This window comes from Bradyrhizobium sp. USDA3516 (genome assembly GCF_057651995.1).
This window is the reverse complement of record NZ_JBYGYN010000002.1, coordinates 259479-487280: the sequence shown is the minus strand read 5'-3', so window position 1 is coordinate 487280 and position 227802 is coordinate 259479. Positions and strand designations below refer to the sequence as shown.

At 64.6% G+C, this 227802-nt stretch carries 204 protein-coding genes, 1 tRNA gene and 3 pseudogenes (2 of these 208 running past the window's edge); 112 read left to right on the top strand and 96 right to left on the bottom strand.

Annotation, left to right across the window (positions count from 1 at the left end):
• The 6 genes from hisE to AC24YW_RS08135 form a co-directional block, all read left to right on the top strand.
• Positions 1-315, top strand: the 3' portion of a protein-coding gene (hisE, locus tag AC24YW_RS08160; RefSeq protein WP_487482236.1) for a phosphoribosyl-ATP diphosphatase. 90 nt of this gene lie to the left of the window's left edge; the window shows 315 of its 405 coding nt (coding positions 91-405); the start codon falls outside the window, past its left edge; it ends in the stop codon at positions 313-315.
• A 46-nt stretch (positions 316-361) separates the two neighbouring features.
• Positions 362-964 carry a YqaA family protein gene (locus tag AC24YW_RS08155; RefSeq protein WP_487482235.1) on the top strand — a complete coding sequence of 201 codons (603 nt, stop codon included), beginning with the start codon at positions 362-364 and terminating at the stop codon, positions 962-964.
• A gap of 47 nt (positions 965-1011) precedes the next feature.
• Positions 1012-1551, top strand: a complete 540-nt coding sequence (locus AC24YW_RS08150) for a hypothetical protein (RefSeq protein WP_487482234.1) — start codon at positions 1012-1014, stop codon at positions 1549-1551.
• A 30-nt stretch (positions 1552-1581) separates the two neighbouring features.
• The gene (locus AC24YW_RS08145) at positions 1582-2982 is read left to right on the top strand and encodes an aspartate ammonia-lyase (RefSeq protein WP_275515164.1); all 1401 of its coding nucleotides are present in this window, start codon (positions 1582-1584) and stop codon (positions 2980-2982) included.
• 265 nt (positions 2983-3247) lie between these two features.
• Entirely contained in the window at positions 3248-4216 is a 969-nt protein-coding gene (locus AC24YW_RS08140; protein WP_487482233.1) for an NAD(P)H-dependent flavin oxidoreductase, read from the top strand.
• Positions 4217-4238: 22 nt separating this feature from the next.
• Positions 4239-5012: a thioesterase family protein gene (locus tag AC24YW_RS08135; RefSeq protein WP_487482232.1), complete on the top strand. Its 774-nt coding sequence runs from the start codon at positions 4239-4241 to the stop codon at positions 5010-5012.
• A 6-nt stretch (positions 5013-5018) separates the two neighbouring features.
• Here AC24YW_RS08135 and AC24YW_RS08130 read toward each other — a convergent pair.
• Positions 5019-6580: pseudogene (locus AC24YW_RS08130) on the bottom strand (AMP-binding protein).
• A 108-nt stretch (positions 6581-6688) separates the two neighbouring features.
• Here AC24YW_RS08130 and AC24YW_RS08125 point away from each other — a divergent pair.
• The 4 genes from AC24YW_RS08125 (at position 6689) to AC24YW_RS08110 (ending at position 9665) form a co-directional block, all read left to right on the top strand.
• Positions 6689-7654, top strand: a complete 966-nt coding sequence (locus AC24YW_RS08125; protein ID WP_487482231.1) for an NAD(P)H-dependent flavin oxidoreductase — start codon at positions 6689-6691, stop codon at positions 7652-7654.
• Positions 7655-7789: 135 nt separating this feature from the next.
• Positions 7790-8038 carry a hypothetical protein gene (locus AC24YW_RS08120; protein WP_487482230.1) on the top strand — a complete coding sequence of 83 codons (249 nt, stop codon included), beginning with the start codon at positions 7790-7792 and terminating at the stop codon, positions 8036-8038.
• Between the two features lie 135 nt (positions 8039-8173).
• Positions 8174-8887 (top strand): hypothetical protein, encoded by a 714-nt coding sequence (locus AC24YW_RS08115; RefSeq protein WP_487482229.1) that lies wholly within the window; start codon positions 8174-8176, stop codon positions 8885-8887.
• 88 nt (positions 8888-8975) lie between these two features.
• Complete coding sequence (locus tag AC24YW_RS08110; protein WP_487482228.1) at positions 8976-9665, top strand: hypothetical protein; 690 nt, start codon at positions 8976-8978, stop codon at positions 9663-9665.
• A gap of 43 nt (positions 9666-9708) precedes the next feature.
• Here the strand turns inward: AC24YW_RS08110 and AC24YW_RS08105 are convergent, their stop codons facing one another.
• On the bottom strand, positions 9709-11265 hold the full coding sequence (locus AC24YW_RS08105; RefSeq protein WP_487482227.1) for a winged helix-turn-helix domain-containing tetratricopeptide repeat protein: 1557 nt from the start codon (positions 11263-11265) through the stop codon (positions 9709-9711).
• A gap of 395 nt (positions 11266-11660) precedes the next feature.
• Here AC24YW_RS08105 and pcaB point away from each other — a divergent pair, with 395 nt between their 5' ends.
• Positions 11661-13022 (top strand): 3-carboxy-cis,cis-muconate cycloisomerase, encoded by a 1362-nt coding sequence (gene pcaB / locus AC24YW_RS08100; RefSeq protein WP_487482226.1) that lies wholly within the window; start codon positions 11661-11663, stop codon positions 13020-13022.
• Positions 13023-13135: 113 nt separating this feature from the next.
• Positions 13136-14395, top strand: a complete 1260-nt coding sequence (locus AC24YW_RS08095; RefSeq protein WP_487482225.1) for an aminopeptidase — start codon at positions 13136-13138, stop codon at positions 14393-14395.
• Between the two features lie 88 nt (positions 14396-14483).
• Here the strand turns inward: AC24YW_RS08095 and AC24YW_RS08090 are convergent, their stop codons facing one another.
• Positions 14484-15038 carry a hypothetical protein gene (locus AC24YW_RS08090; protein ID WP_487482224.1) on the bottom strand — a complete coding sequence of 185 codons (555 nt, stop codon included), beginning with the start codon at positions 15036-15038 and terminating at the stop codon, positions 14484-14486.
• A gap of 237 nt (positions 15039-15275) precedes the next feature.
• On the opposite strand from AC24YW_RS08090, the gene AC24YW_RS08085 reads away from it, so the two are divergent.
• The gene (locus AC24YW_RS08085) at positions 15276-15731 is read left to right on the top strand and encodes a cupin domain-containing protein (RefSeq protein WP_275515178.1); all 456 of its coding nucleotides are present in this window, start codon (positions 15276-15278) and stop codon (positions 15729-15731) included.
• A gap of 81 nt (positions 15732-15812) precedes the next feature.
• Here the strand turns inward: AC24YW_RS08085 and AC24YW_RS08080 are convergent, their stop codons facing one another.
• The 6 genes from AC24YW_RS08080 to AC24YW_RS08055 all read right to left on the bottom strand — a co-directional run bounded on the left by AC24YW_RS08080 (position 15813) and on the right by AC24YW_RS08055 (position 21760).
• Complete coding sequence (locus tag AC24YW_RS08080; protein WP_487482223.1) at positions 15813-16865, bottom strand: amidohydrolase family protein; 1053 nt, start codon at positions 16863-16865, stop codon at positions 15813-15815.
• 110 nt (positions 16866-16975) lie between these two features.
• On the bottom strand, positions 16976-17497 hold the full coding sequence (locus AC24YW_RS08075) for a hypothetical protein (protein WP_487482222.1): 522 nt from the start codon (positions 17495-17497) through the stop codon (positions 16976-16978).
• 71 nt (positions 17498-17568) lie between these two features.
• A complete protein-coding gene (locus tag AC24YW_RS08070) occupies positions 17569-18513 on the bottom strand; it encodes an EamA family transporter (RefSeq protein ID WP_487482221.1) in 945 nt (314 codons plus the stop codon).
• A gap of 67 nt (positions 18514-18580) precedes the next feature.
• Positions 18581-19393 carry an MBL fold metallo-hydrolase gene (locus tag AC24YW_RS08065; RefSeq protein ID WP_487482220.1) on the bottom strand — a complete coding sequence of 271 codons (813 nt, stop codon included), beginning with the start codon at positions 19391-19393 and terminating at the stop codon, positions 18581-18583.
• A gap of 91 nt (positions 19394-19484) precedes the next feature.
• Positions 19485-21014: a permease gene (locus AC24YW_RS08060; RefSeq protein ID WP_487482219.1), complete on the bottom strand. Its 1530-nt coding sequence runs from the start codon at positions 21012-21014 to the stop codon at positions 19485-19487.
• Positions 21011-21760: an ABC transporter ATP-binding protein gene (locus AC24YW_RS08055; protein ID WP_487482218.1), complete on the bottom strand. Its 750-nt coding sequence runs from the start codon at positions 21758-21760 to the stop codon at positions 21011-21013. Before AC24YW_RS08055 ends, AC24YW_RS08060 begins: the two co-directional genes overlap by 4 nt.
• Positions 21761-22034: 274 nt before the next feature.
• Between AC24YW_RS08055 and AC24YW_RS08050 the strand changes: the two genes are divergently transcribed.
• From AC24YW_RS08050 to AC24YW_RS08025, 6 genes are all read left to right on the top strand, one after another.
• Entirely contained in the window at positions 22035-22910 is an 876-nt protein-coding gene (locus tag AC24YW_RS08050; RefSeq protein WP_487482217.1) for a branched-chain amino acid ABC transporter permease, read from the top strand.
• 5 nt (positions 22911-22915) lie between these two features.
• Positions 22916-24067: a branched-chain amino acid ABC transporter permease gene (locus AC24YW_RS08045; protein WP_487482216.1), complete on the top strand. Its 1152-nt coding sequence runs from the start codon at positions 22916-22918 to the stop codon at positions 24065-24067.
• Entirely contained in the window at positions 24064-24822 is a 759-nt protein-coding gene (locus AC24YW_RS08040) for an ABC transporter ATP-binding protein (RefSeq protein WP_035997604.1), read from the top strand. The genes AC24YW_RS08045 and AC24YW_RS08040 overlap by 4 nt, the downstream gene beginning before the upstream one ends.
• 4 nt (positions 24823-24826) lie before the next feature.
• On the top strand, positions 24827-25615 hold the full coding sequence (locus AC24YW_RS08035; RefSeq protein WP_487482215.1) for an ABC transporter ATP-binding protein: 789 nt from the start codon (positions 24827-24829) through the stop codon (positions 25613-25615).
• A gap of 95 nt (positions 25616-25710) precedes the next feature.
• On the top strand, positions 25711-27549 hold the full coding sequence (locus AC24YW_RS08030) for an AMP-dependent synthetase/ligase (RefSeq protein ID WP_487482214.1): 1839 nt from the start codon (positions 25711-25713) through the stop codon (positions 27547-27549).
• Between the two features lie 92 nt (positions 27550-27641).
• The gene (locus tag AC24YW_RS08025; RefSeq protein WP_487482213.1) at positions 27642-28841 is read left to right on the top strand and encodes an ABC transporter substrate-binding protein; all 1200 of its coding nucleotides are present in this window, start codon (positions 27642-27644) and stop codon (positions 28839-28841) included.
• 220 nt (positions 28842-29061) lie between these two features.
• Here AC24YW_RS08025 and AC24YW_RS08020 read toward each other — a convergent pair whose 3' ends face one another.
• Both AC24YW_RS08020 and AC24YW_RS08015 read right to left on the bottom strand, forming a co-directional pair.
• Complete coding sequence (locus tag AC24YW_RS08020) at positions 29062-30177, bottom strand: lysozyme inhibitor LprI family protein (RefSeq protein WP_487482212.1); 1116 nt, start codon at positions 30175-30177, stop codon at positions 29062-29064.
• 152 nt (positions 30178-30329) lie between these two features.
• The gene (locus AC24YW_RS08015) at positions 30330-31061 is read right to left on the bottom strand and encodes a transglutaminase-like cysteine peptidase (RefSeq protein WP_487482211.1); all 732 of its coding nucleotides are present in this window, start codon (positions 31059-31061) and stop codon (positions 30330-30332) included.
• A 622-nt stretch (positions 31062-31683) separates the two neighbouring features.
• On the opposite strand from AC24YW_RS08015, the gene AC24YW_RS08010 reads away from it, so the two are divergent.
• The 3 genes from AC24YW_RS08010 to AC24YW_RS08000 all read left to right on the top strand — a co-directional run bounded on the left by AC24YW_RS08010 (position 31684) and on the right by AC24YW_RS08000 (position 45743).
• A complete protein-coding gene (locus AC24YW_RS08010; RefSeq protein WP_487482210.1) occupies positions 31684-42534 on the top strand; it encodes a FecR domain-containing protein in 10851 nt (3616 codons plus the stop codon).
• 145 nt (positions 42535-42679) lie between these two features.
• Entirely contained in the window at positions 42680-44911 is a 2232-nt protein-coding gene (locus tag AC24YW_RS08005; RefSeq protein WP_487482209.1) for a CHASE2 domain-containing protein, read from the top strand.
• Positions 44912-45044: 133 nt separating this feature from the next.
• Positions 45045-45743 (top strand): nitroreductase, encoded by a 699-nt coding sequence (locus AC24YW_RS08000; protein WP_487482208.1) that lies wholly within the window; start codon positions 45045-45047, stop codon positions 45741-45743.
• A gap of 100 nt (positions 45744-45843) precedes the next feature.
• Here the strand turns inward: AC24YW_RS08000 and AC24YW_RS07995 are convergent, their stop codons facing one another.
• Both AC24YW_RS07995 and AC24YW_RS07990 read right to left on the bottom strand, forming a co-directional pair.
• Positions 45844-46392: a sigma-70 family RNA polymerase sigma factor gene (locus tag AC24YW_RS07995; RefSeq protein WP_018316216.1), complete on the bottom strand. Its 549-nt coding sequence runs from the start codon at positions 46390-46392 to the stop codon at positions 45844-45846.
• Entirely contained in the window at positions 46392-46625 is a 234-nt protein-coding gene (locus tag AC24YW_RS07990; protein ID WP_260374128.1) for a NepR family anti-sigma factor, read from the bottom strand. The genes AC24YW_RS07995 and AC24YW_RS07990 overlap by 1 nt, the downstream gene beginning before the upstream one ends.
• Before the next feature lie 231 nt (positions 46626-46856).
• Between AC24YW_RS07990 and AC24YW_RS07985 the strand changes: the two genes are divergently transcribed.
• Together AC24YW_RS07985 and AC24YW_RS07980 are read left to right on the top strand one after the other, a co-directional pair.
• Positions 46857-47663 (top strand): response regulator, encoded by an 807-nt coding sequence (locus AC24YW_RS07985; protein ID WP_487482207.1) that lies wholly within the window; start codon positions 46857-46859, stop codon positions 47661-47663.
• 153 nt (positions 47664-47816) lie between these two features.
• On the top strand, positions 47817-48416 hold the full coding sequence (locus AC24YW_RS07980) for a nuclear transport factor 2 family protein (protein WP_487482206.1): 600 nt from the start codon (positions 47817-47819) through the stop codon (positions 48414-48416).
• A gap of 63 nt (positions 48417-48479) precedes the next feature.
• Here AC24YW_RS07980 and AC24YW_RS07975 read toward each other — a convergent pair.
• Positions 48480-49637, bottom strand: a pseudogene (locus AC24YW_RS07975) (DNA/RNA non-specific endonuclease).
• A 410-nt stretch (positions 49638-50047) separates the two neighbouring features.
• Here AC24YW_RS07975 and AC24YW_RS07970 point away from each other — a divergent pair.
• The 10 genes from AC24YW_RS07970 to AC24YW_RS07925 all read left to right on the top strand — a co-directional run bounded on the left by AC24YW_RS07970 (position 50048) and on the right by AC24YW_RS07925 (position 61310).
• Positions 50048-51217 carry a patatin-like phospholipase family protein gene (locus AC24YW_RS07970; RefSeq protein WP_487482205.1) on the top strand — a complete coding sequence of 390 codons (1170 nt, stop codon included), beginning with the start codon at positions 50048-50050 and terminating at the stop codon, positions 51215-51217.
• Between the two features lie 36 nt (positions 51218-51253).
• A complete protein-coding gene (locus tag AC24YW_RS07965; protein ID WP_487482204.1) occupies positions 51254-53335 on the top strand; it encodes a tetratricopeptide repeat-containing protein in 2082 nt (693 codons plus the stop codon).
• A 291-nt stretch (positions 53336-53626) separates the two neighbouring features.
• Positions 53627-54049 carry a hypothetical protein gene (locus AC24YW_RS07960; RefSeq protein WP_487482203.1) on the top strand — a complete coding sequence of 141 codons (423 nt, stop codon included), beginning with the start codon at positions 53627-53629 and terminating at the stop codon, positions 54047-54049.
• 113 nt (positions 54050-54162) lie between these two features.
• Positions 54163-56040, top strand: coding sequence for a molecular chaperone HtpG (gene htpG / locus AC24YW_RS07955; RefSeq protein ID WP_487482202.1), 1878 nt, complete (start codon positions 54163-54165; stop codon positions 56038-56040).
• 162 nt (positions 56041-56202) lie between these two features.
• On the top strand, positions 56203-56481 hold the full coding sequence (locus AC24YW_RS07950) for a DUF3551 domain-containing protein (protein WP_487482201.1): 279 nt from the start codon (positions 56203-56205) through the stop codon (positions 56479-56481).
• Between the two features lie 204 nt (positions 56482-56685).
• A complete protein-coding gene (locus AC24YW_RS07945; protein WP_487482200.1) occupies positions 56686-58500 on the top strand; it encodes a long-chain-acyl-CoA synthetase in 1815 nt (604 codons plus the stop codon).
• 144 nt (positions 58501-58644) lie between these two features.
• Entirely contained in the window at positions 58645-58890 is a 246-nt protein-coding gene (locus AC24YW_RS07940) for an acyl carrier protein (protein WP_015688794.1), read from the top strand.
• Positions 58877-60259 (top strand): class I adenylate-forming enzyme family protein, encoded by a 1383-nt coding sequence (locus AC24YW_RS07935; RefSeq protein ID WP_487482199.1) that lies wholly within the window; start codon positions 58877-58879, stop codon positions 60257-60259. The genes AC24YW_RS07940 and AC24YW_RS07935 overlap by 14 nt, the downstream gene beginning before the upstream one ends.
• On the top strand, positions 60252-60974 hold the full coding sequence (locus AC24YW_RS07930; RefSeq protein ID WP_487482198.1) for an SDR family NAD(P)-dependent oxidoreductase: 723 nt from the start codon (positions 60252-60254) through the stop codon (positions 60972-60974). The genes AC24YW_RS07935 and AC24YW_RS07930 overlap by 8 nt, the downstream gene beginning before the upstream one ends.
• A 126-nt stretch (positions 60975-61100) precedes the next feature.
• Positions 61101-61310, top strand: a complete 210-nt coding sequence (locus AC24YW_RS07925; RefSeq protein WP_487482197.1) for a hypothetical protein — start codon at positions 61101-61103, stop codon at positions 61308-61310.
• Between the two features lie 4 nt (positions 61311-61314).
• On the opposite strand, the gene AC24YW_RS07920 is transcribed toward AC24YW_RS07925, so the two are convergent.
• Positions 61315-61698, bottom strand: a complete 384-nt coding sequence (locus AC24YW_RS07920) for a hypothetical protein (protein WP_487482591.1) — start codon at positions 61696-61698, stop codon at positions 61315-61317.
• 213 nt (positions 61699-61911) lie between these two features.
• Between AC24YW_RS07920 and AC24YW_RS07915 the strand changes: the two genes are divergently transcribed.
• Entirely contained in the window at positions 61912-63057 is a 1146-nt protein-coding gene (locus AC24YW_RS07915) for a DUF3095 domain-containing protein (protein WP_487482196.1), read from the top strand.
• Positions 63058-63209: 152 nt separating this feature from the next.
• Here AC24YW_RS07915 and AC24YW_RS07910 read toward each other — a convergent pair whose 3' ends face one another.
• The 3 genes from AC24YW_RS07910 to AC24YW_RS07900 form a co-directional block, all read right to left on the bottom strand.
• A complete protein-coding gene (locus tag AC24YW_RS07910; protein WP_487482195.1) occupies positions 63210-63644 on the bottom strand; it encodes a DUF2147 domain-containing protein in 435 nt (144 codons plus the stop codon).
• Between the two features lie 109 nt (positions 63645-63753).
• Positions 63754-65139: an MATE family efflux transporter gene (locus AC24YW_RS07905; RefSeq protein WP_487482194.1), complete on the bottom strand. Its 1386-nt coding sequence runs from the start codon at positions 65137-65139 to the stop codon at positions 63754-63756.
• 82 nt (positions 65140-65221) lie between these two features.
• A complete protein-coding gene (locus AC24YW_RS07900) occupies positions 65222-65749 on the bottom strand; it encodes a GNAT family N-acetyltransferase (RefSeq protein WP_487482193.1) in 528 nt (175 codons plus the stop codon).
• A gap of 245 nt (positions 65750-65994) precedes the next feature.
• Here AC24YW_RS07900 and AC24YW_RS07895 point away from each other — a divergent pair, with 245 nt between their 5' ends.
• The 11 genes from AC24YW_RS07895 (at position 65995) to AC24YW_RS07845 (ending at position 74135) form a co-directional block, all read left to right on the top strand.
• Positions 65995-66591 (top strand): superoxide dismutase, encoded by a 597-nt coding sequence (locus tag AC24YW_RS07895; protein ID WP_061846478.1) that lies wholly within the window; start codon positions 65995-65997, stop codon positions 66589-66591.
• A gap of 261 nt (positions 66592-66852) precedes the next feature.
• The gene (locus AC24YW_RS07890; RefSeq protein ID WP_487482192.1) at positions 66853-67464 is read left to right on the top strand and encodes a permease; all 612 of its coding nucleotides are present in this window, start codon (positions 66853-66855) and stop codon (positions 67462-67464) included.
• Complete coding sequence (locus tag AC24YW_RS07885; RefSeq protein WP_487482191.1) at positions 67461-67961, top strand: hypothetical protein; 501 nt, start codon at positions 67461-67463, stop codon at positions 67959-67961. The genes AC24YW_RS07890 and AC24YW_RS07885 overlap by 4 nt, the downstream gene beginning before the upstream one ends.
• 132 nt (positions 67962-68093) lie before the next feature.
• Positions 68094-68324 (top strand): hypothetical protein, encoded by a 231-nt coding sequence (locus AC24YW_RS07880; protein ID WP_487482190.1) that lies wholly within the window; start codon positions 68094-68096, stop codon positions 68322-68324.
• Positions 68325-68326: 2 nt separating this feature from the next.
• Positions 68327-69082, top strand: coding sequence for a metal ABC transporter ATP-binding protein (locus tag AC24YW_RS07875; RefSeq protein ID WP_487482189.1), 756 nt, complete (start codon positions 68327-68329; stop codon positions 69080-69082).
• A 6-nt stretch (positions 69083-69088) separates the two neighbouring features.
• A complete protein-coding gene (locus AC24YW_RS07870; RefSeq protein WP_487482188.1) occupies positions 69089-69958 on the top strand; it encodes a metal ABC transporter permease in 870 nt (289 codons plus the stop codon).
• 2 nt (positions 69959-69960) lie between these two features.
• Complete coding sequence (locus tag AC24YW_RS07865; RefSeq protein ID WP_487482590.1) at positions 69961-70824, top strand: metal ABC transporter solute-binding protein, Zn/Mn family; 864 nt, start codon at positions 69961-69963, stop codon at positions 70822-70824.
• A gap of 56 nt (positions 70825-70880) precedes the next feature.
• Positions 70881-71930, top strand: coding sequence for a CobW family GTP-binding protein (locus AC24YW_RS07860; protein WP_487482187.1), 1050 nt, complete (start codon positions 70881-70883; stop codon positions 71928-71930).
• Positions 71930-72949, top strand: a complete 1020-nt coding sequence (locus tag AC24YW_RS07855) for a WD40 repeat domain-containing protein (protein WP_487482186.1) — start codon at positions 71930-71932, stop codon at positions 72947-72949. Before AC24YW_RS07860 ends, AC24YW_RS07855 begins: the two co-directional genes overlap by 1 nt.
• A gap of 30 nt (positions 72950-72979) precedes the next feature.
• Positions 72980-73696 (top strand): MgtC/SapB family protein, encoded by a 717-nt coding sequence (locus AC24YW_RS07850; protein ID WP_487482185.1) that lies wholly within the window; start codon positions 72980-72982, stop codon positions 73694-73696.
• Between the two features lie 100 nt (positions 73697-73796).
• Entirely contained in the window at positions 73797-74135 is a 339-nt protein-coding gene (locus AC24YW_RS07845; RefSeq protein WP_487482184.1) for a hypothetical protein, read from the top strand.
• 122 nt (positions 74136-74257) lie between these two features.
• Here the strand turns inward: AC24YW_RS07845 and AC24YW_RS07840 are convergent, their stop codons facing one another.
• The 4 genes from AC24YW_RS07840 to AC24YW_RS07825 form a co-directional block, all read right to left on the bottom strand.
• A complete protein-coding gene (locus AC24YW_RS07840; protein WP_487482183.1) occupies positions 74258-75700 on the bottom strand; it encodes a homospermidine synthase in 1443 nt (480 codons plus the stop codon).
• Positions 75701-75778: 78 nt separating this feature from the next.
• Positions 75779-76168 carry a RidA family protein gene (locus tag AC24YW_RS07835; protein WP_487482182.1) on the bottom strand — a complete coding sequence of 130 codons (390 nt, stop codon included), beginning with the start codon at positions 76166-76168 and terminating at the stop codon, positions 75779-75781.
• Positions 76169-76314: 146 nt separating this feature from the next.
• The gene (locus tag AC24YW_RS07830) at positions 76315-76902 is read right to left on the bottom strand and encodes a GNAT family N-acetyltransferase (RefSeq protein WP_487482181.1); all 588 of its coding nucleotides are present in this window, start codon (positions 76900-76902) and stop codon (positions 76315-76317) included.
• Positions 76903-77031: 129 nt separating this feature from the next.
• Positions 77032-78174 (bottom strand): type III PLP-dependent enzyme, encoded by a 1143-nt coding sequence (locus tag AC24YW_RS07825; protein WP_487482180.1) that lies wholly within the window; start codon positions 78172-78174, stop codon positions 77032-77034.
• Here AC24YW_RS07825 and AC24YW_RS07820 point away from each other — a divergent pair.
• Positions 78173-78361 (top strand): hypothetical protein, encoded by a 189-nt coding sequence (locus tag AC24YW_RS07820; protein WP_487482179.1) that lies wholly within the window; start codon positions 78173-78175, stop codon positions 78359-78361. The two genes, AC24YW_RS07825 and AC24YW_RS07820, sit on opposite strands and share 2 nt — an antisense overlap.
• A gap of 487 nt (positions 78362-78848) precedes the next feature.
• Here the strand turns inward: AC24YW_RS07820 and AC24YW_RS07815 are convergent, their stop codons facing one another.
• Positions 78849-79103 (bottom strand): hypothetical protein, encoded by a 255-nt coding sequence (locus tag AC24YW_RS07815; protein WP_035997726.1) that lies wholly within the window; start codon positions 79101-79103, stop codon positions 78849-78851.
• A 136-nt stretch (positions 79104-79239) separates the two neighbouring features.
• Here AC24YW_RS07815 and AC24YW_RS07810 point away from each other — a divergent pair, with 136 nt between their 5' ends.
• The 5 genes from AC24YW_RS07810 to AC24YW_RS07790 all read left to right on the top strand — a co-directional run bounded on the left by AC24YW_RS07810 (position 79240) and on the right by AC24YW_RS07790 (position 84360).
• Complete coding sequence (locus tag AC24YW_RS07810) at positions 79240-81321, top strand: M3 family metallopeptidase (RefSeq protein ID WP_487482178.1); 2082 nt, start codon at positions 79240-79242, stop codon at positions 81319-81321.
• Positions 81321-81989, top strand: coding sequence for a DUF1007 family protein (locus AC24YW_RS07805; RefSeq protein WP_487482177.1), 669 nt, complete (start codon positions 81321-81323; stop codon positions 81987-81989). Before AC24YW_RS07810 ends, AC24YW_RS07805 begins: the two co-directional genes overlap by 1 nt.
• Positions 81986-82645 carry a DUF1007 family protein gene (locus AC24YW_RS07800; RefSeq protein WP_487482176.1) on the top strand — a complete coding sequence of 220 codons (660 nt, stop codon included), beginning with the start codon at positions 81986-81988 and terminating at the stop codon, positions 82643-82645. Before AC24YW_RS07805 ends, AC24YW_RS07800 begins: the two co-directional genes overlap by 4 nt.
• Positions 82642-83751: a nickel/cobalt transporter gene (locus AC24YW_RS07795; protein WP_487482175.1), complete on the top strand. Its 1110-nt coding sequence runs from the start codon at positions 82642-82644 to the stop codon at positions 83749-83751. Before AC24YW_RS07800 ends, AC24YW_RS07795 begins: the two co-directional genes overlap by 4 nt.
• A gap of 171 nt (positions 83752-83922) precedes the next feature.
• Positions 83923-84360, top strand: a complete 438-nt coding sequence (locus AC24YW_RS07790) for an acyl-CoA thioesterase (protein WP_487482174.1) — start codon at positions 83923-83925, stop codon at positions 84358-84360.
• A gap of 6 nt (positions 84361-84366) precedes the next feature.
• On the opposite strand, the gene AC24YW_RS07785 is transcribed toward AC24YW_RS07790, so the two are convergent.
• Positions 84367-84765, bottom strand: a complete 399-nt coding sequence (locus AC24YW_RS07785; RefSeq protein ID WP_487482173.1) for an MAPEG family protein — start codon at positions 84763-84765, stop codon at positions 84367-84369.
• Positions 84766-84846: 81 nt separating this feature from the next.
• Between AC24YW_RS07785 and hemH the strand changes: the two genes are divergently transcribed.
• The 4 genes from hemH to AC24YW_RS07765 all read left to right on the top strand — a co-directional run bounded on the left by hemH (position 84847) and on the right by AC24YW_RS07765 (position 88599).
• Positions 84847-85884, top strand: a complete 1038-nt coding sequence (gene hemH, locus AC24YW_RS07780; protein ID WP_487482172.1) for a ferrochelatase — start codon at positions 84847-84849, stop codon at positions 85882-85884.
• A gap of 10 nt (positions 85885-85894) precedes the next feature.
• Positions 85895-86872: an ABC transporter substrate-binding protein gene (locus AC24YW_RS07775; RefSeq protein WP_487482171.1), complete on the top strand. Its 978-nt coding sequence runs from the start codon at positions 85895-85897 to the stop codon at positions 86870-86872.
• Between the two features lie 232 nt (positions 86873-87104).
• Positions 87105-88100 carry an SPFH domain-containing protein gene (locus AC24YW_RS07770; RefSeq protein ID WP_487482170.1) on the top strand — a complete coding sequence of 332 codons (996 nt, stop codon included), beginning with the start codon at positions 87105-87107 and terminating at the stop codon, positions 88098-88100.
• 55 nt (positions 88101-88155) lie between these two features.
• Complete coding sequence (locus AC24YW_RS07765; protein WP_487482169.1) at positions 88156-88599, top strand: NfeD family protein; 444 nt, start codon at positions 88156-88158, stop codon at positions 88597-88599.
• Positions 88600-88758: 159 nt separating this feature from the next.
• Here AC24YW_RS07765 and AC24YW_RS07760 read toward each other — a convergent pair whose 3' ends face one another.
• Positions 88759-89085, bottom strand: coding sequence for a winged helix-turn-helix transcriptional regulator (locus AC24YW_RS07760; RefSeq protein ID WP_487482168.1), 327 nt, complete (start codon positions 89083-89085; stop codon positions 88759-88761).
• A gap of 83 nt (positions 89086-89168) precedes the next feature.
• On the opposite strand from AC24YW_RS07760, the gene AC24YW_RS07755 reads away from it, so the two are divergent.
• Entirely contained in the window at positions 89169-89720 is a 552-nt protein-coding gene (locus AC24YW_RS07755; protein WP_487482589.1) for a carboxymuconolactone decarboxylase family protein, read from the top strand.
• A 145-nt stretch (positions 89721-89865) separates the two neighbouring features.
• Here AC24YW_RS07755 and AC24YW_RS07750 read toward each other — a convergent pair whose 3' ends face one another.
• Positions 89866-90873 (bottom strand): KpsF/GutQ family sugar-phosphate isomerase, encoded by a 1008-nt coding sequence (locus AC24YW_RS07750; protein WP_260376180.1) that lies wholly within the window; start codon positions 90871-90873, stop codon positions 89866-89868.
• 191 nt (positions 90874-91064) lie between these two features.
• Between AC24YW_RS07750 and AC24YW_RS07745 the strand changes: the two genes are divergently transcribed.
• Positions 91065-92813 (top strand): outer membrane beta-barrel protein, encoded by a 1749-nt coding sequence (locus tag AC24YW_RS07745; RefSeq protein WP_487482167.1) that lies wholly within the window; start codon positions 91065-91067, stop codon positions 92811-92813.
• A 145-nt stretch (positions 92814-92958) separates the two neighbouring features.
• Here AC24YW_RS07745 and AC24YW_RS07740 read toward each other — a convergent pair whose 3' ends face one another.
• A complete protein-coding gene (locus AC24YW_RS07740) occupies positions 92959-94410 on the bottom strand; it encodes a glutamate synthase subunit beta (protein ID WP_487482166.1) in 1452 nt (483 codons plus the stop codon).
• Positions 94411-94554: 144 nt separating this feature from the next.
• Positions 94555-99300 (bottom strand): glutamate synthase large subunit, encoded by a 4746-nt coding sequence (gene gltB, locus AC24YW_RS07735; RefSeq protein WP_487482165.1) that lies wholly within the window; start codon positions 99298-99300, stop codon positions 94555-94557.
• 491 nt (positions 99301-99791) lie between these two features.
• On the opposite strand from gltB, the gene AC24YW_RS07730 reads away from it, so the two are divergent.
• Positions 99792-100550, top strand: coding sequence for a hypothetical protein (locus AC24YW_RS07730; RefSeq protein WP_487482164.1), 759 nt, complete (start codon positions 99792-99794; stop codon positions 100548-100550).
• Between the two features lie 159 nt (positions 100551-100709).
• Here the strand turns inward: AC24YW_RS07730 and AC24YW_RS07725 are convergent, their stop codons facing one another.
• Complete coding sequence (locus AC24YW_RS07725; protein ID WP_487482163.1) at positions 100710-101480, bottom strand: alpha/beta fold hydrolase; 771 nt, start codon at positions 101478-101480, stop codon at positions 100710-100712.
• Positions 101481-101642: 162 nt separating this feature from the next.
• A complete protein-coding gene (locus AC24YW_RS07720; RefSeq protein WP_035997846.1) occupies positions 101643-102107 on the bottom strand; it encodes an Hsp20 family protein in 465 nt (154 codons plus the stop codon).
• A gap of 231 nt (positions 102108-102338) precedes the next feature.
• Here AC24YW_RS07720 and AC24YW_RS07715 point away from each other — a divergent pair, with 231 nt between their 5' ends.
• A complete protein-coding gene (locus tag AC24YW_RS07715; RefSeq protein WP_487482162.1) occupies positions 102339-103286 on the top strand; it encodes an alpha/beta fold hydrolase in 948 nt (315 codons plus the stop codon).
• A gap of 172 nt (positions 103287-103458) precedes the next feature.
• Here the strand turns inward: AC24YW_RS07715 and AC24YW_RS07710 are convergent, their stop codons facing one another.
• Positions 103459-106224, bottom strand: a complete 2766-nt coding sequence (locus tag AC24YW_RS07710) for a di-heme-cytochrome C peroxidase (protein ID WP_487482161.1) — start codon at positions 106222-106224, stop codon at positions 103459-103461.
• 183 nt (positions 106225-106407) lie between these two features.
• Positions 106408-108204, bottom strand: coding sequence for an adenylate/guanylate cyclase domain-containing protein (locus AC24YW_RS07705; protein ID WP_487482160.1), 1797 nt, complete (start codon positions 108202-108204; stop codon positions 106408-106410).
• A 234-nt stretch (positions 108205-108438) separates the two neighbouring features.
• On the opposite strand from AC24YW_RS07705, the gene AC24YW_RS07700 reads away from it, so the two are divergent.
• Complete coding sequence (locus AC24YW_RS07700; protein WP_487482159.1) at positions 108439-109071, top strand: LysE family translocator; 633 nt, start codon at positions 108439-108441, stop codon at positions 109069-109071.
• 54 nt (positions 109072-109125) lie between these two features.
• Positions 109126-109536 (top strand): GFA family protein, encoded by a 411-nt coding sequence (locus AC24YW_RS07695; protein WP_487482158.1) that lies wholly within the window; start codon positions 109126-109128, stop codon positions 109534-109536.
• Positions 109537-109539: 3 nt separating this feature from the next.
• On the opposite strand, the gene AC24YW_RS07690 is transcribed toward AC24YW_RS07695, so the two are convergent.
• Entirely contained in the window at positions 109540-110292 is a 753-nt protein-coding gene (locus tag AC24YW_RS07690) for a sulfite exporter TauE/SafE family protein (protein ID WP_487482157.1), read from the bottom strand.
• A 149-nt stretch (positions 110293-110441) separates the two neighbouring features.
• Between AC24YW_RS07690 and AC24YW_RS07685 the strand changes: the two genes are divergently transcribed.
• The 5 genes from AC24YW_RS07685 (at position 110442) to AC24YW_RS07665 (ending at position 115873) form a co-directional block, all read left to right on the top strand.
• Complete coding sequence (locus tag AC24YW_RS07685) at positions 110442-111332, top strand: LysR substrate-binding domain-containing protein (RefSeq protein WP_487482156.1); 891 nt, start codon at positions 110442-110444, stop codon at positions 111330-111332.
• A 400-nt stretch (positions 111333-111732) separates the two neighbouring features.
• Positions 111733-112791 (top strand): efflux RND transporter periplasmic adaptor subunit, encoded by a 1059-nt coding sequence (locus AC24YW_RS07680; protein ID WP_487482155.1) that lies wholly within the window; start codon positions 111733-111735, stop codon positions 112789-112791.
• 51 nt (positions 112792-112842) lie between these two features.
• Positions 112843-113523: an ABC transporter ATP-binding protein gene (locus AC24YW_RS07675; protein ID WP_487482588.1), complete on the top strand. Its 681-nt coding sequence runs from the start codon at positions 112843-112845 to the stop codon at positions 113521-113523.
• Positions 113520-114680, top strand: coding sequence for an ABC transporter permease (locus tag AC24YW_RS07670; protein WP_487482154.1), 1161 nt, complete (start codon positions 113520-113522; stop codon positions 114678-114680). The genes AC24YW_RS07675 and AC24YW_RS07670 overlap by 4 nt, the downstream gene beginning before the upstream one ends.
• Positions 114681-114682: 2 nt before the next feature.
• Positions 114683-115873: an ABC transporter permease gene (locus AC24YW_RS07665; protein WP_487482153.1), complete on the top strand. Its 1191-nt coding sequence runs from the start codon at positions 114683-114685 to the stop codon at positions 115871-115873.
• Here the strand turns inward: AC24YW_RS07665 and AC24YW_RS07660 are convergent.
• The 3 genes from AC24YW_RS07660 to AC24YW_RS07650 all read right to left on the bottom strand — a co-directional run bounded on the left by AC24YW_RS07660 (position 115848) and on the right by AC24YW_RS07650 (position 118289).
• Positions 115848-116054 carry a hypothetical protein gene (locus AC24YW_RS07660; RefSeq protein WP_487482152.1) on the bottom strand — a complete coding sequence of 69 codons (207 nt, stop codon included), beginning with the start codon at positions 116052-116054 and terminating at the stop codon, positions 115848-115850. The two genes, AC24YW_RS07665 and AC24YW_RS07660, sit on opposite strands and share 26 nt — an antisense overlap.
• Before the next feature lie 37 nt (positions 116055-116091).
• Positions 116092-116874: a histidinol-phosphatase gene (gene hisN, locus AC24YW_RS07655; RefSeq protein ID WP_487482151.1), complete on the bottom strand. Its 783-nt coding sequence runs from the start codon at positions 116872-116874 to the stop codon at positions 116092-116094.
• 524 nt (positions 116875-117398) lie between these two features.
• A complete protein-coding gene (locus tag AC24YW_RS07650; protein ID WP_487482150.1) occupies positions 117399-118289 on the bottom strand; it encodes an N-formylglutamate amidohydrolase in 891 nt (296 codons plus the stop codon).
• 345 nt (positions 118290-118634) lie between these two features.
• Here AC24YW_RS07650 and cpdR point away from each other — a divergent pair, with 345 nt between their 5' ends.
• Positions 118635-118994: a cell cycle two-component system response regulator CpdR gene (gene cpdR, locus AC24YW_RS07645; RefSeq protein WP_007597092.1), complete on the top strand. Its 360-nt coding sequence runs from the start codon at positions 118635-118637 to the stop codon at positions 118992-118994.
• A 75-nt stretch (positions 118995-119069) separates the two neighbouring features.
• Positions 119070-119144: transfer RNA gene (locus tag AC24YW_RS07640), tRNA-Val, on the top strand.
• A gap of 182 nt (positions 119145-119326) precedes the next feature.
• Here the strand turns inward: AC24YW_RS07640 and AC24YW_RS07635 are convergent.
• The gene (locus AC24YW_RS07635) at positions 119327-120148 is read right to left on the bottom strand and encodes a glyoxalase superfamily protein (protein WP_487482149.1); all 822 of its coding nucleotides are present in this window, start codon (positions 120146-120148) and stop codon (positions 119327-119329) included.
• 200 nt (positions 120149-120348) lie between these two features.
• The gene (locus tag AC24YW_RS07630; protein WP_487482587.1) at positions 120349-120819 is read right to left on the bottom strand and encodes an NUDIX hydrolase; all 471 of its coding nucleotides are present in this window, start codon (positions 120817-120819) and stop codon (positions 120349-120351) included.
• A gap of 118 nt (positions 120820-120937) precedes the next feature.
• Here AC24YW_RS07630 and AC24YW_RS07625 point away from each other — a divergent pair, with 118 nt between their 5' ends.
• The gene (locus AC24YW_RS07625) at positions 120938-121360 is read left to right on the top strand and encodes a RidA family protein (protein WP_487482148.1); all 423 of its coding nucleotides are present in this window, start codon (positions 120938-120940) and stop codon (positions 121358-121360) included.
• 37 nt (positions 121361-121397) lie between these two features.
• On the opposite strand, the gene AC24YW_RS07620 is transcribed toward AC24YW_RS07625, so the two are convergent.
• Positions 121398-122489, bottom strand: coding sequence for an enolase C-terminal domain-like protein (locus AC24YW_RS07620; RefSeq protein ID WP_487482147.1), 1092 nt, complete (start codon positions 122487-122489; stop codon positions 121398-121400).
• A gap of 192 nt (positions 122490-122681) precedes the next feature.
• Between AC24YW_RS07620 and AC24YW_RS07615 the strand changes: the two genes are divergently transcribed.
• The gene (locus AC24YW_RS07615) at positions 122682-124244 is read left to right on the top strand and encodes an adenylate/guanylate cyclase domain-containing protein (RefSeq protein ID WP_487482146.1); all 1563 of its coding nucleotides are present in this window, start codon (positions 122682-122684) and stop codon (positions 124242-124244) included.
• A 177-nt stretch (positions 124245-124421) separates the two neighbouring features.
• On the opposite strand, the gene AC24YW_RS07610 is transcribed toward AC24YW_RS07615, so the two are convergent.
• The 10 genes from AC24YW_RS07610 to AC24YW_RS07565 form a co-directional block, all read right to left on the bottom strand.
• Positions 124422-125648 carry an ABC transporter substrate-binding protein gene (locus AC24YW_RS07610; RefSeq protein WP_487482145.1) on the bottom strand — a complete coding sequence of 409 codons (1227 nt, stop codon included), beginning with the start codon at positions 125646-125648 and terminating at the stop codon, positions 124422-124424.
• Between the two features lie 250 nt (positions 125649-125898).
• Positions 125899-126168 (bottom strand): hypothetical protein, encoded by a 270-nt coding sequence (locus AC24YW_RS07605; RefSeq protein WP_487482144.1) that lies wholly within the window; start codon positions 126166-126168, stop codon positions 125899-125901.
• Positions 126169-126196: 28 nt separating this feature from the next.
• Positions 126197-126985: a 3-hydroxybutyrate dehydrogenase gene (locus AC24YW_RS07600; RefSeq protein ID WP_487482143.1), complete on the bottom strand. Its 789-nt coding sequence runs from the start codon at positions 126983-126985 to the stop codon at positions 126197-126199.
• Positions 126986-127051: 66 nt separating this feature from the next.
• Entirely contained in the window at positions 127052-127843 is a 792-nt protein-coding gene (locus tag AC24YW_RS07595) for an acetoacetate decarboxylase (RefSeq protein ID WP_487482142.1), read from the bottom strand.
• Positions 127844-127873: 30 nt separating this feature from the next.
• On the bottom strand, positions 127874-129040 hold the full coding sequence (locus tag AC24YW_RS07590) for a DUF3734 domain-containing protein (protein WP_487482141.1): 1167 nt from the start codon (positions 129038-129040) through the stop codon (positions 127874-127876).
• A 38-nt stretch (positions 129041-129078) separates the two neighbouring features.
• On the bottom strand, positions 129079-129678 hold the full coding sequence (locus AC24YW_RS07585; RefSeq protein ID WP_487482140.1) for a PepSY domain-containing protein: 600 nt from the start codon (positions 129676-129678) through the stop codon (positions 129079-129081).
• A 23-nt stretch (positions 129679-129701) separates the two neighbouring features.
• On the bottom strand, positions 129702-130001 hold the full coding sequence (locus tag AC24YW_RS07580; RefSeq protein ID WP_487482139.1) for a hypothetical protein: 300 nt from the start codon (positions 129999-130001) through the stop codon (positions 129702-129704).
• 40 nt (positions 130002-130041) lie between these two features.
• Positions 130042-130260, bottom strand: a complete 219-nt coding sequence (locus AC24YW_RS07575) for a hypothetical protein (protein ID WP_487482138.1) — start codon at positions 130258-130260, stop codon at positions 130042-130044.
• 22 nt (positions 130261-130282) lie between these two features.
• Positions 130283-130438 (bottom strand): hypothetical protein, encoded by a 156-nt coding sequence (locus tag AC24YW_RS07570; protein ID WP_487482137.1) that lies wholly within the window; start codon positions 130436-130438, stop codon positions 130283-130285.
• Entirely contained in the window at positions 130435-130635 is a 201-nt protein-coding gene (locus AC24YW_RS07565) for a hypothetical protein (RefSeq protein WP_487482136.1), read from the bottom strand. The genes AC24YW_RS07570 and AC24YW_RS07565 overlap by 4 nt, the downstream gene beginning before the upstream one ends.
• A gap of 155 nt (positions 130636-130790) precedes the next feature.
• Between AC24YW_RS07565 and AC24YW_RS07560 the strand changes: the two genes are divergently transcribed.
• From AC24YW_RS07560 to AC24YW_RS07550, 3 genes are all read left to right on the top strand, one after another.
• The gene (locus AC24YW_RS07560; protein ID WP_487482135.1) at positions 130791-131045 is read left to right on the top strand and encodes a hypothetical protein; all 255 of its coding nucleotides are present in this window, start codon (positions 130791-130793) and stop codon (positions 131043-131045) included.
• 77 nt (positions 131046-131122) lie between these two features.
• Positions 131123-131560, top strand: coding sequence for a hypothetical protein (locus AC24YW_RS07555; RefSeq protein WP_487482134.1), 438 nt, complete (start codon positions 131123-131125; stop codon positions 131558-131560).
• A 5-nt stretch (positions 131561-131565) separates the two neighbouring features.
• The gene (locus tag AC24YW_RS07550) at positions 131566-132207 is read left to right on the top strand and encodes a TetR/AcrR family transcriptional regulator (RefSeq protein WP_487482133.1); all 642 of its coding nucleotides are present in this window, start codon (positions 131566-131568) and stop codon (positions 132205-132207) included.
• 10 nt (positions 132208-132217) lie between these two features.
• On the opposite strand, the gene AC24YW_RS07545 is transcribed toward AC24YW_RS07550, so the two are convergent.
• The gene (locus tag AC24YW_RS07545; RefSeq protein WP_487482132.1) at positions 132218-132871 is read right to left on the bottom strand and encodes a TetR/AcrR family transcriptional regulator; all 654 of its coding nucleotides are present in this window, start codon (positions 132869-132871) and stop codon (positions 132218-132220) included.
• A 194-nt stretch (positions 132872-133065) separates the two neighbouring features.
• On the opposite strand from AC24YW_RS07545, the gene AC24YW_RS07540 reads away from it, so the two are divergent.
• The 9 genes from AC24YW_RS07540 to AC24YW_RS07500 all read left to right on the top strand — a co-directional run bounded on the left by AC24YW_RS07540 (position 133066) and on the right by AC24YW_RS07500 (position 145008).
• Complete coding sequence (locus AC24YW_RS07540) at positions 133066-133827, top strand: histidine kinase dimerization/phosphoacceptor domain -containing protein (RefSeq protein ID WP_487482131.1); 762 nt, start codon at positions 133066-133068, stop codon at positions 133825-133827.
• Positions 133824-134939: an efflux RND transporter periplasmic adaptor subunit gene (locus AC24YW_RS07535; protein ID WP_487482130.1), complete on the top strand. Its 1116-nt coding sequence runs from the start codon at positions 133824-133826 to the stop codon at positions 134937-134939. The genes AC24YW_RS07540 and AC24YW_RS07535 overlap by 4 nt, the downstream gene beginning before the upstream one ends.
• The gene (locus AC24YW_RS07530) at positions 134936-136012 is read left to right on the top strand and encodes an efflux RND transporter periplasmic adaptor subunit (RefSeq protein ID WP_487482129.1); all 1077 of its coding nucleotides are present in this window, start codon (positions 134936-134938) and stop codon (positions 136010-136012) included. The genes AC24YW_RS07535 and AC24YW_RS07530 overlap by 4 nt, the downstream gene beginning before the upstream one ends.
• A complete protein-coding gene (locus AC24YW_RS07525; protein WP_487482128.1) occupies positions 136009-139161 on the top strand; it encodes an efflux RND transporter permease subunit in 3153 nt (1050 codons plus the stop codon). Before AC24YW_RS07530 ends, AC24YW_RS07525 begins: the two co-directional genes overlap by 4 nt.
• Positions 139162-139425: 264 nt before the next feature.
• On the top strand, positions 139426-139653 hold the full coding sequence (locus AC24YW_RS07520; protein ID WP_487482127.1) for a hypothetical protein: 228 nt from the start codon (positions 139426-139428) through the stop codon (positions 139651-139653).
• A gap of 81 nt (positions 139654-139734) precedes the next feature.
• Positions 139735-140001, top strand: a complete 267-nt coding sequence (locus AC24YW_RS07515; RefSeq protein WP_487482126.1) for a DUF3551 domain-containing protein — start codon at positions 139735-139737, stop codon at positions 139999-140001.
• Complete coding sequence (locus AC24YW_RS07510; RefSeq protein WP_487482125.1) at positions 139982-141142, top strand: PAS domain-containing protein; 1161 nt, start codon at positions 139982-139984, stop codon at positions 141140-141142. Before AC24YW_RS07515 ends, AC24YW_RS07510 begins: the two co-directional genes overlap by 20 nt.
• A 333-nt stretch (positions 141143-141475) precedes the next feature.
• Positions 141476-142831 (top strand): protoglobin domain-containing protein, encoded by a 1356-nt coding sequence (locus AC24YW_RS07505; RefSeq protein WP_487482124.1) that lies wholly within the window; start codon positions 141476-141478, stop codon positions 142829-142831.
• A 47-nt stretch (positions 142832-142878) separates the two neighbouring features.
• Complete coding sequence (locus tag AC24YW_RS07500; RefSeq protein WP_487482123.1) at positions 142879-145008, top strand: putative bifunctional diguanylate cyclase/phosphodiesterase; 2130 nt, start codon at positions 142879-142881, stop codon at positions 145006-145008.
• Between the two features lie 69 nt (positions 145009-145077).
• On the opposite strand, the gene AC24YW_RS07495 is transcribed toward AC24YW_RS07500, so the two are convergent.
• Positions 145078-146007 carry an alpha/beta hydrolase gene (locus tag AC24YW_RS07495; protein WP_487482122.1) on the bottom strand — a complete coding sequence of 310 codons (930 nt, stop codon included), beginning with the start codon at positions 146005-146007 and terminating at the stop codon, positions 145078-145080.
• 234 nt (positions 146008-146241) lie between these two features.
• Positions 146242-146811 (bottom strand): alpha-ketoglutarate-dependent dioxygenase AlkB, encoded by a 570-nt coding sequence (locus tag AC24YW_RS07490; protein WP_487482121.1) that lies wholly within the window; start codon positions 146809-146811, stop codon positions 146242-146244.
• A 79-nt stretch (positions 146812-146890) separates the two neighbouring features.
• Here AC24YW_RS07490 and AC24YW_RS07485 point away from each other — a divergent pair, with 79 nt between their 5' ends.
• Positions 146891-147031 (top strand): hypothetical protein, encoded by a 141-nt coding sequence (locus AC24YW_RS07485; RefSeq protein ID WP_487482120.1) that lies wholly within the window; start codon positions 146891-146893, stop codon positions 147029-147031.
• Positions 147032-147116: 85 nt separating this feature from the next.
• Here AC24YW_RS07485 and AC24YW_RS07480 read toward each other — a convergent pair whose 3' ends face one another.
• The 3 genes from AC24YW_RS07480 to AC24YW_RS07470 are packed head-to-tail and all read right to left on the bottom strand — an operon-like array spanning position 147117 to position 150926.
• On the bottom strand, positions 147117-148703 hold the full coding sequence (locus AC24YW_RS07480; RefSeq protein ID WP_487482119.1) for an ATP-binding protein: 1587 nt from the start codon (positions 148701-148703) through the stop codon (positions 147117-147119).
• Entirely contained in the window at positions 148700-149404 is a 705-nt protein-coding gene (locus AC24YW_RS07475) for a response regulator transcription factor (RefSeq protein ID WP_487482118.1), read from the bottom strand. The genes AC24YW_RS07480 and AC24YW_RS07475 overlap by 4 nt, the downstream gene beginning before the upstream one ends.
• 19 nt (positions 149405-149423) lie before the next feature.
• Positions 149424-150926 carry a DUF4153 domain-containing protein gene (locus AC24YW_RS07470; RefSeq protein WP_487482117.1) on the bottom strand — a complete coding sequence of 501 codons (1503 nt, stop codon included), beginning with the start codon at positions 150924-150926 and terminating at the stop codon, positions 149424-149426.
• A gap of 187 nt (positions 150927-151113) precedes the next feature.
• Here AC24YW_RS07470 and AC24YW_RS07465 point away from each other — a divergent pair, with 187 nt between their 5' ends.
• Positions 151114-152457 carry a glycoside hydrolase family 3 N-terminal domain-containing protein gene (locus AC24YW_RS07465; RefSeq protein ID WP_487482586.1) on the top strand — a complete coding sequence of 448 codons (1344 nt, stop codon included), beginning with the start codon at positions 151114-151116 and terminating at the stop codon, positions 152455-152457.
• Here AC24YW_RS07465 and AC24YW_RS07460 read toward each other — a convergent pair.
• The 4 genes and pseudogenes from AC24YW_RS07460 to AC24YW_RS07445 all read right to left on the bottom strand — a co-directional run bounded on the left by AC24YW_RS07460 (position 152454) and on the right by AC24YW_RS07445 (position 157747).
• Entirely contained in the window at positions 152454-154106 is a 1653-nt protein-coding gene (locus AC24YW_RS07460; protein WP_487482116.1) for an ABC transporter substrate-binding protein, read from the bottom strand. The two genes, AC24YW_RS07465 and AC24YW_RS07460, sit on opposite strands and share 4 nt — an antisense overlap.
• 89 nt (positions 154107-154195) lie before the next feature.
• Positions 154196-155473, bottom strand: coding sequence for a DUF892 family protein (locus AC24YW_RS07455; protein ID WP_487482115.1), 1278 nt, complete (start codon positions 155471-155473; stop codon positions 154196-154198).
• Between the two features lie 122 nt (positions 155474-155595).
• Positions 155596-157051, bottom strand: a pseudogene (hydA, locus tag AC24YW_RS07450) (dihydropyrimidinase).
• Positions 157052-157123: 72 nt separating this feature from the next.
• Positions 157124-157747 (bottom strand): TetR/AcrR family transcriptional regulator, encoded by a 624-nt coding sequence (locus AC24YW_RS07445; protein ID WP_487482114.1) that lies wholly within the window; start codon positions 157745-157747, stop codon positions 157124-157126.
• A 101-nt stretch (positions 157748-157848) separates the two neighbouring features.
• Between AC24YW_RS07445 and AC24YW_RS07440 the strand changes: the two genes are divergently transcribed.
• From AC24YW_RS07440 to AC24YW_RS07430, 3 genes are all read left to right on the top strand, one after another.
• Positions 157849-158544: a PspA/IM30 family protein gene (locus tag AC24YW_RS07440; RefSeq protein ID WP_487482113.1), complete on the top strand. Its 696-nt coding sequence runs from the start codon at positions 157849-157851 to the stop codon at positions 158542-158544.
• Between the two features lie 52 nt (positions 158545-158596).
• Positions 158597-158872, top strand: coding sequence for a YiaA/YiaB family inner membrane protein (locus AC24YW_RS07435; protein ID WP_487482112.1), 276 nt, complete (start codon positions 158597-158599; stop codon positions 158870-158872).
• A gap of 120 nt (positions 158873-158992) precedes the next feature.
• Positions 158993-159199 (top strand): hypothetical protein, encoded by a 207-nt coding sequence (locus AC24YW_RS07430; RefSeq protein WP_487482111.1) that lies wholly within the window; start codon positions 158993-158995, stop codon positions 159197-159199.
• 71 nt (positions 159200-159270) lie between these two features.
• Here AC24YW_RS07430 and AC24YW_RS07425 read toward each other — a convergent pair whose 3' ends face one another.
• The 4 genes from AC24YW_RS07425 to AC24YW_RS07410 form a co-directional block, all read right to left on the bottom strand.
• Positions 159271-159732: a DUF3237 domain-containing protein gene (locus AC24YW_RS07425; RefSeq protein ID WP_487482110.1), complete on the bottom strand. Its 462-nt coding sequence runs from the start codon at positions 159730-159732 to the stop codon at positions 159271-159273.
• A gap of 203 nt (positions 159733-159935) precedes the next feature.
• The gene (locus AC24YW_RS07420; RefSeq protein WP_487482109.1) at positions 159936-161255 is read right to left on the bottom strand and encodes a TRAP transporter large permease; all 1320 of its coding nucleotides are present in this window, start codon (positions 161253-161255) and stop codon (positions 159936-159938) included.
• Between the two features lie 2 nt (positions 161256-161257).
• On the bottom strand, positions 161258-161767 hold the full coding sequence (locus tag AC24YW_RS07415) for a TRAP transporter small permease (protein WP_035997911.1): 510 nt from the start codon (positions 161765-161767) through the stop codon (positions 161258-161260).
• A 220-nt stretch (positions 161768-161987) separates the two neighbouring features.
• Positions 161988-163004 (bottom strand): TRAP transporter substrate-binding protein, encoded by a 1017-nt coding sequence (locus AC24YW_RS07410; RefSeq protein ID WP_487482108.1) that lies wholly within the window; start codon positions 163002-163004, stop codon positions 161988-161990.
• 417 nt (positions 163005-163421) lie between these two features.
• Here AC24YW_RS07410 and AC24YW_RS07405 point away from each other — a divergent pair, with 417 nt between their 5' ends.
• Positions 163422-163841, top strand: a complete 420-nt coding sequence (locus AC24YW_RS07405) for a PaaI family thioesterase (RefSeq protein ID WP_035997915.1) — start codon at positions 163422-163424, stop codon at positions 163839-163841.
• Between the two features lie 185 nt (positions 163842-164026).
• Here AC24YW_RS07405 and AC24YW_RS07400 read toward each other — a convergent pair whose 3' ends face one another.
• Entirely contained in the window at positions 164027-164911 is an 885-nt protein-coding gene (locus AC24YW_RS07400) for a LysR family transcriptional regulator (protein WP_487482585.1), read from the bottom strand.
• 121 nt (positions 164912-165032) lie between these two features.
• Here AC24YW_RS07400 and AC24YW_RS07395 point away from each other — a divergent pair, with 121 nt between their 5' ends.
• Positions 165033-165659, top strand: a complete 627-nt coding sequence (locus AC24YW_RS07395) for a pyridoxamine 5'-phosphate oxidase family protein (RefSeq protein WP_487482107.1) — start codon at positions 165033-165035, stop codon at positions 165657-165659.
• 202 nt (positions 165660-165861) lie between these two features.
• On the opposite strand, the gene AC24YW_RS07390 is transcribed toward AC24YW_RS07395, so the two are convergent.
• Genes AC24YW_RS07390 through AC24YW_RS07380 form a run of 3 tightly spaced genes read right to left on the bottom strand, consistent with a single transcriptional unit; the run spans position 165862 to position 169405 of the window.
• Positions 165862-166593, bottom strand: a complete 732-nt coding sequence (locus tag AC24YW_RS07390) for an ABC transporter ATP-binding protein (protein WP_487482106.1) — start codon at positions 166591-166593, stop codon at positions 165862-165864.
• Positions 166590-168359 carry a branched-chain amino acid ABC transporter ATP-binding protein/permease gene (locus AC24YW_RS07385; protein WP_487482105.1) on the bottom strand — a complete coding sequence of 590 codons (1770 nt, stop codon included), beginning with the start codon at positions 168357-168359 and terminating at the stop codon, positions 166590-166592. Before AC24YW_RS07385 ends, AC24YW_RS07390 begins: the two co-directional genes overlap by 4 nt.
• A 5-nt stretch (positions 168360-168364) precedes the next feature.
• On the bottom strand, positions 168365-169405 hold the full coding sequence (locus AC24YW_RS07380) for a branched-chain amino acid ABC transporter permease (protein WP_487482104.1): 1041 nt from the start codon (positions 169403-169405) through the stop codon (positions 168365-168367).
• Between the two features lie 173 nt (positions 169406-169578).
• Between AC24YW_RS07380 and AC24YW_RS07375 the strand changes: the two genes are divergently transcribed.
• Complete coding sequence (locus AC24YW_RS07375) at positions 169579-170100, top strand: MarR family winged helix-turn-helix transcriptional regulator (RefSeq protein ID WP_487482103.1); 522 nt, start codon at positions 169579-169581, stop codon at positions 170098-170100.
• A gap of 118 nt (positions 170101-170218) precedes the next feature.
• Here AC24YW_RS07375 and AC24YW_RS07370 read toward each other — a convergent pair whose 3' ends face one another.
• From AC24YW_RS07370 to AC24YW_RS07325, 10 genes are all read right to left on the bottom strand, one after another.
• Positions 170219-171502, bottom strand: coding sequence for a glycerate kinase type-2 family protein (locus AC24YW_RS07370; protein WP_487482102.1), 1284 nt, complete (start codon positions 171500-171502; stop codon positions 170219-170221).
• A gap of 188 nt (positions 171503-171690) precedes the next feature.
• On the bottom strand, positions 171691-172920 hold the full coding sequence (locus tag AC24YW_RS07365) for an ABC transporter substrate-binding protein (RefSeq protein ID WP_487482101.1): 1230 nt from the start codon (positions 172918-172920) through the stop codon (positions 171691-171693).
• Positions 172921-173102: 182 nt separating this feature from the next.
• Positions 173103-174332 (bottom strand): ABC transporter substrate-binding protein, encoded by a 1230-nt coding sequence (locus AC24YW_RS07360; protein ID WP_487482100.1) that lies wholly within the window; start codon positions 174330-174332, stop codon positions 173103-173105.
• Positions 174333-174580: 248 nt separating this feature from the next.
• Positions 174581-175807, bottom strand: a complete 1227-nt coding sequence (locus tag AC24YW_RS07355) for an ABC transporter substrate-binding protein (protein WP_487482099.1) — start codon at positions 175805-175807, stop codon at positions 174581-174583.
• A gap of 116 nt (positions 175808-175923) precedes the next feature.
• Positions 175924-177159, bottom strand: a complete 1236-nt coding sequence (locus tag AC24YW_RS07350) for an ABC transporter substrate-binding protein (protein ID WP_487482098.1) — start codon at positions 177157-177159, stop codon at positions 175924-175926.
• 30 nt (positions 177160-177189) lie between these two features.
• Positions 177190-178209: a branched-chain amino acid ABC transporter permease gene (locus AC24YW_RS07345; RefSeq protein WP_487482097.1), complete on the bottom strand. Its 1020-nt coding sequence runs from the start codon at positions 178207-178209 to the stop codon at positions 177190-177192.
• Positions 178210-178211: 2 nt separating this feature from the next.
• The gene (locus AC24YW_RS07340) at positions 178212-179090 is read right to left on the bottom strand and encodes a branched-chain amino acid ABC transporter permease (protein WP_487482096.1); all 879 of its coding nucleotides are present in this window, start codon (positions 179088-179090) and stop codon (positions 178212-178214) included.
• A gap of 13 nt (positions 179091-179103) precedes the next feature.
• Complete coding sequence (locus AC24YW_RS07335) at positions 179104-179817, bottom strand: ABC transporter ATP-binding protein (RefSeq protein ID WP_035997952.1); 714 nt, start codon at positions 179815-179817, stop codon at positions 179104-179106.
• Positions 179814-180611, bottom strand: coding sequence for an ABC transporter ATP-binding protein (locus tag AC24YW_RS07330; RefSeq protein WP_487482095.1), 798 nt, complete (start codon positions 180609-180611; stop codon positions 179814-179816). Before AC24YW_RS07330 ends, AC24YW_RS07335 begins: the two co-directional genes overlap by 4 nt.
• 66 nt (positions 180612-180677) lie before the next feature.
• A complete protein-coding gene (locus AC24YW_RS07325; RefSeq protein WP_487482584.1) occupies positions 180678-181544 on the bottom strand; it encodes an IclR family transcriptional regulator in 867 nt (288 codons plus the stop codon).
• 130 nt (positions 181545-181674) lie between these two features.
• Here AC24YW_RS07325 and AC24YW_RS07320 point away from each other — a divergent pair, with 130 nt between their 5' ends.
• From AC24YW_RS07320 to AC24YW_RS07290, 7 genes are all read left to right on the top strand, one after another.
• The gene (locus AC24YW_RS07320) at positions 181675-183771 is read left to right on the top strand and encodes a 3-hydroxyacyl-CoA dehydrogenase NAD-binding domain-containing protein (RefSeq protein ID WP_487482094.1); all 2097 of its coding nucleotides are present in this window, start codon (positions 181675-181677) and stop codon (positions 183769-183771) included.
• 148 nt (positions 183772-183919) lie between these two features.
• Positions 183920-185614, top strand: coding sequence for a dicarboxylate--CoA ligase PimA (gene pimA / locus AC24YW_RS07315; protein WP_487482093.1), 1695 nt, complete (start codon positions 183920-183922; stop codon positions 185612-185614).
• A gap of 19 nt (positions 185615-185633) precedes the next feature.
• A complete protein-coding gene (pimC, locus tag AC24YW_RS07310; protein WP_172784944.1) occupies positions 185634-186824 on the top strand; it encodes a pimeloyl-CoA dehydrogenase large subunit in 1191 nt (396 codons plus the stop codon).
• Between the two features lie 134 nt (positions 186825-186958).
• Positions 186959-188101 (top strand): pimeloyl-CoA dehydrogenase small subunit, encoded by a 1143-nt coding sequence (gene pimD, locus AC24YW_RS07305; protein WP_487482092.1) that lies wholly within the window; start codon positions 186959-186961, stop codon positions 188099-188101.
• A gap of 170 nt (positions 188102-188271) precedes the next feature.
• Positions 188272-189045 (top strand): SDR family NAD(P)-dependent oxidoreductase, encoded by a 774-nt coding sequence (locus AC24YW_RS07300; protein WP_487482091.1) that lies wholly within the window; start codon positions 188272-188274, stop codon positions 189043-189045.
• 276 nt (positions 189046-189321) lie between these two features.
• On the top strand, positions 189322-190827 hold the full coding sequence (gene glpK, locus AC24YW_RS07295; protein ID WP_487482090.1) for a glycerol kinase GlpK: 1506 nt from the start codon (positions 189322-189324) through the stop codon (positions 190825-190827).
• Positions 190828-190989: 162 nt separating this feature from the next.
• Positions 190990-191583, top strand: coding sequence for a GNAT family N-acetyltransferase (locus tag AC24YW_RS07290; RefSeq protein ID WP_487482089.1), 594 nt, complete (start codon positions 190990-190992; stop codon positions 191581-191583).
• 132 nt (positions 191584-191715) lie between these two features.
• On the opposite strand, the gene AC24YW_RS07285 is transcribed toward AC24YW_RS07290, so the two are convergent.
• Positions 191716-192135, bottom strand: coding sequence for a DUF6636 domain-containing protein (locus AC24YW_RS07285; RefSeq protein ID WP_487482088.1), 420 nt, complete (start codon positions 192133-192135; stop codon positions 191716-191718).
• Positions 192136-192249: 114 nt separating this feature from the next.
• Between AC24YW_RS07285 and AC24YW_RS07280 the strand changes: the two genes are divergently transcribed.
• Complete coding sequence (locus tag AC24YW_RS07280; protein ID WP_487482087.1) at positions 192250-192879, top strand: glutathione S-transferase family protein; 630 nt, start codon at positions 192250-192252, stop codon at positions 192877-192879.
• A gap of 299 nt (positions 192880-193178) precedes the next feature.
• Here the strand turns inward: AC24YW_RS07280 and metH are convergent, their stop codons facing one another.
• The gene (gene metH / locus AC24YW_RS07275) at positions 193179-197021 is read right to left on the bottom strand and encodes a methionine synthase (protein ID WP_487482086.1); all 3843 of its coding nucleotides are present in this window, start codon (positions 197019-197021) and stop codon (positions 193179-193181) included.
• Between the two features lie 6 nt (positions 197022-197027).
• Positions 197028-197948, bottom strand: a complete 921-nt coding sequence (gene metF / locus AC24YW_RS07270) for a methylenetetrahydrofolate reductase [NAD(P)H] (protein WP_487482085.1) — start codon at positions 197946-197948, stop codon at positions 197028-197030.
• A gap of 373 nt (positions 197949-198321) precedes the next feature.
• Between metF and AC24YW_RS07265 the strand changes: the two genes are divergently transcribed.
• On the top strand, positions 198322-199347 hold the full coding sequence (locus tag AC24YW_RS07265; protein ID WP_487482084.1) for an LLM class flavin-dependent oxidoreductase: 1026 nt from the start codon (positions 198322-198324) through the stop codon (positions 199345-199347).
• Between the two features lie 106 nt (positions 199348-199453).
• Here the strand turns inward: AC24YW_RS07265 and AC24YW_RS07260 are convergent, their stop codons facing one another.
• Both AC24YW_RS07260 and AC24YW_RS07255 read right to left on the bottom strand, forming a co-directional pair.
• Positions 199454-200311 (bottom strand): prephenate dehydratase, encoded by an 858-nt coding sequence (locus tag AC24YW_RS07260; RefSeq protein WP_197953968.1) that lies wholly within the window; start codon positions 200309-200311, stop codon positions 199454-199456.
• 37 nt (positions 200312-200348) lie between these two features.
• The gene (locus tag AC24YW_RS07255) at positions 200349-201089 is read right to left on the bottom strand and encodes a 3-deoxy-manno-octulosonate cytidylyltransferase (RefSeq protein WP_035998024.1); all 741 of its coding nucleotides are present in this window, start codon (positions 201087-201089) and stop codon (positions 200349-200351) included.
• Between the two features lie 233 nt (positions 201090-201322).
• Here AC24YW_RS07255 and AC24YW_RS07250 point away from each other — a divergent pair, with 233 nt between their 5' ends.
• The 6 genes from AC24YW_RS07250 (at position 201323) to AC24YW_RS07225 (ending at position 209822) form a co-directional block, all read left to right on the top strand.
• Positions 201323-201877 carry a c-type cytochrome gene (locus tag AC24YW_RS07250; RefSeq protein ID WP_487482083.1) on the top strand — a complete coding sequence of 185 codons (555 nt, stop codon included), beginning with the start codon at positions 201323-201325 and terminating at the stop codon, positions 201875-201877.
• A 210-nt stretch (positions 201878-202087) separates the two neighbouring features.
• Positions 202088-203989: an extracellular solute-binding protein gene (locus AC24YW_RS07245; protein WP_487482082.1), complete on the top strand. Its 1902-nt coding sequence runs from the start codon at positions 202088-202090 to the stop codon at positions 203987-203989.
• A gap of 14 nt (positions 203990-204003) precedes the next feature.
• Positions 204004-205890 (top strand): extracellular solute-binding protein, encoded by a 1887-nt coding sequence (locus AC24YW_RS07240; protein WP_487482081.1) that lies wholly within the window; start codon positions 204004-204006, stop codon positions 205888-205890.
• Positions 205891-205892: 2 nt separating this feature from the next.
• The gene (locus tag AC24YW_RS07235; RefSeq protein WP_487482080.1) at positions 205893-207002 is read left to right on the top strand and encodes a microcin C ABC transporter permease YejB; all 1110 of its coding nucleotides are present in this window, start codon (positions 205893-205895) and stop codon (positions 207000-207002) included.
• On the top strand, positions 207002-208180 hold the full coding sequence (locus tag AC24YW_RS07230; protein ID WP_487482079.1) for an ABC transporter permease: 1179 nt from the start codon (positions 207002-207004) through the stop codon (positions 208178-208180). Before AC24YW_RS07235 ends, AC24YW_RS07230 begins: the two co-directional genes overlap by 1 nt.
• Before the next feature lie 4 nt (positions 208181-208184).
• Complete coding sequence (locus AC24YW_RS07225) at positions 208185-209822, top strand: ABC transporter ATP-binding protein (RefSeq protein ID WP_487482078.1); 1638 nt, start codon at positions 208185-208187, stop codon at positions 209820-209822.
• A 97-nt stretch (positions 209823-209919) separates the two neighbouring features.
• On the opposite strand, the gene AC24YW_RS07220 is transcribed toward AC24YW_RS07225, so the two are convergent.
• Complete coding sequence (locus AC24YW_RS07220) at positions 209920-210792, bottom strand: C40 family peptidase (protein ID WP_487482077.1); 873 nt, start codon at positions 210790-210792, stop codon at positions 209920-209922.
• Positions 210785-212158 (bottom strand): leucyl aminopeptidase family protein, encoded by a 1374-nt coding sequence (locus tag AC24YW_RS07215; RefSeq protein WP_487482076.1) that lies wholly within the window; start codon positions 212156-212158, stop codon positions 210785-210787. Before AC24YW_RS07215 ends, AC24YW_RS07220 begins: the two co-directional genes overlap by 8 nt.
• A 269-nt stretch (positions 212159-212427) precedes the next feature.
• On the opposite strand from AC24YW_RS07215, the gene AC24YW_RS07210 reads away from it, so the two are divergent.
• Together AC24YW_RS07210 and AC24YW_RS07205 are read left to right on the top strand one after the other, a co-directional pair.
• Entirely contained in the window at positions 212428-213933 is a 1506-nt protein-coding gene (locus tag AC24YW_RS07210; protein WP_487482075.1) for a metallophosphoesterase family protein, read from the top strand.
• Between the two features lie 100 nt (positions 213934-214033).
• Positions 214034-214861: a tetratricopeptide repeat protein gene (locus tag AC24YW_RS07205; RefSeq protein ID WP_487482074.1), complete on the top strand. Its 828-nt coding sequence runs from the start codon at positions 214034-214036 to the stop codon at positions 214859-214861.
• 47 nt (positions 214862-214908) lie between these two features.
• Here the strand turns inward: AC24YW_RS07205 and AC24YW_RS07200 are convergent, their stop codons facing one another.
• The 10 genes from AC24YW_RS07200 to AC24YW_RS07155 all read right to left on the bottom strand — a co-directional run bounded on the left by AC24YW_RS07200 (position 214909) and on the right by AC24YW_RS07155 (position 223841).
• Positions 214909-215883, bottom strand: a complete 975-nt coding sequence (locus AC24YW_RS07200) for a type II secretion system F family protein (RefSeq protein ID WP_487482073.1) — start codon at positions 215881-215883, stop codon at positions 214909-214911.
• Positions 215884-215892: 9 nt separating this feature from the next.
• Positions 215893-216870 (bottom strand): type II secretion system F family protein, encoded by a 978-nt coding sequence (locus tag AC24YW_RS07195; RefSeq protein ID WP_487482072.1) that lies wholly within the window; start codon positions 216868-216870, stop codon positions 215893-215895.
• Positions 216871-216886: 16 nt separating this feature from the next.
• Positions 216887-218356, bottom strand: a complete 1470-nt coding sequence (locus AC24YW_RS07190) for a TadA family conjugal transfer-associated ATPase (protein WP_487482071.1) — start codon at positions 218354-218356, stop codon at positions 216887-216889.
• Positions 218357-218377: 21 nt separating this feature from the next.
• Positions 218378-219646 (bottom strand): CpaE/TadZ family protein, encoded by a 1269-nt coding sequence (locus AC24YW_RS07185; protein WP_487482070.1) that lies wholly within the window; start codon positions 219644-219646, stop codon positions 218378-218380.
• On the bottom strand, positions 219643-220377 hold the full coding sequence (locus AC24YW_RS07180; protein WP_487482069.1) for a CpaD family pilus assembly protein: 735 nt from the start codon (positions 220375-220377) through the stop codon (positions 219643-219645). Before AC24YW_RS07180 ends, AC24YW_RS07185 begins: the two co-directional genes overlap by 4 nt.
• Before the next feature lie 20 nt (positions 220378-220397).
• Positions 220398-221888, bottom strand: a complete 1491-nt coding sequence (locus AC24YW_RS07175) for a type II and III secretion system protein family protein (protein ID WP_487482068.1) — start codon at positions 221886-221888, stop codon at positions 220398-220400.
• A complete protein-coding gene (gene cpaB, locus AC24YW_RS07170; RefSeq protein WP_487482067.1) occupies positions 221885-222682 on the bottom strand; it encodes a Flp pilus assembly protein CpaB in 798 nt (265 codons plus the stop codon). Before cpaB ends, AC24YW_RS07175 begins: the two co-directional genes overlap by 4 nt.
• 130 nt (positions 222683-222812) lie before the next feature.
• Complete coding sequence (locus AC24YW_RS07165; RefSeq protein ID WP_487482066.1) at positions 222813-223337, bottom strand: A24 family peptidase; 525 nt, start codon at positions 223335-223337, stop codon at positions 222813-222815.
• A gap of 119 nt (positions 223338-223456) precedes the next feature.
• Positions 223457-223597 carry a hypothetical protein gene (locus AC24YW_RS07160; protein ID WP_487482607.1) on the bottom strand — a complete coding sequence of 47 codons (141 nt, stop codon included), beginning with the start codon at positions 223595-223597 and terminating at the stop codon, positions 223457-223459.
• Positions 223598-223676: 79 nt separating this feature from the next.
• Entirely contained in the window at positions 223677-223841 is a 165-nt protein-coding gene (locus AC24YW_RS07155; RefSeq protein ID WP_487482065.1) for a Flp family type IVb pilin, read from the bottom strand.
• A gap of 271 nt (positions 223842-224112) precedes the next feature.
• Between AC24YW_RS07155 and AC24YW_RS07150 the strand changes: the two genes are divergently transcribed.
• From AC24YW_RS07150 to AC24YW_RS07135, 4 genes are all read left to right on the top strand, one after another.
• Positions 224113-224940, top strand: a complete 828-nt coding sequence (locus tag AC24YW_RS07150) for a sterol desaturase family protein (protein WP_487482064.1) — start codon at positions 224113-224115, stop codon at positions 224938-224940.
• 248 nt (positions 224941-225188) lie between these two features.
• Positions 225189-225686: a pilus assembly protein N-terminal domain-containing protein gene (locus tag AC24YW_RS07145; protein WP_197960574.1), complete on the top strand. Its 498-nt coding sequence runs from the start codon at positions 225189-225191 to the stop codon at positions 225684-225686.
• Positions 225687-225886: 200 nt separating this feature from the next.
• Positions 225887-226468 (top strand): TadE/TadG family type IV pilus assembly protein, encoded by a 582-nt coding sequence (locus tag AC24YW_RS07140; RefSeq protein WP_487482063.1) that lies wholly within the window; start codon positions 225887-225889, stop codon positions 226466-226468.
• 23 nt (positions 226469-226491) lie between these two features.
• Positions 226492-227106 (top strand): TadE/TadG family type IV pilus assembly protein, encoded by a 615-nt coding sequence (locus AC24YW_RS07135; RefSeq protein WP_487482062.1) that lies wholly within the window; start codon positions 226492-226494, stop codon positions 227104-227106.
• Positions 227107-227198: 92 nt separating this feature from the next.
• Here AC24YW_RS07135 and AC24YW_RS07130 read toward each other — a convergent pair whose 3' ends face one another.
• Both AC24YW_RS07130 and infA read right to left on the bottom strand, forming a co-directional pair.
• Entirely contained in the window at positions 227199-227411 is a 213-nt protein-coding gene (locus AC24YW_RS07130) for a cold-shock protein (protein WP_014439634.1), read from the bottom strand.
• Between the two features lie 258 nt (positions 227412-227669).
• On the bottom strand, positions 227670-227802 hold the end of the coding sequence (gene infA, locus AC24YW_RS07125) for a translation initiation factor IF-1 (protein ID WP_035998101.1). 155 nt of this gene lie beyond the right edge of the window; only the last 133 of its 288 coding nucleotides appear in the window; its start codon lies off the right edge, out of view — the gene reads right to left on this strand; its stop codon occupies positions 227670-227672.

Genomic DNA, 227802 nt, shown 5'->3' with positions numbered 1-227802 from the left:
CGTGGGCCCTCAAAAATGGCAAAGAAACTGGCCGAAGAAGCCATCGAGGTCGTCATCGATGCGGTCAATGGCGATAGCGAGGCCGTGATCCGGGAAAGCGCCGACCTGCTCTACAATCTCACCGTGCTGTGGGCTTCGGCCGGAGTACGCCCCGAGGACGTCTGGCGGGAAATGACGCGGCGGGAGGACATGCTCGGTATTGCCGAGAAACTGCCGAAGACGCCGGCGAAATTGCCCAAAGTCGCGTCACCGCGCATGGCCTCGCGGCGGCCTATTGTCGCGCTTGACGGCCGCGCCGCGCGCAAGCGCCACTAGAAACGTCACAAATCGCTCAAAAACTGGCGATGGACAAATTCGTCCCATGGTGCTTCATCGCGGCGCCATGCTGAAACGTATCTACGACTGGTGCATCGACGCCGCCCACAAGCCCTACGCGCTCTGGATCATGGGCATCGTCTCCTTCGCCGAAAGCTCCTTCTTTCCGGTCCCGCCGGATGTGATGCTGATTCCGATGTCGCTGGCGCGTCCGCAGCGCGCCTGGCTCTACGCCGCGGTCTGCACCGTGACCTCGGTCCTCGGCGGCGTCGTCGGCTACGCCATCGGCGCGCTGCTGTTCGACTCGGTCGGCCAGTGGCTGATCCAGGTCTACGGCCTCGCCGACAAGGTCGATGCCTTCCGCGCCTCCTATGCGGAATGGGGTGCCGTCATCATCCTGCTCAAGGGACTGACGCCGATCCCCTACAAGCTCGTCACCATCACCTCGGGCTTTGCCGGCTACAACATCATCCTGTTCATCCTGTGCTCGATCGTCGCGCGCGGCGGACGCTTCTTCGTCGTCGCGATCCTGCTCAACCGCTATGGCGACTGGATCCGGGTCAGGATCGAGCGGCATCTCGGATTGTGGGTCGCGCTCGGCGCGATCGTGCTGGTGCTCGGCTTCGTCATCGCCATCAAGCTGATCTAGAGCCGCGGCGCTTTGCCGCCGCGCCGGCTTCGGCTACGGTTGTCGTCATGATGGTTCGATCCGGTAATCCGGCGGCACGGCATGGGACGCTGATGTCGGCAGCACTGCTGCTGCTGCTCGCTGCCGGAGGGACGGCCCGGCCGCAATCCGCCCCGCCGGCGCTCGGCCTTCAGCAGCAGGGGGCGCAGGCCGGCCCGTCGCCATCGACGCCCGCTCCCTCGGCGCCGCCGGCGCGCGAGGAAAATCCCGGGCTGATCAACGAAATGGGCAAGCTGTTCGACAAGCTGCCTTCGATCCTGCCGCCGATCAAAAGCCCCAGTGAAACCATGGACGACCTGTCGCGGCTGGCCAAGCCCTCGACCATGGTGTCAGGGCGCGTGATCTGCCCGGTCTCTGCGAACGGCGCGCCCGACTGCAAGCAGGCGGCCGACCAGCTCTGCCAGGGCAAGGGCTACAAGGAGGGCAAGAGCCTGAGCGCCGACTCCGCGGAAAAATGCTCGGCCAAGGTCCTGATCCCGGGCCGGCAACGTAAGCCGGACGACTGCCGCACCGACACTTTCGTGACCAGCGCGCTGTGCCAGAACTGAAGGCCGGCGCGCGAGAACCAAGGAGCGCCCATGAGCCGCACGGAGCAGGACTTCCTCGGACAGCGTGAAATCGCCGACGACATCTATTACGGCGTCCAGACGATCCGGGGGAAGGAGAACTTCCACATCACCGGCATTCCGATGAACCAGGAGCCTTACTTCGTGAAGGCGCTTGGTTACGTCAAGAAGGCCGCCGCGATGGCCAATCGCGACCTCGGCGCGATCGATGCCAAGGTCGCGGACGCCATCATCCTGGGCTGCGACCGCGTCATCGCGGGCGACATGATGGATCAGTTCGTCACCGATTTCATCCAGGGCGGCGCCGGCACGTCGACCAACATGAACGCCAACGAGGTGATCGCAAACCTCGCGCTGGAATCGCTCGGCTTTGCCAAGGGTGACTACCAGCACGTCAGTCCGAACGATCATGTCAATTACGGCCAGTCCACCAACGACACCTACCCGACGGCCTTTCGGCTCGCCCTGATCCTGCGGCTCGAGAGCTACATGACGGCGCTACGCCAGCTCCAGGAAGCCTTCTTCGCCAAGGGGCGCGAGTTCGACCGGGTGCTGAAGATGGGCCGCACGCATCTGCAGGACGCGGTGCCGATGTCGCTCGGCGCCGAATTCCGGGGCTGGGGCACCACGATCGGCGAGGAGGTCGACCGCATCTCGGAAGCGCGCGCGCTGCTGCGCGAGATCAATCTCGGCGCCACCGCGATCGGCACCTCCGTCACGGCGGCGGTCGGTTATCCCAAGCTCGCCGTCCGGCACCTCAGCGCGCTCACCGGCGTCGATTTCATCCTCGCCGGCGATCTCGTCGAGGCGACCTCCGACACCGGCGCCTATGTGCAGCTCTCCGGCGTGCTGAAGCGCACGGCCAGCAAGCTGACGAAAATCTGCAACGACATCCGCCTGCTTGCCTCCGGTCCGCGCGCCGGCTTCAACGAGATCAACCTGCCGCAGCTTCAGCCGGGCTCCTCGATCATGCCCGGCAAGGTCAATCCGGTCATTCCCGAAGTCGTGAACCAGACCAGCTTCCTCGTCATCGGCCTCGATACCACGGTGACGCTGGCGGCAAGCGCCGGCCAGCTCCAGCTCAACGTGATGGAGCCGGTTATCTCGTTCGCGCTGTTCTTCTCGATCCGCACCATGGAGCGCGCGGTCAACAGCCTGCGCGAGAATTGCGTCGTCGGCATCACCGCCAACGAGGAGCACACTCGCAACATGGTGCTGAACTCGCTCGGCATCGTCACGGTGCTGAAGCCGCTGCTCGGCTACAAGCAATGCGCCGAGATCGCGCGCGAAGGCTACAAGAGCGGCAAGTCGCTGCACCAGATCGTCGTGGTCGAGCGCAAGCTGCTGACGCAGGAGAAGTGGGACGAGATGTTCTCGTTCGAGCGGCTGATCAATCCGGATTTGATCGGGTAGGGGCAGTCATCCGCCGCTCTCGCCTCGTCATTGCGAGGAGCTCTGCGACGAAGCAATCCAGACCATCTCCGCGGATACATTTCTGGATTGCTTCGCTTCGCTCGCAATGACGGGCGGATAGACCTGGGAGCGCGAATTCCGCTGCTTGGAATTGCGGCAGCCGCTCCGCTGCGGCGCCAAAACGCAATACTTGACAGTGGAAAGATTGCCTTGTTGGTATGACGGCCAACCTTCGATTTGACCGCCAACAAAGGATCGTTTCGCAATGTCCATGCCTGCCTTGTTCAAGGGGCGTCTGTCGATCCCCGTGATCGGCTCGCCGCTCTTCATCATCTCGGTGCCCGATCTCGTGATCGCGCAGTGCAAGGCAGGTGTGGTCGGCTCGTTTCCGGCGCTGAATGCGCGGCCGCCGGAGCTGCTGGACGAATGGCTGGCGCGGATCACCGAAGAGCTCGCGGCCTATGACCGCGCCCATCCCGACAGGCCGTCGGCGCCGTTTGCGGTGAACCAGATCGTGCACAAGTCGAACAACCGGCTCGACCACGACATGCAGCTCTGCGCCAAGTACAAGGTGCCGATGATCATCTCCTCGCTTGGCGCCCGCGAGGAGCTGAACCAGGCCGTGCACGGCTGGGGTGGCATCGTCTTCCACGACGTGATCAACCAGAAATTCGCGCACAAGGCGATCGAGAAGGGCGCCGACGGCCTGATCCTGGTCGCGGCCGGCGCCGGCGGCCACGCCGGCACCATCTCGCCGCTGGCCTTCGTGGCCGAGACGCGAAAATGGTTCGACGGTCCAATCGCGCTGTCGGGTGCGATCGGCAACGGCAAGGCGATCCGCGCCGCGCGCATCCTGGGGGCCGACTTCGCCTATATCGGTTCGGCCTTCATCGCGACCAAGGAGGCCAATGCGGTCGAGAAGTACAAGGAGATGATCGCGGGCTCCAGCGCCGACGACATCGTCTATTCCAACCTCTTCACCGGCGTGCACGGCAATTATCTGAAGCCCTCGATCCTGGCCGCGGGCATGGACCCCGACAATCTGCCGACGTCCGATCCCTCCAAGATGAACTTCGGCACCGACGCCTCCGGCGAGCGCGCCAAGCCGAAGGCCTGGAAGGAGATCTGGGGAAGCGGCCAGGGCATCGGCAGCATCGACAAGGTCGTGCCGGCGGCCGAGCTGATCGCGCGCTTCAAGAAGGAATACGACGAAGCAGTCGATCCGCCGTTGTGATCGCTCTTAAATCGAGTGCAGCATGACCGCCATCTACCGTGTCGACGGCAACAACGTCGTCACCAGCCCCGATGCGGCCGGCCCCTGGGACCGGCGCATGCAGCATGGCTCGGCACCGGCGTCGCTGGTGACGTGGGCGGCTGAGCGCATCCCGACGCCAGCGCCGATGGATGTCGCGCGCGTGACCATCGACCTGATGCGCCCGGTGCCGGTGGCACCGCTCACGATCGCGACCGAGGTCTTGCGCGAGGGCCGCAAGATCCAGCTCTGCGGGATCAAGCTGCTCGCCGACGGCGTGCAGGTGGTCGGCGCCACCGTGCTCAAGATCAGGCGCCAGGCCCTGACGCTGCCGGACGCGGTCGGGGAGCTGCCGGTCACGTTGCCCTCGCCGGAGGATTCATTGGTCGAGGACGGTCATGCCGCCACCAGCCCGTTCGTGCGATCGGTGTCGATGCGCGCCGCGCGCGGCCGCTTCGGCCAGGCCGGCGCCGGCGCGATCTGGTTTCGCGTCGACCATCCGCTGATCGAAGGCGAGGCGGTCTCGCAGGCGATGCGCGCCGTGGTCGCCGCCGACTTCTCCAACGGCACCGCCTCGACGCTCGACTTCCGCGCCTGGACCTACATCAACGCCGACCTCACCGTGAGCTTTGCGCGCCAGCCGGTCGGCGAGTGGATTTTGCTCGACGGCGATTCCTGGATCGGCCCCGACGGCACGGGCCTTGCGATGTCACGCCTCGCCGACCGCCAGGGCTATTTCGGCCGCGCGGTGCAGAGCTTGGTGATCGAGAAGCGGTGAGGAACCTCACCCCACCATCCGGTCCCGCCCGCTCCAGAAGCCCGCGCGCAGCACCTTCTTGTCGACCTTGCCGACGCCGGTCATCGGCAGTTGCTTGACGAATTGGATCTGCTTGGGCGCGTGCGCCGAGCCCTTCCGCGTCTTCACCAGGTTGATCAGCTCGTCCGGATCGGGCTTCGTCCCTTCGCGCGGGACGACGATGGCGGTGACGGCTTCGCCCCATTTCTCGTCGGGGATGCCGACGACCGCGACCATGGCGACGTCGGCATGTTGCGACAGCACGTCCTCGACCTCGCGAGGGAAGATGTTGAAGCCGCCGGTGACGATCATGTCCTTCTTGCGGTCGAGGATGAACATGTAGCCGCGCTCGTCCTGACGCGCGATGTCGCCGGTGTGGACCCAGCCGTTCTTCAGCGTCTCGGCGGTGATGTCTGGCCGTTTCCAGTACTCCGCCATCACATGCGGCGCGCGCACGCAGATCTCGCCGGCCTCGCCCGTCTTCACCTCCTGATCGTTGTCGTCGAGGATCTTGACCTCGCAGGCCGCGATCGGGAAGCCGCAGGACAGGAACAGTTCCGGCCGCTTGGGATCGTGGTCGGCCTTGCGCAGCACCGAGACGGGATAGCATTCGGTCTGTCCGTAGAGCTGCGAGAACACAGGGCCGATGCGTTCGATGCCCTCCAGCAGCCGGCTCGGCGACATCGCGGAGGCGCCATAGAGCACGAGCTCGAGCGAGGAGAGGTCGGTCTTGCCGAGCATGGGCTGATCGAGCAGCACATAGATCATGGTCGGTACGAACAGCGTGAAGTTGATGCGCTCGCGCGCGATCGTTGACAGCACGGCTTCGGGATCGAAGCCTTTCAGCATGTGCACGGTGCCGCCGCGCATCAAGGTCGGCAGCACCTTCGTGCCCGCGACATGGCTGATCGGCGCGACCGTGAGGTAGCGCGCAGCCTCGGGGATCTCGAAGTCGGCGAGGATCGCGCCGGCGGCGCCGGCATTCTCGCGGTGATAGCGCAGTGCGCCCTTGGATTTTCCGGTGGTGCCGCCGGTGTAGTTCAGTGTGGCGAGATCGTCGGAGCCGGCGAGGCACTGTGCGCTGGCGTGCCCCGCACTCTCGACCGCGGCCAGCAGATCGACGCCGTAGCCGGCCGGTCCCATGGTGAAGACCGCTTGAGCCGGCCGGCCTTCGCGGCGAGCTCGCCGCCGCGGTCGCGGAAGGCGGCCGCATCCACCACCAGCAACTCGGCCTCGGAATCCTCGAGCTGAAACAGCTGGTCCTCCAGCGATCCCAGAGGATGCAGCCAGGTGATGCAGAGCCGGGCCAATTGGGCGGCGACGCCGGCGCACCAGCTGTTGGCGCGGTTCGCGGTGAGGAAGGCGACGCGGGCGCCGGGCTGCAAGCCGAGCCGCATGAACACGTCCTGGATGCGGCCGATCAGGTCGATGGCGCCGCGATAGCTCAGCGATCCCCCGGGCCAGGCGAAAGCGATGCGATCGGGATAGCGCGACAGCGCCCGTAGCGTCTGCGCACAAGCCGGCGATGATGCGTGGAGCGGATCAGGCATATGTTTCCTCGTTGCTTTGTCACCGGCTTGTGGCGTGCCAATGTTGCTGACGACGCTAGCACAGAGGCCGCGGGAGGAAACCACAAAGCCCGCGCGAGGGAGGCATGCATGCCATCGGATCGACTGCAACGCTTCCGCGATCGACTCGCCCTGCCGCTGATCGCGGCGCCGATGTTTCTGGTATCGGGCGTCGAGCTCATGGTCGCAGCCTGCGGCAACGGGGTGATCGGCAGCTTCCCCACCGCGAATTGCCGTGGTGCGGAACAGCTTGATGAATGGCTGACCCAGATCGAGTCGCGCTTGCGACGGCACGAAGATCAGGCCGGCCGCAGGGCCGCGCCGCTTTGTCCGAACCTGATCGTGCACCGCTCCAACGCGCGGCTGGAGCAGGATCTCGCCGTGCTGCTGCGGCACAAGCCGGAGATCGTCATCACGTCGGTCGGCTCGCCGACGCCAGTCTTGAAGCCGCTGCACGACGCCGGTGCGCTGGTGCTGGCGGACGTCGCCTCGATCCGCCATGCCGAACGCGCCGCGGAGGCGGGGGCGGACGGGCTGGTCCTGCTCACCGCCGGTGCCGGCGGCCAGACCGGCTGGCTCAACCCGTTCGCCTTCGTCCGCGCGGTCCGTGCATTCTACGACGGCATCATCGTGCTCGCGGGCGGCATCAGCGACGGCCGCGCGCTGCATGCCGCCGAAGTGCTCGGCTGCGATCTCGCCTATATGGGCACGAAGTTCATCGCGACGCGTGAGAGCATAGCGGACGAGCGTCACAAGCAGATGCTGGTCGAGAGCAGCGCCGACGACATCTTGCTCACCACCGCGTTCACGGGCTTGCAGACCAGCATGCTGAGGCCGTCGATCGCGGCCGCCGGGCTCGATCCCGACGATCTGCCAACGCGCGGCGCAATCGATATCGCCAGCGATATCGACGTCGCCGCCCGCGAAAGCCGCCCCAAGCGCTGGCGCGACATCTGGAGCGCCGGCCACTCGGTATCGGGGGTGACCGACGTGCTCGCGGTCGAGGATCTCGTTGCGCAGACCATCGCGGAATATCGCGAGGCGGGCGGGCGGTAGCGTCGTCGCCTCTCCACAGTGCATCGGGCACGGTTAATCCCGTATGCCTCCGGCCCACCACACTTAACGGCAGATTAACCATCGCCAGCCAAGAATCCCCCTCATGGCCGCCAATCAGGACGAGAGGGACAGGCGATGGACTTCAATTATCTCAACGGCAAAACGGCTGCGACCATGGACGAGATCCGCGTCCGCGTCGCCCATGCGCTGGCCCGCCACCCGCTGTGCCGCAACGTCCGTTTCGACGTCGTCAGCGTCCCCCGGACCCGCCGCGGCGGCAATTGGACGGTGACGCTGCAATCGGTCGAGCCGCGCGCGGTCTGGGAAGCCTCGGAGATCGTCGCCGACATCCAGGATGCCTATGACCTGGCGGCAGCGGCCTGATTTCCTTGACAATTTTCGGGTGTGTCGCCGTTGGCACATTGATTGTCGCAGCGAAGGCACACTCAAGCCATAATTCGTGCCCTTTTTCCCGGCAACGTTAACAAAGTCGTGAAGCGGTCGCTCCCGGAGAGACGTTTGTCCAAAGCCATCACCATCGTCGCGTTGACCTGTTTCCTCGTCCTCGGCGCCGCCACCACCGCCATCCTCGGCCGCGACAGCGTTCCCAGCGTCAGCGCCGAAATGATCGCCGAGACGCCCCCCGCCAAGCCGCTCGCCACCAACCGCGCCACCAAGGCCGACCGTCTGGTTCCGACGCTCGCGCTGGCCTCGGCCGCATTCGAGCCGGTCCAGGTCGCCGCCGACAAGCTGGCGCAGGCACCGGTCCTGGCCGAGCCGCTGCGTCAGGCCTTCGCCGCCGCCACGCCATCCGATTTCCCGATGCCGAAGCCGAGCGCGCACGAGGCGCCCGCCGCGACCGAGGTTCCGGCCATCGAGGTTCCGGCCAAGCCGAAAGTCGTCGCCAAGCCGCAGCCGCAAAAATCCTATTCGCTGCTGTCCGACGGGCAGATCGCGGGCATCAGGGATCGCCTGAAACTCTCCTCGTCCCAGGAATATTACTGGCCTTCGGTCGAGACCGCGCTGCGCAACGTCGCCCGCAAGATCCAGGCGAACAAGCTCTCGAATCCGAATGCGCCGCCCAGCGCGCAGATCGATCCGAATTGCGACGAGGTGCAGCAGCTGAAGTCGGCCGCGATGCCGCTGTTGTTCCAGCTTCGCGACGACCAGAAGGAAGAAGTGCGCAAGCTCGCCCGTCTCATCGGGCTCGAGAAGGTCGCGCAGCAGATCTGACGCACGCGGTTCCTCGTCGAGGAGCTGCGGCTTATCAGGAACATCTCGCAATCCCCGCGCGTTGCCCGCTCCGAAAGGGAGTGGATGAATGCGCGCCTCGACAGCCTATTTTGTCGGTGCAGGAACCATCATCGCGGCCATCACCATTGGTCTCGGTGGCGGCATCGTGGCCGGCAACATCATGAATCCGGTTGCGTCCAAGCAGGGGCCGGACACCAGCAAGATGGCGCAGCGCGCGGCAACTTCCGTGCCGGCGAGCACCAACGCTCCCTCCGAGCGCGTGAACTATCTCACCGGCTCGCAAGCCTTTGGCGCAATGATCGCTGCGCCTGCGCAGGCCGAAGCAAAGCCTGAAGCGGCAAAACCCGACACCCAAACCACGCCCGCGGATGCCGCACCGGCGCCGCAACCCTCGCAAGCCGCTGCAGTCGAGCCGCCCAAGGAGCCACCCAAGCCCGCCGCTGCGCCACAGGCCGCAAAGCCTGCCGAGCAGCAGGCCTCGACCGAGCCGTCGTCCTCATTGAACAACGCCTATGCCAAGGCGAGGGATTCCGATCTGAAGCGCGCCGCGTCCGAACGGCGCCGGGCCGAGCGTCGCGAACGGTGGGCCGAGCGCCGAAAATATTACGAGTCCCGCGAGCCGCGCGGCATGCGCGACCGCACCGATTGGGACGACGTCGCCCGGAACATCCGCGAGGATTCCGATGCGCGCGATTACGCGGGCCGGCCGCGCGGCGGCTTCCCGCAGATCAAGCTGTTCGGTCCTGACGACGAGTAGCACTTGGCGTGGGGATCAAGCGGAGCGATCGCGCCAGCGACGGTTACGCCAATCCGGCGCGCCGCAGCCCTTCGAGATAGTGCGCACGATCGTCCTGCCGCAACATCGGCAGCTCGCGCGTGATCCAGGCAAGCGAGACCTCGGGCTGGACGCGGCGCAGGCCTTCCAGGGCGGATGCCGCGAGGGCGGGCTCGCCGAGCATGCCGGCGGCGGCCGTCAGCACGCGGTGGGCGCCGACGAAATCCCCGCGCTGGCGCATCGATTCCCGAGCCATCTGCACGGCGCCGGCATAGTCGCGGCCGACGAACCGGGCATAGGCCGCAACACCGCAATAGATCGCCGCGAGCGGATCGCGCGGGCTCAGCCGCAGCGCGCGGCGGGCGGCGGCATCGCCGTCCTGCCATCGCCCGGCATAGCATAGCGTCACGCCGTGGAAGGCATGCGCCATCGCGAAATTCGGATTGAGCCGCAAGGCCAACTCGAATTCAGCCAGCGCGTCGTCGAAGCGACGGCGGAACAGGTAGGTGTAAGCAAGGCCGTGATGTGCCCAGGCATCCTCACGATCGGCCTCCACCGCTGCGAGCGCCGCACGCTCGGCGACCGGCATAGTGGCTGCCATGTCGGCCCAGCCCATATGCGCGCCGAAGATATGGCTGGTCGCGAGCAGGCCGAGCGCCTTGCCATAGGCGGGATCGACCGCGACGGCTTCTTCCAGCAGCTTTTGCGCGGCGGCATTGTCCTCGCGGGTGATGCGCCAATAATGCGACAGCGCTCGCATCACGAGGTCCCATGCATCCAGGCTGCCCGGTGGCTTCTGCTGGGCCCGGAAGCTTTCGGCGGCATAGAGCTGCGGCTCAATGGCGGCGACGATCGCTTCCGTGATCTCGTCCTGCACGGCGAAGATGTCGGCGAGCTCGCGGTCGTAGCGTTCGGCCCAGAGATGGCTGCCGGTTGAGACGTCGTTGAGCTGGGCCGAGATGCGCACCCGTTCGCCGCTCCGCCGCACGCTGCCCTCGACCACGTAGCGCACCCCGAGCTCCCGCGCGACCTCGCGGATGTGAACGGCTCGGCCCTTGTAGACGAAGGAGGAGTTGCGCGCGATGACGAAGAACCAGCGCAGCTTCGACAGCGCCGTGATGATGTCCTCGCTGATACCGTCGGAGAAATAATCCTGCTCGACCTCGCCGCTCATATTGGTGAAGGGCAGCACGGCGATCGCGGGCCGCTCCGGCAGCGCGAAGGTTGACTGGGACGGGGCGATCCGGACCGGCTCCGGCGCGACCGCGCCGATCTGTGCCTGGACGTCGCCGACGAAGCGAAAACCCTTGCGGGTGATGGTGCGGATCAGCGACTGGCTCGCGCCATCGTCGCCGATCGCCTTGCGCGCGGCGTTGATCCGGCTGGTCAGGGTGGATTCGGAGACGCTGCGCCCGTGCCAGATCTTGTCGATCAGCTCGTCCTTGCTGACGACCCGGTCGCGGTTCTGCATGAGGAGGACGACGAGGTCGAAAACCTGCGGCTCCACGGCAATAGGAACCTGCTCGCGGCTCAGCTCGCGCCGGTCGGTATCGAGAAGGTGGTCCCGGAACAGAAACTGCACGTCGAAAACTCGGGCCTCATTGCGAAATCGGGCAAACAAACAAAATGAAATTTGGGTCGAAAGATCGTGTGTCGGCCGAAGGGAGCGTTTGGTTCATCGCAATCGCGTGATGGCAGCCATGTGGTTTTGCGAGGGAAATACATCCGCAGCTAGAATGTTACGGTCGGGAGCCGCCGAGATCTCGCGCCGCAATCAACCCGCCATGTTGAGGTGCGAGACGCAGGCTGTGAAGCAGCCTCCGAGGCTCCGCTTCGCTCTGGCACTCCCGATGACGGGCGATGGCGCGCGCTTGCCGGGCAGGACGAATGTGTGGCGAAACTGCGAATGTCCATTGCCGAGCAGCGCGGCCTGCGTAAGCTGTCGCCCACACAAACACTAATCATAAAGAATCTCCCATGCCTGCTTTCCCCGCCGCCACCACTGTGCTCGACTCCCTGCTGTTTCGCGACGCCTTCGGCACGCCTGAGATGCGCGAGGTGTTCTCGGACGTCGCGACGGTCGCACGCTATGCCGAGGTCGAGGTGGCGCTGGCGAAGGCGGAGGCGAAGTGCGGTGTGATCCCGCAGGAGGCGGCCGCAGCGATCGCGGCGCGGACCGACGTTGCCGCGCTGGATTTCGATCTGCTCAGGCAGGAGACCGATGTCGTCGGCTACCCGATCCTGCCTTTGGTGCACCAAATGGTGAAGCAATGCGGCGACGCCGGCCGCTACGTGCATTGGGGCGCCACCACGCAGGACATCATGGACACCGCCGTGGTGCTGCAACTGCGCGCCGCGCTCGAGATCGTCGAACGCGACATCGCCGAGCTGCGCAAGATCCTCGCCGATCTGTCGAAGCGCCATCGCGACACTGCGATGGCGGGTCGCACCCATCTGCAGCAGGCGCTGCCGGTGACCTTCGGCTACAAGACCGCGATCTGGCTCGCGATGTTCGACCGCCACGCCGAGCGGCTGGCGCAGCTGAAGCCGCGCGTGCTGGTCGGCCAGTTCGCCGGTGCGGCCGGTACGCTGGCTTCGCTCGGTGACAAGGGGTTCGAGGTGCAGGAGGCGCTCTGTGCCGAGCTGAAGCTCGGCGTCCCCGCCTCGACTTGGCACGTCGCGCGCGACGGCTTTGCCGAAGCCGTGAACTTCCTTGCTCTCGTCACCGGCTCTCTCGGCAAGATCGCGCTCGACATCATGATCATGGCCTCGACCGAGTTCGCCGAAGTCTACGAGCCCTTCGTCAAGGGGCGCGGCGCCTCCTCGACCATGCCGCAGAAGCGCAACCCGATCTCCTCGGAGCTGATGCTTGCGGCCTCCAAGGCGGTGCGCCAGCACGCCGGCCTGATGCTCGACGCCATGGTGCAGGATTTCGAGCGTGCCACGGGCCCCTGGCACGCGGAATGGATAGCGATTCCCGAGAGCTTCGTGCTGGCCGCCGGCGCGCTGCACCAGGCGAAGTTCGCGCTCGCGGGCCTCATCGTGGACGAGGCGAAGATGAACGACAATCTCGCCATCAGCCGCGGCCTGATCGTGGCCGAAGCGGTCATGATGGGCCTCGCCCCGCAGATCGGCCGGCAGGAGGCGCACGACGTCGTCTACGACGCCTGCCGTCAGGCCAACGAGAAGGGAATGAGCCTTGCAGACGCGCTATCCGCAGATTCACGGATATTGAGCCGTATCGATCGTGCCACAATCGAGGCGCTCACTTCACCGAAAAATTACCTCGGGCTTGCGCCCGCCATGGTCGACCGGGTGCTGGCATCGGCAACGCGTTGAAAACCAAAATGCGTGAAACTGCGTATCTTTCCAAGGCCGCAAGACGCTCGCATACTTGTGTCTCGCGATGCTAGACTTAAATTGAGCGAGCGACTTTCGGCAGAGGGCCCGGCATGACTGATCAACGCAATACTTCCACCCCCATTGATCCGGCGAAGCTCGACCGGCTGGCCGAGGTGGCGGTGAAGGTGGGCCTGGGCTTGCGGCCGGGACAGGATCTGCTTCTGACGGCGCCCGCGATTGCGCTGCCGCTGGTACGGCGGATCGCCGTGCATGCCTACAAGGCCGGCGCCGGCCTCGTGACGCCGATCTTGTCTGACGAGGAGATGACGCTGGCGCGCTACCGCCACGGCCACGACAACAGTTTCGATCGTGCCGCCGGCTGGCTCTACGAGGGCATGGCCAAGGCGTTCTCCGACAACACCGCACGGCTCGCCATTGTCGGCGACAACCCAATGTTGCTGTCCGGCGAGGATCCTTCCAAGGTGGCGCGCGCCAGCAAGGCCAATTCGATGGCCTATCAGCCTGCGCTGGAGAAGATCGTCAATTTCGACACCAACTGGAATATTATCGCCTATCCGAGCCCGTCCTGGGCCAAGCAGGTGTTCCCGAACGATCCGGAAGACGTCGCGATCGGCAAGCTCGCGGATGCGATTTTCGCCGCGTCCCGGGTCGATCGCGAGGACGCGATCAGCAATTGGGCGAGCCACAATGCGGTGCTGCGCGAGCGCACCAACTGGCTCAACGGCCAGCGCTTCCGCGCGCTGCAATACTCGGGTCCCGGCACCGACCTCACCATCGGCCTTGCCGACGGCCACGAATGGGAAGGCGGCGCCTCGCTGTCCAAGAACGGCATCAGCTGCAACGCCAATATCCCGACCGAAGAGGTCTTCACCACGCCGCATTGCCGCCGCGTCTACGGCCACGTCGTGAGCTCGAAGCCGCTATCCTACCAGGGCACGCTGATCGACAACATCGCGGTGCGCTTCGAGGACGGCAAGATCGTCGACGCCAAGGCCTCACGGGGCGCCGAGGTGCTGAACAAGGTGCTCGATACCGACGAGGGCGCGCGGCGCCTCGGCGAAGTGGCCTTGGTGCCGCATTCCTCGCCGATCTCGCAAAGCGGGCTGTTGTTCTACAACACGCTGTTCGACGAGAACGCGGCCTCGCACATCGCGCTCGGCCAGTGCTATTCGAAATGCTTCGTCAACGGTGCCCAGCTCTCGCCGCAGCAGATCGCGGCGCAAGGCGGCAATCAGAGCCTGATCCATATTGATTGGATGATCGGCTCGGCCGAGACCGACATCGACGGCATCTTGGCCGACGGCAGCAAGGTGCCCGTCTTCCGCAAGGGCGAATGGGCGAAGTCGTAATCTAGATTTTGGTCCAATATGCAGCCCAGGACGTGGTCAACCTCTCCCCGCTGGGGAGAGGTGAACGTCTTCGCGACAATCTTCCCCCTCACGCCGCGGCGTTGCGCAGGGTCGGGCTATTGTCGATGCTGAAGCGGTTGAACAGCGTCGTGAACGGGCAGCCGTCGGTGGCCCGCACGATCGCGTCGGACGCCGCCACCGCCTCGTAGAGCGCGCCAACCGGATCGCCCTCCTCCGCCAGCGCGAGCGCGCCGCGGATCTGTTCGCGGGCCTCGCTGACGTCATCCTCGTCTTGGAGCCTTGCTTCCAGCGCATCCGCCGCGCGGCGCATCTCTGCAAGGTCGCCGCCCCCGGAGAATTTGAGGATGTCGCGCCAGTAGGGACGGGCAACGACAAGCTGGATCAATGCATCGAAACTTTCCGCGATGATGCTCGCGCGGCCCTCCGACGAGACATAGAGCACATTCTGCGACGGCAGCAGCACGAACGCGCTGCCGGAGCCGTCACTACCGATCTGCTGCGGGCTTTCGATGCCGTCGATGGTGAACCAGGGCTCCTCGTCCGGTTCGAAGGAGACGTCGAGACTGCGGAGCCTGGCGACGACCTCGCTGTTGGCTGTCAGAATCTCCGGCGTGAGGGGCATCGGTGCGGCTCCTTCCCAAGTCTTCGCGCACTTTGTCGCACCCCGGACAAGCTAGGTTCATGTGTGCGAATTCGCAGAGGAAATCGTGACGTTAACCGTATCGCACCCGCAACTCGGGGCTGATTGTCGAGTGCCATGTAAGAAAGAATTAAAAGCAGCCTACTAGCGTCCCAACTTCTTTCGAAGCAATCCGGGCCGAGACCCGGCCATTCATATTTATATCTTCTGGGGAAGCAGATGTCGCGCACATTGATTGAAATCGGTAGTTGCAATGTGGACCTCGAGCTGCGGCCGATCGAACCGTCCTGGATCATCGAGGGCAATCCGGTATCCCGCTCCCGCGTCCTGTCGACCAGCGCCGACGGCACCGCGCAGACGATCATCTGGCACTGCACCGAAGGCCGCTTCAACTGGTACTACGACATCGACGAGACGATCATGATCATGGAAGGATCGATCGTGCTCGAGAGCGACGGCATGCCGCCCAAGCGCTACGGCCCCGGCGACGTCATTTTCTTCCGCGACGGCGCGCATGCCAAATGGCATGTCGAAGGCCACGTCAAGAAGATCGCCTTCTGCCGCAAGACCAATCCGGTGATCATCGGTTTCCTGATCCGCGTCGTCAACAAGCTGAAGAAGATGTTCGCCTCCACCGGCGAGCGCCGTCCGGCCTCGCTGATGGGCGCCGGCTAAGCGGACACCAGGGTTTCAAGAACGCTTCCCAGCGACCACGACGAAGAGGGGTCGGGATCAAGGTCCCGGCCCCTCTTTTCATCATGACGGCAGCTCGAGCCGGTAGACGTCGATCGCGGTCTGCGAGAACAACGCCGTCTTGTCGGCCTCGCTCAGCTTTGAGGCGATACGCTTGAAGGCGTTGAAGATCACCTGATAGCTGCACTGGCCCTTGTCCGGTGGGAAATTGCTCTCGAACATCGCGCGCTTCGCGCCGAACGCCTCGATGCAGGTCTCGACATAGGGCTGCCAGGCCGCGGCAAGCTCCCCGGATGTCGGCGGCCTCTCGCGCAAATGGAAGTCGTAACCAAGCAGGCACATCGCGAGACCACCGAGCTTCACCACCACGTTCTCGCATGTCGCGATCTCCCGGATCGAGGCGCGCCATTGCGCAAACACCTCCTCGCGCCGGCCCGCGAAACGGCCGGTTCCGACCGGGCCGCCGCAATGGTCGAGCACGATCCTGGTGTCGGGGAAGGCGCGCGCCAGCGCCGTGAGCTCGCCGATCTGCGGATGGAGCAGCCAGGCATCGAAGCTGAGTTTGAGGGGCGCGAGGCAGGCAAAGCCCTTGCGGAAGGTCGGATCCTGCAACAATCCCTTCGGTCTGTTCGCATACATGCCGGCGACGACAGGATCTTCGTCCCAGGCCGAGGAATGCCTGATGCCGCGAAAGCGGCCGTTGCCTGCGGCGATCTCGGCTTCCAGCACGCCCTTTGCGGCGTCGCCGAGCAGCAGATTGGCATGGCTGACGATGCCGGCGCAGATCGCGGCTTTGCCGTAAGCACCGCTCGCGCTCATCGCGGCGACGCCGTTGGCGAACTCGACTTCGCCGACGGGCCGGAATGCTTCCGGCCCATGCGCCCGGTACATCGAACGGCAATCGACATAGACGGTGGCGATGACGTTGTGACCGGAGGCGATATCGGCGGCCATCTCCTCGATCAAATAGCGGTGCCCGCGATTCCACAGATGGTGATGGGGATCGACGATCGGTCGCAAGGGATCGATGATCTCCTCCCGATGCAGCGCGAGCCAGTCCTCACGCGGATCGACGAACAGCCCGCTCGTATTGGCGGGCGCACCGCTTGCTGCCATCGGCCTTCGCTCCCTGATGTTTTGTGTCGGGAGCCTAGCACCTCATTTCCGCATGCAGCAGCGCGCCTTGCGCAACCGCACCCATCATCGCGAGCAATACGGTATGCTCGTCAGCCCGTCCGCCGTCTCGCTCTCACTTCAACCATCAACCGCCAGTCCGCTGCCGTGGCCGGCCTGACCTCCCCACGCCAGAGGAAGGAGTCGCCGGTGATCTCGGTAAAGCTCCAGCGCGTCAGTTCGCCGGATTCGGTCGTGCCTTCCTGCACGATGTCCTCGCCACGGGGACGGCCGATCTGCTGCCGGAACACGCGGCGGCCCGGATCGAACCAGGAAATCCGCCATGCATCCATGGCCGGATCGTAGACGCGCAGCGTCGTGCCGTACCAATTGCCGGCGATCGGAAAGGCGGCGCTGCCCGCCGGCCGGGGAATGATCCAGACGTCCTGCACGGCACGGCCTTCCAGGACCCAGCCGAAATGGATCTCGCCCGGCGCGGTGTGGCTCGTTCCGTCCGGTCCAAAGGCGGTGATCTCGGCGTCCCAGTCGCCAACGAAACGGCCGTAGAGCCGGAGCGCAGCTGCGTGCTCGGGATGCGGTGCGCTGGCGTGAAGAAGTCTCGCAAAGTCGTTCATGTTGCTCTCCTGCTGCGGACGATTCAGCACGGATGAGTCCTGGGCGACTTGGAGAAAATTGCCGTCGATCGTCAGGTCTTGCGCAGCGACAGATGTCTCATCGGACGGTCGGCCTTCGCGTGCGTCGACCGATTCCTCGAGCTCTCAGCACGCCAGATGGCGACAACGGCGACAATGACGAGACCCGCGCCCAGCAGCATCATGCGAGAGAACGGCTCTCCGAGCACGAGGGTGCCGAGCAGCACCGCGATGACCGGATTGACGAAAGTGTAGGTCGAGACCAGGGAGGTCGAGACATTCTCGAGCAGCCAATTATAGGCCACGAATCCGATCACGCTGCCGGAGACGATCAGCCAAGTCGCTGCTGCAACGGACGTCATCGAGACCTCGCTCGGTCTAAAACTCTCCAGTTCGCCCGTCAGCCAGCTGATCGCGAACAACACGGCGCCCCCGATCGATAGCTGCATGCCCGACAGCGCGACAGCGGATGCTTGATGCGACATGCCGCGCGACAGCACGGTGCCGATCGACCACGACAGCGCCGCAGCGAGCAGCCAGACGATCGGAAGCATGCTGATGCCGGCCTGCTCGGCGTTCTGCCATGCCACGAGCCCGACGCCGACGAAGCCCGGCACGAGCGCGAGCAGCGCGATCGGCCGCGGGCGCTGATCGCCCGGAAAGAGCGTGTCCGCCAGCAGGATCCAGAATGGAATCGTGGCGAGCACGACGGCGGCCACGCCGGAGGGAACCGATTGTTGTGCGAAGGCGAGAACGCCGTGGCAGCCGACGAAGAAAAGCAGCCCGCACAGGCCCGCCTGCAACCAAGTCTGCCTCGACGCGCTCGCGACATGCCGGCCGCTGAAGGCGAGCAAGATGAGGCCGCCGCAGAACGATCGAACCGCCATCAGCAGAAACGGCGGTATCGATTGCAAGCCCAGCGTGATGGCAAAATACGTGGAACCCCACAGGAGATAGATGGCCGCAAACGAGCCGATGATCAGGAACCGTCTGCTCATGATTGCTCCGACTGAGGTGGGTCTTGGAGCAACCAAGTCGCTGGCGGGTGATGCGTTCCGGTTCTGCTCAGACCCCGTCGAGGATGATCACCGTGGGCTTCGCCGGCAGCGTATCCCGCGACATCCGGAACGAGCGCTCGATGCGCCGGTCGATCTCGAACTGCTGGCCGATCCGGCGCATGAAGTCGTCGAGCGGGGTGGCGAAGCGGTGCATCGGCAGCACCACCGAGGCGCGCAAGCGCTTGGTGATGTCCGAGATGCCTTCGAGCGTCATGGTATAGGTGCCGTCGATCGGCACCATCACGATGTCGAGCCGTCCGATCTGGGCGAAATGACTGTCGTCGAGCTTGTGATGGAGGTGGCCGAGATGGCCGATGCAGAGGCCGGCCGCCTCGAAGATGAAGATGGAATTGCCGTCGCGGATCATGTCGCTGCCGGCATCGTCGCCGTAATAGCGGCGGATGTCGGTCGTGACGTTCCGGATGAAGGTGTCGCTGATGCGCTGTGAGATGATCGCCGGCTTGCCGTCCTCGCTCCAGCCATGCAGCACGTTGGGAATGCGCTTGTCCGGAAAGAGAGTGTAATGGGTGCTGTGGGCGCGGTTCATGGTGACGACGTCGGGCAGCCGGCCGACCTGATAGGCGCCGCTATAATCGGTGGCGATACGCAAGCCGGCGGGCGTGTCGATGAAATAAGTGGAGTGACCGGCATAGGTGATCTCGACCTCGGCCGCAGCTGCCGCCTGCCTGAAGGCCACCGGCATCACCCGCGGCGCCGCATTGGCCATCGCAAGGCATTCGCTGCGCTGCGGCTGCTGGGCGAGAGCAGGGGTTAGGAATGCGCCGAACAGCGCGATAGCCGCCAAAACCAGTCGCCGCATGGATCCGTCCCCGATGACTTCACGGCGAAGTCTAGCGTGCAATGCGGAGCCTCGCCAATGGGGTGTGATCAACAGCGCGTCAGTGTCGCACCTATTGCTCGCGCTTCGGGCTGAACTTCCAGGTGACCGCGACGAGGCCTGCGGTGATCAGGCCGCTGATGAGGCCGGCCAGGGGCAGGGCGAGCAGCAGTGCGGCACTGGCAGCCCAGCCGATCGAGGAGAAGGCCTCGGCGAAGGTCGCCAGCCGCGAGGACGTCTGGCGGCGTCGGAATTGGCTGCGCCTGGCCTGCACCCGGAACCAGAGCTGGATCGCGGTCGCTGAGGCCGCGCTGATGATGATCGCACCCGCGCTGATCGCGGCCTGGGAGGGCGAGGCAAAGGCCAGCGCCGCGAGCAGCGGAGTGAAGATCGCGGCGATCGTGATCAGCACCACCTCGATCTTGGCACGGATGATGCCGTACGGCATCAAGGGCGCGGTCGCGACCAGGTCGGGCGCGTCCTCGCCCGAGATCGTCAGCCAGGCGAGCCCGCCGGCGAGCTGTCCGGCCGCCATCACGATGACGGGTGTGATCAGCGTCAGCGCCGTGGAGCTGTCGGCAAAATTGCGCCAGAGCAGCAGCGCCGGCGGCACCAGATAGAGCAGTTGCATCAAGGTCTGCGAGATCAGCCATGGATCGCGCCACAGCAGCATGAATTCCTTGCGGCGCAGCGCCTGTTGGCGCGATCCGCCGCGGAACGCGCGTTCCTTGGCACGGACGCGGCCGGACGTGGCGTAGGCCGCCGCATCGATCGCGGTGTCGGCAAAGCGGTGCGAGAAGATCGCCATCACGCCGCCGAGCATGACCAGCGCGAGCGCGAGAAGCAGCGCCAGCGCCTCGTTGTCGCCCATCGTTGCCCGCGCCGGCCCCCACCAGATGCTGTCGACGTCGGGCGCGTAGGCGGCAAGGCTCCCCGAGGTCAGGATGGTGAAGCGCGACAGCGTGCCGTAGGACATGATCGCCGCGACCTGAAGCGCGATCACGAAGCCCGCGCCGATGATGGCGGCAAGGATCTGGGCGATCAGCCGCGTCCGCGCCGGACCGATCAGCCGGAACAGGAGAATGGTGACGGCGATCGCGATCGCCGCCGCCGACAGGCCCATCGCAATGACGACGCCGAAGGCTGCGAGCCAGCGCGCCCCGCCGCCGATCACCAGAGCGTCGATGAAGGGCGTCGAGAACAGCAGCGCCAGCACGGTGACGGTCAGCGCGATCGCGGCGATGCGGACTGAGAACAGATTGGCGAGCCGCGCCGGCGAGGACATGATCAGGTCGAGATCGGCGCGGGCATAGAATACCCGCGTCACGGATTCGATCGCCTGCGACAGCATCAAGGTCCAGGCGAGAAAGATCGTCGCCGAAATGACGATCAGCGAAGACTTGTCGAGCGGCAGCTGCAGGTCGGCGAAACGGCCGATCACCGCCCAGGCCGGCAGGTGGAGCAGCGCGGCGAAGCACAAGAGGCCGATCATTGCCGCGCGCGCCCGTTTGCGCCGCCCGCCCGTCATCATGGCGAGCCATTCGCGCCAGGCGAGCCTCAGCTCGTGGCGGGCAAACCAGGACAGCGCGGTGGCCGAGCTCATGCCGCTTCCTGAAGCGTCACCAGCGCGATGAAGAGATCTTCCAGGCTGGTGTCGGCATGGCCGTTCTGCTGGCGCAGCTCGGTAAGCGTGCCCTCCGCGACGAGTCGGCCCGAGGCGATCACGCCGATGCGGTCGGCCATGCGCTCGGCGACCTCGAGGATATGCGTGGTCATGATGACGGTGCAGCCGGCGCGGACACGCGCGCTGAGGAGGCCCTTCACATGGCGGGCGGAAACCGCATCGAGCCCCGTCAGCGGCTCATCGAGGATGATGAGGCGGGGATCGTGCACCAGCGCCCCTGCGAGAGCGACCTTCTGGCGCATGCCCTTGGAAAAGCCCTCGCAGCGCTCGTAGCGGTGCGCCTCGAGCCCGAGCGAATCGAGCAGTTCCTCGGCGGCCTGTTGCGCGATCGACGGCGCGATGCCCCAGAGGCCGGCGACGAATTCGAGATATTCGAGCGGGGTGAGCTTGTCGTAGATCATGGGCTCGTCGGAGACCCAGGCCATCACCTGCTTGGCGGCGACGGGGTCTTGGAGGGCATCGATGCCGAAGATCGAGACGGCGCCGGCATCCGGCCTGAGCAGGCCCGCAACCATGCGTAAAGTGGTGGTCTTGCCGGCGCCATTGGGGCCGACCAGCGCGTAGAATTCGCCGGCGTGAATGGTGAGATCGAGGCTGTCGACCGCCAGACGGTCAAAACGCTTCGTTAACCCCAGGACTTCCAGGGCCGAGTTGTCCGGCTTCATAACGGCCACACCATCCGGTTTGCATCGCCCGCGACCATGACCCGAAGATGTTTCGGCACCGTGAATCGCACTGCGGCAAATTCCGCCAACCGGATTGGACTAAAGGCAAGGCATCCCGACAAGTCACCGTTTGTTGACAGCGCGCGGGCGTTCAGGCTGAATTGATTCCGGACAAATGGCGCGAACGCGGCGAAACGACTGCGTAGCGACTGGACACAAGATGCGGCAAGGCGGCCTCGAAGAACGCCGGTTGCATCGGGGAGGACGCGCGTCAATGCTGGATTTCGTTCAGCAGCTGGTCAGCGGTGTTGCGCTCGGCTGCGTCTACGGCCTGATCGCGCTCGGCTTCGTGCTCGTCTACAAGGCCACCGAAGTCGTCAATTTTGCCCAAGGCGATCTGATGATGCTGGGCGGCTTCTTCGCCTTCACCTTCATCGGCATGATGGGCCTGAACTACTGGCTCGGCTTCGCCGGTGCCGTCGCTGCCATGGCGCTGTTCGGCATGCTGGCCGAGCGCGTGGTGGTGCGGCCGATCCTCGGCTATCCCCAGTTCTCCATTATCATGGTCACGATCGGTCTCGGCTATTTCCTGCGCTCGGTCGCCGGCATGATCTGGGGCACCGACGACCTGAAGATCGAGACGCCGTTCAGCCAGGGCGTGCTGCGCATGGGTTCGCTGGTGCTCGCCTACGACAAGCTCTCGGTGATCGCAGCGACGATGATCCTGTGCACGCTGCTCTGGCTGTTCTTCAACAAGACCACGCTCGGCACCGCGATGCGCGCCAGCTCCGAGAACATGCTGGCAGCCTATTACATGGGCATTCCGGTCAAGCGGGTGGTGTCGGTCGTCTGGGCGATCAGCGCGGCGGTTGCGACCTGCGCCGGCGTGCTGCTGGCGCCGATCACCTTCATCCATTCCAATGTCGGCCTCGTGCTCGGCCTGAAGGCATTTCCCGCCGCCGTGCTCGGCGGTTTCGGCTCGATCCCGGGCGCCGTGGTCGGCGGCGTCCTGATCGGTGTGATCGAGAGCATGGCCGGCTTTTACCTGCCCGAGGGCTGGAAGGACGTCGCGCCCTACCTCGTGCTGCTGACCGTGCTGCTACTGAAGCCCGAAGGCCTGTTCGGCCTCCACGTCCGCAAGAAGGTCTGAACGTCATGCGCTTCCTGTTCAAGACCGACTACGAGGACGACATCAAGCTGTTCCCGCATTCGGGCTACGTCGTCACCTACGGCGTCCTGCTCGCGCTGCTGCTGATCGCTCCCCACGTGCTCTCTAGCTATCTGATGAGCCAGCTCGTCTTCGTCTGCATCTATGCGATCGTCGGCGTGGCGCTGCTGATTCTGACCGGCTTCACCGGCCAGGCCTCGCTCGGGCACGCGGCGTTCCTCGCGATCGGCGCCTACACGGCGGCGTACTTGCAGAAGTACAACGTGCCGTTCCCCGTTTACTTCCTCGCCGCCGGGCTGTTGACCGGCATCATCGGGGCGATGGTCGGCTTTCCGGCGCTGCGCCTCACCGGCATCTATCTCGTCATCGCCACCATCTCGTTTGCCCTGATCGTGGAGGAAATCCTGGCGCGGTGGGAGAGCGTGACCCACGGCAACGAGGGCATGCGGGTCAAGACGCTGTCGCTGCTCGGCATCGCCGTGCCGCGTGACAGCCCGACCTTCTATTACCTCTGCCTTGCCGTGCTGGTGCTGACCATCGTCGGCACGCTCAATCTGCTGCGTTCGCCGACCGGCCGCGCCTTCGTTGCGATCCGCGATTCCGAGACGGCGGCGCGCAGCATGGGCGTCAATGTCGCGCTGTACAAGGTGAAGTCGTTCGCGATCTCGGCTGCGATCACCGGCTTTGCCGGCGTCCTCTTCGCGCACAAACTCTCCTTCATCTCGCCGGAGATGTTCACGCTTCAGCTCTCGATCGAGTTCATCATCGTGATCCTGATCGGCGGCACCTTCAGCCTGCACGGCGCCGTGCTCGGCGCAATCTTCATCGTGATGATCGATCCGTTCCTCACCTATCTGAAGGACGACATGCCCGGCATCATCGCTGGCATTGCTGCGGCGTTCGGGGCCGGCACGGCGACTGCGGGCAACATCGAGGCGAAGGTCGCGGCCTTCGCCTCGCTCAACGGGCTGAAGGGCGCGATCTACGGCATCATCATCGTGCTGTTCGTGCTGTTCGAACCGCTCGGGCTCTACGGCCGTTGGCTCAAGATCAAGCTCTTCTTCCAGCTGTTCCCGCTCTACAAGCGCGCCACCTTCAAGCGGCAGAAGATCTACGTGAAGTCGGAGCGCAACCGATGAGCTATTTCCGCGCCGAGAACCTGTCGCTGCATTTCGGCGGCCTCAAGGCGGTCGATGCGGTCTCGTTCGCGGTGGAGAAGGGCGAGATCCTCTCGATCATCGGGCCGAACGGCGCCGGCAAGAGCTCGATCTTCAACCTGATCTCGCGGATCTACCGGCCGACCTCGGGCCGCATCTTCTTCGAGGACCAAGACATCACCGAGCAGCCGCCCTACGACATCGCCAAGCTCGGCATCGCCCGCACCTTCCAGAACATCGAGCTGTTCGAGAACGCGACCGTGCTGTCGAATCTTCTGGTCGGCCGCCATCGTCATTCGACCACGCAGCTCTGGCAGGAGCTCTTGTTCCTGCCGAGCGTGCGGGCCAACGAGAAGGTGCACCGCCGCCGGGTCGAGCAGGTCATCGAATTCCTCGACCTCGAACCCTATCGCGACAAGCTGATCTCGGGCCTGCCCTACGGCGTGCGCAAGGTGATCGAGCTGGCGCGCGCGCTGTGCTCGGAGCCGAAGCTGATCCTGCTGGACGAGCCGTCCTCGGGTCTCAATGTGGAGGAGACCGGCGACATGTCGTTCTGGATTCGAGACATGAGGACCGAGCTGGGCATCACGGTGCTGATGGTCGAGCACGACATGTCGCTGGTCAACCGGGTCTCCGATCGCGTCATCGCACTGAACTATGGAAGGGTGCTGGCGATGGGCTCGCCCGCCGAAGTGCAGCAGCACCCCGACGTCGTCGCCGCGTATCTGGGAGCCTGAGCCGATGAATGCCGCCGCGCCCCGGGATATCATCCTCAAGCTCTCCAACATCGAGAGCTATTACGGGCCGATCATGGCGATCCGCGGCATCTCGCTGGAGGTGCCGCGCGGCCGCATCGTCACGCTGCTCGGAGCCAACGGGGCCGGCAAGACCACCGTGCTGAAGACCATCTCCGGCATTCTCGATCCGCAGAAGGGCGCGATCGAGTTCATGGGCAAGCCGATCCAGCGCATGGAGGCCGACCGGATCGTGCGGCTCGGCCTCAGCCATGTGCCGGAAGGGCGCGAGGTGTTCCCGTTCCTTTCGGTACGCGAGAATCTGATGATGGGTGCCTATCCGCGCAAGGATCGGGACGGCGTCGCGGAGGATATGGAGCGCGTCTACGGCTATTTCCCGCGCCTGAAGGAGCGCATCAACCAGCCGGCGGGCCAGCTCTCCGGCGGCGAGCAGCAGATGCTCGCGATCGGGCGCGCGCTGATGAACCGGCCGACGCTGCTCTTGCTCGACGAGCCCTCGCTCGGCCTGTCGCCGCTGCTGGTGAAGGAGATCTTCACCATCATCCGCCGGGTCAATGAGGAGCAGGGCATGTCGATCCTCCTGGTCGAGCAGAACGCCAAGGTGGCGCTGGAAACCGCCCATTACGGCTATGTGCTGGAGATCGGCCGTATCGTGATGAACGATACCTGCGACCGCTTGATGCATTCCCAGGACATCCAGGAATTCTACCTTGGCGCCAAGGAAGTCGGCGCGCGCGGCGAGCGGCGCTGGAAAAAGAAGAAGACGTGGCGGTAAGGACGAGCTGGCAGTAAGATGAGCTTGCCCAACGTGAAGCAAAGACCGGCCGGCAAGGCAGGCAGCGGAGGGAGGGCGACAAGGAGGAGAGGCGCATGGCCGGACCGGCGGTGCTGACGGTCGCTGATACGATCGCGAAGAGCTTCTTGCGCGCCGCCGAGACGCGGGGCGACAGGCCGGCGATTCGCGAGAAGAAGTTCGGTATCTGGCAGCCGACCAGCTGGCGAGAATGGCTGGAGATCTCCAAGGAGGTCGCCTACGCGCTCCGCGCCGTCGGCTTCATGCCCGGCGACGTCGCCTCCATCGTCGCCAATGCCGTGCCCGAATGGGTTTACGCCGACATGGGCATATTGTGCGCCGGCGGCGTCTCTAGCGGAATCTATCCGACCGATTCTTCGTCCCAGGTCGAATATCTCGTCAACGACTCCGCCACGAAGGTGATCTTCGCCGAGGACGAGGAGCAGCTCGACAAGATTCTCACCTGCCGCGCGCGGTGCCCGAGCTTGCAGAAGATCATCGTGTTCGACATGGAGGGCCTCAGCGGTTTCTCCGACGACATGGTGATGTCGCTCGACGAGTTTCGCGCCCTCGGCCGCAACCACATGGTCGGCCGCGAGGCGCTGTGGCAGGAGATGATCAACAGTCGCAGCGCCGGCGATCTCGCGATCCTCGTCTATACGTCCGGCACCACCGGTCCGCCCAAGGGCGCGATGCACGCCAATCGCAGCGTCACCCACCAGATGCGGCACGCCAACGACTTCATTCCCGCGCGAGAGGACGAGGACCGGCTGGTCTTCCTGCCGCTCTGCCACGTCGCTGAGCGCATCGGCGGCTACTACATCTCGGTCGCGCTCGGCTCGGTGATGAACTTTGCCGAAAGCACGGAAACCGTGCCGGACAACCTGCGCGAGGTGCAGCCGACCGCCTTTCTGGCGGTGCCGCGCGTCTGGGAGAAGTTCTATTCCGCCATCACCATCGCACTGAAGGATGCGACGCCGCTGCAGCAATGGGTGTATCGCAGCGCCATCGGCATCGGCTACCGCATGGTCGATTGCCGGCTCGAGGGCAGGGCGGTGCCGCTAGGCTTGCGCATCGCCAACCGCATCGCCTATCTGGTCGCGTTCCGCAACATCCGCCGCATGATCGGGCTCGACCGCTGCCGCATCGCGTTCACCGGCGCAGCCCCGATCGCACCGGAGTTGATCCGCTGGTATCTGGCGCTCGGCATCGACATGCACGAGGTCTACGGCCAGACCGAGAATTGCGGGGTCGCAACCATGATGCCCGCGGACAGGATCAAGCTCGGCTCGGTCGGCACCGCGGTGCCCTGGGGCGAAGTCGCGCTGTCGCCCGACGGCGAGATCCTGATCAAGGGCGACTTCCTGTTCATGGGCTACCTGAACCAGCCGGAGAAGACCGCGGAGACGATCGATTCCCGCGGCTGGCTGCACACCGGCGACGTCGGCACCATCGACAATGAGGGCTTCGTCCGCATCACCGACCGGATGAAGGACATCATCATTACCTCCGGCGGCAAGAACATCACGCCGTCCGAGATCGAGAATCAGCTCAAGTTTTCGCCGTACATCTCGGACGCGGTCGTGATCGGCGACAAGCGGCCCTATCTCACCTGCCTCGTGATGATCGACCAGGAGAATGTCGAGAAGTTCGCCCAGGATCACGACATCCCCTTCACCAATTATGCCAGCCTGTGCCGGGCGAAGGAGATCCAGGACCTGATCGGGCGCGAGATCGAACACGTCAACGGCAATTTTGCCCGCGTCGAGACAATCAAGAGGTTCTACCTGATCGAGCGCCAGCTCACGCCCGAGGACGAGGAGCTGACGCCGACCATGAAGCTGAAACGCGGCTTCGTGAACAAGCGCTATGCCGCCGAAATCGAGGCGATGTATCGCGAGCGTGCGGTGGCGTGAGGCGCCTGGCCGGGAGCCAGGCGACGCCGAAATCAGCGAGGGAGCGATGGCCACGCCCTTCGCGCAACACTGGCCAGGGAGAGGAGACGTCAATGTCGAAATCGTTCAAGGCGTTCGGCCTTGCGGTGAGCGCAGTCGTGCTCACGTATCTGCCGGCTGCGGCGCAAACCAAGGTCACCAACGAGGGCATCTCGGCAACCGAGATCGTCATCGGCACACATCAGGATCTGTCGGGTCCGATCAAAGGGTGGGGCGTTCCGGTTGCGAACGGCATGAAGATGGCGGCGGAAGAGATCAATGCGTCCGGAGGGATTCACGGACGCAAGATCCGGCTGGTCGTCGAAGACAGCGGCTATGATCCGAAAAAGGCCGTGCTGGCCTCGCAGAAGCTGATCGAGCGCGACAAGATCTTCGCGATGGTGGGGCCGATGGGATCGCCGACGGTGCTCGCCGCGCAAGACATCCTGTTCGATGCCGGTGTCCTGCAGCTCTTCCCGCTGACGGCGGCCGAGTTCACCTTCAAGTTCGATCCGGCCAAGCCGCAGGAGCGTTTGAAGTTCAACAATCTGCTTCCCTACGTCGAGAGCACGCGGGCTGCGGTGAAATACATGATCGAGTGGAAGGGCTTCAAGAAGCCCTGCATCATGCATCAGGACGACGAGTACGGTAAGAACGTGCTCGATGGCTTCAATCAGCAGCTCACCGCCATGAAGGCGCAGCCAGCCTCGATCACGAGCTACAAGCGCGGCGCCTCCGATTTCAGCGCGCAGATCGCCAAGATGAAGTCGGATGGCTGCGACCTCGTCGTGCTCGGCACCGTGCTGCGCGAGACCATCGGGGCGATGACAGAAGCCAAGAAGCTCGGCTGGGACGTCACCTTCCTCGGGGCCACCCCCACGAACGTGATGGAGGTTCCTGCGCTGGGCAAGGAGGCGGTCGAAGGGCTCTATGCCGCCAGCGGCTTCGAGATTCCTTATGAGGACACCGCCAAGGGCAAGGTGAAGGATTGGCTCGTCAACTACAAGAAGATGTTCAACGCCGACGCCAACACGCAGGCCATCATCGGCTACAATGCCATGATGACGTTTGCGTTCTACGCGAACAAGGCAGGCAAGGATCTCACCGGGCAGAAGATGCTCGATGCGCTCGAGTCGGGCGAGAAATTCCTCGACATCTTCAACTCGCCCCCCACCAAGTTCTCCAAGACCGACCACCTCGCCAACACCATCACCCAGGTGCAGCAGGTCAAGGGCGGCCGCTGGGTGCTGGTGAAGGACAATCTGATGTTCTGATGCTTGCGTCGGCCTCTCCCGCTTGCGGGAGAGGCCGACGCACTCGCAGAGCGCGGCGGGTGAGGGCTCTCGCCACGCAGGGAAACTTTCCGCAATCCCGACGCGGAAACACCCTCTCCCCGGCCCTCCCCCGCAAGCGGGGAGGGAGTCCAGTGCCGATGTCGCCGCACCGTGCGCACTATACGCGACTGCCCTGCCATGAAGGGCGAGGGTCAAAACCCTACGATCCCCCGCCCGCCGCGCCCGCGTTCACCGGGGCGAGCTCGTCTTCCCGGCAGCGCCAGCCGTCGGCGGCTTTGACGAAGGCGAAGGTTCGCTGGATCCTCAGTCGGCGCGTGACGTTGAAAACGTCGGCTGAGCGCGCCTTGTTGCCGGCCCCCTGCTGCGGCCGACCCGTCGTGGCGTCCCAGCATGTGCCGGTGCAGATGGAGGCGACCTTGCTGCACACGGTGAAGGGAGCGAGCACGGCCATCTCGATTTCGCCCGTGACCTGCGCCTCCTGGTCGGTCACCTGGCTGTCGAGCGCATAGACGCGGTTGATGCGCAGGAAGTTGCCGCACGAATTGGCCGCATGAATCCGCGCGGCGCAGAAATCGACGGCGTCGGTGTCGGGGATGCGGGCCGCGACCTGCCGGCCGAACACCTTCTTGGGATCGCCTTTCGCGGCGCGGATCTCGTCGGTCTTGCGCTTCAAATGTTCGGCGAGACAGTCCTCCGCGGATTCCAGCTCCTGCAGCGGCACGTTCTCCTTGCCGACCAGATTGCATTTGCGGTCGCGCTCGCGCGTCCACCGTCCATATTCGGCGAAGGCAAAGCGTGCCGCGGTCGGGTCCAATTTGCCGATCAGGCCGAGCACCTGGCCATTGAGCTCGGTTTCGACAAGCGTCAGCGAAGGGTCTGCGCAGATCACCGCGCCCGCAGCGGTGTTGGCCGCTAGACAGTCGAAATCCGGATCGCGAACGATCGCGGCGCGCTCCTCGGTGACCTTGAGCAGGCACGCCTTGACCGCCTCGAATTGGTCGGGGCGGATCGCGGTCTGGCCGACGATGCCGCAACTGAGGTTGCGTTGGCGGACCCAGATCGCATTCTCCTCGATCGCGGGCAGACGATCCGGCAGGCGGGCGAGCCGCGCCTCGATCGCGATGCTCAGCTTCTCGGCGGCGGCGGCAAGCGCGGCATCACCGCAGAACAATTGATTGCCGGGATCGCGAATCTGCTGGCAGTTGTTTCTGGCAAACAGTGGCAGCTTGTCGGCGATCGCGCGGTCAGATTGCGCGGACGCGGGCACCGTCGGCAATGCCAGCAGCGCAAGCACAGACAGCACGATGAATCGCATTCCAGGTCGCCCCCGCACGGAAAGCGCCATGCTAGCGTCTGGTCTTGCGCGGTGAAATGGGTTTGTGGGGACGAGCAGTGGAAGGTCTGTAGCCCGGATGGAGCGCAAGCCTAATCCGGGGCCGGTGCGAGTGGCAAGAATCCATCCCGATTCTAACGCGCCTCGGCGGCCGCCATCGAGACCTGCACCGGCTCGTCGACATATTTCAGCACGGCCGCCTGGTGGAGCACGAACAATGGCTGATAGCTCCGCGCCGCGTCGTCCCTGACCATCGCCATGCGGCGATTGTCCAGCATCAGCCATTGGCCGTCGAGCTTTGCCGTGGCAATTGCGTGCGCCTCGCCGGCCCTGACGTCGCGCACCACGACGATGCGGAGGTCTTCAGAAGCAATTCCCGCCAGCTGCAGCGCGGCCAGCTTGGCGATGGCATAGTCCTCGCAATCGCCGGCGCCGCGCGCGAAGGTCGAAAGCGGCGAGCTCCAGACGTCGTCGGTACCGTCATCGGCGGCATGAATGGCGAGATTGATGGCGCGGTTGACCTCGCCGAGCCGAGCGCGGCCGTCGCGGGCGCGGGCCTGGTCGACGATGGCGAGCAGCTCGAGCGCTGCGGGGGAAGCGCAATTGTCACGGTCGCCATCGCACAGCGCGAGCTGCACCATGTCGTCGTCGAGCTTGTCCTTCAGCGCGGACCATCGCTGCTGCAGGCCACCGGACGAGATGGCGAAGGCGAACACGCCGAACGGTTCGGCGGATTTGCGCACGAGGACGCCGGCGCCGGGCGACAGCAGCGTGCCGGCGCGAAGCTCGGCGGCCGATCCGAGCAGGATCAAGCCGCACATGACAAGGATTGCGCGCCAGGCGCGCGAGCGAGCAGCGGTCTCCATCTGACATCCCCTTCCCGGGCTTCACGAGATCCCCCTCGATCTCGACGTGCCGGGCTTTGTTGCTTTCGCGGAGATAGTGCGAGACGGGCGGTTTTGTTCTGCTTAACGCGCCCGGCAGAGGTTCCAAAACCGGGTGACAGGCTGAACCGGACGCGCCCGAATTGCGTAAAATTTTACGATTCGGGGGATAGGGAGGGCCTGAATGCCGCGAAATGGAACCAATTGCAGGCAGAAGTTGCGATGGCCGCCGATTCTGGCGCCTATGGATAACGGCCCGCTATTTCACGGGTTCTGTTAGGTAGGTCACAGAATTAACTCCGTATTTGCCGCAGGATGTCGCAGGGCATCGCGAATGAAAGATGACGCAAGTATCAGCTCTACGAGTTTTACTTGACAGGACTTGGGGTGAGGGGAAATGCGCGCATCTAAGCCTATTTCGACTTGGGAATTCTTGGAATATGACTTCCGCTCCTCTGGGAAGGCGCTGCGCCGCGCCGGCTCTCATGGCCAAGTGACGCGAAATCACACAAGCAATAGATGGTTTCGCTAAGGACTTGGTAATGCTAAGCAAGCTTAGGCGGTCGATACTTACTTAAATTTTAACCCTTTTTACGGTGCCCAGTTGAATTACGCTGGCAAATTTGACGCCGCGACGTCTTTGGACGGCCAGGGTTCCAGCTCGCCCGCCTTCCATGTCGATGGCTTTACCGCCAAGCCCTTCATTGCCAAGGCGCACGGCCATGTGCCTGACGGCGCGTTCGTCGTTCCCGACCCCAATCTGATCTTCAACGGCGAGTTCAAGCGTGCCGGGCTCGACCTCGTGCTGTCCCACGACGGTCACGAATTCGTCGTTCACGATTATTTCAGGGGCGACAAGCGCGCCGCGCTCGCTTCGCCCGACGGCGCCCACCTTAGCGGCGACGTCGTCAACGCCCTCACCGGCCATGTCCAGATTGCCCAGGCCGCGCCCGGTGCTGGTGCGGGCCAGGTCATCGGTCACGTCACCAAGCTCGTGGGCAGCGCGACCGCGATCCGCAACGGCGTCTCGGTCATCCTGAACAATGGCGACAACGTCGAGAAGGGCGACGTGGTCTCGACCGGCTCCGATTCGACGCTCGGCATCACCTTCATTGACGGCACCGTGTTCGGCCTGTCCTCCAACGCGCGGATGGTGCTGAACGAGATGGTCTACGACCCCAACGGGTCGAACAATTCCTCGCTGCTCAGCCTGGTCGCGGGCACCATCACCTTCGTCGCCGGCGAAACCGCCAAGCGCGGCGACATGAAGGTCGACACGCCGGTCGCCACCATGGGCATCCGCGGCACGGCGGTGCTGACCCAGATCAACTTCGTCGTTCCGGCCGGCGGCGGCGATCCGCAGCCGCAGGCGAGCTTCCAGGTGCTGGTCGAGCCGAACGGCACGACCGGCTCCTACATCCTGTTCGACAAGGTCACGCTGCTGCCGATCGCGACGGTCAACCAGGCCGGCCAGATGATCCAGATCAGCGGCGGCAACGTCTCGATCACCAATGCACTGATGTCGCCGGAGGTGCAGAAGCTGATCACGGACGTGTTCACGCTGAAGTTCACCGACAACAACACCAACACCAAGCTAACCACGAACTACACCGATACGATCACGCCGTTCGGCTATGAGGTGTTGCTCAAGTCGTCGTCCGGCGCCACCGCTACCGCGACATTCGTCAATCTCAATCCGCCACCGCAGGAAAGCCCCAACACGCCGACGCCGACGGCCGGCCGCATTCCCGGCCAGCCGATCGCGCAAAGCTTCGACCTCGGCGACAACGTGAAGACGGCGTTCGCGCTGACCGAACGGGCGGACACGACCGGCGATACGCGCGCCGACACGATTTCCGGCGTGATCAGATTCCTTGATCAAAACCTCGGCGACCTGCCGACGGTGAGTGTGAGCCTCGCCGAGGCGCCGAACTACGTCTACAAGAACGCCGGCCAGCAGGACGTCACCGGCTCGCTCACCGCGCTGCAGAAGCAGGACATCGCGGCGACGCAGATCCAGATCAGCGTCGTCCCCGACCCCGGCAACAACAACAACGGCTCGGCGACCTGGACCTACACGATTCCCGACAAGGTCTTCGACTTCCTCGCGGCCGGCGAAACCTTGACGCTAACCTACATGGTCCGCGTCGACACCAATTTCTCGGTGAGCCCGGAGTCCAGGTTCATCCCGATCACCATCACGATCACGGGAACGAACGACAAGCCGGTGATTACCACCAGCGTTCCCGTCATCATTTTCGAAGGCGGCACCAGCGTGCCGGGTGGCCCGCTCACCAGCGACGTTCCGACCTCGGGCACGCTGAACTTCGACGACGTCGATCTCACCGACCAGCATACGGTCTCGGTGGCGCTGACCAGCGCGACCCTGCCCGTCGGCACCGTTCCGCCCGGTCCGCTCGCGGCATTCCAGAGCGCGATGTCGGTCGCGATCGCTGCGGGCGCCGACAGCACCGGTGACGGTACCGGCACCATCAATTGGTCGCTGGCCGATCTTCCGGTCTATCTCGCCGACTTCATCCCGAAAGGCACGGTGTTGACGCTGGTCTACACCGTGACGCTCACGGACTCGAAAGGCGGGACTGCCCAACAGACGATCACCGTCACGATCACGGGCACCGATGCGCCCGCCGTGGTCTGGATCGCGACCGAGAGACCCGGCGCTCCCTCCGGCGGCTTCTGGAAGGACGCGGCGAACTGGGCCACCGGCACGGTTCCGACGAGCAACGACGACGTCATCGTCATCACCGATCAGCTCCACGGCCTGACCCCGTCCTATCCGGTGACGATCGATACGGCCGCCTATGCCAAGTCGCTGACGCTCGACGACTACGACACGGCGCCGGGCCACAAAGTGCCGGAGGTGATCAACAAGAGCACCTTGACGATCGGCGGCAAGCTCACCCTGAACGCCGACGCGAAGTTCACCAATTCGCTCGGAAGCCATGCTATCGTCGGCGGCGCGATCGGCGTCGAAACGATCACCAGGACATCCGGCCAGGTCGTCGTCAACACCAGCACGATCACGAACGCGGGCACGCTCACCCTGCAAGCGGGCGGCACGATCGACACGCTGACCGCCATCGCCAATTCCGGCCTGATCGACCTGACCGGCGGCACGCTGGTGCTGAAGAGCGACGTCGCCAATACCGGCGGTACCGTGCAGGTGGAGGCCGGCGCGACGCTGATCGTCGATGACATGACGGTCGACGGCGGCACCGTCGCCATTCTGGGCACGCTCGAGCTCGACGGCACCAGTCTGATCGAGAACGGTGCCCTGAACAATTCCGGCCTCGTCGCTGTCGAGGGCACGGCCGAGCTTGCCCGCGAGACCGTCTCCAACACCGCAACCGGCGCGATCAGGGTGCTGGCAAACGGCTGGTTGACGGTCGACCAAGACTCGACGGTCACGAATGCCGGCCAAATCACCATCGATGCCGGCGGTAGGCTGACGGTGAACGACGCGACGATCACCGGCGCAGGCGCGGTGACCGGCAACGGCGAGATCGAGCTGACCGGCAGTGCCGTGCTGAGCGGCGGCGTCCTGACGAACAATGCGGCCTTCGAGGTCAGCGGCATCGGTAACGCCCTGCACGGCGAAACGATCACGAACGCCGCCACCGGTACGATCGAGGTGCTGACGAATGGCGCGCTGACCGTCGACCAGGGCTCGACCGTCGCCAATGCCGGCAACATCATCGTCGATGCCGCCGGAAAGTTGACCGTCAATGATGCGTCGATCGACGGTGCCGGCACGGTGACCGGCAACGGCGAAATCGACCTCACCGGCAATGCCGTACTGAGCGGCGGCACGCTGAACAACAATGCAACGCTCAAGGTCAGCAGCACCGGCAATGCGCTCGAGAACGAGACCGTCACCAATGCCGGTACCATCGAGGTGGCGGCAGCTGGTGCGCTCGCGATCAGTCAGGGTACGACGATCGACAATTCGGTTGGTACCGTCATCGTCGATGCCAATGCCGCGCTGACGCTGAACGATGCCACCATCACCGGCGGCGCTATCACGGGCGCCGGCACGATCGACGTCACCGGGAACGCGATGATCGACGGCCATGCCGTGCTGAGCACCAGCGCCGTTACCGTCGAAGCTGGCACAACACTGACGCTCGATAACGTCACGGTTGACGGCACGACGATCTCGGACAACGGCAGCCTTACGCTGGAGGGCACCGTGAAGCTCACGGGTGGCGCCGTGATCCAGGGTGGGTCGAGCGCCTTCGCCCCGGGAGGTGGCTCCGTCACCGCACGATACGATTGGGGGCAGCTCGGCACCGCCTACACCGTGCTCGGCAGCCCGCTCCAGGTGGTGGCGACGAACGGTACCGGCGGCACGGTCAGCTCCGCTGGCGGCATCTTCGAGCTCCGCGATCAGAGCAGTGGTTGGTTCGGTAATTTCGCGGCCGGAACCCACCTTCTGTGGGATCGCGGTGCGGGACCCGACATCACGGTCCAATTCGCGAGCCCGGTCTATTCGGCGGGAGCGCAGATCCAGTCCAACTACTACGGTGGCTTCACGGCAGAGATCATCGCTTACGACTTGACCGGCAACGCGATCGGTTCGGTCAGTAAGAACGGCGTCAGCACCAGCAGTGCCGACAATTCGGCGATCTTCATTGAGCTGACCGGCAGCAGCGCCGATATCGCCAAGGTCAAACTTCACCTGACCGGCGCGACATCTTCTCCGAACGATTTCGCCATTGGCCCCGTGACATTCGTCGAGGAAGCCGGCGGCAGCAGCGGTCAGATCCTCAACAACGGCACCCTGGAGGTCTCGGGTCCTGCGACCCTGCTCAACGACGTCGTGACCAATCACGGTACGGTGACCGTCGACAATGGTCAGACGCTGACGCTGTCAGGTACCGAGATCAGCGGCGGTACGATCGGCGGCACCGGAACGATCGAGGTCATCGGCAATAGCGCGATCGACGGTGGTGCGACGCTGAACACCAGCTTCGTCACGATCCAGAGCGGCGCGACGCTGGCGCTTGACGATGTGATCGTGTCCGGCACGTCGATCGCCGATAGCGGCATTTTGAAGGTCAACCTTGGTAAGAAGCTGACGCTGAACGGCGCGAGCGTCACCGGCGGCCAGCTCAACGTGCTCGGCACGCTGGCTTCGTCCGGCGCCAGCAGCGTCACCAATGCGTCCATCACCAACAGCGGCCTGATCGAGGCCATCGGCGGCGTCCTGACGCTCGCCGCCACGACCTCGGCCGCCATTGCCAATGCCGGCACCCTCCGCGCCAACGGCGCCCAGCTCGACATCGACTACCAGGCCGTCACCAACACCGGCACGCTGGCCGCGATCAACGGCGGCGCGCTGAAGCTGACCGCACTGACGGTGACCAACACCGGCGGCACCGTGTCGGTCGCATCGGGCTCGACGCTCGATCTCTCGGGGGCGGCCATCGACGGTGGCACGGTGACGATCGCGGGCACGCTGGAATCCACCGGCACGAGCGCGGTCCAAGGCGCCGACCTCAACAACACCGGCACGATCACCGTCACCAGCGGCACGCTGACGATCGATCCCGGCCTGCTTCATGCCATCACCAATCAGGGACGGATCGAGGCGGTGGCCGGCGGCTCGCTGAAGCTGATGACGGCCGCCATCGCCAACGCCGGCGGCACGATCGCGGTCGACGGCGCCTCGAAGCTCTATCTGACCGACGTCTCGATCAATGGCGGCAGCCTGACCAATGCCGGCAATCTCTACAGCGTTTCCGGCAGCAACACGATCACAGGCGCTGTGACCAACACCGGCACGATCGAAGTCCAGGCCGGTACGCTGAACCTCGCTGGCGGCATCACCGGTGTCGGGACGCTGGTTGTCGAGGACGGCGCGACGCTCGAACTGGGCGGCGCGGATGCGCAGACCGTCACCTTCGCCGGAGGCGCCAATACGCTCCGGCTCGATGCCACGAGCCATGATTTCACAGGCACTATCTCGGGGCAGGCCTCGACCGGCGGCACCTTCACCGTCACCGGTGATGGAGATATCAATTCGTCGCTGGGCGACGCGCTCGACTTCACCGCATCTGGCGGAACCGGCGGCAATCGCGCCAACGTCGTTCTAACGCCCACCGGCGCTCTGACCGGCGCGGCCAACGGGCTTGTCGTCACCCAGAATGGCGCCGGCGACATCTCGCTGACGGCGACCAAGGACATCAAGGGAGGCGCCGGCAACGGCATCACGTTGCGCCACACTGCGACCGGCTCCGGCGACATCACCGTCAACAATCTCACCGGCAAGGCAATCGGCACCGGCGCGAATTCAGTCGGCGTTCTCGTCGAGAACTTGAATGCCGCCAATGACGGCGACATCTCGATCACCCAGCTCGGCGGCGCCGCAGGCGGCGCGTTTGGCATCGATGCAGGAACGCTGGGCAACGGCGATATCGACATCGACGCCGGCGGCTCGATCAGCGGCTCCGTCTACGGCATCCGGACGCGCAGCTATGGCAGCGGCAACCAGACCGTCACGACGGAAATCGGCAGCATCGTGACTTCCGGCAGCTCGGGCGTCGTCGCCGTCAATCGTGCGACGTCGATCAGCGCAGCGGCCGACAGCACCATCACGATCACCAGCTACGGCACGATCAATTCCGGCAGCAGCCCGAACCTGGCCGGCAATGCTCCGGCCGGCATCGAAGCCGGCTACACCGGCGCCACCACCGGCACCTCCGCCAACGCCGGCGTCAACGGCACAGTGGTCGTCAACAACCATGCCAACATCACCGCTGCGGCCGGTTACGGCATCAACGCCTTTAATTACGGGAATGGCGACGTTACGGTGAACAGCTTCGCCGGGACGACGATCTCGGTGTCGGGCCCGCAAAGTGTCGGTATCAACGCCGCAGCGCTGAGCAGCGGCCCCGGTGACGTCACGGTCACGCTCGGCGAGAACGTCACGATCTCGGGTGCGGCGAGCTACGGCATCAGGGCCTTCAGCCTCAATGCCGGCGACATCAGCGTCACCCTGGCGACCGGCGACAGCATCACCTCCGGCAGCTCCGGCATCGTCGCTGTCAATTTCGCCACGGCGATCGCTGCCGGCGTGGGGAGCACGATCTCCGTCGAGGCGCATGGCACGATCCATTCCGGCGTCACGCTCAACAACGACGGCACCGCGCCGGGCGCGATCATCGCCGGCTACAAGCCCGGCGGGAACGGCACCTTCTCGAACGCGGTGAATGGCGACGTCATCGTCACCAGCGACGCACACATCACCGCGGATGCGGGCTACGGCATCGAGGCATTCACCTGGGGTGTCGGCGACGTCACGGTCACGACCGGCCAGACTTCGAACATCAACGCCGCAGGCATCGCGATCGGCGCATTCGATCACGGCGGCGGCGACGTCAGCGTCACCAACAATGGTTCTGCCACCGGTTCGGTCGGCGTGGCTGCCCTCGCCACCGGCGCCGGCGACGTCACCATCGTCAATCATGGGGATATCGCCAGCACGAGCCTCGCCGGCATCAGTGTCACGCAGAACGGGGCCGGCGCGACCGGCTCGACGCACGTCACCAATTTCGGCTCGATCTCGGCTCCCACCGGTCACGCGGCAATCTACATCCAGGAGAACGCGACCGGCACGGCGACGATCGACAATTTCGGCACGATCGGTCCTGCGCTCGCATCCAGCGTGACCTCGACGACCTATGCGATCGTCGAGACCGGCGGCGCTATCACGATCAACAACTCTGGCGAGATCAACGGCAACGTCTCGGTCGCCACGGCGACCTTCAACAACAATGCGGGCGGCATCTGGACCGTCTCCGGCACCAGCGTGTTCGGCAGCCTGTCGTCGATCGTCAACAACGGCGATATCGACCTGCTCAATGGCGCCTCGATATCCGGGAGCGGCCTGAGCATTGCGAATGACCATGAGATCGACAGCTGGGGTACGGCGACGATCTCGGGCGCCATCACCAATGCTGGCACGATCGAGGTCAATGACGGGACCTTGACGCTGTTCGGCTCGCTGTCCGGCACGGGGTCGGTGACCGTCGATGCCGGTGCGCTCTTGAAGCTCGAGGGCACTGTTACGCAAACGGTCACGCTGGCCGGCGATGGCGCCGCGCTTCGGATCGACACGTCGTCCTTCGGCGGATCGATCGCGGGGCTGTCCACGGGCGATACGATCGACCTGTCCACGATCAAGTACGGTCTCGGCACCAGTGCGGTCTATGTCGCCAATGCCGATCCGGCGACCGGAGGCGTGCTGACGGTGACGGACGCCGATGGCAACCACATCGATCTGACACTGACCGGTGCCGACTACAGCAACGCTCATTTTGCCGGCAGCAGCGACGGCCATGGCGGCACCCTGATCACGTTCAGCGCGGGCGACGATACACCGGTCTTCACCGCGGCGGAGGCCTCGCCGGGCGTGAGCTTCTCCGAACTCGAGAACACCACCGGCTCCCCCGCGTCCAACCCGACGCCCGCCGCGACCGGCACGATCCACTTCACCGACATCGACCTGACCGACCGCCCGACGGCGACGATCACCAGCCAGACCGCGACGTGGCTCGATAGCGACCATACGACGCAGCTGACGCTGTCCTCGGCCGATATCCTCGCGCTCGAGCAGGCGCTGACGCTTCAGCAACCGGGCAACAAGAACAATGGCGCGATCGGCTGGAGTTATTCCATCGCCGATGGCGCCCTCGATTTCCTCGGCGCGGGCCAGACCGCAGCCGTGGTGTCGACCATCACTCTCGATGACCACAAGGGCGGGACCGACACCGCCGAGGTCACCGTCACGATCACCGGCACGAACGACGCACCGACGCTGGCTGGCGCGCAGCTCGGCGCGGTCAACGAAGATGCGGTCGCATCCGCCGGGTCCAGCGTCGGCGCGCTCTTTGCCGCCGGCTTCCACGATGCCGACGCCGGCGCCGGCTTCAAGGGCGTCGTGATCAACGCCTCCCACGCCACGGCGGATCAGGGCGTGTGGCAGTACGAAGTTGCCGGGGGCGACCAGTGGATTGATATCTCCGGTGTCGGCGACACCGCCGCGCTCGTCCTCGCCACCGACACGCTGATCCGCTTCGTGCCGGCTGCGGATTACAGCGGCGTGCCGGGCGGCCTCGACGTACATGCCCTGGACAATACCTATGGCGGCGACGTCACGACGCCCGTTCTGATTGACATCACCTCGCCGGCGATCGGCTCCAGCGTATCGGCTCAGGCGACGACGCTCGTCACAGAAGTGACCCCGGTGGCCGATACGCCGGCGTTCAACATCGACCATACGCCGATCGCTGATGCAGGAGAGTTCCTGGTCAACACCACCACCGCGAACGACCAGACCTACAGCGCGGTCGGTGCGCTCTCGGACGGAGGCTACGTCATCGCCTGGATGTCGCAGGGACAGGACGGCGACGGCACCGGGATCTACGCGCAACACTTTGCCAGCTCCGGCGCGAGGGTCGGCGGCGAGTTCCGGGTCAACGCGGCGACCGCGGGCGATCAGTCCGGCCCCTATGTGGTCGGGCTCGTGGGCGGCGGGTTCGTCGTGAGCTGGACCTCCGGGGCAAACAATCAAGCGACTATCCGCTTGCAGCGCTATGATGCCTCGGGTTCGACCGCAGGCGGCGAAATCTCCCTCGGCGGCTACGGCGAGAACGCGACGCTTGCCGCTTTGTCGAATGGCGGCTTCGTCGTCACCTACGTCTCGTCCGACAGCAGCACGTCAGGCACGTACGGGATTGTCTACGATGCCGGTGGGACGGCGACGTCCGGGCCCTTCTTGATCAACACCACGACTGCCAGCCAGCAGCAGGGCGATTCCGTCGCCGGGACCGCCGACGGCGGCTTCGTGGCGTCATGGCATTCCTATGGTCAGGACACGCCGGACAGCTGGGGCGTGTACTTCCAGCGCTTCGACGCGCAAGGCAACAAGCTTGGCGGCGAGGTGCAGGTCAACACCAATATCGCCGGCGATCAGTATGGCGGCGAACTCACCGTCCTGAAGGACGGGTCGATCGTCGTATCCTACACCGACGCGAACACGCTCGTGCTGAGGCACTTCAGTTCGACCGGTATGCCGATCGGCAGTGAAGTGAGCATCCAGGATGCGACCACAAACACGCTGCAGGCGCTGCCGGACGGTGGCTTCCTCGTGACCTATCAGGGCCATGACGCTCCCGGGAGCCTCGGCCTTCTGGGCCAGCGCTTCGATGCATCGCTCCACTCGGTCGGTTCGTCTTTCGTCATCAACCAGACCACCGATGGCGATCAGCTATTCCTCGCCGATCGCTCCAACCCGACCGCCGTGACGGCCGATGGCAAGTTCGTCTCGGCCTGGTACTCTCCAGGGGTCGGTGGCAACGACGTCGAAGCGCGCGTGTTCGCGCTGCCCGGGTTTGGCTCGGTGAACCCGATCAAGCTGCCGGCCATCAGCGCGGCGGCTGCCGACACCGACGGGTCGGAAGCGCTTCTCATCAAGCTCGCCGGCTATCCGGCCGGTGCAACCTTCTCGATCGGTCATGCCGGAACCGGCGCTGATGCCGGCCTCTGGCTGATCGGTGCCGCGGAAATCGCATCGCTGGTGACGTCGGGACTGACGATGACCGCCCCGGCCGGGTACCACGGCGAGTTCAATCTGCATGTCAGCGTGACCGTGACAGATGCGGCAAATGGCCTGAACGGCCCGTTGACCGACACGAAGACTGTGACGAGCGACGTGGCGGTCAAGATCGGCGGCGGGCTGACGATCGACACCACCGGCTTCCACGTCGAGCATATTGCCGAGAACGGCAACGACATCGTTACCGATCTTGTCGTCATCGACACCGATCCAGGCGCAGGTGCGGATACGTTCAGCGTCACCTTGTCGACCGCGCATCCGGATGTCAGCAGCGTCAGCGTCTATCCGGTGTCCGGTTCGCTCGAGCAGATCAACACGGCCCTCGCCAGCGGCGCGGGCATCGTCTACGATCCGATCGGCGCCAGCAACGATGAGAGCCCCGAGCCGCCCGCGACGGACCAGATCACGCTGACCGTTGCCGACTTGGCCGGCCACTATGACACCGTCAATTTCATCTTCGTCGAGGGAGCCGATGGTCAGGGCATCACCTTGCAAGGCACCGCCGGCAAGGACGTCATTTTCGCGACCGAGCAGAGCGATACGCTGATCGGCGGTGGCGCCAAGGACCAGTTCGTGTTCGCCCCGACGTCGTCGCAGCCCGCGGTTCAGCACACCGTGACCGATTTCGAGACGGGCCTGGACAAGATCGACCTGCGGCAGTTCGGCAGTATCACAACGTGGGCGCAGGTTTCGTCGCTTGCAGAGCAGCAGGGTGCCGATACCCTGCTCAATCTCGACAGTAACGACAAGATCCTCCTGAAAAACGTTGTTGCCAACAACCTCCACGCGAGCGATTTCATCCTTCATGTGAGCTAGAGGCAATGCCCCTCTGGGGCAAGCGGCTGTCATTCCGCTTTGATCCGGGCAAAAAATCCCTATCCTTTGCGGCCGGCACGACGGGCATTCCCGTCATGGCGATCCAAGACCAGACCCGACGCGGTGGGCAGGAAGTCCGATCGAAATGAAACGTCTGAAGATCCTGCGGCGGTGGTTTGCGCGGAAGCTCGGCTTTGCGCGGCTGATGTGCCTTGCGCTGCTGGTTCTGTTCGCCGGCGCGCGGCTCTGGGATCCGCCGCCGATCCAGGAATTGCGGCTGCGCACCTTCGACATGTTCCAGCTGATCGATCCACGCGACAAGACGGCACGGCCGGTAACCATCGTCGACATCGACGACAAGAGTCTCGCCAAGCTCGGGCAATGGCCCTGGCCGCGAACGCGGATTGCCGATCTGATCGAAAACCTCACAAACAATGGCGCGGTAGCGATCGGCTTCGACGTGGTGTTCTCGGAGCCCGACCGGCTCAATCCGGATCTGGTCGCGGGCCAGATGCGCTACCTCGACGATGCCACCCGTGCCAAGCTGCGCGAGCTGCCGACCAACGACCAGATCCTCGCCGAGGCGATCAAGCGCTCGCGCGTGGTGCTGGGCGAGACGGGTCTGCCCGACGTCCTGGCCGAACTCGACAAGTCACTTCCGCTCACGGGCGTAGCGACGGTCGGCGAGGAGGGCGCCGAACGCTTCCTGTTCGAATTTCCGGGCCTGCTGCGCAACGTGCCCGTGATCGAAAGGGCGGCCGCCGGCCGCGGCCTGTTCTCGATCAGAAAGGAGCGCGACGGATTCATCCGCCGCGTGCCCATGGTCATGCGTGCCCAAGGCAACATCATGCCATCGCTCAGCCTCGAGATTCTGCGCGTGGTCACGGGCACGCCGACGCTGCTGATCAGGACCGACAAGACCGGCGTGCGGGCCGTGCGCCTCAAGGGCCTCGAGATCCCCACGGACAAGAACGGGCAGTTCTGGGTGCACTACGCCCGCCGTGATCCCTCGATCTACGTCTCCGCGGCCGACGTGCTCGACAACAGCGTGTCGCCGAGCAAGTTCGCCGGCAAGCTGGTGCTGGTCGGGACCTCCGCGGCCGGGCTCAACGACATCAAGACGACGCCGGTATCCGCGACCATGCCGGGTGTCGAGATCCATGCCCAGGTGCTGGAGAGCGTGCTCAGCCGAGCCGCGATCTCGCAGCCGAACTACGCACTCGGAATCGAGCTGATCGCGGCGCTGCTGATCGGCCTGCTCATCATCATCTTCACGCCGAATCTCGGTCCCGTCCGCCTGGTGCTTGCGGGTGCGGCGTTCGCCGCCATCCTGGTCGGCGTGTCCTGGTTTTTCTACACGCAGCACCGCCAGCTCATCGACTTCACCTATCCGCTGTTGTCGACCACCGCGGTCTATCTGACGCTGATCTTCGCCAGCTTCGTGCGCGAGCAGCGCCAGCGCGTGCAGATCCGCGGGCAATTCGCGCAATATATGTCGCCGGTGCTGGTCGAGCAGCTGGCGCAGTCGCCGGAAAAGCTCGTGCTCGGCGGCGAGGAGCGCGAGATGACCATCATGTTCTCCGATGTGCGCGGCTTCACCACGATCTCGGAGAGCTACAAGCACGATCCGCAAGGGCTGATCGCGCTGATGAACCGCTTCCTGACGCCGCTGACCGACGTCATCATCGAGCGCAAGGGCTATATCGACAAGTACATGGGCGACGCCATCATGGCGTTCTGGAACGCGCCGCTCGACGATCCCCAGCACGAGATCAACGCCTGCGAAGCCGCGATCCAGATGCTGGAGCAGATCGACGAGGTCAACAAGGAGCGCGAGCAGGAGGCCGCCGACGGCGGCCACGTCTACATCCCGCTCAATGTCGGCATCGGTCTCAACACCGGCATCGGCGTGGTCGGCAACATGGGCTCCGACCTGAAGAAGAACTATTCGGTGCTCGGCGACAGCGTGAACCTGGCCTCGCGCCTGGAGGGCCAGTCCAAGGCATACGGATTCCCGATCATCGTGGGATCGCGCACGGCGCTCGCCGCCAAGGAGAAGTTCGCGATCCTCGAGCTCGACTTCATCATGGTCAAGGGCAAGACCGAGCCGGAAGTGATCTACGCCATCGCCGGCCGCGAGGACGTGATGCATTCGGCCGCGTTCCAGCGCCTGCGCAACATCACCATCGAAATGCTCGGCTGCTATCGCAGCCGCGACTGGCAGGGCGCAATGGATGCCATCGAACGCGGCCGCAAAAGCGAGGACGCCGACACGCTGGAGAAGCTGTTCAGGCTTTACGAGGCGCGGATCAAGGATTTCCAGATCGATCCGCCGCCGGAGGGCTGGACCGGCGCCTATGCCCTGCTGACCAAATAGGCGTCACGGTCACCCCTCGTGCTGGGTGGGCAAAACACAGCATGCCTACCATATGCAGGTGCATCGAGGTAAGGATGGCGGTGGGACGGCGCTTGGCGCCTCTACCAACCAGAAGAAAAAGGCAAGCTGAGTGATGGACGCACAAGTGAGACAGAACGACCGCATCGGGGTGCTCGAAGAGCTCCTCAACGAGCGCTACTCCGTTCGCGCATTCCTCCCCAAGGAGGTCGATCGCGCCACCATCGAGCATGTGCTGGCGACCGCGCAGCGCACGGCATCCTGGTGCAACAGCCAGCCCTGGCAGGTCATCATCGCCAGCGGCGAGGCCAAGGAGCGCTTTCGCAAGGCGATCTACGCGGAGGCCTCGAAGGGCCTCGGCGATGACTACGACTTCACGCCACCGCGCGAATATCTCGGGGTCTATCTCGATCGCCGCCGCGAGAGCGGCTTCCAGCTCTACAACACGCTCGGCATCGCCCGCGGCGACAAGGCGGCCTACGCCAAGCAGGCGCTGGAGAACTACAATTTCTTCGGCGCACCGCATGTCGCCATCATCCACACCAACGAGCCGCTCGGCATCTACGGTGCGATCGATTGCGGCGCCTACGTCTCCAACTTCATGCTGGCGGCGCAGGCGCTCGAGCTCGGCACCATTCCGCAGGCCGCGCTGGCGCGGCACTCCGGCCTGATCCGCCGCCACTTCGATCTGCCCGATGACCGCCGCGTCGTCTGCGGCATCTCGTTCGGCTATGCGGACCATGCGCACAAGGTCAACAGCTACCGCACCTCGCGGGCGAGCGTGGCCGAGACGGTGACCTTCGTGGATGCATGATCACGTGCCGCGGACCCGACGCCATCGGCGTCGGGCTCGCGCAAAGACGGCCGTGGAAGCGGCCGTCTTCATCCCGTTCCGGTGCGATTGACGCCGGCGGTCAGCCGCCGCTGCCGCCGATCACGGCCCGCACGGTCTCGTCGGGTCCGAAATCCTCGGCGCCGTCGACATAGAGCAACGCGGCGAGCTTCGAGCGGGCGCGGTTCACGCGGCTCTTGATGGTGCCGACCGCGCAGCCGCAGATCGAGGCGGCGTCCTCATAGGAGAAGCCGGACGCGCCGACCAGGATCAAGGCTTCACGCTGATCCTGCGGAAGCTTGTCGAGCGCGGTGCGAAACTCCTCGAATTCGAGGTGCGCGTTCTGTGAAGGCTGGGTCTTCAGCGTCTTGGCGTAATTGCCCTCGGCATCTTCGACCTCGCGCCGCCGCTTGCGATAGTCGGACCGGAACAGGTTGCGCAGGATCGTGAACAGCCAGGCCGGCAGATTGGAGCCGGGCTGGAACGAGTCGATATTGGCGAGCGCGCGCAGCAGGGTCTCCTGGACCAAATCGTCGGCGCGGTCCGCATTGCCGCTGAGCGAGATGGCGAAGGCGCGCAGACTAGGCACGGCTGCCAAGATGTCGTTACGCAGGGAGTCCGTGAGAGGCATCAATCCCTCCCATTGTTGTTGTCGTTGGATCCGCCCTCATTTTCCACCTGGGGTGACGCTCCCGGCGCATCAAGCTTCTTGATCAGTTCTGCGAACCGATCCGGAACCCCCTGCCGCACGACATCATCGTACATGGCGCGCAACTGGTGCCCGATCCGGGATTGAATCTCCGGAGTCAGGCCTCCCTTGCCGGGGGTCGTGCTTCTGCTGGCTTGAGACTTGAGATCTTTCATGACCTGTTCCACGTTTCCCCGAGTTAAGTGACTGTAAAATCGAGAAGTTTTCTCAACCGGGAGCCGTTCCCTGGATAGGCACAATTCCAGCTGCGCCAAAAAGTTCCCAGTTAGGCGGAACTTTTGTTGACGTCAGGCGTAGACAGCCCAGCAGGGGAACCTGGGCCCCCCGCGTGATGCCTGACCTCAGGATTGGACCTCAAGGTTGGCCCGAAGACGAATGGAGTGGGGATGTCCCGTTCACAGGTAGTTGCTGAACACTTGCCGTTGTTGCGCCGGTACGCGCGGGCTCTGACAGGCAGCCAGGCCTCCGGTGACGCCTATGTCGCCGCCATGCTGGAAGCCATGCTGGGCGATCCGTCGGTGCTCGACGAGAGCCACGGGCCCCGGGCCGGCCTGTTCCGGCTGTTCACCCAGATCTGGAATTCGGTTTCCCTCAACGACGATGCCGAGGTGACCACCCTGCCAATGCCGCCGGAACGGCGGTTGTCGAACATCACCCCGCTGCCGCGCCAAGCCTTCCTGCTGCTCTCGCTCGAGGGCTTTTCGGAAGAGGAAGTCGCCTTCGTTCTCGGCACCGATGTCGCCGAGACGCGCCGTCTTGCGGACGCAGCGGGACGCGAGATGGCCGCCGAGATCGCCACCGACGTGCTGATCATCGAGGACGAGACCTTCATCGCCATGGACCTCGAGAGCCTGGTGAAAAATCTCGGTCACAACGTGGTCGGCGTCGCGCGCACCCATGCCGATGCAGTGGCGCTGGCCAAGAACAAGCGGCCCGGCCTGATACTTGCCGATATCCAGCTTGCCGATGGTTCGTCGGGCCTGGACGCGGTCAACGAGCTGCTGCGCACGTTCGAGGTGCCGGTGGTGTTCATCACCGCCTATCCGGAGCGCTTCCTCACCGGCGAGCGTCCCGAGCCGGCGTTCCTGATCTCGAAGCCGTTCCAGCCCGCGATGGTCTCGGCGGTGGCGAGCCAGGCTCTGTTCTTCCAGCGCAACTCGCGCAACCGCACGCCCAAAGCGCCGGCGGCGTGACAAGCCGCTGCGGCTTGCCCAACAGCGAATCTGGTCCGGCGTGCCCAAGGCACGCCGGATTTTTCATGCCGCCGCCCCGCTTGACTGGCGCTGAATTCGCCGCCCATAGCTGAAGCAGCTGTGCGTACGACCACGCCAATCGGAGACGTGCCCATGGACCAGCAACTCTTCGACCGCCTCGCCATCCGCGACCTCGTCGAGAACTGGGCGGTGTGGCGCGACGCCGGCGACTGGGAGCGCTTTGCCACCGTCTGGCACGAAGAGGGCTGGATGTCGGCCACCTGGTTTCAGGGGCCGGCGCGGGACTTCATCCGCGTCAGCCAGGAAGGTTTTGCGAGGGGCGTGCGCATCCTGCATTTCCTCGGCGGCACCAGCATCGAGCTTTCCGGCGAGCGGGCCATTGCCCAGACCAAGATGACGATCTCGCAGCGCGCCCTCGTGCACGACGTGCTCTGTGACGTCGTTTGCACCGGGCGCTTTTACGATTTCCTGGAGAAGCGACAGGGCCGTTGGGGCATCGTCCGCCGCCAGCCGATCTACGAGAAGGATCGGATCGACCCCGTCGATCCCGCCGCGATGCTCCGGCTCGACCAGCAGGCGCTCGCCGCGCTTCCCGAAGGCTACCGCCACCTCGCCTACATGCAGGAGCTGATCGGCTACAAGGTCAAGCGCGACATGCCCGGGCTGATCGGCGCCGAGGTGGAGAAGCTGTATGGCGAGGGGCGGACATGGCTGGCAGGGATGATTTCTTGACGCTTCGAGCCATAGGAGGGCGCTGTTGCGTTGACCGCTACGGACGTCCCTTCGCCGGCAAACTCACAACGCAGCCGCTTGGTGCAGGGATGCCGCAAAACGGAGCTGCGCGATCCTTTCCAGATCTGCGAGCGTGACGCGGTAGTCGCCGATCTCGATCCTGCGACCAACGTTTTGCGCCACCATCGCCACCTGGTCCATCAGATAGGCTGCGACGGCGAGGCGGTCGCCTGGAGCGGCGATGACCGCAACTTTCCAATAGGCCCGCGGTACGCGAAAAGTGTCGCGCGCGATCAGGCCGTGCTCGAACTCGACGTCGCCGCGGAAGGCTTCATCGTCGTCGGAGAAAACCGGTCCGCTGAAGCCTGTCAGCCGGCCTTGCGATTGCGCCATTCCGCGCTCCCACTGCTCCAACGCGCGTCACCAATCCTGATTGAGCCGCTGGTGCTGTGGCACGACATTGGGCCAGTAGAACGCCTGTCGCGCCGAGATCGAGGCCGCGCGCGGCTCGCCCCAGCAGCCCGTCGAACGGGCCATGAGATGGCCGCGGTCGTAAGGGCTCTGTCGCAACAACGGCAAATTCATCTGCAACGACGGAGGAAGCAGCGGATCGGGCGACCATTTATCCGCGCCGCGCGGCTCGTCGACGAATTGGCTTCCGTCGCAATTGTAAGCCACGTAATGCGCGAGCCGACGCGCCGGATTCATCACGACAGTGAAGTGCAGATAGCGCAACACCGCCACCGCGCCATTCACGCCCGGTAGAGAGATCGGGCGCGTCTTGCCGAGGAAATCCGGATCGAAGCCCGGACGAACCGTATCGATACGCGAGGGTGGGACGAGACGTGCCAGCCGGCGCAGCAGCGCTTCTACCTCGGTGCGGTCCGTCTCGCCTTTCCAGCGCGAAAGATCGGTCGCTTGCACGGCGGCGAACTCGGTCGGGAATGTGCCTTCGTCGAGGAGGATGGGCACCAGCGCGCCTTTGTTCAGGCCGACGCGCGCCTCATGACAAACCCACTCGCTAGCGGTTGACGTCTGTGACCACAGCACGACGACGGCTCGGCAGTTCGCCAATTCACCGTCGAGCTCGGGACGCCACGGCATGCCGGGCTCGATGCCGCGGTCCCACCAAACGGTCCAGCCCTGCTCTTCAAGAAGGTCCACGATCGGCCGGGCGCGCGGCCGATCGACGTGAGTGTAGCTCAAGAAAATGTCAGCCATGCCGCCTGATCCTGTCGCGCGTGACATCCCTGCGGTTCAGCCGGCAATCACCGGGCGCAACTGCTCGTCTCTGCTTTGATTGGCAACGGGAAGCTGCTTCATGAATTTCTTGCTTCGCCTCAGCCAAGGCGCCAGCGTCTGCCGCACACCATCTCGTGATTTTTCTGCATTCCAGCGCGATGCAAGGGACGATGGCGAGGGCGTTCTGACCTTCTCGGCCGACAATCTTGACCACTATACTTTAGGGTGTGTCTCGTGCAAGGTAGTTGTCATGAAGCGACGATTTTGAAGGTCCGATCGAATTTGAGACTGCGGCACATTTCCGTAGCCGTCGCAGATACGAATTGTTGTGAGCCATCGAATTGCTGCAGCCGGCATCGCCGGCCGCCTTTGCCGCCTGGGAGGGTCGGATGCCCAAGACTCGGATGCCCAAGACCAAGCAACAACATTTGGACGCGACGAACGGACCAAAGCGGATACTGGCGCTCGACGGCGGTGGTATCCGCGGCATCCTGACCCTGGAATATCTCGACGTCATGGAGAGCGAGCTCAGGAAACGATACGGCGATCCGAAATTCCTGCTCTGCGACTATTTTGATCTCGTCGGCGGAACCTCGACCGGGTCGATCATCGCGGCCGGTCTGGCCTGCGGATTGACGGTGGAGGAACTCAAGAAGCTCTACAACGGCATCGGGACGGATGTTTTCCAGACCGAGTTCTGGCGGCGTGGGTTGTTGGCGCCGAAATTCAAATCAGAGCCACTCCAGAATGCGCTCGATTTGCAGCTCGGAGCCGATACCACGCTCGACAGCGACCGTATCCGCACCGGCCTGATGATCATGACGAAGCGCCTCGACACCGGCAGCCCCTGGCCGCTGCACAATCATCCCGCCGCTCGATATGCTGCACAGGACGGCAAGTTGCACTTGACCAAGGTGGTCCGTGCGAGCACGGCGGCGCCGACCTATTTCCGGCCTCAGGAAATCGACATCTCGTCGCGTGACGGAAAGATCACCGCCGGTGCATTCGTCGATGGCGGCGTCAGCCCCTTCAACGACCCGTCGCTGCAACTGCTGATGCTGGCGGCGCTGGACGGCCACGGCTTCCGCTGGAAGACCGGCAAGGACAAGCTGTTGCTGATCTCGGTCGGCACGGGCGTGTTCAAGAAGACTTTCACGACAGAACAGATCACGGGGATGGTCGCGGCCGAGCAGGGACTGCGCTCACTGCAATCGCTCATGGATGATTGCGGGCGCCTCAATCAAGGAATGCTGCAGTGGCTGACCGACTGTCTCACACCCTGGACAATTGATCGCGCGGTGGGCGATTTGAGGCTCGACAGCCAGGGCGGCCCGCAACTCGCCACCTATGCACGATACAATGTGCTGCTCGAGCAGGACTGGTTGAAAACCACGGTGAAGCTCGACTTGACGCCTGAAGCGCTCGAGAACGTCGCGGCGATGGATGATCCCAACAATCTCGATGAGCTTGCCAGGATTGGACGACTTGCCGCGAAGGTGCAGGTCAAGCCGGAGCACTTCCCGGCCGGCTTCGACGTGCACGAGCGGGTGGTGCACTGACGCAGGGCTTCTGTCATCGATCCGGGGATTTCACTCATGGACCTCGCGCGCGCATTCATCGTTCGTCCCTTCAGCATGCAGGACGGGATCGATTTTAATCAGGTGGAGCGGGTGCTGATCGCACCGGCGCTCGTGCAGGCCGGGATCGAGGGCCGCACGACGCTCGAAATTACGGAGCAGGGCAATATTCGCGAGGATATGTTCCGCCTGCTCGTGCTCTCGGATCTGGTGATCGCCGACGTCTCCATCCACAACGCCAACGTCTTCTACGAGCTCGGTATCAGGCACGGTTTACGCGATCGGCATACGCTCCTGATCCGCGCCAAGGGGACGAAGGACAAGTATCCCTTCGATCTTCAGACCGACCGCTACCTTGAATACGATCCGGCGGATCCTGCTGCTGCGTTCCCCAGCTTTCTCGTTTCGCTTAGGGCGACGCTTGCCGACACCAAAAAGGACAGCCCGGTCTTTCGGTTGCTGCCTCGTCTGACGCCGCATGACCGGGCCGCGCTCATGGTCGTCCCGTTCGATTTCCAGGAAGACGTCGGGATCGCGCAAAAGGCGGCGCGCGCCGGCGACCTGCGCCTGCTCGCTCAGGAGGTCCGTGGCTTCGAGTGGGGGAGCGCGGGGTTGCGGATCATTGGCGACGCGCAATTCCGGATCAAGGCTTTTGCCGGCGCCAAGGAGACCTTCGAACTGCTTCGGCGCCTGGACGAAAATGATTTTCAGGCCAACTATCGCCTGGGCACGATCTATCAAAAACTCGCAGCAACGGCCCCTGGCCCCGATGCGAAGCTCGACTGCATCACGCGTTCGGAAAACGCAATCAATCGCGTGCTCGCCCGCACGATGCCGCCGAATGACGGCGACGAAACGCCCAAGGAATCGGCGGAGCGGCGGTCTCACCGCGCCGAAGGACACTCGCTGCTGGGCAGCAACGCCAAGACACGATGGATCGACGATTGGCAGGGCGCAGCGGATGCAGACGCGCAACGCCGCGCCGCGCTCCGTTCGCCACATCTCACGTCCTCCATCGAGCACTATCTCCATGGCTTCGCCGAAGATCTGGGTAGCTTCTACGCCGGGATCAACGCGCTTGCGATGCTGACGATCCAGATCAGTCTCGCAAAGGCCGTCCCCGATGTCTGGGCTGAAGGTTTCGACGACGGGGATGCGGCAATCGCGGATCTCAAGTCCAGCGAACGCCGTGCCGGTCGTCTTGCCGCGGCGCTACAACTCGTAGTTGGAAACGATAGCAAGGTGATGCGAAAAGGGGAGAAGTTCGACATCTGGAAGGAGATCAGCCGCGCCGACTTGTCGTTCTTGACAGCCGACAGGCCGGCGCAAGTCGGGGCTGCCTATCGAAAGGCTCTGGCAAATGCGGGCCCGTTCGAAACGGACGCGGCGCGGCGCAATCTTCAGTTGTTTCGCCAGCTCGGGGTGCTCCCGGCAAACGTCGAAGCCGCGCTGAACGAGATGAACCTGGCCGCTCCGGATCAACCAGCAGCGCTGCCGGTGCGGGTTGTCCTGTTCACGGGCCATATGCTTGACGCGCCCGGCCGGGAGAACGCCAAGGCGCGTTTTCCCAACACGCCGGAGGCTGAGGCCGAGGCGCGCAAGATGATCGAAGAGGCGGTCAAGAAGGAAGTGAGCGAAAGCGGTGGGGTCGCGTTCGGCATTGCCGGCGGGGCATGCGGCAGCGACATTCTGTTTCATGAGGTCTGCAACGAGCTCAACATCCCCACGCGGCTTTTGCTGGCATTGCCGGAAGCTCAATTCCAGGCTGAGTCGGTCAACCGCGGCGGTTTGGATTGGGTGATGCGATACCAGCAACTTTGCCGGCGCGTGACGCCTCGCGTGCTTGCCGAGTCCAAGGATCTGCCGCGCTGGCTCTCCGGCAAGAAGGATTACGATATTTGGCAGCGGAACAATCTGTGGATGATGTTTAACGCACTTGCGACGCAAGCGCGTAACCTCACGCTGATTGCGCTCTACAATCGTGAGAGGGACCCCGATGGCCCCGGGGGCACGGCACATCTCGTCAAGGTCGCGGCGGACTGGGGTTTCAAGACCGTCGAGCTCGACGCGCGACAGCTCCTCAGGGCCAGCGGCTCGTGAGTGGAGGGAACATCTCGTTCCATGAGACAAAGCGGACGGCCGTCCCCTAGATAAAAGTAAGGCGCGACTGGCATCACCACAGTCGCGCCCTACGTCGCCGGCTTATGGGGCAGGGGGGAATAGCCGGCTGCTGAGACGACTCCTGGGCGCGATAGTCGTTCCACGAATGGCGAAATATTTTGCCGTCTGCTGCATTTTTCGCACACGGTTAAGTGATCGTAGCTGTCGAGAACCCCCGATCCTGCGGCGGCGTTGTTCCCGTGCCCGCCATGGGGCGAGGGATCGACAGCCATGTCACAGATTCAAAAGGTTCTTTTGAGCGCAATTGCGGTCGTCGCCACCCTCGGTGCCGTGCAGCTGGCCTCTGGGCATGACCTCGCTGACCGCTGGCAGGCGGTCGCCGACATCCCCAGCCAGGGTTCCAGGGTCGCGGTGGGCCACAACGTCAACCGCACCGCCAAGGCAGACCGGCTTGCCGAGATCAAGCCGGCAGCTGTTCCCACCCGCACCGTCTCGATGCGGTTGAATGACCTCGCCGACACGTCGGTTCTGCTGCGGGTGCCGGCGGTGATCGAGACCGGCAATGCCAAGACCCCGGTCCTGCTCCAGAACCCGAAGAAGCCTCGCAACAAGCCGACGATCGCCTGTGAGCCGATGGTCAGCTCGCTGACCGAGGTCGCAAGGCTACTCCAGCCCGGCCGCTGCGTGACCTGACCGCCCCGCCAGGGAGCGGCGGCCTGGCGGACTCCAGGCTTCACATCCTCTTGATCCGCCATTGCCTCGCGCTATATCCGGGTTCCCTCCCTTTTATTTGACCGGGTAAGCGCATGACGACGTCAGATACGGCTGTGCATACGCAGCCTTTCCAGGCCGAAGTTTCCGAACTGCTGCACCTGATGGTGCACTCCGTTTATTCGGAAACCGACATCTTCCTCCGCGAGCTCATCTCCAACGCCTCCGATGCCTGCGACAAGCTGCGCTACGAGGCTATCGCCAGTCCCGCCCTGCTGGGCGAAGGCGACGCGCTCAAGATCCGCATCATCCCTAACAAGACGGCCAAGACGCTCACGATCGCCGACAATGGCATCGGTATGGAGCGGCAGGAACTGATCGACCACCTCGGCACCATCGCCCGCTCCGGCACCAAGGCGTTCGTGTCCAAGCTGAAAGAGGCCAAGGACGGGCTCGGCCTGATCGGCCAGTTCGGCGTCGGTTTTTATTCCGCCTTCATGGTTGCCGAGAAGATCGTCGTGATCAGCCGCCGTGCCGGCGAGAGCGATGTCTGGACCTGGACGTCCTCCGGCGGCTCCGGCTTCGAGATCGCCCGTGCCAGCGACGAGGAAGCGGCGCGCGTGGCGCGCGGCACCGAGATCGTCCTGCACCTGAAGGACGATGCCAAGAAATATCTCGAGGCCTACGAGATCGAGCGCATCGTCACTTCCTATTCCGACAACATCCTGTTTCCGATCGAGCTGGTGCCCGAAGAAGGCGAGCCGCGCCAGATCAATTCGGCGAGCGCGTTGTGGCAGCGCTCCAAGTCGGAGCTGACGGCCGACGATTACAAGAAAGCCTATCAGCAGATCGCCTCTGCCTTCGACGATCCCGCAATGACGCTGCACTACCGCGCGGAAGGACGCTACTCATACGCTGTGCTGCTGTTCGCGCCCTCGACCAAGCCGTTCGACCTGTTCGAGCCGAACCGCAAGGGCCGCGTGAAGCTCTACGTCCGGCGCGTCTTCATCACCGACGATGCCGACCTCTTGCCGGGCTATCTGCGCTTCGTCCGCGGCGTGGTCGACAGCGAGGATCTTCCGCTCAACATTTCGCGCGAGATGCTCCAGAACAATCCGCAGCTGGCGCAGATCCGCAAAGCCGTGGCGACGCGGGTGGTGTCTGAGCTCGAAAGCCTCGCCGACAAGGACCCGGAGAATTTTGCCAAGATCTGGGACGCCTTCGGCGCGGTGCTGAAGGAAGGCATCTACGAGGATTTCGAGCGGCGCGAAAAGCTGCTGTCGCTGTCGCGTTTCACCACCACGTCGGGCGAGAAGCGGTCGCTGAAGCAGGTCATCGCCGATTTCAAGCCGAACCAGACCGAGATCTATTATCTCGTCGGCGACAGCATCGAGCGGCTGAAATCCAATCCGCGACTGGAAGCTGCGACCGCGCGCGGCATCGAGGTGCTGCTGCTGTCTGATCCCGTCGATGCGTTCTGGACTTCGATGCCCTCGGATTTCGAGGGCAAGCCGCTGAAGTCGCTGAGCCAGGGCGATCTCAATCTCGATTTGATCCCGCGCATCGACGACAAGGACGAGCCGAAGACGGACGAGCCGGCTGCGGACGAAGCGGCCACCATCGCCGTGATCAAGGCCGCGCTCGGCGAGCGCGTCAGCGACGTCAAGGCCTCGACGCGCCTCACCAGCTCGGCCTCCTGCCTCGTCGCCGACAGCCAGGGCCCGAGCCGCGAGCTCGAGCGCATCTTGTCGCAGCAGAACCGCGGCATGAAGACCAAGGTGATCCTCGAGATCAATTTGCGCCATCCGCTGGTCACCGCAGTCACCAAGGCGCAGGCTGGCTCGACAGTCGTCGACGATCTCAGCCTGCTCCTGCTCGAGCAGGCGCAGATCCTGGACGGCGAATTGCCGGAAGACCCGGCGGCGTTCGCGGCGCGGCTGAACCGGCTGGTGTTGCAGGGGCTCGGCGGCTAGCGCTGCTTCGCAGCATTGTTTGGACAATGCTTGATCGCTCGGCGCGCATCGCTTCTGGCGCTGCGCGTCCCACTCACCTTGACGTCATCGGGCCCCGGGAACAGTCGCGGACCGCGAGATGTTGTGTCATATGAAGCGACGTCACTAGTTCGAGGATTTCCCATGCGCTTGTCATTCCTCACTCTTACCGCGATCTTCACGCTGCTGGGCGCAGTGGATGCCAGCGCGCAGCGATACGATCCGGCCTATCCCGTCTGCATGCACCGCTACGTCGGTGGCGGCCCTGGTGGCGGAGGCAGTGACTATTTCGACTGCTCGTTCACCTCGTTGGAGCAGTGCCGCGCCACGGCGTCGGGCCTTGCCGCGACTTGCGACGTCAATCCCTATTACGCCTTCAACGAGTCGCCGCCGCCGCGCCGCCGTCCCAGGAAGGTGCACTGAGGCGAGCGGGCCAAAGCCCGGGACTTCTGCATTCATCACTCTTTCGACCTGATGACGCCCGTCGGCGCGCTGCCGGTGGGTGCGACCTTGGCTGCGCTGCTGACGACGTTTAATCGCGCGCTAATCGCCCTTTACCTTGTCTCTTAACGCCCGGGTCAGGGCGCGCGGGCTAAACTGTCGGACACCCGCAGACCGCCCGAAAGAGTGAACAATATGACCACCGGCGTCATCGAGCAGCCGAAAGCCGCGCGCGCACCGTCGGCTTCCAAGATCTGGTTGAGGGCGATCGAGCTCACCGCGCGGATCGAAACGCTGCCGGGCCGCCTGTTCGCCGACGTCGTCGACGATTGGGCGCAGCGCCAGCCGAACCGCGTCGCTCTGGTGGCGGACGAGGCAAGCCTCGATTACGAAGGCCTGTCGAAGAGGGTCAATCGCTACGCCCGCTGGGCGCGCTCGGTCGGCCTTGCCAAGGGCGATACCGTTGCGCTGATCATGCCGAACGGCATCGACTATGTCGCGGCCTGGCTCGGCATCAGCCGCGTCGGCGGCGTGGTCGCACTGATCAACACCAAGCTCGTCGGGCAATCGCTCGCGCACTGCCTCGATGTCGCAATGCCCTCGCATGTCATCGTTGCGCATGAGCTGACGGGGATGCTGGACAGCGCGGCGCCTCATCTGAAGACGGCGGCAAAAGTCTGGACGCATGGCGATAGCCGCAGCGAACGTGCGATCGACGTCGCGCTTGCCGTTCTCGACGACGGCCCGCTATCGCCGGAGGAGCATGGCGAGGTCACCATCGACGACCGTGCGCTGCTGATCTACACCTCCGGCACCACTGGCCTGCCGAAAGCGGCCAGCATCAGCCACCGTCGCATCCTGAATTGGGGGTTCTGGTTCGCCGGCCTCACCGGCGCGACGCCGCAGGATCGGCTCTACGATTGTCTGCCGCTGTTCCATTCGGTCGGCGGCATCGTCGCGCCGTGCAGCATGTTGGCCGCCGGCGGCTCGATGGTGATCGCCGAGAAATTCTCAGCCTCGCATTTCTGGTCCGACATTGTCCGGCACGATTGCACGCTGTTTCAATATATCGGCGAGCTCTGCCGCTATCTGCTCAAGGCCGCGCCCTCGGAATACGAGAACCGGCACCGCCTGCGGCTCGCCTGCGGCAACGGGCTGCGCGGCGATATCTGGGAGGATTTCCAGGCGCGTTTCGCCATTCCACGCATCCTCGAATTCTACGCCGCGACCGAAGGCAATTTCTCCCTGTTCAACGTCGAGGGACAGCCGGGCGCGATCGGCCGTATCCCGCCGCTGCTCGCGCACCGCTTTCCTGCGAGCCTGGTCAAGCTCGACCCTGATAGCGGCGCGCCGCTGCGCAATGCCGAAGGCTTTTGCATCGCCTGCAGCCGCGGTGAGGCCGGCGAAGCCATCGGCCGCATCGGCACCGCGGACGAGGGCGGTGGGCGTTTCGAGGGCTACACCGATGCTGGTGAGACCGAGAAGAAGATTCTGCGCGACGTCTTCGTCAAAGGCGATGCCTGGTTCCGCACCGGCGATCTGATGCGGATGGACGACAAGGGATTCTTCCATTTCGTTGACCGTATCGGCGACACGTTCCGCTGGAAGGGCGAGAATGTCGCGACCTCGGAGGTGAACGATGCCGTGCGCGATTTCACCGGCGTCGTCGATGCCACCACCTATGGCGTCGGCATTCCCGGCGCCGACGGCCGGGCCGGGATGAGCGCGATTGTCGTGAACGAGGGGTTTGACATCGCCGCGCTGCCCGCCCATCTCGCGCAGCGCCTGCCGGGCTATGCCCGGCCTCTCTTCATCCGCATCTCGCGCGAGCTCGACGCCACCGAGACCTTCAAGCAGAAGAAGGGCGAGCTCGCCCGCGAGGGATTTGACCCGGCCGCGGTCTCCGATCCGCTGTTCATGCTCGACCCGACATCCGGCGCGTACGTTGCGTTGGACGCGGCGACGTATGCGGCCATCTCGGGCGGTACGATCAGGCTGTAGGGCAACCAAAATCGAGAGATAGGTCCAATTTTATCTGAATTGTCCAAGAAGCCATTTACTTCTGTCGGGTAAACAGACCGCCATGGGGAGGCGGTCATCAAGAGCCGCCGCAACAAATAGATCGATAACAAAAGCGAGCCAGCCATGTCGGTAAGGTCAAAGGTCATTGAAGCGATCCAGCAGATCGCCAAGGAGCAGCACGTCACGCTTCCCGCCCTCTCGGACGATCTGTCCCTGCACGAGACGGGCTTCGACTCGCTCGCCTTCGCAATCCTGGTCGCCCGCCTCGAGGACGAGACCGGCGTCGATCCCTTCACCATTTCCGAGGACGCCGCGTTCCCCGCCACTGTGGGCGATTTCGTGCGGGCCTACGAAAATGTCCCCGCGTGAGATCTTCGCGCTTCGCGACCATCTCGGCGCGGAGCTGAAGGGCCGCACCATTTCCGATGCGCATGATGTCGTGTCGCTGACGGGCATCCTGTCGCACACTGTTCTGGGCGGCCGGCTGCACGAGCTGTCCGGCCGCGCCGTGCTGCTTAAGGTGTCGGACCAGCTCCGGTCCGGCCTTGCCATGATCGAGCTCGACGGCATCGCCCGTCGCATGCTGCTGTGTCCGCCCGATCTCAACCCGGCGCATCTCGACACCTTGATCGCGGATGCCGGGATCGATGCCGTCGTGACCGACGAGCCCGACCGCTGGGCGGCGTCCGGCGTGCGGCTGGTCGTCACCGCGCAATTGCCGCTTCAAGCCACAGCGCCCGCCAGGACCGAGCGCGGCACCGAATGGCTGATGCTCACGTCGGGCACCTCGGGCGTGCCAAAGATCGCCGGCCATACGCTGGAAGCGCTGACCGGGGCGATCGTCGCCGAAGGCCCATCGCGCGGACCTGCGCCGGTCTGGGCGACCTTCTACGACATCCGCCGCTATGGCGGCCTGCAAATCTTTCTCCGCGCCATCCTCTCCGGCGGCTCGTTGGTGCTGTCCGATCCCCATGAGGCGCTCGCCGATCACGTCGCGCGGCTGAAGGCGCGCGGTGTCTCGCATATCTCCGGCACGCCCTCGCACTGGCGCAAGCTCCTGATGAGCGGCTCGGCCGCGCAGTTCGCCCCGGCTTACGTCCGTCTCTCCGGCGAGATCGCCGACCAGGCCGTGCTCGACGGCCTGAAGGCGGCATTCCCCAATGCGTCCGTCGGCCATGCCTATGCCTCGACCGAGGCCGGCGTCGGCTTCGCCGTCAATGACGGGCTGGAAGGCTTTCCGGCCGACTATCTCGGCAACCGCAACGGCGTCGAGATGAAGGTCGTCGACGGCTCGCTGCGCATCCGCTCGACGCGCACGGCCCACGCCTATGTCGGCCGCAACGCCTCCGCGCTCACCGACGACGACGGCTTTGTCGACAGCGGCGACATCGTCGAGCTGCGCGGCAACCGCTATTATTTCGTCGGCCGTCGCGGCGGCATCATCAACATCGGCGGGCTGAAGGTCCACCCCGAGGAGATCGAGGCGGTGATCAACCGCCATCCGGACGTGCGGATGGCGCGCGCGAAGTCGCGCAAGAGCCCGATTACCGGCGGCATCGTCGTCGCGGACGTGATCCTCGCCGAGGGCACCGATCCGGCGCGCGCGAAAGAGATCCGCGACCAGATCCTGGATCTGTGCCGTGCCCAGCTCGCATCCCACAAGGTGCCGGCGGTGCTCCGTTTCGTCGAGACGCTCGACGTCACCCCGGCCGGAAAACTGGCGCGCACCGATGCATAACGTCCTCGTCACCGGCGGCAGCCGCGGCATCGGGCTTGCGATCGGCAAGCGTCTTGCCGCTGCCGGCTTCAACGTCATCGCTGCGGCGCGGCGCGAAAGCGACGAGCTCAAGGCGGCCATCGCTGCCACCGACGGGCGCCTGCATTTCCGCGCCTGCGATCTTGCCGTGATCGATGCAATCCCGGCTTTCGCAAAGCTCGTGCGCGACGAATTCGGCCCGATCTACGGCCTCGTCAACAATGCCGGTCTCGGCACCGAAGGCCTGCTCGCCACCATGCACAATTCCGAGATCGAGGCGCTGGTGCAGCTCAATGTGCTGTCGCCGATCATCCTCACCAAATATGTGGCTCGGCAAATGATGGCCGATGGCGCCGGCCGCATCATCAACATCTCCTCGATCATCGCCACGACGGGCTATAACGGTCTATCCGTCTATGGCGCGACCAAGGCGGCCGCGACCGGTTTCACCCGCTCGCTGGCCCGTGAGGTCGGCAAGCTCGGCATTACGGTGAATGCGATCGCGCCCGGCTTCATCGACACCGAGCTGACACACAATCTCTCCGAGGAAGGCCGCAAGCGCATTGCCGGCCGCAGCGCCCTGCGCCGGCTACCGGAGACGGACGACGTCGCGCGCATGGTTGAATACCTTCTGGGCGACGGCGGCCGCAACGTCACCGGCACCGTGTTCACCATCGACGCCGGGAATACGGCGTAGGCGGAACCCGGCTTGCCGCAATTGCGTTGATCGGGCGCAATGACAGCCAGCCGGATTGGTCCTAAGATGCCCCGCAACCGATTGAGTTACGACAATCGATCTGCCCTAATTGAAGGGGAGCACTCGATGGCCATTTCAAGCATGACCGCCTCGAGTCGGAACGTCACGGAGTCCGTGCGCGTGCAGCCGGACGAGGTTCGCTGCCCGCCGATGTCGCATCAGAATTCCGGCGATCACGGCCACGAGGCGTATCCGCAGCAGTTCGTTCGTTTGATCGGCTGCCACGACGTCCCTGCATCCCGGCTGCGCAAGCGCCAGGACGAGAAGCTGCATTAGCTATTTACGGCCCGTGCTTCGGCAGGTCGATTCGTTCATGTGAAAATTCCGGCGGCCCTTCGGTGAGACGGCGGATGCGGCGCTCGCGCTCGTCTGGCGGTAATGCAGGATCGAGCAGTGACTCGATTTCATGCACTGCGATCTCTTCGATCCTGGTGGCATCCGATGCGACCGGCTGCGTCGGTGCAGAGACCGGCAGCGCCATCTTCAAACCCAGCTCGATCAGCTTGCAGATCGCATCGGAGCGGGTCAGGCGGTGAGCTTCAGCCCAGGCATCGACGGCCTCCGTCAATCGTTCCGGCATCTTCACCGCGCTGATCGGGTCGAGGCCCGTGCGCCGGCGGACCGGAGAGGCGGAGTCCTTGCTGCTGAAGTTGGACACCTCGATTTTCCTATGCAACCTCTTGGAGCCGCCCGACGATAGCCGCTCTCCCCCGACGGTCGTTTGATGCCGATCAATGATCACGCCGCGGCATTGCAAGTCGGTCGCATCTTGTTGTCCGGGCCGGTTTCGGCCAATGATCGAAAGGGGGCGCGAGCCAGCGAACCCGGATCGATCCTGCCACGTATTTTGTTTCGTAGTCCAACCTCCGGCATCCCGATGAGCTCAGGCCAGTCCTTCTATGGCGGCATTCCCGTCTTCCGAGGCTTCACCAGCCTGATGGATCCTGCGCTCTATGCGCCGCTGCCGGACGACTGGAGCATCGGTGTTGCCGATATCGTCGATTCCACCAAGGCGATCGCGGCGCAGCGCTACAAGGCGGTGAACATGGCCGGCGCCGCCGTGATCGCGGCGGTGACCAATGCGCTGGAGGGGCGGGAATTTCCCTTCGTGTTCGGCGGCGACGGCGCCAGCTTCGCGGTGGCGCCCGACGATCTCGCGCTTGCCCGCCAGGCGCTGGCTGCGACCGCGACCTGGGTGCGCGAAGACCTCGATCTGACCATGCGCGTCGCCTTGGTGCCGGTCAGCGTCATTCGCGCACACGGCCTCGACGTGCGCGTCGCCCGGTTCGGGCCGTCGGCCAACCTGTCCTATGCGATGTTTTCGGGCGGCGGGCTCGCCTGGGCCGACGCCGCGATGAAGCGCGGCGAGTTTGCGGTCGAGGAGGCGCCCGCCGGCACGCAGCCGGATCTCTCGGGCCTGTCGTGTCGTTTCGAGGTGATGCCGGCGGCGCGCGGCCTGATCCTGTCGGTGTTGGTGATGCCGGCGCGCGGCGTCGATCCGCCGGCCTTCCGCAAGGTGATCGAGGACATCATCCATCTCGTCGAGCGCAGCCCGGACGGCGGCCGCCCGGTGCCGCCGCAGGGGCCGCCGCTGAAATGGCCGCCGCAGGGCGTGGAATTCGAGGCCCGCACCAGGCGCGGGGGTTCGCTGCTCGCGCGCAGGGCCAGCGTGCTGGCCTATACGCTGTTCGCCTATCTCATCATGCGCTTCGACATCAAGATCGGCGGTTTCGTGCCCAGTCGCTACAAGCGCCAGGTGGTCGAGAACTCGGACTTCCGCAAATATGACGACGGCCTGCGCATGATCCTGGACTGCACGCCGCAGCTCGAGCGCGCGTTGAGCGATCGTCTCAAAGCCGCCGCGCGCGAGGGCATCGTGCGCTACGGCCTCTACCAGCAGGATGCTGCGATGATGACCTGCTTCGCGCCGTCGGCGGTGCGCAGCGATCACGTCCATTTCATCGACGGCGCGCGCGGCGGCTATGCCTCGGCCGCGACGGCGTTGAAGGCGATGATGTCGTGACAGGTTCTCGTGCCCCGGACGCAGCGCTGCACTAGTGATGCGCTGCTGAGCCGGGCCCAGATCTCGGCGTCGTATGGTGTTGCTGTCTGGGTCCCGGCTCTGCGCAGCGTCACTGCGTGCCGCAGCGCGTCCGGGACACGAAAGTCAGAAGCTTACCGCCCCGCGCGCGTCCAGGTCTCGCCGCCGCAGAGCGCGCCGACGCAGCCTTCGACCCGCAGCGCGTCCGCGCCGGTCAGGCTGACGTTGCTCGCATAGGTGCTGCCGTCGTCGGCATTGTAGATCTGGCCCGACCATCTGTTCGGTCCGGCCGGCTCCATGCCGCTGAACAACGGCAGGCCGATCATCGGACGCCTGGCGAGGGCTGGATTGGGATTCTTGCTGTCGGTGGCGGGCTGGCCGGTCGCGCTGTCCATGGGCTCGCGCAGCCAGACGATGTGGCCGCAGATGCCGCCGCCGCACTTGCTGATCTTGACGCGCGCATCGCCCGCCTGGGTGAGCCAGGTCCCTTCGGCGCTCTGCGCATAGGCGGAAGGCGCGCCGATCAGCGCAGCCAGAATGACGGTGAGAGCGGCGAATCTGAATGTCATGGAGAGGAGCCCTAGAATGGAGGCGTCTCCATAGCAGCAAATCGATCGCGTGCAACGCTCGATGGAATCACATTTCCGAGCTTAGCTGTCCGCGCTTATTTACCTGTGATCATTTGCCCCAGCGCGCGAAAGCGACCGAGGCGGCGGTCGAGAGCCCGAACACGACCATGGCGCCGCCGACCAGCGCGAACAGGGTCCAAGCCGGAGCCTGCGCGGTCATTAGTCCGATGCCGCCGATCGCGACGATCAGAAGCCGTGCCGTGGAGGCGAGCACGGGACCGCCGACGCGTGCGGCGCCTTGCGAGGAGAAGTAAAGCGACACGCCCATACCGAAGAACACGAAGGCCGGACCTGCCCAGTGGAAATAGCTGTGCGCGGCGGCGGTGACGCCGGGATCGCGCGTGAAGAGCCCCACCCACAGCGACGGCGCGAGTGCAACAATGAGGCCGATCAGCCCCACCGTGAGTCCTGAGGCCGCGGCCGCCGTCCAGGCCACGCGCCGCGCGCGCTTCACATGTCCGGCGCCGATCGCCATGCCAACCATCGGCACCGAGGCGATGCCGAAGGCGAAGGTGATCGGGATCAGCAGAAATTCCAGCCGCGAGCCGATGCCGTAGCCGGCCAGCATCTCGGTGCCGAAGGTCGCGAGGATCTTGGTGAAGATCAGAATGGTGAGCACGGTCTGCAGCGGCGACAGGCAGGCGACCGCGCCCACTTTAAGAATGTCGAGGAACATCGCGCGCTCGAAATGGAAGGCGCGGAGATCGAGCGGCAGCCGGCTGCGGCCGGACAGGAGATACCAGAGCAAGAACAGCGCGGCGCAACTGAACGCGATCAGTTGGCCGCTCGCCACGCCCGGCATGTCGAATTGCGGCACGCCGAACAGGCCGAGCCCCAGCGTGCCGCCGAGCACGATCTGCAGCACGCTCGCCCCGATCAGAATCATCGAAGGCAGGCGCATGTCGCCGGTACCGCGGATCACCGAGGCCAGCGTGTTGACGAGCCAGATCGCGACCGCGCCGGAGAACAGCACCTGCGAATAGCCGCTGGCCTCCTCGAGCACGCGCTCGCGTCCGCCGAGCAGCGCGAAGAAGGAGCGGCCGAAGGCAAGCATCATCACCGTGAAGAGCAGCCCGCCGCAAAGGCCGATGATGGCGGCATGCAGCGCCAGCGTCGCGGCGCGGTCGCGATCCCCAGCGCCCAGCGCGCGGCTGATCGCAGAGGAGACGCCGCCGCCCATCGCGCCGGCGCTCATCATCTGCGTCAGCATCGCGAACGGAAACACCAGCGCGATCGCGGCGAGCGGGATGGTGCCGAGCCGGCCAATATAGGAGGTCTCGGCCACCGCGACCAGCGTGCTGCCGACCATCGCGATCATGTTGGGGATCGCGAGCCGCAGCAGCGTCGGCAGGATCGGCGCGGTCAGGAGGCTGGTGATGGGGGAGGCGACCGGCGCAACCGGCGGGACGGCATCTAAAGGGGCGTCGATCGACATGTTCACCGGGCGGAAAATCAAATGATGATCGACATACTATAAGAGAATGAGGCGGCCGGCGCAGCCCTGGCTCACGCAGGGCTCACCACGGCAGGCCGCATAGGTCGATGGTGCCCAGCGTCGGCGCGCGCACGATGTGGAAGACATAGGGCGCCATGTAGGTGAACCGGATCCGCCCCTCCGGCTGCTCGCAATAGACCTCGCCTTTGAACGGCAGCCAGCTCCGGGCCTCGTAGAACGCGAAATTGTGCGGCTCGCAGAACAGTAGGGCGAACCGAACCGCCTCGTTGGCGCGCATGGTATGCACCGCCGCGTCGATCGCCACGGTCGCATAGCCATTGCCGCGCTGGTCCTCGCGCGTGGAGACGCCGCCGATGCCGCCGATATGAACCTTCTGTCCATTCCAGGTGACGGTGCGGAAGTAGATGCCGACATGGCAGACGAGACCATCCTCGGGCGTCTCGACCAGCACACGGAGATCGGCATTGGCCCATTTGACATGAGCCCAGGGCTTGCCTGCGACCAATTGCGGTGCCCAGACCGCCTGAAGTAGCGGCTCGGCCATCGGCCACGAGGCGTCGCCATTCAATATGTCGATCTCGATGCTCATGGCGTCGTCCTCCCATAGCTCCGCGTCGTGGCGCGTTTGTTCTGTCTTAAGCGCCTCAAAGGCAATGATATTTTACGGCGAACCGCAGGTCTGATCGACGCGGCCGGTTGCGGGGAATTTGTGCATTCAGGCAGGACGCGCCAAGTCACGCCTTTTCGCAAATTCTGAGGTATTTAATGGCGGCGGAACCTTCTATAAGGGGTGACCGTTAGAACTCGTTCCCCACCAGTTGCGGACAAGAAGCCATGACCTTTACGCTGCCCCCACTTCCTTACGCCTATGACGCCCTCGGCCAGTACATGTCGAAGGAGACGCTGGAATATCACCACGACAAGCATCATCAGGCCTACGTCACCAACGGCAACAACGCGCTCAAGGGGACCGAATGGGAAGGCAAGTCCCTTGAAGAGATCGTCAAGGGCTCGTTCGGCAAGAACCCCGCGGTGTTCAACAACGCCGGCCAGCACTATAACCACATCCACTTCTGGAGCTGGATGAAGCCCAATGGCGGTGGCACCAAGCTGCCGGGCAAGCTCGAGAAGAAGATCAACGAGGACCTCGGCGGCTTCGACAAGTTCAAGACCGACTTCCAGGCGGCCGGCGTCGGCCAGTTCGGCTCCGGCTGGTGCTGGCTCCAGGTCAAGAACGGCAAGCTCGAGATCTCCAAGACCCCGAACGGCGAGAATCCGCTGGTGCACGGCGCCACCCCGATTCTCGGCTGCGACGTCTGGGAGCACTCCTACTACATCGACTATCGCAATCGCCGTCCCGACTATCTCAAGGCGTTCGTCGAGAACCTCGTGAACTGGGAATACGTGGAGTCCCTGTTCGAGAAGGCGTGACGATGTCATTCCGGGGCGCGCGAAGCGCGAGCCCGGAATCCATTTGTCCGCTCGGGTTGACGCCTGATGGATTCCGGGCTCGGCGCTGACGCGCTGCCCCGGAATGACGAATTCGAAAAGGCGGTCGCACCAAGCGGCCGCCTTTTTGCTGTGCGGAATTGCCCTGCGCGGCGCGCGCATGGGTCTGTCGTCACACCGTTTGCATCGGGGGAACACCGCCCTTAATCAGGACGGGCATCACCCGTCGAGCGACCCAGCCCGTTGTCAGAACCTTCCCCGAACCATCCGGCGCCCGGCGGCGACGCGGACTCCGAGCCGCGGCCGGGCCGGGTCCGCAAGCCGATCGGCTGGTCGACCATCATCATCGCAGCTCTGGTGGCGCTGAGTGCGGCACTGGTCTGGCGGCGGGACGGCACTGACGGTGTTCTGGACATCCTCACCCACGATCTCTCGCTGTTCTCGGGTATCCTGCCGCGCGTGCTCGCCGGCTGCCTGTTAGGGGCCTTCATCTCGGAAATCCTGCCGCACGAAAAAGTCTCGCGCTCGCTCGGGCCGAAATCCGGCCTGATGGGCCTGCTGATCGGCACGGCGTTCGGCGCAATTCTGCCCGGCGGTCCCTTCACCGCCTATCCGGTGGCGAGCGCGCTGCTCGCGGTCGGCGCCGATTTCGGTGCCACCATCGCCATGGTCGTGAGCTGGACGCTGATCGGCTATGGCCGGGCGGTCGCCTGGGAAATCCCGATCATGGGCACCGATTTCACGCTGTGGCGGATCGTGATCTCGCTGCCGCTGCCGGTGCTCGCCGGCGCCCTCGGCCGCTTCGTCTATGTCAGGCTCTATCCGAAGCCGCTCGCGAAGGACGACGAGAATTGAGCTCAGCGCTCCTGATCGACATCCTGTTGTGGGGCTCGGTGCTCGGCGTCGGGCTGATCGCCTTCCGTCGTGGGCGCCCGGTGTTCGTGGCTTCCTTGCGCGAAGGCACGATGGATTTCGTCAACATCGTGCCGCGGATTGCGCTTGGCGTGATCGGCTCCGGCTACATCGCCGCCATCATCCCGCAAGAGGTGATCACCGGCTGGCTCGGCCCGGATAGCGGCTGGCTCGGGGTTGCCACCGCCGTGGTCGCCGGCGCGGCCACGCCCGGGGGGCCCGTGGTCGGCTTCTCCATCGGCGCGGTGGCGCTGAAGTCGGGCGGCGGGGTGCCGCAGGTGGTCGCCTATGTCGTCGCCTGGGCGCTGTTCGCGTTCCAGCGGGTGATCCTGTGGGAGATCCCCTTCATGCCGGCCCGCTTCGTCTGGTTCCGCTGCGCCGTCTCGGTGCCGTTTCCGTTCGTGGCGGCGGCCATCGCCATGGTGATCGGCAAGCCCTGAAGGGCCGTCATTCCGGGGCGGCGAAGCCGAACCCGGAATCTCGAGATTCCGGGTTCGATTCTGCGCATCGCCCCGGAATGACGTTAGCCCACGGCCGTGGACAGGCGTAATGTTATAATATAACGTCCCTAAATGGCTCCCGCCGCGTCCCACGCCCACCAACACGACCATGGCCACTCCCACGGCCAAGGGCATTCGCACGGGCACGATCACGCCCATGGCCATGTCCACGATGGGGCCTCGCCGCATCCGGCCCAGGCCGCGCCCTGGTCGATCCTACGCATGACCGTTGCGGGCCGCCTCGCGGCCGCGTTCGCGGTCTGTGCCGTGCTGTGGGGAATCGTCTTGCTGGCGATGAGGTGACGATGGCGGCGCTGCATTTCCACAATCTCACGCTCGGCTATGACCGGCACCCCGCCGTGCATCATCTCAGCGGCGAGGTCGCGCCGGGCGCGCTGGTCGCGGTGATCGGCCCGAACGGCGCCGGCAAGTCGACCCTGTTGCGCGGTATCGTCGGCATCCTGAGGCCGCTCGACGGGACGATCCATCTCGGCGGGCTTGACGCCCGCGACATCGCTTACCTGCCGCAGAGCGCGGAGATCGACCGCAGCTTCCCGATCTCGGTGTTCGATTTCGTCGGCACCGGGCTGTGGCGTGGCACGGGCCTGTTCGGCGGTATCGGCAAGGCCGCGCGCGACAAGATTCTCCGCGCGATCGGAGCCGTGGGCCTCAATGGTTTCGAGAACCGCCCGATCGGCACGCTCTCCGGCGGCCAGATGCAGCGCGTGCTGTTCGCCCGGGTGCTGCTTCAGGACGCGAAGCTGATCGTGCTCGACGAGCCCTTCAACGCCATCGACAGCAAGACCACCACCGATCTGCTCGCGCTGGTGAGGCGCTGGCACGGCGAGGGCCGCACCGTGCTGGCCGCGCTGCACGACATGGAGATGGTGCGCAATCATTTCACCGAAACGCTGGTGCTGGCGCGCGGACCGGTCGCGTGGGGACCGACGGCGGAGGTGCTGACGCCGGAAAATCTGCTGGTCGCGATGCGGATGTGCGAAGCCTTCGACGACAGCGCGGCGGCCTGTGCGGCCGATGATATCAGCTCGCGGGCGGCCTGATATCCGATGCTTTATGACGCGCTGATCGGTCCGTTCACCGAATTCGAATTCATGCGGCGGGCGCTCGCCGCGGTGATCGCATTGGCGCTGGCCGGCGCGCCGATCGGCGTGTTCCTGATGCTGCGGCGGATGAGCCTCGTCGGTGACGCCATGGCGCATGCGATCCTGCCTGGCGCCGCCGTCGGTTTCCTGCTCTCTGGCCTCAATCTATTCGCGATGACCGCTGGCGGCCTGATCGCCGGCTTTGCCGTCGCGATCCTCGCTGGCGTCGTCGCACGCTCGACCGGGCTGAAGGAAGACGCCTCGCTCGCCACCTTCTATCTCGCTTCGCTTGCCCTCGGCGTCACCATCGTCTCGATCAAGGGCACCAACATCGATCTCCTGCACGTGCTGTTCGGCAACATCCTCGCAATGGACGATCAGACCCTGCTGGTGGTCGCCTTCAACGCCACGGTGACGCTGCTGGTGCTCGCGGTGATCTACCGCCCGCTGGTGATCGAGAGCGTCGATCCCCTGTTCCTGCGCACCGTGAGCCGCGCCGGCGGCCCCGCCCATCTCGCCTTCCTCGCGCTAGTCGTCATCAACCTCGTCAACGGCTTTCAGGCGCTGGGCACGCTGCTGGCGGTGGGCCTGATGATCCTGCCTGCGGGCATCGCAAGGTTCTGGTCGCGCGATCTCACCGCGATGATCTGCATCGCCGTCATCGCTGCCGCAGTGTCGGGGTATGCAGGCCTCGTGCTGTCATTCCAGACCCGCGTGCCATCCGGCCCCGCGATCATCCTGGTGGCGACGGTGCTCTACATCGCCTCCGTCCTGTTCGGCCGCGTCGGCGGCATCGTCCGGCAGCTGTTTCCGGGCCGGCATCTGGAAGCATGACCATGCGGCTCATCCTGGTCTTTGCATTGTTGCTGATCGCCTCGCCGCTGCGGGCCGCGGAGCGGCTCGACGTCGTCGCGAGCTTCTCGATCCTCGGCGATTTCGTCCGCAATGTCGGTGGTGACCGCATCAACTTGACGACGCTGGTCGGCCCCGACGGCGACGTCCACGTCTATACGCCGGCCCCTAGCGATGCGAAGCGGGTCGCGGCGGCGAAGCTCGTCATCGTCAACGGGCTCGGGCTGGAGGGCTGGCTGCCGCGCCTCGTGCAATCCGCAGGGAGCAAGGCCAAGGTGATCACCGCGACCGCCGGCATCGCGCCGCTGAAGCTGGGCGCGGCCGCTGATCCCCACGCCTGGCAGTCCATCCCGAACGCCAGGATCTACGTCACCGACATTGCGAGCGCGCTCGCCGCGGCCGCTCCTGACGATGCGGAGTTCTTCCGCGCCCAGTCCAAGGCCTATCTGGAAAAGCTCGAAACGCTGGACCGCGAGGTCCGCGACGCCGTCGCAAAAATCCCGCCGGAGCGGCGCAAGGTGATCTCCACCCACGATGCCTTCGGCTATTTTTCCGCCGAGTACGGTATCCGGTTCATCGCACCCCTGGGCGTCTCCACGGAAACCGAGCCGAGCGCGCGCGATATCGCCGCCATCATCGGCCAGATCAAGGCCGCGAGGATCCCGGCCGTGTTCCTTGAAAATATCAGCGACGATCGCCTGATCCGGCGGATCGCCGCCGAGACCGGCGCCAGGGTCGGTGGCACCCTGGTTTCGGACGGTTTGACCGGCGAAAAGGGCCCTGCACCCACTTACATTGACATGGTCAGGCACAATATAAAGGCCCTGACCAGCGCGCTTGACCATTAGGGCAGGGGCCACCCCGCCTCGCGTCGCGCGAAAAAGCCTTGAAGTCCGGAGTTGTTATGTCTGACGCGACCTCCCAGAAGATTCCCGTGACCGTGCTGACCGGCTATCTCGGCGCCGGCAAGACCACGCTGCTCAACCGCATCCTGTCGGAGAACCACGGCAAGAAATACGCCGTCATCGTCAACGAATTCGGCGAGATCGGCATCGACAACGACCTCATCATCGGCGCCGATGAGGAAGTGTTCGAGATGAACAACGGCTGCATCTGCTGCACCGTGCGCGGCGACCTCGTCCGCATCATGGACGGCCTGATGAAGCGCAAGGGCAAGTTCGACGCCATCATCGTCGAGACCACCGGTCTTGCCGATCCCGCGCCGGTCGCGCAGACCTTCTTCGTCGACGAGGACGTGCAGAAAAACGCCCGGCTCGATGCGGTCGTGACGGTCGCCGACGCCAAATGGCTGTCCGACCGTTTGAAGGATGCACCCGAGGCCAAGAACCAGATCGCCTTTGCCGACGTCATCGTTCTGAACAAGACCGACCTCGTCAACAAGGGCGAGCTCGCCGAGGTCGAGGCCCGTATCCGCGGCATCAATCCTTATGCGAAGCTGCATCGCACCGAGCGCTGCGCAGTGGCGCTGGCCGACGTGCTCGACCGCGGAGCGTTCGATCTCGACCGTATCCTCGACATCGAGCCGGCTTTCCTGGAGGCCGACGATCATGACCACGACCATGATCATCACCATCATCACGGCCACGACCATCATCACCATGATCACGGCCACGGCCTGAAGCACTATCACGACGAGGAGATGCAGTCGCTCTCGCTCAAGACCGACAAGCCGCTCGATCCCAACGTGTTCATGCCCTGGCTGCAGAACCTGGTGCAGGTCGAGGGCGGCAAGATCCTGCGCTCCAAGGGCATCCTCGCCTTCCACGACGACGACGACCGCTACGTCTTCCAGGGCGTCCACATGATGCTGGAGGGCAACCACCAGCGGAAGTGGAAGGAGGGCGAGCCGCGCGAGAGCCGCCTTGTCTTCATCGGTCGCGAATTGCCCGAAGAGGCGATCCGCAAGGGCTTCGAGAGCTGCATCGTCTCGTGATGAAAGAGTTTACGCCGGCGCCCGAGTCCGCTTCGATCGCTTCCGTCACCGACCGCGTCAAGCCTGTTGCGCTCGGCATGGCCGTGACCGCGGTGCATTTCCTCAAGGAGCGCGCCGCCTTCGTCGGCGGCGAGGAGAACGTCGCGTTCGTTGATGCCAAGTGCGAGATCACCATGGTCGCCGTGCATAGCGGCGGCATTCTCTCGACCGCCTCAGACGGCAAGCGCCTCGTCATGGGCGGCGACGACGGCAAGGTCGTCTCGCTCGATGCCAAGGGCGAGGTGACGCTGCTCGCCACCGATCCCAAGCGGCGCTGGATCGATGCGGTGGCGTTGCACGCCGACGGCGCCTTCGCCTGGTCCGCCGGCAAGACCGCGACCGTCAAGAGCGGCAAGGCCGAGGAGAAGTCGCTCGACGTGCCCTCGACCGTCGGCGGTCTCGCCTTCGCGCCGAAGGGCCTGCGGCTCGCGATCGCGCATTACAACGGCGTGACGCTGTGGTTTCCCAACATGGCGGGATCGTCCGAATTCCTGCCCTGGGCCGGCTCGCATCACGCGGTCACCTTCAGCCCCGATAACAAATTTCTGGTCACCGCGATGCACGAGCCAGCGCTGCACGGCTGGCGGCTCGCCGACAACAGGCACATGCGCATGACCGGCTATCCCGGCCGCGTCCGCTCGATGTCGTGGAGCGCGGGCGGCAAGGGGCTGGCGACCTCGGGCGCCGACACGGTGATCATCTGGCCGTTCGGAAGCAAGGATGGTCCGATGGGCAAGGAGCCCGCGATGCTCGCCCCGCTGCAGGCGCGCGTCTCCGCGGTCGCCTGTCATCCCAAGAACGACATCCTCGCCGCCGGTTACAGCGATGGTACGGTGCTGATGGTCCGGCTGGAGGATGGCGCGGAGATCCTGGTCCGCCGCAACGGCACGCCGCCCGTGGCCGCGCTCGCCTGGAACGCCAAAGGCACGCTGCTGGCTTTTGCCGACGAAAATGGGGACGGCGGTCTGCTTGAGCTTTAATCTGTCATGGTTCCCGCCGTATAGGGAACCATGCGATTTCTGACGACCTTCCAGCTTGCCGACTTTGGCGACACCCTGGTCAGCCTGATCACGGCCTTCGTGCTGGGCACGCTGATCGGTGCCGAACGGCAATACCGCCAGCGCACCGCGGGGCTGCGCACCAACGTGCTGGTCGCAGTGGGCGCCGCCGCCTTCGTCGATCTTGCCATGCATCTGGACGGTGCCGAGGGTGCGGTCCGCGTGATCGCCTATGTCGTCTCCGGCATCGGCTTTCTCGGCGCCGGCGTCATCATGAAGCAGGGCATGGACGTGCGCGGGCTCAACACCGCGGCGACGCTGTGGGCCTCGGCTGCCGTCGGCTCCTGCGCCGGCGGCGACATGGTCGCGCAGGCGGTCGCGCTGACCGTGTTCGTCATCGCCGGCAATACCATGCTGCGCCCGCTGGTCAACGCCATCAACCGCATCCCGCTGAACGAGAAGGCGCTGGAGGCGACCTACTATTTCAAGCTCGCGGTTGCGGCCGACGCTCTTCCGGATATGCGCGACCGGCTCGTCGAGAAGCTCGAGGCGGCGAAATATTCGGTGGCCGACATTGAGGTCGCCGAGATCAGCGAAGGCATTCTGGAGATCGCTGCCAGGCTGGTTGCGACCGCGGTCGACCCGAACGAGCTGAACGCGGTGGCGACCGATCTGCAGCATCTGCCGGGCGTGCGGCATGCGACCTGGGAAGTCAGCACGACGGAGTAGCGCGGCGTTTTGGCGCGTGCCGGTGGGTTCCGCGCGTTCGCGGTTCCGGAACCGGCGCGCCCCAGTTTCGTTGATCCCGTAGACAAAGGCGGTGATCGACATGCCCGGCCGAGATGACAAGCGTAGACTGAAGCTCAACCTGACCATCGCTGGTGCACTGTTCGCAGCCGGCTTTGCGGTTTCGGTGATGTCGCTGGCGCAAATCCGCGCCGAAAGCCGCATGCAGCTGGCGCAGGCGACGCCCCCGCTCCAGGGCACACCGTCCGATGAACAGAGCAAGGTGCCTGCGGAGGCGAAGCCCGGCGGTGATCGCCCCACCACGCCGGCCCCCGAGCCGGCACGGCCGGATCCGCAGACTCAGGGCGCGGCTGGTGCGGCCAAACCGGCGCTGCCGCCGGCCCCGGCCGAGAAGATCGCGCCGCCGATCAAGGAGAAGTAGGTCTCTTCGTCATTCCGGGGCGCGCGAAGCGCGAACCCGGAATCCATTGATCTGCAGAGGCTGCCGCCCGATGGGGCTCGCGCCAAGTGGCGGGCCCCGGAATGACGGGCGGAGAGAGCCCCTCACCGCACCAGAATATTCCGGAACTGCCAGGGATCGCTGCTGTCGATATCCTCCGGGAACAGTCCCGGACGATCCGTCAGCGGCGTCCAGTCGGTATAAAAGCCCTTCACCGGGCCGAGATAGGGCAGCTGAATTTCGAGCAGGCGCTCGAAGTCCATCTCGTCGGCTTCGACGATGCCCTCGTTCGGATTCTCCAGCGCCCACACCATGCCGCCGAGCACGGCGGAGGTCACCTGCAGGGCGGTGGCGTTCTGGTAGGGCGCGAGCTCACGGGTCTCTTCGATGGAGAGCTGCGAACCGAACCAGTACGCATTCTTGTCGTGGCCGAACAGCAGCACGCCGAGCTCGTCGATGCCGTCGACGATCTCGTCCTCTTCAAGAATGTGGTGCTTCTCCTGCATCTTGCCGGCGCGGCCGAACAGCTCGTGCAGCGATAGCACCGCGTCGTCGGCCGGATGATAGGCGTAATGGCAGGTCGGCCGATAGATGGCGTTGCCCGAGGCGTCGCGCACCGTGAAGTAATCGGCGATCGAGATCGACTCGTTGTGGGTGACGAGGAAGCCATATTGCGCGCCGCGGGTCGGGCACCAGGTGCGCACGCGCGTATTGGCGCCGGGCTGCATCAGATAGATCGCGGCGCCGCAGCCGGCCTCATGGGTGTGCGCATTCTCCGGCATCCATTTCTCATGGGTGCCCCAGCCGAGCTCGGATGGCTGCATGCCTTCCGACAGGAAGCCTTCCACCGACCAGGTGTTGACGAAGACGTCGGGCTCCTTCGGCCTCTTCGAGCGCTGGGTGTCGCGCTCGGCGATGTGGATGCCCTTGATGCCGGCCTGCCGCATCAAATCCGCCCATTCGCCCTTGGTCTTCGGCCTGGGGGCGTTGAGCTTGAGATCGGCGGCGACATTGAGCAGCGCCTGCTTGACGAAGAAGGAGACCATGCCGGGATTGGCGCCGCAGCAGGAGACGGCCGTGGTCGAGCCCTTGGGCCGCGCCTTCTTGGCCGCCAGCGTCACCTCGCGCAGCGCATAGTTGGAGCGCGCTTCCGGACCCTTAGAGGAATCGAAATAGAAGCCGAGCCAGGGCTCGTTGACGGTGTCGATGTAGAGCGCGCCGAGCTCGTTGCAGAGCTCCATGATGTCGGTCGAGCCGGTATCGACCGAGAGATTGACGCAGAAGCCCTGGCCGCCGCCCTCGGTGAGCAGCGGGGTCAGCACCTCGCGGTAATTGTCCTTGGTCAGGCCCTTCTGGATGAAGCGGACATTGTGCTTCTCGCAAAGCGCCTTGCGGCCCTCGTCCTTGGGATCGAGCACGGTGATGCGCGACTTGTCGTAGTCGAGATGCCGCTCGATCAAGGGCAGCGTGCCCTTGCCGATGGAGCCGAAGCCGACCATGACGATGGGGCCGGTGATCTTCGCGTAGATCTGCGAGGGAGGGCTCATGGGATGGATTCTCCGGAAAGTGCTGGCAGTGAGGAATGGACCAGATGCTGCGGCGCCTATCAGATGCTGCGGCGCTTTTTAGACGCCGCGGCGCTTGGCGGTGACTTCGATCTCGACCTTCATCTCGGGCTTGGCGAGGGCCGAGACGACCAGCAAGGTCGCCGCCGGCCTGATGTCGCCGAGGACCTCGCCGCAGACGGCGAAATGGGCATCGATGGTGCTGGCGTCGGTCACGTAATAGGTCGCACGGACGATATCGGCCATCTCGAATCCGCCCTCCTTCAGGGCGGCGGCGATGGTCTTGAAGCAGTTGCGTGACTGGCTCGTGACATCGTCCGGCATCGTCATCGTGGTGTAGTCATAGCCGGTGGTTCCCGCGACGAAGGCGAACTCGCCGTCGATGACGGCACGGCTGTAGCCGACGGTCTTCTCGAGCGGGGAGCCGGTGGAGATCAGGCGACGGGACATGGTCGTGGGCCTCGACTGAAGGGGGTGTTTCGCGGGGTTAAAGGGCGTTTCGGCGGCGTGCGCAACCCCAAAGGACGGGCCTTGCGCAGGCGCGGCCGGGCGTTGCCGCTCGATGCGGCTTCGGTCGTCGCTACGCCAGCGATCCCTCAGGCCGCGTGGGCCTCAAGCGCGCGAACCGACCTCCGTTTGAGCAGGGCCGCGCCGGTCGGGACGATCATCCCGGCGGCGCCATCGAGCGCGCCCTTGGTGAACTCGATCGCCAGCAGCCTGTCGCGCTCGAACGGACCCGGCAGCGACAGCTCGGCGGTCTTCTCAGTCGAGAAGCCGAAGCGGGCGTAATAGGGGGCATCGCCGAGCAGGATCACGGCGTCATGCCCGCGCGCCCGGGCGGCGGCCAGCGCTTGATGCATCAGCGCGGCGCCGATCCCGAGCTCGCGGCAGGCAGGGTCGACCGCCAGCGGTCCGAGGACCAGAGCGGGCCTGCCTCCGGCGCTGACATGCCACAGCCGCACGGTTCCCACGAGTTTGCCCTCGCGCATCGCCGACAGGGCGAGGCCTGTCGCGGGCGAGCGTCCGTCACGCAGGCGCTGGCAGGTGCGGCCGTGGCGGGTCTCGCCAAAGCAGGCATCGAGCAGCGCTTCACGCGTCGCGACGTCGGTAGCACGTTCCGCGCGGATCACGAACGGAGCGGCTTTCGAGGTGAGGGCAGCTTGCGGCTTCCGAGGAGCAGTCATGGCACGTCAGTCCCCGCTTGAACCGGCGTGCGCGAAGCACGCCTGTCCAAGACGTCGTCAGATCGAAATGTCAGGGAGGAGCCGGCGGACCGGCTCCCGGGTTCGTCAGGCCTCAGACCAAGAGGCGGATCAGATGTGATACGTCCGCAGCGGCGGGATGCCGTTGAACGCCACCGACGAGTAGGTCGATGTATACGCCCCGGTGCCTTCGATCAGAACCTTGTCGCCGATCTCGAGCGTGACCGGAAGCGGATACGGGTTCTTCTCGTACAGCACGTCGGCGCTGTCGCAGGTGGGCCCAGCGAGCACGCACGGGGTCATGTCCGCGCCGTCGTGACGGGTGCGGATGGCGTAGCGGATCGACTCGTCCATCGTCTCGGCGAGACCGCCGAACTTGCCGATGTCGAGGTAAACCCAGCGCACCTCGTCCTCGTCGCTCTTCTTCGAGATCAGCACGACCTCGGATTCGATGATGCCGGCGTTGCCCACCATGCCGCGGCCCGGCTCGATGATGGTCTCCGGGATCTGGTTGCCGAAGTGCTTGCGCAGCGCGCGGAAGATCGAGCGGCCGTAGGTCACCACCGGCGGCACGTCCTTCAGGTACTTGGTCGGGAAGCCGCCGCCCATGTTGACCATGGACAGGTTGATGCCGCGCTCGGCGCAGTCGCGGAACACCTGCGAGGCCATCGCCAGCGCACGGTCCCACGCCTTCACCTTGCGCTGCTGCGAGCCGACATGGAAGGAGATGCCGCACGGTTCCAGGCCCAGGCGCTTGGCGAGGTCGAGCACCTCGACCGCCATTTCCGGGTCGCAGCCGAACTTGCGCGACAGCGGCCACTCGGCGCCGGCGCAGTCATAGAGGATGCGGCAGAACACCTTCGCACCGGGGGCGGCGCGGGCGACCTTCTCCACCTCGGCGGCGCAATCGACCGCGAACAGGCGAATGCCGAGCGCGAAGGCACGTGCGATGTCGCGCTCCTTCTTGATCGTGTTGCCGAAGGAGATGCGGTCGGGCGTCGCACCCGCGGCCAGCGCCATCTCGATCTCGGCGACCGTGGCGGTGTCGAAGCAGGAGCCCATGGAGGCGAGCAGCGCCAGCACTTCCGGCGCCGGGTTTGCCTTGACGGCATAGAACACGCGGCTGTCGGGCAGCGCCTTGGCGAAGCTCTGGTAATTGTCGCGCACGACTTCGAGGTCGACGACGAGGCACGGCTCGGTGTCGAGGCCTTCGTTGCGGCGGTTGCGCAGGAATTCCTGGATACGTTCGGTCATGGCACTCTCCAACGGTCCCAGCGACGGGAGCCGTATCAACATGACGTCTGATGAGAGTGCTTCGGCCGCATCGCGCGATGGAGGCGCGCTGAAGCCAAAAACCTCAAACCAGACTGTGCTGCCGTGGATTGGTTGGGAGAGTTTCCCGCCCGCTCACCTGGCAATGAAGGACAAGCCTTTTCAGTAGCCCGCGCCGGCGTTGGACTGCCGGTAGAGACCAAAAAAGCCCGATCCGTCGTTGCTTTAAGTCGCGTCCCCCGTTGAGAGCGGGGTGCGCCGGTTCGCCTCCGGCTGCCAGTCACGGTTGCAAAGAGCGAAGTCACCTTCGACATGGCATCCCTTTGAGAGAGATGCTGGGCGCTCCGGGTTTGCTTCGGTCGCTCGACTTTTCAGTCTCGACCTCCGCACTTCCGAAGAGCCCCTCGGCTTCTTCGCCCCTTGGCGGCTGTCCGGCCTCTTGTCCGGATACCTACCGACTGACACACGACCACAGGCACGTGCGAAATTGGGCAAGTCCGCACATAAGTGTTTTGACTCGGCTTCGCAAGAATTTTTTTAGGCTGCGGACAGAATTGCCTAACATCTGCTTGCGCAGTGTGGCGCGAGCGACGCGGAAGATGAACGCGCGTTAAGTTTTCGCTGGCCGTGCGCGTGCTGCCGGCGCGTAAGAAGCGTCAGCCGCGCTTGGTGAAGGGCTCGATGCGCTGAGCGCCGCGGATGAAGGCGGTCATGACGAGCACGCCGAGTGCGAACAGCACGGCCTGCAGGATATGGGCGCCCTGGTCGCCGAGCCCGAACAGGATCGCGAGCGCCCAGCCGCCGGCAAAGGCCGCGCCGAACACCTCCGCGCCGATCAGGATGGCGGCGCTGATGACGGTGATGACGCTGGACCAGACGATCTGGCGGGACGATGAAGAGGGCGCGTTCATGGGTTCAGGAGATCCTGGCTTCGAGGGCCGCAATCTCCCCGAAAAGGCGGCCGGGAGCAAGGGCAAACGGCCCAAAAAAGCCCCACGCGTGCTATAGCTGGCCGCAGCAATCGAGCCACGAAATCCGGGACTTGTGATGTCAGAACCCCGCCAAACTACGGACGCCGAGACCAATCCGCTGCTGAAGGCCTGGGTGACGCCGTTCGCGACCCCACCCTTCGACGAAATCAAGCCGGAGCATTTTCTGCCGGCCTTCGAGCAAGCCTTCGCCGACCATTCCGCCGAGATCGCGGCGATCACCAACGATCCCGCGGCGCCCGACTTCGCCAACACGATCACGGCGCTGGAGCGTTCGGGCAAGCTCTTGAGCAAGGTCGCGGCGGTCTTCTATGACCTCGTCTCGGCGCATTCCAACCCGGCCATCCTGGAGATCGACAAGGAGGTCTCCCTGCGGATGGCGCGGCACTGGAATCCGATCATGATGAACGCCGTGCTGTTCGGCCGCATTGCCCATCTGCAGGAGAACCGCGTGGGTCTCGGTCTCACAGCCGAGCAGCTGCGCCTCTTGGAGCGCACCTACACCCGCTTCCACCGCGCCGGCGCCGGCCTCTCCGAGGAGGCCAAGACGCGGATGGCCGAGATCAACGAGCGGCTGGCCCAGCTCGGCACCGGCTTCAGCCACCATCTGCTCGGCGACGAGCAGGACTGGTTCCTGGAGCTCGGCGAGGCCGACCGCCAGGGTCTGCCGGAGAGCTTCGTCGCCAGCGCCAAGGCTGCGGCGGAAGAGCGCGGTATGGCCGGCAAGGCGATCGTCACGCTGTCGCGCTCCTCGGTCGAGACGTTCCTGAAGAGCTCCGCCCGGCGTGACCTTCGCGAGAAGGTCTACAAGGCCTTCATCGCGCGCGGCGACAACGGCAACGCCAATGACAATAATGCGACCATTGTCGAGATCCTGAAGCTGCGCGAGGAGAGTGCCAGGCTCCTGGGCTATCCGACCTACGCCGCCTACCGGCTCGAGGATTCCATGGCCAAGACGCCGGAGGCGGTGCGCGGCCTGTTGGAGCGGGTCTGGAAGCCGGCCCGCGCCCGCGCGCTTGCCGACCGCGACGAGATGCAGGCACTGATCACGGAGGAGGGCGGCAATTTCAAGCTCGCCCCCTGGGACTGGCGCTTCTACGCCGAGAAGCTCCGCCTTCAGCGTGCCAATTTCGACGATTCCGCGATCAAGCCATATCTCGGCCTCGACAACATGATCGCCGCCGCCTTCGACTGCGCCACCCGCCTGTTCGGCGTCACCTTCGAGGAGCGCAAGGACGTTCCGGTCTGGCATCCCGACGTCCGGGTCTGGGAGATGAAGGACAGGGACGGCAAGCACAAGGCGCTGTTCTATGGCGACTACTTCGCCCGGCCGTCGAAGCGCTCCGGCGCCTGGATGACCTCGCTGCGCGACCAGCAGAAGCTCGACGGCGACGTCGCGCCGCTGGTTCTCAACATCTGCAATTTCGCCAAAGGCGCCGGCGGCGAGCCCGCGCTGCTCTCGCCCGACGATGCCCGCACCCTGTTCCACGAGTTCGGTCACGGCCTGCACGGCATGCTCTCCAACGTGACCTATCCCTCGCTGTCGGGCACGTCAGTTTTCACCGACTTCGTCGAGCTGCCGTCGCAGCTCTACGAGCACTGGCAGGAGCGCCCTGAGGTGCTGCAGAAGTTCGCCCGCCACTACCAGACCGGCGAGCCGCTGCCGGACGACCTGCTGCGACGCTTCCTTGCGGCGCGAAAGTTCAACCAGGGTTTTGCCACGGTCGAGTTCGTCTCGTCCGCGCTGGTTGACCTGGAATTTCACACCCAGCCGGCTGCCGCCGCGCAGGATGTCCGAGCCTTCGAGCGACGCGAGCTGGAGAAGATCGGCATGCCCGAGGAGATCGCACTGCGTCACCGGCCCACGCAATTCGGCCACATCTTCACCGGCGACCACTACGCCGCCGGCTATTACAGCTACATGTGGTCGGAGGTGATGGACGCCGACGCCTTCGGCGCGTTCGAGGAGGCCGGCGACATCTTCGATCCGGCGGTCGCCAAGCGTCTGCACGACGACATCTATTCGTCGGGCGGATCTGTCGATCCGGAAGCCGCCTATGAGGCCTTCCGCGGCCGTCCGCCCGAGCCGGACGCGCTGCTCCGCCGCCGCGGCCTGCTCGACAACGCCAGGGCGGCCTGATGAGCATGCGCGCGCTGTTCGGATGCCTGCTCGCTGCCGCGACGACGCTCGCGGCGGGGGCAGCGAGCGCGCATCCGCATGTCTGGATCACCGCGACCAGCGAGCTGCTTTACGCTGCGGACGGCACTGTTACCGGCATCCGTCACGCCTGGACTTTTGACGACGCATTCTCGGCCAATGCTGTTCAGGGGCTTCGGCGAGAGTCTACGGGCGCCTATGCCCGCGAGGAGCTGGCGCCGCTGGCGCAGACCCAAGTCGAGGCACTGAAGGATAACACCTACTTCACTTTCTTGAGGGCAAGCGAGACTTTCTTCCAGGTAAGCGAGAGGCTTTCGTTTGCAGAGCCGGTCGATTACTTCTTCGATTACGAGGACGACCACCTCACTCTGCATTTCACGCTGCCGCTGCAAACGCCTGTGAAGGCGAAGTATGTTCGTCTGGCTATTTTTGATCGTTCCTTTTTCATCGATTTTCGATTGGTAAAGGAGCATCCGCTCAAACTCGTCGGTGCGCCCAGCGGTTGCGAGGTCTGGCTGCGGCGGGCCGTTGGCAACGAACAAGACCGCAAGCTGGTGCAGGATGCGAGCGAGGATACCTTCAAGGAGGGTGGTGCGAACGTCGCTGTCGGCCTGTTGTTCCTCGTCCCGATGGAGGTGGAGTGCCCATGATCCTGGCGGTTTGGATATCTTCGAGGCGCCGCCTGTTCGGATTGCTGCTGGCCGCCGGCTTGTCGCTGGCCGCAGATGCAGCGAGCGCGCATCCGCATGTCTGGATCACCGCGACCAGCGAGTTGCTCTACGCGGCCGACGGCAGCATCACCGGCGTCCGCCACGCCTGGACCTTCGACGACATGTTCTCGGCCTATGCGGTGCAGGGGCTCGAGAGCAAGACCAAGGGCGACTATACGCGCGAGGAGCTCAAGCCGCTGGCGCAGACCAATGTCGAGTCGCTCAAGGAATACGCTTACTTCACCTTTGCGCGAGCCGACGGCAAGAAGGAGCGATTCCAGGAGCCGGTCGATTATTTCCTCGACTACAAGGACGCGGTGCTGACCCTGCATTTCACCTTGCCGCTGAAGAGCCCGGTCAAGCCCAGGCAACTGGTGCTCGAAGTGTTCGATCGTTCCTTCTTCATCGACTTCCAGATGGCCAAGGACAGTCCGGTCAAGCTGGTCGGTGCGCCCGCGGGCTGCCAGATGAAGCTGGAGCGGCCGAACGACGGCACCGCGAGCGCCCAGAAGCTGAACGAGCAGACTTTCCTGAACGGCGAGAACTCGAATTTCGGCATGATGTTCGCCAACAAGATCACGGTGGATTGCCCTTGAAGCCGCAACTCTCTCCGCTCACGCGCGGGCTGCTCGCCACTGCCGCTGTGCTGCTGGTCGTGGCTGTGACGGATGCTGCGCTTCATGATCTCCTCGCGCAAAACCCGTTCGGCGCGCCGCGACCGGCGCGGGCGGCCGAGCCCGAGGCAAGCGGCCTCATTGGCTGGTTGCTCGCCAAGCAGTCGGAATTCTATCGCCAGATGTCGGCAACCATCAGGGCTGCGAAGTCCGATGGGTCGGCGGTGTGGACGCTGCTGTTCATCTCGTTCGCCTATGGCGTCTTCCACGCCGCCGGTCCCGGCCACGGCAAGGCGGTGATCGCCTCCTATCTGGTCGCCAACCGCGAGACCGCACGGCGCGGCATCGCGCTGTCCTTTGCTTCGGCCCTGATGCAGTCCCTGGTCGCGATCCTCATCGTCGGCATCTCGGCCTGGGTGCTGAATGCGACCGCCAAGACCATGTGCAAGGCCGAAGGGGTGATCGAGATTGCGAGCTACGCCCTGATCGCGCTGTTCGGCCTGCGCCTGGTCTGGGTCAAGGGCCGCACCTTCATCGGCGCACTCCAGGCCGCCCAGCCGGTGCCGGCGATGGCGGGCGTGCCGCACGACCACGATCACCACCAGCATGATGCGCACGCTCATCATCACCACGATCACGGCCATCAGCACCACCATGGCCACGGCCACGCTCACCACGGGCACGACCACGTCCATGACGAGCATTGCGGCCATTCCCACGGGCCCGCGCCAAGCGAGCTCGCCGGCCCCGGTGGCTGGCGGCGCGGCTTCGCTGCGATCCTGACCGTCGGCATCCGGCCCTGCTCGGGCGCGATCCTGGTCCTGGTGTTCGCACTCGCGCAGGGTCTGTTCTGGGCCGGTATCGCCGCGACCTTCCTGATGGGATTGGGCACCGCCATTACGGTCGCGGCCATCGCGGTCGTCGCCGTCTCCGCCAAGAACATCGCCGCCCGCCTCAGCGCCGGCCGCGACGGCGGTGGCGCGTTGTTCATGCGCGGCATCGAGTTCGGCGCCGCGGGCCTGGTCCTGCTGTTCGGCGTCGGCCTCCTGTTCGGCTACATCGCCGCCGAACGGACCACGTGTTTCTAGGGGCATCTGCACTCGCGGTGCTAATTGAGAAAGACGGTTGCGCGCCTTGCTCCGTCATTGCGAGCGCAGCGAAGCAATCCAGAAATCTCTCCGCAGCGGCAAGTCTGGATTGCTTCGTCGCAAGGGCTCCTCGCAATGACGGGCCTGATATACTCGGTCGGGGGATTTAAGATGTCGCGCGAAAACTTCTGGTTCTTTCATCCGTTCCGGGTGCGCTATTCCGAGATCGACGGCCAGGGCGTCGTCTTCAACGCGCACTACCTGACCTATTTCGACACCACCATCACCGAATATTTCCGCGCGCTCGGCTTCGACCAATATGCAGATGCGCAGGCGAGCGGCATCGATTTTCACGTCGTCAAATCGCTGATCGAGTACAAGGCGCCTGTCAGGTTCGACTGGGAGCTCGAGGTCGGCGCGCGCGTGGCGCGGATCGGCAATTCGAGCCTCGTCTTCGAGCTCGCCATCTTCCTGAAAGGTGGCGCGGATGCGCTGGTGACCGGCGAAATCGTGTGGGTCTACACCAATCAGGAAACCCATCGCCCGGTCACGATCCCGGCATCGATACGGGCGCTGATCGCCACGCGGGAGCGTCATCTGGCGACGTGAGGCCGCTCACACCGGCAGGAACCGTTTCAAAGCGGGCATGAAGAAGATCCCGAGATTGATCGCAAAGCCGATGCTCCAGAGGATCGAGCGCAGCGTCGGGCGGTTGCCGAGATAGGTCAGCACATAGGCGATCCGCACGATCAGGAACAGCGCCGCGAGTTCGTCGATCAGTCGCTGCGGCGCTTCCCTGTATTCGGCGAGCAGCACCGCGAACGCAAAGAACGGAAACGTCTCGATGCCGTTCTGGTGCGCGCCGAGCGCGCGTTGCGACAGGGCGTCGTCATAGAAGGCGGGATCGCGCGGCCGCGAATTGTCGAAGCGGCGAAACCTGATCCATTTGACCGAGACGATCGTAGACAGATAGAGCAGCAGCGCCCCGAAGACACACCATTCCGCGAGCGTCATCGTCCCCTCCCCCTTGGGTGCGACCCTAGCGAACCCCGGCTCATCTTGACAAGTTCGGACCAACGCGCGACCCAACCAGCCATGAACAGCGTCGTCCCCCTCGAGACCGCGAAGCCGGCCACCCGATCCGCCCTGCCGCGTGTCGGCGTGCTTCTGGTCAATCTCGGAACGCCCGATACCGCCGATGCCCCGGGCGTGCGGGTCTATCTCAAGGAGTTCCTCAGCGACGCCCGCGTCATCGAGGACCAGGGCCTGATCTGGAAGCTGGTGCTGAACGGGATCATCCTGCGCAGCCGTCCCCGCACCAAGGCGCGCGACTACCAGAAGATCTGGAACAATGAGCGGAACGAGTCGCCGCTGAAAACCATCACCCGCTCGCAAAGCGACAAGCTCGCGGCCGCCTTGTCGGACCGCGACAATGTCGTTGTCGATTGGGCGATGCGCTACGGCAATCCCTCGATCAAGTCGGGCATCGACGCGCTGGTCGCGAAAGGTTGCGAGCGTATCCTGGCCGTGCCGCTCTATCCGCAATATTCGGCTTCGACCTCGGCGACGGTCTGCGACGAGGTGTTCCGCGTGCTGGCGCAGCTGCGCAGCCAGCCGACGCTGCGGGTGACGCCGCCCTATTACGAGGACGAAGCCTATATCGAGGCGCTCGCCGTCTCGATCCAGACGCATCTGGCGACGCTGTCGTTCGAGCCGGAACTGATCGTGGCGTCCTTCCACGGCATGCCGAAATCCTATGTCGACAAGGGCGATCCCTATCAGCAGCACTGCATCGCGACGACCGAGGCGCTGCGCCGCCGGCTCGGCATGGACCAGACCAAGCTGCTGCTGACCTTCCAGTCGCGCTTCGGCAACGACGAGTGGCTGCAGCCCTATACCGACAAGACCATGGAGCGGCTCGCCAAGGAAGGCGTGCGCCGCATCGCGGTGGTGACGCCGGGCTTTTCCGCCGACTGCCTGGAGACGCTGGAGGAGATCGCGCAGGAGAACGCCGAGATCTTCAAGCACAATGGCGGCGAGCAGTTTTCCGCGATCCCCTGCCTCAACGACAGCGGACCGGGCATGGACGTGATCCGCACCCTGGTGCTGCGCGAGCTCCAGGGCTGGATCTGATGGGCGTCCCATGAACCGCCGCCGGTGCCTGGCGCTTCTTGGGATGCTCGCGGCGCTGCCGGCCCCGGCCCTGGCGCAGCAGCCGAACGCGACACGGCGGCTCGGCGTGCTCTCGGTCACGGCTGCTGATGATGCGATCGGCCAGACGCGCAGCATGGCCCTGGTCGAATCGCTCGCCGGCCAAGGCTGGAAGGAGCGCGACAATCTCGAGATCGATTGGCGCAGCGCCGGCGGCGACCGCGCCCGCATCGCGCAGCTCGCCGACGAGCTGATCGCGCTCAAGCCCGACATCTTGCTTGCGGTCGGCACACCCTCGGTCGAAGAGCTGCGCCGGCGCACCACGACGATCCCGATCGTGTTCGCGGTCGTCACCGATCCCGTCAGCCAGGGCTTTGTCGAAAACCTCGCGCATCCCGGCGGCAACCTCACCGGTTTCACCGATTACGACGGTCCGCTGGCCGGCAAATGGCTGGAGATGCTGACGCAGGTGACGCCGAAGGTGTCCCGCGTTGCGGTCGTCTTCAATCCCGCCACCGCGCCGTTCGCGCCCCTGATGCTGCGCACCATCGAGGACGCCGGTCGCTCGCTCCATATGACGGTGGAGCAAGCGCCGGTGCATGACGAGGCCTCGATCGCGGCGCTGGCTTCCAGGCAAGACGGCGCCATCCTGGTCCTGCCGGACTTCTTCACCATGGCTAACCGCGCGCAACTGCTCTCGGCGATCGCACAGGCGCGCGTGCCCGCGGTGTTCTGGAGCCGGACCTTCGTCGACGAAGGGGGGCTGATGTCCTACAGCACCGACAGCGTCGAGCAGCTCCGCCGCGCCGCGGGCTACATCGATCGCATCCTCAAGGGCGCGCAGGCGGCCGACCTGCCGGTCCAGAACCCCACCAGGTTTGAGCTCGCGCTCAACCTGAAGGCGGCGAGAGCGCTCGGCGTCACGCTTTCCCCCGGCCTGCTTGCAATTGCGAACGACGTGATCGAATGAGCCCGCCCGTGACGGGACGCCTCGCCCGCATCGGGCTTTAGGTCTGCGCCCGCGCGATTCAAGAGCCTGTCGCAAATACATATCGCGACCGCTCCCTTGCTGTGCGTCTTGTGTGGAATTGCGCCGATACCGACGTGAATTGCGACCGCTGAACCGGTAGGATCGTGATCCCGACCAATGACAGCGCCGGAAAGGGCATTCTCCTGATTTCTTTTCCCGGCTTGGAGGAGATATGAGCGGTTTCGATATTTTCGCGATTGTTCTGGTGTTGCTCGTCATCGTCACGCTGGTCGCCGGCGTGAAGACGGTGCCGCAGGGCTATGACTGGACCATCGAGCGGTTCGGCAAATACACCCAGACGCTGAGCCCCGGGCTCAATTTGATCGTGCCCTATTTCGATCGCGTCGGGCGCAAGATCAACATGATGGAGCAGGTGATCGACATTCCCGAGCAGGAGGTGATCACCAAGGACAACGCCACCGTGACGGTGGACGGCGTCGCCTTCTATCAGGTGTTCGATGCCGCCAAGGCGAGCTATGAGGTCGCCAACCTCACCCAGGCGATCACGGTCCTGACCATGACCAACATCCGCTCGGTGATGGGTTCGATGGACCTCGACCAGGTGCTGTCGCACCGCGACGAGATCAACGAGCGCCTGCTCCGCGTGGTCGACGCCGCGGTCTCGCCCTGGGGCGTCAAGGTCAACCGCATCGAGATCAAGGACATCGTGCCGCCCGCCGACCTCGTCGAAGCCATGGGCCGGCAGATGAAGGCCGAGCGGGTCAAGCGCGCCGACATCCTCGCGGCCGAAGGCCAGCGCCAGTCCGAGATCCTGCGCGCCGAGGGCGCCAAGCAGGGCCAGATCCTCCAGGCGGAAGGCCGCCGCGAGGCCGCCTTCCGCGATGCCGAGGCGCGCGAGCGATCGGCGGAAGCCGAGGCCAAGGCCACGCAAATGGTCAGCGAGGCCATCGCCAAGGGCGATGTCGCTGCGCTAAACTATTTTATCGCCGACAAGTACATCAAGGCATTCGGGCAACTGGCCGACTCGCCGAACCAGAAGGTCATCATGCTTCCGGTCGAAGCGATGAGCATGCTGGGCTCGCTCGCCGGCATCGGCGAAATTGCGAAGGCCACGTTCGGCGAAGGCGCGGCGACCGCCGCCCGCCGCGGCGGCTCGGTACCGACGACTGGCAGCACGCCGCCGGCGGTGCCGCCGCGGCAGGGATAGTGACGGGCGCATGACCTTCCGATGAGAACTTGCGCCAATTGAGAGAGGTCGTGTCATGACCGACATGTTCGTATCGCTCGGCAACTGGAACTGGCTGATCCTCGGCTTCATCCTGATGGCGCTGGAGGTGCTGGCGCCGGGCATCTTCCTGTTCTGGCTCGGGCTCGCTGCGCTGCTGGTCGGGCTGATCTCGTTCGCTGTTGCCATTTCCTGGCAGATCCAGCTCGTGATGTTCGCGATCTTTGCCGCCGCGGCCGTGCCGATCTGGCGCCGTCTCGCCAAGCCGAAGCCGAACGCCAGCGCCAGCCCGTTCCTCAACAAGCGCAGCGAAGCGCTGCTCGGCCGTGAGTTCACGCTGGAGAAGCCGATCATCGACGGCACCGGCACCGTGCGCATCGGCGACACGGTGTGGCGCGTGGCTGGGCCCGATACGCCGGCAGGCACGCGGGTGAAAGTGGTGCAGGTGGACGGCGCGAACCTGACCGTGGCGGCGGCGTAGCTGCTTCTTCACCTCTCCCCGCTTGCGGGGAGAGGTCGGATTGCATCGCAGATGCAGTCCGGGTGAGGGGGTACAGGTCCCTCGAGAATCTCAAGCGTGGAGAGAGGCCCCTCACCCCGACCCTCTCCCCGCAAGAACGGGGAGAGGGAGAGCGCCGTCTCACCTCCTCCATCGCTCCGCAAACCTGTGCAGCGGCATGAACGTCTCGCACAATTCCCGGCCCAGCGGTGTCAGACCGTAACCTCCGCCGTCGCCCAGCTCCACGAAGCCCGCCTCGCGCAGCTCGGTCAGCCGGGCCTGCAGCACCGTGGGCGAGGCCTCGTCGCAGGCGCAGCGCAGGGCGCGCGAGGTGAGGGGCTCTCCGCGCAACTCCCATAATATCCGCAAGGCCCAGCGCCGGCCGAGCAGGTCGAGCAAAGCCATGATCGGCCGCCCGGTGCGCGAGCCACGGACGCTGCGTGTCGTCGATCCCGCCTGTTTCGCCATCGTCGCCTCTTGCGCTGTGCTACAAATAATGTAGCGTATTGCTATGATAAATGTAGCAGAGGAGCCGGCCCATGTCTGCCGCGATGTCCCAGGCCTCACCGCGCATCGCGCCGCTCTCGCCGCCTTATCCCCCGGAGATCCAGGCGCAATTCGACCGCATCATGCGCGGTGCGCCGCCGCTGGTGCTGTTCCGGGTGATCGCGGGCCATGGGCGCGCCTGGGACAAGTTTCGCAGCGGCGGCCTGCTCGATCCGGGCCCGCTCTCGCTGCGCCAGCGTGAGATCGTCATCGACCGCACCTGTGCGCTGAACGGATGCGAATACGAATGGGGCGTGCATGTCGCGATCTTCGCCGGGCCGGCGAAGCTCACCGCGGAGGAGGTGCGTGCGACGGCGCTGGGTGATGCGAATTCGGCCCTTTGGTCGCCGGCCGAGCAGGCGCTGATCGCAGCCGTGGACGCGCTGCATCATCGCGCGACGTTGAGCGACGACGAATTCGCCGCGCTCTCCGCGCATCACGACGAGGCGCAGATCCTGGAGATCATGCTGCTGTGCGGCTTCTATCGCACGGTGTCGTATCTGGCGAACGGGCTGCGCTTGCCGCTGGAGCAGAACGCGGCGCGGTTTCCGGAATAGGTCTCTCCGCCGTCATTGCGAGGAGCGTCTCATCCTCACCGTCATTCCCGGGCGCGCGAAGCGCGAGCCCGGAATCCCTCGGGCAGCGACTTCGGGGTGAAATGGATCCCGGGCTCATCGCTGCGCGATGCCCCGGGATGACAGGTCAGGCCACGCCCGCGCGCAGCAGATCGTGCAGGTGCACGATCCCCACCACCTTGTTCGCTTCGGTCACCAGCAGCGTGGTGATCTTCCGCGTGTTCAGCACCTCGATCATCTCGGTCGCGAGCATCGAGGGCGGCACGGTCTTGGGCTGCTTGGTCATGATCTCGTCGACAGTCACCGTCAGCAGATCGGGTCGCATGTGGCGGCGCAGATCGCCGTCGGTGATGATGCCGACGGCCTCGCCCGCATCGTTGACGATGCAGACGCACCCCAAACCCTTGGCCGACATCTCGACCACGGCTTCCGACATCTCGGTACCGAGCGGCTTGAGCGGAATCTCGGCGCCCGTGCGCATGTAGTCGCGGACGAATTTCAGCATCGCGCCCAGCTTGCCGCCGGGGTGGAAATGCGCGAACTCCAGCGCCGTGAAGCCGCGCCCTTCGAGCAGCGCGATCGCAAGCGCGTCGCCGATCGCGGCCTGCATCAGCGTCGAGGTGGTCGGCGCCAGATTGTGCGGGCAGGCCTCGCGCGCCTTCGGCAGCTCGATCACGAGATCGGCGGCCTGTCCCAGCGAGGACGACGCGTTCGACGTCACCGCGATCATCGGGATCGCAAAGCGCGCCGAATAGTTCACGAGGTTCTTCATCTCCGGCTGCTCGCCGGACCAGGACAGCGCCATGATGACGTCGTCGGGCGTGATCATGCCGAGGTCGCCATGGCCGGCTTCGGCGGCGTGCACGAAGAAGGCGGGCGTGCCGGTCGAGGCCAGGGTCGCGGCGATCTTGCGGCCCATATGGCCTGATTTGCCGAGCCCGGTGACGATGACGCGGCCCTTGGCGTTGCGGATCAGCTCGACCGCCTTGGCGAAGGGCTCGCCCAGCGGCCCGCGCAGCGCGGCGGCGAGCGCATTGATGCCGCCGCTTTCCGTCTCCAGGGTGCGGAGCGCAGATTCGACGCTATCGGGAATGGAGCCGGATGATTGGGTCATCAGCGGTTTCGAGCTCGGCATGGTCGGGTCCAGGGAGGAGGGGCGTTCGCCTATTGGCGCCTGCTTAGCACGCCCCGATCAGCGAGGCGACGCGCCGGCCTCCGCCCTCAACGGGTCATTAACCATAATTGTTTTAACTCCATTAACGATGGTTCCCGCCAGCCGGTGGGGACGATCGAGAAAGTATTTGATTTCGTTGGGGTAATTCCATCGTGGGGTCGTCTCCAGGCAGGGGCCGGAGCAAGGTCGCGCATTTCCTGCGCGCCGCTTTGCCGTGCCTTGTGCCAGGACTTGCGCTGACCGGCCTCGCAAGTGGCCCGGCGGCGGCCCAGGGCCTGACGCCCGACCTGTTCAATCCCAACCGCGGCGGCTTCGCCTCGCCTGACACGCTGCCGACCCGCCGTACCGCCGGCGTGCCCCAGGCGCCCTCCGACACATTGCCGAAACTGCCTGATCCCAACGCCGACCCGCGCCAGCGTCCGCAGACGCCGGCGAGCTCGCGTGTCGGTCAGGTCCCGACCTATGGCCTGCCGGCCGCCACCGGCGCGAGTGGCTCCGGCTACGACTCGCTCAATCGCAAGCGCCAGCAGCCCAAGCTTTATCCGGGCCAGCCGAAGCCGAAGCGCGCCGGTCCCGGCTCGCCGCCGCCCGCAACGCCGGCCACGACGCTCGGCCCGCCGCGCATCGCGCCGCCGCCGTCCGAGACCGCGCACAAGGTGCCGGTGCCGGCGGCGATGGCGGGCAATGTGCCCGGCCAGCCGCTGCGCCGCCGGCTCAGGGCCGATGACGATCCGTTCGGCGCGGTCGGCGATTATGCGGGCAGCTTCCTGATCAAGGGCGGGCTCGAGCTCTCCGCCGGCTATGACAGCAATCCGACGCGCCTCAATAGGCCGGTCGGCTCGCCCGCCTATGTCATCGCACCGGATCTGCTCGTGGTGTCGGATTGGGAGCGCCACGCGCTGGTCGCCGATCTGCGCGGCTCGTTCTCGGGCTACACCAACGACATGCCGGCGACGATCAACGGCTTCGCCTCGCCATCGCCGGTCGAGGCCAACCGTCCCGATTTCAACGGCCATGTCGATGGCCGGCTCGACGTCACCCGCGATTTCAAGCTGACCTCGCAGCTGCGCCTGCGGCTCGCCACCGACAATCCCGGCAGCCCCAACGTGCAGGCCGGCCTGCAGAGATATCCGGTCTACGCCGCCTACGGCACGACGCTCGGCTTCGACCAGACCTTCAACCGTTTCCAGGTTGCCGCCGGCGCCACGATCGATCGCACCGCCTACACCGATTCCAAGCTCACCGACGGCTCGAGCTTCAGCAACGACGACCGCAACTTCAACCAATATGGCGGCGTCGGCCGCTTCTCCTACGACCTCAAGCCGGGCCTGAAGCCCTTCGTCGAGATCCAGGGCGACAGGCGCGTGCACGACCAGGCCTCCGACCGCAACGGCTATTTCCGCGATTCCAACGGCGGCTATGCCAAGGTCGGCTCGTCCTTCGAGTTCTCGCGCATCCTCACCGGCGAGATATCGGTCGGCTATTCCGCGCGCAGCTACACCGATCCGCGCCTCAGCCAGCTCGCGGGCTTCCTCACCACGGGCTCGCTGATCTGGAGCGCCAGCGGCCTCACCACGGTGAAGTTCTTCACCGACACGCAGATCTCGGAGACCACGGTCCCCGGCTCCTCCGGCGTGCTGGTCCGCACCTACTCCGCCGAAGTCGACCACGACTTCCGCCGCTGGCTCACGGCGGTCGGCAAGTTCACCTACGGCACGCTCGACTACCAGGGCCAGAACCGCAACGACAAGACCTACTCGTTCGAAAGCAATCTGATCTACAAGCTCAACCGCAACATCTGGGTGAAGGGCACGCTGCGCCACGACATCCTGGATTCGAGCCTGGCGGGATCGAGCTCGCAGGGCACGGTGGTGTTGCTGGGGGTGAGGCTGCAGAATTGAGAGAGCCTGCTGCCGAGCGCATCTCTCTCTATCGTCATTCCGGGGCGCGCGAAGCGCGAACCCGGAATCTATCTATCCACCAACCCTGAGGCCCGATGGATTCCGGGTTCGCGCCAAGTGGCGCGCCCCGGAATGACCAGCTCAACTACCGCGGCAGATCCGTCTTCCCCATCAGGAACGTGTCGATCGACCGGGCGCACAGCCGGCCCTCGCGGATCGCCCAGACCACCAGCGACTGGCCGCGGCGCATGTCGCCGGCGGTGAACACGTTCGGGCGCGAGGTCTGGTAGTCGAGCGTGTTGGCCTTGACGTTGCCGCGGGGATCGAGCTCGACGGCGAGCAGCTTCAGGAGGCCCTCGTGCACGGGGTGGACGAAACCCATCGCGAGCAGGACGAGCTCGGCCTCTAACTCGAACTCGGTGCCGGCAATCGGCTTGAACTTGTCGTCGACGCGCACGCAGTGCAGCTTCTTGACCTTTCCGTTTTCGCCGGAAAACTTCTGGGTCAGCACCGCGTATTCGCGCACGGCGCCTTCGGCCTGGCTCGAGGACGTCCGCATCTTCAGCGGCCAGTTCGGCCAGGTCAGGCCCTTGTTCTCTCGCTCAGGCGGCGCGGGCATGATCTCGAGCTGGGTCACCGAGAGCGCGCCCTGGCGCAGCGAGGTGCCGATGCAGTCAGATCCAGTGTCGCCGCCGCCGATGACGACGACATGCTTGCCACCGGCCAGGATCTCCTGGACGCTGCCGAGCGGCTCCTCGGAGACGCGGCGGTTCTGCTGCGGCAGGAAGTCCATGGCGTAGTGGATGCCGGTGAGCTCCCGGCCGGGGATCGGCAGGTCGCGCGGGGCCTCGGCGCCGCCGGTCAGCGCCACGGCGTCGTATTCGTTCAGCATCTCGCGCGGATCGACGTTGCCGTCGGCCCCGACATGGCTGTTGTAGTGGAAGGTGACGCCTTCGGCTTCCATCTGCGCCACACGGCGGTCGATGATGCCCTTCTCCATCTTGAAGTCGGGGATGCCGTAGCGGAGCAGGCCGCCGGCCTTGGCGAACTTCTCGTAGACGTGGACGTCGTGGCCGGCGCGCGCCAGCTGCTGCGCGCAGGCCATGCCGGCCGGACCCGAGCCGATCACCGCGACCTTCTTGCCGGTCTTATGCGGCGCGATCTCGGGAGGCAGCCAACCATTGTCCCAGGCGCGGTCGACGATCGCGCATTCGATCGTCTTGATGGTGACGGGGTTGTCGTCGATGTTGAGCGTGCAGGACGCCTCGCACGGTGCCGGGCAGATGCGCCCCGTGAACTCCGGGAAATTGTTGGTCGAGTGCAGGTTGCGCGAGGCCTCTTCCCAATTGTCCTGATAGACGAGGTCGTTCCAGTCGGGGATCTGGTTGTTGACCGGGCAGCCCGGCGTGCCCGGCGCGACCGAGCCGGTGCCGTGGCAATAGGGAATGCCGCAGTTCATGCAGCGCGCGGCCTGGTCGCGCACCTCCTTCTCGGAGAGCGGAACGACGAATTCCTTGTAATGCTTCACGCGCTCGGCGACCGGGGTGTACTTGCGGTCGTGCCGTTCGATTTCCAGAAAACCCGTGATCTTGCCCATTAAACCCGAAGTCCCTGCCGCTTAAGTTCTTTGTTGCTTACCCACCGTCATTGCGAGGAGCTCTTGCGACGAAGCAATCCAGTCTGCATCAAGGAAGAAAGTCTGGATTGCTTCGCTTCGCTCGCAATGACGGGGTGTGATGCCTTACGCCCCGATCGCGATTTTCGGCTCGGCGTCCGCGTTGGCTGCCATTTCGCGCAGTGCGCGCCGGTACTCGACCGGCATCACCTTGCGGAATTTGGGCAGCCAGTCCTTCCAATTGGCGAGGATGTCGGCGGCGCGCTTGGAGCCGGTCGCCTTGGCGTGGCGCGAGATCAGGACGTGCAGCCGCTCGACGTCGGAGGCGAGCAGGTTCTTGAACACGTCGACCCGGCCATGCGCCTCGAGGTCGCCGGCATGGTGATAGGTGCCGGCGTTGATCAGCTCCTCCGACAGCACCGGCTCGAGCTCGACCATGCTGAGGTTGCACAGCTTGTCGAAGGAGCCATCCTCGTCGAGCACATAGGCGATGCCGCCGGACATGCCGGCCGCGAAGTTGCGCCCGGTCTTGCCGAGCACGACCACGATGCCGCCGGTCATGTATTCGCAGCAATGATCGCCCGCGCCCTCGACCACGGCGACCGCGCCCGAATTACGCACGGCAAAACGCTCGCCGGCGATGCCGCGGAAGTAGCACTCGCCCTCGATCGCGCCGTACATCACGGTGTTGCCGACGATGATGCTCTCTTCCGGCACGATGGCCGAATTCCTCGGCGGCTTGACGATGATCTTGCCGCCCGACAGGCCCTTGCCGACATAGTCGTTGCCTTCACCTTCGAGCTCGAAGGTGACGCCGTGGGCGAGCCAGGCGCCGAAGGCCTGACCTGCGGTGCCCTTGAGGCTGACATGGATGGTATCGTGCGGCAGGCCGGCATGGCCGTAGATCTTGGCGACCGCGCCTGAGAGCATCGCGCCTGCGGAGCGGTTGGTGCTGTTGATGGCGGCCTCGATCTTCACCGGCGCGCCGCGGTCGAGCGCCGCCTGCGCCTTCTCGATCAGCGTGCGGTCGAGCACCGCCTCCAGATGATGGTTCTGGCGCTCGGAATGATAGATCTTCTGGCCCTTCTCTTCCTTCTGCTTGACGAACAGCTTGGAGAAGTCGAGCCCCTTGGCCTTCCAATGCGCGACCAGCTTGGTCTGGTCGAGCAGCTGCACCTGGCCGACCATCTCGTTGAAGGTGCGGAAACCGAGCGAAGCCATGATCTCGCGGACTTCCTCCGCGACGAAGAAGAAGTAGTTGATCACGTGCTCGGGCTGGCCGGTGAAGCGCTTGCGCAGGACGGGGTCCTGGGTCGCGACGCCGACCGGGCAGGTGTTGAGGTGGCACTTGCGCATCATGATGCAGCCGGCCGCAATCAGCGGCGCGGTGGCGAAGCCGAACTCGTCGGCGCCCAGCAGCGCGCCGATCACGACGTCACGGCCGGTGCGGAAGCCGCCGTCGACCTGGACCACGATGCGGCTGCGCAGTCGTTCGCGCACCAGGGTCTGGTGGGTTTCGGCGAGGCCGATTTCCCATGGCGAGCCCGCATGCTTGATTGAGGTCAGGGGCGAAGCACCCGTGCCGCCCTCGAAACCCGCGATCGTGACATGGTCGGCGCGCGCCTTGGCAACGCCCGCGGCCACGGTGCCGACGCCGATCTCGGAGACCAGCTTGACCGAAACGTCGCCCGTCGGGTTGACGTTCTTGAGGTCGTAGATCAGCTGCGCCAGGTCCTCGATCGAGTAGATGTCGTGGTGCGGCGGCGGCGAGATCAGGCCGACGCCCGGCGTCGAGTGCCGGACTCTCGCGATGGTCGCGTCGACCTTGTGGCCGGGCAGCTGGCCGCCTTCGCCGGGCTTGGCACCCTGCGCCATCTTGATCTGCATCATGTCGGAGTTGACGAGATACTCCGTTGTGACGCCGAAGCGGCCCGAGGCGACCTGCTTGATCGCCGAACGCATCGAATCGCCGTTCGGCATCGGCTTGAAGCGGTCGGCTTCCTCGCCGCCTTCGCCGGTGTTCGACTTGCCGCCGATCCGGTTCATGGCGATCGCGAGCGTGGTGTGCGCCTCGCGCGAGATAGAGCCGAAGCTCATCGCGCCGGTGGCGAAGCGCTTGACGATCTCCTTGGCCGGCTCGACCTGGTCGAGCGGCACGGGCTTGCGCTTCTCTTCCTCCGCGCCCTTGATCCGGAACAGGCCGCGCAGCGTCAGCAGGCGCTCCGACTGCTCGTTCAGGATCTTGGCGAAGGCGCGGTAGCGCTCCTGCGAATTGCCGCGCGCGGCATGCTGGAGAAGCGACACGGACTCGGCGGTCCAGGCATGGTCCTCGCCGCGGCTGCGGTAGGCATATTCGCCGCCGACATCGAGCGCGGTCTTGTAGACCTGCGCCTCGCCGAACGCGTCGGCATGGCGGCGCACGGCTTCTTCGGCGATCTCGGCGAGGCCGACGCCTTCGACGCGGGTATGCGTGCCGGCGAAGAACTTCGACACGAACTCGGCCTTGAGGCCGACGGCGTCGAAGATCTGGGCGCCGCAATAGGACTGGTAGGTCGAGATGCCCATCTTGGACATCACCTTGAGCAGGCCCTTGCCGATCGACTTGATGTAGCGCTTGACGATCTCATAGTCGTCGAGCGAGCCGGGCAGGCGGTCCTTCATCGCGGTGATGGTCTCGAACGCGAGGTAGGGATTGATCGCTTCGGCGCCGTAGCCGGCAAGGCAGGCGAAGTGATGCACTTCGCGCGGCTCGCCGGATTCGACGACGAGGCCGACCGAGGTGCGCAGTCCGGTGCGGATCAGGTGATGATGCACGGCGGCGCAGGCCAAAAGCGAGGGGATCGGCACGCGGTCGGCGCCGACCATGCGGTCGGACAGGATGATGATGTTGACGCCCTCGCGCACGGCGCTTTCGGCGCGCGCGCAGAGTTCGTCCAGCACCTGCTCCATGCCGGCCGCGCCGAGGCCGGCGTGGAAGGTGGTGTCCAGCGTGCGCGACTTGAAGTGCGACTCCGCCACCTCCGAGATCGAGCGGATCTTCTCCAGGTCCGCGTCGGTCAGGATCGGCTGGCGCACCTCGAGGCGCTTGGTCGTGGCCATGCCCTGCAGGTCGAACAGGTTCGGCCGCGGCCCGATGATCGAGACGAGGCTCATCACCAGCTCCTCGCGGATCGGGTCGATCGGCGGGTTGGTGACCTGCGCGAAGTTCTGCTTGAAATAGGTGAACAGCGGCTTGGCCTTGTCCGACAGCGCCGAGATCGGCGTGTCGTTGCCCATCGAGCCCGCGGCTTCCTCGCCCGTGGCCGCCATCGGCGTCATCAGGATGGTGATGTCTTCCTGGCTGTAGCCGAACGCCTGCTGGCGATCGAGCAGCGACAGGTTGGAGCGCACGCCGGTGGTCGGCACCTTCGGCAAGTCTTCGAGCACGATCTGGGTCCGCTCCAGCCACTCCTTGTAGGGATGGCTGGCGGCGAGCGAAGCCTTGATCTCGTCGTCCGGGATCAGGCGGCCCTGCTCGAGGTCGACCAGCAGCATCTTGCCGGGCTGCAGCCGCCACTTGGTGATGATCTGGTCCTCGGGGATCGTCAGCACGCCCATCTCGGACGCCATGACGATGCGATCGTCCTTGGTGACGAGATAGCGCGCCGGCCGGAGGCCGTTGCGGTCGAGGGTGGCACCGATCTGGCGGCCGTCGGTGAAGGCGATCGCGGCGGGGCCGTCCCAAGGCTCCATCAGCGCGGCATGATATTCGTAGAAAGCGCGGCGCTTCTCGTCCATCAAGGGATTGCCGGCCCACGCCTCCGGAATCATCATCATCACGGCGTGCGGCAGCGAGTAGCCGCCCTGCACCAGGAATTCGAGTGCGTTGTCGAAGCAGGCGGTGTCCGACTGTCCTTCATAGGAGATCGGCCAGAGCCGGTTGATCTCCTTGCCGTAGAGCTCGGAGCTGACCGAGGCCTGGCGCGCCGCCATCCAGTTGACGTTGCCGCGCAGCGTGTTGATCTCGCCGTTGTGCGCGATCATGCGGTAGGGATGCGCCAGCGACCAGGCCGGGAAGGTGTTGGTCGAAAAGCGCTGATGCACGAGCGCGAGTGCGCTCTCGAAGTCAGCCTCGTGCAGATCGGGATAGTACTTGCCGAGCTGGTCGGCCAGGAACATGCCCTTGTAGATCACGGTGCGGCAGGACATCGAGCACGGGTAATAGCCGGCGAGGCCGCGGTCGCGGCGCTGGTAGATCGCCTGCGAGATCGACTTGCGCAGGATGTAGAGCCGGCGTTCGAATTCGTCCTCGGTCTTGCCGGTGCCGTTGCGGCCGATGAACACCTGCATGCAGGCGGGCTCGGTCGGCTTCACGGTGACACCGAGCGAGGAATTGTCGGTCGGCACGTCGCGCCAGCCGAGCAGGGTCAGACCCTCTTCCTTGATCTGGTCGGCGACGATGCTCTTGATGACGTTGCGCCAGGCGGTGTCGCGCGGCATGAACAGCGCGCCGATGGCGTATTCGCCGGGCTGAGGCAGCGCAAAGCCAAGCTCTGCAGCCTTGCGGCTGAAGAAGGCATGCGGGATCTGCACCAGGATGCCGGCGCCGTCACCGGCGCGCGGGTCGGCGCCGACGGCGCCGCGATGCTCGAGGTTGCAGAGGATGCTCAGCGCGTCCGAGACGATCTCGTGCGACTTCTTGCCCTTGATGTTGGCGATGAAGCCGACGCCGCAAGAGTCCTTTTCCAGGCTCGGATCGTACAGGCCTTCGGCCTCGGGGCGAGAATTGTGCTCTTGAATCGGTGAGGTGATCCGATCGGTCGTTTTCGAGGCGACCGTCGCCGACAGCTCTTCTGCCACGATGTTTGCGCGCTCGAATTGCGACCCGTTCATTGTTCCTATCCTCTCCATGCGGCAAGCTGCCTCACCGCCATCTTCGGCGCACCTTGGGCGTTCCGCGGCACCCGCCTCTGGGTCACCGCTCGTCCGTTGCGAGCCGCATTTTCTTAAATTCAGGCCTCCGCGTTCTTCGTCCCCGAGAACGGCTTGGCCTGTTGCCTTCTTGGTGCTCGAGAGCACCGACTTTCGTTGCAATCCCTATGCCGGAACCGCAAGCAAAATTGAGACAGTCTTCCTGTCCTAACCATCACCTTGCCAAATTTTTGTCTAGCACACAAGCGCGCGGAAGTCCCGATTCCGCAGAAGTCAATCAATCGCTTTCCAAAAGTTGCGCAGCCCCGGTTTTGAGGCAAACACGCCCTGATCCGGCCCCGCCGGCGCCGAAATCCCAAATGAAGCTTCGGATCAACCGTTCGGAAGGCGCGCCACGCCGCGAGAAGCGAAAGAGGGCGGCCACCGGAGGGCCTGACAGGAGCGTCTCGATCATGAAGTTTTTCACAGGAAGTGTGGTCGCCGCCATGCTGGCGCTGGCTGCCGGTGCGGTCCATGCCCAGGTTCCCGCAAGCGGTATCGCCAGAGGGGCCGTCATCGCGGTGTCGGATTTCGACGGGCCCTACGCGCCGCCGGAGGCCGCTCCGCCGCCGCGCTACGGTTACGGCCACTACGAGGAGCGCGGCCCGGCGCCGGCCCTGTTGCCGCCGACCGAGGTTTACGCCGTGCTGCGCGAAAACGGCTTCTCGCCGCTCGGCATTCCACGCCTGCGCGGCAGCGTCTACACCATCGCCGTGATCGACAGCCGAGGTGGCGATGGCCGGCTGGTGATCGACGCCCGCGACGGTCGGATTGTCCGCTTCATGCCCGCCACTGAGGCCTATGGGATGGCGCCGTCCTATGATGAACGTGCAGTCGCGCCGTATGGGCCGCAAACCGCGCTGCCGCCGACCGTGATCCGCAGCGGCCCGCCGCGCCCGCCGGCGTCGATCCCGCATGTGGCAAGCCGCGCCGTGCCGCTGCCGAAGGCCGCCCCGCGGCGCGCCGAGACGCCGGTCGTCGTTGCCAGGCCGGCAGAGCCGACGCCGCAGGCCCCGGCAGCGCAGACCCAGCCGGCGCAGCAGGCCGCCGTCGTGCAAGCCAAGCCGGCCGACGCCGCCCCGCAAGCAACCGCGCCGACGATCGGTCAGGCCAAGCCGGCCCCGACCATCCTGCCGACGCAGGAGATGCCGGCCGCGCAGGGGCTGGACTAAAGCGACGCGAGTTTGACGCGACAGTGCCTATCACACCCTCGCTGTCGTACCCGCCCCCGTGCGCAATTGCGCACTAGGCGGGGACGACATCGGGAGAGAGTTCGCCAAAACAAAGGGCGCCTGAGACCTCAGGCGCCTTTTGCATTCACAGCAATCACTTCAGCTCCGAGGATATCCCGCCGCTTTCAGGATCAGGTTCGCCACCTCCTTCGGATGCGACACCAGGGAGAGGTGGCCGGCATCGAGCTCGATCGTGGTGGCGTTCATGCGCTTGGCGAGGAAGCGCTCGAAATCGGGGTTGATGGTGTAGTCGTTCTTCGACACCGCGTACCAGCTCGGCTTGGAGTGCCACGCCGCTTCCGTGGTTCGGCCGGCGAAGATCGAGGCCGCCGTCGGCCATTGCACGGCGTAGAGCTCCTTGGCCTGCTCCGGCTTCACGCCGTTGGCGAAGTACTTCAGGAAGGCCTCTTCCGAGAGCTTGGTGTTGCCGTCTCGCTCGACGATGCCGGCACGCGCGGGCCCGGCCGGAAACTGCTTCGACAGCGCCACGAAATCCTCGTTCGCATCGGGCGCCCGTGCGGCGACGTAGACGAGGCCGGTGACCTTCGGGTCGGTGCCGACCTGGCTGATCACGGTGCCGCCCCAGGAATGCGCGACCAGCACCGTCGGCCCGTCCTGCTCGGCCAGCGCCTGCTTCGTCGCTTCAACGGAATCGCTGAGCGATGACAGCGGATTCTGCACGGCGGTGACATGCAGGCCTGCAGCCTGCAGGATCGGGATCACCTCCGACCAGCTCGAGCCGTCGGCCCAGGCGCCGTGCACCAGAACGACGTTCTTCGCCTTCACCGTCTGCGGTGTCTGGGCATGAGCGAGGTTGAGGGGGGCCGCCAACAGGCTCGCGGCGACGAAAAGGCTGCGCCAAAGTGACATGATCTTTCTCCATCTTGTTTTGGGGTCGATGCCCAAAGGACGGAGCGGAAAACCGCAGCGTTACGCCCTCACCGTTCTGTGATGCAGTGCAAAATGAAAAAAGCGCCCCGGGGGCACCGGGGCGCTTTCGCAACTGGAAGTCGCTGGGTCTGATCGCTTGGCTCAGGCGGCCTGCGCGGCGGAGTTCTCGATCACCTGCGCCTTGGCGCCGGCGTTGATCGCGATCTGGCGCGGCTTCTTGGCCTCGGGAATTTCGCGGACGAGGTCGACGTGAAGCAGCCCGTTCTCGAGCGAGGCGTCCTTCACCTGCACGAAGTCGGCGAGCTGGAAGGCGCGCTCGAAGGCACGCGCGGCGATACCGCGATAGAGCACTTCGGATTTCGAGTTCTCGTTCGCGACCTTCTCGCCCTTGATCGTCAGCGTGTTTTCCTTCGCGACGATGGAGAGCTCATCCTTGGCAAAGCCTGAGACCGCAACGGTGATGCGGTAGGCGTTCTCGCCGGTGCGCTCGATGTTGTAGGGGGGATAGCCGGGGCTGCCGTCCGAGCTGGCCTGGTCGAGCAGGTTGAAGAGGCGGTCGAAGCCGACGGTGGAACGATAGAACGGGGTGAGGTCGTAGCTACGCATGATCAAGTCCTCCATTGAGCGACTGTTGGTAACCCGCCCGCCAATCGGGCCGGGCTTTAGTCTGTGTGCAGCCTGATGTTCCGGTTCCGAAACACTGGTAGCGGCCTGCACGAAGGTGATATGGGTGGAACGAGACGGCGTTCAAGAGGGCGGGATCGGCGCCTTTTCGGCGCTTTGGCCCCTTGATTTGCAGCACTTGATTTGAAGGACTTGCCGCCCAAGCACGCCCAAATGACGCTGGTCTCGATTCCCGCCAATCCGGTCCCCGAAAACGTCGTCAGCGGCACCATCAAGACCCCTGATGGCGTCGAGCTGCGCTTTGCGCGCTGGGCGCCGCCGGCGAACCGCAAGGGGACGGTATGCGTCTTTACCGGGCGCAGCGAGCAGATCGAGAAATATTTCGAGACCGTGCGCGACCTGCGCGACCGCGGCTTTGCGGTGGCGATGATCGACTGGCGCGGGCAGGGCCATTCGTCGCGCCGGCTGCGCGATCCGCGCAAGGGCTATGTGCGCGACTTCGCCGATTTCGAGATCGACGTCGAGACCTTCGTGCAGCAGGTGGTGCTGCCGGATTGCCCGCCGCCCTTCTTCGCGCTCGCCCATTCCATGGGCGGCACGGTGCTGCTGCGGCTGGCCCATGCCGGCAAGCGCTGGTTCGACCGCATGGTGCTGTCCGCGCCGATGATCGATCTGCCCGGGCGCACCACCTCGCTGCCGGTGCGTGCGCTGCTCAAGACGATGCGCCTGTTCGGGCAGGGCGGCCGCTACGTTCCCGGCGGCAGCGATCGCCTCACCGGGCTCGAACCTTTCATCAACAATCCCCTGACCAGCGATCCCGTCCGCTATGCGCGCAATGCCGCGATCCTGGAGGAAGACCCGACGCTCGGACTGGCCTCGCCGACGGTCGCCTGGGCCGACACCGCCTTCCGCGCGATGCACACCTTCAAGCGCGTGGACTACCCCTCCCAGATTCGCCAGCCGATCCTGATGCTGGCGGCCTCCAACGATACGGTGGTCTCGACCGCGGCGATCGAGGAATTCGCCTATCATTTGCGCGCCGGCTCCCATCTCGTGATCGCCGGCGCCAAGCACGAGATCCTCCAGGAGCAGGACCGCTACCGCGCCCAGTTCTGGGCCGCCTTCGACGCCTTCGTGCCGGGCACGCCGCTGTTCAAGTGAGATACATCCGCGAAGGCGGTGCGCTCCCTCGCCCCGTTCTTACGGGGAGAGGGTTGGGGTGAGGGGCCTGTCTCCGCGCGTGAGATCGTCGAGAGACCTGTACCCCTCACCCGAATTCGATCTGCGATCGAATTCGACCTCTCCCCGCAAGCGGGGAGAGGTGAAAAGCGGCTTACAGCGTCTTCAGATACTCGATCAGGTCGTAGCGTTCGGCGTCGTCCTTGAACATGCGGCCGATGACGCCGGGGCGTTTCGGGTCGCCGTCCTTGCGCTCGAAGGAATGGCCGAGCACGCTGTTGCCCTGGATCGGCTTGCCGTCGGAGCCGGTCGCGGAGAACTCCGTTTCACCGGTCTTGCAGCGCTCGTCGGCGGCGACTGCGAAACCGACGGTGTCTGGGTCGTAGTCGCGGCGGCCCATGCAGAATTTTTGCGGGCGCTCGTTCTGCGGCTTCAGCAGCCAGTACAGCGAAGGCACCGAGCCGTTGTGCAGGTAAGGGGCGGTGGCCCAGATGCCGTTCAGGGGCCGCGCGCGATAGCGCGGATCGGGTGCCGGATTGAGACAGTTCTTGCGCGCCATATTCCAGATCTGCGCCCGTTCGGCCTCCGGGATCTTCTCGTCGTCCATCCATTTGCGGGCGACGAGATCGACAACCGTCATGAGCCCGAGCGCATAGACCATCTCGTTGGGCGATTTGCTGGCGGTCGGGATCTCACACTGCCACCATGCCTGCAGGTCGGCCGTGTTGACCTTCAGAAAGCCGGGCACGTCGACGGTCCGCTTGCTGAGAACGAGGGACTGCTCGGGATCGGTCTTGATCTCGTCGAGCGGGATCGTCACCGCATTCAGCACCTTGCTGTCGCCGCTCGGCTCCCAGCGCTTCGACGACCAGAAGGCCGGGGTATTGATGTCAGGCAGATGGCATCCGGAGCACATCTCCGCGTAGATGGCGCGGCCGCGCTCGACCCGATCGGGCTTCAGCTTCCAGGCATCGCCCAGGATGTGCGAGGGCCATTTCGGTGCGAGCAGGCCGCCGAACTTCGGACCATCAGCCGCCTTGAATGGATCGGGGCCTCTCAGCATGTCCTCGATCCAGCCGAGCGTCCTGATGTTCACCGAGGAGCGCCACAGCCTGTCCTGCGGATAGGCATCGGACAAATTGAGCAGCGCCGTCACGCCGAGGGCTTCGCCGGCGTTGCGGATCAGCGGCTGCTCGATCGAGGCGTCGTACTGGGCGAACTTGAACCAGGGCACCGTCCAGATCGCGGGGTAGCTCACCGGAGCGTCCTGGGCGTGCAAATTCTTCTCGAATCCCTTGACCCCGCTCATTGCAAGGTCCTGCGAAAACACCTGGTTGCCGATGCGGTTGAGGGCATCGAGCCGGCCGAACCCTTCCTCGGTGTCCTGCTGCTGCTTGCCGTCCCAGGTCGTCTTGGCCTCGATCGTCTTCTCGTAGGTCTTGGCCCAGTCGATCAGGAAGCTGCCGATCGTGCTCAGCTTCTGCTTGAGCGCAGCGCGGTCCGCCTTGCTGGCGTCGGGGCCGAGCACGCGATCGGCAAAACGCTGGAAGCGGAACGGGACGTACAGCGTATAGGCGATCGACAGGCCGGTCGCGAGCTCGAGCTTCTTCAGGTCGGTCATCGCCGGTCCGCCGTCGAAGCGGACGTCGATGCCCTGATAATGGATCTGGCCGGTATGACAGGCGGCGCAGGTCAGCCCGATCATGTCGTCCTCGCGGCGGCTCGTCGCGGGATCGACGACGCCGGTCATGCGCGCGAAGCCGACCGGCAGGCCGTCGACGTTCTCCGCTGGTGTCCAGCGCGTCGACCAGTCCGACGCTTGCGTGGTCTCGTAGACATTGGCGTAGCCGAAGCGGCGCAGCGTCGCCGTGTCGACCTGGACCGATTGCGGGCTCGGGATGAAGCCGAAGCGTTCGAGATAGGCACTGTCCTTGATCAGGCCCGGCTTCGAGAACAGGTGGAGCCGCGGCTGCTCCAGCGCCACGAACCACTCATAGGGCACCGGGAACGTCGCGGTGCCCTGGCTGGCGTGATGGAACCAGTGCCGGTCTTTTAGCGACCAGTTTTGCTCGAGCCAGTAGGCAGCCTTGGTTTCGGGCAACGCGGGCAGGGGTGGCGGCAGCAGATTCACCAGCACGCCCTTCTGGGGCAGCATGGCGCGAACCTGATTGGGGAATTCGGCGACGGCCACCAGGAGGGCGAGGCCGAGGCCGATGACGAACGCCGTGAGCGCGACCGCCCAGCGAAAGCGGAGCTGGCAGGACGACAGCAGCGGCTGCGACACGATCCGCTGGTTGATGCGGTCGGGGAATTGTCGCTGTTCGAACAGGGTGCGCACGTCGGCCACGCTGAGATAGCGCTCTTCGCCCTGCTTGCCCTTGCCGATGATCTTCAAAAGGATCGGCCATTCGAACTTCATCAGCAGCGGGTAATACCAGCGTGCGGCGCTGCCGGCGCGCTGGAGGTTGTCGCGCATGAAGGTCTTGATTTCCGCGGCGTTGAGGCCGGGCTCGTCGCTGCCGGTGTTCGGGTCGGTGTAGGTTCGGCCGAAGCTCGCGAGCCGCGCGATCTCGTCCTCGTCGACCTTGCCGTCGACGCCGAGGATGCGCGAGCCGGCACCGCGCTTGTCCAGCGGCCCGCCGCGTAGCGCGTCGAGCTGCGCCCCCGACCAGATGCTCTTCAGAATATGCTTGATGCCGTTGGCGATCATGGCAACGCCGCGGACCTGGATGCGGGCCGAGACCTTCTTCAGCCCCGTCTCGCCGCTCGCATTGGCGATGGTCTGCGACAGCGTGTTGAGCGGGACGGTGCCGCCCTCGACGAAGCCTTCTCCGACGAGGCCGCGGAGGAACGGGCAGGGATTGTTCGGCGAGACTGGAATCGAGGGATCGAGGGGCGGCTTCGAAGCGGGGTGATGCATGGCCCAAATCCTGAAAGCAGCGAATCTTGAAAAGGCAGGCGCGCTGTTAGAGCGCGGAAAGTCCTAACAAACCGACAGCACGATATACTACTTCAGCGTGTGACGAGTGTGGCCCATTTCACTGTCGTGTCAACACGAGCAGGCGGTTGCACCGGAACCGCGTCGGGCCTGCGGCCCTTTCGTTCAGGACTCGGCCGCCCGTTTCACATCGCTCTGCACCAGCGTCAGCTTGCCGAGCGGCACGCCGGCCTTCAGCAGCCCCTCGCGATAATGCGCGATGTCCTCGGGCCGCTTCCAGTGGAAGTTGCGCAAGTGCCTGTCGACGTTCAGCGTTGGATAATTTGCCATCAGCACGCGGGCGGCTTCGCTGGCCTCGTCGCTTCGCCCGAGCTGCGCCAGCGCCGCCGCGCGGATCGCCAGCGCCTGCATGTGATTCGGGTTGATGTAGAGCTGCTCGCGCGCCCATGACAGCGTCGCGTCATATTGGCGCAGAAGGTAATGACTGAACGCGTTCAGCGCCGCCCATTGGTAGCGCGGGTCGCTGTTGTCGCGTTGCGCGGCCATCGAGAACAGCTCGATCGCCTCGCGGTGCTCGCCGATCATGAAATGGCAGATGCCGAGCACGCCACGCGCGCCATTGTCGTAAGGGTTTAGCGCGACCGCGCGCTTGGCGGCGTCCATTGCCGCCTCGTGATGACCCTCCAGCGCGTGCGCCCAGGTCAGAATCGAGAACGCGAAGGAGGAGCGCGGATCGAGCCGAACGCTGGTTTCGGCGAGGCTCATCGCCTCGGCCCACATCTCGCGCGTGCCCTTGACCCAGCCGAACTGAATGCTCTGGATCTGGATCGTGGCGAGATAGGCGTGCGCAATCGACAGCTTGGGATCGAGCCCGATGGCCTCGCGGAACAGCTCGACGGCAACGGCCAGATCCTCCTTGGTTTGCCGATAGTAATGGGACAGTCCCTTGAGGAAGCGGTCCCAGGCGGTGACGTCGGTCGAGAGCCGCGCCGGCGCCGAGGCCTCGGCACGGACGATCTCGGTGGCAATGGCGGCGGACAGGTTGGTCGTGATCTCGTCCTGCATCGCGAACAAATCGCCGATGTCGCGGTCGTAGCGGCCGGTCCAGAGCTGCTCGCCGGTCTCCGGCGCGATCAATTCGGCGGTGACGCGGATCTTGGCGCCGGCGCGTCGCACCGAACCCTGGATCAGATAGGTGGCGTCGATCTCGCGCGCGATCAGCCGGGTGCCGATGTTCCTGCCCTTGAAGGCGAAGGTCGAGTTGCGGCTCAGCACCCGATAGAAGGATTGCAGCGACAGCGCATGGATCAGATCCTCGGTGAGGCCGTCGGAGAAATATTCATCCTGGGCGTCGCTGAGATTGGCGAAAGGCAGCACGCCGACGATCGCAGTACGGTACTGCTGCGACAGCGCCGAGGCCTCGCGGAGCTCGGGAGCAAGCGCGGGTGCACCTTCGGGCGTCCAGGTAAAGACCCCGATCGCATCCTTGATGTTCTTGAAGCGATGGTTGCCGGCATCGGTCAGCGGCACGGTGAGATGCTTGCTCGCCTCCCGATAGGCCTTGGCCGAGATCGCGAAGCCCCCGGGGCTCGCCACCGATTCCAGGCGGACGGCAATGTTGACGTCGTCGCCGAAGACCTCGTCCTCGTCGGCGATGACGTCGCCCATGTGGATGCCGAGCCGGAACTGCATGGCGCGGTCGGCCGGCAGATGGCGATTGCGTTCGGCCATCAGCGTCTGCATCGCGATCGCCGCCTCGGCGGCGCCGACGATCGAGGCGAATTCGAGCAGGAAGCCGTCGCCGGTGTTCTTCACGACGCGGCCGCCGTGATTGAGGATGATGGGATGGATCGCGGCGCGATGGGCCTTGAAGGCGGCATGGGTGCCGGCCTCGTCGCTGCCCATCATGCGCGAATAGCCGGCGACATCGGCGCAGACGATGGCGGCCAGACGTCTTTCCATATCCGCGAAGCTCCAAGGGGACTTGGTAAGGAATCTGGGACCGGCCACAGCGTGGCGGTTGCCCCGAATCCCGCATTTCAAGAACCCCGCCTTTATAGAGCAGATGCGCCGCGGCGGAAGCATGATCCGCATTGCAAATTCGAGGTGAATCCTGCGCAATCCCGGCGGTGGACGGGGACGGGCGAACCCCTTAAGCGGAACCAGGACCGCCAGGACGGCAGGGGAGGCACCTTCATGCTGGGCATTCACGAGATCGGGCTTTTCATCCTCTCGGGCGTGCTGCTCAACATCACGCCCGGGCCGGATTCGGTCTATGTGATCGGCCGCAGCATGCAGATGGGCTGGCGGGGCGGCGCCGCTGCCGCCTTGGGCATCAGTTGCGGCTGCTTCGTTCATGTCGCGGGCGCGGCGATCGGGCTTTCGGCTCTGCTGATGGCCTCGTCCACGGCCTTCTCGATCCTGAAGCTGGTCGGCGCGGCCTATCTCGTCGTCACCGGCCTCCAGATGCTGTGGTCGCGCCCGGCGCTGGCTGCAAGCATCGACCAGCCGGAGCGGAGTTCGCTGCGCCGGGTCTTCCTCCAGGGCGTCTTCACCAACGCACTCAATCCCAAGGTCGCGCTGTTCTTCCTGGCCTTCCTGCCGCAATTCGTCGCAGCCGATGCGCCGCACAAGCCGCTCGCCTTCCTGACCCTCGGCCTGATCTTCATCTTCACGGGGACGCTGTGGTGCCTGGTGCTCGCCGCGTTCGCCGCCAGGGCCGCGCACCGGCTGCGTCAGTCCGAGGGGGCGATTGCCTGGGTCAACCGCGCGCTCGGCGGCCTCTTCGTCTATCTCGGCATCCGTGTCGCCATGCTGGAGACGCGGTAGTTCCTTCTTGTGAATGAGAAGCGGTCCGATCGAGGCTGCGCTCGGGAGATTGCGATGATCCGTGGAAGCTGTCTGTGTGGCGCCGTGCGGTTCGAGATCGAGAAGGTGCGCGCGCTAACGCATTGCCATTGCGTCAATTGCCGCAAGCTCAGCGGCGCGGCCTTCGCCACCTACGCCCATGTCGATGCCGACAAGTTTCGCTTCGTGGTGGGCGAGGACATGACGGCATCTTACGAATCCTCGCCGGGCAGCATCCGCTACCGCTGCGGGACCTGCGGCTGCCCGACGCCGGGCAAGGCGAGCTATCTCCCGACCGTCAGCATTCCCGCCGGCCTGCTCGATGACGACCCGGAAGTGCGGCCTCGTCTGCACGTTTTCACCTCCTCGCGTGCGCCGTGGTGGACAATCCAGGACGATCTGCCCCAGCACGAAAAATGGGTGCCGGGGTTCGAGCCGAAATCGTAGGGGTCAGAAGAACTCCTTCGCCAGCGCGCTGCCGGCCAGATACAGGCCGAGCAGGATCATCGCGATCAGGAACCAGCGGCGAAACGCCTCCGCCGGCATCCGCGCCCGCACCGATTGGCCGATGAACATGCCGGCAAAGGCCATGGCGAGCCCCACCGCGCCCGGCACGACATTGGCGGGCGTGAGCAGTCCGACAGCGGTCAGGTTGAAGGCGAGGGCCAGCGTCGCGGTGGTGAAGAACACCCCGAGCGCCTGGACCAGCTCGTCCTTCTCCATGCCGATCGCCTGCATGAACGGCATCGACGGGATCACCTGCACGCCTGTCGAGGCCGAGATCACGCCGGTGATGATTCCGACCACGCCGCCGACCCATTTCTCGTTCTCGGGCGCGACGCGGAAGTGGAACTTGTTCAGGCCGATCACGGCATAGATGACGAGCAGGGCGCCGAGCACGATCGTGCCGTAGCGCGCATGTGGCCCGGTCAGCGCGCCGGCATTGAGCCAGCAGCCGACCACGGTGCCGATCATCAGCGGCCACAGCCGCCGCAGGATGTCGCGCAAGTGCGGGCCGACGAAGGTCTGCCAGATGTTGGTGACGATGGCGGGAACGATGACGATGGCAATGGCGCGGCTCGGCGCCATGCTGACCGCCAGCAGGCCCATCGACACCGTCGGCAAGCCGAGCCCGACCACGCCCTTGACGAATCCGGCGAGCAGGAACACGGCGGCGATGAGGATGAGCAGCGGGTCGATCATGTCTGCACATTGACCGATACCACGATCAGGCACAATCTGGAGGTTACGGAGGGAGCCTTCGGCAGCAACGAAGGCTGGAGCATGATCCGGAAAAGTGCGAAGCGGTTTTCCGACAAGATCATGCTCCAACAATAAAGAAGAGACATCGCATGCGCTTCGACCTGGTCGATCTCCAGCTCTTCATTGCTGTCGCCGACCAGCGCAGCATCACCCGCGGCGCGGAGCGGTCACATCTCGCCCTGGCCTCGGCCAGTGCGCGGATCAAGGGGCTCGAGGATGCGCTCGGCGTCGCGCTGCTCAAGCGCGGGCGCCGCGGCGTCGAGCTGACCGCGGCCGGCGAGAGCCTGCTCGATCATGCCAGGCTCGTGATCCATCAGATCGACGCCATGCGCGGCGATCTCGCCGGCTTTGCCAGCGGCGTGCGCGCCAGCGTGCATTTCCTCGCCAACACGTCGGGCCTGTCGGAGCATCTGCCGAAGGCGCTCGCCGGTTTCCTGCGCGAGCATCGCGACGTCGCCGTCGACATCGAGGAGCGCGAGAGCACGGATATCGCGGCGGCCATCACCGCGGGCGCCGCCGATCTCGGCTTCGCCGCCGAGCACGCGCTGCCCGAGCATATCGAGCGCTTTGTCTTCAGCGAGGATCGCCTGACGCTGGTGACGTCGAAGCGCGGCCCGTTCGCCGGCCGCCGCCAGATCGACTTTCAGGAGGCGGGAGCTTGCGACTTCGTCGGCCTCACCAGCGCCACCGCGCTCCAGATGCACATCTCGAAGCACGCCGCGCGGCTCGGCATGCGGCCGCATTTCCGAGCGCGCCTGCGCGACTTCGACGCGATCTGCCAGATGGTCGCCGCCGATGTCGGCGTGGCGCTGGTGCCCGAAGCCGCCGCCCGCCGCTGCGCCAAGACCATGCCGCTCGCCATGGTCCGCCTGCGCGATGCCTTCGCCAACCGCCGCCTCGTGATCTGCGCGCGCAGCTTCAAAGTCCTGCCGAAGCCGGCCAAGATGCTGGTGGAGCATTTGCGCGCAGAGGCGGCGTGAGGGGACGCCGCACCTGCCTCTTGGAGGGTTCACGCGCGGGCGCCGAGCGGTTCCTCTTGAGATTGCGTCGGCTTGAGCGGATTTCGGGAGCCGACGCGTCGAGGCGAAGAATCCGCGCGATGGCCACAATTGGCAGCATGAAGCGCGACACTTTTCTGGTTCAGGAATTGCCTCTGTCGCCGTTACGCTTTAAATGTCCTGCAACTCGCCTCGCCGAAAACGGGTGCCACCCGGCGCTCGCGAGAGCCGATGTGGATTGTAACCGACGGGACCCGCCTTACGGACTCGAGGGCTGCTCTCATTGGATCGAAAGACAAGTAATCCGGCCGTGAGCAAGCTTCCCGCGCGAGGGATGATGCCGCCCGCGCGAGCTGCGGCGAGCGACCGGATGGAAACGACGATGACCGACGACAAGAGCAAATTGCTGAGATCGCTGACGATCGATCGCAGCGCCGGCAAGGCGAAGCGATCGGGTAGCCGCTGGCTGCCAATCTCGGCAGCGATCGTCGCCTGTGTGGTCGCATTCGCCGCCTTTGCCGCTTTCGAATTTCGCAGGGGAGACTCACTGAAGGAGACCGCTTCCCATATCCCAGCGACTCCGCAACTTGACACGCCGCAGCCCGAACGAACGACCGCGAATTACAAGGCGGCGGGCAGCCTGGCGGCCTCCGGCTATGTGGTGGCGCGCCGCAAGGCAACCGTGGCCGCCGAGATCACCGGAAAGGTGGTCGAGGTCTTCATCGACGAAGGCATGACGGTGAACGAAGGTCAAATCGTCGCGCGCCTCGATAGCGTGCTTGCCGAAAGAGATTTTGAACTGGCCCGTTCGCGGGTCGAGACGGCAGATGCCGCGGTGGCCGCGATCTCGGCGGACTTGGAGGATGCGAACCGGATCATGTCGCGGGTGCAAACACTCTCGCAAAAGAATTTCGCCACCGAGGCCGATCTCACCAAGGCGCAGGCCCGGGTCGGCGTACTCAGCGCGCAATTGCGCCAGGCCAAGTCGCAGTTCGAGACCGCCAGAATCGATGCCAAACGCAGTGGCTCGGTGCTTGACAAGCATCAAATTCGTGCGCCATTCGCCGGCGTCGTCATCGACCGCAGCGCGCAGCCGGGCGAGATGATTTCTCCGATGTCGGTCGGCGGCTATACACGCACCGGTATCTGCACCATCGTCGACATGGATTCGATCGAAATCGAAGTCGACGTCAACGAGGCATTCATCGGCCGGGTCGTCCCCGGCGGCGCCGTGAGCGCGATTCTGGATGCGTATCCGGACTGGACAATTCCTGCCTCGGTGATCGCGATCGTGCCGACGGCGAACCGCGAAAAGGCCACGGTGAAGGTCCGCATCCGCTTCGACAAGAAAGACCCGCGCATTCTGCCCGACATGGCGGTCAAGGTGAATTTCCTCGCGGACGCCAAGAGCAAGGGCGCCGCGGAAGCGGCCGCGAACTAGCCACAAGCCGGATTCCTTGAGAGGGAGACAAGCGTGACTGCCGAGCATCCGATGATCCGCCTGACCGGCGTAGTCAAGCGTTTCACTAAGGGAAAGGAGACGATCTCGATCTTCGATCATCTCGACCTCGCGATTCCCCGCGGTGATTTCATTGCCGTCATGGGACCGTCCGGTTCGGGCAAGACCACGCTGCTCAACCTGTTAGGCGGCATCGACCGCGCAGACGCCGGCGAGATCGCGGTTGCCGACCAGCGCATCGATGGTCTTTCAGAGGGCGAGCTCGCCGCATGGCGCGCCGCCAATATCGGCTTCATCTTCCAGTTCTACAATCTGATGCCGATGCTGACCGCGGCGCAGAACGTGGAGCTGCCTCTGCTGCTCACCAGGTTGGGACGCAAAGAGCGCGCCGAGCGCGTTCACACCGCGCTTTCCGTGGTCGGCCTCGCCGACCGCACCAAGCACCGCCCTCGCGAAATGTCGGGCGGCCAGCAGCAGCGCGTGGCGATTGCGCGCGCCATTGTCTCCGACCCGAACCTCTTGTTGTGCGACGAACCAACCGGCGATCTTGACCGGCAGTCCGCCGACGAGATCCTTTCGATCCTGCAACTGCTCAATGCCGAACTCGGCAAGACCATCGTCATGGTCACGCACGATCCGGCCGCGGCAGGCTATGCCAAGCGTGTGCTGCATCTCGACAAGGGCCGTTTCGTCGAACGGGAGCTTGCCGCGTGAACGACTTCGACCTGGTCCGGAAAAACCTGTTCCGCCGCAAATTGCGCGCCAGCCTGATGATCGTGTCGATCCTAATCGCCTTCATGATCTTCGGCGTGCTCGCCGGATTCTACCGCGCCTTCACCCTCGGCGAGGACCGCGCCGCCGCGGACCGGATGATCACCGTCAACAAGATCAACTTCACGCAGCCGATGCCGATCGCCTACTTCAATCGCGTGCGCGCGGTGGAAGGGGTACGGCAGGTGACCTTCGCCAACTGGTTCGGCGGCTATTATCAGGACCCGAAGAACTTCATCATGTCGCTCGCGATCGAGCCGAACACCTATTTCGACGTCTATCGCAGTGAATTCGAGGTTCCGCCCGAACAGCTTCAGGCCTTCATGCGTGACCGCGGCAGCGCGGTGGTCGGCGAAAAACTGGCGCAGAAATGGGGCTGGAAGATCGGCGACCGCATTCCCATTCAGAGCAACATCTTCAGCCAGAAGAGCGGCGGCCACACCTGGGACCTCACGATTGCCGGCATCGTCAAGGGCAAGGTCGAGCACGTCGACACCAACTTCCTGCTGTTCCAATACTCCTATTTCGACGAGACCCGCAGTTTCGGCAAGGACACCATCGGCTGGATGATCCTTCAGACCACCTCGCCCGAAAACAACGATCGCGTGGCAAAAGCAATCGACGCGATGTTCGCCAATTCCACCGCCGAGACCTCGACCGATACCGAAAAGGCGTTCGGGCAGGCGTTCGTGGCGCAGTTCGGCAACATCGCGCTGATCGTGTTGCTGGTGGTTGGCGCCGCCTTCATCACCATCCTGATGATCGTCGGCAATACGATGGCGCTGTCGATCCGGGAGCGCACGCGCGAGATCGGCGTACTGAAGACACTCGGCTTTTCGGGTCCGCGCATCCTTGCGATGGTGCTGGGCGAGTCCGTGATGCTGGCGCTGCTGGGCGGCATTCCCGGACTGGCGATCGCAGCGTTGATCGCGATGGCGCTCCGCAACAGCCTCGTCAACGTCGCGCCCGCCTTTTCGGTTTCGCCGACCATCGCGTTGCAGGGATTGGCATTGATGATCGCGCTTGGACTGATCACCGGAATCATTCCGGCGCTCAGCGCCATGCGGCTCAATATTGCAACCGCGCTCGGACGGGGATAGGCATGCGTTCGCTTTGGCTTCAAGTCGCGGCGGTCACCGCCATCAATCTCAGGAGCATTGGACAGCGGCGCTGGCTCTCCCTATCGACCGTGATTGCGATCGCCCTGGTGGTGATCGTCCTCCTCGCCTTCCTGGCGATGGCCAACGGCTTCCAGCGCACCATCGCCAGCGCCGGCGCCGATGATATCGCCATCGTGCTGCGGGCCGGCTCGCAGGCCGAGATCAACAGCACGGTGAGCCGCGATCAGGTGCGGCTGATCGAGGACGGTCCAGGCATCGCACGCGGCAGCGATGGCAAGCCCCTGATCTCGCCGGAACTCTATCTCGTGGTCGACGGCATCAAGCGTTCGACCAAGACCAAGGCGAACCTGCCGCTGCGCGGAATCGGCGAACAGGGCAGCACGCTGCGCAAGGACATCACCATCACCTCAGGCCGCATGTTCAATCGCGGCAGCAATGAGGTGGTGGTAGGCAAGGCATTGCAGCGCCAATTCGAGGGATTTGACATCGGCTCTACCGTGTCGTTCGGCGCCACGCGCTGGAACGTCGTCGGCGTGTTCGACGCGGGCGGCAGCGTGTTCGAATCCGAGATCTGGGCTGATCTCAACGTGGTGCAGAGCCTGTTCAACCGCAACAACATCGTCCAGACCGTGCGCGCGCGCCTCACCGGGCCGGCCGCGCTCAACGAACTCAAGAGCTACAGCGACAACGATCCGCGGCTGAAGCTCGATGTCAAATCCGAAGCGGCCTATTTCGCCGAGCAGGCCTCGCAGACCTCCGACCTCATTCAGAAGCTCGGCTGGCCGCTAGCGATCGCGATGGCGCTGGGCGCGGTTGCCGGCGCGCTTAACACGATGTATTCGTCGGTCGCGGCCCGCGCGACAGAAATCGCAACGCTGCGCGCCATCGGCTTCGGCGGCTTCCCCGCCTTCGTCGGAACGCTCGCCGAGTCGCTTTTGCTCGCGGTTGTCGGCGGCCTGCTCGGCACTACCGTCACGTATCTGATTTTCGACGGCGTCACGGCCTCGACCCTCGGCGGAAACTTCACGCAGGTGGTGTTCGACTTCAAGCTCAGTCCCTGGCTGATCGTGGAGGGCGTCGCCCTTGCGTTGATCGTGGGTTTGATCGGTGGATTGTTTCCGGCGGTCCGGGCCGCTCGATTGCCGATCATCGAAGGCTTATATGCACGCTGAGCTGACTGCGGATTGCTTGTGGATGCGCGCCCATCGCCTCCTCGAGGTCGATCGGTGGCCGCTTCGGATCGATCTGGTCTCTCTCCGGAATTACCTGCCAGGGCTTGTCGGTCTGCCGGTGACTCGGCAGGTCGTTCTGCTGTCGCGGATCGTCGAGCGGCGTCTTCGGAGCGAGGCTCACTTTAATATCACGTGTCCAGGAGGCTCGCTCGCGCCTGCTATTGGTTGAGCAGCTTCAACGCTTCCTCGTGCACCCGCGCGTCACCGGCGGCGATGATGCGGCCGCCGCCCTGGGCCGGCTTGCCTTCCCAGGTGGTGACGACGCCGCCGGCGCCGGTCACGATCGGGATCAGCGCCGCGATGTCGTAGGGCTTCAGCTCGGTCTCGACCACGAGGTCGACGTGGCCGGCGGCCAGCATGCAATAGGAGTAGCAGTCGCCGCCATAGCGCGACAGCCGCGCGCCCCGCTCGATGCGGCCGAAGATGGCGCGGTCGCGCTCGTTCATCAGCAGGGGGCTCGTGGTGTAGGTGGTGGCCTCGGACAGCGAAGCGCAGCGGCGGACCTGGAGCCGGCGCTCGCCCGACGGCCCTTTGTAATCGGCCGAACCGTTATCGCCGGAAAAGCGCTCGCCGATGAACGGCTGGTGCATCATGCCGAACACCGGCGTGCCCTTGTGCAGCAGCGCGATCAGCGTGCCCCAGATCGGAAAGCCGCCGATGAAGGATTTGGTGCCGTCGATGGGGTCGAGCACCCAGACGTAATCGGCGTCCTCGCGCTCGTTGCCGAATTCCTCCCCGACGATGCCGTGCTGGGGGAAGTTGGCCTTGATCAGCCGCCGCATCACCGCCTCGGCGGCGCGGTCGGCCTCCGTGACGGGGTCGAAATCCTTGGTCTTGCTCTTGTCGTCGATCGACAGCGAGGTGCGGAAGAACGGCAGGATGGTTTCGCCGGAGGCGGTGGCGAGCCGACCGATGAAGGCGGAGAAGTCGATCACCGTCACAGGCGAAATCCTCGAAACGAAAGTTGGATGAGCTTGCTCCTGCCTAGCTCAATTCGCCTGCCGCGGGCAGCGCTGTCTTGCTGTTGCTCCCTGGTATTTTGGATGCCGCAGGCGCTGCCCCCATCCCAATCATCTGCTGGACAAATATCGATCACGGAGTTGAAAACTTAGTTCCGAGGTTGCCTTGTTCGTATGCAAATGACTATCAACCCATTGAATTTCCTTATCAAAGAAACTGAATCTGGGTTTCCATAGAAGCAACTGAGCCATGTGCGATTTGCATGGGAAACCGCGCAAAATCCCTTGCACTTTGTGCGTCGCGGTCGCATATTGTTGCGGTGCGGTAGCGCTTTGCGTTACCGCTGCCCTCCTTGGGCGTTTCCTCCCTAGACTTGGGCCGCTTGCGTCATTCGCGAGCGGCCCTTTTTTCTTGGCCCCGCCGATTTCATTTCAGGCGCGCAAGCTTGCGAAGCGAAAACGCACTCGCGCGCAAAGCCTCGTCGATTTGAAGGAGAAGCTGCGCCCTATTCGGCCGCGGCCTGGAACGGGCCGAGGTCGGCGAACGGAATCGTGGTCGCCAGCACGTCCGCGAGAACGCCGAAATCGGCGGCCACTTGCGCAAAGCGCGCGCTGCGCTCGCGCCGCCGCTCGTCCATGTAGATCGCGCGGTTGAGCTCGAGCTGCACGGCGTGCAGGCCGCTCGCGGGATTGCCGTAATGCTCGGTGATGAAGCCGCCGGCATAGGGCTTGTTGCGGCCGATCGAATAGCCGAGCCCGCTCATGGTCTCCTCGACGCGATCGGGCAGTAGCGGCGTGCAGCTGGTGCCGTAGCGATCGCCGATCACGACGTCGGGCCGGCGCGGCTCGTCCCTGCTGACGCCGACCGACGGCATCGAGTGGCAATCGACCAGCACCACCGTGCCGAACATCTGGTGCACCTTGTTGATCAGCCGGCGCAGCGCGCGATGGTAGGGCTTGTACAGCGTCTCGATCCGCCCCAGCGCATCCTCGACCAGGAGGCGGTCGCGGTAGATCTCCTGGCCGTCGCCGACCACGCGCGGAATGGTGCCGAGGCCGCCGGCGACCCGCATCGAGCGGGTGTTGGCGAAGCTCGGCAGCCGGCCGGTGAACATGCGCGGGTCGAGCTCATAGGGCTCGCGGTTGACGTCGACATAGGAGCGGGGAAAGTTGACCCGCACCGTCGGAAAGCCGCGCGCGCTCAGATGGCCGATCAGCTCGTCCATGAACGAGTCTTCCGACCGTCGCAGCGTGGGCAGGTCGATCCGCGACGCCGCCAGGAATTCCTCAGGATAGGTCGAGCCCGAATGCGGCGAGTTGAAAATGACGGGCGCGCGCCATTCGGCAGGCTCGAAGATCTCGAAGGCTGGCGACATGTCGCCGTCAAAGCGGGTCATCTTCTCAGGCTTCGTCCCTTCGTGCCGCAAGGATTCGGACAACATCCGGACAAGCTCCGGGTCCAATGATTCGGCCGATCACCCGGCTCTTATGTGTCGTCATTGTCCGGAATCGCAACCATTCTGCCAAGCGAAAAGATGTGATGGCCCCTTGGAACACGTCTTAACCGTGCGAGCAGCGGGATGGGGACGCGCCGGTCCGGCTCGATTGATCTGGAGTTCGTTCCGGTCCACAAAGAGCCGGCAGCGGGGCCGGCGCAGGGTTAAGATTTTCACCCCAAATTTACCCTCTGTCGGGCTTAGTGACCTCTGCTGATATCTTCTGGGGATTCGACGTTTCCTGCCATGCCAAAGATCCTGCTCGCCGAAGACGACAACGACATGCGCCGTTTCCTGGTCAAGGCGCTGGAAAACGCCGGTTTTCAGGTCTCGTCCCACGACAACGGCATGGCCGCCTATCAGCGGCTGCGGGAAGAGCCGTTCGAGATGCTGCTGACCGACATCGTCATGCCGGAAATGGACGGCATCGAGCTCGCCCGCCGGGCCTCGGAACTCGACCCCGACATCAAGATCATGTTCATCACCGGCTTTGCTGCGGTCGCCCTGAACTCGGATTCGGATGCCCCCAAGAACGCCAAGGTGCTGTCCAAGCCGGTTCACTTGCGCGAATTGGTCAGCGAAGTGAACAAGATGCTGGCGGCCTGATTCGCCCCCCTTCCGTCCTTGCGCCGGCTCCCCTGAGCCGTTATAGGGACCCCACCCGACACAAGTGGACTTTTAGGGCACGTAGCTCAGCGGGAGAGCACTACCTTGACATGGTAGGGGTCACAGGTTCGATCCCTGTCGTGCCCACCATCCTTCGCTCGCGAAGCGAGTGAAGGATGCCGCGCCGTAGCCCGCCGGGCGCAGGCGGGCTGTTGCCGCGAGCTACGGCTCGGCAAGCCACCATCTCGATGCGAAGCGTGTCCGGCGTAGCTCGAAGGGCGAAGACGGACTGGTGCGGCATCGCCCGTTCGGCTCTGCCGCCCCGCCCAATCTCACGGTCCCGGGGTCACAAGCGCCGAGATGATCGTGCCGTCGCGGTCCAGCATGATCTGCCAGTGCGATGCGCCGCCCTGATGCCAGACGGAATAGACGTCCTGCCCTTGCGGCCCCACGCCGAGGAATTCGATCGATTCGATCGGGCCCAGCTCGGCAAGGCCTGGTTGCAAGAGCGGCAATTGCTTGCGGGTGGCGTCGGCCAGCTCCGCACTCATCTGTGCATAGTCAGGTTTGCCGGCGGCGACGCCCGCGATGAGGCGGCGAAGCGCGGCCTCTGTCCCCGGATTGGCGGAGCGGCTCTTCATGCGATCTTCAATCGCACGCTGCAGCTCCTGCGCCGCGCCCTGGTCGATGCGTTGCATGGTGTGGGCGTTGCCATGCTGGTTCAGCACCACGGCGGTCGGAACGCCGTTCGCGCCGAGCATGAAGCGAAGCCTCGCCCCGATCTCCCTCGCCACGAACTCCGTTTCGCTCACGGCATGACATCGGGCCGCGGCCTGTCCGCTCAGTCGCGCCGAAAGCTGGTCGTCGCCGCGGCTGACGGTGAACACGGCGTTGTGGAATTGATACGTGCCGGCGTAGCGGTCCAGCACATCGGGCGAAAGCTGGATCACCTGCTCTTCGATACCGTCAGTCACGCTCCTGTCCTGGCCGCGGCCCGCGGATCGGATTTTGGCTGCCAGCACATTCCAGTCGGGCAAGCCCAGGATCTTCGCGATGAGCTCCAGGCTCTCACTGACCTTGAGCGAGACGGATCGGGTGCTGAGGGCGTCGCGGAGCGACTGCGCCATGGCCTTGGCGTCGCGGAAATCGCGCATACTCTGTTCCTTTGCATTGTGAACGGAGAATGTCAGGGCTTGCGTTACTGACCCGTTCGCGTGAGCAAAGGAAGCGGGCGGCGGTCCGATACACTTCACCATACCCCGAAGGGCGCAAGCGGCCGGCGGTATCAACCTTCCAAAATTCTGCTTGAGAGCGTCGTGCTTGTCAACCGACGTCGCTGGCGCCGGGACAAGGATCACGCATCACTCTTCCGTTGATGCTGCAGCAGCAAGTCCTTCAGCCCGGTCGGATAGAGCCTCGTCCCGCCGTCCACGTCGAGATCGGCAAGGTCGAACCAGCGTGCGACGATTCGCTCTCCGTTGTCCTCGCGGAAGTCGATGCGCTCCTGGCCGGCGAAGGCGCCATCCGGAAACGCGACCTCCGCGATGAACATCACCTCGTGCCCGGTCGATCCCTCGTGCACAAAGATGTTCTCCATCACCAATGGCTCACCAATGATGCTGACGTCGATGCCGAGCTCTTCGTTGAATTCCCGCACCAAGGCCGCGCGCCAGCTCTCGCCGAACTCGATCTCGCCGCCGAGCGGGCGCCCCCCCTTGATCCGTCCCGCGTCGTCGCGCACCTCAGCCGCCAGCAGCCGCCCGCTGCGCCAGTGCAGGCCGATCGCGACGACGCGGATATGGGGGTGAGGGCGCCATGTGGTCATGGTGGATGTTATAGTCCGCGCCGTCTTCGGCATGCAAAAGCGTCGCAGCCTTGCTCCGCGACTCCCCGCCTGCCATTGTCCGTCATCCAGTGGATGTAACGATAGGCAGGTTATCGAGATGAGCGGCGTCAACAAGCCCGGCGGCAATTACCTGCCGGTCATCATCCATGGTGGAATTGCCTATGTCAGCGGTCAGCTGCCCCGTCGCGGCGAGGACCTGCTGGTTGCGGGCAAGGTCGGCGCTGGCGTCGATCTCGCGGCCGCGCAGGAGGCTGCCGGCCTCTGCGCCGATCTCTGCATTGCGGCCGTCAACCACGCAACGGGCGGCGAGGACAAAATCGTCCAGGTCCTGCAAGTCGTGGGATATGTCGCCTCGGCGCCTGGATTTACCCAGCAGTCGCAGGTCATGAACGGTGCCTCCGACCGGCTGATCGAACGCCTCGGCGATCGCGGCCGTCACACGCGGACGTCCGTCGGCGTCGCCGAGCTGCCACGGGGAGCGCCGGTCGAGCTGAGCATGATTGCCGCCGTTCGGCCGTAGGCTCGTCGATTCCTGATCGACGCGGCGACAGGCGGCCTCATGTCACGAGATATTTGGCGACCGCCGCCTCGTCCCACGCAATCCCGTTGCCCGGCTCCTCGCTCGGCAGCGCAAAGCCGTCCTTGATCTGCAGCCGGCTCGCCAGCACCGCATCGGCCCAGTCGACATATTCCAGCCAATGCGCGGTCGGCGTCACGCAGAGCAGATGCGCGCTGACTTCCGAGAACAGGTGCGATGACATCTCGATGCCGGCAGCATGGGCGAGCGAAGCGGCGCGGAGCCAGCCGGTGACGCCGCCGATGCGCTGCACGTCAGGCATCACGTAATCGCAAGCCTCCGCCGAGAGCGCGGCCTGCATGGAAAACGCGCTGTCGAAATTCTCGCCGATCTGGACCGGCGTGCGCAGCGCATCGGCAATGCGGGCGCACCCGGCATGATCGTCGTGGCGGATCGGCTCCTCGATCCAGGCAAGGCCCTCGTCGTCGAGCATCTCGCCGCGGCGGATCGCTTCGGTGACCGTCAGGGCCTGGTTGTAGTCGCACATCAGCGTGACCTCGTCGCCGACGGCCTTGCGCACCGCGCGCACGACGGCGAGATCCTCGCGCGCATCGGGGCGGCCGACGCGGATCTTTGCGGCGTGAAACCCCTCGGCCAGCAGCTTGTGCGCCTCATCAACGGCGGCGCCCGCCGGCATGATGCCGAGGCCCTTTGAATTGTAGGCCTTGACCGGCTTCAGCGTGCCGCCGAGCAGACGGGCCAGCGGCAGGCCGCGCGTGCGCGCCAGCGCGTCCCATGCCGCCATGTCGATGCCGGATTGCGCCAGCCGCTGCAGGCCGGCGAGGCCCAGCAGCGTGAAGCGCTGGCTCAGCTTGCGCTCGATCTCGAACGGCAGCAGCTCGTCGCCGGCGACGAGGTCCGACATTTCCGTGACCATCGCCGTCAGCGGCTTCAGGGCCGATGGCGTGAGCGAGAACAGATAGGAATGGCCCACTGCGCCCTGATCAGTCTCGCAGTCGATCAGCACCAGCGGCGCATTGGCGACCGCCCCGGTCGCGGTCTGGAGCGGCAGGCTCATCGGCACGATCACGGGGCGTGCGACAAAGCGCTTGATGCGGATGGTCTCGGTCATGGCTCTCTCCCGGCGGCGCGGATGCAGGTCGCGCCGATCTTAAGCATCCGTGATCAAACGAAAAGGCTGCTCTGCCGACCCACCATAAAATGGGGTTGCGCCGGCCGGCAATTCTTGGCTCTGTGCCGCCGCATGCTTTGCCGCGGATTCCAAAAGGGTTTGCGGCAAAATCGCACACAACGGAGCCATGACGTGAAACAAGAGATCTCCGAAGAACAGCGCAAAAGCGGCGTCCTCACGGGTGCCGCGATCGTCTTCCTCCTGCTCGCTTTGCCGGTCGCGGTGTGGCTGGACCTCACCGAGCTCAGCAAGACGGCGCTGCGGCGCCAGGCGATCGATCTCAACTCGGTGATCACGAGCGTGCGCAGCTACTACGCCTCCAACGTGGTCGGGCGCGTGCTCGCCAACCCCACCGGCAGCACCAGGGTCGTACACAATTACGAATCAGTTCCCGGCGCGATCCCGATCCCCGCAACGCTGTCGCTGGAGCTCGGCCGCGTGATCGGCGCTCAGCAGGAGAACATCACCTACCGCTTCGTCTCGGACTTCCCGTTCCAGAACCGCGCCGCGCATCAGCTCGACAAGTTCGAGAAGGACGCGCTGGAGGCGCTGCGCCGGGATCCCGAGCAGAAGATCGTGGAGACCGAGACCTCGCTGTTCAACGACAAGGTTCGTCTCGTTGCCCCCGTCACGATGGGCCCGGCCTGCGTCAGCTGCCACAACAGCCACCCCGAGAGCCCGAAGAAGGACTGGAAGGTAGGGGATGTCCGCGGCATCCAGGAGGTGATCATCGCCCAGCCGATCGCCGCCAACATCTTCTCGTTCAAGTTCCTGCTGGCCTATTTCCTGATCGCCGCCGGCAGCGGATTGTCGTTCCTCTCGCTGCAGCGCCGCCAGGCGCGCCGCATCAGGAACATGAACAAGGAGCTCGAATCCGCCAACGACTTCCTGGCCTCGCTGTCGATGAAGATCTCGCGCTACATCCCGCCGCAGGTCTACAAGAGCATCTTCTCGGGCCAGAAGGACGTCACCATCCACACCGAGCGCAAGAAGCTCACCATCTTCTTCTCCGACATCCAGAATTTCACGGCGACCGCGGAGCGGCTGCAGCCGGAGCAGCTGACCCAGCTCCTCAACGAATATTTCACCGAGATGTCGGCGATCGCCCACGACTATGGCGGCACCATCGACAAGTTCATCGGCGACGCCATGCTGATCTTCTTCGGCGACCCCGAGACCAAGGGCGACCGCGCCGATGCGCAGGCCTGCCTGCAGATGGCCTGGCGCATGCAGCAGCGCCTTGCCGAGCTCAATGCGAAATGGCGCGCCTCCGGCATCGAGCAGCCGTTCCGCTCGCGCATGGGCATCAATTCGGGCTATTGCAATGTCGGCAATTTCGGCAGCGCGGACCGCATGGATTACACCATCATCGGTGCGGAGGCGAACCTCGCCGCGCGCCTGCAATCGATCGCCGAGCCCGGCGGCATCGTCTTGAGCTACGAGACCTTCGCCCTCGTCAGCGACATCGTCCGTGCCCACGCGCTGCCGGCGATCACGATGAAGGGGATCAGCCGCGAGGTCATTCCCTATTCGGTGGATGCACTGAACGACACTGCCGCGGAGAACAGCGGCATCATCACCGAGCGCGCCCCGGGTCTCGAGCTCTATCTCGACCCCGCCGTGGTGAAATCAGGCGACGCCGCGCGCGTCCGCTCGCTGCTGGAGAACGCGCTGGCCTCGCTGAAGCCGGCGTGAGGGTTTTCTGACCCTCCCCTGGAGGGGGAGGGTCGATCGCGCGCAGCGCGAGCGGGGTGGGGTGATCTCTCAACACGGGCAGAGCATGTATGGAGAGACCGTCACCCCACCCCGTCTCACATTTCGCTGCGCTCAATGCGAGCCGACCCTCCCCCTCCAGGGAGGGTAAGAGTCACCTCACCTTGCCGCGCCTTCCGTGAACGCCGTCTCGATCACGTCCCCAAACGGCTGCCACGACCGCCCGTCGAACTGCACCAGCCGCATCTGCCTGATCGGCAGATAGCGATTGGGCGAGGTGTTCATCCTGATGTTGGGCAATGCGACCGAAGGCTGATAGTCCGTGAGCGAGGCCGCCTGGCGCATGATGTTGTCGCGCGAAAAATCGTCGCCGCATTGCTTCAGCACCTGGGTCAGCGCCTCGGCCGCGGCGTAGCCATAGACGGCTGCACTGTTGTTGGTGCTTTCGACCCGATGGTATTTGTCCATGAAGGCGAACCAGTCCTTCATGCCGGGATCGTTCTTCCAGGCGGGATCGCTCGGATCCTTCAAGAAGGCCGACGAAATCACGCCGGCAGAGTTCTCCAGCCCCGCCGGGGCCATCGCATTGGCGATCGAGGCGGAGGCATCGTTGACGATGAAGACCGGGCGCCAATTCAGGGACGCTGCCAGCTTGATCACCTTGGATGCGGTCGAGGGCACGCCGAGGAAGACGAAGATATCGGCGCCGGCGCGCTTGAGGATCGAGACGTGCCCGTCGAGATGCTCGTCGGCCAGATCGAAGGCGATGTCGACGAGGACGTGACGGTTGAGATCGCCGAGGCCTTCCTGAATTCCCTTGTAGAGCATGCGCCCGAACTGGTCGTTCTGCCAGAGCACGACGATTTTCTTCCTGGGGTAATAGGCTTGGATGTAGTTGGCGTAGATGCGCCCCTCCGACCGGAACGACGGCTGCCAGCCCATGGTCCAGGGAAACGCGCTCGGCTGGCTCAGCTCCTCGTCGCCGGAGGCGACGAACAGCTGCGGGATCTTCTTCTCGTTCAGGTACCAGCGCGTGGCGAGATTGCCGGGCGTGCCGAACGAGCCGAACATCAGGTGCACGCCGTCCTTCTCGACCAGCTTGCGCGTCAGTTCCAGCGCTGTCGCCGGATCGGAATTGTCGTCGCGGGTGATGAAGCGGATCTTGCGGCCGTTGATGCCGCCGCGCGCGTTGACCATGTCGAAATAGGCCGCTTCCGCCTGGCCGATCGCGCCGAATTCCGACAGCGGTCCCGAATACGGCATGACATTGCCGATGCGGATTTCCTGGTCGCTTGCAGGTTGATCCGCGTGCTGCTGCTGCGACATCGCGCCGAGCGATGCGACGGCAATCACGGAAACGAACAGCATCCTGCCGATGACGCGCATGTTCGACGCCTTGTGGTTGGCCCCCAACGAGGTCGGCTCAATCCCCACCAAGGCTGCTTGATCTAGATCAAGTGTTTGGCAAAGCTGTGGCTCGATGGCGCGCGTCGACGCGGAGGAGCCGGCGGTGCGAAGCGGCAGGCTCACTGACGTGCCGGTATGGCGTTCGCGCGTGGCGCCGCTCCGGTCGGTTCAACGACCTAGTCCGTCGGGGGGATTGGACTTTCGGAGTTCGATCGACGGCGCGGCGGACTTACGCACTCGCCATCACTGTTTTGCTCTGACATGACCGTCGCCGTTGGCCAGAAAATCGAATGATCTTCGGGGTCGGCGATAATCCGGAGGCGATCGTCGCATAGAAGTCCTTCGGGGCCATCAACTCGACGTCGCAGGGGAGCACATCTTCATTGAAAGCCGCTTCGCTCAAGCGCAGGGCGTTGGCCACGCCGTGATCATCCGGAAGGCTGAGCTGGAAACGTCGCTTGGCTTGACCGAATCGGCCGGCTTCCTTGAGAGGAGACATGATCGAGAGTTCCGTGATTGCAAGCGGGCTATGTTGCCGTCCAGCCGCCATCCATCGCGAGGTTGGCGCCCGTGATCTGAGCGGCGTCGTCGCTGCACAGGAATAGCGCGAGCGCAGCGACCTGCTCCACGGTGACGAACTCCTTGGTCGGCTGCGCGGCGAGCAGGACGTCGTTGATGACTTCATCCCTCCGCATGCGCCGGGCCGCCATCGTGTTCGGGATCTGCTTTTCCACGAGCGGCGTCCAGACGTAGCCGGGGCTGATGCAATTGCAGGTGATCTTCGAACGCGCGAGCTCCAGCGCCACCGTCTTGGTGAGGCCCGCGATGCCGTGCTTGGCGGCGACATAGGCCGACTTGAAGGGCGAGGCGACCAGGGAATGCGCCGAGGCCGTGGTGATGATGCGGCCCCAGCCGCGCTTCTTCATGCCTGGTACCGCCGCGCGGATGGCACGGAAGGCGGCGGACAGATTGATGGCGATGATCGCATCCCACGTCTCGGTGGGAAAGTCTTCGATCGGCGCGACATGCTGGATCCCGGCATTGTTGACCAGGACGTCGACGCTGCCGAAGCTCACCTCGGCGAGGGCGATGAGCCCGGCGATCTCACTCGGCTTCATCATGTCCGCAGGCGAGTAGATCGCCTTGACGGCGAAGTCGCGTGCGATCGCGGCGCGCGCCGCCTCGACGTCTGCGGGCGCTCCCATGCCGTTGATCACGACGTTCGCGCCCGCGCTGGCGAACGCCCGCGCGCAGGCGAGGCCGATGCCGCTGGTAGAGCCCGTGACGACAGCCGTCTTACCTTTCAGAATTCCCATCTCGTACAATTCCTCGTAAAACGCGAACCATGGACCCCTGCGCTGCCGCTCGCGACGCGCTCAATATTAGAAGACCAGAGCCTTCTCACCGGCGCGAATTGAGCCGCGGGCCGGCTGTTGCAGATAATCATGCACAACCGCCCCGAGACCGAGCGTGAGGTCGGCGCGGATGTGGATGGCTGAGACGATCTCCAGAACCGGCAGCTCGGCAACCGGCGCCAAGGCGTGTGGTGTGAGGGCCAAGGCCGCCGGTCCGGTCCAGGCCCCCTTCAACACGATGTCCTCGAGATGGTACCGAACGAGCTCGCAGATGCGCGGGCTGCCGTCGACGTGCGGGATGATCTTGAGCAGGAAGTTCGGTTCGTTGAGTGCAGCCATGACCTTCGCCAGATCGGCCTCGCGGTGCTTGTAGCCCATCGTCCCCGTGGCGACCCGCACGGGGCCGTAATCCAGCGTACCGATCAGCGTGTCGATCTCGGTCTGCAAGGTCGGTTGCGCAAGCTTCTTCGGAAAGCCCCAGAGCTCGCGTCCGCCTGCGATAGGTCCTTCGTCGTTGAGGAACATGCAATGGGTGTAACCGCCCTTGCGTCCGCGGAACGAGACGGGAACGACCTGGCCGCTTTCGGTGTAATCGCCAAAGCCGTTGGAATCGGGCATGCGGATGAATTCGTATTTGACGAGCGCTTCTCGCTCGTCGACCTCGAGCGGCTCCGGAACGACGGCCCTTAGCTTGGCCGGATCGGTGCGATAGGTGATGATCAGGTATTCGCGGTCGACGAACCGGTACGGCCCGGGCGGATAGGCCGGGTTGGTCAGCGGCATGGCGAAGGCCCGTTGCTTCACGTCAGTCTCGCGCATTTGCGTTCTCTCCAGGCGATGAGATCGGGCCTATTCGCGGCCGTCATGTTCGAGATCGAAGGTGAAGACCCCGTCGGGGCTCGAAGGGCGCGCGAGCACCTCGGGATGGCGCAGCGTGCGCAGGGCGTCGTGGTAGCCGGCGCGCCAATGCTCCTGCATGGATAGCCGCGAGAACTCGTAGTCTTTGGAGTGTCCCTCGTGGTTGCGCGCGCGATAGATGAGATGGACGATGTTGTAGACGTTGCGGGAGACCGCCGTGCTGAGCAGCTTCACGTCCTCGTGCTGGCTGAGATCGTCGGGCAGCCGGCCGAGCAGATCCGTGAGCGCGCGCCGCAGGCGCTGCACATGCTTGAACTGGTTGGTGCTGGCGCGCGTACGACTCGAATACTGGATTTCCTTGTGCCGTGTGATCACTTCGGCCATGTTGGCGGGAAGTTGGCCGCGCGCGCTCCAGAGGTCGACCTGAAACGCCAGGATGTCCTGCGGGGCATCCGATTCGATCACCCATTGCAGCGGGGTGTTGGAAACGAGACCGCCGTCCCAATAATGCTCGCCCTCGATCTCCACCGCCGGAAAGCCCGGCGGCAGGGCGCCGCTCGCCATGATGTGCTCGGGCTGGATGGTGTGGGTCGTATTGTCGAAATAGACGAAATTACCGGTTCTGACGTTGACCGCACCGGCGCTGAAGCGCGTCGGTCCGCTGTTGAGCCGGTCGAAATCGACCAGCCGCTCCAGCGTGGTCTTGAGCGCGCGCGTGTCATAGATGCTGGTCGCATCGCTGGCGCCACCTGGCTGCAGCCAGGGCAGAACGGGACGGGCTGAGAAGAATCCGGTCGCGCCACACGTGGCCGCCAGACCGGCGCTCATCTGGTTGATGAGGTTGCGCGTGCCGTCGCTCTTCGTCCAATCGCCGAAAGGCGACCAATCCCAGGGTGCCGTCGAGGTGACCTGAGTCCAGAATTCGCGCAGCCGATCGACCCGCGACTCCGGCGGGTTGCCGGCGATGATCGCGGCATTGATCGCGCCGATCGAGATGCCGGCGACCCAATCGGGGTGAATGCTGGCTTCGGCGAGGGCTTCGTAGACGCCCGCCTGGTAGGCGCCGAGCGCACCGCCTCCTTGGAGGAGCAGGGCGATGCAGTCGAAGGGAAGCTGCCGCTGTGCGGGTGAGAGCTGCGGTCGAGGCTGGAAGTTCATGCTGGTTGGGCTCTTTGAATGGTGATAGCTATGGCTTGTTAGTGGCGGCTCGATTCCTGCTTTGCGACTTTGGGCGGCTCGAGCATCACTTCTTTCAAATGGTCGCCGCTGGCGACCACGATCACGAAATTGAGCTTGCCGTCCTGACGCATCAGTCCACCGGCCAACGCGCTGCCGCTTGTCGCTCTCTCGGCGATCTGCACGGCATCCGACAATTCCTGCTTGATCCATCTGAGGGTCAGGATGTTGGCGAGGTCTTCCCGGTCGAGCTCCTTCAGCGAGAACGTCAGCTCCTTTCCGGTGATTCCGCCGGTATTGGCGTCAATGGCGTTTTCCCACACGTGTTCATTCCTGATGGTGCGAACGCGGTAGAGGGGCGAGCCCGCCGATTCGAAGCTGATGTCGGCCGTCTTCGAGCCGCTATGCAATTGTTCCGCGATCGCCATGGCGCGGCTGAGGGTGATGCGTGTGGTGCGGAATTCCGAGAGGACGCGGCGGATGGCGGCCTCCTCGGTATCGCTTTGCGAAGTCGTACCTTGGCTGTCGACCCCGGAGAAATTGCGGACGTCCGCGGCGGCGGCGCCGGCGGCGAGCGTGGCGGACCACACGATCAGTGCAAACAAATGTTGTTTCGACATCGGATCAATCCCGGTCTGGTCGGTCAATCATTCGCCGCCGGCGAGTGCGCGACGACGATCTCCTTGTCGGAGGGCCCCGGCAGCGACTGATTGGTATCGATCACGATGCGCTCCGGTAGCTTCACGTCGGAGTGGATGCGGATGGGGGGCCGTGCAGGATCCGGCTCGGCGGGATGAGCCGGCAGTTGCGGCGGCAACACCCAGCTCGCCAGCAGAAGCAGGCAGACCAGCGCGCCACCCACCGACAGGAAATAGCCGCGCAAGGGCAGGGCGGACTCGGTCGGCGGGCTCGCACGCATGAACATTGCGGATCGTCGGCTCACGGTAGGTCGCTCCCGACGGGCACATCAGTCCGTCTCATCTTCAGATACTCCAGGGCCGCGGGTGCCGGCGTGCGAGCTCGACATCGAGATAGCCACGCTCGTCGAGCCAGTCCGTTGGACAAAAGGCGCTGGCTTTCGGGTCGATCGTGAATCCGTCGCGCTGGAGCGCCGTTCGTGTTCCGGTGCGACCGGTCCAGATGGCCTCCCCACTCGTCGGACTCACTTCCATCACGTCGAAGACTTCGATGAAGTTCAGCATGTCAGGCGCGCCCACCGTCGTCTCACGCCCTGTGCATGAGGCGGTCAGCCTCTTCAGGCGCGACGCCCCTGCGTGCGAGCTCGGACTCGATCGCGTCGAATACGCATTCGACCGGCGCGATCCAGACGTTGACCCAGTAAATGATGCAGTCGCGCGCGATCAGGAGGGCCGGTGTCATGCGAGGGTGCTCCGCTCCAGCCGAACCGCCCTAGGCGCGCGCGCGGCAAGTGAATGGGCCCACGCGATCATCGCGATCGTGATGCCAAGCAGCACGCTCAGGGTCACGAGGCACAAGGCGACAATCACGTTCAGCGATGCGGCCGCGAGGCCGGGCAACGGATTTTCGCGCATCAACGCAAACAGCAGTGTTGACATTTCGCGTCTCCTTAATAAAATACACCGTATAGTTCATATAAGTCATGCGTCGCGGCGAAGTCAAGACGAGTGCGTCACAAACGCGTGGGCAGGATCAAGGGCGGCGAGGCTCCGCCAGGTTCAACCAGAAGCCTCCAGCAGAGAAGGGATCTGACATGATGAGATTGGTGCCGGCGTTGTTCGCAAGCGCCGTATTCGCGCTTGGCAGCGCAGCAGCTCTTGCCCAGGAGAACCAGGGCACGGCGGAACAGCGGGCGGCGTGCACGCCCGACGCCTTTCGTCTGTGCAGTGCCTACATTCCCGATCCGTCAGGCGTCGAAGCTTGCCTGAGGCAGAGAAAGTCGGATCTGAGCGCGGCGTGCAAAGTGGTCTTCGACCACGCAACCACCGGCTCGGCGAAGGGCAGATGAAGGAGCGATGCCGTGGCTGATGCGGCGGGGCTGCGCCTCGAATTGCATCCGCCCGGGACGGACCGAGGAGCGATCTCATGAGTACGGTCTACATACCCGCCCTGGCCGCCTTCGGCGGCTCGGCGTTCGGCGCGGTTTCGACGATCGTCAGTGCCTGGTTTAGCAAGCGCAGAAGGCTTCGAGAACGTCATCATGCCCGCTCGTTCTCGAAGCGCGAACGGCTGTATCGCAGCTTCATCGAGGAGGCATCGCGGCTCTACGCCGACGCGCTCGTGAGCGACCGGGCGGAAATCCCGCAGCTCGTCAGCCTGTACACGCTGGTCGGCCGCATGCGGATCCTTTCGAGTGATGAGGTCGTGCATGCCGCCGAGCGCGCCGGTCGTCTGATCATCGAGACCTATTTGTCGCCCAATCGGACCTTCGTTGACCTGCCCGACTTCATCGAAGAGATGGATCCATTGCGCGACTTCGGTGAAGCCTGCCGCAGCGAGCTGATGAACCTTCCGGTGCGGTGACAAGCATGCGCGAGCAGATCGACAATCGAACGAGGAGCGCTTGCCGGATCGTGCAGGCCGCCATCCATCTCTATGGCGAGATGGGACACAACAAGACCACTGTCGCCGACATCGCGCGGAGTCTGGCGATGTCTTCGGCAAGCGTCTATCGATTCTTTCCCTCGCGGCGGGCGATCGAGGAGGCCGTGGTGGAGCAGGTGCTCGAGGAGGCGGTCAGTGCGGCGGCTGAGGCGGCTCACGGCAGTGGGTCAACGTTGCAACGCCTGGCCGCAATCCTGAAGGCCATCGCCGACTGCAATGAAGGTCGACCGGCGAAGCATCGACGATTGCAAGATCTGATAAGTCTAGCCGTTCGTCAGAACTGGACGGTCGTTCTCGCCTACGACGACAAGATCCGAGGGCTGGTGCGGCCGATCATTGGCACCGGGCAGGCACGCGGGGAATTGCAGGGCGGCAATCCGATGGCGCTGACCTGCTGCGTGCTGGAAGCCATGGATGTCCATCTCAATCCAGCGCGGATCGGAGCTGCGACGCTCCGACCAAGCTTCGAGGAGATGTTGAGTTTTTGTGCGAGCGCTTTGCGTAGGGCGCCATTGCTGCAGCCGGCCGAGACGACGGCTCACGTGCAGCTCAAGGTCGCCGGCTAGTGCGGATGAGCTAGTGCGTCCAGTCCGTCTCGCAGGCGGCGAGGAAAAAGCCGACGCGCTCGCGCACGAAGCCACGAAGTTCTTTCTCCAGGTCCTTCGAGGTCTCGCCGACCAGGGCGCGAAACAGCATCGGCAGCAAAATCAGATCGAGGAAGATTTGCGCGGTGGCGCGGCTCCGCTTGGCGCTGAACGGGCCTCTCGGCGTGCGAGCCAGCTTCTGAGTGGCGTCGTCCAGGAGCTGGGACACTGCGGCCAGAGACCGGTCGCGGGCAGCGTCATGAACATTGCGGCTCAGCTCCGGAAACCGCTGCGATTCCGCGATCGTGGTGCGCACCATCCCGAGCGATTCCTCCAGGAACCTCTCGACGATCGCGGTCCCGAGGCTCATCAGCTTGTCCTCGATGGTGCGCCCTTCCGGCACGAAGCCGTCGAAATCCATCAGGCCGTCGACGGTGCGGGCCACCACCGCCGCGAACAGTGCTTCCTTGCCTGGGAAGTGGGCGTAGATCGTCGGTTTGCTGGCGGGCGCGAGCTCGGAAATGTCGTCGATGCTCGCGCTGCGGTATCCCTTCTCCAGAAACAATTGCTGAGCGGCATCGAGGATGCGGGCCTGTGCATCGCCGGCAAGGTCCTTGGGCGGTCTGCCTCGTTTGGTCTTCTTCATCTCAGGAACTCCCGATCACGAGTCTGTGCGCGTCTGCTTCCCGCTTGACACGGCGCGGGAAGAAAGGCAAGAAAAAGAAAATATACGGTTTAGTTCATTTATGTCGACCCGCTCGCCGCCGCAAGGGCCCGGCCTGGAGGCCGCAAAGGATGACGCGCCCGGCCTGACGCCCGATCCGAACTGAGGAGAATGTCGTGACTGTTCTGAACCCAGACCCGCCAGGCTTGCCGGAAGGCGTGCTGCTGCGCGAGCTGCATCACAGGGTCACCAACGGTGTGGCCTTCGCCATCAATCTGGTCTCCGCCGCCGCCATCCGTGCCGAAGGGGCTGAAGCCAAGGGCGCGCTTAGCGACGTCGCCGAGCTGCTGCACGGCTATGCCGACGTGCATCGTGCGCTCGGGATGCCGTCGGGCGACACCTTGATCCAGGCTGCGACCTACATCCGCAAGCTGGGCTGCGGCATGCGCCGGGCGGTCCTCGACCGGATGAACATTCAGCTGGCATTCGCGACGCAGCCCCTCGCACTTCAGCCGCAGCGGTGCTGGCATCTGGGGCTGATCGTCCATGAGCTCGTGATGCACGCGGCACGACACGCTTGTTTCGATGCACGGGCCGGACAGATCAGGATCAAGCTGACGCGCATCGGTGCGCTGGTGAACTGCGTGATCCTGGACAACGGCTCGCGTCCCGCGCGGGAAGCTTCCGATCGCGAATTGCGCGTTGCAAGGGATATCGCACGGGCTCTCGGCGGCCGCATCGAGCAGGGTTTCGGAGCGGAATTCACCTCGATCGTCCTCTCCTTCCCGCTGACCGAACGCGAGCGCGCGGCGAACTGGTCGATCGCAACGCGGCAGATGAGGACGCCGCGCCGCACGAGAGTCACCGCTTCGAACCGCCAATCCGCCGATGCGCTCGGCCGGCTGTTGTCACCTTTCCATCATATGGACGCGCCATGACAAGCCGATTGCCGAGTCTCGTTCGAACGCCAAATGTGGGGAAGGCCTTCGCCGCGGCTTCCGTGCTTGTCAGCATTGCGTTGACAGGTTGCAACGATCACGCGGCGCAGACGACCACACGGGCAGCGCTGGTCCGGACCACGATCGTACAGCCGCGCGATCGGGAATCCTCTCGCACGTTGACGGGAGAAGTCCAGGCGCGCTTCCGTGCCGATCTTTCGTTCCGCGTCAGCGGCCGTGTGATCGCTCGCACCGCGGACGTCGGTGCTCACGTGAACAAGGGCGACGTCCTCGCTCGGCTCGATCCGGCCGAGCAACAGGCCGATGTCGATGCTGCGACCGCGGCTTTGGCCTCCGCCGAAGCCCAGCTGCGCGTGGCAAAGGCCACGTTCGAACGGCAGAAAGCGCTGATCGCAAGCGGCTTCACCACCCGCACCGTTTACGACCAGGCCCAGGAAGGCCTGCGAACCGCGGAGGGTGTGCTCGAGGCTGCCAGGGCGCAGCTCGGCACCTCGCGCGATGCGCTCGGATATACCCTCCTGCGCGCTGAAGCGGACGGCGTCATCACCGCGCGAAATCTCGAGGTCGGCCAGGTCGTTCCGGCCGCCCAGCCCGTGTTCTCGCTGGCGCAGGACGGGGAGCGGGATGCCGTCTTCGAGGTCTACGAATCCGTCTTCCTCGGTCAGACCGAGAACCACGACGTCGCATTGACACTGCTCTCCGACCCGAGCGTGACGGCGACGGGAGAGGTGAGAGAGATTTCACCTGTTATTGACGCGAAGAGCTCCACGATCCGCGTCAAGGTGTCCATCGCGAATCCGCCGGCTGCGATGACGCTGGGCAGCGCCGTCTCGGGGACGGTGAAGGCGAAAGCTCAGAACGAGATCACCCTGCCCTGGCGCGCGCTGATGGCCGCGGGTAGCAGGCCTGCCGTCTGGATCGTCGACCCCAGGACGCAGACAGCGTCGCTGAAGCCGGTCACGGTCGGCGCTTATGAAGCCGGTCAGGTGCTGATCAAGGCTGGCCTCGAGCCCGGCGAGCGCGTCGTCGTCGACGGCGGCAAGCTCCTGAGCGTCGGTCAACCGGTCACTGAGGAGGAAGGTCAGTCATGAAGCGACGGGTCATGATGATCGCTGGCACGGTCGCGGCGGCCGCGTTGCTGACCGGCTGCCAGCAGGAGACGAAGGCGCCGGAGCCCGTGCGTCCCGTGCTCTCGATGGTAGCCACGCCGAATAGTGGTGACAGCACGGTCGCGGTCGGCATCGTCGAGCCGCGCTACAAGACCAACCTTGGCTTTCGCGTACTCGGACGCCTGACGTCGCGTCCGGTCAACGTTGGCGATGTCGTCAGCGAAGGACAAATCATCGGCACGATTGATCCCATCGCGCTCGATCTCGCCGTTCGCGCGGCGAAAGCTCAGCTTGCCAAGGCCGAGGCGCAGCTTGTGACCGCCAAGGCCACGGAGGAGCGGCAACGCACGCTCATCACCAGCGATGCGACCACCAGGCAGACGCTCGATAATGCCGAGCAGGCCCGCGCCGGCGCCGAAGCAAGCGTTGCGCAGGAGCAGGCGAGCCTGACCAAGGCCGTCGAGCAACTCGGCTATGCCCGCATCAAGGCCGACTTCGGCGGCGTCGTCACCGCCGTCGGCGCGGAAGTCGGCCAGGTGGTCTCGCCGGGGCAAACCGTGGTGACGGTCGCGCGCCCGGACGTTCGCGAGGCGGTCGTCGACATCGGTGAGGACCTGCCGGTGCCGCTCGAGGTCGGGCTCCCCCTCACCGTCAGCCTGCAACTCCTCCCCACCGTTCAGGTCGAGGGCAGGATTCGCGAAATCGCGCCGCAAGCCGATGCGGTGACGCGGCTGCGACGTGTCCGGATTGCCCTCGACAATCCGCCCGCAAGCTTCCGTCTCGGCGCGACCGTCACGGCAAGGTTCGGCAAGGATCAGAGCAAAGTCCTGCGCCTGCCGGCATCGGCGGTGCTCGCCAGGGACGGGGCCGATTTCGTCTGGGTGGTGGACCGGTCCGCCGGCACCGTCTCGCTGCAGAAGATCGAAGGCATCGCCGAACAGGCGGGCATCCGCGTCACCGGCGGGCTTGCCGCAGGCACCCGCGTCGTCACCGCCGGAATTCACAGCCTCAAGCCGGGACAGCACGTCCGCATCGAACAGGATCAAGAGCCATGAAGTCGTTCAACCTCTCCGACTGGGCGCTCGGCCACCGCTCGCTCGTCTGGTACTTCATGATCGCCTTCATGGCGGCCGGCCTGTTTGCCTATCTCCAGCTGGGACGACAGGAGGATCCTGACTTCACCATCAAGACCATGGTGATCCAGGCGCAGTGGCCGGGCGCCTCACCGGAGGAAATGACGCGCCAGGTCACCGACCGCATCGAGAAGAAGCTCGAGGAGCTGGAATCGCTCGACTACACCAAGAGCGTGACGGTCGCAGGCCAGACCACCGTCTTCGTCTACTTGCGCGATTCGACCAAGGCGGCCGACGTCAAGCCGACCTGGGTGCGCGTCCGCAACATGATCGCCGACATCAAGGGCGATTTCCCGCAAGGCGTGGTCGGCCCCGGTTTCAACGACCGCTTCGGTGACGTCTTCGGCAACGTCTACGCCTTCACCAGCGACGGCTTGAGCCAGCGGCAGCTCCGCGACCGGGTCGAGGATGTAAGGGCCAAGGTGCTGACCGTGCCCGATGTCGGCAAGGTCGACATTCTCGGCGCGCAGGACGAGGTGATCTACCTAGAATTCTCCACCCGCAAGATCGCGGCGCTCGGCCTCGATATCCACGCCGTCATGAACTCGCTGCAAGGTCAGAACGCGGTGGCGCCCTCCGGCGTGTTCCAGGAGGGGCCGGAGCGGATCAGCGTCCGCGTCAACGGCCAGTTCGCCTCCGAGGCGAGCCTGAAGACGGTCAATCTGCGCATCAATGATCGCTTCTTCCCGCTGACCGATGTTGCCACGATCACGCGCGGCTATGCCGATCCGCCGTCGACGCTGTTCAGATACAACGGTCAGCCCGCCATTGCGCTCGCGATCGGCATGAAGTCCGGTGCCAACCTGCTCCAGTTCGGCGAGGCGCTGAAGGAGGAGATGAGGAGGATCATCGCCGACCTGCCGATCGGCGTCGGCGTGCACCTCGTTGCTGACCAGCCCGTCGTGGTCGAACATGCCGTTTCCGGCTTCACCGAAGCGCTGTTCGAGGCCGTGATCATCGTGCTCGGCATCAGCTTCCTGAGCCTGGGGATGCGTGCCGGTCTCGTGGTCGCGATCGCCATTCCGCTCGTGCTCGCGATCACCTTCGTTGTGATGGCCTATTGCGGCATCTCGCTGCAACGCATTTCCCTGGGGGCCCTGATCATCGCGCTTGGTCTTCTGGTCGACGATGCCATGATTGCCGTCGAGATGATGGTGGCCCGGCTCGAGGTCGGCGATCCCCTAGAGAAAGCTGCAACCCACGTCTATACGTCGACCGCATTTCCGATGCTGACGGGCACGCTGGTCACCGTGGCTGGCTTCATCCCGATCGGGCTCAACAGCAGCAACGCCGGGGAGTTCACCTTTACGTTGTTCGTGGTGATCGCGGTATCGCTGATCGTCTCCTGGGTCGTGGCCGTCCTGTTCACGCCGCTGCTGGGCGTCACCATCCTGCCGGCAAAGATGAAGGGACATCACGAGCAGAAGGGCCGCCTGGCGCAGATGTTTGCGCGCCTCCTCGTATTCTGCATGCATCACCGCTGGAGCACCGTCGCCGTGACGGTGGGCGCGTTCCTGCTCGCTTTGTTCGGCTTGCAGTTCGTGCAGCAGCAGTTCTTCCCCTCGTCCGACCGGGCCGAGCTGGTCATCGACTGGAACCTGCCGCAGAACGCTTCGATCACCGAGACCAACATGCAGATGGCGCGTTTCGAGCGCGAGCAATTGCAGGGCAACCAATCGGTCGAGCACTGGTCGACGTATGTCGGCACTGGCGCGCCGCGCTTCGTGCTGTCGTTCGATGTTCAGACCGCCAACACCTGGTTCGGCCAGCAGGTGATCGTGACGAAGGGCGGCATCCCGACGCGCGACCGGCTCAAGGCGCAGTTCGAGGACTATTTGAGGAGGACGTTCCCGGGCACCGACACCTATGTCAAGCTGCTCGAGGTCGGCCCTCCGGTCGGGCGGCCGGTACAATACCGTCTCAGCGGGCCCGACATCGCCAAGGTGCGCGATCTCTCACAGAAGCTTGCAGGAATCGTGCGGAGTAGTCCCGATCTCGGCAACGTGGTGTTCGACTGGATGGAGCCGGCCCGCGTCGTCAAGGTCGACGTGTTCCAGGACAAGGCGCGCCAGCTCGGCCTGACCTCGGAGGACATCGCCACCACGCTGAACTCCGTGCTGCAGGGCTCGCCGATCACGCAGGTGCGGGACAGCATCTATCTCGTCAACGTCACGGGACGTGCGACGGCGAACGAGCGCGCCTCGATCGACACGCTGCGCGACCTGCAATTGACCGGGCTCGGCGGCCAACCGGTGCCGCTCGGGGCCGTCGCCAATCTGCGCTACGAGCTGGAGCAGCCCACGATCTGGCGCCGCGCGCGGATTCCGACCATTACGCTGAAGGCCGCCGTCGTCGGCAACGTTCAGCCGAAGACGGTCGTCGACCAGCTCGCGCCGAAAGTCGCGGAATTCGCCAAGCAGCTGCCGGCGGGCTATTCGATCAAGACCGGCGGCTCGGTGGAGGAGAGTGCCAAGAGCCAGGGGCCGATCATCGCGGTGGCGCCGCTGATGCTGTTCGTCATGGCGACGGTGCTGATGCTTCAACTGCAGAGCTTTTCGCGCCTGTTCCTGGTGTTCGCCGTTGCGCCGCTCGCGCTGATCGGCGTCGTCATGGCCATGCTCCCGAGCGGCGCGCCGCTGGGCTTCGTCGCGATCCTCGGCGTGCTCGCGCTGATCGGAATCCTGGTGCGAAACTCCGTGATCCTGATCGTGCAGATCGAGGATCTGAGGAAGGAGGGCAGGCCGGCCTGGGATGCGGTCGTCGAGGCAACCGAGCATCGCATGCGACCGATCCTTCTCACTGCGGCCGCCGCAAGTCTCGCGCTCATTCCGATCGCGCGGGAGATTTTCTGGGGCCCGATGGCCTACGCCATGATGGGCGGCATCATCGTGGGCACGCTGCTGACCCTGCTGTTCCTGCCCGCGCTCTATGTGGCCTGGTTCCGGATCCATCCTGACGATGCCGGTGCATTGCCTTCCCATCGGCCCGACTCTGTTGCGATGGAGGCGGCGTCGGCCGAACAGACCGCAACTCACCACGTACCCGAGCCTGTGCTCGAGGCCCAGATCTAGACGGAGACGACGATGCGTTCGAAGAGAACATCGAGCTTTGTGTTGACTGCGACGGTCGCCGCGAGTGCGCTCGTACCCATGGCTGCGTTCGCGCAATTTCCGCCACCGCCACCGATGGCGCCGGCCGGGCCACCTCCAATGGCTGCGGCAGCTCCGCCGTCCTTCGCTGGCGCGCCTCGGCCCGGCCCCTTCGCTGGGCCCGGGCCGGCACCTGGGCCGCGCGCCGGTCTCGCAGCGCGAGGCGTCGGCGGAGCGCCCCCCGTCGTGAACGCCGCACGCACGACGGCAATCAATATCGGCGGTGCCGGCAATTATCGCTATGGCGGTGTGCACGGATATGGCTATGGCGCGCGTGCGGCATCATATGCCGCCTCATACGCGGCCGGCGCCTATGCCGGATACGCCTATGGCGGCGCGCGCTCCAGCTATTACGCAAGTAGCGACTGCTACTACGTCTATCGACGTCATCGCAGATATCTCGTCTGCGATTAGCCCGTGAGGCAGCTGCAGACAACGGGGCCCTCTCGCTGAGGGCGTAGTGGACCTCAGCGCCAATCGGATGGGGGAACGAGCATGGAAAGGATTTTCGGCTTCGCCGCCCTTGTCGTAGTGGCAACGGCCGCGGCGATTCTGATTCCCTTGGAGCAGGACGCGGCAAGAGAATCCGCGGTCTGCCGACTGGACTACGACTCGGGCGTGCGCAGTTGCACCTTCGAGACCATCGATCAATGCGTCGCGGCCATTGCCGGGCGTGGCGGGAGCTGCTTTCGCAGTGCTGGCAGCGAGGTGGACGCATCGTCTGCACATGCTGCGAAGATGCATGCTCGTCATCGCCAATGATCTGTCGGCTAGCGGTGGTTTTCCGCCATATGGACATCGATCGACGTCATCGCCATCCAACGCGAAGTCGGACAAGCCGGCATACGGCTGGACAACCTTCCCAACTTTGCTAACTGTTCGGCACCTGGATCAACAAGAGCAAGAAATGTTGGACCTCTTGAAGGGAGGCACCGAAGAGAACTTCGGGATTATCGAGCGTGAGTTGCGTTGCGGCCTGTGGAGCTGGAATCTGCGGACCAACGAAATGCAGTGGTCGCGTGGGTATTATGATCTTCTGGGGCTCGAGCCTGGAAAGATGACGCCATCCTTTGCGGCCATCCTCCAGGTGACGCATCCGGATGATCGTGGCGCGCAAGCCGAGGTCGAGCGTATCATCCAGAAAGCGTCGACCGTCAGGCGGAAATTTCGCGTCATTCGCCGCGGCGGCAACATCGCCTGGATCTACTGTCAGATCATCATCTTCGTCGATCCGGAGGGCGTCGCGGAGAAGGCCCTTGGCGTCTGCACCGATGTCACGGCGCGGGAAGATCAGCTCAATCAGCTGCGAATTGCGGATGAGCGCTACCGCGCCTTGATAAAGGCCGCTGGCGCGGTGGTCTGGGTCGCCAAGTCCGATGGACGAATCCACGAGATCATCAACTGCGATCAAGCGGGCCACATCATTTCGTCCGAATCGGGTTGGCTCCAGCTGATTCATCCAGACGACCAGGAAAAGATGCTCAGGGTATGTGCGGCCGCCAGCCGCGAGAAGCGCGGCTATGATGTCGTGCACCGTTTCCTCCAGGCCGACGGCACTTTCAGATGGAAGCGGTCGACCGGACAGCCGGTGCTCGACGATGTCGGCAACATCAAGGAATGGCTCGGGATCAGCGTCGATCTCGACCGCAATTCGACGCGGCCCGGCGCTCACCGGATCACCGGAGCGCAAATCAGGGCCGCGCGCGGCCTGCTGCGATGGTCGGTGATGGACCTCGCGCATGCTGCCGGCATCTCGCGTGCAACCATTCGCCGCCTGGAGGAGCTGGACGCTGCGCCGTCCCACGACGACCCGGCGCTTCCGTCGATCGAAGCAGCCCTCGTGAGAGCCGGTGTCGAGTTCATGTTTCCGGAGGCAGGTAAGCCTGGCGTGCGCCCGCGCTAAAATTGGCTCTTCGCCCGCGCTGATCCTGCAAAAATGGTCGCATTTTGCGTAAGCAACGCGGCGCTCGATCAAATCTGGCGTTCAATCGCCGCGGTATTGTGCATCGACGCGCCCGCTGGTTGCTTCGGCTGACTCGCAAGCACCAATTTTGCCTTACAAAAGGTTAGCAGGGTCGGCATTATTGTTCTGCGCGTAGAGTTCTGGCAACGCGTGCGAGCATGGCAATGCAAATCATTCGATGCTTCGGAATCGACTCACGCTCCCCGCGCCGTGCCGCCGGTGCCAGATGCCCATTCATTCTTTTGCGCAATCGGATTTTGAGAGAGCATCACGATGACCGACGTACCCGCATGCGCCGATTCCGACCAGCAACGCCAGTCCCGGCTGCGCTTCATGGGGATTTCGCCCCGCACTGGGGAACTGTTGCGGGAGTTCTGGGGGATCGCCGAACCTGCCGTTCCTCGCATTCTGGACGGCTTCTATCGGCATGTCACGAGCGAGCCTCAGCTTGCCGCGCTGATTGGGAATGATATTCCCAGGTTGAAATCGGCCCAGGGTACCCATTGGGCGCGATTGTTCAACGGGCGGTTCGATGATGAATACTTGAAGGGGGTCCGTGCCATCGGCATGGTCCACAACAAGATCGGCCTGGAGCCGCGCTGGTACATCGGTGGATACAACTTTGTCCTGAACCAGCTCGTGTCGCTTGCCATTCGGCGCTACCGCTGGAGACCAGCGCATCTCTGCGAGATCCTGGGCGCGGTGAATTGCGCGGTGATGCTCGACATGGAGATCGCCATCTCCGTCTACCAGGAGGCAATGCTTGCCGAGCGGGAAAGGCGTCAAGCGAGGATCTTTGCTGCAATTTCGAGCTTCGATGCCCGCATGAAGACGGTGGTGGATACGATCGGTGGTTCGGCCGCCAACCTTCAGAGCGCAGCCAATATGCTGGCCGCCAGCTCTTCGCAGGCGACCCAGCAGTCGGGTGCCGTGGCCGCCGCTTCGGAAGAAGCGTCGATGAACGTGCAGGCCGTTGCGACATCCACCGAGCAACTGACCTCCTCGATCCAGGAGATCGGCCGCCAGGTCTCCGAATCGACGAAGATCGTCAGGGTCGCAGTCGAGCAATCGGCACGATCCGGTGCGACTGTGCAGAGTCTTGCGCACGCCGCCCAGCGGATCGGCGACGTGGTTGAACTGATCAGCACGATTGCCGGACAAACCAATCTGCTCGCACTCAATGCCACGATCGAAGCGGCGCGCGCTGGCGAAGCCGGACGCGGCTTCGCCGTCGTTGCTTCCGAAGTCAAGGCGCTCGCCGAGCAGACGGCAAAGGCCACCGGGGAGATCGGCGGGCAAATTCTCGCGATTCAGGCCGCAACGAGAGAATCGGTGGGGGCGATGCAGGACATCGGCCGCACCATCGGGTCCGTCAACGAGATCGCGACGGTCATAGCGGCGGCGGTGGAAGAGCAGGGTGTGGCGACTGCCGAGATCGCGCGCAACGTCCAGCAGGCGGCCGAGGGCACGCATGGAGTATCCAGCAACATAACCGGCGTGAGCCAGGTCGCCGCTGAAACCCGGCAGACCGCGGGAAGGCTGCTGAGCGCCTCCGAGGCGCTTTCCGGCCAGGCATCGGCTCTCCGATTCGAAGTCGACGCATTCTTTGATGAAATCAAAGCCGCCTGACCTTGCGTCGAAATGATCATGCGACCGCGCAATACGAGTCACCTGCGATGAGCGAAGTGCTGCCCGCGGCCGAATGCGCACCGGCCTCACGACCTGCCATCGGCCGTCACGATGTTCCGGCCATGGACTGGGAGCGACTGGTTCATGCGGCCATCGAAAGTAGCTCGCACGGTCTGTGCGTTTTCGACGATCGGTCGCGATTGGTGATCGGCAACGAGCTGCACCGCAACATGTACGGCCTGGCGCATTCGCAGGTCGCGGCCGGGACATGCGTGCATGAGCTTCTGGCGAGCAGGTATGCCCGGGTTGTCGGAACCTCTGCGAGCGACCGAATTGCCGAGTATATGGCGGCGACAGATCTCGGAGCAGGGTTCCGTACCAGCTACGGGCTTGAAGACGGCACGTTCATAGAGCTCGACATGCATCCCATGGCGGGGGGCGGCTTCGTCGAACGGCATCGGGATATCACCGAGCTGCGCCATGCGGAGCTTCGTGCCGAAGCGGCGAGGCAGGAGCTGATCGAGAAGCAATATGCCATTGACCAGGCGGTCATCGTCGCGGTTACCGATGTGCGCGGCACGATCACTTATGCCAATGACCGGTTCTGCGAGATCAGCGGCTACAACCGCGACGAGCTCATTGGAAACAACCACCGCATCCTGAAGTCCGGTGTTCATTCGCGTGGATTCTTCCGCGATATGTATCGTCAGCTTGCCCGCGGCGGGGTCTGGCGCGGAGAGGTCTGCAACAAAGCGAAAGACGGCAGCCTGTACTGGGTCGACACGGTGATTACCCCTCAACTCGGTCCGGAGGGAAAGCCGGTCGCCTACATGGCTATCCGGGTCGACATCACGGCTCGGAAGAACGCCGAAGCGCTGGTGCACTATGCGGCTCGCCACGACGCTTTGACGGGACTGTTGAACAGAGCCGCCCTGATCAAAGATCTGTCGAGCCGGCTCGCAGGAGAAGATGCAAGCGCACAAGATCTGGTCGTCCATTTGCTGGATCTCGACGGGTTCAAGTGGGTGAACGATACGCTGGGCCATGCTGCCGGTGACGCCTTGCTCAAGCAGCTGAGCAGGCGCCTCGAGTCGGTTGCCGCCGACAATGATCTGATCGCCCGTCTGGGAGGCGACGAGTTCGCAATCGTGCAGGTCAGCTCTGGAGAAGGGCGGGAACAGGCGGAACGACTCGCGAGCACGCTGCTCGAAATCGTGGCGGTGCCGTTCTCGATCGCGGACCAGGAGGTGTCGGTCGGGGTGAGTATCGGATTGGCGCTCGCACCGCTGCATGGCTCCACGGCATCCGAACTGCTCTACAAGGCAGACCTCGCCCTATACCGGGTCAAGGCGGAGGGACGAAACGGATACCGGTTCTTCGAAAAAGAGATGCACAAGAACGCGCAAGCCCGCAACCGGCTCATCAACGAGCTTCGCGAGTCCGTGGGCCGGGGCGATTTCGAATTGCACTATCAGCCGATCGTCGATGCGAAGACGCTGCAGCCGCGTGTGATGGAGGCCTTGGTGCGATGGCGTCATCCCTCCGAGGGCCTGCTTTACCCGGATCGCTTCATCGGCATCGCTGAAGAGACCGGCCTCATGGAGCCCTTGGGACGCTGGATTCTTCGCCAGGCGTGCGTAGACGCAGCATCGTGGCCGAAGGGAATCAAGGTTGCCGTCAACATTTCTCCCGTGCAGTTCCGCGGTCCGGACTTGTTCGACGCCGTGCTTGGAACTCTCCTGGAAACCGGCCTGTCGCCCGATCAGCTCGAGTTCGAAGTCACGGAATCCATTCTGCTGCAGGACAAAGAGGAAAACCTTCTGCTCTTTCGCCAGCTCAAGAACATCGGGATCTCCATCGCGCTGGACGACTTCGGTGTGGGATACGCATCGCTCGGTTCGGTGGTCTCCTTTCCCTTCGACAAGGTGAAGATCGACCGATCTTTCACCAAGGACCTGGTGACTAACGCGGCGAACAAGGCGGTTGTGGCCTCGATCATGACTCTGGCCGCCGGCCTGGGGGTCCAGGTGATTGCAGAGGGTGTCGAGACCGAGGAGCAGCTGGATGACCTGAGGGGCAAAGGGGTAGATCTGGTCCAAGGGTATTTGCTCGGCAGACCGGCACCGGCTGACCTGAATGAGTGGGTTGGTTCTCCGCTGAACGCGGCTGCCTCTTGAACGTTTCGGTGTTGCGGGAGCGGAACGCTCGGCGGATGTCGGAGGTGAACACGCTGCGGCCCACCACGACTACGGCAGCCCGCGCGCCTCGAGCTGACGCACCAGCAGCAGCGTCGGCTCTGCGAGGCTGTCGCCGGAGCCGTCGAGGCCGAAGGCGTTCGCGATGCCGTCGCGGCTGCGCAGCAGCGTGCTGCGCGGGCAATGGCCGGCGCCGCACAGCGTCTTCTTCAGCGTCTCGCCCTGCGCCACGAGGCCGGCGGAATCGTCCGCGGCCCAGGCCAGCACGATCGGCACGTCGACGTTGAGGATGCCGGGGAAGACCGAGCGCTTGTCGTACTGGGTGGCATCGCCGCCGAGATAGGCCTTCTCGCTGTCGCTGGCGTCCTTGCCGACGCGGTAGATCCCGGACACCAGCACCACGCCGGCGACGTCGGCACCGGCGGTCTGCAGCTCGGGGTGTGCCAGCAGGGTCGCGACGTGGAAGGCGCCGGCGCCGTAGCCGACTGCGACGATCTCGCGGGCATCGCCATTGAAGAGGTCGATATTGCCATGGACCCAGGACAGCGCCGCCGCCACATCGGCCGCGCCGGCCGGCCAGGTCGCCGCCGGCGCCAGGCGATAATTGACCCGGACACCGATCATGCCGTTGCGCGCGGCAAAGCACATCGCCTGGTCCTGGATCTGGCGCACCAGTTCCGGCGCTCCGCGGTCGCCGGTGAAGGTATCCCCCGTCACGAACAGCAGCACCGGCCGCGGCGTGTCGGCCTTGGTCGTGCTGGCCGCGACATCGAGCGCATTGGCCTCGCTCTCGCCATAGCGCAGGCCGCGCGAGAAGGTGACCTGCTCGCACAGCCGCGCGGTGCCGCCGGCGCTGGTGTCGGAATCGGTGAGGCCCGCCTGGACGCTATCGGCAGGCAGCGGGAGCCGGCCCGGCACGGGTGCGTGCGCGGAGGCTGCGCTCATGGTCAGAAACAGGAGAAATGTCAGAAAATGCTTCATGGGTGTGGCGGCCTTGCGGGGCTCATCTTGGCTCGCTGATCTGGCTCGTCTTTTCAATTCGTCTCATTAGTCAGCCGGCCTTGAGGCGAATTCGCGGCACCTGGGCGGGCAGGGCGCAGCCGCCGTTTTATCCCGATCCGTCAGGCCGTTGTCCGGCGCCGCCGAGGCTCGTCCCCGATCCGCCTTCCTACTGTGCATGGGGTTGTTTTCGCAGTTTTTGTCTTGGATGGTCCGTCAGGCCCGCTTCATGGTCCGGAAGGTGATGGAGTAGCGCCGCGCCGCGACCGGCGGGATGCTGTGCTCCCATTGCGACCGCGCCTCGCCGTCCATCATGTACAGCGAGCGCGGCAGGGCCGCCAGCGTGTAGCGCTCCCAGGTCTCGCCCTTGCGGCGGCGGAAGCGGAAGTTGCATGGTGAGCCCAGCGACAGGCCGAGCACCTTGTCGAAATGCGGCTTGTCGCGATGCCAGCCGATGCCGACGCCGACCTCGTATTCGGTGCACAGCATCTGCCGGACGCTGCCCTCCGGCAGCCCCGCCCAGGCCTCGGCCTGCCGCGCGACCGGCTGCACCCAGTCGGGGATCGGATCGGCCTCAGCCACAAGCTGCAGCGTGTAGTCGTAGCGATAGCCGAACGACGCCACCCGGCGGTTGCCCTCGAAGGCGCCGAACTGAAAGCGCTGGAGCGGCAATGCTGCGATGCGGCCGATCAGATCCTGTTCAGTGGCCTGATCGACAAAATCGTCCGTGTAGCGAAGGCCGGCTGGGCCTTCGGGCGGGTCGGCGAACAGACCTAGCTGCGTCATGCCTCGCATTTCCGTGATGGAACCTAATGGCGGCTGGTGCGACTTATCTATGACGCGGGAAGAAACGTGCGAGGCTGTCATGGCAGAGAAGCATACCGCCGATCCGATTGAGATCATGCGGGCGACCGGTCATCCCGAGCTGGAATACGCCGCTGGCTGGACCATCGCCGGTCTCGTCACCCTCGGCACCATCGTCGCCGCCTGGGTGTTCGCGATCTAGGGCATGATCCGGAAAGGTGTGACGCGGTTTTCCGGATAGATCATGCCCAAACAAAAAGGACTGAGGGGCGATGGTTCATCGCGCCTCAGGCGACGGGGAATTGGAGCTCGAAGGCCGCACCCTGGTCAGTGGGCTTGAGCCTGATCGAGCCGCCGTGGCTCGCCATCACCGCGCGTGCGATCGCCAGCCCCATTCCGGTGCCGCCCTGGTCGCGGCGGGTGGTGAAGAACGCATCGAAGATCCTGTCGCGATTCGGCGCCGAGATCGGCTCGCCATCATTGCTGACCGTCACGAGCAGGCTGGTCCGCGCATCGACCGCCTCCAGCCTGATCGTCCCGGCCTTGTGCCGCACCGCATTGTCGGCGATGTGCGACAGCACGATCAGCGCCTTCTCCGAGGACATGCCGATCGCCCGGTCGAGGCTGCCGCTGGCCTCGATCGCGCTGGCCGGAAACCGGCTTCTGAGATCGGCGATCACGGGCGCCAGCTCGGTGCGCTCGTTCTGCGGCAGGCTCTCGGCGCGGGCGAGCTCCCGCAGCCGCTGCGCCATCGCCTCCAGCCGCTGGGTGTCGGACAGGATGTTGGCGATGAAGGTGTTCTGCTCGGCCGGCGTCAGGCTCTCGGCCTTGCCCTGAACCGAATCCTGCAGCAGCTCGGCCGCGCCCTTGATCGAGGTCAGCGGCGATTTCAGCTCGTGGGTGAGATGGGCCGAAAAGGTCGCGATATAGTCGGAGCGCCGCGCCAGCTGCTCGGCCATGCCGAGAAAGCTGTGCGAGAGCTGGGCGAACTCGCGCGTGCCGTAATGCTTCAGCGGCTGGAACGCCTCGCGGTCGCCGCGGCCGATTCGGGCGGCGCGGTCGATCAGCTCGCGCATCGGCAGCGTGATGGTGCGCGAGAACACGAGGCCGATCGCGATCGTGCCGAGGATGACGGCGAGGCCGGCCAGCACGAACTTGGCCCGCTCCTGGTAGAGATGGTCGAAAATGTTGCTCGGCGTCCGCGTCGTGTAGATCACCCCGGCGACGCGATTGTTGACGATGACGGGCATGGCCGAGAACACGTGCACTCCGAGGCCGCGGCTGAAGGAATAGATCGGCGGCGGCGGCTTGTCCGGCACGCGGTTGCGCAAGGTCGCGCGGTATTGCCCGTGCAGGGCGTCCGCGACCTCCTCGATATGGGCGAGCGACTGCCCGACCTCCTGTCGTCCGGCGATCACCACGCCTTGCGGATCGAGGATGCGAAAGCCGGCCAGCGTCACCTTCTGGGTCTCGCGGATGATCGGCGTCAGCCTGGCGCCGATCTCGACATAGGCTGGCTGCGCTGCTTGAGGCGCGGGCAATGCGTCGGGCCGCCGGCGCAGGAGGTCGTTCGCGGTGAGGTCGAGCGCGGGACGGATCGGCGTGACCTGGTCGCCCGGATCGGGCAGCACGCCCGGCGGCACCTCGGCGCCGAGCACCAGGCCGCTGTCGAGCCGGGCCGCGACCTCCTGCGCATAGATCGTCGCCAGCACGCGGCTCTGCGCGATCAGCTCGGCCTGGGTCTGGCGAATCAGCTGGTTGTCGTAAAGACGGAAGAAGAACAGGCCGACCAAAGGCAATATGCCGACGGTCGCCAGCACCGTGAAGATCACGAGGGTGAGCGACGGCCGCCATTTGTCGGGCGCCGCGCTCATGCCTCTTTCTCGCAGCGACCGAGCTTGAAGCCGACGCCGTGGATGGTCTCGATGACGTTGTCGCAGGACAGCGCTGCCAGCTTGGCCCGGATGTTTCGGATATGGCTGTCGATGGTGCGGTCGGAGACCTGGATGTTGAGCTGGTAGGCGGCCCGCATCAGCTGCTCGCGGTTGAACACCGACGTCGGCCGGGTCAGGAACGCGCGCAGTATGCCGAACTCGATCGCGGTCAGCTTCAGCGGCGTGCCGGCAAAGGATGCGACATGCTGCTCGGGATCGATCAACAGCCCGCCTTGCGTCAGCGCGGTGGGCCCGGCCTTGGCCTCGCCGTTACGCGGGCTGAGGCGGCGCAGGATGACATTGACCCGGGCCACCAGCTCGCGCGGGCTGAACGGCTTCGTCACGTAGTCGTCGCCGCCGATCTCGAGGCCGAGGATGCGGTCGATCTCCTCGTCGCGCGCCGACAGGAACAGGATCGGCACGTCGGAGCCTTTGCGGATCTCGCGGCAGACGTCGAGGCCGTCGAACTCGGGCATGCCGATGTCCAGCACGATGAGATCGGGCTTGTCGGCGGCAAAGCGGACAAGCGCCTCCCTGCCGTCGCGGGCCTCGATCACGTCCATGCCGGCCTTCTTCAGGGCGACGCGGATGACCTCGCGGATGTGGCCTTCGTCGTCGACGATGAGAATGCGATGCGCCAAGTAACTCTCCGTGTCCTCGTCAGCTCGCCGGCTGGCTGCCGGCCTGAGCTCCTGCCTGGGCGTCCAGCCTGCGCTGGAGCCGCCAGCCGCGAAAGCTCCAGCTTCGCCAGGCCAGATCCTGACGCTGCTGTTCTACAAGGCGGTCACGGCGTGGCACAAGACAGCCCTCCCTGGCGGCGGGCCGCAGCGCGAACGCCTTGTCGATGGCGGGCACCGCCTGCGGTCCGAGCGTCATGAGATAATCGATGTCGATCTGCACGCCTTTCCCCGACACTTCCCGGCTATGGGCGACATTGTAGTCGGCGATGAAGGCGTCGAAGTTCACGAGCGAGCAGCCGTAGAGCACGATCGTCAAGGCGGCGAGGTTGGCGCCGATCAGCCATTGGTTGGACCTGTCGAGTACGATGCGCGCGACGATCAGGATCAGGCCGAGCGCCACCAGCCCCATCCAGATGAAGGCCGCGATGCGCCAATAGGTCAGCATATAGACGTCGACATAGAGATCGAGCCGGCGGATGGACGAGCCGACCAGCAGCACGTTCTGCCCGACCCAGAGATAGACCAGCGGCCGGATCACCTTTGATTTCTCCGCCGGCCCGCCCGGACGCATTGCCACCAGCACGAAGGCAGCGGCGAGCAGGGCGGTCGCGATCAGTGGATAGGCGCCGCGATGGGCATAGGCCGCATAGGTCAAATTGTCGGGCAGTGCCACGTGACCCCAGAGATAGATGCCGTCGAGGATCGATTGCGCCGCGAATAGCAGGTTGAACAGGATCAGCGAGCGCAAGATGGTGGAAGGGCCGAGAAATTCCGCCGAGACCATGGGCGGCAGCGGCGGTGGCACGGGGCCCTCGGCCACGGTGGCGGTGACGATCGTCTTGCGCCGCCAGCTCACTTGAATGAACGGCCAGACCAGAGCCAGCATCAAGGTCCAGAACAGGACGCGCCACATTTTGACATAGTCGAACATGACCTTGGGATTGAGCAGGGACACCCATTGCTCGATCACCGGATTGGCCGCTGCGAACAGTGCGATGAAGACGGTGCCGAGCACTGCTGGCATCAGCCAGAGCGCGATGCCGCGGGTGAACGCCGACATGTTGAACATTTGGGGCGCGTCGACGAAGAGCCTGAAGGGACCGAGCAGGAGGAAATTGCGCAGCGCGCGGGCGCGGTCGGTGAGCCCGGTCGTGTCAGGATTGGTCGCAAGCAACAGGGCAATCGTCAGCGACGCGACGAGGATCAGGAACGATAGCAGGTTGACCTCCTCCATGGCCGGGACAAAGCCGAGCGTGAGAATCGCGCCGCCGATCACCGCACGGCGCAGGTCCAGGGCCGCATGATTGAACAGCACCGACACGCAGGCGGTCGCGATCGCAAACAGCGTCAGCGATAGTCCGATGCGCTGGCCGTAGAACAGCCAGTCGGCGAGCCCAGCCAGCAGCAGCGTCATTGCGAGCTTGACCGACAGCGCCGAAGGCCTGATCGGTTGGATATCCGTCGTCGAAGTCAGGCTCGTCATGTCCAGAGAGTCTCCGTGAATGGTGGCATCACGAATTCTGAACGGCACTTGTGCAGACGGCAGGATCATCGTCTGCACGGCTTCAGGAGTTTTCTGCAGTTTTCGTGCAGGCGCGCTTTTGCCTCTCGCGCAGCGTGATTCGCTTTGCTAGGTGCGAAACATCGTCGCCTATCGCACGTGGTGCATCATGCAATTGCTCAACCGCATCGGTCTCGTCCTCCTCTGGCTCGCCACGCCGCTCGTTGCATTTGTGGCCGTGAACAAGAACGATCCCTACCTGCTCGTGCTGCGTGGCGCCGGAAACATCGGCCTTGTCGTCGCAAGCATTGCAATCGTCGCCCTTTTGCTGCGCAGAGGTCACTGGCGCACCATCGCCGGCAAGGCGCTCGTCCTGCTCTGGTGCCTGCCGCCGGTCTTGATGTCCGCCGCGCATCTGAAGTTCGAGCTGCGCAAGCACGACGTTCTCGGCGCCAGCGCCGTCGAGGCGCGGCAGCTCGGGCTGCACTTCATGGTCGGCTATTCCTCCTTTCCCGAGGTTGCGCGTCTCGCCGCGCAGGGCCTGATCGGCGGCGTCTATGTCACCCGGCACAATGTCCGCGGCCGCACCATCGAGGCGTTGCGGGCCGAGATCGCGGCGCTGCAGGATCTCAGGCGCGCAGCCGGCCTGCCGCCACTGATCGTCGCCGCCGATCAGGAGGGCGGCATCGTCGGGCATCTTGCACCGCCGCTGACGAAGGTGCCGGCGCTGGCGACGCTGACGGGGCTCGCGCCCGACGAGCAGCAGGCCAAGGCCGAGGAGTTCGGCCGCATCCACGGCCGCGAGCTCGCCCACGTCGGCGTCAACCTCAATCTTGCCCCGGTGCTCGACCTCAAGCCGCCGGCGCGGCGCAACCGCCTCGATTTCCATACGCTGATCGGCCAGCGCGCGATAGCGGCCGATCCCGCCGTCGTCAGCACCATCGCGAGCGCCTATGTGCGCGGGCTGGAAGAGACGGGCGTCGGCGCCACGCTCAAGCATTTTCCCGGCATCGGCCGCGTGCGCGCCGACACGCATCATTTCAACGCCAATCTCGACACCCCGGTGAAGGAGCTGGAGGCAACCGATTGGCTCCCGTTCCGCGAGGTGCTGTCGCGTTCGCATAGCGCCGTCATGGTCGGCCACGTCACGCTCACGGCTGTCGATCCCGATCGCGCCGCCTCGCATTCGAAGCGCGTCGTCGATGGGATCATTCGCGGGACGTGGGGCTACCAGGGCGTGGTGATGACCGACGACCTGATCATGGGCGCGATCTACCAGAACGACGTCTGCAAGGCCGTGGTCGAGGCGATCAATGCCGGCGTCGATCTGCTGCTGGTCGCCTATGACGGCGCGCAGTTCTACCGTGTCTTTGCCTGCGCCCTGGAAGGATCGCGACAGGGCAGGCTCGACGCGGCGATGCTGCAGGCGAGCGCTGTGCGGATAGAACGTGGCTTTCCGACCGCACAGGCGCGAGCCTCATCGAGCGCGATCAGCATCGCGCGCCAGAACTAGCCCTTGGCAAACTGGCGGTAGTCCGGTTCGCGGTGAAACCAGAATTCGTAGCCGGAGATGCCCTTTTGCATGGCAACGTCGTGGATCGGCTGGTTGAGCGGAACCACGGGAACGTCGCGCATACAGAGCGCGATGAAATCCTTCACCGTCCTGTCGTATTCGGCGGCATCCGTGGTGAAGCGCGCCTTGTCGATCATGGCGTCCATCTCCCTGTTCTTGTACGAGGAGATGTTGAAGATCGATTTGTTGCCGTGAAAATTCCAGTAGAAGTAGTATTCGGGATAATCAAGCCAGCCGCTGAAGCGGTTGAGCGCGAGCGGCAGCTCCTTCTTGTTCAGCGTCGTGCGCCAGTTTGCGCCGGGAATTTTCTCAATTGACGCCTTGATGCCGATCTTGGCGAGACTCTCCTGGATCAGGATCGCGGTCGGCTCGCCGACGGTGGCGGTGCCGGTGTCGAGCGACAGCGTCGTCTCCAGCCCGGACTCGAAGCCCGCTTCCTTCAGCAGCGCCCTGGCCTTGTCGAGATCGGTGACGTAGGGAAACGGCTGCGGCCACACCGGCTTTGAGACCTCGGCGGCGCCGCCATACATGGGAACGGCGCGGCCGAAGAAGGCGCTGGTCTGGATCTGCTCGTAGGGCATGGCCCAGGCGATCGCCTGACGCAGCTTGACATTGTCGAACGGCGGCTTGGCGGTGTTCAGCGCGACGTACCACAACGCGTTCGGGATCGGCACGCCCGAGACCTTGACCTTGCCCTCCTTGATGATCTGCTCGAAATCGCGCGGTGCAAAGCCGCTGGAAATATCCGCATCGCCCCGCTCCAGCATGGCACGGCGGGTGCCGGCGGAGGGAACGTCGCGCGCGATCACGCGCTTCACCTTCGGCAGCGGCCCGCTCTTCCAGTCGTCGAAGCGCGCCAGCACGGTCTCGCTGCCCGGCTTCCAGCTCTCGATCTTGTAGGCGCCGCCGCCGGCCTCGTTGTTCCTCAGCCAGGCCAGCGCCCACGGGTCTTCCGGGGTCGCGTTCTTCCTGGCGAGCTCGGAATTGATGATGAAGGGGACGACGACGGCGACGTTGAACAGCAGCATCTTGTCCTTGCGGACATAGTCGATGCGGAAAGTGTGGTCGTCAACCACGACGAACTGCTCCGGCTTTTCCAACGATCCCGCCGACATCTGGAAGGTCGGAAAGCCACCGACCTTCACGGCGCGGTCGAACGACCATTTGACGTCCCTGGCGGTCACGGGCGAGCCGTCGTGGAATTTGGCGTCCTTGCGAAGCTTGAAGGTGCAGGACATGCCGTCGGCGGCGACCTCCCAGCTCTCGGCGAGCTCGGGCGCGAGCTTGTCGCGGTCATACGACAAGGTGCCGTCCGGCAGCGTCTTGGCGGCGTAGGTGAGCAGGCGGTCGTAGCAGTTCCAGGACAAGCCGTTCACGGTCTGGTTGGAGCCGACGCCCTGCATGTCCAGCGAGTTCGGCCCGAGCTCCTGCACCACCAGCAGCGTCTCGCTGCGCCCCTGCGCCCAGGCGAGGCGTGGAGCGAAGGCTGCCATACCGGCGACACCGAGGCCGCCGAGCACGACGCTGCGGCGATCCAAGTCGAGGGGTGAAACGCTCAAGGGTGCCTCCTGTCCGGAATTGTCCGGCATCGAGAGGCAAGGTGTATGCCACGGCCAGGAAGCGCCAAGCCGCCCCGCGAACGCAAGGCGGCTTGGATTGATAGGCGTTGCGCGTCGGCTTAGGTCTGTTCGGCCTGCTCCAGCGCGGCGGGCATCTTCGCCACCGACATCAGCGATCGCGCGACCTGGTTCAGCAGGAGATCGGCATTCTCTTCTTCCGCAAGGGATTTGGAGAGCAGGGCGACGATCGCGCTGTGGCGCAGCTGCTGCGCGAGATTGCGCGCGGTGGTGTAGCCGGACATCTCGTAATGCTCGACGCGCTGGGCCGCAGAGATCAGCGCGAGGTCGGCGGCGGCGTCCTCCTTCTCTTCGGCTTCCTTCATGACCTCCTGGCCTTCCTCGATCAGGCCCATCATGCCCTTGCAGGGCTTGGCGCGAGCGTTCTCGCCGAGCAGCTCGAAACACTCGTTGATGCGCTCGACCTGATTTTCGGTCTCGGCCAGATGCTGCTCGAACAGCTCCCGCAACTGGTCGAAGCGCGCGGCCTGCGCCATCTTGGGAAGCGCCTTGGTCAGCTGCTTCTCGGCATGGAGGATGTCACGCAGCTCATGGAGCAGCAGATCGGTCAGGCCGGCCTCGTCGACAGGCGGTGAGCTCTCGGCGACGATCGACGGAGCCGCGCCGGGATCGGAAGACTGCATGGCAGGGGATTCCGTGAACACCCAATCCTCGCCCTCGTTCCAGGGGCCGCGGGTGTCGATCTCGCCGTGGTCGCCGCTGCCGGTGGAATCGTTGAAGTACTGGTTGACGAGGCCCGGCGTCGGCGCAATCCGGCCGATGCTGAAGGCCGGCTTCGACAGGCTCTCGAGCGCGCGAGCGAACGCCTTCATATGCGTGATCTCGCGCGTCATCAGGAATTGCAGCGCGTCCTTGCTGCCGGCGTCGTCGCAGAAATTGATCAGCCGCTCGTAGACGATCTTGGCACGCGCTTCGGCGGCGATGTTGCTGCGGAGATCGACGTCGAGCTCGCCCGTGATCTTGAGATAATCGGCGGTCCAGGGATTGCCTTGCGAGTTGAACAGATTGACGCCGCCACCGCCCGCGATCGCAATCAGCGGATCGGCCTCCGCCGCCTGGCGGTCGTTTCGCGAGGGCGCGAGATGCATCCGGGCGAGGCAGCCGACGACCTCGAGATGGCTGAGCTCTTCGGTGCCGATATCCATCAAGAGGTCCTTGCGGTCGGGATCCTCGCAATTCAACCCTTGAATCGAATATTGCATCGCGGCCGCAAGTTCGCCGTTGGCGCCGCCGAACTGCTCGAGGAGCATATTGCCGAAGCGCGGATCGGGCTCGTCGACGCGCACGGTGAACATCAGCTTCTTGACGTGATGATACATGGGAGGACTCGCGTGCTGGAGAGAAACTACGCGACCAACGAGGCCTCCAGCCGTTCGTTCCTAAGTCAATCCAAGATTGAGGCTGTCGTTGCCCGGACCTCTGCCCGGGAGGGCGCGAGGGCTTACGGCGTCACCGCACCGCGTGCGACCGCGCGCGGAGCCGTCAGTTCCTTCCAGGTCGAATTTGCCACATGCACCGGCGAGAAGGCGGGGCGTTCGACGTATCGGCCATCGCCGGCCTCGGCGCGCAGATCGCCATCCGTCCAGACGATGCGGCCGCGCGACAGCGTCGCGGCCGCACCGCCGGTGCAGGCAAAACCCTCGAACACGTTGTAATCGATCCGGCTCATCTGCCGCCTGGCACTGATGGTCTTGCTCTGCTTGGGATCCCACACCACGATGTCGGCATCCGAGCCGACGGCGACCGCCCCCTTGCGCGGATAGATGTTGAGGATGCGGGCGATGTTCGCCGAGGTCACTGCGACGAATTCCTCTTTCGTCAGCCGCCCCGTGGCGACGCCCGCGGTCCAGAGCAGCGCCAGGCGATCTTCGAGGCCGCCGGTGCCGTTCGGGATCTTCCTGAAATCGCCGCGACCGAACCGCTTCTGCTCGGTGGTGAAGGCGCAATGGTCGGTCGCAACCACCTGGAGCGAGCCGGCTTGCAGCCCGGCCCAGAGGCTGTCCTGATGCTGTTTGTCGCGGAACGGAGGCGACATCACGCGCTGGGCGGCATGATCCCAGTCCTTGTTCTGATATTCACGCTCATCCAGCAGCAGATGCTGGATCAGCGGCTCACCATAGACCCGCTTTCCGCTGGCCCGCGCGCGAGCGATGGCCTCATGCGCCTCGCGGCAGCTGGTGTGCACGATGTAGACCGGCGTGCCCGTCATATCGGCGATCATGATGGCGCGGTTGGTGGCTTCGCCCTCGACCTCGGGCGGCCGTGAATAAGCGTGGCCTTCCGGGCCGGTGACGCCGCGCGCGATCAGCGCGTCCTGCATCAGGGCGACGACGTCGCCGTTTTCCGCATGGACGACGGGCATGGCGCCGAGATGGGCGCAGCGCGCGAACGAGTTGTAGAGCTCGTCGTCGTTCACCATCAGCGCGCCCTTGTAGGCCATGAAATGCTTGAAGGTGTTGATGCCGTAGGTCTTGACCACAATCTCCATCTCGTCATGGATCTGCTTCGACCACGACGTCACCGCCATGTGGAAGCCGTAGTCGCTGGCCGCTTTCTCGGATTTGTGCCGCCACTCCTGATAGGCCGCCAGCATCGACTGGCCGGGATCCGGCAGGCAGAAATCCACCACCATGGTGGTGCCGCCGCTCAGCGCCGCCTTGGTTCCGGATTCGAAATCGTCGGCGGTGACGGTGCCCATGAACGGCATTTCGAGATGGGTGTGCGGATCGATCCCGCCCGGGATGACGTAGGCGCCGCCTGCATCGATGATCTCGCTGCCTGTCGGCGCATCGAGCGATGCGCCGATCGGCGACGATGGTCTCGCCCTCGATCAGCACATCCGCGCGGCGCGAATGATCGTGATTGACGACGGTGCCGCCGCGGATCAGGAGGGGCATGAGGTGCTCCGAGAGTGAAGGACGGCTCGAACGCTAAGGGCGTGATTGGCGATGCGACAGGCGAAATTTTAGTCAGCAGCCGCTTCTTTCCACGTCGCGCGCGATCATCCCGTCGATCATCGCGCGCACGAGGCCCGCGATCTCCTTGCGTAGCGCCGGCAGCGGCACGGCCACCAGCTTCTGCTCCAGCCCGAGCGCCACCATGCCGTGCACCGCCGAGAACAGGCTGCGCGCGGTGATGCCGAGTTCCTCCGGGCCGCGGTGAGGAAACAGCGCGGCCAGCGGCTGGTAGATATGACGAAACAGCTGCATCTGGTCGTGCACCGACCAATCCGGCACCAGCTTGTCGGCCGCCATGCGGTGCTCGAACAGCGCGCGCCAGAGCTGGAGGTTTTCGGCGGCGAAATCGCAATAGGCGAGGGCGATGCGGACCAGGGATTCCCGTGGCGATGGCTCGCCCGCACTCCTCGCGAGAGTCAGCGCCTCGTCGAGCCGGAGCAGCGTGCGCGAGCCGACCCGCAGGATCAGCTCGTCGACATCAGCCACGAGATTATAGACCGCGCCATTGGCGCAGCCGATCTCGCGGGCCAAATCGCGGGTCTTCAGACCCGCCAATCCCCGCTCGGCGATCATCTGTTCGGCCGCCTCGATCAGGGCGGCACGCAATTTCGCTCGCCGTGCCAATGATTTAGTCATTCTTAACCAAGTTCTTGAGCGTCGCTCAATTATATTGAACGATGTTCAAGGTTCCTGCTACAAACCACTTGTGAGCAACGCTCATAGACAGGGAGCAACCAATGTTCAAGACCGTCGTGACCCTCTTCCGCGGCAGCGTCGCCGCTGCGGGCGAGGAACTGGAAGACCGCACCGCCCTTCTGATCCTCGACCAGCAGATGCGCGATGCAGCCGCAGCCGTCGAGCGCAGCAAGCGCACACTGGCGCTGGCGATCGCGCAGGACCAGCAGGAAGGCCGCAAGCTCGAGGCCACGAATGCACGTATCGCCGATCTGGAGACCCGTGCCGTTGCGGCGCTGGATGGCGGCCGCGAGGACCTCGCCAAGGAGGCCGCCGAAGCCATTGCGGCGCTGGAGGCCGATTGCGATGCGGCCATGACGGCGCGCGCGCTGTTCGCGACCGAGATGATCAGGCTGAAGCGCCACGTCGCCAACGCCCAGGCCCGCATCACCGAGCTCGATCGCGGCCGCCGCATCGCCCGCGCCTCGGAAGCGGTGCGCTCGCTTCGCCGCAGCGGCATCGAGGCCGCGCGCCCCTATGAATCGACCTTGCCGGAGGCGGAGGGGACCTTGAGGCGTCTGCGCGAGCGGCAGATGGAGGCTCAGGCGGCCGACGATGCCCTGGTCGAGCTCGACGCGGCGACCGGTCCGCTCGCCACCGCCGAACGACTCGCCGAGCAGGGCTTTGGCCCGCGGCTCAAGACGACCGCAGACGACGTGCTGGCGCGCCTGAAGTCCAGGCGCATGCCGGCGGCGTGATCTCAAGCCGGAACCTGAACGCAGTCATCATTCCAACCAACAGGAGACCATCATGAACCAGAACGGCCAGCCCCACAGCGGCGCCTGGGTGAGCTTCACTTACGCGTCCTTCGCAGCTTCCGCCTTCCTCGTCGCCATCGGCATCTTCTTCCTGCCGATCGACCTCTGGATGAAGGGTTATCTCACCATGGGCATCGTCATGCTGATCCAGACCTGCATCACGCTGACCAAGACCGTGCGCGACAATCACGAGAGCAGCCGCCTCGTGAACCGCATCGAGGATGCCAAGGCCGAGCGGCTGCTGATGGAGGTCTCCAAGGCGGCGTGAGGAGCGAACGTCGCAGCGCGCCGTCGGGGGCAGCGAGTGCCCCCGCGGCAGCGAGGCCGGATTGTGCTCCGCGTCCAGGTGCGATATGGCTCTCGCGCTTTCCAGAGGCGGAGACGAGCTTTGTCGAAACAATCCCTGCGCGAGGAGGCCGAGCGCCTGATCCGCGAATCGATGGCAAAGAAGACCATCGTGGTCAAGCAGGGCACGACCCGGATCGAGGCCGTCTGCGGCAAGTGCGGAGCGCCGAACCGGGTGCAGGCGGAGAAAGGCCAGACCCGCGTCAAGTTCGCCTGCAAGAACTGCGGGCATCAGCAAGAGACGCTGTAGCGCTTTCGCCTTACCCGAATCGTCCCGGCATCATCCGGTGCGATCCGGGTAGGGGCCGTACGGCCTGTCCCTCACATCACCTGATGCACGTCGATCACGACGCGATCCGCATGCCGCGCCGCTGATGCCACGAAGACGTGCTCCATCAGCCAGCGGTACTTCTCGTGCCCGGTCTCGAACCTCGGCACGGTGCGGAAATAGATCAGCTTCGGATCGACCGGCTCGCCGCGCTTGAGCTTTTGCAAGAGCTCGACCGGGCCGAAGCGCATACCCTTGTTCTCGACGTAGACGGTCGCACCGTCGTCGGTCACGAAGGCGTATTTCGCTTCGAGATCGATCAGCTCGTTGGGCCGGATGGTCTGGAAGTCGGCACCGAACGGGAGCACCTTTCCGCTGACCGCGCCCGTCACCTCGCCGCCGATGATCGGAATGATGCGGCGGACGCCGATCCCGGTCTCTCCGGCGGTGACGACGTCGCCGATCCGCGCGGTGATGGTGAAGACGTATTTGGTTTCCAGCGTCGGTGTGGTCATGTCTGCCTCCAATGTATCGACGAGGCGCTGCCCTCCCTTCTCCCCTTGTGGGAGAAGGTGGCGCGAAGCGCCGGATGAGGGGTCTCTCTCCACGGGCGTGCTCGCGGAGAGAGACCCCTCACCCGTCTCGCCGCTTTGCGGCGAGCCACCCTCTCCCACAGGGGGGGAGAGGGGAAGAGAGCTTGCTGCGTTGTCACCCACGCCTAATGCGCCATCATCCGCGTCGGCAGCCAGGTCGCCAGCAGCGGGAAGGCGATCAGGATCACGAGGCGGATCAGGTCGGTGACAACGAACGGAATCACGCCCCTGAAGATCGTGGAGAACGAGACGTCCTTCACCACGCTCTTGATGACGAAGACGTTCATGCCGACCGGCGGATGGATCAGGCCGAGCTCGACGGTCATCACGATGATGATGCCGAACCAGATCGGGTCGAAGCCGAGATGCATGATCACCGGGAAGATGATCGGCACGGTCAGGATGATCATCGCCATGGCGTCCATCAGGCAGCCGAGCACCAGATACATCACCATGATCAGGGCCAGCACGCCGTAGGGGCCGAGGCCGAGCCCGGTGAGGAATTCCGTCACCTTCTGCGGCGTCTGCGTCACCGTGAGGAAATAGCCGAAGATCAGCGCGCCGATCAGCACGGTGAAAACCGCGGCCGCGGTGCGCGTCGCCTGCAGCAGCGAGGCCAGCACCTTCTCGCGGTCGAGCCGGCCGGTCAGCACGCCGATGATGAAGGCGCCGGTGGCCCCGACGCCGCCGGCCTCGGTCGGCGTGAAGCGCGGCAGGAAGGGCAGGCCATAGAGGCCGCCGATGACGAAGATGAACAGCAGCACCGGTGCCCAGATCTCCTTCAATCCGGCAAAGCGCTCGCGCCACGGCGTCACCTTGCCCTTGGGCAGGAAGTCGGGGCGGAAATAGCCGATCAGGAAGATCGTGATCATGTACATCGACATCGCCAGCAGGCCCGGGATGATGCCGGCGATGAACAGCTTGCCGATGTCCTGCTCGGTAATGATGCCGTAGACCGCGAGCACGGTGGAGGGCGGCAGCATCGCGCCCAGCGTGCCGCCGGCCGCGATCACGCCGGTGGCGAAGGACTGCGGGTAGCCGAAGCGCCGCATCTCGGGATAGGCGACGGCGGAGAAGGTCGCGGCGGTCGCGACCGAGGAGCCGCAGATCGCGGCAAAGCCGCCGCAGGCGCCGACCGTGGCGATGCCGAGTCCGCCGCGCAAATGTCCGACGAAACCATTGGCGGCGCGGAATAGCTCGCGGCTCATGCCGGAATTGGACACGAACGAGCCCATCAGCAGGAACATCGGTATGACGCCGAAGGTGTAGTCGGTCACGGTCCGCATGGTGACCTGACCGACCATCTTCAGGGCCGGTGTCGAGCCGACGAGATAGCTGAAGCCGCACACGCCGACGAGGCCCATGGCCATGCCGACCGGCACGCGCAGCAGCATCAGGGCGAACAGGGAGATAAAGCCGATGACGGCGACGGCGTCGGTACTCATGGTCACTCCGTCACCTTGATCTTGGGTTCATGCATGTCTTCGGGGTGGAAGATCAGCCGGTACGTGCGGATCGCGATCAGCAGCACGGCGCAGACGTCGCCGATCCAGGCGACGAGGAAGAATGGCCATGTCGGCATGTGCAGGTCGAAGGTCTGGACGTTGTCGTTGTAGGTCAGCCGGACCTTGTCGAACAGCGTCCAGGTTTGCACGGTGACGACGAACAGCAGTACCAGGGTCGCGAACACGTCGATCCAGCGCTGATGGCGCGGCCCGACATTGCCCCAGACCAGGTCGACCGTGATGTGCGTGCCGCGATAGGAGGTCGCCGCGATGCCCCAGAAAATGAGGATGCCGAGCAGCATGCGGCCGATGTCGAAGCTGTCGGGGATCGAATAGTTCAGCGTGTTGCGCAACAGCACCGACAGGAAGATGTCGAGCGCGACGATGCCGACGAAGCCGGCCGCGATCCATTCGATCGAGTCGATCACGCGATCCATCCAGGAGCGCTTCATGGGGTGGTCCTACCGGGTGAGGTGATTGTTTAAGCCAGATGTCGCCGCGCGTCTCGCCTCTCCCCCCGTGCGGGGAGAGGCCACAGCGCATCGAAGATGCGATGCGGGTGAGGGGGACTCTCCGCGAGTCCGTCTGTCCACCATCTTTGCGGAAGCAGCCCTCACCCCGACCCTCTCCCCGCAAGGACGGGGAGAGGGCGAGAGAAAGCTCGCCACCGCGTCACTCCGCCAGCGCGTTGTACTTCTTCAGCGAGGCCTTGAGATCCGCGAGCGCCGCATCGGGATCGGCACCGGCCTTCTTGGCGCCGTCGCCCCAGGTCTTGACCAGCGGCTCGGCGGCCTTCTTCCAGGCCGCGATCTGCTCGGGCGTCAGCTTGTAGACCTCATGGCTGGACTCCGCCTTCACCTTGGCGATGCCGGCGTCCTCGAACTTGCCCCAATGCTCGCCGACCGCACCGGCCGCCTCGACCGTGCAGTTCTTGTCGATCGCGGCCTTCTGCTTGTCGGACATCGCATTGTACTTGTCCTTGTTGATCACGAACACGAAGGTCGTGGTGTAGAGCGGCGCCTCCATGTCGTACTTCGTCACCTTGTCGATGCCGAACAGCACCAGCGAGCCCCAGGGGAAGGTGACGCCGTCGGCGACGCCACGCTCGATGATGTCGCGCACTTCCGGCGCCGAGGACTGCACGTTGGTGCCGCCGAGGGAGGTGACGAAATTCGCCATGGTGGCGTGCGCCGGGCGGATCTTCATGCCCTTCACGTCCTCGGGGTTGACGATCTTCTTGGTGCGGGAATGGAACGAGGAGGGCGAGTGGACGAAGGCGAGGCAGTATTTGACGTCCTTCATCTCCTTCTCGGCATATTTGCGGTACCAGGCGTCCAACCCCATCGAGCCGCCCTTGGCGTCCGAGATCAGGAACGGCAATTCCCCGGCGCCGATGATCGGGAAGCGGCCGGGCTGGTAGCCGGGATTGACATAGGTGACGTCGGCGATGCCGTCGCGCGCCATGTCGTAATGGTCGAACGCCTTGCCGAGCTGCTGGGCCGGAAACACCTTGCTCTTGATGGTACCGCCGGAATCCTTCTCGACGGCGGCGGCCCAGTCTTCCAGCGACTTCTGCAGCGGATGCGAGGCCGGCACCCAGTGCGAGATCTTCAGATCGAAGGTCTTGTCCTGCGCGAGCGCAGGGCTCACGCTTGCTGCCAGCAGCAAGGCCAGACAGGCTTTCCTCATCACGCGTCTCTCCCCTTTTGCGACCGCGGGCTTCGTTGGCCCGGTCTCGTTAATTAACATGTTATCTAATTCGCCGGCGCGTTCAAGCCGGAACTGCGCCGCGGCGTGTCGCGTCTACGTCAGCCAGCTTGCATGGATTTGTCGCTGCTCGGGCGACACCGCTCTCCCTTTGCGCAAACGTTATGAGGTATAATTATCGACTGCGAGCCTTGGCCACAAGCAGTCTGCGACCAAAGCCTAACAGGATCGGAAGCAGCATGGATTGCGGACAAAGGTCGCAATCGTCGGGCTGGGCCGTTGCGGCGACGGCGGAGCTCGTTTCAAACATCTGCACAAATTCCGTTTAAAGCTTTGTAGGTGATGCATTCCTCGCATCATTCGCTTCCAATGCAGCCAAGGCAATGAAGCGAGACCGCCATGACCCGCACCGACATCCCCGCCGGCTACGAGCCGCATTTCCGCAAAGCGCCGCTGACCGATCCCTGGGAGCCGCTCTATTCGAAGAAGACCGACAAGGGCGTCACCGTCGGACTGCGCCTGGCGACGCCGCACACCAACGCCCGCGGATTGATCCATGGCGGGCTGATCGCGGCGCTCGCCGACGCCGCCATGGGTTACAGCTGCGCCCAGGCGACGGGCTGGACCACGTCGTTCGTCACCATCTCGCTGTCGGTCGATTATGTCGGCGCCGCCGAGATCGGCCAATGGCTCGCGGTCGAGGGCGAGGCGATCAAGACCGGGAACACGATCTGCTTCGCGCAGTGCCTGGTGAAGGCCGACGACGCCGTGATCGCGCGGGCCAGCGGCACGTTCCGGGTGGTGCCGAAGAAGGGGTGAGGCTCGTGAAGTGGGCTGCGATGTCGCCCCTTGCTCCGTCATTGCGAGCGTAGCGAAGCAATCCAGACTGCCACCGCGGAAAGATTCTGGATTGCTTCGCTGCGCTCGCAATGACGACGTGGAGATAGCGGTGCGCCACCCTTCGCTCTCCTGCTCCGGACGCGGCGCGTCCGGGACACGAGACATCACCCAAACCTCCACTCCGCCGTCTCCACCACGAGATCGACGAACGCGCGCACCTTGGCCGAGAGCAGACGTGAGGTCGGGTAGACGATGTGGATCGGCAGTGCCGGCTGCTCGTATGGCGCCAGCACGATCTTCAGGCGTCCGCGCTTCAGGCCCTCGGCGGCCTGATAGGCCAGCACCCGCGTCACGCCGCCGCCGGCCTCGGCATATTGCAGGGCGGCGTCGGCGCTATTGCTGATGAAGCGAGGCGACAGCGGCAGCCCGAACTCGCGGCCGTCGCGCAGGAAACGCCATTCGGACCAGGGGCCGAACTGGATGGTCTGGTGCGTGGCGAGGGCTTCCGGCGTCTTCGGCTCGCCGTTGCGCTTGAGATAACCGGGCGCGGCCACCACGATCCGCCGCATCTCGCCGACCTGGCGTGCGACAAGCGAGGAATCGGCGAGATGGCCGATCCGCACCGCGGCATCGACGGCGTCCTCGACGAGGTTGACGAGATGATCGGACAGCCTGAGCTCGGCCGTGACCTCGGGATAGCGCTTGAGATAGGCGGTCATGACCGGCCCGACATGCAGGCGGCCGAAGCCGACCGGCGCGGACACGACGAGACGCCCGCTCGGCCGGTTGCGCTCCTCCCGCGCCGAGCCGTCGGCCTCCTCGACATCGGCGAGGATGCGCCGCGCGCGCTCCAGGTAGCGCGAGCCGACGTCGGTCAGCGTCACCTGCCGCGTGGTCCGCTGCAGCAGCCGCGCCCCGAGATGCTCCTCCAGCGCGGCGATCATCCGCGTCACCGCCGACGGCGATAGCCGCAGTTTGCGCGCGGCCGGCGCAAAGCCGCTGAGATCGGCGACCGTGACGAAGATGTGCATGGCTTCCAGGCGGTCCATGGACATTATTGCATATCTAGCAATGATGAAGTGTCAAGGTGCTCAATTGTTCTAGGCACCGAAAGGTCCAGATTAGGCGCGGAAGACGCAGCAATGCGCCGGAATTTCAGGAGATGTTCCGATGACGGCAGTTCACACCTATGCCAGCGACGTGGCCTTCTCGCCGGCGGTGAAGACGATCCAGGCGCGCAAGGGCTCGCGCGAGGCCTATGCGCGCAGCGAGCAGCGTGGCTGGCGCACCGAGGTCGACGACAATCTCGCCGCGTTCCTGGCCGACGCCAACAGCTTCTACTTCGCCACCGCTTCAGCCGATGGCCAGCCTTACATCCAGCACCGCGGCGGCCCGAAGGGCTTTCTCAAGGTGCTGGACAAGCAGACGCTCGCCTTCGCCGACTACGCCGGCAACCAGCAGTTCATCACGCAAGGAAACCTCTCGGAGAATCCCAAGGCCTACATCTTCGTGATGGACTACGCCCATCGCCGCCGTGTGAAGATCTGGGGCGAGGCGCGCGTGGTCGAGGACGACGAAGCTTTGACCACGTCATTGATGCCGAAAGGCTACCGCGCCCGGCCCGAGCAGGTGATCCTGTTCAAGATCGCAGCCTGGGACACCAACTGCCCGCAGCATATCCCGCAGAAATTCGATGCGCCCGATGTCGCGGCCGCGCTCGCCGCGCGGGACGCGAGGATCGCGGAGCTGGAGGCGGAAGTTGCGGCGCTGAAGGGGGAGGCGGCGCCCCCAAAGTAAGGACGCGAGCGGCACGCTAGGTGCACCCTCGCCCCTTGTGGGAGAGGGTGGATTCGATGCGAAGCATCGAAGCCGGGTGAGGGGTCTCTATCCTCACGAACGGTCCTGCGAGGAGAGAGAACCCCTCATCCGGCGCTTCGCCACCTTCTCCCACAAGGGCGAAGGGAAGGGGATCTCGCGGCGGCGCTACAGCGCGATACCACTAAATCACGCTGGCGCCTTCGTGCTGGAAGCCGAGATAGCTTGCCGCGACCCGCTCGTTGGCGGCGATGTCGCTGGCCTTGCCGCTGAGCACGAACTCGCCGAGCTCCATCACATAGGCCTGGTCCGCAATCTTGAGCGCAGCCTGCGCGTTCTGCTCGACCAGCAGCACGGAGACGCCGGCGGCGCGGAGCTCGGTGACGATGCGGAAGATGTCGGCGACGATGATCGGGGCAAGGCCGAGGCTCGGCTCGTCCAGCATCAACAGCTTCGGCTCGCCCATCAGCGCGCGGCCCATCGCGAGCATCTGCTGCTCGCCGCCGGAGAGCGTGCCGGCGAGCTGCTTGCGCCGCTCCTTCAGCCGCGGAAACAGTGCATAGACCCGCTCCATCGACGACTTCGCCCGGCTCCGCTCGATGCGGAACGCGCCCAGTTCGAGATTGTCCTCGACGTTCATGGTCACGAACAATTCGCGATGCTCTGGGACGAGACCAAGGCCCATCGCGACACGGTCCTCGATGTCGAGCCGGGCGAGATCCTGCCCGGCAAAGGCGACGCGGCCCTTCAGCGGCAGGATGCCCATGATGGCCGAGAGCAGCGTGGTCTTGCCGGCGCCGTTGGCGCCGACGATGGTCACGATCTCGTTGGCGCCGACCTCGAGCGAGACCGAACGCACCGCCTCGACCTTGCCATAGGCGACATGCGCGTCGGTGACGGACAACAGCGTGCTCATGCCGCCACTCCGAGATAGGCCTTGATCACTTCGGGATTGGTCTTGATCGTCGCCGGCGTGCCCTCCGCGATCTTGGTGCCGAAATCGAGCACCACGATGCGGTCGGCAAGGTTCATCACGAAGCCCATGTCGTGCTCGACCAAAAGGACGGACATGCCGCCGTCGCGCAGCTCGCGGAGCAGCGCAGCGAGCCGCTGCTTTTCCATGTGGCGCAGGCCGGCGGCGGGCTCGTCGAGCAGCAGCAGCATCGGATCGACGCAGAGCGCGCGGGCGATCTCGACGATGCGCTGCTGGCCGAGCGAGAGCGAGCCTGCCAGCTGGTGCATCTGCTCGGTGAGGCCGACGCGCTCGATCTGGCGGGCGGCCTCGGCGAGCAGCTTGGCCTCGTCGGCGCGGTCGAGCCGCAGCATCGAGGAGATTGGGCCGGAATGGCCGCGCAAATGTGCGCCGATCGCGACGTTCTCCAGCACGGTCATGTCGGGGACGAGCTTGACGTGCTGGAAGGTTCTGCTGATGCCGAGCTTGACGATCTCCTGTGGCGGCGCGTTGTCGACCTTTTTGCCGAGCACGGAGATCGAGCCGGCGGTTGCGGACAGCACGCCGGTGATCAGGTTGAAGGTCGTGCTCTTGCCGGCGCCGTTCGGGCCGATCAGCGCGACGATCTCGCGGGCCTGGACGTCGAACGAGACGTTGTTCACGGCGACCACGCCGCCGAATTGCTTTCGCGCCTTCTCGACCTGGAGCAGGACACCGGCTTCAGTGGGCGCGCGGGTGCGATGCTCCAGCTTCAGCGAGGTGTCCGGCTTCCTGCCGTCGGCGCGCTCGGGGAAGAACGACATCAGCCAGGGCCAGAGGCCGCCGGGCGCAAGCTGCAGCAGCGCCACCAGCATGATGCCGAACACGATGGTCTCGACCTGGCCGGAGCCGGGCAGGATCAGCGGCAGATAGCTTTGCAGCACCTCTTTCAGGATCACGACGATCGCCGCGCCCAGCACGCCGCCCCAGACATAGCCGGCGCCGCCGACCACCGCGATGAAGAGATATTCGATGCCCATATGTGCGCCGAACGGCGTCGGGTTCACCGCGCGCTGCAGATGGGCGTAGAGCCACCCGGAGAGGCCTGCAAGCACCGCGGCATGGATGAACACCAGGAGTTTTGCCCGCGGCGTGTGGACGCCGAACGCCTCGGCGGCGACATGCCCGCGCCTGAGCGCGCGGATGGCGCGGCCGGTGCGGGAGTCCAGGAGGTTCATCGTCAGCAGGGCCGAGAGGATCACGGCGACCCAGATCGCGTAATAGATCGAGCCTGGCGAGAGCATCTTGAACGTGCCGATCGACAGCGGCGGGATCGCCGAGATGCCGTCGTTGCGTCCGAGAAATTCCAGCTTGCTGAACAGGTAGAACAGCCCAAGCCCCCAGGCCAGCGTGCCGAGCGGCAGGTAATGGCCGGAGAGGCGCACGGTGATCAGTCCGAGCAGCACCGCGAGCGAGCCGCTGACCAGGAGCGACAGCGGCAGCGTCAGCCAGGGCGAGAAGCCATAGGCCGTCGTCAGCACGGCGGTGGTGTAGGCGCCGAAGCCGACGAAGGCCGCCTGGCCGAACGAGGTGAGGCCGCCGACGCCGGTCAGCAGCACAAGGCCCATCGCGACCAGCGCGGCAAGGCCGATATTGTCGAGCAGCACGATCCAGAACGGGGGCACGCCCGGGATGAACGGGATCGCCGCCATGACGAGCGCAAAGACGAGGATGGGAAGCCGGCTCTGCATCGGGCTCAGTCCTTCTCTTCCTCGACCGCGGGCGCGGCGAGCGAGCGCAGCAGCAGCACGGGGATCAGCAGCATGAAGACGATCACCTCCTTGTAATTGGAGGCATAGAAGGACGAGAACGCCTCGACGATGCCGACCACCAGCGCCGCGACGGCGGTGAGGGGATAGCTGACGAGGCCGCCGATGATCGCGGCGACGAAGCCCTTCAGCCCGATCAGGAAGCCGGAGTCGTAATACAGCGTCGTGATCGGCACGATCAGGATGCCGGAGAGCGCGCCGATCACGGAGGCGAGCAGGAAGGCGATCTGGCCGGACAGCGTGGTGCGGATGCCGGCGAGCCGGGCCCCCAGCCGGTTGACCGCGGTCGCGCGGAGCGCCTTGCCGTAGAGCGTCAGGCCGAAGAACAGCCAGAGCGCGACGATGAAGGCGATGGTGATGGCATAGACGGTGATGCTCTGGCCGGTGAAGCGCAGGGCGCCGGCGGTGAAGGCGCCGGACAGCACGGCAGGCCCGCGCTGGCCTTCGGCGCCGAAGAACAACAGGCCGAGGCCCTGCAGCGCGAGGTGGACGCCGACGGAAGCGATCAGCAGCACCAGCACGGGGGTGTGCGCCAGCGGCTGGAAGGCGATGCGGTAGAGATAGAGGCCGATCATCGCCACGATCACCAGCGACAGCGCGATGCAGACCGCGACCGGCGGCTTCTGCGCGGCGAGGGACAGGGTCAGCGCCAGCACGATCGCGGGCAGCACGACGTTGGCGATGAAGCTGCGGACGACCAGCCTGCCGTGCAGCGCCTTGCGCGCCACGTACAGGTCGAAGGCGAAGGCGCCGATGCCGAGCGCCAGCGCCAGCTTTGCCGTGCCCGGCATCTGGCCGGCGGCCAGCGAGGCATAGGTCAGCGCGCCATAGGTGACGAACTCGCCCTGGGGAATGAGGATGACGCGGGTGACGGCGAACACCAGCACCAGCGCCAGGCCGAGCAGCGCATAGATCGCGCCATTGGTGATGCCGTCCTGCACCAGGAACAGCATGATGGTGGTATTCAAGACCGGACGCTCCCCCTAATCCGAACCGGTCCCCTCGATTGCGGTGGACGGTCCGCTCACAGCCATTGAAAAACGCAGGCGATATTTGGTATGGTCCATAACAATTATCAAATATAACTTCAAGGGCGGGAACGACCCGTCCCGGAATTTAGCGGGATTACGAGCACGAGGCGATGACCGTTTCCAAAGCCGCTGAAAAGTCCTCCGACAAGCCGGCCGACGCGGCCAAGGGCCGCAAGGACGTGGGCGAGCCGCAGGCGGAGGCCCTCCAGCTCGGCGAGCTTTCCGAGCAGCTGGGCTATGTCCTGAAACGTGCACAGCTCAAGGTGTTCGAGAATTTTCTGCGCTGCGTGGCCTCGCTCCAGCTGACGCCGGCGCAGTTCTCGGTGCTGCTGCTGGTCGAGAAGAACCCCGGCCGTAACCAGACCGAGATCGCCTCCACGCTCGGCATCCTCAGGCCGAACTTCGTGGCCATGCTCGACAATCTGGAGAGCCGCGACCTCTGCGCGCGGATCCGCTCCACCAACGACCGCCGCTCGCACATCCTGGTCTTGACCGACAAGGGCAAGGCCGTGCTGGCGCGGGCCAAGAAGCTCGTCGCCACCAAGCACGAGGCCCGGCTGAATGATCTGCTCGGCCCGGCCAACCGCGAAGCCCTGATCGGCATGCTCGCGAAGATCGCCAACGAGTTTTGACGGGCCGCTCTCTATCCGCCGTCATGCCCGGGCTTGTCCCGGGCATCCACGTTCTTAGCGCAGCTGAAGAAGTCGTGGATGGCCGGGACAAGCCCGGCCATGACGGAGATATCTGGCTTCAATCCACCAAAATCACCCTGATGTCGTTCACGTTGGTCAGCGTCGGGCCGGGCTGCAGCAGGTCGCCGGTCGCCTCGAAGAACGTGGTGGCGTCGTTGTTGTCGAGATAGGCCTGCGGCTCGAGCCCCACCGCCTTCATCTTCGCGAACGTCGCGGCATCGATCAGCGCGCCGGCGGGATCGGTCGGGTGGCCGGCGCCGCCATCGGCGCCGTCGGTGTCGCCGGCCAGCGCGGCGATGCCGGAAGTGTCCTTCAAGAGCGCGGCCAGCGCCAGTGCGTATTCCTGGTTCGGCCCGCCGCGCCCGTTGCCGCGCACGGTGACCGTGAGCTCGCCGCCGGAGAGGATCGCCACGCGCTTGCCCTGCTTACGTGCCTCAAACGCCAGCCTGGCGTGATCGGCGGCGACTTGGCGCGCCTCGCCTTCGAGATCGGCGCCGAGATCGATGGTCTCGTAACCGGCCTCGCGCGCGAGCTCGACCGCGGCGTCGAGCGACTGCTTGGGCCTCGCGATCAGCTCGAACGATGCGCGCGCAAAGGCGGCGTCATCCGGCTTGCAGCTCTCGTTGCCGGGATCGTGGAGCGCGCGCCGCACCGCATCGTCGACGTCGAGCCTGTATTTCGCCACGATCGCGCGCGCATCGGCCAGCGTGGTCGGATCGGGCACGGTGGGACCGGAGGCGATCGCGGAAGGATCGTCATGCGGCACGTCCGAGATCGCGAGCGTCACGATCTCCGCGGCGTTGCTGCCGGCGCGCGCCAGGCGGCCGCCCTTGATCCGCGACAGGTGCTTGCGCACGACGTTCATCTCGCCGATCGGTGCGCCCGAGCGCAGCAGCGCCTTGTTGACCGCCTGCTTCTGCGCGAAGCTGATGCCGTCCACGGGCGCGATCCAGTTGGCCGAGCCGCCGCCGGTGAGCAGCACCAGCAGGAGATCGTCCGGCCCGGCCTCGCCCGCGAGTGCGAGCGTGTCGGCCGCGCCCTTCAGGCCGGCTTCGTCAGGCACGGGATGACCGGCCTCGACCACGCGAATGCGGCGCGTCGGCACGCCGTAGCCGTGGCGCGTGGTGGCGATGCCGACGAGCCGCTCCGGCGCCAATCCCAGCGCGTCGAGATAATGCCGCTCCGCGGCCGCGGCCATCGCGCCGGCGCCCTTGCCGGCCGCGAGGCAGATCACGCGTCCCCCGGGCGCAGGCCGCAGGTGAGGGGCCAGCACCACATTGGGATGGGCGGCGGCGACGGCGGCGTCGTAGAGCGCGCGGAGCAGGGGACGTCGGTCGGTCATGGACAATGGCCTTGCGCAGACTGGACTGGCGGCGAGGAAGTCGCCGCCATCTGCCTAGCGCATCGTGTGCCAAAGCGTAAGCGCCCTCGCCGTCATTCGATTGTGCAATCGCGTGATCACAATTGCCACACAAGCAAAAGCCCCTGCGCCATCGGCTCAGGTGGCTCGTTATCAGGACCTTGCAGCTTCTAGCCGCCGGCGTCGGCGCTGATCACCTCGCCGAACAGATCCCACTTGTCGCCCTTGAACTTCATCAGCTGCAGCGAGCTGATCGGCGCGAAGTCGTTCGGCCCGGTATTGATCTTGATGCCGGGCAGCAGAACTTCGGTGCGGAAGTCCTTCAGGCTCGCCGCCTGCTTCATGACGTTCTCGCGCGTGAGATTGTCGCCGCACTTCTTCAGCACCTCGACCAGCGTCTGTGCCACGCCGTAGCCGACGATGGTGCCGCCGTCGAGCTTGTCGCCCTCGGGGAAGTACTTCGTCATGAAGTCGAGGAACGCCTTCATGCCGGGATCGTCCTTCCACTGCGGATCGGAGACGTCCTTCAGATAGGCGGCCGAGATGATGTCCTGCGAATTCTCGAACCCGGCGGGCTTGATCACGCTGCCGACCGAGGCCGAGACGTTGTTGAGGAAGTGGGTCGGCTTCCAGCCGATCTCGGAGATCTTCTTGATCGCCTGTGCCGCGAATTTCGGCGTGGTGATGTTGACGAAGACGTCGGCGCCGGTGGCCTTCAGCTTGACGATGTGGTTGTCGATGGTCGGCTCCGAGGTCTCGTAGCTTTCCTCCAGCACGATCATGCTCGCGGCCTTGGCGCCCAAGCCGTCCTTCAGGCCCTTCAGGTAATCCTTGCCGTAATCGTCGTTCTGGTAGAGCACGCCGATCTTGGCGTTCGGCATCGCCTTGAGGATGTACTTCGCGTAGATCTGCGTCTCGCTCTGGTAGTTGGGCTGCCAGCCCATCGTCCACGGGAAGTTCTGCGGATCGTTCCACTTGGTGGCGCCGGTGGCGACGAACAGCTGCGGCACCTTCTTCGAGTTCATGTATTTCTGGATCGCGGAGTTCGGCGGCGTGCCGAGCGAATTGAAGACGAGCAGCACCTCGTCGCTCTCGACCAGCTTGCGCGCCTGCTCCACCGTTTTCGGCGGCGAGTAGGCGTCGTCGTAGGAGACGAAATTGATCTTGCGGCCGTTGATGCCGCCCTCTTCGTTGATCTTCTTGAAATAGGCGGCTTCGGTGCGACCGATGATGCCGTAGGCGGAGGCCGGTCCGCTGTAGGGCATGATGTTGCCGATCTTGATCTCGGTGTCGGTCGCACCGGTATCGTACTTCTTCTGGGCCGTTGCCGTTGAGGCCGAGGCCGCGATGAGCGCGAGCGCCAATGATGCGGCCGCAAGCTTGCCGTTGACAGCAGGCATTCCAATCTCCCTGTTTTTTTCTTGGTGTGCGCGTCCCTTTTCTTGGCTTGATTGTTTTTGGCGACGCGAAGGCAATTCAATACGATTTGCCCGGAAGCTTCAAGGAAAAGCCCCTGCGGCAAGGCCGCAGGGGCCGCTTCTTTAGTCGATTGGGACTTACGTCTTGAGCGACTGGTTAATGGTCAGCCGCCGACGTCGCCGCTCAGGACCTCGCCAAATCGCTCCCAATGCTCGCCTTTGAACCGGATCAGTTGCAGCTGCGAGAGCGGGGCGAAATCGGCGGCCGAGGTGTTGACCTTGATGCCCGGCAGCAGGCCCGCCGGCTCGAAGTCCTTGATGCTGGCGGCCTGCTTCATGATGTTTTCGCGGGTCAGATTGTCACCGCAGGCCTTGAGCACGTGAACGAGGCCTTGGGCGACGATATAGCCGTACATCACCGAGGCATCGGCACGGTTCGCTTCCGGATAGTACTTATCCAGGAATTCGTTCCAGGCGATCATCGCCTTGTCGTTTTTCCACTGCGCGTCGGTGGGATCCATGAAGTACTGCGACGAGATGATGTCCTGCGCGTTCTCGAAACCGGCCGGCTTGATTACGCTGCCGATAGAAGCCGAGACGTTGTTGAGGAAGTGCAGTGGCTTCCAGCCGATCTCGGCGTTCTTCTTGATCGCCTGTGCCGCGAATTTCGGCGTCGTGATGTTGAAGAACACGTCGGCGTTGGTCGACTTCATCTTGACGATGTGGGAGTCTATGGTCGGCTCGGAGACTTCGTAGCTGTCCTCGATGACGATCATCGAGGCGGCCTTGGCGCCGAGCCCGTCCTTGAACCCCTTCAGATAGTCCTTGCCGTAATCGTCGTTCTGGTAGAGCACGGCGATCTTGGCGTTCGGATGGTTCTTCAGGATGTACTTGGCGTAGATGATCGACTCGATCTGGTAGTTGGGTTGCCAGCCCATCGTCCACGGGAAGGTCTGCGGGTCGTTCCACTTCGTGGCGCCGGTGGCGACGAACAACTGCGGAACCTTCTTCTGGTTCATGTACTTCTGGATCGCCGAGTTCGGCGGGGTGCCGAGCGAGTTGAAGATCAGCAGCACCTCGTCGCTCTCGACCAGCTTGCGCGCCTGCTCCACGGTCTTCGGCGGGGAATAGGCGTCATCATAGGTGATGAAGTTGACCTTGCGGCCGTTGATGCCGCCTTCTGCGTTGATCTTGCGGAAATAGGCCTCTTCGGTCTTGCCGATCACGCCGTAGGCGGACGCGGGACCGCTATAGGGCATGATGTTGCCAATCTTGATCTCCGTGTCGGATGCGCCGGTGTCGTATTTCTTCTGGGCGGACGCTGCCGTCGAAAGGGTGGTAGCCAGCACGAGGGCAGCCGAGAGGGCCCCCAATCGCACATGCATTGCAGGCATTTTGATCTCCCTGGACAGGATTGAATGTGTCGATTGTTCTTGTTGGGGGCGATCGTTGCGCGTCGCTCCGTCGCGCATTCAATACCTATCCACGGCCGTCAGCAAGACAAACGCCTGCACGGGCCTCGCGCGGGCGGCGATCTCGTCGAAGGCGGTGCTGAATATTCCGGCGCGTGAGATTCTTTTTGCGGGGCAAATTCACCGCTTGAGTTGCTTTGCGAGAAAGCGGCTATTTTGAATTGCGTCGTTCAGTGGCTCATCTCGCTCGAGATGATGTCACCGAACAGCTCCCATTTCCTGCCCTTGAAGCGCATCATCTGCAGTTGCTCGATCGGGGCGAAATCGTCGGGCGCGGTGTTGATCTTGATGCCGGGCAGCAGGGTGTCGGGTGCGAAGTCCTGCAGGCTGGCGGCCTGCTTCATGACGTTCTCGCGGGTGAGATCGTCGCCGCACATCTGTAGCACCTTCACCATGGTCTGTGCGGCGGCATAGCCGTACACGACGCCGGCATCGAGCTTGTTGGCCTTGGGCTCGTATTGCGCGAGGAAATTGTAGAATTTCTTCATGCCGTCGTCGGCATTCCACTGCGGGTCGGAGCCGTCCTTGGTGTAGGTCGCCGACAGGATGCCTTGCGAGACTTCAATGCCCGCCGGCTCCAACACGCCGCTGACCGAAGCCGAGACGTTGGAGATGATGTGCATCGGATGCCAATTGATCTCCGCCGCTTTCTTGATTCCCTGCGCGGCGAATTTCTGGTTGGTGAGGCTGATGAAGATATCGGCGCCGGCCGCCTTCAGCTTCACGACGCGCTCGTCGATTACGGGCTCGGAATTGTCGTAGGCTTCCTCCCGCACGATCATCGAAGCCTTGGCGCCGAGGCCCTCCTTCAAGCCGTTCAGATAGTCTTTGCCGAAATCGTCGTTCTGGTAGAGCACGCCGATCTTTCCGTTCGGCTTCTCCTTCATGATGTACTTGGCATAGATGCGGGCCTCGCTGACGTAGCTCGGCTGCCAGCCCATGGTCCAGGGATATTGCTTGGGGTCGTTCCATTTCGAGGCGCCGCTCGCCACGAACAATTGCGGCACCTTCTTCTCGTTCATGTACTTGCGGATGGCGCTGTTGGTGGAGGTGCCGAGCGAGCCGAAGATCAGCAGTACGTTGTCGCTCTCGACCAGCTTGCGCGCCTGTTCCACCGTCTTCGACGGCGAATAGCCGTCGTCATAGGAGATGAATTTGATCTTGCGGCCGTTGATGCCGCCCTCGGCGTTGATCTTGTTGAAGTAGGCTTCCTCGGTCCTGCCGATCGCGGCATAGCCGGAGGCCGGACCGCTATAGGGCATGATGTTACCGATCTTGATCTCGGTGTCGGAAGCGCCGATGTCGTATTTCTTCTGCGCCAGCGCCTCGCCGCTCATTGCAGTGCACAAGGCAAGTGCGGCCCAGAGCGGCGCAACCTGGGAACGAACGGCGGCCATTGTTCTCCTACCCCGGGATGGATCGATCGCATTGAACAAGATTGGCGCCCGTCGTCAACAAAAAGCCCCCGCAGCTGTCCGCGGGGGCTCCTCGTCCCGGATCATTGCGTCACGCCTCACTCGGAGGCGACGTCACCGCTGATGATCTCGCCGAACAGTTCCCATTTCTCGCCCTTGAAGCGCATCATCTGCAGCTGCGCGATCGGAGCGAAGTCGGTGGCGCTGGTGTTGATCTTGACGCCGGGAAGCAGCGTATCCGGAGCAAAGTCCTTCAACGAGGCGGCCTGCTTCATGATGTTGGCGCGGGTGAGATCGTCACCGCACATTTCGAGCACCTTGGCCAGGGTCGAAGCGGCGCCGTAGCCATAGACCATGCTGGTGTCCGACTTATCGGCACCCGGCATGTACTTGTCGACGAACTCGTTCCACTTCTTCATGCCGGGGTCGTTGGCCCATTGGGGATCCGTGGAGTCCTTGGCGTAGGCGGCCGACAGCACGCCTTGCGCGTTCTCGAAGCCGGCCGGCTTCATCACACTGCCGACCGAGATCGACACGTTGGTCAGGATCTGGAGCGGCTTCCAGCTGAGCTCGGCGGTCTTCTTGATGGTCTGGGCCGCGAACTTCGGCGTGGTGTAGATCAGCAGCACGTCGGGATTGGCGGCCTTGATCTTGACGATGTGACCGTCGATCGACGGCTCGGAGACCTCGTAGCTCTCTTCCATGACGATCATGGAGGAGGCTTTGGCGCCGAGGCCGTCCTTGGTGCCCTTGAGGTAATCTTTGCCGAAATCGTCGTTCTGATAGAGGATCGCGATCTTGGCGTCCGGCTTCTCCTTCATCAGCCACTTCGCGTAGATCTGCGCTTCGCTCTGGTAGGAGGGCTGCCAGCCCATGGTCCAGGGGAAGTTCTTCGGGTCGTTCCACTTGGTGGCGCCGGTCGCCACGAAGAGCTGCGGGATCTTCTTGGAGTTGAGATATTTCTGGATCGCGCTGTTGGAGGGCGTACCGAGCGGATTGAAAACGACCAGCACCTCGTCGCTCTCGACCAGCTTGCGGACCTGCTCGACGGCCTTCGGTGGCGAATAGCCGTCGTCATAGCTGACGAAGTTGATCTTGCGGCCGTTGATGCCGCCCTTGTCGTTGATCATCTTGAAATAGGCTTCTTCGGTCTTGCCGATGATGCCATAGGCCGACGCCGGACCGCTGTACGGCATGATGTTGCCGATCTTGATCTCGGTATCGGACGCGCCGGTGTCGTATTTCTTTTGGGCGAGTGCAGCGCCGGAGGTGAGAGTGATGGCCGTCGTTGCCGTGACCAGCGCGGCGGCTCGCAGTGTTCTTCCAAAATACAATTCGGTCTCCTTGGTTAATTCGATGGGTCTTCAGTTCTTCCTGAGCTTGCCGACGAGTTGCTGGCCCAGGATCGCGACCTGCCTTGCGCCATGCGGCACGAGGTAGATGACGAGGAACAGCAGCACGCCGAACACCGCGCCGGAGAGGCCCTTGGAGATGCTCTCCGCCATGTTCGGCACGAAGATGATGAAGGCCGCACCGACGAACGAGCCGGGCAGCCAGCCGACGCCGCCGACCACCATGCCGAGGAACAGCGAGATCGCGAGCGTGATGGTGTAGCTGTCGGGCGCGACGAACTGCACTGCGATGGCGCCGAGCGAGCCGGCAACGCCGGTGATGCCGGCGGATACGCCGAACGCCAGCGTCTTGTACAGCGCGACGTTGACGCCCATGGAGGAGGCCGCGATCTCGTTGTCGCGGATCGCCATGAAGGCGCGGCCGGAGCGCGAGCGCAACAGGTTCACCGAGAAGATGTAGATCGCGACCGTCACGATGAGGGTGAAATAGTAGAGCCACATGTCCTGCGACATCGGCAGGCCGAACGGCGCGTCCGGCTTGGTGACGACGAGGCCCTGCACGCCGCCGGTCCAGTGCTCGAGGAAGTTCAGCTTGAGCAGCTGCGGCATCGCTGTCGCGAGCGCAAAGGTCGCGAGCGCGAGATAGATGCCCGACAGCCGCAGTGCCGGCTTGCCGAACAGGTAACCGAATCCGAAGCAAATCACGGCGGAGATCGGAATGGTCAGCGCGTAGTTGACGTTGGCATGCTCCATCAGCACCGCAGACACATAGGCGCCGACGGCGTAGAACGCGCTCTGGCCGAGCGAAAACTGGCCGCTTCCGCCGGTCAGGATGTTCAGCGCCAGCACCGCGAGCCCGTAGATCAGGAGCATCGTCATCTGGAAGATGATGAAGTTCTTGACGAACATCGGCACGATCAACAGCGCCGCCAGCACCACCAGCGAGGTGCCGGTGCCCAGCGTCATGGCCCGCTTCGGAACCGCCTCGACCGCCTCGTGGCCTTCGGCGACGACTTCTTCTGCTGCGCTCATGATCAAACTCGCTTGACGATGTGCCGGCCGAACAGACCAGCGGGTTTGACGACCAGGACGGAGATGATCAGCGCGAGCGCGATCGGGAGCTTCAGCTCATTGCCGACGCCGGGAATGTAGGTGCCGGCGAGGTTCTCGAACACGCCGACCAGGAAGCCGCCGACCACGGCGCCGAACGGACTGCTCAGCCCGCCGAGCACCGCCGCGGCGAAGCCGTAGATCAGCACGCCGCCCATCATGTTCGGCTCGAGGAACACGACAGGGGCGATCAGCATGCCGGCGATCGAGCCGATCGCGGTCGCCATGCCCCAGCCGAGCGCGATCATCCAGCTCGTGTTGATGCCGACGAGGCGGGCCGATTCGGGCACCGAGGCGGCGGCGCGCATCGCGAGACCGATCCGCGTGTACTGGAAGAAGAAATACAGCGCGAGCAGCAGCGCTATCGTGACGCCGATCATGCCGGCCTGATGGGTCGAGATCAGCTGGCTGCCGAGGAACGGGGCGGAGCCGAACGGGGTCGGATATTGCTTGATCGTGAAGTCCCAGATCAGGCCCGCCGACGAGTTGATGATCGCAAACAGCGCGATGAAGCCGGCGACGTTGGTGAGCACCGGCGCCTTGACGAGCGGCTTGAACAGGATGCGCTCGATCGCGATGCCGGCGACAAAGGAAAATGCCAACGTGATCAGGAAGGCGACCCAATAGGACACCCCCCACTGCATCAATTGCCACGAGATGAAGGTGGAGAACATCGCCATCTCGCCTTGCGCGAAGTTGAGATGGTCGATGGCCTGGTAGATCATGACCACGGCGAGCGCCATGCAGGCATAGATCGCGCCGGTGGCGATGCCAGCCAGGACCTGGTTGGTGAACAGCTCCATTGTGCCGGCTCCCTCAGTAACCCAGATAGGATTTGCGGATTTCTTCGTTGTTCGCGATGTCCTTGGCCTTGCCGGACATCACGATACGGCCGGTCTCGATCACATAGGCCTGGTCGGCCAGCTCGAGCGCGAGCTGGGCGTTCTGCTCGACCACCAAGATCGAGACCTTGTCCTCGCGGTTGATCTTGCCGAGGATGCCGAACAGGTCGCGCACCACCAGCGGCGCGAGGCCGAAGGAGGGCTCGTCGAGCAGCATCAGCCGCGGCCGCAGCATCAGCGCGCGGGCGACCGCGAGCATCTGCTGCTCGCCGCCGGAGAGCGTGCCGGCCTGCTGGGTATGGCGCTGCTTCAACACCGGGAAATGCGCGTACATGCGCTCGATGTCGGAGACGATGCCGGCGCGGTCCTTGCGGGTGATGGCCCCGAGCTGGAGGTTCTCTTCCACCGTCATGTTGGTGAAGGTGCCGCGGCCCTGCGGCACGTGGGCGATGCCGAACCGCACAATGCTCTCGGTCGAACGGTTGTTTAGCGGCTTGCCTTCGAACTCGACGCCGCCGGTGGAGCGCACCATGTTGCAGATCGCGCGCAGCGTGGTGGTCTTGCCGGCGCCGTTGGCGCCCAGCAGCGTCACGAGCGAGCCCTCGTTGAGCGAGAAGGACAGGCCATGGAGCGCCTGGACCTGGCCGTAATAGGCGCGCAGGTCCTTGACGTTGAGCAGTGGCGTCATTGATCCTTGCTCCCGAGATAGGCCTTGATGACGTCCGGGTCCGCCTGCACCTGGGCGGGCGTGCCTTCCGCGAGCTTCTTGCCGAAATTCAGCGCGACGACGTGGTCGGCGATCGACATCACGAGGCCCATGTGATGCTCGACCAGGAGCACGGTCATATGGCGCTCGTCACGGATTTTGCGGATGAGGTCGCCGAGCACATGAACTTCCTCGTGGTTGAGGCCGCCGGCGGGCTCGTCGAGCAGCAGGATCTTCGGATCGGCCGCCAGCGCACGCGCCAGCTCGACCCGCTTCTGCGTACCGAACGGCAGGCCGGACACGACGGTATGGGCGACGTCCTCGAGGTCGAGGTAAGCAAGGATCTCGTGCACCTTCTTGTTGATGCTAGTCTCGCTGCGCCGGACCCAGGCAAGCTTCAGGGAGTCGCTGATGATGTCGCTCGAGGTCTTCGAATGGGCGCCGACGCGGACGTTGTCCATCACCGATAGATTGGGAAACAGCGCCACGTTCTGGAAGGTGCGGCCAATGCCGATCTCGGCGATCCGGTGCGGCGACCGCGTCAGGATGCTCACCCCGTCCATCAGGATGTCGCCGGACGACGGCTGATAGAGGCGCGAGAGGCAATTGAAGAGCGTGGTCTTGCCGGCGCCGTTCGGGCCGATCAAGCCGAGGATCTGGCCCTTGTGCATGTCGAAGGACACGCCGTTGAGCGCGACGATGCCGCCGAACACGACGCTGACGTCGCGAACGGCGAGCAGGGGCGATGTACCCTGCGCGAGCTGTGCCTGCGTCATCTCGTCTCGCTCACGTCGTTCAGTGAGCGATGGAGCGATGCGAGCCGCTCCCGATGATGACAAAGGCTATCTGAATCCCTCGGCCACACGCGCAACTTTTCCTCCTGATTTCAGCTTTTTGCTGCTGTCTTTTTTTGAATGCGGCATCAGACCCCCGAGCGCCGCCTCGATGTTCCTTACCATCGCCAAGAGACGCGGTCCAATGTCGTTGATCAAACGCTCTTCCGTGAAACGGAATGCGGGCGCGCCGCAATTGAATGCGTAAGGCCCGGTTCCGTCGTTGAGCTTGAGCGCGACGCCGGCCGCGCCGATGTCGTCGTGCCAATCGCCGACCGAAATCGCGAAGCCGTATTTCGCGACCGTCTCGCCGGAACGTTCCAACCCCTCGCGCATCTTCGGCCAGCGGCTGCCGTAATGTTCGCGCAGGATGCGCGACACTTCGGCGCGACCTTCCTCGTCGAGCGCCCAGAAATAGGCGCGGCCCATCGCGCTGGTTGCAATCGGCACGCGCGAGCCGACGTCGAGTTGAACGCCGACGGTCTCGCTGCCGCGGCTCTGCCCGAAATAGATCATGCTGTGGCGGTCACGGCCGCCGACGGCGACGGCGCCGCCGGTCGCGCGCATCACCTCTTCGCGGAACGGCTCGGACAAATGCCGAACGCCCAGATTGGCCAGCGCCGCGTAGCCGAGCGACATCGCCGCAGGGGCGAGCTGGTACTTCTCGAAGCGGGGAACCGGCGTCAGATAGCCGAGCTTGGTCAGCGTGTAGGTCAGCCGCGACACGGTGGGCTTGGGCAGATTGGTGCGGGAGGCAATCTCCTGATTGCCGAGCAGGCCGTCATTGGGGTGGAACGCGCGCAATACTTCCAGTCCGCGGGAAAGCGCGACGACGAAATTCCGATCGGTCGCGGTCTTCTTTCCTGTACGCTTCATCCCTGATCTGCTTCTTGCGCGGAGTCGTTGACAACGTCCGTGCTTCAAAATAACCCTGCCGTCAAGATGCGGAATTAAATTCCGCAATGCGAAATCGAACAAAAGTAAATCCCCACCAAGGAGGGACACCGTGAGCGAAGTGGTCAAGCTTGAGCGTCATGACGAAGTCGGGATCGTCACGGTCAACAGCCCGCCGGTAAATGCGCTGAGTGCCGCAGTTCGCGGTGGGATCCTCGAGTGCATCAAGGCCGCGGTCGCCGATACCGCCATCAAAGGAATCGTGCTGACCTGCGCCGGCCGCACCTTCATTGCCGGTGCCGACATCACCGAGTTCGGCAAGCCGCCGAAGCCGCCCGCGCTCAACGACGTGCTGTCCGAGATCGAGAACTCGCCCAAGCCGGTCGTTGCCGCGATCCACGGCACCGCGCTCGGCGGCGGTCTCGAAGTCGCGCTGGCCTGCCATTTCCGCGTCGCGGTGAAAGAGGCCAAGCTCGGCCTGCCCGAGGTCAAGCTCGGCCTGCTGCCCGGCGCCGGCGGCACCCAGCGCCTGCCCCGCGCGGTGGGCCCGGAGCTCGCGGTCAAGATGATCGTCGGCGGCGACCCGATCGGGGCGGCGGAGGCGCTGAAGAACGGCCTGATCGAGGAGATCATCGAAGGCCCGGCCTCGGGCGGCGAGGCGTTCGTGCGCAAGCTGCTCGCCGAGAAGCGCCCGCTGCGCCGCCTGCGCGACGACGATTCCAAGCTCGCGGCGGCCAAGGCCGACCGCTCGATCTTCACCAATGCGGTCGCGGCCATGACCAAGAAGTCGCGCGGCCTGGAGGCGCCGTTTGCCGCCGCCGATGCCGTCGGCTACGCCATCGATCTGCCGTTCGACGAGGGCCTGAAGAAGGAGCGCGAGGGCTTCCTCAAGCTCGTCGCCAGCGACCAGTCCAAGGCGCAGCGTTACGCCTTCTTCGCCGAGCGCGAGGCCAACAAGATCGCGGGCGTGCCTGAAGGCACCAAGCCGCGGCCCGTCAACCGCGTCGCCATTCTCGGTGCCGGCACCATGGGTGGCGGCATCGCGATGTCCTTTGCCAATGCCGGCATTCCCGTCACCCTGATCGAGACCGGCGAGGAGCAGCTCAAGCGCGGCATGGGCGTGATGCAGAAGAACTGGGAGGCGACCGCCGCGCGCGGCGGCATCCCGGCCGATGCGCCCGCCAAGCGCATGGCGCTGATCAACGGTGTCGTCGGCATCGAGAATGTCGGCGATGCCGACCTCGTCATCGAGGCCGTGTTCGAGACCATGGCGGTGAAGAAGGAGGTGTTCGGCAAGCTCGACCAGTATGCCAAGCCGGGCGCGGTGCTCGCCTCCAACACCTCGTACCTCAACATCGACGAGATCGCGAAGTCGACCAAGCGTCCGCAGGACGTGCTCGGCATGCACTTCTTCTCGCCGGCCAACGTCATGAAGCTGTGCGAGATCGTGCGCGCCGACAAGACCGCGCCGGATGCGCTGGTGACTGCGGTGACCATCGCGCGCAAGATCGCGAAGGTGCCGGCCGTGGTCGGCGTCTGCGACGGCTTCGTCGGCAACCGCATGCTTGCCCAGCGCGGCAAGCAGTCGGAAAAGCTGCTGTTCGAGGGCGCGCTGCCGCAACAGGTCGATGCCGTCGTCACCAAGTTCGGCATGCCGATGGGCCCGTTCGCGATGAGCGATCTCGCCGGCCTCGACATCGGCTGGCGCTCGCGGAAAGATCGCGGCATCAAGTCCGAGATCGCGGACGCGCTGTGCGAGGCCGGCCGCTTCGGCCAGAAGACCGGCAAGGGCTATTACAAGTACGAGCAGGGTTCTCGTGCGCCGCTGCCCGACCCCGACGTCGAGAAGCTGATCGACGAGACCTTGCTGCGTCTCGGCCGCAAGAAGCGCATCGTCAGCGACGAGGAGATCCTCGAGCGCATGATGTATCCGATGATCAACGAGGGCGCGAAGATCCTGGAAGAGGGCATCGCCGCGCGTCCCAGCGACATCGACGTGGTCTGGCTCTACGGCTATGGCTGGCCGATTTACCGCGGCGGCCCGATGTTCTGGGCCGACAGCGTCGGCCTCAAGCACATCGCCGATCGCCTGGCCTTCTACGCCAAGGAGACCAACGACCCCGGTCTCGAGCCCGCCCCGCTGCTGAAGAAGCTGGCTGCGGAGGGCAAGACGTTCGCCTCGCTCGCGGCCGAGTCGAAAGCGGCGTGATGGGAGCTTTGTCCCAACCCTCGTCATTCCGGGATGCGCCGCAAGGCGCAGGCCCGGAATCCATTTCGCCTCTGGGTGCGCTGCTTGATGGATTCCGGGTTCGCCCTTCGGGCGCCCCGGAATGACGATTGTTGGACTTGAGACCTCCATGACCCATCCCGGCGAACAGTTTTACCCCGAGGGCGTGCGGTGGGACGACACCATCGTCCAGGGCACGCTGCCGGACCTTCTGGCGAAGGCCGCCGCCGATTACGGCCCGCGGACCGCGCTGGAGTTCCGCGACCGTCCGATCAGCTACACCGAGCTCGCAAGCTTGGCCGATCGCGCCGCTGCGGCGTTCCTGCGCGAAGGCATCGGCAAAGCCGCGTCGGTCGCGCTGTTCCTCGGCAACACGCCCGATCACCCCGTCAGCTTCTTCGGCGCGCTGAAGGCGGGCAGCCGCATCGCGCATCTGTCGCCGCTCGACGGCGAGATCGCGCTGACGCACAAGATCACCGATTCCGGCTCGCGCCTGCTCGTCACCTCCAACCTCCAGGCCCTGCTGCCGACCGCGCTGAAATTCCTGGAGAAGGGCCTGATCGACAAGCTCGTCGTCTGCGAGGACGATCATTGGGGCAAGGCCGGCACGCCGCAGGCGGCGATCCCCGACGATCCCCGCATCGTCACCTTCGCGGCTTTCGTCGAAGGCGCCGCCGCGCCTGCGCAATGGCCTGTCGTCGCGGCCGACGACGTCGCGCTGCTGCAATATACCGGCGGCACCACCGGCCTGCCCAAGGGCGCGATGCTCACGCACGGCAATCTCACCTCGGCGGTGTCGATCTACGACGTCTGGGGCAAGCCGGCGCGCGCCGCCCGCGGCGACGTCATCGAGCGCGTGATCTGCGTGCTGCCGCTGTTCCATATCTACGCGCTCACGGTGGTGCTGCTGTCCTCGCTCCGCCGCGGCAATCTGATCTCGCTGCATCAGCGCTTCGACGTCGAAGCCGTGATGCGCGACATCGAGGTCAAGCGCGCGACCTATTTTCCCGGCGTGCCGACGATGTGGATCGCGATCGCCGCGCTACCCGATCTCGACAAGCGCGACTTCTCCTCGCTCAATGCCATCGGTTCCGGCGGCGCGCCGCTGCCGGTGGAGATCGCGAGCTTCTTCGAACGCAAGGTCGGCAAGAAGCTGAAGAGCGGCTGGGGCATGACCGAGACCTGCTCGCCCGGCACCGGCCATCCGCCCACCGGCCCGGACAAGCCCGGCTCGATCGGCCTGATGCTGCCCGGCATCGAGCTCGAAATCGTCGCGCTCGACGATCCCAGGCGCGTGCTGCCGCCGGGCGAGATCGGCGAGATCCGCATCAAGGGCCCGAACGTCACCAAGGGCTACTGGAACAAGCCGGAAGGATCCACGGACGCCTTCGTTGACGGCCGCTTCCTCACCGGCGACATCGGTTACATGGACGCGGACGGCTATTTCTTCCTGGTCGACCGCAAGAAGGACATGATCATCTCCGGCGGCTTCAACGTCTATCCGCAGATGATCGAGCAGGCGATCTACACCGTCCCGGGCGTGCACGAGGTGATCGTGCTCGGCATTCCCGACCCCTATCGCGGCGAGGCCGCCAAGGCCTTCATCAAGCTGAGGCCCGAGGCCAAGCCGTTCTCGCTCGAGGAGCTGCGCGCGCAGCTGGCCGGCAAGCTGGGCAAGCATGAGCTGCCGGCCGCGGTCGAGTTCGTCGATGATCTGCCGCGCACGCCCGTCGGGAAATTGTCGCGCCACGAATTGCGCCAGCAGCAGAAATCGTCGTCCGGGCTTCGCGCGGCCGATGCCCCCGCAATGACGAAAATGAAGTAACGTTTCACAGGAGGATCCGATGGATCTCGCATTCACGAAAGAAGAGCAGGCGTTCCGCGACGAAGTGCGGCAGTTCTTCCGCGACAACGTGCCGCCGGATACGCGGCGCAAGCTGGTCGAGGGCCGTCACCTCTCCAAGGACGAGATGGTGACGTGGTGGCGCATCCTCAACAAGAAGGGCTGGGGCGTCAGCCATTGGCCGAAGGAGTATGGCGGCACCGGCTGGACCAGCGTGCAGCACTACATCTTCAACGAGGAGCTGCAGTCCTATCCGGCGCCGCAGCCGCTCGCCTTCGGCGTCAGCATGGTCGGTCCGGTCATCTACACCTTCGGCAACGAGGAGCAGAAGAAGAAGTACCTGCCGCGCATCGCCAATGTCGACGATTGGTGGTGCCAGGGCTTCTCCGAGCCGGGCTCCGGCTCCGACCTTGCTTCGCTGAAGACGAAGGCCGAGCGCCGTGGCGACAAGTGGATCATCAACGGCCAGAAGACCTGGACCACGCTCGCCCAGCACGCCGACATGATCTTCTGCCTCTGCCGCACCGACAACAACGCCAAGAAGCAGATGGGCATCTCCTTCATCGTGTTCTCGATGAAGTCGAAGGGCGTCACCGTGCGCCCGATCCAGACCATCGACGGCGGCCGCGAGGTCAACGAGGTCTTCTTCGACGACGTCGAGGTGCCCTACGAGAACCTGATCGGCGAGGAGAACAAGGGCTGGGACTACGCCAAATTCCTGCTCGGCAATGAGCGCACCGGCATCGCCCGCGTCGGCGTCTCCAAGGAGCGCATCCGCCGCATCAAGGATCTGGCCTCGAAGGTCGAATCCGCCGGCAAGCCGATCATCCAGGATCCCGCCTTCCGCGAGAAGCTGGCGGCCTGCGAGATCGAGCTGAAGGCGCTCGAGCTCACCCAGCTGCGCGTCGTCGCCGACGAAGGCAAGCACGGCAAGGGCAAGCCCAATCCGGCCTCGTCGGTGCTGAAGATCAAGGGTTCGGAGATCCAGCAGACCACCACCGAGCTCTTGATGGAAGTGATCGGCCCGTTCGCCGCGCCCTACGACGTGCATGGCGACGACGGCTCGAACGAAGCCATGGACTGGACCGCCCAGATCGCGCCGAGCTACTTCAACAACCGCAAGGTCTCGATCTACGGCGGCTCCAACGAGATCCAGCGCAACATCATCGCCAAGGCGGTGCTGGGGCTGTGATCATAGCCAGTCACCACACACTCGCCGTCATGGCCGGGCTTGACCCGGCCATCCACGCGTCGCGGCACGAAGAACGTGGATGCCCGGCACGAGGCCGGGCATGACGACATCAGATACCGGGAGAGTAGAGAAACATGGATTTTGATCTGAACGAGGAGCAGCGGCTTCTCAAGGAAAGCATCGACGGCCTCTTGACCGATTCCTACGATTTCGAGCAGCGCAAGAAGTACATGGCGGAGAAGGGCGGCTGGAGCAAAACGGTCTGGCTCAAGCTCGCCGAGCAGGGCCTGCTCGGTCTGCCCTTCAGCGAGGCCGATGGCGGCTTCGGCGGCGGCGGCGTCGAGACCATGATCGTGATGGAAGCGCTCGGCAAGGCGCTGGTGCTGGAGCCCTATCTCGCCACGGTCGTGATCGGCGGCGGCTTCCTGCGTCATGCCGGCACCGATGCGCAAAAGGCCGCGCACGTGCCCGGGATCATCGACGGCAGCAAGACGCTGGCGTTTGCGCAGCTGGAGAAGAACTCGCGCTACGATCTGTTCGACGTCACCACGACCGCGAAGAAGAAGGGCGAGTCTTACGTGATCGACGGTGAAAAGTTCGTCGTGATCAACGGCGAGAATGCCGACACGCTTGTCGTCACTGCGCGCACCAGGGGCGAGCGCCGCGACAAGACCGGCATCGGCGTGTTCCTGGTCCCGGCCAACGCCAAGGGCATCGCGAAGAAGTCCTATCCGACCCAGGACGGCCAGCACGCCGCCGACATCACCTTTACCGGTGTCGAGGTCGGCGCGGATGCCGTGCTCGGCAATCCCGAGGATTCGCTCGCGCTGATCGAGCGCGTGGTGGACGAAGCCCGCATCGCGCTCTGCGCCGAGGCGGTCGGGTTGATGGACGAGTCGCTCAAGACCACGGTCGAGTACATCAAGACGCGCAAGCAGTTCGGTGTCGCGATCGGCTCGTTCCAGTCGCTGCAGCACCGCGCCTCCGACATGTTCGTCGCCGCCGAGCAGGCGCGCTCGATGTCGATGTTCGCGACCATGGCCGGCGATTTCGAGGACGCCAAAGAGCGCGCCAATGCGATCGCCGCGGCCAAGGTGCAGATCGGCAAGTCGGCGAAGTTCGTCGGCCAGCAGTCGATCCAGCTGCACGGCGGCATCGGCATGACCATGGAGGCGAAGATCGGCCACTACTTCAAGCGCCTCACCATGATCGAGAACACGTTCGGCGACACCGACTACCACCAGCGCCGCGTCGCCGACGCAGGCGGGTTGATCTGACGCCTTGGCGTCATCCCGGGGCGCGCGTAGCGCGAACCCGGGATCTCTCCACATCGTCATTGCGAGCGAAGCGAAGCAATCCAGGATCTTTCCGTTGAGGCAGTCTGGATTGCTTCGTCGCTTCGCTCCTCGCAATGACGGACCCCGTTGAAGCAGCGGAGCAACACCAAATGAAAAACACCCCGTTCGATCTCACCGGCAAGGTCGCCGTGGTCACCGGCTCCAGCCGCGGCATCGGCCGCTCCTCCGCCGAACTCCTGGCGAAACTCGGCGCCAAGGTCGTGGTCTCCTCGCGCAAGGCCGAGGCCTGCAAGGAAGTCGCCGACGGCATCATCGCGGCCGGCGGCGAGGCAACAGTTATCCCCTGCAACATCGCGCGCAAGAACGAGGTCGAGGCGCTGATCGCGGGCGCGACCAAGCATTACGGCAAGATCGACATTCTCGTCTGCAACGCCGCAGTGAATCCCTATTACGGCCCGCTGCTCGACATATCAGATGAAGCCTTCGACAAGATCATGGGCTCGAACGTCAAGAGCAACATCTGGCTCTCTGCGCTCGCGATCCCGCAAATGGCCGAGCGCGGCAAGGGCTCGGTGATCATCATCTCCTCGATCGGCGGCCTGCGCGGCTCCACCGTGATCGGCGCCTACGGCATCTCCAAGGCCGCTGACTTCGCGCTGTGCCGCTCGCTTGCCGGCGAATGGGGCCCGAAAGGTGTTCGCGTCAACTGCATCGCGCCCGGCCTCGTCAAGACCGACTTCGCCCGTGCGCTCTGGGAAGACGAAGCCAATTTGAAGCGCCGCACCGCCACCACGCCGCTCCGCCGCATCGGCGAGCCCGACGAGATCGCCGGCGCCGTCGCCTACCTCGCCTCTGATGCCTCGAGCTTCATGACCGGACAGACCATCGTCATCGACGGCGGCGTGACCACGGCCGCGGTGTAGCTTTTCTTCCCTCTCCCCTTGTGGGAGAGGGTGGATCGCCGCGTAGCGGCGAGACGGGTGAGGGGTATCCCTCCGCGTGTGACTCTTTTGCGGCTGTATCCGCTGAAGCATACCCCTCATCCGGCGCTTCGCGCCACCTTCTCCCACAAGAAGGGGAGAAGGGAAGGCAGCGTCCATCATCTCGCCTTGACCTTCCGCCTCCAATCCGCTCCCTTTGGCGCGACACAATGACCCCTCCAGGGGAAACGCTCAAAGAAAACGCCAAGGTAAGCCGCCATGTCTTTCGTCCTCGCCATCGACCAGGGCACGACCTCTTCGCGCGCGATCGTGTTTCGCGGCGATATTTCCATCGCGGCGAAGGCGCAGCAGGAGTTCCCGCAGCATTTTCCGGCCTCCGGCTGGGTCGAGCACGAGCCGGAGGATATCTGGACCTCGACCGTGATGGTCTCCCGCGAGGCGATCGAGCACGCCGGCATCACCGCAAAGGACGTCGCCGCGATCGGCATCACCAACCAGCGCGAGACCACGGTGGTGTGGGACCGTGCCACCGGCCAGGCCGTGCACCGCGCCATCGTCTGGCAGGACCGCCGCACCGCCGACATCTGCGCGAAACTTAAGTCAGAAGGCCGCGAGGCCGTGATCTCGCAGAAGACCGGCCTGATCATCGACCCCTATTTCTCCGGCACCAAAGTCGCCTGGATCCTCGACCACGTCCCCGGCGCCCGCGCCCGCGCCGCGCGCGGCGAATTGATGTTCGGCACCATCGATTGCTACCTGCTCTGGCGCCTCACCGGCGGCAAGGTGCACGCCACCGACGCCACCAATGCCTCGCGCACGCTGCTGTTCAACATCCACACCGGCGAATGGGACGACGAGCTCCTGGAGATCATCGGCGTACCGCGCTCGATGCTGCCCGAAGTGAAGGATTCCTCCGCCCGCTTCGGCGAGAGCTCGCCCGATCTGTTCGGCGGCCCCATCGTCATCGCCGGCATCGCCGGCGACCAGCAGGCCGCCACCATCGGCCAGGCCTGCTTCCGCCCGGGCATGATGAAGTCCACCTACGGCACCGGCTGTTTCGCGCTGCTCAACACCGGCACCACGCCGGTGGTGTCGAAGAACAAGCTGCTCACCACCGTCGCCTATCAGCTCGACGGAAAACGCACCTACGCGCTCGAAGGCTCGATCTTCGTCGCAGGCTCGGCGGTGCAATGGCTGCGCGACGGCCTCGGCATCATCAAGCACGCGGCGGAAACCGGCCCGCTTGCCGATCAGTCCGACTCGATGCAGAGCGTCTATCTCGTCCCCGCCTTCGTCGGCATGGGCGCGCCCTACTGGAATCCTAGGGTGCGCGGCGCGCTGTTCGGCCTTACCCGCAACACCGGCCCCGCCGAGCTCGCCCACGCCGCGCTCGAAAGTGTCTGCTACCAGACCTTCGATCTCTGGGCCGCGATGCGCGCGGACTGGCCGAGCTCGGAAACGGCCAGCGTCGTGCTCCGCGTCGATGGCGGCATGACCGCCTCCGACTGGACCATGCAGCGCCTCGCCGATCTCCTCGACGCCCCGGTCGACCGCCCCGTGATCCAGGAGACCACGGCGCTCGGCGCCGCCTACCTCGCCGGCCTCCAGGCCGGCGTCTATCCCGAGCCGACCAAGTTCGCCGACAATTGGCGCCTCGAACACCGCTTCAAGCCGAACATGAGCCAGGCCACACGCGAGCGGAAGCTCGCCGGCTGGGCAAGGGCGGTGAAGGGCGTGCTGGCGAGTGACGAGGGGGAGGGGTAGGGCTACACGCACTCTCTCCACGTCATTGCGAGGAGCTCTTGCGACGAAGCAATCCAGAGTCCCTCCGCGGAAGGATCCTGGATTGCTTCGCTTCGCTCGCAATGACGGAGTGTGTGGCGCCAGCTCGGAGCCACCACCTTCGATGAAATGGACCAACCAACCATGATCCTCCCCGACGGCTATTCCGACGTCCCCGCCGGCAAGATCGCCGCCGTCGTCACCCATCTGGAGATGACCGCGCCTCCGACACGCCGCGACGATCCGCCGGGCAACTGGACCCTGCGCAAGGTCGCGACCCCCGAACTCGATTGGTACCGCGATCTCTTCCGCCGCGTCGGTGAGGACTGGCTGTGGTTCTCGCGCGTCCGCATGAGGGACGCCGAGCTTGCCGCCATCATCCAGGCGCCCGGCATCGAGGTCTACGCCCTCGCCCTCGACGGCCGCGACGAAGGCCTGCTCGAGCTCGATTTCCGCGGGCCCGGCCAATGCGAGCTGGCCTTTTTCGGCGTCACCGCACCCTTGATCGGCACCGGCGCCGCCCGCTTCCTGATGAACCGCGCTCTGGAGTTGGCCTGGTCTCGCGACATCCGCCGCGTCTGGGTCCACACCTGCACCCTCGACCATCCCGCCGCCGTCGCCTTCTACCAGCGCTCCGGCTTCCGCCCCTTCCGCCGCCAGATCGAAATTGCCGACGATCCGCGGCTTGATGGGACAGCGCCGCGCGATGCGGCGAAGCATGTGCCGATCATTGAATAGTGCGCCGCTGCCTCCTCACCGTCATTGCGAGAAGCCCTTGCGACGAAGCAATCCAGAGTGTCCGCACGGAGAGATTCTGGATTGCTTCGCTGCGCTCGCAATGACGGGAGTCTGCGCTGCCGTTCTACGATCTCAAAACACCTCCTGCTTCCCCCGTGCCAGCGAAAACCCCCGCTGCATCGCATTGAAGCACGTCAGCCCCGTCGGCTCCGAACGGCACGTAAATCCCCCGCGCTGCCACACCTCGCCATAGGCCAGCACCGGCAGCGACGTGTCCATCACGGTATCACCCGCGCAGATGCGGCCTGCCGCGCCCTTCGCGCTCATCTCGAAGGCGTGGCCCCAATCGAGCTCGCAATCGGCGGGCCGGCGCGGGCGCGCGTCTATGTTCATGATGTCGCAGCGGAGCACGCCCTGACCGTTGTCGGTGAAGAACTGGCAGGCGATGTTCTTCGACGGCGTCAGGAAGCCGATCGGGCGCTCCTGGGCCTGGGCGACGTGCGGGCTGAGCAAAGAAAGTCCGAGTGTGACCAGTGCAAGTCGTTGCGTCATACGCGCTCCGCGTCCAGCTCCGTCATGCCCGGACTTGATCCGGGCATCCATCGTTCTCTAGTCTGAGGAAAGATGGATTGCCGGGTCAAGCCCGGCAACGACGAGAGGTATACCATGTTCCTGATTGGCCAATACGACTCCCCCTTCGTCCGTCGCGTCGCGATTGCGCTGCGGCTCTATGGGCTCGCCTTCGAGCACAAGCCATGGTCGACCTTCGGCGATGCCGACAAGATCGCGCCCTACAATCCGCTGCGCCGGGTACCGACCCTGGTGCTCGACGACGGCGAGGCGCTGATCGAGAGCATGATCATCCTCGATTATCTCGACGACCTCGTCGGCGCGGACAAGGCCATGCTGCCGCGCGGCGGCACCGAGCGGCGCAGGCATCTGCGCATCTGCGCGCTCGCCTCCGGCCTCGGCGACAAGGCGGTCAGCCTGCTCTACGAGCGCGTGCTGCGGAAGGAGCAACTCGCGCTGTGGGTCGAGCGCTGCCAGGCGCAGATCGCGGACGTGCTGAAGGTGCTCGAGGCCGAGCGCGCCAAGGTGACGACGCCGTATTGGCTGGGTGACCGCATCGGCCACGCCGATATCGCCGTGGCATGCGTCGTCCGCTTCACCCGCGAAGCCCATCCGCTTCTGTTCGATGGCCCGCGCTATCCCGCGCTCGCGGCCCATAGCGAGCGCTGCGAGGCACTGGCCCCGTTCAAGGAGATCGTGCAGCCGCTGGCTCCGCCGAAGGGATGAAGCGCTCTCGTGTCCCGGCCGCAGAGCCGGGACCCAGGCGGCACGGATTGCTGGGAGACGTGGGCCCCGGCTCTGCAGCGCATCACTTCGTGCTGCGCAGCGTCCGGGGCACGAGACCGAGAGCAAGGTGAGGGCGGCACCTATCCGCCAGGGGCCACAGCACCCGATGATGCCATAATACCCCTGTTTTGCCCGACGCCGCAACGGGATTTCGGCAAGACCGAAAATTCTCAAACCATTTCAACCCCATCGCTACTGTGCATGGGGTTGTTTTCTCTACTTTTGTTTTACAGGCGCGCTTACCCCGCGCCGGCGCGCTTTTTCTGCCAGACGAGGTGCACCGCGCAGGTGCAGCCCGGCGGATGCGAGGCGAGGTCTTTCGGTATCTCGTCGTTCGCCGGCGTGGCGGCAAGCAGCTTGTCCTGCGACGGGATGTAATTCAGCACCGGCGCGAGCCAGCGCTCGGCTTCCGCGACGCTCATGCCCTTGCGCGCGGCGTAGTCCTCGACCTGGTCGCGCTCGATCTTGCCGACGCCGAAATAATAGCTTTCGGGGCTGGCAAAATAGAGGCCGGACACGCTGCTGCCCGGCCACATCGCAAAGCTCTCGGTCAGCTTCACGCCGGCGGTGGCCTCCGCATCGAGCAGCTCGAACAGCGTCGCCTTCTCGGTATGATCAGGCTGCGCGGGATAGCCGGGCGCAGGGCGGATGCCAGAGTACTTCTCCAGGATCAGCTCCTCGCTGGAGAGCGACTCGTTCGGTGCATAGGCCCAGAACTCGCGCCGCACGCGGGCGTGCATGCGCTCGGCAAACGCCTCGGCGAGACGGTCGGCCAGCGCCTTGCACAGGATCGAGGAATAGTCGTCGTTGGCCATCTTGAAGCGGTCGGCAACTGCATCCTCGCCGATCCCTGCGGTGACGACGAAGCCGCCGATGTAATCCGGCACGCCTGGAGGCGCGATGAAGTCGGACAGTGCGGCGTTGAAACGGCCCTCGCGCTTCTCCAGTTGCTGGCGCAGCGTGTGCAGCGTCGCGATGCTTTCGGTCCTGTTATCGTCGGCATAGAGCACGATGTCGTCGCATTGCGCATTGGCCGGCCAGAAGCCGATCGTCGCGCGCGCCCTGAACCACTTCTCCTTGACGATAGTGTCGAGCATCTTGCGCGCATCGTCATAGAGCGAGCGCGCGACCTCGCCGACCTTGGCATCATCGAGAATGGCGGGGAAGCGTCCGGCGAGCTCCCAGGTCTGGAAGAACGGAGTCCAGTCGATATAGGGCACCAGCTCGGCGAGGTCGTAATCGTCGAAGCTCCTGGTGCCGAGGAAGGTTGGCTTCACCGGCTTGTTCTTTGCAAAATCGACCGGCACGCGGTTGGCGCGGGCATCAGCGAGCTTCAGCCGCTTCTTGTCGGCCTGCGCGCGCAGATGCGCCTCCGATATTTTTGCGTATTCGGCCCGCACCTCGGCCGCATAGGTCTCGCGCCTTTCCGGCGAGAGCAGCGCGGAGGCGACGCCGACCGCACGGCTGGCGTCGTTGACATGCACGACCGGGCCGGCGCGATAGCTCGGGTCGATCTTGACGGCCGTATGCACGCGGCTGGTGGTGGCGCCCCCGATCAAGAGCGGCAGCCTCAAGCCTTCGCGCTGCAATTCGCCGGCGAAGAACGCCATCTCGTCGAGCGAGGGCGTGATCAGGCCGGAGAGCCCGACGATGTCGGCCTTCTCCGCTTTCACGGTCTCGACGATCTTGGCCGCCGGCACCATCACGCCGAGGTCGATGACCTCGAAATTGTTGCACTGGAGCACGATGCCGACGATGTTCTTGCCGATGTCGTGGACGTCGCCCTTCACCGTCGCGAGCACGATCTTGCCGGCCGACGAGGAGCCCTCGGTGCTGACGCCGCTGGCGAGATTGCGCGCCTTCTCCTCCTCCATGAACGGCATCAGGTAGGCGACGGCCTGTTTCATCACGCGTGCGGACTTCACCACCTGCGGCAAGAACATCTTGCCGTCGCCGAAGAGGTCGCCGACGACGTTCATGCCGGCCATCAGCGGTCCCTCGATCACGTCGAGCGGGCGCGAGGAGGTTTTGCGGGCTTCCTCCGTGTCCTGCTCGATGAATTCGGTGATGCCGTGCACCAGCGAATGCGACAGCCGCTTCTCGACCGGCCATTCGCGCCAGGCGAGATCGGCTTCCTTGCTTTCCGTCTTCTTGCCGCGGAATTTCTCGGCGAGCGCGAGCAACCGCTCGGACGCGCCAGGGTCGCGGTTGAGGACGACGTCCTCGCATACTTGCCGCAGCTCAGGGTCGATGTCGTCATAAACGATCATCTGCCCGGCATTGACGATGCCCATGTCCATGCCGGCCTTGATGGCGTGATACAGGAACACCGAGTGCATGGCCTCGCGCACCGGCTCGTTGCCGCGGAACGAGAACGACAGATTGGAGACACCGCCGGAGACATGCGCGCCCGGCAGGTTCTGGCGGATCCAGCGCGTCGCCTCGATGAAGTCGACGCCGTAATTGTTGTGCTCCTCGATGCCGGTCGCGATCGCGAAAATGTTCGGATCGAAGATGATGTCTTCCGGCGGGAAGCCGACCTTGTGCACGAGGATGTCGTAGGCGCGCTTGCAGATCTCGGTCTTGCGCGCGAACGTGTCGGCCTGGCCGACCTCGTCGAATGCCATGACGACGACGGCCGCGCCGTGGCGGCGCGCGATCTGCGCCTCGTGAATGAACTTGTCCTCGCCCTCCTTCATCGAGATCGAGTTGACGACCGGCTTGCCTTGCACGCATTTCAGGCCGGCTTCGATCACCGAGAATTTCGAGGAATCGACCATGACCGGCACGCGCGCGATGTCGGGCTCGGCGGCGACGAGGTTGAGGAAGGTCACCATCGCAGCTTCAGAGTCGAGCAGGCCTTCGTCCATGTTGACGTCGATGATCTGCGCGCCGTTCTCGACCTGGTCGCGCGCGACCTGGAGCGCGGCGGTATAGTCGCCGGCCGTGATCAGCTTGCGGAAGCGGGCCGAACCGGTGACGTTGGTGCGCTCGCCGACGTTCACGAACGGAATTGCATCCGTCAGCACGAACGGCTCGAGCCCGGAGAGCCGCAGGCGCGGGGTGATTTCCGGCACGATGCGCGGCTTGTGCGGGGCGACGGCGGCCGCGATCGCCGCGATATGATCCGGCGTGGTGCCGCAGCAGCCGCCGACGATGTTGACGAGACCGTCGCGCGCGAACTCGCCGATCAGCCGCGCCATGTATTCCGGCGTTTCGTCATACTGGCCGAACTCGTTCGGCAGGCCGGCATTGGGATAGGCGCAGACCAGCGTGTCGGCGACACGACCGATATCGGCGATATGCGCGCGCAGGTCTTCCGCGCCGAGCGCGCAGTTGAAGCCGATGGTGACGGGCTTGGCGTGCCGCACCGAATTCCAGAACGCTTCCGGCATCTGGCCCGAGAGCAGGCGGCCGGATTTGTCGGTGATGGTGCCCGACACCATCACGGGAACGTCAATGCCGCGCTCCTCGGTGATCTCGGCGATCGCATAGAGCGCCGCCTTGGCGTTGAGCGTGTCGAAGATGGTCTCGACCAGCAGGAGATCGACGCCGCCGTCGATCAGGCCGCGGATCTGCTCGCCATAGGACTTGCGCAGATCGTCGAAGGTGACGGCGCGGTAGCCCGGACTGGAAACGTCGGGCGAGATCGAGGCCGTGCGGTTGGTGGGACCGATGGCGCCGGCGACGAAGCGCGGCTTGCCGTCCTCGGCTTCGACGCGCCGTGCAGCATTGCCGGCGAGGCGGGCGCCTTCACGCGCCATCTCGTAGACGATGTCGGTGAGGTCGTAATCGGCCTGCGCGATCGAGGTCGTCGAGAACGTGTTGGTCGCGACGATGTCGGCGCCGGCGCGCAAGTAAGCGGCGTGGATGTCCTCGATCGCCTGCGGCTGGGTCAGGATCAGCAGATCGTTGTTGCCGCGCAGGTCGCGATGGAAGCTCTTGAAGCGCTCGCCGCGGAAGGCTTGCTCGTCGAGCTGGAGATTCTGGATCATCGTGCCCATGGCGCCGTCGAGCACCAGGATGCGCTCGCGCGCGGCGTCGAGCAGGGCAGTTCGCTTCGAAGAGACGGTCACGGTCATGTTCTCTTACGCCGCCTTCTGCGCGCTCTTGGCGCGAATGCCGAGCAAATGGCTGATCGCGAAGACGAGGTCGGCGCGATTCATGGTGTAGAAATGGAAGGTGTCGACGCCGTGCTTGGCGAGCTTCTGCACCTGGCCGGCCGCGACGGTCGCGGCCACCAGCTTGCGCGTTTCGGCATCGTCATCGAGGCCTTCGAACTTCGCCGCGAACCAGTCGGGCACTGTGGTGCCGGCACGGGTCACGAAATTGCGAGCCTGCTTGAAGTTGTGCATGGGCATGATGCCCGGCACTACGGGGATGTCGATGCCGCGCGCACGCACGCGGTCGAGATAACGGAAGTAGAGATCGTTGTCGAAGAACACCTGCGTGATCGCACGCGTCGCGCCCGCATCGACCTTGGCCTTGAGCGTGTCGATATCGGCATCGAAGTCGCGCGCTTCGGGGTGCTTCTCGGGATAGGCAGATACCGAGACCTCGATGTCGCCGTGCCGCTTCTTGATCCCGGCGACGAGCTCGGCCGAGCTCTGGTAACCCTCGGGATGGCTCGTATAGGGCGTGCCGACGCCGCCGACGGGATCGCCGCGCAGGGCCACGATGTGGCGGACGCCGACCTCGTGATAGCGGTCGACGATCTCGTCGATCTCGCCGCGGGAGGCTCCGACGCAGGTCAGGTGCGCGGCCGGCAGCAGCGCGGTTTCTTGCAGGATGCGCGTGATGGTCGAATGGGTGCGCTCCCGGGTCGAGCCGCCGGCGCCATAGGTCACCGAGACGAATTTCGGCTCGAGCGGGGCGAGCCGGTTGATGGTCTCCCAGAGATTGCGCTCCATCTCTTCCGTCTTCGGCGGAAAGAACTCGAAGGAGATCGCGGGCCGCTTCAGGTGCACGTCCTGCCGGTCGGCTGTCGCAGGCGTGGTCAGGTCAGTCATGGCGCCACTCACTCCAATTTAGGCCCGCGATCGGGTCTAGCGTCGGAGAGCTAAAATACGGCAAAGGCCCTCTGGTCGACAGCCCATCATGGATGGGAAGTTGCCCATTTAGGCGCAGAAAGACAGATATTGTCGTGAATCAGACTTCTAGTGGGAAGATTGCTCATTTTGCTTAAAGTATTGCAATCAAAAGAATTTTTGTACATAGATCGCCTTTCCTGCACCCAATTTCGTGGTGGGCAAGGCGAAGCAGTGTACTAACAGGCAGTAATTGGCCCAACATGAGCCGCTGACGTGCCCCGCCTGCTGTTCACGTCAGGCCTGTGCAGCCTGCCCATTGCCGCCCCGACCGCCTCCATTACGTTAGGCTGCCATGATCCCGCTCTCCGTCCTTGACCTCTCCGTCGTCACAACAGGCACCAAGCCCGCCGCGGCGCTGCGCAACAGCATCGATCTGGCGCGTCACGTGGATGGCCTCGGCTATGTCCGCTACTGGCTCGCCGAGCATCACAATCTCGCCTCCGTCGCGAGCCCCGCGCCTGACCTGATGATCGGCCAGATCGCGGCGGTAACGAAGCACCTCCGCGTCGGTTCCGGCGGGGTGATGCTGCCCAACCATGCGCCGCTGGTCGTCGCCGAGCGCTTCAAGATGCTGGAGGCACTGTTTCCCGGCCGGATCGATCTCGGTCTCGGCCGTGCCCCCGGCACCGACGGCGCCACGGCGTATGCGCTGCGGAGCCGGCTCGACCGCCGCGAGGGCGACGATTTCCTGGAACGGCTGCACGAGCTGATCCTGTGGGAGACGCGCGAATTCCCCGCAGGGCACCCCTACAACAACGTCGTCGCGATGCCCGACGACACCGCCCTGCCGCCGATCTGGCTGCTTGGCTCCAGCGATTATTCCTCGGAATTGGCCGCGCAGGTCGGCATGGGCTTCGCCTTCGCCCATCATTTCGCGTCCCACGACGCGATCGATGCGATGGTGCACTACCGCAATCGCTTTCAGCCCTCGGCCTGGCGTGCAAGCCCGCATGCCATTCTCGCGGTCGCCGTCATCGCGGCCGATACCGACGAGGAGGCCGAAAGGCTCGCCTCGTCCTTCGATCTCAACCGCCTTCGCCGAGACCGCGGTCAATATCTGCCGCTGCCGAGCGTCGAGGAGGCGATGGCCTATCCGTATACGGACGCCGAGCGCACCTCGATCCTGCGCAACCGCTCGCGCCTGTTCGTCGGCAGCCCCGCGACGGTGCTGAAGAAGCTGCAGCCGCTGATCTACGCGAGCAAGCCGGACGAGCTGATGGTGATCACTGCGGTGTATGACCACGAGGCGCGAAAGAAGTCGTACTCGCTGCTGGCGGCGGCATTCGGAGCGGCGAAGACAGATAGCTTAACCGAATGATTGTCATTCCGGGGCGATGCAAAGCATCGAACTCAGGTGCGCACTTGCGCACCCGAGAATCTCGAGGTTCCGGGTTCACGCTTCGCGTGCCCCGGAACGACAGTTATCAATCCTGCGCCTCGCTGAACGTCGCGCGGAACGGATGGCCCGGATACACGCCGACTATGCGGAATTCGCGCGAGAAGAATTTCAACTCCTCGATGGCGAAGGCGAGGCCCTTGTCATCGGGATGGCCGTCGACGTCGGCATAGAACTGCGTGGCGAAGAAATTGCCGTCGACCATGTAGCTCTCGAGCTTGGTCATGTTGACGCCGTTGGTGGCGAAGCCGCCGAGCGCCTTGTAGAGCGCCGCCGGCAAATTGCGCACCCGGAAAACAAAAGTCGTGACGAGCGGCCCGGTGCCTTGGGGCGCCCATTTCGGCTCGCGCGCCAGCACGACGAAGCGCGTGGTGTTGTGGGCCTCGTCCTCGATGTCCTCGGCGAGGATGTCGAGACCGTAGATCTTTGCAGCAAGGCGCGAGGCAATCGCGGCCACCGTCTTGTCCTTGCGCTCCGAGATGTCGCGGGCGCTGCCGGCGGTATCGGCATGCACGATCGGCTTGATGCCGAGCTTGCGGATGATGCGCCGGCACTGGCCGAGCGCGTGCACATGGCTCTCGACGCTCTTGATGTCTTCGAGCTTGGTCCCCTTCACCGCCATCAGCTGATGCCGGACCGGCAAGAACCATTCGCCGACGATGAAGAGGCCGGACGCCGGCAGGAGGTGATGGATGTCGGCAACGCGGCCCGCGACCGAATTCTCGATGGGGATCATGCCGAGATCGGCCTCGCCCGACGAGATCGCCGACAGCGCGTCTTCAAATGTGGCGCAGGGCATCGGCTCGGCGTCGGGATAGGCCTCGACGATGGCGATGTGGGAATTGGCGCCAGGCTCGCCCTGGAATGCGATCTTCATCTTGCTCATGTCTTGAAGTGCTCCTGATCGGCCTTGTAGCAGCGGCTCAGGATTTGGAAAGGATGCTGCGCGCGGTTTCGAGGTCCGCCGGCGTATCGACCCCGCGGGGCACGGTGTCGACGATGGTGAAATCGATGCGCATTCCGGCCTCAAGGGCCCGGAGCTGCTCGAGCTTCTCCTGCAATTCCAGCGGAGACGGCGGAAGAGAGACGTAGCGCTCCAGCGCGGCGCGGCGAAAGGCATAGAGGCCGATATGGTGGTAACGCGGTCCGTCGCCGGTCGGGGCGGTCGCGCGGGTGAAATAAAGTGCGCGCATCCGCCTGCCGCCAACCGAGGTTCCGATCGCCTTCACCACGCTTGGGGCGAGATCCTCTTCCTCGGTGTGGATCCGCGAGGCCAGCGTCGCGATGTCCACGGCCGGGTCTTGCAGCGGCGGCAGCACCTCGCGGATGTTGTCGATCGTGATGGTCGGGAAATCCCCCTGGACATTGACCACGATCTCGGCCTTGCCCTCGGGATCGAGCTTCTGCATGGCCTCGTGGATGCGGTCGGAGCCGGAGGGGTGGTCGCCGCGGGTCATCACGGCCTCGCCGCCATGGGCGGTCACGACCGAAGCGATCTCGTCGGTGTCGGTGGCCACCGCGACCCTGCCGATTGCTGCGGCCTCGGCGCGGCGCAGCACATGCACGATCATCGGCAGTCCCGCGATATCGGCGAGCGGCTTGCCGGGCAGGCGGGTGGCGGCCATGCGAGCCGGGATCAGCACCAGGATGCGGGGATCGATCATCGGGTTCAAAGGTCTGAGGTCAAGAGCCTGAAAGCGGAGCGTTTTCCGCACCGGGAAATGGGATGGGGACGAGCCTGAAGGCGGGTCGCTTATACGGGTTGCCAGACCCCGGGCAAACCGATATCTCAATGGCAAAACTCGGGGAAACAATAAGGAACGATTGATTCTCCCGAGGCTCGTCCTGGCGGCCGTCTGGGCCGCTGTTTCCTTCTTGCGGTGGGGCCTGGCCGGAAATGGACTCTTTCGAACTCAACAAGATTCTCGGTGCCGTGCTCGGCACCTGTCTCTTCCTGCTGGTGACGAGCTTCGCCGCGAGTGCGCTGTTCTCCCCCAAGATGCCGGAAAAGCCGGGCTTCGAGATCGCAGTCAAGCAAGACGCCGGCTCCGGCAAGGAGGGCGCCGCTGCCGCCGCACCGTCCGAACCGATCGAAAAGCTGCTCCAAACCGCCTCCGTCGAGAAGGGCGCCGCGGCCGCCAAGAAGTGTGGCGCCTGCCACACCTTCGAGAAGGGCGGCCCGAACCGGGTCGGTCCGAACCTCTATGGCGTCGTTGGCGAGCCCAAGGGCCAGGGCCGTGGTGGCTTCAACTTCTCGGCCGCCATCAAGGCCAAGGGCGGCAACTGGAGCTTCGATGACCTCAACAAGTTCATCGCCAATCCGAAGGGCTTCATTCCGGGCACCGCGATGGGCTTTGCCGGTGTTGCCAAGGATTCCGAGCGTGCCGATATCATCGCCTATCTGAATTCGCAGTCGGAGAAACCTCAGCCGCTGCCGACGGCGTCAAAATAGGGTCTCAAGACCGATGCTGGAATATGCGGCCAGGCTGAAAAGCCTGGCCGTTTCCTTATCCGGGCCTCGCGGCGACGTTAGCGGGGCGTTTGGCCGCATCCGATAGGCCGGCCGGGCTTTGAAGATGAGGAAAAAGCAACATATTCGGTCGAAACCTCGCCTATATTGGGAACTTAAAGGAGTAGCCTCCTTCAAGACAGGGATGTTGAATTGGCCATTACCCGACGCGATCTCCTGCTCACCGGCACTGCCGCGGCAGCGCTTCCAGCCCTTGGTTCCGTCGCGGGCGTTCCCGTCGTCGGCGCGGCGCGGGCGCAATCCGCCAATGAGCTACCTTGGCGCCACGCGTTGTCGCTGTTCGGGAAGGTCAAGTATCCCGCCGACTTCAAGCGCTTCGACTACGTCAATCCGGACGCGCCCAAAGGCGGTGTCGCGCGCCAGATCGCCGTCGGCACGTTCGACAATTTCAATATCGTCGTGTCGGGTGTGAAGGGGCAGGTCGCCGGTGCCGTCGCATTCATCTATGAATCGCTCCTGACGCAGTCGCTTGACGAGGTCTCGACCGAATACGGCGCGCTGGCCGAGGCGGTCAGCCATCCCGATGATTTCTCCTTCGTCACCTATCGCCTGCGCGCGCAGGCGAAATGGCACGACGGCAGGCCCGTCACGCCGGAGGACGTGATCTTCTCGCTCGATTCCTTCAAGAAGCACCACCCGATGTACTCGGCCTATTACAGCCATGTGGTGAAGGCCGAGAAGGTCGGCGAGCGTGACGTGAAGTTCGTGTTCGACGCCCCCGGCAACCGCGAGCTGCCGCAGATCGTGGGACAGCTGATCGTCCTGCCGAAGCATTGGTGGGAGGGAACGGACGGGCAGGGCCGCAAGCGCGACGTCTCCACGACGACGCTGGAGATGCCGCTCGGTTCGGGTCCCTACAGGGTCAAGGAATTTGTTGCAGGACGGTCGATCGCGCTGGAGCGCGTCAAGGACTATTGGGGCCGCGATCTTCCCATCAATGTGGGCCGCAACAATTTCGACGAGCTGCGTTACGAATATTTTCGCGACGGCACCGTTGCGATCGAGGCCTTCAAGGCCGACCAGGTCGATTGGCGCACCGAGAACAGCGCGAAGAGCTGGGCGACCGCCTATGATTTCCCGGCGGTGACCGAAAAGCGGGTGATTCTCGAGGAGTTCGTCAATCGCAGCTCCGGCGTGATGCAGGCCTTCGTGCCGAACCTGCGGCGCGCCAAGTTCAGCGACCCGCGCGTGCGTCGTGCGCTCAACTACGCGTTCGATTTCGAGGAGATGAACAAGCAGATCTTCTACGGCCAGTACAAGCGCATCAGCAGCTATTTCGACGGCATCGAGGAGCTGATGGCGACCGGATTGCCGCAGGGCAAGGAGCTCGAAATTCTCGAGACCGTTCGCGCCCAGGTGCCGCCCGAGGTCTTCACGACGGCCTACACCAATCCGGTCGGGGGCAATCCGGAAGCGGTGCGTGACAATTTGCGTGAGGCGCTGCGCCTGTTCAAGGAGGCCGGCTACGAGGTGCGCGACCGCAAGCTGATCGACGTCAAGTCCGGCGCTCAGTTCTCGCTGGAATTGCTCAACTCCGATCCCAGCTTCGAACGAATTACGCTGTTCTACAAGCCGTCGCTGGAGCGGCTCGGCATCGCCGTGAGCGTTCGGACGGTCGATCCGACCCAATATGAGAACAGAACGCGCGAGTGGGACTTCGATATCGTGACGAACTCCTGGGGCGAGTCGCAATCGCCAGGCAACGAGCAGCGCGAGTTCTGGTCCTCCAAGTCGGCCGACATCGCCGGCTCGCGCAACATCGCCGGCATCAAGAACCCGGCTGTCGACAAGCTGATCGAGCGGGTGATCTACGCCACTGATCGCGACGATCTCGTCGCGGCCACCAAGGCGCTCGATCGTGTGCTGCTGTGGAATCACTACGTCGTGCCGCAATGGACCTACAACAAGGTTCGCACCGCGCGCTGGGATCGGTTCGGACGGCCGGCGGAACTGCCGAAATATGGTCAGTCCGGTTTCCCGTCCATCTGGTGGTACGACACGGAGAAGGCGGCACGGATAGCAAGAAAATCGTGAAGGACAATCCCCGCATGACGCAGATGTCACGCCGCCATGTGCTGGTCTTGGGTGTTGGCGGCGCCCTCGGAGCGTCACTCGGCACGCCGCTGCTGCGCGGCGCGCGGGCATCGGAAGCGGCGACCGAGGCGCACGGCATGTCGGCATTCGGCGATCTCAAATATCCCGCCGGCTTCCGTCATTTCGATTACGTCAATGTCGACGCGCCGAAAGGCGGCACGTTCTCGCTCATCCCATCGACGAGGTCGTATAACCAGTCCTACCAGACCTTCAACTCGCTCAACGCCTTCATCCTGAAAGGCGACGGCGCACAAGGCATGGACATGACGTTCTCGCCGCTGATGGTCCGGGCAGCCGACGAGCCCGACGCAATGTACGGGCTGGCAGCCAAATCCGTGCAGATATCGCCGGACAAGCTGGTCTACCGCTTCACGATGCGGCCCGAGGCGAAATTCCACGACGGGACCAGGCTCACTGCCCACGATGCGGCTTTTTCGCTGACGACGCTGAAGACCAAGGGGCATCCGCTGATCATCGTGCAGATGCGCGACATGGTCAGTGCGGAAGCCCTCGACGATGCGACGCTCGTCGTCACCTTCGCCAAGGGACGCGCGCGCGACGTGCCGCTCTATGTCGCCAGCCTGCCGATCTTCTCGAAGGCGTACTACGCCTCCCGCCCGTTCGATGAATCGTCTCTGGACATTCCGCTCGGCTCGGGTCCGTACAAGGTCGGCAGGTTCGAGGTCAATCGTTACATCGAGTTCGAACGTGTGAAGAACTGGTGGGCCGCCGATCTGCCGCCCTGCCGCGGCAGCTACAATTTCGATGTCGTCCGCTACGAATTCTATCGCGACCGCGATGTCGCCTTCGAGGGCTTTACCGGCAAGAGCTATCTCTATCGCGAGGAGTTCACCTCGCGTATCTGGGCCACGCGCTATGACTTCCCCGCGGTGAAGGATGGCCGGGTCAAGATGGAGGTCGTGCCCGACGATACGCCGTCCGGCGCGCAGGGCTGGTTCATCAATACGCGGCGCGACAAATTCAAAGACCCACGCGTGCGCGAGGCCCTGATCAACGCTTTCGATTTCGAATGGACCAACAAGACCATCATGTACGGCGCCTATGCCCGTACGGTGTCGCCGTTCCAGAACTCGGACCTCATGGCGGCCAACGCGCCGCCTTCGCCAGAAGAGCTGAAACTGCTGGAGCCGTTTCGCGGCCAGGTTCCCGACGAGGTGTTTGCGGCGCCGTTCATGCCGCCGACCTCCGACGGCTCCGGTCAGGATCGAAGCCTGCTCCGCAAGGCGCAGCAATTGCTGACCGACGCCGGCGTACCCATCAAGGACGGCAAGCGGGTGCTGCCGAACGGGGAGGTGTTCAAGATCGAGTTCCTGCTGGATGAGCCCTCGTTCCAGCCGCACCACGCGCCTTACATCAAGAATCTCGCGACACTCGGCATCGAAGCGAGCGTGCGCCTCGTCGATGCCGTACAGCACAAGGCCCGGCAGGAAGATTTCGATTACGACATGACCATCCAGCGCTTCAGCATGTCGGCGACGCCGGGCGATGCCATGCGGGCGTTCTTCTCCTCGCAGGTCGCGAACACCAAGGGCTCGTACAATCTCGCTGGCGTCGCCAGTCCGGCGATCGACGCCATGATCGAGAAGATCATGGCGGCCGACAGCCGCGAAGAGCTGACCGTCGCCTGCCGCGCCTTCGATCGGCTGTTCCGCGCCGGCCGCTACTGGGTACCGCAATGGTACAACAAGACGCATCGGCTGGCCTATTGGGACCAGTTCGGCCATCCACCGAGGTTGCCGCGTTATGCCAACGGCGTCGGCGCGCCCGACATCTGGTGGTATGAGCCCGCCAAGGCGGCCAAGCTCGAGCAGGCAAAATAGCCATGAGCGCCTATATCGCCCGCCGCCTCTTGCTGATGATCCCGACCCTGCTCGGGATACTCTTCGTCTCCTTCGTCGTCGTGCAGTTCGCGCCGGGCGGTCCGGTCGAGCGCGTGATCGCGCAGCTCTCGGGCGCCGACACCGGCGGTACCTCGCGCATATCGGGCGGCGGCGATTTTGCGCAGCGCGCTCCCGGGCAGGTCGGTGCCGGCGGCGATGCCGTCAACTCGAAATATCGCGGCGCGCAGGGCCTCGACCCCGATTTCATCAAGAAGCTGGAGGTGCAGTTCGGCTTCGACAAGCCGGCGCCGGAACGCTTCCTGCTGATGGTGTGGAACTTCGCCCGCTTCGATTTCGGCAAGAGCTATTTTCGCGACGTCAGCGTTCTGCAGCTCATCAAGGAAAAGCTGCCGGTCTCGATCTCGCTGGGCCTCTGGCTGACACTTTTGACCTATCTGATCTCGATCCCCCTCGGCATTCGTAAGGCCGTGAATGACGGGGCGCGGTTCGACACCTGGACCTCGACGGTGCTCGTGCTGGGCTATGCCATCCCCGGCTTCCTGTTCGCGATCCTGCTGATCATCCTGTTTGCCGGCGGCTCCTTCTTCAACTGGTTCCCGCTGCGCGGACTGACCTCGGACGGCTGGTCGCAGTTTCCCTGGTACTGGAAGATCGTCGATTATTTCTGGCACCTGACGCTGCCGCTGATCGCCATGGGGCTAGGTGCCTTCACCACGATGACGTTCCTGACCAAGAACTCGTTCCTGGACGAGATTCGCAAGCAGTACGTCATGACCGCGCGTGCCAAGGGCTGCAGCGAGAACCGGGTGCTCTACGGCCACGTCTTCCGCAACGCCATGCTGATCGTGATCGCAGGTTTTCCCGGGACATTCATCCACGCCTTCTTTTCCGGCTCGCTTCTGATCGAGACCATCTTCTCGCTGGACGGGCTCGGGCTGCTCAGCTTCGAGAGCGTGCTCAACCGCGATTATCCCGTGGTGTTCGGCACGCTTTACATCTTCTCGCTGGTCGGACTCGTGATCAACCTGATCTCCGACCTGACCTATATGTGGATCGACCCCCGGATCGATTTCGAGGCACGGGAGGTCTGATGACGATCACCGCGCCGACGCCGATCGAGACAACAGCGAAGTCGCCGCTCGGCGATGCCGTTCCGATCACGCGCAAGCCCTTCGTGCCTTCACCGCTCAACAAGCGGCGGTGGCAGAACTTCAAGGCCAACCGCCGCGGCTACTGGTCGTTCTGGATATTCATCGGCCTGTTCGTGATTTCGCTGTTCGCCGAGCTGATTGCAAACGATCGGCCCTTCCTGATCAAGTTCGATGGTCGTCTCTATTGGCCGGCCTTCGTCACCTATTCGGAGACGACCTTCGGCGGCGATTTCGAGACGGCGGCCGACTACCGCGACCCCTACTTGCAGAAGCTGATCAAGGACAAGGGTGGCAGCATCGTCTGGCCGCTGATCCGTTACTCCTACGATACCCACAATCTCGACCTGCCGACGCCGGCGCCGTCGCCGCCGACCTGGATGCTGACGGAGAAGCAGTGCAAGCCGGTGGTGGAGAAGAAGGGACTGAAGAGCTGCCGCGATCTCGAATACAACTGGCTCGGCACCGACGATCAGGGGCGCGACGTGGTGGCGCGACTGATCTACGGCTTCCGCATCTCGGTGCTGTTCGGTCTCTGCCTCACCATCGTGTCGTCGGTCATCGGCATCGCGGCGGGTGCAGTGCAGGGCTACTTCGGCGGTTGGGTCGATCTGATCTTCCAGCGTTTCATCGAGATCTGGACCGCGATTCCATCGCTGTATCTTCTCCTGATCTTGTCCTCGGTGCTGGTGCCGGGCTTCTTCGTGCTGCTCGGCATCTTGTTGCTATTCTCCTGGGTCTCGCTGGTTGGCCTCGTGCGGGCCGAATTCCTGCGCGGGCGCAATTTCGAATACGTCCAGGCGGCACGTGCGCTCGGCGTCTCCAATCCTCTGATCATGTTCCGCCACCTGCTGCCTAACGCGATGGTCGCGACCATGACCTTCCTGCCCTTCATCGTCTCCTCGTCAGTGATGACGCTGACGGCGCTCGATTTCCTCGGCTTCGGCCTGCCGCCGGGATCGCCCTCGCTCGGCGAATTGCTCTCGCAGGCCAAGGCCAATGTGCAGGCGCCGTGGCTTGGTTTCTCCGGCTTCTTCTCGGTCGCGATCATGCTGTCGCTATTGATCTTCATCGGCGAAGCCGTGCGCGATGCCTTCGACCCGCGCAAGACGTTCAGGTAAGGCCATGGATGCGATCAACCAGCCCCTGCTCGCCGTTCGCGACCTCTCGGTGGCCTTTCACCAGGGCGGCGCCACCACGCTTGCGGTCGACAAGGTCTCGTTCCAGATCAAGCGCGGCGAATGCGTCGCGCTGGTCGGCGAATCCGGCTCCGGCAAGTCGGTCAGCGCGCTCTCGATCCTGAAGCTGCTGCCCTATCCGAACGCCTCCCATCCCTCGGGCAGCATCCGCTTCAAGGGACAGGAGTTGATCGACCGATCCGAGCAGCAGATGCGGGAGATCAGGGGCAGCGACATCTCAATCATCTTCCAGGAGCCGATGACCTCGCTCAATCCGCTGCACACGATCGAGGCGCAGATCGGCGAGATCATCCAGCTGCACAATCCAACCAGCAATGCGCAGGCGCGCAAGCGGACACTGGAGCTCTTGACCCAGGTCGGCATCCCCGATCCAGAGACGCGGCTGAACAGCTATCCGCACCAGCTCTCCGGCGGCCAGCGTCAGCGCGTGATGATCGCGATGGCGCTCGCCAACGAGCCCGACCTCCTGATCGCGGACGAGCCGACCACGGCGCTCGACGTCACCGTGCAGGCCCAGATCCTGGCGCTGCTCGCCGAGATCCGCTCGCGGCTCGGCATGAGCCTGCTCTTCATCACCCACGATCTCGGCATCGTGCGCCGGATCGCCGAGACCGTTTGCGTCATGAAGGGCGGCGTGATCGTCGAGCAGGGGCCGGTCGAGCAGGTCTTCAAGACCCCGAAACATCCCTATACGCGCGACCTGCTCGCGGCGGAGCCCAAGCCGGATCCGGCGCCGCCGCAACCGAATGCGCCGGTGGTGATGTCAGCCAATGATCTCAAGGTCTGGTTCCCGATCAAGCGCGGCCTGATGCGCAAGACGGTTGGCCACATCAAGGCGGTCGACGGCGTCAGCGTCGCCGTACGCAAGGGCGAGACGCTGGGCGTCGTCGGCGAATCCGGCTCGGGCAAGACGACGCTGGGGCTGGCGCTGCTGCGGCTGATCTCCTCGAACGGGCGCATCGTGTTCTTAGGCAACGACATCCAGGGGCTGCGCTTCAAGGAGATGCGTCCCTTCCGGCGCGACATGCAGATCGTGTTTCAGGATCCGTTCGGCTCGCTCTCACCGCGCATGTCGGTCGCCGACATCATCGCCGAGGGCCTGTCCGTGCATCAGCCGACGCTCTCGCGCGAGGAACGCGAGGCGCGCGTCGTCAAGGCACTCGAGGATGTCGGACTCAATCCGGAGACGCGCTTCCGCTATCCGCACGAATTCTCCGGCGGCCAGCGTCAGCGCATCTCGATCGCGCGCGCGATCGTGCTGGAGCCTGATTTCGTCGTACTGGACGAGCCGACCAGCGCGCTCGACATGCTGTTCCAGGCGCAAATGGTCGATCTGTTGCGCGATCTCCAGCGCAAGCGCGAGCTGACCTACATGTTCATCTCGCACGATTTGCGTGTCGTCGCCTCGCTCGCCAGCCACCTCATCGTGATGCGCGGCGGCAAGGTTGTCGAGGAAGGTCAGGCGGCGGAATTGTTCAAGAACCCGAAGACCGACTACACCCGCGCGCTGTTCGCGGCGGCGTTCCGGTTGGAGACGGCGGGGAACGGAGCGGTGGCGACGTAATTCTTCAGTAGGATGGGTAGAGCGCAGCGAAACCCATCACGCTAACGACGCCGCCGTGCAGCGATGGGTTTCGCTGCGCTCTACCCATCCTACAAAGTCACTTCGACAGCCGCTTGATCGCGACGACCTCGCTGCCAGCCGCCTTGATCCGCGCGATCGCCGGCCCGATCGGCTCGATCACGGTTGCCATGTGATGCGCATTGGCGTGAACCATGGTGGTGGCATCGCGCACAATGGCGACATGACCTTTCCAGAAGATCAGATCGCCGCGCTGCAAGCTGCTCCATTCATGCGGCTCCAGCGCGCGGCCAAGGCCGGCGAGCTGCATGTCGCTGTCGCGCGGGCAGCCGGTGCCAGCGGCTTCCAGGGACACCTGGACGAGGCCGGAGCAATCGATACCGAGGCTGCTCTTGCCGCCCCAGAGATAAGGCGTTCCGACGAAGCGTTCGGCAATTGCAACGAAATCGGGCTCATAGTCGTGCAGGTCTACGAGGTGCTGCTTCGGCAGGTATAGAGCATCGTGCGTGATGGCGAAGGAGCCGTACTCGCGTGTGATCTCGACCCAAGAGCCCATGACCAACGAAGCTGAGGGCGGTAGCTTGATTGATGGGCCGGGAAAGGCGAGAGTTCTGATTGCTGTCACCTTGTAATTTGGTGCGGTATATTCTCTCGCAAGGAAGGCATCAGGTAGCCAGCCGACGTAACCATCGGTGTTGAGTTCGCCCCACGCCCAGCCTTCCCCGTTGCGGTCGTAGATTGTGACGCGCTCACCTCTCAGAGCTTGCGTCATCAGTTCGGCATCTGCAGCCGGCGCACGCCGCAGCGGAATGATCGTTTCAGTGACTTCGCAGATCTCGCCCTCGACGAAGCGGTCGGCCTGCACCTTGCCGATCAGATAGCTTGCTGCGATATCGCCGCGTGACGGTGTGACCCGTGGGTCAAAACTTGAAATGTGGATTTTGCTAGGCATAGCGTTCGCTCAGCAGTGCGTAGATGGCGCGTGCGGCCTGGCACTCGCCGCCCTCGGGCCGCGCCGGCTTCGCCGACGGCGTCCAGCCGAAGATGTCGACATGGAGCCAGCTCCTGGCGTGCTCGACGAAGCGTTGCAGGAACAGGGCGCAGGTGATCGAGCCGGCGAAACTGCCCGAGGGTGCATTGGTGATGGTGGCGGTCTTGGAGTCCAGCCAGGAATCGTAAGGCGGCCACAGCGGCATGCGCCACAACGGATCGTTCTCCCTCATCGCGCAGCGCGCGACGTCGGCAGCCAGCGTCTCATCATTGGTATAGAAGGGCGGCAGATCCGGCCCCAGAGCGACGCGGGCTGCGCCGGTCAACGTGCCAAGGTCGATCAGCAGATCGGGCGTCTCCTCGTCGGCCAGCGCCAGCGCGTCGGCGAGCACGAGGCGGCCTTCGGCGTCGGTGTTGCCGATCTCGACGGTGATCCCTTTGCGCGAGGTGAAAATATCGAGCGGGCGGAAGGCATTGCCGGCGACGGCGTTCTCTACCGCCGGAATCAGCACGCGCAGCCGCACCTTCAGCTTCGCATCCATCACCATGCGCGCCAGCGCCAGCACGTTGGCTGCGCCGCCCATGTCCTTCTTCATGATCAGCATGCCGCTCGACGGCTTCAGGTCGAGCCCGCCGGTGTCGAAACAGACGCCCTTGCCGACCAGCGTCACCTTGGGATGACCAGGATCGCCCCAGACGATGTCGATCAGCCGCGGCGCGCGGGTGGAGGCCATGCCGACGGCGTGGATCAGCGGAAAGTTCTTCGCCAGCTCTTCGCCGATGGTGCAGGCGTAGCTCGCGCCGAACTCGGCGGCGAGCGCTTGCGCGGCTGCGGCGAGCTCCGAGGGACCCATGTCGTTGGACGGCGTGTTGATGAGGTCGCGCGCGAGCATTGCCGCATCGGCAATCCGCTCGATCTCGGCCGGGTCGACGCCGTCAGGCGGCACCAGCCGGACCTCGGGCCGGTCAGCTTTGCGGTAGCGGGCGAAGCGGTAGCATCCAAGTGCGAAGGCGAGCGCGGCCAGCCGCGCATCGTGCGGTGCATTGGCAAAGCGATAGGTACCGGGCGGCAAAAGCCCGGGCAGGGCGCCGGGCCGAAACAGGTCGCGCGATCTTGCACCCTCCTCTTCGAGCCCGAACAGCACCTGCGCAATGGTGCCGTCGGTTGCGGGCAGCGCCAGATGGCTGCCCGGCTTGGCGGCGAAAGCGCTGGCACGCGCGAACTGGCGTTGCTCCGGCGGCAGCGTTTCGGTGACCTGATCCCAGCTCGATTTGGTGACGAAGGTGATCGGGGTGGCGGTGGATGACGTCTCGAAGACAGAAGGCATTGGCGGGTCCGGATCGTCAGTTCAGGCGGAGCATGCGAACGGACGAGACTTCGCAGAGTTTGGCCGCCGCTGCAATCGGCTTTGCCGTCACCGTTCAGCGAGCCGCTACGCGCCGCAAGGTGCGCATGCGATTCGATACGCTGGACGACCCGAACGCAGACACCCGGCACGCGGTCGGTGCCCAGGTTGGGTCGATGCGGCTGAATCTGTTCGTCGAAGCATTTTCTCGTTGTTTGGGCGGCGCAGCATATGCGGATGAGCGGCGCAAAATGGATAGATCGTTCATTGTTGCGCAGATTTCCGACCTGCATCTGGACGGGTCGGGCCGGCTGCTTCCCGCCATCGAGACGCTCAGGGCCGCAGTTTGCGAGAAGATGGCGGGTGCCACGAATGTTCCCGATCGCATCCTGCTGATCACGGGCGATCTGGTGGACGACCCGACGCCGCGCGCGCTCGACGAGGCGCTCGCCGTCATCGCATCCTTCCGCCAGACCGGGCTGTTCACCGATATCCAGGCCGTGGCCGGCAACCGCGACGTCAAGCGGCCGAGCCAACGTGCGGGCCGCCACGACGCCTACGATTACCTGCACCTGCCGCGGACCGCCAAGAGCGTCTATTACCGTCAGGCCGGCCTCGACCTGGTGCTGCTCGATTCCAATCGCGCCAGCCTGAAGGCGCTCGCGAGCGGCAAGATCGACGAGAGCGCTTACAAAGCGATGGTCGCAGATTCCGCCCGGCTGAGCGCCGAGCTCGCGGGGAGCATCGGTTCGACCGGGCGCGCCGACTACGCCGAGCCGGCGGAGAATCTGGTGCGTGTGCTGGCCCTGCACCATCACCCGCTGCCGCAGGCGACCGGCGAAGGAAAGCGCTTTCTAGGCATGCCGGATGAGCCGCTGATGTATCTCGCCGCACCCGCGACCTTCCTCGAGGCCGCCACCTCGCTCAACGTCGATCTGGTTCTGCACGGTCATCGCCATGTCGAGGGGCTGACCCGCTATTCGATCCCCGATCCGCGTGCGACGTCGAGCGAGAGCGGCGAGACGTTCTGGCGCACGATCTACGTGCTCTCCTGTCCGTCCTCGACCGGGCAAGGCGGCGACGATGCCGGCTTCAACCTCGTCCATTTCGGCCCCGCGTTCGATGCCGGCCGCACGGAGCACCGCTTCGCGATCACCCGCTATACGAGGCTGCGCAACGATGCGGTGTTCAGGCCGCTCGATTCCAACCTGCCGGGCGGCCTCATCAGGCTGCCGGCGGGGCGGGACTTTTCCCGCGATCCGGCCGTCCAGTCGGCGATCGAGGCCGCCTCGTGCCGCGCGCTGAAACGCGACCAGGTCGCGGCGATCGTCCGCCGGCTGTTCACGCGTGGCAGCTTTTACGATGAGGCGGGGCCGAACTGGGCGAACGCGCTCTACACCTACATGGTCTCGGCCCATGCCTGGGCGGAGCTCGAGCGTAAGTCCGCGAGATGCCGGCCGGGATTCGACAGCGACGCGCTCGCCGCGGTGAAAACCCTGCTCGGCCGATTGATCGAGCAATCCGCTGACGTGCTCGGCATCGATCGCGCTCAGCTTGATGAGCTCTACGGGAGAGGCCTGATCAATTGTAGCGACTTCCTGCGTCAGGTGCCGCGATCGCCTTGCGACGGTGTCGACGTTCAGCGGCGGGGTCGGCAGCGACTGCAAATGCTGCGGGACCTGGACCAGCAGGTGAAGGCGCTCGGCCTCGATCTCGGTCTCGGCGGAAAAGCGCCGCCGCAACCGCCGCCGGCGTGAGAGGAAGACGTCGGATAGCGCCGTTAACCGGCCGTTAGGGTTAACATTCTATTGCTGACATCGTTCGGCTCGATCGAGCAGCCGCGAGAGTCAAAGCGTCATGCGTCAACGGATCAGGCTTACCCGGCTACTTGCTTCCACGTCGCTGGTCGCGACGGTGGCGATGGGCCTCGGCGGCTGCACGGCCATGTCGAAACTCTCGGAGGTGACGGGCTCGGTCGGCCCCGGGGCGGACGCGGCCTCCGCCGATCGCGCGCCCACCGATCCGGCGCGTGCGGTCGAAGCCTATGGCGAGCGCTACCGCGCCAATCCTCGCGATGCCAACGCCGCGCTCGCCTATGGACAGGCCTTGCGCGCCAACGGCCAGCGCGCCCAGGCCGCCGCCGTGCTCGAGCAGGCGACCATCGCCAACCCCGGCAACAAGGCGCTGCTTGCCCAGTACGGCCGCGCACTCGCCGACAACGGCAATTTCCAGCAGGCCTTCGACGTGCTGTCGAAGGCGCATTCGCCCGACAATCCGGACTGGCGCCTGCTCTCGGTGCAGGGCACCGCGCTTGACCAAATGGGTCGTCATGAGGAGGCGCGATCCTACTACGCGAGCGCGCTGAAGATCGCACCGGGTGATCCCGGCGTGCTCTCCAACCTCGGCCTGTCCTACATGCTCTCGAAAGAGCTGCCGAAGGCGGAAGAGGCGCTGCGGCAGGCCCATGCCTCACCGCGTGCCAGCGCCCGAGTCCGGCAGAACCTCGGCCTGGTGGTCGGTCTCCAGGGCCGCTTCGCGGAGGCGGAGTCCATCGTCAGGGCGGACCTGCCGCCGGACCAGGCTGCGGCCAATGTCGCCTATCTCAAGGAGATGCTGAGCCGCAGCGACGCCCCGCGCGGCGCGCCGAAACGGACGCCGGTCGCTTCGCTGAGCGAGCCCGGCTGATCATCCGACGTCATGGCCTGGTGGCGGACCGTATGGTCCAGCCCGGCTCATTGCATCTCGGTGACCTTGATGGCGGTGGGTCCGAGAATGACCACGAACAGCACCGGCAGGAAGAACAGGATCATCGGCACCGTGAGCTTCGGCGGCAGAGCGGCCGCCTTCTTCTCAGCCTCGTTCATGCGCATGTCGCGATTCTCCTGCGCCATGACGCGCAAGGAATGGCCGAGCGGAGTGCCGTAACGTTCCGCCTGTTGCAGCGCCAGACACACCGACTTGACGCCTTCGAGTCCGGTGCGCCGCGCCAGGTTCTCATAGGCGACCTTGCGATCCTGCAAATAGGACAGCTCGGCCGTGGTCAGGGTGAACTCTTCCGACAGCGCGATCGACTGGCCCACGATTTCGATCGCAACTTTCCGGAATGCCATCTCGACCGACATGCCGGATTCGATGCAGATCAGGAGCAAATCGAGCGCGTCGGGAAACGCGCGCTTGATGGAGAGCTGGCGCTTGGAGATCGCATTCCTGAGGAACAGCATGGGCGCCTGGAGGCCGAGATAGGCGGCGCCGAGGCAGATGCCGATCTTGATCGGCAGTGCCTGTTGCATGTTTCCGATCACGAACACGTAGAGGGCCGAGCCGATCAAGAACACGATCGGGGTGACCAAGCGGGCAAACAGGAAGGTGATATAGGGCGCCTGGCCGCGGTAACCTGCCATGATGAGCTTGTCCCGCGCAGCTTCCTGCGCGAGCCATTTGGTCAGGTTGAAGTCGTCGACCACCTTGGAGACGAGTTGCTTCGGTGTTTGGCGCAGCGAAACCTTCTCGCTCTTGTTGAGACGTTCTCGCTCGCGCTGCCGGATGCGCTCACGCTCGCTCGCCACCGCCTTCATGCGCTTGGAGAGGCCCTCGCCGGCGAACAACGGCATCACCAGCGTATAGACGGTGGCACTCGCGGCGATGGCCGCGAGCAGCATGGTCATGAAACGGACGTCGTGCAGTTTCGAGACGAGGAATTCGACCATGCGACACCGTCAGAAATCGAAGTTGATCATCTTCTTCATCACCAGGATGCCGATCGACATCCAAACGACGCAGCCGACCAGCATCAGCTGGCCGGTGGGGTGAGTCCAAAGCACCGAGATGTATTGGGGCGTCGTGAGATAGACCAGGAACATCACGATCGGCGGCAGCGATCCGATGATGCCGGCCGAGGCCTTGGCTTCCATCGACATCGCCTGGATTTTCTCCTTCATCTTCTTGCGGTCGCGCAGCACCTTGGACAGGTTACCGAGTGCTTCGGAGAGGTTGCCGCCCGATTTCTGCTGGATCGAAACCACGATGCCGAAGAAATTGGCTTCCGGCAGCGGCATGCGGTCGTAGAGCCGCGCGCAGGCCTCGCCGAGCGGCATGCCGATCGCCTGCGTCTCGATGATGGCCAGAAACTCGCTGCGCAGCGGCTCGGGCGCATCGGCGGCCACGACCTTGATCGATTCGAACAGCGGCAGGCCTGCCTTGATGCCGCGGACGATGACGTCGACGGCGTCGGGGAGTGCCTTCAGGAATTGGTTTTCCCGGCGCTTCTTCAGGAAGCCGAGTGCCCAGCGCGGCAGGCCGAAGCCGGCGGCAAAGGCGAGACCGGCGGCGCCGATCAGGCCGCCGCCCGCGAACAGGGCGCCCGCGAAAAATACGCCTGCCACGACGGCGGACACGATCCAGAATTTCTGCGGCGTCCAGTCGAGCCCGGCCTGCGACAGGCGGACGCTGAGCGGAGCGCTCTTCTCCTGGGCGCGCCGCGCCTCGAGATCCTTGAGCGTGGACTCGACCTGCTCGCGGCGCGAGCGCTGGGTCTTCTCGGCCTGCCGGGCCGTGGGCGCTTCGGCGCGCGCGACCGAGGCGCGGCGGCTTTCCGCCTTTCGCTCACCGGACAGCAATGGATAGAGAAAGACCCAGGCAATGCCACCGACCGCTGCGGTGGCGAGGAAGGCGAGGGCGAGGACCTGGATGTTCATGGTTCTGCTGTCCTGCTCACGTCTTCGGCGCGACTTCCGCCGCGTCGAGCGCCGCAGCGAGGCGCTTCTCTTCGCCGTAATAGCGGGCGCGTTCCCAGAACTTCGGACGGCCGATGCCGGTCGAGCGGTGCCGGCCGATGATCTTGCCGTTGGCGTCCTCCCCGACCATGTCGTAGAGGAAGATGTCCTGGGTGATGATGGTGTCGCCTTCCATGCCCATCACCTCGGTGATGTGGGTGATGCGGCGGGAACCGTCGCGCAGGCGCGCGGCCTGGATGATGACGTCGATCGAGGCGCAGATCATCTCGCGAATTGTTCGCGACGGAAGAGAAAAGCCGCCCATCGTGATCATGGATTCGCAACGCGACAGCGCCTCGCGCGGGTTGTTGGCGTGCAGCGTGCCCATCGAGCCGTCATGGCCGGTGTTCATGGCCTGCAGCAGATCGAAGGCTTCGGGTCCGCGGACCTCGCCGACGATGATGCGTTCGGGGCGCATGCGCAGGCAGTTGCGCACCAGTTCGCGCATCGTGACTTGGCCCTCGCCTTCGATGTTGGGCGGGCGGGTTTCCAGCCGCACCACGTGGGGCTGCTGCAGCTGGAGCTCTGCGGCGTCCTCGCAGGTGATGACGCGCTCGTCGTGCTCGATGTAGTTGGTAAGGCAGTTGAGCAGGGTGGTCTTGCCTGAGCCCGTACCGCCGGAAATCAGCACGTTGCAGCGGACGCGGCCGATGATCTGGAGGATATCGGCGCCTTCCGGCGTGATCGCGCCGAACTTGACGAGCTGATCCAGCGTCAGCTTGTCTTTCTTGAATTTGCGGATGGTGAGCGCAGGGCCGTCGATCGACAGCGGCGGCACGATGGCGTTGACGCGGGAGCCGTCGGCGAGGCGCGCGTCGCAGATCGGCGAGGATTCGTCGACGCGCCGGCCGACCTGGCTGACGATGCGCTGGCAGATATTGAGAAGCTGCTGGTTGTCGCGGAAGCGAATACCGGTCTTCTGGATCTTGCCATTGACTTCGATGAAGACCGTGTTGGCGCCATTGACCATGATGTCGGCGATGTCGTCGCGCGACAGCAATGGTTCGAGCGGGCCGTAGCCGAGGACGTCGTTGCAGATGTCGTCGAGCAGCTCTTCCTGCTCGGCGATCGACATCACGATGTTCTTGATCGCGATGATCTCGTTGACGATGTCGCGGATTTCCTCGCGCGCGGACTCCGAATCGAGCTTGGCGAGCTGGGCGAGGTCGATGGCCTCGATCAGCGCCCCGAAGATGGTCGCCTTGACCTCGTAATAATTGTCCGAACGCCGGCTCTCCATGGCCGGAGGCGGAGGAGCCTTGGCGGGCGCAAGCGGGGGCGAGGCGACGGCCGGCGGAGGCGGAGCGCGCGACACCGTCGGCGCCTGAGCCGGGGCAGGCTCGAGCGACACGGCGCCGGGCCTGGGCGCCCGAAGGTCGGTGTCTGTTCCGCTACGCTTACCGAACACTTAACAACTCCATGCGGCGGCTTATCTTCCCCGCAACTTCTCAATCAGAGGTGAAAGCAGGGATGACTTTTGCTTCTTGGTCTCGCTGCGGCCGGTCAGGCGCTGCGCGATCTGCAGGAACATCTCGATCGACCGGTGGTTGGCGGAGATCTCCGCAATCATCTGGCCGTTGTTGGCCGCCGAGCCGAAGATCTGCGGCTCGAACGGGATCGAGACGACCGGCTGGCTCTCGATCGCCTTGGCGAACTCCGCGGCGGCGATTTCGGGTCGTTTCGGCACGCCGACCTGGTTCAGGCAGTAGAGCGGCGGCCGGTCGTTGGGACGGGCGGCCTTCAGCAGATCGAACAGGTTCTTGGTGTTGCGCAGATTGGCGAGGTCCGGGGCGGCCACGATCAGGATGTCGTCCGCTCCGATCAAGGCGCGCTTGGTCCAGCCCGACCATTGATGCGGAACGTCGAGCACGATGCAGGGCATGGTGGAGCGCAGCGTGTCGAACACGGCGTCGAAAGCGTCCGTGCCGAAATCATAGACCCGGTCGAGCGTCGCAGGGGCCGCCAACAGGCTGAGATGGTCGGTGCACTTCGACAGCAGACGGTCGATGAAGGCGGTGTCGACGCGGTCGGGCGAGAACACCGCGTCGGCAATGCCCTGCGGCGGATCCTGGTTGTAGTCGAGGCCGGCGGTGCCGAAGGCGAGGTCGAGATCGGCAACGACCGCATCCATCGCGAGGTCGCGCGCGATCGCCCAGGCGACGTTGTGCGAGATGGTCGAAGCCCCGACCCCGCCCTTGGCGCCTACCACGGCGATGATGCGGCCGACGGCCTTGGCTTCGGGCGCCGAGAACAGGTTGCAGATCGAGCGCACGACGTCGATCGCGCCGACCGGCGCGAGCACGTAATCGCTGACGCCGCGGCGCACCAGCTCGCGATAGAGCGTGACGTCGTTGATGCGGCCGATCACCACCACGCGGGTGCCGGCATCGCAGACGGTGGCGAGCTGGTCGAGCCCGCCCAAGAGGTCGTTGCGACCGTCGCTCTCCAGCACGATCACGTTCGGCGTGGGAGCCGAGCGGTAGGCTTCGATCGCGGCCGCCATGCCGCCCATCTGGATCTTCAGGTGAGCCTTGCCGAGACGGCGATCCTCGCCGGCCGACTGCACCGCGGCGGCCGTCTCCACGGTTTCGCAGAAGGCCTGGACCGAGACGCGCGGCGAGGGCGCAATATGCTCCTCGATCGGCGGAGGAGCTGCTGCCGGCTGCTCTTCGTGTGTCTGGCGCGCGTAGCTGATCATTTGCCTGTGTCGCTGAGTTTGGCCTTGTCGGCGTCGGGATAGGCGACTCCCGTCGGCATTCCCTTGCGATACTTCTCGAAGGCGGCAGTGCGTCGTATCGTGTAGGACGGTGTCTCGGGCCGCGGCTGCTCGAGGTCCGATGGATTGTCGACCATGGCCGCCATATTGCGCTGATAGGCGCAGCCGTAATTGTAATAGTCCTTGTTCTCGAACCAGCTCTTGTTCTTCATCGAGGGACCGATGTCGTCAGGCCACAGGCCACAGGGACCCGCGACTGCGGCAATCTTGGAATAAGTGAGCCGGATCGGCGGCAGGAAGCGCTTGTCCTCGGGCTGGTAGGGACGAATATTGATGCCGCGCGGCGGAACGCCTGCCCCTGCCAGCATGGCCTGGATCTCGCGCATGGTGTCCGCGACCGGACGCGCATTGGGCGTGCCGGACGGCACGTCGATGCGAATGGCGCCGGTGCCTTCGTGCAGCCACGTCGATGCGACGCCCATCACGTCCGCGCGTTGGGCGGCGGTCAATCCGCCGCGGGCGTGACCGACGAAGACGACGATCGAGCGGTTCTGCTCTTCGATCGCGATCGGATGGCGCTGCTTGTAGTCGTTGGGAATGGAGGCGGTAACGACCTCGTTGTGCTGGCAGCCGCCGAGCGCGAGCGTCAGGCCGACGAGCGCGCCGCCGAGGCGGACGGCGCGCTTGCGAAGCTGGGGTGGTCTTGTGATCATCGTGAAGTCCCCGTTCCGCCTCACTCGGTGATAAAGCCGTAGGTACCGCGGTAGTTCTTGGCCGGTTCGGTCCGTCCAGGTACGCCGTAGAGCCGGTTGATGTTGCCGATCAGCTGGGCCTGCGGATCGGCAGGCGGAGCGAAGCCGTCATCCGGCCGCGACAGGTCCTTCGGCGCCACTGCGCGGACGACATAGGGCGTCACGATCACGACCAGCTCGGTCGCGTTGTTGACGAAGTCGCGGCTGCGGAACAGCGTGCCCAGGATCGGCAGCTGCATCAGCCCCGGCAATCCGTTGATCGCCTGCTTGGTCTGCTGCTGAATCAGGCCGGCCATCGCCATCGCGCCACCAGAAGGAATTTCCAGCGAGGTCTCGGCGCGGCGGGTCCTGATCGAGGGCACCGTCAGCGAGTTCACCGAGGTCGAACTCACCGCCTGGGACAGCGTGATTGAATTCTCGTTCGACAGCTCCGAGACTTCCGTCATCACCCGCAAGCTGATCTTGCCCTCGCTCAGCACGACGGGGGTGAAGTTGAGCGAGATGCCGAACTTCTTGAAGCTGATCTGGGTGGTGCAGACATGCGTGACGGGGTCGCACGCATAGCCTGCCGGAACCGGGAATTCACCGCCCGCGATGAACGTCGCCGATTCGCCGGAGATCGCGGTCAGGTTCGGTTCGGCCAGCGTGCGGATCACGCCGGCGGTTTCCATCGCGCGCAGCGTGGCCTGCACCGACGGGGTGGCGCCGAACTTCGTGGTCAGGTTGTTGCCGTCCACGAGGTTCTTGCCGAGCGCGGTGAACGGGTTCGAATTGGTGAAACTCACCACCGAGGTGCCGTAATTGAGGTTGGCGGAGAGGTCGATGCCGAGCTGCTTGACGATGGTGCGCTGGACCTCGGCCACGGTCACCTTGAGCATGATCTGGTCGCGGCCGCGCACCACGATCGAGTTCACAACCTTGTCGGCGCCGCCGGCCAGGCGCGCGGCGAGATCGTTGGCCTGCTGCGCCTCCAGCGGATTGGCAGCCGTGCCGGTCAGGACGACGCCGTCGCCGAGGCCGTCGATCTGGATGTCCGCATTGGGCAGGACCTGCTTCAGCGCGGCCCGCACGCCGTTGAGGTCGCGCTTCACCGCGATGTCATAGGCCGCAATCTGCTGCCCGGCGGAATCGAAGAACACGATGTTGGTCTGGCCGACCGCGGCGCCGATGATATAGGCGCGCTGTGCGGAGCGGACCACCGCATTGGCGATCTTGGGATCGGCGACCAGCACGTCCTTGATGTCGCGCGGCAGGTCGATCACGACCGACTTGCCGATGCCGAGCGAGAGGAAACGTGCGTTGATCTGGCCGTCGGCCGCGGTCTGCGGCACGGGGCGGTAATCGGCTGCGACCGCCGGGGCGATCGCCGGGTTGAGAGCCAGCGCAAGGGCGGCCGAAAACGACAGGGCGCGGACCAGTGAGGTCCGCATCGTCGCCGAATCCGCCCTGTATTTGATGTCGACTGTCTTCATCGTGCCTTAGCCGTCTGACTTGGAATGCCGTAGCGAATGATCGAGACACCCTCGCGCTTCTGCGCGGAGTCATCGAGCGTGATCTCACTCATCTTGACGTCGACGATGCTGCGCAGCGCCAGCGACAACGTGCCGCTCTGCCGCGCCGCCGAGAGCGTTGCGGTCTGCGCGGGATTGAGCTCGAGGGTGACGGTCTTGCCGATCACCGCGTTCTGCCCGTCCTTCTCCTTGGGCGCCTGGTCGATGGCCAGGACCCGGATGTTGGCGAGGATGATCTCGGAGGTGACGATGTCGGGAGCGCCGCTGCTCTGGTCCGGGTTCTTGAGCCGGCGCGTCAGCAGGACGTCGACGCGGTCGTTGGGCAGGATGAAGCCGCCTGCGCCGGTCTCCGGCGAGATCTCGGTCGAGATCGCCCGCATGCCGGTGGGCAGGATTGCCGCCATGAAGCCGGAGCCTTCGGCCTTGACCAGCTTCTGGTCGCGGATCGGCTCACCCTGAATGAAGGGCGCGCGCGCGATCGAGCCGGTCACCTGGGTCGCGCCGTCGGGGCGCTCGTTGCGTCGGATGAAGGTGGCGCTGGCGGTCGCGGTCGGCCAGGTCTGCCATTGCACATCTTCGGGCTTCACGGTCTCGCCGAGGCCGATGTCGTTCTTGGCCACGAGGACGTCGACGGTGGGCAGTTGCGCGACCGGAACCGGAGGCGGCGCAGAATTGTCGGAGCCGCTCGCCAGGTACGCGGCGACGCCGCCGGCGCAGATGGCGACCGTCAGGACGACAATGCGTGCCCTATTCATACGCTTCAACTTTCCAACAATACGCCGCGACGCTGCCGCCGCCGTGATCGGCAGTTGACCAGCTATTCGTCAAAGCATGGTTAATGAGGCGTATCTAAATCGCCTTAACGCCGGGTTTACCCGGGGGCGTTCAGCGCAGTGCGAGGTGAGCGAGGTCGATCGCCTTCACCCATTCGGTCTCCGGGTAGACCATCAGCGCGCTCAGCCCGAGCGCGATGCCGTAGGGAATCCCGCTCTCCTTGGCGTGCAGCCGTGCGAGCCAGGCCTGTCCTGCCAGCCCGTAAGGCAGCGGCCATTGCCGGAACTGGAGCAGGAGCAGCGTCAGCGCGCCGCCGAACAGCGAGGCGTAGAGCAGGAAGTTCATCAGATGTGGGAAGCCGAACCAGAGCGCGACGGAGGCTGCGACCTTGGCGTCGCCGCCGCCCACCCAGCCCATGGCGAAGCAGGCGAAGGCCACGACCAGAACGAGCGCGCCGGCGCCGACATGGCTCAGCATCGCGTCAGGTGCCATGCCACCGGCAAGGGCGAGCGCGAAGAAACCCGCCACCAGCGCCAGCGACACGCGGTTCGAGATCGTCATGGTGAAGAGATCGCTCGCGGCGGCGAACGCCATCAGGGCCGGGAAGAGCAGAAGGCGCGCAAGGTCGAGAATCATGGGCTGCGTCTTGGGCCTGGGTTTGTCGCGGGAGCTGCTTCGGGCGATGCTAGCGCGCGATGCTAAACAAACCGACAACGGCGGCATGCGCGCGGGGGCCTCCGCCGTCGAACCCGCCTTCACCAGAAGCTGGCAATGCGTGCGGCGAGCGCGATCGTCGCAACCAGCAGCGCAAGGCAGATCCAATAGGCCGGCGAGCCGGCCTGCGCCGCTTCCGCCTCGCGGGCCGCGACCGCGGCATCGGTTCTGAACTCGTGCAACGCCACTGGAACTCGCCGTCTTCAGAAAAACAAACGCCCCGGAGGTCCGGGGCTTTTGCCGTCGTTCGTGGGGACCCGCTTACTTCAGCGAGGTGCTGATCGAGCTGAACTTGGTGTTCAGCGTGGTGCCGAGATTGTTGACGACGGTGATGATGGCCAGCGCGATGCCGGCGGCGATCAGGCCGTATTCAATGGCGGTGGCGCCGGATTCATCCTTCGCGAAACGCGCAATCAAGTTCTTCATGAACAAAACTCCGTCTGGTGGGGACCGCCTCGTTCGGCGCTGTCGTTGACGCGACGACCATGAGAGCCGAGCTCTTTCGGGAGAGTTAATTCGATCGGGTAAACCCACGCCCGGCGCGATGCTTTTGCCCAGAGTGAATTTCGCCTTAAGACCGCGCCCGCAAATTCGCTTCGGTTCCGGATGCGTTGTCAACGCGACGCGTGCTTCACCCTCCCTTAAATTTCGCGGAGTAGGCCTTAGGCAACAGCGGAATTCGCGGAGAGAGGCGACGATGTCGAGCCTGCCCATGCAAGTCGCCTTGATGCTCGGCGAGACCATCGTGAAGGTGATCCCGGTCACCCTGGTGCTCGCGTCCGTGTTCACCGTGCTGGAGCATTTCTGGGCCTGCAATCCCGGCGCGCCGTGGTGGCGCAAGCGGGAGATCGTCACCGACATCTGCTACTGGTTCTTCGTCCCGGTGTTCGCCCGCACCATGCGGATCGGGCTGCTGGTCGTCGGCGCTAGCGTCGTCTTCAACATTCACGACGCCGACGAGCTCATCGCCTTCTACGACAATGGCCACGGTCCGCTGGCGCAATTGCCGCTGTGGCTGCAGGCCCTGCTGTTCCTGGTGCTGTCCGATTTCATGCTGTACTGGCTGCACCGGCTATTCCACGACGGCGGCTTCTGGAAATATCACGCCGTCCATCATTCGTCGGAGGAGATCGGCTGGATCTCCGCGGCGCGCTTCCATCCGGTCAATCTCTTGCTCGGCACGATCAGCGTCGACGTCGTGCTGCTGATGGCAGGCATCTCTCCGAACGTCATGGTCTGGGTCGGCCCGTTCACCACCTTCCACTCGGCCTTCGTGCACGCCAACCTGAACTGGACCTTCGGACCGTTCAAATACGTGCTGGCGACCCCGGTATTCCACCGTTGGCACCACACCTCGCTGGCAGAGGGCGGCGACACCAATTTCGCCGGAACGTTCCCGATCTGGGACGTGCTGTTCGGCACCTTCCGCATGCCGGAGGGCAAGCTGCCGCAGGATTACGGCAAAGACGAAGCGGCCATGCCCAAGGAGATCGGGGGCCAGCTCGCCTATCCGTTCCGGCACTGAAGTGTGATCCGGAAGGTGCGGAGCCGTTTTCCGGCAATATCATGCGCAAAACAACAACCTAAAGCGCGATGACGATTCATCCAACTCATCACGCTCTAGGGGGCGGGCCCGCAAACGTCCGTCCGTTCAAACAATACGCGGCGAGTTTGCGGAACGTTCACGAATTAAAGGCAGGTTAGCCGGGTCGGGTACCGGCTCCGCTGTATTCGGTCGCTTCTGCCGGTTTGTGACGTCCCGGGGGTAAGAGTATGCGTAAAGAAATGCTGCGCCGTCATGTGCGCGTCTGTGTTCTGGTTGCCGCCGCGGTGCTGGCATCGCCAGCCGCCGGCCTCGCCGAGCCCGCCGCCGATACCATCGCCGTCAATGTCGATCAGGCCAAGCTGGTGCGGCTGCCCGGCAAGGTGGCGACCATCGTGGTGGGCAATCCCCTGATCGCCGACGTCACGCTCCAGCCCGGCGGCATGATCGTCGTCACCGGAAAAGGCTACGGGGCCACCAACTTCATCGCGCTCGACCGCGGCGGCGAGATTCTGGTGGACCGCCAGATCCAGGTCGAAGGTCCGAGCGACCGGCTCGTCACCGTCTATCGCGGGGTCGAGCGGGAGTCCTACAGCTGCGTGCCGCTTTGCCAGCGCCGCGTGACGCTCGGCGACAGCGACGCCTATTTCAACAACGCGATGAGCCAGGCCGGTACGCTGAGCAGCAGCGCCAGCGGCGGTGCCGGCGCGGCCGCCAAGCCGAACTAGCCGACCCGAGGGTCTTGATCCCGCGAGGCCGCTCCCGATTCGAGAGCGGCACCTCCTTGCATGCCGTGCTGCCGGGCGTGCTTGGTTAACGCATTCTATACGGCGCGGTCCGCCGGAGGCGGATCGTCTGAAACACTTAGACAATCAGTTTCCGCTATTGAACGGGCAGATCATCGCCGGCCGCTGGGAAATTTGACGAGATGCCATCGCCTGCACCTACGAGGTTCACGTTCAGGAAAGCGCTGCTCCGGTTTCGCGGCAACCGCCGCGGCTCCGCAGCCGTCGAGTTTGCGCTGGTCGCACCGATGTTCTTCGCGCTGCTGTTCGCGATCATCGAGACGGCGCTCATGTTCTTCTCCAGTCAGGTGCTCGAGACCATCGCGCAGGACTCGGCGCGCGCGATTCTGACCGGCCAGGCTCAGGCACAGGGCGGCTCGGTGGCGGCCTGCCAGAGCGCGCCCAACACCGTCGTTGCCTGCGATCAGACGACGTTCAAGACCTTCGTCTGCACCAAGATCCCGGCGCTGTTCGATTGCAGCAAGCTGTACGTCGACGTCGTCAGCACCAGCTCCTTCGGGACGCTCAACCTCACCAACTTCGGCAATTCCTGCACCTTCAGCCCCTCCGGCATGCAGTACAATGCCGGAACCTCCGGTCAGGTCGTCGTGGTGCGCCTGTTTTATCAATGGCCGCTCATCGTCACCGGCCTGGGCTACAACGCGGGCTGCAGCAACAAGCGGCTGATGGTGGCGACGGTGGCGTTCAAGAACGAACCCTTCTGAGGCAGATGAATCCGGGCGGATCAATGCGGGCAATTGCGAACATCTGGTGGAATGCACGCTGCTCCGTGCGCGGCTTCGTCGCCGACAAGCGCGCGCTGGCGGCGACCGAATTCGCGGTCATCGTGCCGCTGATGCTGGTGATGTTCTTCGGCACCGTCGAATTCTCGTCCGCCGTGGCGATCGACCGCAAAATCACGTTGATCGCGCGGACGCTGTCTGATCTTACGTCACAATCGACCTCGCTCAACGATGCCGGCATGAAGGATACGTTCACGGCAAGCATCTCCGTCGTCATGCCTTACGACGCTACGCTCGTGAAGGGCACGATCTCCCAGATCTACATCGACGCCAACAGCGTCGCCAAGGTCCAGTGGAGCAAGGCCGGCACGATTGCGAGCGGCGCGACGCAAGCCACGCTGGCGACCTCGGCTCGGAACGCCGGCGACACGGTCACCACGATGATTCCCCCGGCACTCTTGATTCCGTCGAGCTATCTCATCCTGAGCGAAGCCAACTACACCTACACGCCGACCATCGGCTACGTGTTGAAGTCGAGCGTGACCCTGAGCGATCTCTCCTACACGCGGCCGCGTCAGGTCACCTGCGTGCCCTACAACAACGTGCCGTCGACGTGTTGAGATCTGTCGGCCGTCCGTGACATGAAAAAGGCCGTGCGTTGCGCACGGCCTTTTTGCTTTGGCTCGCTGATCGGGCCAGCGGCCCGACGCGGTCAGCCCGCAGCGCGCAGGTTGTCCGCTGCCGACTTGCCGGAACGGCGGTCGGCCACGATCTCGTAGGAGATCTTCTGGCCCTCGCGCAGCGAGCCGAGGCCGGCGCGTTCCACGGCGCTGATGTGAACGAACACGTCCTGGCCGCCGTCGTCGGGCTGAATGAAGCCGAAGCCCTTGGTTGCGTTAAACCACTTCACGGTTCCCATGCTCATGGGGTAGTCCTTCTCAGATAACACAATGTCGGAGCCCGCTCGCGCGGGCAGGGTTAGATCGAATTTCTGGAAGGGTCGTCAGCGTGTCTGAACCGGCTGTACCGGTGGATGCCAATGTCGTCCGGCCGAAAATCGATTAATTCATTTTATCGGAAGCAACGGTTCGAAACAATCCGGACGCGCACGATTTTTTGATCCGCCGCGATGTCGACGGCGGATCAACCTACAGATCGGAATTCGAACCCGCGCCGCAGCCGACTAGCGGCGGCGGAACTGGCCGCCGCGCTGTCCGGGACGGGGCGGTCCGCCCGGCGTGCTGGGACGTTCGTCCTTGTGGCGGAAAATCAGCCGGCCCTTCTCGAGGTCATAGGGCGACATCTCCACGGTCACG

Bases quoted from the DNA above. Each gene is read 5' to 3' on its own strand.
- AC24YW_RS07220 (WP_487482077.1), bottom strand. From the start codon at position 210,792: ATGCCTAGCAAAATCCACATTTCAAGTTTTGACCCACGGGTCACACCG.
- AC24YW_RS07515 (WP_487482126.1), top strand. From the start codon at position 139,735: ATGGAAAGGATTTTCGGCTTCGCCGCCCTTGTCGTAGTGGCAACGGCC.
- AC24YW_RS07675 (WP_487482588.1), top strand. From the start codon at position 112,843: ATGATCCGCCTGACCGGCGTAGTCAAGCGTTTCACTAAGGGAAAGGAG.
- AC24YW_RS07700 (WP_487482159.1), top strand. From the start codon at position 108,439: ATGCTGGGCATTCACGAGATCGGGCTTTTCATCCTCTCGGGCGTGCTG.
- AC24YW_RS07175 (WP_487482068.1), bottom strand. From the start codon at position 221,888: ATGAAGACAGTCGACATCAAATACAGGGCGGATTCGGCGACGATGCGG.
- AC24YW_RS07425 (WP_487482110.1), bottom strand. From the start codon at position 159,732: ATGACCACACCGACGCTGGAAACCAAATACGTCTTCACCATCACCGCG.
- AC24YW_RS07590 (WP_487482141.1), bottom strand. From the start codon at position 129,040: ATGAACTTCCAGCCTCGACCGCAGCTCTCACCCGCACAGCGGCAGCTT.
- AC24YW_RS07690 (WP_487482157.1), bottom strand. From the start codon at position 110,292: ATGATCGACCCGCTGCTCATCCTCATCGCCGCCGTGTTCCTGCTCGCC.
- AC24YW_RS07830 (WP_487482181.1), bottom strand. From the start codon at position 76,902: ATGACTGCTCCTCGGAAGCCGCAAGCTGCCCTCACCTCGAAAGCCGCT.
- AC24YW_RS07695 (WP_487482158.1), top strand. From the start codon at position 109,126: ATGATCCGTGGAAGCTGTCTGTGTGGCGCCGTGCGGTTCGAGATCGAG.
- AC24YW_RS07900 (WP_487482193.1), bottom strand. From the start codon at position 65,749: ATGAGCATCGAGATCGACATATTGAATGGCGACGCCTCGTGGCCGATG.
- AC24YW_RS07530 (WP_487482129.1), top strand. From the start codon at position 134,936: ATGAAGCGACGGGTCATGATGATCGCTGGCACGGTCGCGGCGGCCGCG.
- AC24YW_RS07335 (WP_035997952.1), bottom strand. From the start codon at position 179,817: ATGACGCCACTGCTCAACGTCAAGGACCTGCGCGCCTATTACGGCCAG.
- AC24YW_RS07330 (WP_487482095.1), bottom strand. From the start codon at position 180,611: ATGACGCAGGCACAGCTCGCGCAGGGTACATCGCCCCTGCTCGCCGTT.
- AC24YW_RS07635 (WP_487482149.1), bottom strand. From the start codon at position 120,148: ATGCGCGATTTCCGCGACGCCAAGGCCATGGCGCAGTCGCTCCGCGAC.
- AC24YW_RS07155 (WP_487482065.1), bottom strand. From the start codon at position 223,841: ATGAAGAACTTGATTGCGCGTTTCGCGAAGGATGAATCCGGCGCCACC.
- AC24YW_RS07755 (WP_487482589.1), top strand. From the start codon at position 89,169: ATGTCCCAGGCCTCACCGCGCATCGCGCCGCTCTCGCCGCCTTATCCC.
- AC24YW_RS07800 (WP_487482176.1), top strand. From the start codon at position 81,986: ATGATCCTGGCGGTTTGGATATCTTCGAGGCGCCGCCTGTTCGGATTG.
- AC24YW_RS07460 (WP_487482116.1), bottom strand. From the start codon at position 154,106: ATGCCGGACAATTCCGGACAGGAGGCACCCTTGAGCGTTTCACCCCTC.
- pimD (WP_487482092.1), top strand. From the start codon at position 186,959: ATGGATTTTGATCTGAACGAGGAGCAGCGGCTTCTCAAGGAAAGCATC.
- AC24YW_RS07565 (WP_487482136.1), bottom strand. From the start codon at position 130,635: ATGTCAACACTGCTGTTTGCGTTGATGCGCGAAAATCCGTTGCCCGGC.
- AC24YW_RS07480 (WP_487482119.1), bottom strand. From the start codon at position 148,703: ATGAGCGCGGCGCCCGACAAATGGCGGCCGTCGCTCACCCTCGTGATC.
- AC24YW_RS07200 (WP_487482073.1), bottom strand. From the start codon at position 215,883: ATGGTCGAATTCCTCGTCTCGAAACTGCACGACGTCCGTTTCATGACC.
- AC24YW_RS07860 (WP_487482187.1), top strand. From the start codon at position 70,881: ATGTCTGACGCGACCTCCCAGAAGATTCCCGTGACCGTGCTGACCGGC.
- AC24YW_RS07820 (WP_487482179.1), top strand. From the start codon at position 78,173: ATGGCACTCTCCAACGGTCCCAGCGACGGGAGCCGTATCAACATGACG.
- AC24YW_RS07680 (WP_487482155.1), top strand. From the start codon at position 111,733: ATGACCGACGACAAGAGCAAATTGCTGAGATCGCTGACGATCGATCGC.
- AC24YW_RS08120 (WP_487482230.1), top strand. From the start codon at position 7,790: ATGGACTTCAATTATCTCAACGGCAAAACGGCTGCGACCATGGACGAG.
- AC24YW_RS07600 (WP_487482143.1), bottom strand. From the start codon at position 126,985: ATGGGAATTCTGAAAGGTAAGACGGCTGTCGTCACGGGCTCTACCAGC.
- AC24YW_RS07135 (WP_487482062.1), top strand. From the start codon at position 226,492: ATGCGGGCAATTGCGAACATCTGGTGGAATGCACGCTGCTCCGTGCGC.
- AC24YW_RS07725 (WP_487482163.1), bottom strand. From the start codon at position 101,480: ATGTCACTTTGGCGCAGCCTTTTCGTCGCCGCGAGCCTGTTGGCGGCC.
- AC24YW_RS07905 (WP_487482194.1), bottom strand. From the start codon at position 65,139: ATGTCGATCGACGCCCCTTTAGATGCCGTCCCGCCGGTTGCGCCGGTC.
- AC24YW_RS07970 (WP_487482205.1), top strand. From the start codon at position 50,048: ATGCCCAAGACTCGGATGCCCAAGACCAAGCAACAACATTTGGACGCG.
- AC24YW_RS07505 (WP_487482124.1), top strand. From the start codon at position 141,476: ATGACCGACGTACCCGCATGCGCCGATTCCGACCAGCAACGCCAGTCC.
- AC24YW_RS07410 (WP_487482108.1), bottom strand. From the start codon at position 163,004: ATGAGGAAAGCCTGTCTGGCCTTGCTGCTGGCAGCAAGCGTGAGCCCT.
- glpK (WP_487482090.1), top strand. From the start codon at position 189,322: ATGTCTTTCGTCCTCGCCATCGACCAGGGCACGACCTCTTCGCGCGCG.
- AC24YW_RS07840 (WP_487482183.1), bottom strand. From the start codon at position 75,700: ATGAGCCCTCCCTCGCAGATCTACGCGAAGATCACCGGCCCCATCGTC.
- AC24YW_RS07825 (WP_487482180.1), bottom strand. From the start codon at position 78,174: ATGACCGAACGTATCCAGGAATTCCTGCGCAACCGCCGCAACGAAGGC.
- AC24YW_RS07685 (WP_487482156.1), top strand. From the start codon at position 110,442: ATGCGCTTCGACCTGGTCGATCTCCAGCTCTTCATTGCTGTCGCCGAC.
- AC24YW_RS07145 (WP_197960574.1), top strand. From the start codon at position 225,189: ATGCGTAAAGAAATGCTGCGCCGTCATGTGCGCGTCTGTGTTCTGGTT.
- AC24YW_RS08015 (WP_487482211.1), bottom strand. From the start codon at position 31,061: ATGGAGACCGCTGCTCGCTCGCGCGCCTGGCGCGCAATCCTTGTCATG.
- AC24YW_RS07595 (WP_487482142.1), bottom strand. From the start codon at position 127,843: ATGCGCGAGACTGACGTGAAGCAACGGGCCTTCGCCATGCCGCTGACC.
- AC24YW_RS08045 (WP_487482216.1), top strand. From the start codon at position 22,916: ATGCGCTTCCTGTTCAAGACCGACTACGAGGACGACATCAAGCTGTTC.
- AC24YW_RS07370 (WP_487482102.1), bottom strand. From the start codon at position 171,502: ATGACCGACCGACGTCCCCTGCTCCGCGCGCTCTACGACGCCGCCGTC.
- AC24YW_RS07525 (WP_487482128.1), top strand. From the start codon at position 136,009: ATGAAGTCGTTCAACCTCTCCGACTGGGCGCTCGGCCACCGCTCGCTC.
- AC24YW_RS07140 (WP_487482063.1), top strand. From the start codon at position 225,887: ATGCCATCGCCTGCACCTACGAGGTTCACGTTCAGGAAAGCGCTGCTC.
- AC24YW_RS08080 (WP_487482223.1), bottom strand. From the start codon at position 16,865: ATGGCAGCAAGCGGTGCGCCCGCCAATACGAGCGGGCTGTTCGTCGAT.
- cpdR (WP_007597092.1), top strand. From the start codon at position 118,635: ATGCCAAAGATCCTGCTCGCCGAAGACGACAACGACATGCGCCGTTTC.
- AC24YW_RS07465 (WP_487482586.1), top strand. From the start codon at position 151,114: ATGCAATTGCTCAACCGCATCGGTCTCGTCCTCCTCTGGCTCGCCACG.
- AC24YW_RS07750 (WP_260376180.1), bottom strand. From the start codon at position 90,873: ATGCCGAGCTCGAAACCGCTGATGACCCAATCATCCGGCTCCATTCCC.
- AC24YW_RS08005 (WP_487482209.1), top strand. From the start codon at position 42,680: ATGAAACGTCTGAAGATCCTGCGGCGGTGGTTTGCGCGGAAGCTCGGC.
- AC24YW_RS07875 (WP_487482189.1), top strand. From the start codon at position 68,327: ATGGCGGCGCTGCATTTCCACAATCTCACGCTCGGCTATGACCGGCAC.
- AC24YW_RS08020 (WP_487482212.1), bottom strand. From the start codon at position 30,177: ATGCGATTCATCGTGCTGTCTGTGCTTGCGCTGCTGGCATTGCCGACG.
- AC24YW_RS07775 (WP_487482171.1), top strand. From the start codon at position 85,895: ATGAACCGCCGCCGGTGCCTGGCGCTTCTTGGGATGCTCGCGGCGCTG.
- AC24YW_RS07385 (WP_487482105.1), bottom strand. From the start codon at position 168,359: ATGCAGAGCCGGCTTCCCATCCTCGTCTTTGCGCTCGTCATGGCGGCG.
- AC24YW_RS08065 (WP_487482220.1), bottom strand. From the start codon at position 19,393: ATGCGGCGACTGGTTTTGGCGGCTATCGCGCTGTTCGGCGCATTCCTA.
- AC24YW_RS07420 (WP_487482109.1), bottom strand. From the start codon at position 161,255: ATGAGTACCGACGCCGTCGCCGTCATCGGCTTTATCTCCCTGTTCGCC.
- AC24YW_RS07435 (WP_487482112.1), top strand. From the start codon at position 158,597: ATGAACCAGAACGGCCAGCCCCACAGCGGCGCCTGGGTGAGCTTCACT.
- AC24YW_RS07575 (WP_487482138.1), bottom strand. From the start codon at position 130,260: ATGCTGAACTTCATCGAAGTCTTCGACGTGATGGAAGTGAGTCCGACG.
- AC24YW_RS07880 (WP_487482190.1), top strand. From the start codon at position 68,094: ATGGCTCCCGCCGCGTCCCACGCCCACCAACACGACCATGGCCACTCC.
- AC24YW_RS08140 (WP_487482233.1), top strand. From the start codon at position 3,248: ATGTCCATGCCTGCCTTGTTCAAGGGGCGTCTGTCGATCCCCGTGATC.
- AC24YW_RS07255 (WP_035998024.1), bottom strand. From the start codon at position 201,089: ATGATCGATCCCCGCATCCTGGTGCTGATCCCGGCTCGCATGGCCGCC.
- AC24YW_RS07785 (WP_487482173.1), bottom strand. From the start codon at position 84,765: ATGACGCTCGCGGAATGGTGTGTCTTCGGGGCGCTGCTGCTCTATCTG.
- AC24YW_RS07620 (WP_487482147.1), bottom strand. From the start codon at position 122,489: ATGACCGAGACCATCCGCATCAAGCGCTTTGTCGCACGCCCCGTGATC.
- AC24YW_RS08025 (WP_487482213.1), top strand. From the start codon at position 27,642: ATGTCGAAATCGTTCAAGGCGTTCGGCCTTGCGGTGAGCGCAGTCGTG.
- AC24YW_RS08095 (WP_487482225.1), top strand. From the start codon at position 13,136: ATGACTGATCAACGCAATACTTCCACCCCCATTGATCCGGCGAAGCTC.
- AC24YW_RS07555 (WP_487482134.1), top strand. From the start codon at position 131,123: ATGAGTACGGTCTACATACCCGCCCTGGCCGCCTTCGGCGGCTCGGCG.
- AC24YW_RS07835 (WP_487482182.1), bottom strand. From the start codon at position 76,168: ATGTCCCGTCGCCTGATCTCCACCGGCTCCCCGCTCGAGAAGACCGTC.
- AC24YW_RS07250 (WP_487482083.1), top strand. From the start codon at position 201,323: ATGGACTCTTTCGAACTCAACAAGATTCTCGGTGCCGTGCTCGGCACC.
- AC24YW_RS07710 (WP_487482161.1), bottom strand. From the start codon at position 106,224: ATGCATCACCCCGCTTCGAAGCCGCCCCTCGATCCCTCGATTCCAGTC.
- AC24YW_RS07730 (WP_487482164.1), top strand. From the start codon at position 99,792: ATGAAGTTTTTCACAGGAAGTGTGGTCGCCGCCATGCTGGCGCTGGCT.
- AC24YW_RS07705 (WP_487482160.1), bottom strand. From the start codon at position 108,204: ATGGAAAGACGTCTGGCCGCCATCGTCTGCGCCGATGTCGCCGGCTAT.
- AC24YW_RS07395 (WP_487482107.1), top strand. From the start codon at position 165,033: ATGACGGCAGTTCACACCTATGCCAGCGACGTGGCCTTCTCGCCGGCG.
- AC24YW_RS07810 (WP_487482178.1), top strand. From the start codon at position 79,240: ATGTCAGAACCCCGCCAAACTACGGACGCCGAGACCAATCCGCTGCTG.
- AC24YW_RS07630 (WP_487482587.1), bottom strand. From the start codon at position 120,819: ATGACCACATGGCGCCCTCACCCCCATATCCGCGTCGTCGCGATCGGC.
- AC24YW_RS07550 (WP_487482133.1), top strand. From the start codon at position 131,566: ATGCGCGAGCAGATCGACAATCGAACGAGGAGCGCTTGCCGGATCGTG.
- AC24YW_RS07950 (WP_487482201.1), top strand. From the start codon at position 56,203: ATGCGCTTGTCATTCCTCACTCTTACCGCGATCTTCACGCTGCTGGGC.
- AC24YW_RS07440 (WP_487482113.1), top strand. From the start codon at position 157,849: ATGTTCAAGACCGTCGTGACCCTCTTCCGCGGCAGCGTCGCCGCTGCG.
- AC24YW_RS07285 (WP_487482088.1), bottom strand. From the start codon at position 192,135: ATGACGCAACGACTTGCACTGGTCACACTCGGACTTTCTTTGCTCAGC.
- AC24YW_RS07770 (WP_487482170.1), top strand. From the start codon at position 87,105: ATGAGCGGTTTCGATATTTTCGCGATTGTTCTGGTGTTGCTCGTCATC.
- AC24YW_RS07995 (WP_018316216.1), bottom strand. From the start codon at position 46,392: ATGCCTCTCACGGACTCCCTGCGTAACGACATCTTGGCAGCCGTGCCT.
- AC24YW_RS08035 (WP_487482215.1), top strand. From the start codon at position 24,827: ATGAATGCCGCCGCGCCCCGGGATATCATCCTCAAGCTCTCCAACATC.
- AC24YW_RS07870 (WP_487482188.1), top strand. From the start codon at position 69,089: ATGCTTTATGACGCGCTGATCGGTCCGTTCACCGAATTCGAATTCATG.
- AC24YW_RS08085 (WP_275515178.1), top strand. From the start codon at position 15,276: ATGTCGCGCACATTGATTGAAATCGGTAGTTGCAATGTGGACCTCGAG.
- AC24YW_RS07930 (WP_487482198.1), top strand. From the start codon at position 60,252: ATGCATAACGTCCTCGTCACCGGCGGCAGCCGCGGCATCGGGCTTGCG.
- AC24YW_RS07375 (WP_487482103.1), top strand. From the start codon at position 169,579: ATGACCGTTTCCAAAGCCGCTGAAAAGTCCTCCGACAAGCCGGCCGAC.
- pcaB (WP_487482226.1), top strand. From the start codon at position 11,661: ATGCCTGCTTTCCCCGCCGCCACCACTGTGCTCGACTCCCTGCTGTTT.
- AC24YW_RS07390 (WP_487482106.1), bottom strand. From the start codon at position 166,593: ATGAGCACGCTGTTGTCCGTCACCGACGCGCATGTCGCCTATGGCAAG.
- AC24YW_RS07815 (WP_035997726.1), bottom strand. From the start codon at position 79,103: ATGAACGCGCCCTCTTCATCGTCCCGCCAGATCGTCTGGTCCAGCGTC.
- AC24YW_RS07585 (WP_487482140.1), bottom strand. From the start codon at position 129,678: ATGTCGAAACAACATTTGTTTGCACTGATCGTGTGGTCCGCCACGCTC.
- AC24YW_RS07935 (WP_487482199.1), top strand. From the start codon at position 58,877: ATGTCCCCGCGTGAGATCTTCGCGCTTCGCGACCATCTCGGCGCGGAG.
- AC24YW_RS07405 (WP_035997915.1), top strand. From the start codon at position 163,422: ATGACCCGCACCGACATCCCCGCCGGCTACGAGCCGCATTTCCGCAAA.
- AC24YW_RS07225 (WP_487482078.1), top strand. From the start codon at position 208,185: ATGGATGCGATCAACCAGCCCCTGCTCGCCGTTCGCGACCTCTCGGTG.
- AC24YW_RS08070 (WP_487482221.1), bottom strand. From the start codon at position 18,513: ATGAGCAGACGGTTCCTGATCATCGGCTCGTTTGCGGCCATCTATCTC.
- AC24YW_RS07610 (WP_487482145.1), bottom strand. From the start codon at position 125,648: ATGCGCGTCATCGGCAGGATGCTGTTCGTTTCCGTGATTGCCGTCGCA.
- AC24YW_RS07365 (WP_487482101.1), bottom strand. From the start codon at position 172,920: ATGCCTGCTGTCAACGGCAAGCTTGCGGCCGCATCATTGGCGCTCGCG.
- AC24YW_RS07855 (WP_487482186.1), top strand. From the start codon at position 71,930: ATGAAAGAGTTTACGCCGGCGCCCGAGTCCGCTTCGATCGCTTCCGTC.
- AC24YW_RS07495 (WP_487482122.1), bottom strand. From the start codon at position 146,007: ATGAAGCATTTTCTGACATTTCTCCTGTTTCTGACCATGAGCGCAGCC.
- AC24YW_RS07240 (WP_487482081.1), top strand. From the start codon at position 204,004: ATGACGCAGATGTCACGCCGCCATGTGCTGGTCTTGGGTGTTGGCGGC.
- AC24YW_RS07765 (WP_487482169.1), top strand. From the start codon at position 88,156: ATGACCGACATGTTCGTATCGCTCGGCAACTGGAACTGGCTGATCCTC.
- AC24YW_RS07535 (WP_487482130.1), top strand. From the start codon at position 133,824: ATGACAAGCCGATTGCCGAGTCTCGTTCGAACGCCAAATGTGGGGAAG.
- AC24YW_RS08030 (WP_487482214.1), top strand. From the start codon at position 25,711: ATGGCCGGACCGGCGGTGCTGACGGTCGCTGATACGATCGCGAAGAGC.
- AC24YW_RS08110 (WP_487482228.1), top strand. From the start codon at position 8,976: ATGCGCGCCTCGACAGCCTATTTTGTCGGTGCAGGAACCATCATCGCG.
- AC24YW_RS07915 (WP_487482196.1), top strand. From the start codon at position 61,912: ATGAGCTCAGGCCAGTCCTTCTATGGCGGCATTCCCGTCTTCCGAGGC.
- AC24YW_RS07605 (WP_487482144.1), bottom strand. From the start codon at position 126,168: ATGTCTCCTCTCAAGGAAGCCGGCCGATTCGGTCAAGCCAAGCGACGT.
- AC24YW_RS07990 (WP_260374128.1), bottom strand. From the start codon at position 46,625: ATGAAAGATCTCAAGTCTCAAGCCAGCAGAAGCACGACCCCCGGCAAG.
- AC24YW_RS08075 (WP_487482222.1), bottom strand. From the start codon at position 17,497: ATGAACGACTTTGCGAGACTTCTTCACGCCAGCGCACCGCATCCCGAG.
- AC24YW_RS07845 (WP_487482184.1), top strand. From the start codon at position 73,797: ATGCCCGGCCGAGATGACAAGCGTAGACTGAAGCTCAACCTGACCATC.
- AC24YW_RS07280 (WP_487482087.1), top strand. From the start codon at position 192,250: ATGTTCCTGATTGGCCAATACGACTCCCCCTTCGTCCGTCGCGTCGCG.
- AC24YW_RS07235 (WP_487482080.1), top strand. From the start codon at position 205,893: ATGAGCGCCTATATCGCCCGCCGCCTCTTGCTGATGATCCCGACCCTG.
- AC24YW_RS07805 (WP_487482177.1), top strand. From the start codon at position 81,321: ATGAGCATGCGCGCGCTGTTCGGATGCCTGCTCGCTGCCGCGACGACG.
- htpG (WP_487482202.1), top strand. From the start codon at position 54,163: ATGACGACGTCAGATACGGCTGTGCATACGCAGCCTTTCCAGGCCGAA.
- AC24YW_RS08055 (WP_487482218.1), bottom strand. From the start codon at position 21,760: ATGAAGCCGGACAACTCGGCCCTGGAAGTCCTGGGGTTAACGAAGCGT.
- AC24YW_RS07340 (WP_487482096.1), bottom strand. From the start codon at position 179,090: ATGGAGCTGTTCACCAACCAGGTCCTGGCTGGCATCGCCACCGGCGCG.
- metH (WP_487482086.1), bottom strand. From the start codon at position 197,021: ATGACCGTGACCGTCTCTTCGAAGCGAACTGCCCTGCTCGACGCCGCG.
- AC24YW_RS07960 (WP_487482203.1), top strand. From the start codon at position 53,627: ATGTCACAGATTCAAAAGGTTCTTTTGAGCGCAATTGCGGTCGTCGCC.
- AC24YW_RS07715 (WP_487482162.1), top strand. From the start codon at position 102,339: ATGACGCTGGTCTCGATTCCCGCCAATCCGGTCCCCGAAAACGTCGTC.
- AC24YW_RS08150 (WP_487482234.1), top strand. From the start codon at position 1,012: ATGATGGTTCGATCCGGTAATCCGGCGGCACGGCATGGGACGCTGATG.
- AC24YW_RS07625 (WP_487482148.1), top strand. From the start codon at position 120,938: ATGAGCGGCGTCAACAAGCCCGGCGGCAATTACCTGCCGGTCATCATC.
- AC24YW_RS08090 (WP_487482224.1), bottom strand. From the start codon at position 15,038: ATGCCCCTCACGCCGGAGATTCTGACAGCCAACAGCGAGGTCGTCGCC.
- AC24YW_RS08060 (WP_487482219.1), bottom strand. From the start codon at position 21,014: ATGAGCTCGGCCACCGCGCTGTCCTGGTTTGCCCGCCACGAGCTGAGG.
- AC24YW_RS08050 (WP_487482217.1), top strand. From the start codon at position 22,035: ATGCTGGATTTCGTTCAGCAGCTGGTCAGCGGTGTTGCGCTCGGCTGC.
- AC24YW_RS08125 (WP_487482231.1), top strand. From the start codon at position 6,689: ATGCCATCGGATCGACTGCAACGCTTCCGCGATCGACTCGCCCTGCCG.
- cpaB (WP_487482067.1), bottom strand. From the start codon at position 222,682: ATGAATAGGGCACGCATTGTCGTCCTGACGGTCGCCATCTGCGCCGGC.
- metF (WP_487482085.1), bottom strand. From the start codon at position 197,948: ATGACTGACCTGACCACGCCTGCGACAGCCGACCGGCAGGACGTGCAC.
- AC24YW_RS07215 (WP_487482076.1), bottom strand. From the start codon at position 212,158: ATGCCTTCTGTCTTCGAGACGTCATCCACCGCCACCCCGATCACCTTC.
- AC24YW_RS07185 (WP_487482070.1), bottom strand. From the start codon at position 219,646: ATGATCAGCTACGCGCGCCAGACACACGAAGAGCAGCCGGCAGCAGCT.
- AC24YW_RS07130 (WP_014439634.1), bottom strand. From the start codon at position 227,411: ATGAGCATGGGAACCGTGAAGTGGTTTAACGCAACCAAGGGCTTCGGC.
- AC24YW_RS07895 (WP_061846478.1), top strand. From the start codon at position 65,995: ATGACCTTTACGCTGCCCCCACTTCCTTACGCCTATGACGCCCTCGGC.
- AC24YW_RS07910 (WP_487482195.1), bottom strand. From the start codon at position 63,644: ATGACATTCAGATTCGCCGCTCTCACCGTCATTCTGGCTGCGCTGATC.
- AC24YW_RS07230 (WP_487482079.1), top strand. From the start codon at position 207,002: ATGACGATCACCGCGCCGACGCCGATCGAGACAACAGCGAAGTCGCCG.
- AC24YW_RS07355 (WP_487482099.1), bottom strand. From the start codon at position 175,807: ATGGCCGCCGTTCGTTCCCAGGTTGCGCCGCTCTGGGCCGCACTTGCC.
- AC24YW_RS07195 (WP_487482072.1), bottom strand. From the start codon at position 216,870: ATGAACATCCAGGTCCTCGCCCTCGCCTTCCTCGCCACCGCAGCGGTC.
- AC24YW_RS07570 (WP_487482137.1), bottom strand. From the start codon at position 130,438: ATGACACCGGCCCTCCTGATCGCGCGCGACTGCATCATTTACTGGGTC.
- AC24YW_RS08000 (WP_487482208.1), top strand. From the start codon at position 45,045: ATGGACGCACAAGTGAGACAGAACGACCGCATCGGGGTGCTCGAAGAG.
- AC24YW_RS07510 (WP_487482125.1), top strand. From the start codon at position 139,982: ATGCTCGTCATCGCCAATGATCTGTCGGCTAGCGGTGGTTTTCCGCCA.
- AC24YW_RS07205 (WP_487482074.1), top strand. From the start codon at position 214,034: ATGCGTCAACGGATCAGGCTTACCCGGCTACTTGCTTCCACGTCGCTG.
- AC24YW_RS07325 (WP_487482584.1), bottom strand. From the start codon at position 181,544: ATGAAGCGTACAGGAAAGAAGACCGCGACCGATCGGAATTTCGTCGTC.
- AC24YW_RS07490 (WP_487482121.1), bottom strand. From the start codon at position 146,811: ATGACGCAGCTAGGTCTGTTCGCCGACCCGCCCGAAGGCCCAGCCGGC.
- AC24YW_RS07445 (WP_487482114.1), bottom strand. From the start codon at position 157,747: ATGACTAAATCATTGGCACGGCGAGCGAAATTGCGTGCCGCCCTGATC.
- AC24YW_RS07560 (WP_487482135.1), top strand. From the start codon at position 130,791: ATGATGAGATTGGTGCCGGCGTTGTTCGCAAGCGCCGTATTCGCGCTT.
- AC24YW_RS07485 (WP_487482120.1), top strand. From the start codon at position 146,891: ATGGCAGAGAAGCATACCGCCGATCCGATTGAGATCATGCGGGCGACC.
- AC24YW_RS07210 (WP_487482075.1), top strand. From the start codon at position 212,428: ATGGATAGATCGTTCATTGTTGCGCAGATTTCCGACCTGCATCTGGAC.
- AC24YW_RS07345 (WP_487482097.1), bottom strand. From the start codon at position 178,209: ATGAGCGCAGCAGAAGAAGTCGTCGCCGAAGGCCACGAGGCGGTCGAG.
- AC24YW_RS07500 (WP_487482123.1), top strand. From the start codon at position 142,879: ATGAGCGAAGTGCTGCCCGCGGCCGAATGCGCACCGGCCTCACGACCT.
- AC24YW_RS07650 (WP_487482150.1), bottom strand. From the start codon at position 118,289: ATGACCCGCTTTGACGGCGACATGTCGCCAGCCTTCGAGATCTTCGAG.
- AC24YW_RS07290 (WP_487482089.1), top strand. From the start codon at position 190,990: ATGATCCTCCCCGACGGCTATTCCGACGTCCCCGCCGGCAAGATCGCC.
- gltB (WP_487482165.1), bottom strand. From the start codon at position 99,300: ATGAACGGGTCGCAATTCGAGCGCGCAAACATCGTGGCAGAAGAGCTG.
- AC24YW_RS07400 (WP_487482585.1), bottom strand. From the start codon at position 164,911: ATGGACCGCCTGGAAGCCATGCACATCTTCGTCACGGTCGCCGATCTC.
- AC24YW_RS07470 (WP_487482117.1), bottom strand. From the start codon at position 150,926: ATGACGAGCCTGACTTCGACGACGGATATCCAACCGATCAGGCCTTCG.
- AC24YW_RS07790 (WP_487482174.1), top strand. From the start codon at position 83,923: ATGTCGCGCGAAAACTTCTGGTTCTTTCATCCGTTCCGGGTGCGCTAT.
- AC24YW_RS07940 (WP_015688794.1), top strand. From the start codon at position 58,645: ATGTCGGTAAGGTCAAAGGTCATTGAAGCGATCCAGCAGATCGCCAAG.
- AC24YW_RS08145 (WP_275515164.1), top strand. From the start codon at position 1,582: ATGAGCCGCACGGAGCAGGACTTCCTCGGACAGCGTGAAATCGCCGAC.
- AC24YW_RS07260 (WP_197953968.1), bottom strand. From the start codon at position 200,311: ATGAGCAAGATGAAGATCGCATTCCAGGGCGAGCCTGGCGCCAATTCC.
- AC24YW_RS07720 (WP_035997846.1), bottom strand. From the start codon at position 102,107: ATGCGTAGCTACGACCTCACCCCGTTCTATCGTTCCACCGTCGGCTTC.
- AC24YW_RS07545 (WP_487482132.1), bottom strand. From the start codon at position 132,871: ATGAAGAAGACCAAACGAGGCAGACCGCCCAAGGACCTTGCCGGCGAT.
- AC24YW_RS07760 (WP_487482168.1), bottom strand. From the start codon at position 89,085: ATGGCGAAACAGGCGGGATCGACGACACGCAGCGTCCGTGGCTCGCGC.
- AC24YW_RS07360 (WP_487482100.1), bottom strand. From the start codon at position 174,332: ATGCCTGCAATGCATGTGCGATTGGGGGCCCTCTCGGCTGCCCTCGTG.
- AC24YW_RS08155 (WP_487482235.1), top strand. From the start codon at position 362: ATGGTGCTTCATCGCGGCGCCATGCTGAAACGTATCTACGACTGGTGC.
- hemH (WP_487482172.1), top strand. From the start codon at position 84,847: ATGAACAGCGTCGTCCCCCTCGAGACCGCGAAGCCGGCCACCCGATCC.
- AC24YW_RS08135 (WP_487482232.1), top strand. From the start codon at position 4,239: ATGACCGCCATCTACCGTGTCGACGGCAACAACGTCGTCACCAGCCCC.
- AC24YW_RS07180 (WP_487482069.1), bottom strand. From the start codon at position 220,377: ATGATCACAAGACCACCCCAGCTTCGCAAGCGCGCCGTCCGCCTCGGC.
- AC24YW_RS07165 (WP_487482066.1), bottom strand. From the start codon at position 223,337: ATGATTCTCGACCTTGCGCGCCTTCTGCTCTTCCCGGCCCTGATGGCG.
- AC24YW_RS07740 (WP_487482166.1), bottom strand. From the start codon at position 94,410: ATGGGCAAGATCACGGGTTTTCTGGAAATCGAACGGCACGACCGCAAG.
- AC24YW_RS07850 (WP_487482185.1), top strand. From the start codon at position 72,980: ATGCGATTTCTGACGACCTTCCAGCTTGCCGACTTTGGCGACACCCTG.
- AC24YW_RS07455 (WP_487482115.1), bottom strand. From the start codon at position 155,473: ATGTATCATCACGTCAAGAAGCTGATGTTCACCGTGCGCGTCGACGAG.
- AC24YW_RS07300 (WP_487482091.1), top strand. From the start codon at position 188,272: ATGAAAAACACCCCGTTCGATCTCACCGGCAAGGTCGCCGTGGTCACC.
- AC24YW_RS07925 (WP_487482197.1), top strand. From the start codon at position 61,101: ATGGCCATTTCAAGCATGACCGCCTCGAGTCGGAACGTCACGGAGTCC.
- AC24YW_RS08040 (WP_035997604.1), top strand. From the start codon at position 24,064: ATGAGCTATTTCCGCGCCGAGAACCTGTCGCTGCATTTCGGCGGCCTC.
- AC24YW_RS07865 (WP_487482590.1), top strand. From the start codon at position 69,961: ATGCGGCTCATCCTGGTCTTTGCATTGTTGCTGATCGCCTCGCCGCTG.
- AC24YW_RS07965 (WP_487482204.1), top strand. From the start codon at position 51,254: ATGGACCTCGCGCGCGCATTCATCGTTCGTCCCTTCAGCATGCAGGAC.
- pimC (WP_172784944.1), top strand. From the start codon at position 185,634: ATGGATCTCGCATTCACGAAAGAAGAGCAGGCGTTCCGCGACGAAGTG.
- AC24YW_RS07415 (WP_035997911.1), bottom strand. From the start codon at position 161,767: ATGAAGCGCTCCTGGATGGATCGCGTGATCGACTCGATCGAATGGATC.
- AC24YW_RS07150 (WP_487482064.1), top strand. From the start codon at position 224,113: ATGTCGAGCCTGCCCATGCAAGTCGCCTTGATGCTCGGCGAGACCATC.
- AC24YW_RS07265 (WP_487482084.1), top strand. From the start codon at position 198,322: ATGATCCCGCTCTCCGTCCTTGACCTCTCCGTCGTCACAACAGGCACC.
- AC24YW_RS07985 (WP_487482207.1), top strand. From the start codon at position 46,857: ATGTCCCGTTCACAGGTAGTTGCTGAACACTTGCCGTTGTTGCGCCGG.
- pimA (WP_487482093.1), top strand. From the start codon at position 183,920: ATGACCCATCCCGGCGAACAGTTTTACCCCGAGGGCGTGCGGTGGGAC.
- AC24YW_RS07665 (WP_487482153.1), top strand. From the start codon at position 114,683: ATGCGTTCGCTTTGGCTTCAAGTCGCGGCGGTCACCGCCATCAATCTC.
- AC24YW_RS07980 (WP_487482206.1), top strand. From the start codon at position 47,817: ATGGACCAGCAACTCTTCGACCGCCTCGCCATCCGCGACCTCGTCGAG.